Origin of the sequence: Micromonospora sp. II (assembly GCF_001709195.1) — a bacterium.
Lineage (GTDB): Bacteria > Actinomycetota > Actinomycetes > Mycobacteriales > Micromonosporaceae > Micromonospora > Micromonospora chalcea.
In genome coordinates this window covers 1-226,091 of record NZ_LYXF01000067.1, presented here as the reverse complement: position 1 = coordinate 226,091, position 226,091 = coordinate 1, and the positions used below count along the sequence as shown (strand labels likewise).

Genomic DNA, 226,091 nt, shown 5'->3' with positions numbered 1-226,091 from the left:
CCTGTCCGTCAAGAACGTTCTCCTCGGCAGCTTTCGCATGGAGAACAGCACTGCTGTCAGCGAATAGCGAGCAGACAAGGCTTGCTGCAACGGGAGCTCGGCCAACGACACACAGAAGACCCAAAAGCTGATAGTAGATTTCGGCACAGACTGCAGGCGAGAAGGCGTGTCGATCTTCCGATCTTGCCACTAACGCCGATTTGCGAATCCACGACATTTCTGAAGTGCGCGAAGGTATACTGTCAAATGTTTCGCTCACTAGATTATGCACTTCAGCCTGGTCGTTGGGCTTGAGGATCAACAACGCGTGGGCTGCGGCTTCCCGCCGAACGAAGGTTCGACCAAGGGCTGCTAGGGCTTGCAGTAAGCCACGGGTCATACCTCGGCGATCAAGGGCTTGCTCGTTCACGAAGGAGGCGCGCATAAGCCCTATCTTTAAATCAGATTCAATGGATCCAGAATCTTCGCGAGCAAGCCCGTGGCTCTGTAGAAGATCAAGAACCGGCTGATTGTCCGAGAAGTATGAAAGAATGTCGGGCGCTTCGCCGAATATCTGCATCGTCAAAGGATTTCTTGGTGTGGTCAAGTTTGATCACCCGATTTTCTGCCCCAGCCAAGATTGTCAAGAGGGCTGCGCCTTTGGTGAGAACTTGCACTCTTTCGACACTGCCTATACCTGTTGTTGATAATCTAGTGCGGCACTCGGTAACTTAACGTGGAGTGTTGCATCCGGCTGGTCGAGAGATTCATTTCCCGACGCCGGAGCGCGCTTCTGCGTCTGCTGGGCGCGCTCACGTCATCGCTGCAAGGGTCAAGCTTCGACCTTGGCTGTCCGGACGAAGGTGCTCCAAGCGGTGGGGGAGAAGGTGAGAGTCGGTCCGGCCGGGTCTTTGCTGTCGCGTACTGCGACGAGGCCGGGGAGGTTGTCGGCGACCTCGACGCAGTTGCCGCCGTTGTCGCCGCTGCGTGTGCTCTTGCGCCACTGGGCGCCGGTCAGCTCAGCCATGGTGGACCTCTCCGATGATCTTGTTGATCAGTTGCTTCGATTGTTGCTCATCGAGGGCCAGGGACGTGAGACTCGCCCACACCTCTTCATAGATGGCGAGTTCTTCCTTGCGGTCGAGGTAGAGTGCGCCGGTCAGCGACTCGTTGTAGATGACGGATGGGTCGGGCTCCACCCGGTTGCGCAGCGGGAAGTCCAACATGACGAAGGGACCGGCGACCGCGCCGAAGTGCAGACCGGCGCTGAGTGGGAGCACCCGGATCGAGACGTGCGGGAACGCGACTACGTCGAGCAGGTGTCGTAGCTGTTCGGCCATCGTGGCGGGGCTGCCGACAACCCGTAGGAGAACCGCTTCGGAGAGGACGACCTCGAACTGAGGCGCGGGCGGGAGGCGGCGTTCCAGCAGTGCCTGACGTTGGAGTCGCACCTCGACAAGCCGCTCCCGTTCCTCCTCGGAGATGCGTGAGCGGTGCTGGTAGACGCCGTGGGCGTAGCCTCTGGTCTGGAGCAGCCCGGGAATCAGGGTGTCGTCGTACTCGCGGAGGCGGGAGGCGGCGGATTCGAGGCCGACGTACAGCTCGAACCAGTCGGGGATGGCGTCGCCGTAGGAGTGCCACCAGCCCTTGGCTTTGGTCTCGTTGGCCAGGGCGACGAGGGCGGTGGTCAGCTCGGGGGTCGCGGCGTACAGCTCGCACATCGCCTTGACGTCGACGGCGCGGGTGGGGCCGAGGCCGGTCTCGATGCGCCACATCTTCTGCCGGCTGCACTGCATGGCCTCGGCCGCGCCATCGAGGGTCATGCGGGCTTCGGTGCGCAGCTCGCGTAACGCTCGCCCGAGTTGTCGCCTAGGAACTGTCGAGCCCATGTCGTCGGCCATCGGCCACCCCTTTTCGTGTTGCGTTTTGTTACATCCGGACGCCATCGGTGAAACGTGGAATGGTTACCTGAGAAGTGCTTGCCTTGCGCTTCCTGCTGACGAAGCGACTCACGCGTCTGACCATACAAGACACCCCCGACAACAGCCATCAACGCGCAATTCCCACGGGCGGCCGCCTCTTCCGTTGCGCAACACTGCGGGGCCCTCCCGTGGAACGGCTCGCGGCTCCGGAAAAGGAAATCGGCGCAGACCGGGGAAATCGTGGCCGCAAACGTTGCTTATTCACTGGGAACTGCCTCAGGATGGCCAGTGCGGCGGCGAGGTACCCCCGAATCGGCCGCCGCACTCCCCAGACCACCCGACACCGGCCAGCCCGGATGCCGTACCGCTGAGCGAAGCTGCGGTGTTCGGGCGGGGTGGGTCCGCCCGTGCGGGGAGGGCGGGTGGACCCACCCATCCACGACCAGGAAGGCAGGCACCGATGAGCGTCCGCAACCAGAGGCCGTTCCCCGAGGGTGCCGGGACGACGCACCGCTCCCGCGCGTACCCCAGTCTGCTGCCGTGGCAGGTGCGCGAGCGCCGCTTCCCGCCCGCCMGGCTCGGACGTCGCGGCCTGAACCCCGATGAGGTGTACGCCTTCCTCGACCGGGTCGCCGTCGACATGGCTGCCGTCTACGACGCGCTGGCGCAGAGCCGACGGGAGACGCTGCGGATCAAGGTGGCGCTGCGTCGGTGGCAGTCCGAGCAGGCCGAGGGTGGTCGGCGGTGAGCGGACGGTACGTGATCCACCTGCCCGTTGTCGCCGCCGACCTGCCGGCCGCGCAGCGCCTGGCCCGGGTCGTCGGCCGGTGGATCACCGTGCTGCCGATGATGGACCCGGGGGAGATGACCGTCTCGGAGGAGGACGCGCAGTTCCTGCGGCACCGGGTCTTCTGCGATCTGCGCATGCCGGGCGGGCGGCGCTGCGTGCTCCGCGACGGCCACGACGGCGAGTGCTCCCGCCGCCTGCGCCGCTGACCTGCAAAGGTAACGCGACTGTGGCGTGAAAAGTGAGCGGTCATGAAGGCACGAGAAGCCAAGCCGCCGCCGCAACGCCTATCCGCTGGCATGACTATTCTTCGGAACCGTGACCGCAAAACAATTACGACACCTGACTCTACAAGACCACGTCGCGCTATTCACGCTCGTGCATTCCCATGCCGGGGCCGTGAAGACGACGTGCTTCCGAAAACCGCGAATGCGTATCCGTATATCTTCTGACAGTCATTCCGGCCAGGCGTGGTGATGATTGTCAGATGCCGAAGTGCCGCGCGCGGTGCCAGGACAACACCCTCTGCAAGAACCGTGTACGGATCGCGGGGATTCGTTGCCACAAGCACCCCGGGATGCCGGAGGCGGGCCCACGGCATCCCAAAGAGAGGAAGACGCGGGGTAGTGCCCGCGCGTCACACCCGAGGCGGCGGGTCACCGGCATGAGCGCAGCGCCCCGAGGAGTCGGCGGCGGTGCCAGGCAACGTCGCGAGCAGGAGCGGGTCCAGAAGGCCGCCGACTTCTGCGCCTCCGTCCTCACCGACGGGTGGGTCGAGGTCGTGTCGGACCGCGCCACGGAGTGCGTGACCGAGGAGACCTGGAGGCGACTCTTCAGCCGCCGACGGCGGAGGCGGTGCAAGCTGCTGGCGCGCATGGCCGGGGCGATTTTGGCGTGCAAGAAGAAGCTGCACGACCTGGTCGGAGCGGTCGCCGCTTGGCTCGCCTCACTTCTGGGCGGCGACCGGGTCGTGCAGTCGCTCGCCCGCGAACTCGCGTCCCGCATCCCGCTGCCCCCGGACGCCAAGATGGTCGCCACGGCCCGCGGGCTCCAGGTGGCCGGGGTGCTGTTGTGCGTGGTGAACGGGGACGACCTGACGAGATGCCAGTGCTTCATCGATCTCGCGCTTGAGGAAGCCAAGACTCAGGTCAAGAAGATCCTCGTCGCCGCGCTGGAGGACTGGACCGACCTGGCGCAGTTTCCGGCCAAGCCCTCCGTTGCCGAGCGAGGCGCGTACGGGACGGCCGGTGGCTGACGGCAGCGCGTACCCCCGTTATGGCCACGACGGCGGGGGCGGGCCGAACGCGCGGCGGCTGGCCTTCACCGCGAGGGTGGCCATAGCGGCGTTGGCGCCGCCACCGATCAACGCGCCGATCCCGAACGGCGCCACCCGCCCGAGAACGATGATTCCCTGCTTGGTTCCGTACTTCGTGATGAAGTTCTTGCCCAGGATCTTGTTGATCTGCCGCAACGTCTCCAGCGGCACCTTCGCGACGACCTGGCGGCCCCAGTGTTGCCCGGTGCGCTCCGCAACCTTGGTGATGGTGGCGGAGCCGGATCCACCGAGCATGATGCCCATGACGATGGTGCGGCGGCGTTCGATTTCGTCGATGCCGACTCCATGGACTTCGGCGATCGAGAGCGCGAAGAGGGCGCTCAGTTCGAGGGAGGAGAGCACCTCGCCGGCCGACAGCGCCAGGGCGATGCCCGTTCCGACGCCGGGCGCGGCAGCAGCCCCGCCGACCGCGGCGCCCGTACCGGTCAAGGCGCTGACGTACATCCGCTCCAGGTTGCGGATCACCTCTTCAGGTGTCGCCTCCGGGTTTCGCTGGCGGGCCCGTGCGATGTTCTTGCGCACCAGCGGACTTTGAACGGCGATGGCCTTGTCCAAGAGGTCGAGGACCCGCTGCCCGGGTACGGCTGCTTCCGAAACCGATCCGTCGGGGGCATCCGAGGTCATGCCGGGAACTCCTTGGGGTCGAGGCGCGTGGGGGTGGGCGGTCTGAGCCACGTCGCGCTCGGCCGCAGTGGGTCAGGCTACGCGGGCGCACGTGGCCGCCGATAGATCAGAAGCGTCCGTCCACTCGGTACGAAGGGCCACTCGGCGTCAGGAACAACGGCACGACCCGAGTGGTGAAGGCACGACGCCACACGCAAAGCAGGCGTCGGGGCGCGGAGTCCGCACGGTCCGAAGCGGGGGCGGAACCTGGATCCTTCGGAACACTGGCGTGGGCGCGGGTGGGCTCGGGGGGAGGGATTTCCGGGCGGCCTTGACCTGCTTTTCGGTGGCCCCCTGCCAGCCGCGCGCTCTGACCTCCTGGGTCAACCTCTTGATGCCGAGCCCGGGGCGGCTCGCCTGGACTTCGCGGACCACGTCCGCCAAGGTGGGTCGCTCGCGGCTGGGTGTGCCGTTCTTTGCCGGCTTTGGGGTGGCGGGAGAGGGCGAGACCACCTTGATGGTTCCTCGGGCCTTCGACTTCGGCGGGGGAGGGTCGGTAGGCGGGTAGATCATCGTGATGGTCCCGCCGTCCTTCGTCCTCGTCTTCGTCGGCTTCGGGTTCGCGCTCGGCGGCGTGGTCGCCGTCGTGGTTCCTCGTGACTGCGAGCTTGGCCGGGCCGGGTACGCACGCAGCGCCTTGCGTACCTGCTCTTCGGAGACGTCGAGCCAGCCGCGCTGCCGGAGGTGCCGGACGAGCGTCTTGTCCTTGATGCTGGGCATCCGGCGCTGGAGCTCGCGGGCGGCATCCGCCAAACCGCGTTGGGTGGGCGTTGTGCCACGAAGGCCGCCCCGCGAGGTGGAGCTGGAACGGCGCGAAGGACGGGCCGCAGCCACCCGCTCCGATGGCTTCAACCGGTCGAGCCAGGTGTCTGGGGTGCGGTCGGGCCGGTCGTCGTTTTCCCAGTCGCGCCGGAAGTCGGCCGAATCGCGGCCCTCCGCGTTGGCATACCAGTCGCCGATGGTGCGCCGCATGACCAAGGTGGCCTCCGATGTCGTCGGGTGCGTGACCACGTATGTGAGGCTGTCGACACTATGGCGGACGTGCTGCGGCGGGAATTCACCGAACGTTCTGGCCGGATGACGAACGGCTCCTTCGTTCGTACGGCGATCTGACTGATCCGCGTCATTGGTCGATCACGATCAACGGGCGTCAACCTTTTGCGTACGGTTGTAGGTTGTTCCGCATCTCTGATGCTGGCTTTGCGCGCCGGTGAAGTGGTCTCAACGAGATGTGGGTAGAAGGTGTATGGCGTCGGGCGGCCGGGACGGACATCGCGAAATGACCTACGGGCGGTTCAGCACGAAACCGGTTCGTCGAGGGCGGCCGCCCTGATCAGTGCCTCTCTGCGCGCCGCACGGCGAGGACCGTGCCATCGCGGCCGACCGACAGCACCCCGCCGTTCAGCGGAGTTCGCGCCCACTGGCGAAAGGTTTGCGGTGCGGCGCGGAAATACGCGCCGAGCTGACCGTCCGCGAGCTGCCGGTAGAGGCTGCTCTCCACACCGCGGAAGACCTCCAGAATCTCGCCGTCCGGCAGGGGTGCTCGGTAGCGGGTGCCCTCCGCTCGCAGACCGCTGGGCAGCCGGAGCGTACGCGCGGTGCTCGACGCCCACGGCAGGTCGATCTCGAACAACGCCTGCTGGCCGAGATCGGGCTGTTCGTCCCGCTGGCGAGGTGTCGCGTAGGCACGCGCGGTGCCGTTGTCCCCGGCGAAGAGGAGTGCCGTCGCTGCCGCAGCGCGCGTCAGGATCTGGGTGAACCAGCCACGCCGCTCGGCGGGTATGTCGAACACGTCGGGGCGACCGGGCGGCAGGTCCTCGGCAGGGGAGACGTCCGTAGCCTCGGCCGGGAGATCGGCGTCGGCCGGCACCTCCCAGGTGCGGGCCTCGTCGGGCGGTGCGGGCTGCGGCCGCCAGTTCTGGTCGCCGGGTGCAGCACCCAGCAGCTCGTCCAGCTCGTCGTCCGCGCCCGACCACAGCTCTTCGTCCCCCGGCGGGTCCAGCACGTACGAGGTGATCCGCGTCTGGGACAAGTAGGAGGCCACCATGAGCGACGGCTGGCTGCGCCCGCCCACCCGCAGCGCGTCCACCTGGACGGCCGCGCGGGCGAGCTGTCCGTGCGCGAAGCCCGGGGACTGGTGGGTGCCCTTGCACTCCAGTACGACGATCTTCATGCCGTTGCGCCGGGCCAGAGCGGTGGTGGCCCAGCAGGATGTAGTCCGGTCGTTTCGTGGTCCTCGGCGTGGTGGCGACCTCGCCCACGCCGTCGAGGAAGCCGGCCTTCAACGCGACCTCCGCGTCAACTGCGTGGAAGTCCCAGCGCGGATGCTGCCGTCGCAGCACCTCCTTCGCCACTACCATGGCCAAGCCGATGCCCAACTGCTCCGACTGGGCCACCTTGTGGTGATATACCACGTTGCCAGCATGCTGGGACAACGCGAGATGACCATCGCGTACGTCCAGCGTCGCGCAGTAGCGGACATGAGCCCAGTGTCGGGCCACCTGCGCCAGCGGCGACGCGGTCAGGAACGTGGTGGCCACGCCCAGTTCGTGCAGCACCTGTGCCGGACTGGTGCGAATCGCGGCACCGATGCGGACCGGTATCGGCGGCTTGCCGTAGCGGTAGGCATCGTTGTCCCGGGCGCGTTCCTTGGCGTACGCGAGCACGTCGCTGACGAGTTGCTCGGAGGACTCGGCCGCGAGTGTCGACTCGGCACCGAGAGAGCGCACCTGTGATTCGATCTTCACGCTTACCCCCAGGGTGAGGCACAGCGTTCGTCTCGGACACCCAGGGTTGCCGATCAAGTGCTCACTGTCAATGTGGTCGGCCTGCCGCGCGGAGGGTTCCCGTTGGGTCCGGGCATCCCTGGGCGATGGCAGCCGACGTCAGGAGTAACGGCACGATCCCAGCTGGAAGGGTGCCAAAGCTGCAGGCGAGGCAGGCGTCGGGACGCTACGGAGGGGGAAGCGGCTACCCGTATCGGCGCTCGTTGCGATTTCGGCGACGAGGTCGAACAGCCGATATTCCTACAGTCTCATTGACACCATCCGGAATGGACCGGTAGCAGTACTGGGCACGGCTTCCGCGCCCGCGCGGCTGAGCTGCATCGTCCCCGGGGAGATTACTTGAAGGCGAACGAGACGACCGTCCGAAACCTGCTGCAAGGCGAGAAGCAGTATGTCGTACCGCTCTACCAGCGCCGCTACAGCTGGAAGCGCAAAGATCTCGCACAGGTTTGGGCTGACGTGATGCGGGTGACGGAGGTGAGTGACAACGCCACACACTTCCTCGGTTCGGTGGTCCTCGCGCCGAGTCCGGCTAACACGCCGACCGGCGTGCAGAGCTGGCTCGTCGTGGACGGGCAACAACGGTTGACGACACTGAGTATCCTGCTGTGTGCGATTCGGGATCACGTTCAAGAGTCCGATGCGCAGCTAGCGGCCAAGATCGACGACATGTACCTGTTCAACAAGTATGCGTCGGGGATGGAGCGATACACGCTTCTACCCACGAAGGCCGACCGTGCGGCGTGGTTGGCGCTCGTGGAAAGGGACCCTGGTGCTGGTGGTGAGGATCGGATCGGCGAGGCCTATCGCTTTTTTCGGGCCGCGCTCGTCCAAGCCGACGACCCGGACGACGACCATGATCTGATTCGGATCGAGCAGGCGGTAGCGGCGAGGTTGAGCCTCGTGGAAATCGCCGCGCACCCGGATGACAACGTCCACCGCATCTTCGAGTCACTCAACTACACCGGCCAGCCGCTCACCCAGGCAGACCTGCTGCGAAACTACCTCTTCATGCGCCTGCCCGCTAGGGGTGACCACGTCTACGAACGGCATTGGCTGCCCCTTCAGGAGTTGCTCACGGATAAGCAGCTTGAGGACCTGGTCTGGCTGGACCTGGTGCTCCGTGGGGACGACCGCGCCACCCAGGAGGCGATTTACCAGTCGCAGCAGCTGCGCCTCGGCCAATTGTCCGGTGAGGCTGCGATCGAGGAGTGGATCATCGATCTCCACCACAAAGCGCGCCTGTTCCGCAAGATTCTGAAGCCGGGCGAAGTCGCAGATCCGATCCTGCGGCGGGCGTTGGACCGGCTCGACCGCTGGGGTGCGGCAGTGGTCCACCCCATCGCTCTCTATGTCCTGCTGGCGCACGAGGCGCGCCGCCTCAGCTCGGCCGAAGCCGCTGATGCACTACGGGTCGTCGAGAGCTACCTGGTCCGTCGCATGATCGCGGGCATCGCCAGTGCCAACACCAATCGAATCTTGATGTCGCTGGTCAAGGACCTGGGAGAACAGGTCCCCTCGGCCAAAGCGATCACGCGGGCGCTTTCAGGGGTCCGGAAGAAGTTCCCCACCGACCAGTACATCCGCGAAGCCGTGCTGGTGAACAGCTTCTACTGGCTGGGGCGCGGTCCGCAGCGCAGCTACGTGCTGCGCTGCATTGAGGAGGACTTCGAGCACAAGGAGCCCATCAACTTCGACACCGCGAAGGTCACCATCGAGCACGTGTTGCCGCAGTCCCTGACGGACGAGTGGCGGGAGATGCTGGCTCCCGACCTGGAGGCCGACGAGACGGTCGAGGAACTACACAGCTCTCTGGTGCACACTCTCGGGAATCTAAGCCTGACCGCGTACAACCCCAAGCTGGCCAACGACGGATTCGAGGCCAAGAAGAAGATCCTCCGCGACAGCGGACTCGCGATGAATCGTGAAATCGCTGACTCGCCCCGGTGGGGTCGAACGGAGATCCTCGCGCGTGGCCGAGCCCTCGCTGACCGAGTCCTGCTCATTTGGCCGGGCCCCGACGAATCGGCCGCGGTGACTCCACCCAGCCCACGCTGGTCCCTGATGAACCAGGCGCTTGCCAGCATTCCTGCCGGCCGCTGGACCAGCTACTCGGACATCGCGGAGGTGATCGGCGTATTCCACCGCGCGGTTGCCGGACGCCTCGCCAGTGTCCAGGTTCCGAACGCCCATCGAGTCTTGAAGATCGACGGCGCCATCTCGGCAGACTTCCGCTGGCCCGACCCTCAACGCCGAGACGACCCACGGACCGTGTTGGAGGCCGAGGGTGTGCGCTTCGACCATGCGGGTCGGGCGGCAGCTGACCAGCGGATGACCGCCACCGAACTAGCACGCGAGGTTGGTCTCGACACCAGCGAAGACGGGGAAGGCGAGGAGCCGGCAGCCGCATAACGAGCCTGCCCGCCGGCGTCGAGGTGATCGATGCTGGCGGGCAGGAATGCGAAGATGCGCTCCCGACTACTGCCTGTCGCGAATCTGACTTATGCGTGGTTCAGCCCATCCGGCAGGTCAGAGCCCGGTAAGGGGTGAAGTAGCATGCGGCGGTGATCCGCTCATGAGACCGACGATCGCCGCCGACACCCTGCGCCAGACCCTCACCCAGTACCTGACCACCACCTTCGGTCTGACCGAGGACGGCGTACGCCAGGGCCTGGAAGGTTTTCTCTCCCACCAGCAGCAGGGCATCTTCCGCGGGCCGTACCTGCGGATCCGCACCCCCTTCCGCCCGGCGGTGGGTGACTGGCGCGCGTGCCTCGACTGGGCGCCGGCCGACTTCACTCCCTACCTGCACCAGGCGAAGGCGTTCGCCCGGCTCTCGACCCGGGGCAAGGCGGCCGAGCCGACCCTGATCACCACCGGCACCGGCTCCGGCAAGACGGAGTCGTTTCTGATCCCGGTGCTCGACCACTGTCGTCGGCAGCGCCAGCAGGGGCGGGCTGGTGTCAAGGCGATCCTGCTCTACCCGATGAACGCCCTGGCGACCGACCAGACGCAGCGCATCAACGACCTGCTGACCGATCCTGCGCTGGCCGGGATCACGGCCGGCCTCTACATCGGGGACGTCGCGGCCATCGAGTACCGCCACGTGATGACAAAACGATCGGAGATGCGGCGGACCCCGCCGGACATCCTGATTACCAACTACAAGATGCTGGACCTGCTGCTCCAGCGCGGTGACGACCTGCCGCTGTGGGAGGGCGCGGAACCGGCGTACGTGGTGCTGGACGAGTTCCACACCTACGACGGCGCCCAGGGTACGGACGTGGCGATGCTGTTGCGCCGGCTCGGTGTCGCGCTCGGGCTGGCCGAGGCGGACCGTCCGCTGGGTGGCATCTGCCCGGTTGCCACCTCCGCCACCCTGGGTGAGGGCGGTGGCCGGGACGGCCGTACGGCCATCCGGGAGGTCGCCGAGCAGGTGTTCGGCGTGGCCTTCGACGCCGATTCACTCGTCGGTGAGGACCGCTACGAGCCCGGCGAATTCATGGACCACCAGGACTTCGGGCTGCCCCTGCCCACCCCGGAACAGCTCGCCGCAGTCGACGACCGGAACCCGGGGCTCATGGCCGAGGTCGCCGAGCTGGTGGTCGGCCAGCGCTGCGCCGACGATCCGGCGCGCCTGGGGGAGCTGCTGCGCCGGCATCCGCTCACCAAGGCGGTGCTCGACTCGCTCCAGGCCCGGCCTTGCACGCTCGAAGAGATCATCGACGTGCTGCCCCGGAAGAACGCCACCGGCTGGGGCAGCGCCATGAAGACGCGGCCGGCGGTGACCGCCAAGGCAATCGCCCGGTTCGTGGGCCTGCTGTCGCTCGCCGAGAACCCGGAGGTACCGGGTCGTCCGCTGCTCAACATCGAGACGCACCTGTGGGTGCGGTCCGTCTCGCGGCTGCTGCGCGGCACGTCCCGTCAGCCTGCCTTCGGCTGGTACGGCGAGCCGCCCCGGGAAATCGACCCGTACGTGCCGGACGCCGACGTCGTCATCGCCGACAACCGCTACCCGCGCCTGCCGGCTGTCTACTGCCGGCACTGCGGACGGTCCGGCTGGATGGCGCTGTCGCCGGAGAAGGACCCGCAGGAACTGGAGACCGATCCGGACAAGATTTACCGAGCCAGTGTCGGACGGGACAAGCGCCGGGTCCGCGCGCTGATCGCCGCCACCGACGACGAGATCCAGCAGCGCACCGGAGGGCTGCTGGTGCTGGAGTACGGCCGGCGGGTCCGCCCGTTCGACGAGCAGCGCGACCGGGTGCGGTCCGACGACGCGCTGGTCGTGCTCGGCGACCTCGGTGCGATCGACGCAGCGGAGAAGGATCGTTGCCCGTCCTGCTCGATGGACCACGGCATCCGCTTCCTCGGCGCCGGGCTGGCCACGCTCGCCTCGGTGGCCATCACCCAGCTGTTCACCGGCGGGGAGCTCGACGAGCACGAGAAGAAGACGCTGCTGTTCAACGACTCGGTGCAGGACGCCGCGCACCGGGCCGGGTTCGTCGCCAACCGGTCGTACGCCTTCTCCCTGCGCTCGCTGCTCGCCAGCCGCCTGCGGCCCGGACAGTCGGTGGGGCTGGACGACCTCTTCGTCGAGATGATCGAGAAGGCCGCCGAACCGGAGATCCTTTCCACTGTCGTACCACCCGACCTGCACGATCGGCCGGACGTCGACAGCCTGCTCGCCGGTGAGCACAACGGCACCCGAGAGACCTGGTCGCTGATCAGCGAGCGGCTCGTCTTCGCCACCGTGATGGAGACCGGTCTGCGTTCCCGCCAGGGCCGCACCCTGGAGCTGACCCGCAGCGTCGCCGTCGAGGTGGCCCTCGACGATCCCGCGAAGGCCACCGGGATCTGTCGCGACGTGCAGAGGACCGCCCCGGGGCAGCTCGGCGGCACGCCTGCGGACGATGCCCGCTACCTCGCCTTCCTCCGCGGCCTGCTGGAGCGGCTGCGCACCCGTGGCGCGATCTACCACGAGTGGCTGGTGCCATACCTCAAGCGGGGCGGCACCCGGTGGCAGGTGTGGGGCGGCCGGCCCGCCGGCATGCCCGCCTTCCCGCGCGGCGTGTCCGCGCCCGCCTTCCTGCTCGCGACGCCGAAGTCGAAGTCCGAGTTCGACGCGATCACCGCTCGGGGCAACTGGTATCAGGACTGGACCTCGCGATGCCTCGGCATGGATTTCGCCGCGGCAGCCGCCTACTTGTCCAGCCTGATGCCGGCGTTGGCCGCCGCCAGCATCGTCGCGGTCGGCGACACCGAGGACGGCAACCAGGTGTACGGCCTGACGCCCGGCCACCTGCGCGTCACCCGGCTTGATGACGACGCCGCCAAACGGGCGGGGGTCGCCTGCGACACCTGCCACTGGCAGCAGACGGAACACCCGGACCGGGTGGCCGGATGGGTCGGCCAGCCCTGCCGGCAGTACCGCTGCCGCGGCCTGCTGCGGGCCGCCCACGACGACACCGCGCCGGACGACTACTACCGGCGGCTCTACCTGGAGAGCTCGGTCTTCCGGGTCGTCACCGGCGAGCACACCGGCATGCTCACCCGCGCCCAGCGGGAGAACGTGGAGAAGCAGTTCCGCGACGGCAGGCGGTACACCGACCCGAACGTCCTGTCCTGCACGCCCACCCTGGAAATGGGCATCGACATCGGGGCCCTGTCCGCGGTGGTGCTCGCGTCGCTCCCGCACGCACCGGCGAACTACGTACAGCGGGCCGGCCGGGCCGGCCGGAAGAGCGGCAACGCTCTCGTGCTCACGCTCGTCGGCCGCAGTGAGCGGGACCGCTACTACCTGACCGAGCCGAGAGACATGATCGCCGGGCAGATCGTGCCGCCCGGCTGCTTCCTGTCCGCCGTGGAGATCCTGCGCCGGCAGTACCTGGCGCACCTGATCGACCTGGCGGCGCGCGGCCGGCTGCCCGGAGTGCTGCCCATGCCACGCCGCGCGCACGTACTCTTCGGCCCGAGCGGTTGGCTCGCCAACCTCGCGGAAGCGGCCCGGCGCGACGGCGTCGACCTGGTTACGGGCTTCCTGGCGCTCTTCGGCAACAAGATCATGACCTCCGCCGTCGAGGAACTGCGGGAGTTCGCCGTCGACGGGATCGTCCACCGGGTCAAGGAGGCGGACGAGACCTGGGAACTCCGGTTGGCGGACCTGCGACGTCGACTCCGGGAGATCGCCAAGGCCCGTGCCACGCTCGTACCCAGCGACCCCGATCACGCTCGCGAGATCCGGATGCTGAAGGCTGAGGAAGCCGCTGTCCGCCGTCGGCTGCGCGAGGTGAGCGCCGCCGCCGCCCACGGCACGCTGGTCGAGTTCGGGCTGCTCCCGAACTACGCGCTCATCGACAGCCGTACCGATCTCGAAGCGACCCTGACCTGGGAGGAGCAGGTCGACGGCGACCGCCGGTTCCACAGCGAGCTACGCGAGTACGCACGCCCCGCCCGTCCGGCCCTCGTCGAGATCGCCCCCGGCAACAGCTACTACGTCCGGGGCTACAAGCATGAGATCTCCGGGCTCGACGTGGGGCCGCCCGACCGGCCGACGTACGAACAGTGGCGGATCTGCGCCCAGTGCGGGTATGCGCGTACCCACCTGGCCAAGGAGGACACCAGCGCATGCCCCCGCTGCGCAGACCGGGGCATCGCCGACCACGGACGGTTGTTCCAGGTGCTGCAGCCGAAACGGGTCTACAGCCGGGACAAGCGCGACGACGCGCGCATCCGGGACGACAGCGACGACCGGGACCGCCGCTTCTACGCCACCACCGTCGCGGTCGACATCGACCCGGCCAAGGTGGGGTCGTCCTGGCGGCACGCACACGACACGTTCGGCGTCGACTACAGCCGCCACGCGATGATCCGCCACTTCAACCTCGGAGCCCAGCGCTACGACCGGGCCGCCGAACTCTTCGCCGGCGAGGAGGTGCGGATCAACAGGTTCCACACCTGCACATCCTGTGGCGGCACCACTGTCGACGGAGCTCCGGTTACCAGCCAGCAGCTCGCCGCGCAGGCCTCGGGTGCCACGGTCATCCAAGGGGCTGAACACCACCGACCCTGGTGCCCGTACCGGCGGTCCGCCGCCGGGCCGGACACGCACGTCGACCTGGTCCTGGCGCACGAACTGGAGACCGAGGCGCTGCGCATCCTGATCCCGGCAGCGACCGCGATGGTGCAGGAGCGGTTGCTGTCCTTCGCGGCGGCGGTCCGGCTCGGCATAGCGGCCCAGTACGGCGGCGAGCCCGCCCACCTGCAGACCGTCTCTGCCACCATGCCGGACGGCCAGAGCGACGGCACCCGCAACTTCGTCGTCGTCTACGACACCCAGCCGCAGGGCACCGGCTACCTGCACCGCCTTGCCGAGCCCGAAGAGTTCCGGGCCGTCCTGCGTCTGGCCCGCCGGCAGATCGCCGACTGCGAGTGCCGCAACGAGGCGAAGCCGGTATGTCACAGGTGCCTGCTGCGCTACGCCCGCAACGAGCACTTCGCGCTGATGAGCCGCGACGAGGCGCTCGGTATGCTCGACAAGTTGCTCGACAGCTGGGGTGTCGAGGAGGGCACCCGCACCGACGAGATCTCGCTGATCCATCAGGTGGAGAGCGAGCTGGAGTTGCAGTTCCTCACCAAGCTGCTGGCCCTCGGCGAGGCACCGGGCTCGGGGTTGCGCATCGACCGGCGGCGGGATCACGACGGCGCCCGGATCGCCGACCTGCGATTCGTCAGTGACGGCGGGCAGAGCGTCACACACTGGCAGATGAAGCTGCAGAACACCGTCCGGGGTACTCGGCCGGACGTGCACTTCACGCGCCTGGACGCGCCGTCCCCAGAAGTGGCGGTCTACCTCGACGGGTTCAAGTACCACGCCTCGCCGCAGTACAACAGGCTGGCCGACGACGCTGACAAGCGCGCGCGCCTGCGCGCCCACGGCTACCTCGTCTTCGCCGCGACCTGGGACGACGTCAAGACCTGGGGAAGCGGTGACGGGTCGGGTCGATGGACGCCGTACGGCGGCGTCTCCAAGCAGACCGCCCGCGAGCGGTACCGGCAGTTCCTGCCCGGGGCCGACCCGGACGAGTTGGAACAGACCATCTGGACCAACCCGATCGAGCAGCTGATGCGGTTCCTCGCCGAGCCTGACCTCACCCGGTGGCAGCGGCGTGCGGAGGCCGTCCTGGCGGGCCTGCTGAAGCAGGCTCGGGACAACTCCACCACCGACTCCAGTGGTGTCGCGCAACGAGTGGTCGCTTCCCTCAGGGACGAGCCGCTGCCCGGTGCCGCTGCGGCACGGCACATCATGGTGGCCCGTGCGCAGGACAACACCGGCTGCCTGATGACCGTCGTCATGGATGCCCGCACCAAGCCGCTGCCCACGTGGTCGGCGCTCGCCCTGGTCAACGATCTGCCGGGCGCGATGGCCGACGGTGGACACAAGGCCCGCTGGGCGGCGTGGCTCACCTGGGGAAACGTCATCCAGTTCCTCACGCACGGCGGAGGTGACGCGGGGCAGCTCGCGGTTTCCGCCCTGGATTCGTTCGACCCGATGTCGCTGGCCGTCACCGAGGGCACCGGGCTCGTGTCGGCGCAGCGGGCTCTGCCACTGGACGAGGAGACCGCCACCTGGCTGGGTACCGCGCCGCAGTCGCCGAGCAGCGGGACGGAACCGGTCGAGGACGAGTCGCCGTGGCACGACGTCCTGCGCTACATGGACCGCGAGGAGAACACGCTGGAATTGCTTGTGCAGCAGTTGGCGCGGCAGAACCTGCCGGTCCCGGTCGTCGGCTACGAGCTGGGTGATCAGGCATGGCCGGCCGAGCTGGCCTGGCCGGAGCGACGGATCGCCATCGTGCTGACCGGCGCGCCCGACGACCCGGAGACGGAGGACCGCGACCGGGCGTACACGGAAGCGGGCTGGCATGCGCGTACCGCACGGGAATGGTCGGCCGAGGAACTGGCGGCGCAGCTCGCGGCGACGAGTGGGGGAGAGGCCTGATGACCACCGGAGCGATGCTGCGCATCCTGGACCGCGCGGACAAGGAGGTCATGAAGTTGACCCGCGCCGACATCGGCGCGGTGTACGAGTTCATGCACAAATTCCGCAACAACCCGGACAATCCCGGGCTCAAACTGAAGTCGCTCAACGGTGACTCGCGACTGATGTCCGCCCGGGTCAACCGCGACTACCGGGCGCTCCTGCTGCACATCGCCGACCGGGACTACCTGCTCGTCGCGGTCAAGCACCGGGGCGAGGTGTACGACGACCTGTCGCGCTACGCGTACCGGATCAACCGGGTTACCGGTGGCATCGAAGTCGTCGACCTGGCACCGGTGGGAGACAGCATCGTCGGCCGGGTCGTCCCGCCGGAAGCCGAACCGACGCCGACGCAGAAGCCGCTCTTCGACGCCTACAGCGACGCCCAGCTCCTGGAACTGGGCGTGTCCGAGCCGCTGCTGCCGCAGATCCGGGAACTCACCACCGAGGCCGAGTTGCTCGAACTGCTCGATCGTGCGCCGCAGCTCACGACAGATGTCCTCTTCGCGCTCTTCGACGGCAAGCCCTACGAGGAGGTGCTCCAGCAGGTCACCGAGCCGGTACGCGCGGACGAGCCGGTGGACCTGGAGGACTTCGCGGCGGCCGTGCAGCGCCCCGCGACGCAGGTGACGTCAGACGACGAGGCCCTGCAAGCGATCATCGGGGAGGCGTTCGAGCGCTGGCAGATCTTCCTGCACCCGACGCAGCGGAAGCTTGTCGAACGCGGGTACAACGGGCCGGCCCGCGTCGGTGGGGGCCCGGGCACCGGCAAGACTATTGTCGCGCTGCACCGGGTGGCCCATCTTGCCCGGCACTTGCCGCCGGGGACCGACAAACCGATCCTGCTGACCACCTTCAACCGCAACCTCGCCGCCGATCTCAGGACCCGTCTTCTGGCACTCGGCGGTCAGGAACTGGTGGCCCGGGTGGACATCATCAACATCGACCGGCTGGCCAGCCGCGTCGTTACCGAGGCCAAGGCGGGCGCGAACCGTAACGTCGTCAGCGACAATCAGGTGCCCGACCTCTGGGGTGAGTTCCTGCTTGAGACCGGCGCCTCCGGCTGGGACGCGGACTTTCTCGCCGCCGAGTGGACACAGGTGATCCTCGGGCAGGTGCTGAATTCGCGCGCGGAGTACTTCAAAGCGCGCCGGCCCAACCGGGGCCGCAGCCTCACCCGGATGGAACGGGATCAGATCTGGCAGCTGACTGAGCGGTTCACCTCCTGGTTGGAGGCCCGCGGTGTCTGGACCTGGCGCCAGGTGGCTCAGCGGGCAGCGCGCCTGGAGATGGACCGGGCGGCGGAGTCCGGCGAGTCGTCCGGTGGGTTCCGGCGCCCTCGCTACCGCCATGTCGTGGTGGACGAGGCTCAGGACCTCAGCGCGGCGCACTGGAAGATGCTGCGAGCCATGGTGCCCCCTGGCCCCGATGACCTCTTCCTCACGGGTGACACCCATCAGCGCATCTATGACAACCACGTCACGCTCGGCAGCCTCGGCATCAACATCCGCGGCCGGTCGTCCCGTCTCACGCTGAGCTATCGCACCACCAGGCAGATCCTCGCCGACGCGCTCCAGATCATGACCGGGGAGGTATACGACGACTTGGACGGAGGCGAGGAGGACCTGGCGGGCTACCGTTCCCTTCTGCGGGGTGCCCGGCCGGTGTTCCACGGTGCCGCGACCTGGACGCAGGAGCAGGACTTGATCGTCACGCACCTGCGATCCTGGGGCAACCCGGTCGACGGATCGCTGGCCATCTGCGTCCCCACCCGGGAACTGGCGGCCGACGTGCTGAGCCGGGTGGAAGCCGAAGGCCTGCCCGCTGTCGAGATCGGCCCGGATGGCCCGAAGCAGCCGGACGGCATCCACGTCGGCACCATGCACAGGTTCAAGGGACTCGAATACCAGCGCATGATCATCGCCGGGGTCAGTGACGGTCTGGTGCCCCGGCAGGTGATCAGCCGGTACCGGGACAGCGATCCGAAGCGGTACCAGCGGGAACGCCAGCGCGACCGGTCCCTTCTCTTCGTCGCCGCTACCCGACCCCGCGACGAGTTGGCGGTGTTCTGGCACGGCACTCCGAGCCCGTTCCTCACCTCTCGTCTCGTGCAACGAGAGGCGACGTGACAGTCTGCCGGTGGTGAGGCCGGGGCCGACGTACGACTAGAGAGAGGCGGCACGTGCAGGCGGGGGACCGTATCGCTGATCGCTACGAGCTGACGTATCCGATCGGTCGTGGGGGAATGGGCCAGGTCTGGGCCGGCTACGACGAGCGTCTCGACCGGCCGGTCGCGGTCAAGTTCCTTCGGACGAGCGAAGTGCCCGAGGACGAGCGCGAGGTCGCGGTCAAGCGGTTCAGGCGGGAGGCACGGGTGACCGCCCGTCTCGACCATCCAGGCGTGCCGGTCATCCATGACCTCGGCCGACACCACGACGACCTTTACATCGCCATGCAGCTCGTCCGTGGTTACCAGCTGGCGGATCTCGTGGCGGAGCGCGACCGGCTGCCGGTGGCAGAGGCCGCATCGATCGCCGCGCAGGTCACCTCTGTGCTGGAGACCGCTCATGCCGCGTCACTCGTACACCGCGACCTGAAGCCGCAGAATCTAATGATCACGCCCTCGGGGGTGGTCAAGGTCCTGGACTTCGGGGTCGCCGCGCTACTCGGGCCGGCCGAGCAGTCCCGGTTGACCGCCACCGGTCAAACCCTCGGCACTCCCGCCTACATCGCACCTGAGCAGGCCGCGGGTGCGCCGGTGGGCCCGGCAGCAGACCTCTACGCGCTCGGGTGCATCCTGTTCGAGATGCTCACCGGTGTGCCGCCGTTCGAGGCCGGCAGCTCGTTGGAGATGCTGCACAGGCACATGCGATCGCCGATCCCGATCGTCACCGAGTACCGGGCGGACGTCCCGGACGACCTGGCTCATCTCCTGTTCTGCCTCCTGGCCAAGGACCCGTCCGACCGGCCGGCCTCTGCCGGGGAAGTCGGGCAGCTTCTTGTTCCCTTCGCAGGCGAGGGCCGAGTCGCTTTGCTGGACGCCTGCGGCATCGAGCCGGTCGCCGCTGCTTCCGCGGGATCCGTGGTGGCGCAGCCATCCACGAGGACGCTCGCGGATGTGCGGTCGCAGATCGGGGAGCTGGCCGAGCAGGAGCGGTTCGTGCAGGCGGCAGAACTCATCGAGGGGGTTCTCGCCGCCGGAACGGCGGTTGAGGAGCAGGTTCCATTGCGGTACGACCTCGCCAACCTGCACCTGCTGGCCGGCGACTACCGGCAGGCGCGGCAGGCATTCGAGGATCTCGCAAAGGACCTGAACCGCGTGGGCGGGTACCCCGACCTACTTGAGGACTGCCGGAACAACGCGGCCGTATGCCGGGCTGAGCTGGGCGAGCCCAGCTCAGGTTGACCCGGATGCCTGGGACTTCCACCACAGAGTTCAGGTGACCAGGCCGGTGCGGTACGCGTACACCACCGCCTGCACCCGGTCCCGCAGATCCAGCTTCGTGAGAATCCGCGACACGTACGTCTTCACCGTCTCCTGACTTATCACCAACCGCGCCGCGATCTCGCTGTTCGACAGCCCGTCGGCGATCAGCCGCAGCACCTCCAGCTCACGCGGCGTCAGCCCCACGTCCGCAGGTGCTCCCTCGGCCGGGCGGATCCGCGCCGCGTACCGGCCGACGAGCTGCCGCGTGACCTCCGGGGCGAGCAGCGCTGCGCCGGAGGCGACGGTGCGGATGCCGTGCAGCAGCTGCGCCGGTGGGGCGTCCTTGAGCAGGAATCCGCTCGCGCCGGCGCGCAGCGCCTCGTAGACGTACTCGTCGAGGTTGAACGTCGTCACCACCAGCACCTTGACCGGCTGGGCGATGCCCGCGCCGGCCAGCAGGCGGGTGGCCTTGATGCCGTCGAGCACCGGCATGCGTACGTCCATCACCACCACGTCGGGCCGCAGGCGGCCGGCGAGGTCGACAGCGGCTCGGCCGTCGCCGCACTCGCCCACCGCCGTCATGTCCGGCTGCGCGTCGATGATGGTGGTGAATCCGGTACGGATCAGCGCCTGGTCGTCGCAGACCAGCACCCGGATCGGCGTGGTCACGACGCGCTCCCGGTGGGGATGCGCGCGCGGACGACGAAGCCGTCGCCCGCCCTGCCCCCGGCGTCGAACTCGCCGCCGAGCACCGAGACGCGCTCGCGCAGCCCGGCCAGGCCGCGTCCGCTTCCGCCCGGACCCGCGGCGCGCGGGCCCGGGCCGTCCGTGCTGATCTCCACCGTGATCTCCCGGTCTCCATGGTGTACGTGGACAGCGGTGGGGCGGCCGTGCGCGTGTTTGAGGGCGTTCGTCAGCGCCTCCTGCACCACCCGGTACGCGGCCATCTCCGCGCCGCCGGTCACCTCCGCCGGGGTGCCCTGCTGCGTGAACTCCACCGGTTGCCCGGCCTGCCGGGTCTGCTCCACCAGGGTGTCCAGCTCGCCGACCGATGGTGCGCGTGGCTCCGTACCGTGGTCGGGGTTGAGCACGTCGAGCAGCAGCCGCAGGTCGCCGATGGCACGGCGGCCGGTGTCGGTGATGGCGGTCAGTGTGGTGTCGAGGCGGTCGGGCGCGGCGGTCAGGTAGCGGGCCGCCTCGGCCTGCACCACCATCGCCGTCACGTGGTGGGTCACCACGTCGTGCAGTTCACCGGCGATGCGGGCGCGTTCGGCGGCGCGGGCGGTCTCGGCGACGTGCCGGCGGCGTTCGGCCTCGGCGAGGCGGTCCTGCCGCAGCCACGACCCGGTGCCCCAGGCGAGCGCCAGCAGCAGGTAGAACGTGGTGAACCCGACCACCCCCTCGGTCGACCCTTGCCGATCCAGCACGACCGCCAGACCGATGTACGCGAGGGAGCCGGCGAGCACCGTCGTACGGCGGCCTCGGTCCAGGTGGGCGCCCGCGCTCACCAGCGCGACGGCGAGCGCGGCGCCCGCGAAGGTGTGGTAGGCGCGCACCTGATCGAGCGCGAAGCCGAGTGACACCAGGGCGAGGGACAGCGCCGGGCGGCTGCGGCGCAGCGCCAGCGGAAGGCACTCCAGGGCGATCACCACCACTGTCAGCGCGTCGAACGGCCGGGCGGGCAGATCGCCGAGCTGCGTACCGATGCCGCGCAGCGGTGGGGTCACTGATGCGAGCGCGATCACCAGCGCGAGCGGGAGATCCCGGACCGTGACGGGCCAGCGCCGCCACGAGTCCTGGAGCATCCGTCGGGTGATCATCAGGAGACCGTAACGCTCTCCGCCGGGGCCTCGGCCGCGCGGCGGCGCCGCGTCACGATGTGACCACGGCGGTGCGCCAGCCAGAGGAAGACCACTGTCAGCGCCGCCCCGGCAGCCACCGTGTAGAGGCTGCCCTCCGGCCCGAAGTCACCGCCGCTGAGCAGCGTCGAACCCGACGTGCTGGCGTCCAGGAGCCCCGTCGACTCGCCGTTGCCGGACACGACCACGCCGAAGATGCCGCCGGCGGCGAAGTTCCAGCCGAAGTGCAGCCCGATCGGCACCCACAGGTTGCGGGTCGCGGCATAGCAGGCCGCGAGCATGAACCCGGCCTCGATCGCGATGGCGGTGGCACCCCACAGGCTGGCGTCCGGGTTCACCAGGTGCATCAGGCCGAACAGCACGCCGGTCAGCAGCAGCGAGAGCCACGTACCGAGCCGCTCCTCGACCAAGCGGAACAGCAGACCGCGGAACATCAGCTCCTCGGTCACCGCCGCGGCGGCCATGAACCCGACCATGCCCACCGCGCCGGACACCGAGCCGATGCCGTGTACGTGGTAGCCGCCCATGAGGGCGATGTTGCCGATGACCGCCGCGAACATGGCGAACCCGATCAGCACCCCGCGGTTGAGCCGGGCGGCCGCGCCGTTCCGGGCCAGCTCGGTGACCTCGCGACGCTCGGTACGGCGCACCACCCACCCGTACACGATGATCGCGGCCGCGGCGGTCGCGACGCCGAGGATCAGGCTGAGCCCGGCGTTGTCCTGTGCCGCGACGACCGCCAGGCTGCCGACGACACTGACCGCGACGACGGCCAGGAACTGCTTCACCACACGCATGACGTTTCCTTCGGAAGGTCCGCGGCCGGAGCGCCGCGGTTCACCTGGAACGCTATGGATTCGCAGGCCGGGAATCGTCACCGTGCGGTGGACACTTGCGGGTAGCTCGCACGGGGGACAGGCGCGGCGGTCGCGGCGTTTCGAGGGCGTGCCCTGAGCAGAACGGCTGGCCTCGGGACGGTCGCGGCGGGCAGGCTGCCGGCATGGCGACGGGCTTCGGCGGTGAGGTGGCGACCTACTACGCACGGCATCGGCGTGGCTATCCACCCGAGGCGGTCGACGCGCTGGCGGCAGCCTTCGGTCTCGGTCCTGACGACACCGTCGTCGACCTCGGCTGCGGCACCGGTCAGTTGAGCATCCCGCTCGCCGACCGGGTGGGCGCTGTCGTCGGCATGGACCCGGAACCGGACATGCTGGCCATCGCCCGGCGTGCCGCCCTGGACCGGGGGACCGCCAACACCACGTGGGCGCTCGGCAGCGACAGCGATGTGTCCGCGTTGTTCCGGCTGCTCGGCGAGGGGAGTGTCGGTGCGCTGACCGTCGCCGTCGCCATTCACTTCATGGACCGCGACGCCCTCTTCGAGGCGGCACGGCCGTTGTTGCGCTCCGGCGGTGGCATCGCGGTCGTCACCAACGGCGAACCCCTGTGGATGCAGGACACCGAGTGGTCGATCGGGCTGCGCGGATGCCTGGAGCGGATGGTCGGCCACCCGGTCACCGGAAGATGCCAGACCGACGAGGATGGGCGTCGGCGCAACCGGGAGGCGCTCGTGCGTGCCGGATATCGGTACGAGGAGACGTCGGTGCGGTACGACGCGCCGCTCACCGTCGACGACATGGTCGGCGGTGTCTTCTCCGCCATGTCCGCAGAACGGCTGCCTACTTTGCATCAACGTGCGGAGTTCGCCGCCGACGTACGCGACGCTCTCGACGGGGTGGACGTGGTGACCGAGCGGGTCATCGTCAGGTTGCAGTACGGGATCGCCGGCTCCTAGCCGATCGCCGGACGGAGTTCAGCTACGTCACAAAGCGGTAGTTGAGGATGCCTCAGGTGGGGATCTCGCTGAGCTTGTCCGCGGTGAGTGCGACGCTGCTGACCATGCGACCGTTCTCGTCGGCGAACTCCACCTCGTAGGCGCGGTCGTGTCGGCGGTACACATGGACGATGGTGCCGACCGCGCCGGCTGGGAGTTTCTCCTCGGGCAGGACCTCATTGATCTCGACCACGTCGTGCAGACGCAAAGCCACCGCTACTCCACCGGCAGCCGGTAGGTCGCGGCGACGAGTTCTCGAAGGTGCGCGACCACGTCGGGTTTCTGGTCCGTCTCCGGCAGGTCCCGCTCGCCCTCCGCCACCAGAGCGGTACGCCAGTGGGTTACGACTTCGCGCTGAGCCTCCAGCGGCAGGTCTTCCAGCCAGAACGACCCGAGGTTGTTGTCAATGATCTCCTGAATATGATCAGCGGCGCCTTTGTCCGATAGCCGGGACACGAGAAAATCCAATGTCCAGTCGAACAGGCCCCCGGTCGCTGTCCAGTCGATCCCGGGCCGGAGGACGATGAGACCGGCCATTACTTCCCCACGATGAAGACACGCGGGCCGAGCCCGCGATCGGCTATGAACTGTTCGACCATGGCTGCCTGCTGCGCCGAGAACCTGGAGACGTCGACCGGAACGAGGTCGGCCTTCTCCAGATGCCTTTCGATCTGGTACTGAAGTTGTGGCCACTGCCGGTCGAAATACTGGCCGGGGAAGTTGCCCACCGCATCATAGGTGCGTCCCGCCTCGTCTACCCAGTCCGCAGATGAGTCCGACGGCGCCCGCCTCAGCCGTACCCCGAGGTTCTCCTCGACCCGGACGGCCGTTTCGGCCTCGGCCGGCCGGAACCTGCCGGTTGCCGGGTCCATGCCCAGATCGCGAACCCGCTGTTCCTCATCTACCTTCGGAACCTGGGGAGAACTCGTGTCCCCGTCTGGCTTCGACGGGCCGGGCGTCGGCTCCGGTGAACGGTGTGTCAGGCGGCGTAGCGCCTCCTTCAACTTCTCGATCAGGTCGCCGAGCCGCCGCATCTCCGGCATCAGCCGCCGCAGACTCGCCAGCAACCCCCGCAGCAACCTCCCGATCCGCGCCGCCCACGACGCCACTGTCGTCGTCACCTGCTCCACCACGAGCGGCGTCGCCAGCCCCGCCGTGGCGACCAGTTCGGCCGCGTACACGATCAGGCGGGACACGCAGGCGGCGATGGCGTCGCGGACCAGCAGCCGCACGGCCGCGACCAGGCCGGCGGCGCCTTCGGTGATCGCGGCCATCGCCTCGGCGCCTTGCGCGAGCCCGGTGATGGCCTGCTGCTGTTCGCCCGCCCAGCGCCGGTAGCCGGTGGCGGCGGCGCCGGTCCAGCCGGCGACCTCGGTGCGTACGGCGTGGGCCAGATCGGCGGCGTCCTCGCGCAGGGACGCGGCGACGTTGCGCCAGGTCTGCGCGTGCGCGGTGATCTCGGCGGGGTCGCCGGCGAGCCAGTCGAGGGCTTCGCTGAGCGGCTTGACGTGTTCGATGAGCCAGGCGATGCCGTACTGGAGGAGTGCTCCGGCCGGGTCGGACACGAGCGCGAGCGCGTCGAGGCCGGCGCTGACCACGCCGAGGCTGCCGTCGATCCAGCTGCCGGTGCGGACGCCCTGGGCGATGAGTTCGATGTCCTCGCAGATCCACACGCCGGCCCAGGGACTCGGACCGGAGTCCGCCGCGGCGGCGACCAGTGGGTTCGTGGTCACCGCCGCTGCCGTACCCGGTCGAGCAGGTCGGCGGCGTGCGCGTCGGAGGCGCGGTAGCGCTCGGCGCTGGACCGCAGCTTCCCGGCGGTGTCGCGGACCGACGTGGCGGCGGTGCCGATGCCGTCGGTGAGCGTCCGCTGGAGACCGTCGAGCAGGACCGGCATGATCGCGCAGAGCTGCCCGTACGCGTCGGCGCCCAGCCTGACGTGCTGGCCGGCCTGCCGGGCGGTGTCGATGCTGTCGGCGCAGCGGCGGAGGTGTGCGGCGTGCGCGGTCAGGTCGTCGGGGTCGACCTGGAGGCCGTCACCGGGCGGCATCCGGCATGCCCGGGTCGGGGCCGAGCCGCCGCTGGTGGGACTCGACGATCGCCTGCCCGGCCGGGTCGTCCGCGCCGAGTGCCGCGGTGGTGGCCTCGGTGAGCCGTCGCAGCAGGTCGGCGCGGGCGTCCCGGGTGACGGCGAGAATCTGCCGGGCGGTGTGTGCGGCGGAGTGCTGCCGGACGCGTTCGTCCAGCCGCAGGTCGGCGAGCAGCCCGGACGAGTCGACGGTGACCTCGACCAGACCGTCGGCGCTGCGCGCGATGCCGGTCAGCGTCTGGGTGCGGGCGGACAGGTCGCGGGCCCGTGCCGCCCGATCGGCCAGGGACGACTCCCACTCGTCGAGCCGTCGTGCCGCCGCGTCCAGCGCGGCCTCGTCCGCCCACATGCCGACCCTCCCCAGAGGACAGTATGAGCCTCACGCTACCAACCGATCGCGCTGCGTGTGTGCCCCGCCGAGGCATGTGAAGCGGTTCGGCCAGGCAACTGCCGCCGCGGCCGGTAACCGTCCTCAGTGAACCATGTCGCCGCCGTCCCGGTGGGCCACCCGGATGATGGCCGCCACCGACCGGTCCACGTCCGCCTCCGTCGTGGTCGCGTTCGACACCGAGATCCGCATCAGCCGCCGTCCCCGCCACGTCGTCCCGCCGACCCAGCACGTCCCGTCGACCTGTGCCGCGGCCACCACCCGCTCGGTGCGCGCGTCGTCGCCGAAGCCGACCAGCACCTGGTTGAGCACCACGTCGTTCACCACCTCGAACCCGGCTTCGGCGAGCCCGTCGGCGAACCGGCGCGCCAGCGCGCAGCACCGCTCGACCAGCGCGGCCATGCCGTCGCGGCCCAGCTCCCGCAGGCCCGCCCAGACCGCGAAACCCCGGGCGCGGCGGGAGGACTCCGCGGTCAGGTCCGCGCCCGCCGGCACACCACCGGAACCCACGAGGTACGCGGCCGCGAGCGACATGGCCGCCGTATGCGCGTCGGGCCGGGCGCAGAACGCGAACGCGCTGTCGTACGGCAGGTTCAGCCACTTGTGGCCGTCGCAGGCCCACGAGTCGGCGTTCTCCAGTCCGTCGACCAGGTGCCGGGTCGACGGGCTGGCAGCCGCCCACAGCCCGAACGCGCCGTCCACGTGCGCCCAGCCGCCGTACCGGTGGACCAGGTCGCAGGCCCGGCGCAGGTCGTCGCACGCGCCGGTGTTCACGTTGCCCGCCTGCAGGCAGACGATGGTCGGGCCGGGACCGGCGTCGCGCAGCGCGGCTTCCAGGGCGTCCGGGTCGATCGCGCCCTGCGGGCCGGTCGGCACCGCGTGCAGCGCGTCGGTGCCGAGGCCGAGCAGGCGCAGCGACCTGTCGATGGTGGCGTGCCGCTCAGCCCCGGCGAACACGCGTACCGCCGGCGCGCCGGACAGGCCGCGCCGCTCCACGTCCCAGCCGGCGTCGGCGAGCACCTGGTGGCGGGCGGCGGCGAGCCCGGCGGTGTTCGCCGCCTGCGCGCCGGTGACGAAGCCGACCGACGCGGTCGCCGGGATGCCCAGCAGGTCCTTCAGCCAGCCGCCGGCGGCCGTCTCGGCGGCCACGGCGGCGGGGGAGGTGACCGCGTTGAACGCGATCTGGTCCCAGCCGACGGCCAGCATGTCGGCGGCGGTGGCGGCGGGCGAGGCGCCGCCGACGACGAAGCCGAAGTAACGGGGGCCGGCGGTGGCGACCAGGCCCGGCTCGGCGGCGGGCACCAGGTCGGCGAGGACCTGCCCGGGCGGGGTGGGCGCGTCCGGCAACGGACCGGCGAACGCCTCGGTCAGCGCGGCCTGGTCCACGGGTACGCCGACCGGCCGGTCCGGCAGCGACAGCCGGTAGTCAGCCGCATGGTCGGCGGCGCGCCGCAACAGGTGCCTCAGCTCGTCCATCGCCGCACCCTAGCCCCGGTCGCCGCTCCCTTCGAGGGCGGCGTCGAGGCGGTCCAGGTGTGCGGCCACCGGCCCGACGGTGAGCAGACCGCTGCCCGCCCCGGCCACCTCGCCCGCCGCCGGGACGAGCGCGTCGCGCGCCCGGAGCGTCGCGTCCCGGTCCCCGAGCGCCACAGCGGCGCGGCCGGTGAGGCACCACAGCGCCTCCTGCAGCAGTTCACGCGGCGGCGCCGGGGTGCGGCGCAACGCCCTGGCTGCCTCGTCGCGCCGGTCGGCGGCGAGCAGCAGCAGCGGGCGCGTCCAGGGCGCGTACGGGCCCCAGTCGGTGTCGGCCGGGAAGTCGGCGGGCCGGTCGTGCCACACCCGCAGGCACAGCAGCGCCAGCGGCAGCAGCCCGCGTTCCACGCCGGGCATCCCGCAGCCGGCCAGCCCGGTCGCCCACGACCGGTACGCCGCCTCCGCATCCGGGTACGCGGCGCCGGTGGCGGCGGTCCGCATGGCCCGGTAGCCACCGGTGAACACACCGACGAGGGGGCTCTCGTGCCGGGCGGCGAGCCGGTCCGCCGCGTCGGCGTGCGCGTCGGCGGTGGTGAAGTCGGCGAGCGCGCTGCGCGCCTGCACGCGGATCAGGTGCCCGAGGATCTCCACTGTGGCCAGGCCGTGCCGGGCGGCGAGCGCGACCAGTTCGACGCCGACCGCGTCCCGCTGCGGGGCGAGCCCGGCCCGCTGGAACGTCTGCATGTAGACGCCGTTGAGCGCCTGGGCCAGCAGCGCCGGGTCGGCCACCCGCCGGGCGATCGCCTCCGCTTCCCGCGCGGACTGCGCCGGGCCGGGTGACGCCGTACCTCGGGACTCGATCGCGACGGTGGCCAGCAGCCGGGCGCGGGTCGCCTCCGGCGCGTCCGGGCCCAGCCCGGCGAGCGCCCGCTGTGCCGCCGCGACGACCCGGGCCGCCTGCGCCGGGTCGTCCGAGCGGGTCCAGATCGCGGGTACGTCGTACCCGCCGATGACCCGCGCCGTGAACTCCGGGTCGCCCAGTTGCTCGGCGGCGCTGATAGCCGCTTCGCGGTGGTCCCGGGCGGCCTCCAGTCCGCCCGGCCCTGTCACCGCGAGGCTGCGCAGCAAGCCGACCGTGGACTCCAGCCGGGCCCGCGCGCCGGGCACCACACTGCGCTCGTACGCCGCGGCGGTCTCGGCCCAGACGCGCGCCGCGCCGGTCGGTTCGGGTTCGGCCTGGCGCAGCAGGTCGGTCTCCAGCCGCCGCAGCCGGGGTCCGGGGTCCAGCCCGAGCTGGTCGCGCAGCAGTTCCCGGGCGCGGCGCAGCACGGCGAGCGCGTCGGCCTGCCGTCCGGCCCGGTAGAGCGCCGACGCCAGCAGCGCCCACCCGTCCTCCCGCCACGGGTACGCGGCGACGTGCGCGTCGAGATCGGGTACGGCGTCGGCGGCCCGGTCCAGCGCCAGCAGCGCCTCGGCCCGCCGCTCCACGGCGGTGAGCCGGATCTGGTCGAGCCGGGACCGTTCGGCGTGAGCCCACGGCTGGTCGAAGTCGGCGTACGCGGGTCCGCGCCACCAGCCCAGCGCCTCGTCGAGCCGGTCGAGCGCGGCCCGGGGCAGCGCGTCGGCTGCCGCGTTGACGGTGTCCTCGAACCGCCAGGCGTCGACGGCGCCCGGGTCGGCGCGCAGCGCGTACCCCGGTCCCTCGGTGACCAGCAGCCGGGCCGGCTCGCGTGGCGGACGGCGCGGTTCCAGGCGGCGGCGCAGCGCCGCGACGAACGTGCGGACCGCGCCCACCGCGCCGGCCGGCGGGTCGTCCCACAGGTCGTCGACGATCTGCCCGACCGGCACCACCCGGCCCCGGGCGGCGACCAGCCGGGCCAGCACGGCCCGGTGCCGGGGCCCCTTCAGGTCGACCGGCTCACCCGCGTCGTCCCAGGCCGTGACCGGACCCAGCACACCGAAACCGACAGGCACCGACCCTCCTCGACAGCGGTCACCGTATCGCGCTCATCGGTTGCTCATCGGGCGCCGCCACGCTGGTCGGGTACGACGAGACGAAAGAGGGATCGAGATGAGCACCACCATCGCGGGATTCGACTACCAGCGCGTTCCGGTCGCCGAGGGCGTGACGCTGAACGTGGCGGTGGGCGGCTCCGGCAGCCCGGTCGTGCTGCTGCACGGCTTCCCGCAGACCCACCTGATGTGGCGGCACGTCGCCGCCGACCTGGCCGGCGAGCACACGGTGATCTGCCCGGACCTGCGCGGCTACGGCGAAAGCGACAAGCCGGCCGCGGACACCGAGGACACGTACAGCAAGCGGACCATGGCCGCCGACGTGGTGGCGCTGGCCCGCGCGCTCGGACATGAGCGGTTCGCGCTCGCCGGGCACGACCGGGGCGCCCTGGTGGCGGTCCGGGCCGGCCTCGACCACCCGGACACGGTCACCCACCTGGCGTCGCTCGACGTGCTGCCGACCCTCGACATGTGGGACGTGCTGCACGGCGTGCACGCGTCGGTGGCGTTCCACCTCTACCTGATGGCGCAGCCGCCCGGCCTGCCCGAGCAGATGATCGCGGCCAGCGCGGACGCGTTCTTCGGGCACTTCCTCGACGCCTGGGCGGGTGACCCGGCGGCGATGCCGGCGCAGGTGCGCGCCGAGTACCTGCGGGCCTCCCGGGAGGCGGTCGACTCGATCGTCGCCGACTACCGGGCGTCGGCCGGGATCGACGTGGCGCACGACCGGGCCGACCGGGACGCCGGGCGGCGGCTGGCCATGCCGGTCACCGTCATCCAGCAGGACTGGGGTGCCGCGCTGGGTTACGACGCGGCGGCGGTGTGGCGGGCCTGGGCGCCGGACCTGGAGCACCGCACCACCACCGCTGGGCACTTCATGGCCGAGGAGGCGCCGGGCGAGATCGCCGAGGCGCTGCGCGCGCTGCTGAAGCGCTAGGTACGGCGGTCCGGGCGCGCGCCACGCGCCCGGACCGGCCGCCCCCGTCCGCTCAGCCGGCCCGTCTCCGGACGTGCCACAGGCCGAGCGCCGCCAGCAGACCGGCCGCGCCGAGGTGCAGCGCCAGCTCGATCCACTGGAACGTCCAGAACCGGTGGTTCGGCTGGTAGGCCAGGTCCACGTGCAGGTCGAGCTTGCCGAGGCAGACCGCGGTGTCGCCGAACGTGCCGGTGGCGCCGGTACGCGGCGGGTCGCGGAAACAGGTGCCGAACACGGCGTCGGAGAGCTGCCGTCCGTCGGCGGTACGCAGCGGGCTGATGTCGGTGACCCAGGCGCCCGGCACGTCCAGTCCGCCGACGACCGGCGAGCCGGTGATGCTGCCGAGGTTGCGGGCCCGGTTGACAGTGTCGGCGGTCATCGGCACGGTGACCCGCTCCGGCGGCAAGTAGTGCGGGCGCAGCAGGTTCGGCACCGCGAGCTGCGCCAGCACCACGGCCAGGAACACCACTGCCATGGCTGGGAGGGTGCGGCGCAGCAGCAGCCCGGCGACGACGCCGAGGACGAGGCCGAACACGGCGTACCCGACCGGTGCGACGCCGCGCGCGCCGAACAGCACGGTGCTGAACCGGTCGCCCGCGACCCGGTCGACGGGCGAGGCCGCCCAGGTCAGCAGCGCGCCGAGCAGCCCGGCGACGAGCGCGGCGGCGGCCGACAGCACGGCGAGCTTGACCGCCAGCCAGCGGCGGCGCGGCACGCTCTGGTTCCACACCAGCCGGTGCGTGCCCTGCTCCAGTTCCCGTGCGACCAGCGGCGCGCCCCAGAACGCGCCGATCAGTGCGGGCAGCAGCGCGAACCCACCGGCGAGGAACAGCATGGTCTGCGCGTACCGGTCGGGCAGCCGGGCCGGGTCGGGCACGGCCCGGATGTCCGCGCCGAGGCGCAGCAGGTAGGCCCCGGCCAGCACCAGCAGGACCGCGCCGGCGAGCGCCGGGAGGCGGAACTGCCGCAGCGTCATCCGGATCATCCGGTCACCACCGGGTGGGCGGCGGCCCGGGACAGGTACGCCAGCACCAGCTCCTCCAGCGTGACCGGCGCGTCGTCGCGTACCGCCGGGCCCCGGACCACGACGCGGCCGGGCTCGGCCCAGACCACCTCGGCCCCGGCGGGCGCGGCGGCGGTCCGGTGGTGGGTGGCGAGCAGGTCCGTGACCGGCCCGGCCACCTGGACCCGGGCGGCGCAGAGCACGACCAGGTGGTCGCAGACCTGCGCCACGTCGCCGAGCAGGTGCGAGGAGAGCACCGCGCCGGCGCCGAGTTCCCGCACGAAGCCGGCCAGGCCGTGCATGAACTCGCGGCGCGCGAGGGGGTCCAGCGCGGCGGCCGGCTCGTCGAGGATGAGCAGGTCGGGGCGCTTCGCGGCGGCCAGCGCCAACGCCAGTTGCGCCCGCTGGCCGCCGGAGAGCCGGCCCGCCTTCTGCGCCGGATCGAGGCCGACCTCGTCGATCCGCCGCCGGGCCAGCGCCGCGTCCCAGGACGGGTTGAGCCAGGCGCCCATCCGCAGGTGCTCGGCGACGGTGAGGGAGGCGTAGACCGGTGTGTCCTGGGCGACGAATCCGACCCGGGCCAGGTGCGCGGCGTCGGCGGCCGGTGGTGCGCCGAGCACCGTCAACGTGCCGGAGGTGGGCGCGATCAGCCCGCAGGCGAGTTGCAGCAGCGTGGACTTGCCGGCGCCGTTGGGGCCGACCAGGCCGACCACGTGGCCGCGCGGCACGCTCAGGTCGCAGTCGGCAAGCGCGGTGCGGCGGCCGTACCGTTTGGTCAGCCGCTCGGCGTGCAGGGCGAGTGGTGGATGCATGCGGCTCATCCTGGGCACGGCGGGACCGGCGGGCATCGGTCCGGAGCACGGTCCGGCGCGCGGCCGACCCTACTTTCGGCCGGTTCGCGGCGGCCCGCGATCTCCTAGCGTGCTGGGCATGGCTGGTGAACGGTTCCCCCGGGTGGCGGCGACGGCGGGACTCGCCGTGGTGCTGCTCGCCGCGATCGGCGTCCAGGCGGTCGCGATCGCCGCGAGCTGGGGCCTGCGGTACTGGCTCGTGGGCGGCGCGGCCGCCGTCGTGGTCGGCGTGCTGGCTCTGGTACGCGACAGGCAGCGCGTCGTCACGGCCACTGCCGGGCTCGTCGTCGCCGGGTCGGCCGTCGCCGCCGCCCGGTTGTTCGACCTGCCGACCGAGCCGGGGCCCACGCTGGCGCTGGCGTCGGCGGTCCTGGTCGGATCGGCGGTACGCGCGTTGCCGCCGCTGCCCGCCGGCCTGATCGCCGCCGGTGGTCTCGTGGTGGCGGCTGGGGCGTGGGCGGTGGCCCGACCGGGCGCGGGCGGGTCCGGGGTGGTGGCGCTCAGCTGCCTGTGCTGGCTCGGCGGGGTCGCCACCGGGCTGAGCCTGCGGCTGCTCGACGAGCGGGCCCGGGCCACTGCCGAGCGGGTACGCCGCGACGAGCGACTGGAGCTGGCCCGGGAGCTGCACGACGTGGTGGCCCACCACGTCACCGGCATCGTGGTGCAGGCGCAGGCCGCCCACCTGGTCGGACGGCGGGATCCGGCGCGCGTCACGGAGTCGCTGGCCGGGATCGAGGAGGCCGGCGGCGAGGCGCTGCGGGCCATGCGCCGCGTGGTGGGGGTGCTGCGCGACACCGATGACGCGCCGCCGGCCTCGGCCGGTACCGAGCAGATCGAGGAGCTGGTCGAGCGGTTCCGCCGGCAGGGCCCGCCGGTGCGGCTGCGCCTACCGGGGGAGACGGCCTGGCCGCCGGAGGTCACCAGCACCGTGCACCGGATCGTCCGGGAGGCGCTGACCAACGTGGCCCGTCACGCCCCGCACGCCGGGCAGGTCACTGTGGACGTGGCGCGGGAGCCGGACGCGGTGGTGGTCGAGGTGACCGACGACGCGCCCGGCGGGCCCGCCGAACACCGGGGCGGATACGGCCTGGTCGGCCTGCGTGAGCGCGTCGAGGCCCTCGGCGGGACGCTGCGCGCCGGTCCCCGCCCCGACGGCGGATGGTCGGTGCGGGCCTCCGTGCCGTGCGGGAGGCCGTGATGGCGATCCGGGTGCTGCTCGCCGACGACCAGGCGATGGTCCGCGGCGGGTTGCGGCTCATCCTGGAGGACCAGCCCGACATCACAGTGGTCGCCGAGGCGTCTGACGGCGTCGACGCGGTCGCCCAGGCCCGCCGGCTGCGCCCGGACGTCTGCCTGGTGGACATCCGGATGCCGCGGCTCGACGGCCTCCAGGTGACCCGGGCGCTCGCCGGGCCCGAGGTGGCCGATCCGCTGCGGGTCGTCGTGGTCACCACGTTCGACCTGGACGAGTACGTCTACGGCGCGCTGCGCGGGGGAGCGGCCGGGTTCCTGCTCAAGGACGCCGGTCCGGCGCTGCTGGTGGAGGCGGTGCGGGCGGCGCACCAGGGCGACGCGCTCGTGTCCCCGTCGGTGACGGTCCGGCTGCTGCGGCACCTGGCCCCGCCCGCCCCGCCCCGCGACGAGCGCCGCCCGGCGCTGTCCGAGCGGGAGATCGAGGTGGTACGCGAGATCGCCCGGGGCCGTACGAACCTGGAGATCGGCGCGGAGCTGTTCATCTCGCTGAGCACCGTAAAGAGCCACGTCTCGGCCGTGCAGACCAAGCTCGGCCTGCGCAACCGTACCGAGATCGCGGTCTGGGCGTGGGAGCACCGCGTGGTCGACTGAACCGTTGGCGGACGCCATACCGTACGTTGTACGTTAGTGACTGTCGTCAACGGAGGGGGACAGACGTGGAACACGCGATCCTCGCGGAGGGCCTGCGCAAGCGGTACGGGGGCAACGTGGCGCTGGACGGATTCGACCTGCGCGTGCCACCGGGCACCGTGTGCGGGCTGCTCGGCCCGAACGGCGCCGGCAAGACCACAGCCGTACGCATCCTCGCCACGCTGCTGCGCTTCGACGCCGGGCGGGCCGAGGTCGCCGGCTACGACGTGGCCGGGCAGGCCGACCGGGTACGCCACCGCATCGGCCTGGTCGGCCAGCATCCGGCGGTGGACGAGGCGCTGAGCGGCCGGGAGAACCTGGTCATCTTCGGCCGCCTGTTCCACCTGGGCCGGGCCGGGGCGCGGCGGCGGGCGACCGAACTGCTCGACCGGTTCGGGCTCGCCGACGCCGCCGACCGGCCGGTACGCACGTACTCCGGTGGCATGCGCCGCCGCCTCGACCTGGCCGCCGGGATGATCCTCGCGCCGTCGGTGCTGTTCCTGGACGAGCCGACCACGGCGCTGGACCCGCGCGGGCGCAACGAGGTGTGGGAGGCGGTACGGGACCTGGTGCGCGGCGGCACCACGGTGCTGCTGACCACGCAGTACCTGGACGAGGCCGACCAGCTCGCCGACCGCGTCTGCGTGCTCGACGCCGGGCGGGTGATCGCCGAGGGCACCCCGGACGCGCTCAAGTCCCGCCTGGGCGGCGACCGGATCGAACTGGTCGTCCGCGACGCCGCCGACCTCGCCACCGCCGCGCGCCGGCTGCGCGCGGTGGCCCGCTCCGAACCGGCTGTCGACCCGGACCGGCGGGCGGTCAGCGCCCAGGTCGGCGAGCGGGCCGGTGCGCTGACCGAGGTGCTGCGCGCACTCGACGCCGACGGCGTGGGCGTGGCCGACGTGGCGCTGCGGCGGCCCACACTGGACGAGGTGTTCCTCCAGCTCACCGCCACGCCCTCCGCCGCCCGCACCGGCGTGGAGGTGACCGCGTGACCGCGACGGTGAACCCCGCGCGCCGTGCGTCGCTGGCCGGTGACGGCCTGACGTTGACCGGGCGCGCGCTGGCGCACTGGCGGCGCGAGCCCGGCCCGCTGATCGGCTCGCTGGGCTTCGACATCCTGATGGTGCTGATGTTCGCGTACCTGTTCGGCGGCGCGCTCCAGGTACCAGGCGGCGGCAGTTACCGCGAGTTCCTGATGCCCGGCATGTTCGCCATGACCATGGTCTTCGGCATCAGCATGACCACCATGGCGGTCTCGGCGGACCTGGACCGCGGCGTCACCGACCGGCTGCGGTCCATGCCGGTGTCGCGGCTGGCGCCGCTGCTCGGCCGCGCTGTCGCCGACCTGATGTTCGCGGTGGTGACGCTCGCCGTCATGCTGCTCGTCGGCCTGGCCGTCGGGTGGCGGGCACGCGGCGACCTCGGCGACACGCTCACCGCGTTCGGGCTGATCCTGCTGCTGCGGATCGCGCTGGTCTGGGTGGGCGTCTTCCTCGGCCTGACCGTGCAGGGACAGAGCGCGGTCACGGCCGTGCAGACACTGGAGTTCCCGCTCGGTTTCCTGTCCAGCGCGTTCGTGGCGCCGTCCACCATGCCCGCGTGGCTGGGCGCGGTCGCCGAGTGGAACCCGCTGTCCGCCACCGTCGGCGCCACCCGGGAGCTGTTCGGCAACCCCGGCTGGGGCGGCGACTCCTGGGTGGCCGCGCATCACCCGCTGCTGGCGGTGCTCTGGCCGCTGGCGCTGATCGCCGTGTTCCTGCCGCTGTCGCTGCGCCGCTACCGGGCGCTCAGCCGCTGAGCCGGACCCCGGGGGCGGCCGTGCGTCGCCCCCGGGGCACGGGTCACGGCCCGGTGAGCACGACCAGCTCGCCGGTGGCCCGGGTCATCGCGACGTACCGGTCCACCGCGCCGGAGATGCCGTCGCCGAAGGACTCCGGGTCGACCAGCACCACCAGGTCGAACTCCAGCCCCTTCGCCAGCTCCGGCGTCAGCGACCGGACCCGGTCCGTCGCCGGGAACCCGGGATCGCCGATGACGCACGCGACGCCCTCGGGATGGGCGGCGAGCCAGCCGTCCACCACCGCGCGCAGCTCGGCGCGGTCGCCGTACCGCACGGGGGCGCCGTCGCGGATGGACGTGGGCACGTTGGCGTCCGGGAGCACGGCCCGGATCACCGGCTCGGCCGCCGCCATCACCTGCGCCGGGGTGCGGTAGTTGACGGTCAGCGTCGCCACCTCGACCCGGTCGAACCCGGCCCGCGCCAGCCGCTGCGGCCACGACTCGGTGAACCCGTGCCGCGCCTGCGCCCGGTCGCCGACCACGGTGAAGCTGCGCGACGGGCAGCGCGCCAGCAGCATCTGCCACTGCGCGTCGGTCAGCTCCTGCGCCTCGTCCACCACGACGTGCGCGAACGGCCCGGCCAGCAGGTCCGGATCGGCCACGCTCAACGCGCTGGAGTCGACCAGGCTGGTGCGCATGTCCTCGCCGTACAGCATGGTCATCAGACCTTCGCCGTCGTCGTAGGCGTGCGACGCGATCAGCGCGTCGACCACCGTGTCCATCTCGGCGCGCTGCGCGGCCAGCACCGCCTCGTCGCGGCGCCGCCGCAGCGACGCCTCCGGGTCGCCGACCCGCCGCCGGGCCGCGTCCAGCCACGGCAGGTCCGCGACCGTCCAGGCCCGGGCGTCGGCCCGCCGCAGCGTACGGATCTCCTCGACGCTCAGCCAGGGCACGCACCGGCGCAGGTAGGCCGGCACCGACCACAGGTCGGCCACCACGTCGAGCGGGTCGAGCAGCGGCCACGCCCGGCCGAACGCGGTCACCAGTTCCCGGTCGCGTCCCAGTGCCCGGCGGACCGCCTCCTCCGGCTCGTCCCCGCGGTACTTCTCCACCAGGATCGTGACCAGTTCCTCCCACACGTCGTCGCGGGCCTCGTTGTGCCCGACGCCCGGGCCGGCCGCCTCGAACGCCGTCGCCCAGTCGTCGGCGGTCAGCCGCAACTCGGCGTCCCCGACCCCGACAGTCATCCCGGTCGCGGGCGGCTCCTCGTAGAACCGGACCGCGGCGTCGACAGCCCGCACGACGTCCGCCGACGCCTTCAGCCGGGCCACCTCCGGGTCGGTCTCCGGCGCCGCCGCCGCGCCCTCCGGCACCAGGTCGGCCAGGGTGCAGATCTGCACGTCCTCCTCGCCCAGGCTGGGCAGCACGTCGGAGACGTAGTTCAGGTACGGCTGGTGCGGCCCGACGACGAGGACCCCGCCCCGGCGCTCGCCGAGGCGCGGGTCGGCGTGCAGCAGGTACGCGGTGCGGTGCAGCGCCACCACCGTCTTGCCGGTGCCGGGACCGCCGTCCACCACCAGCGCGCCCCGGGAACCGGCCCGGATGATCGCGTCCTGGTCGGCCTGGATGGTGCCGAGCACGTCACGCATCCGCGCCGACCGGGTCGCGCCCAGGCTGGCGATGAACGCCGACTGGTCGTCCAGCGCGGCGTGCCCGGCCAGAGCGTCGGCGGTGAACACCTCGTCCCAGTAGTCGGTGATCCGCCCTCGGCTCCACCGGTACCGGCGTCGGCTGACCAGGCCCATCGGGTCGGCATGGGTGGCGCCGAAGAACGGCTCGGCGGCGGGGGAGCGCCAGTCCAGCAGCAGTCGGCCGCCCGCGCCGTCGGTCAGGCCGAGCCGGCCCACGTACACCGGGGCCGCGCCGTCCGCGCCGACCATCCGGCCCAGGCACAGGTCCAGGCCGTAACGGCGCAGCGTACGCAGGCGCGCGCTCAGCCGCCGGACCTCCTGGTCCCGGTCGACGGCCTGCCGGCCCCGGCCGCCGGCGGACCGGCGCGTCGCGTCGAGCCGGTCGGTCAAGTCGGCGATCGAGCGGCGCAGGCTGTCGGCGATGGCGGCGAAGTGCCGCTCGTCGTCGGCGATCAGGTTCGGGTCGGCCTTGGCCGACAGACGTTCGGGAAGATCGAAAACGCTCGTGGCAGGCAGATTCAACTCGTCTCCGATCACGGGCACGGCCGAGCCTCCGCTCTTCGCGGCTTTTCGAATGCCTCGGCAATGGGTTACGGCCGGCAATTCTGCGCCACCACCCGGGGCTTGCCGCAAGACCGGGGGTGCGCTATATGTTGGTAGTGGCGGGAGAACCCGCCATTCTTTTTGCCCGAACAATTCTCGTGGCTTTTCCCGGCGTCCCGCCGACGGGCCGCGACCGGCGTGGCCGGTAGGATGACGGCACCATGTCGAAGGAGCGCCGGCGCAAGGCCGATCCCGCCCGCAGCCTGGCCCTTCTCTGGCGCACCCGGGAGCCGGCCAGCCGCGGCGCCGGTCCGGGCCTCAGCGTCGACCGGATCGTGCGCACCGCGATCGAGATCGCCGACGCCGAGGGCATCGACGCGCTCACCATGCGCCGGGTCAGCGAGGCGCTCGGCGTGGGCACCATGTCCGTCTACACGTACGTGCCGGGAAAGGCGGAACTGCTCGACGTCATGGTGGACGCCGTTCTCGGTGACCTTCCGCGCCCGGCCGACGTGCCGGGTGGCTGGCGGGGCCGGCTGGAACGGATCGCGCGGGACAATCTGGCCCTCTACCGGTCCCACCCGTGGCTGGTGCGCGCCGAGACGACCCGGCCGGTGCTCGGCCCCAACGTGCTCGCCAAGTACGACTACGAGTTGCACGCCGTCGCGGACATCGGGCTCGACGACGTGGAGATGGACGCGGTGCTCACGCTCGTGCTGGGGCACGCCAAGAGCGCGGCGCGGGCCGCGCTGGACGTGGCCGAGCTGGAACGTGAGACCGGGATGACCGACGACCAGTGGTGGCAGACGCACGGGCCCTGGCTGCAGAAGTTCATGACCGCGGGCAGCTTCCCGCTCGCCGCCCGGGTCGGCACGGCGGCGGGCATGGCGCACGGCGCGGCGTACGGGCCGGATCACGCCTTCGAGTTCGGTCTGCAGCGGGTGCTCGACGGCATCTCGGTGGTGGTCGCCGAACGTGCCGCGGGTGAGCCGGAGCGCGGGAAGACCTTGTAATCCTACTGGTTAAGTAGGAAACTCTCCGTGGGGTCGATGAGCCCTCGGCTGCCCTCCCTCGCCCGCGCGTACCCGTAGGAGCCCTCCATGAGCAACGCGCCCACGCCACCCGAACCGCCCACCGCAGGCACGTCCCGGCTCGCCTTCAGCGAGGACTGGGCCGCCACTGTCCTCGGCCTCGCGCTGCTGCTCCTGGTGCTGGTCGGCGTCATCCCCGCCGGGCTGGTGCCGTGATGGCCGCCGCACCGGAGCCCGCCGTTCGCAGCACCGCCGCCGGGCCGTCCGCGGCCTCCACCGCGGACGCCCCAGCCGCCGCGACCTCAGTGGACCGACCGGACGGTACGCCCGCGGACGCGCCGCCCCCGGCCGACCTGCGCTCCGGCGCGTTCTGGGCCTGGACCGCCGTGGGTCTGCTGGTGGTGCTCGGGCTGGCCGCGCTCACCCGCTACCTGGAACAGAACGTGCCGGTCTGGGCCGAGGGCAGCGCGATCGAGGAGGTGGCCGCCGCGATCGAGTACCCGGTCTACGCGATCCTGCTCGGCCTGCTCGGCAACCTGGTGGTCACCGTGACCGGCCTGCGCGACCGGATCTCCGCCGCGTTCCGGACCGAGTTCTTCATCAAGACCGGCCTGGTGCTGCTCGGCGCCTCGATCAACCTCGCAGTCATCGCGAGCGCCGCCGGTCCCGCCATCGCCCAGGCGCTGCTGCTGATCAGCGGCGTGTTCCTGTTCACCTGGTGGCTGGCCGGGCGTTTCGGCCTGGACGACAAACTGCGGGCGCTGCTCGCCTCGGCCGTGTCGATCTGCGGGGTGAGCGCCGCGATCGCCGCCGCCGGCGCGGTCCGGGCACGCCGGGAACAGCTCGCGTACACGGCCAGCCTGGTCATCGCGTTCGCGTTGCCGTCGATCTTCCTGCTGCCGTGGCTGGCCGACGTGCTCGGCCTCTCCGATGCGGTCGCCGGCGCCTGGATCGGCGGCAACATCGACACCACCGCCGCCGTCACCGCGGCGGGCGCGCTCGCCGGTGAGGACGCGCTCCAGATCGCCAGCATCGTCAAGGTCACCCAGAACGCGCTGATGGGCGTGGTCGCGGTGGCGCTCACCGCGTACTTCGCGCTGCGCGTGGAGCGCCGTCCGGACACCCCGCGGCCGGGGCTCGGCGAGCTGTGGCGGCGGTTCCCGAAGTTCGTCCTCGGGTTCGTCGCCGCCTCGGTGATCGCCACCTGGTACCTCGACGTCGCCGGGGCGGACGGCAAGGCCACCATGGCGATCGTCACCGACCTGCGGGTCTGGTTCCTCATCCTGGCCTTCGTCAGCATCGGCCTGGAGGTCCGCGTGTCGTCGCTGCGCGAGGCCGGCTGGCGGCCGGTCACCGTGTTCGGCGCGGCCACCGTGTTCAACCTGGTGCTCGCGCTCGGACTGGCGTCGGTGCTGTTCCACGGCTTCACGGTCTGACCGGCTGGACCTGGGCTCGTCGAGCTGGCCGGTGGTGTCCCGGGCCCGGCACGTCGCGGTGCACCTGCTCGGGCACGGCCGGCACGAGGTGGCCCGGAGGTTCGCCGCCAGCGGGATCGACAGATTCGCCGAGCCGACCCGCTGGCGCCCGGCCCGGAAGGGGTGCCGGTCCCCGACGACACACTGGCCTGGCTGCTGTGCCGGGTGGTGGACCGGGTCGTCGTCGGGGACCACGCCGTCGTGCTGGCCGAACCGGAGCTGCTGCGGCACGCCGACGTCGGGTCGCCGCTGCTCTACCACCGGGGCCGGTACGCGGGCCTGGCCGACACGACCGACCCCGGCGACCGCCGCTGCGCCGCCTGACCGACCGTCGCTATCGTGGCCGCGTGATCACCTGCGTCGTGCACTACACGATCGACCCCGCACAGATCGAGGCGTTCGAGCGCTTCGCCCGCACCTGGATGCGGCTGGTGGCACGGCACGGCGGCGTGCACCACGGCTACTTCCTGCCCGCCGAGGGCGCCAGCGACCGGGCCGAGGCGCTGTTCAGCTTTGAGAGCCTGGCGGCGTACGAGCAGTACCGGGCCCGGTTCGGAGTGGACCCGGAGTTCGTCGCCGCCGACCGGATCCGCGACGAGTCGGGCTGCGTCCTGCGGTACGAGCGCACGTTCATGCGCCCGCTCCTGCCCACCGACTGACACCCCGGCCGGCCCGGCTACCGAGGCGGGTTCGGGCCCTCCGCTGCTGCGGCGTAGCGGCGGGCCAGGCGGGCGAACGCCTCCCGCAACTCGGGCGGCCCGACCACCTCGATGTCGGCGTCGTAGCGGCCGAGCAGGGCGGCCAGCCCGGCCCACGACCAGCCGCCCTGGGTCAGACGGCAGCGATCGGGCCCCAGCTCCTCGACGATGCCGTCGCGGGTCCACGCGGAGACCGTCCGGGCGGGCAGGTCGAGGATCACCTCGCCCCGGCAGGGCCAGTCACCCGGCCCGGTGGCGCCCTTGAACCGGCCGGCGATGTACGCCGCGACGTCCCCGCCGGGCAGCTCGCGGGGCGTGAACCGGGGGCCGGTGGGCGTACGCGGGCTGATCCGGTCGACCCGGAACGTGCGCCAGTCGTCGCGGTCCAGGTCCCAGGCCACGAGATACCAGCGCCCGCCCCAGGTGACCAGGTGGTGGGGCTGCGCGCGGCGCGGCGGCGCGTCGGGAGCGGACGCCGACACCGAGTCGTAGTCGAAGCGCAGCTCCTCCCGGGCGTGCACGGCGGCGCTGAGTGTCATCAGCAGTCCCGGCTCCACGCGGGCCGCGGCGGGCGTGCCGGCCCGTTCCACGGCGATCACCCGCAGCGCGTCGACCCGGTGGCGCAGCCGGGGCGGCATCACCTGCCGGACCGTGGTCAGCGCCCGCGCGGCGGCCTCCTCGATGCCGGTCACGCCGGTGGCGGCGGTCTGCAACGCCACGGTCAGCGCGACCGCCTGCTCGTCGTCGAAGAGCAGCGGCGGCAGCGCCGAGCCGGCGCCGAGACGGTAGCCGCCCTCCGGGCCCTTGGTGCTCTCGATCGGATAGCCCAGCTCCCGCAGCCGGTCGACGTCGCGGCGCACGGTACGCGCGCTGACCCGTAACCGTTCGGCGAGCAGCGCGCCCGGCCAGTCCCGGCGGGCCTGAAGCAGGGACAGCAGGGAGAGCAGTCGCGCGGAAGTCGTCGGCACGACACGCATTCTGCCCGCAGAAGAGGACACGTACTGACCGCTACGCCTGCGAGTGTGGGCCCGTACCCGATCAGGACCGGAAGGAACCGATGACGATGACCGGCACCACCACGACCCCCACCACCCTCGACGCCGAGCGGGCCGACCTGCTGGCCGAGCTCGCCGAGGCCCGGAACATGCTGACCAACACGGTGCGCGGCCTGACCGACGAGCAGGCCGGGCAGAAGCCGACGGTCAGCGCGCTCTGCCTGGGCGGCCTGATCAAGCATGTCGCGTCCACCGAGGAGGCGTGGCTGCGATTCGTGGTCGAGGGCCCGTCGGCGATGTCCTTCGCTCTGCCCGAAGGCGTCACTTGGGAGGACTTCATGGCCGGCAAGGCCCGCGAGCTGCCGCAGTGGGCGATCGAGCGGGGGCGGGACTTCCAGATGCTGCCCGGGGACACGCTGCCGGCCATCCTGGACCGCTACGCGCGCGTCGCCGCGCGTACCGAGGAGATCGTGGCCGGCGTCGAGGACCTGTCGGCGACCTGGCCGGTGCCGGACGCGCCGTGGAACGAGCCGGGCTCGGTGCGCAGCATCCGGCGGGTGCTGATCCACGTCATCGCCGAGACGACCCAACACGCCGGGCACGCGGACATCCTGCGCGAGAGCATCGACGGCCAGACCACCACCTGAGCCGGCCGGGGCACCGGCGCCGCGGGGCGCCGGTGCCGGCCCGGCCGTCAGCCGGTCGCCGCCCGGCCCATCCGGGTGACCGCCTCGGTGAGCACGGCGGGGGAGGTGGCGAAGTTGAGCCGGACGAACCCGGCGCCGCCGGAGCCGAAGACGTGCCCGGAGCTGAGCGCCACCCGGGCCCGGTCGAGGAACATCCGCGCCGGCCCGTCCAGATCGCTGGCCACCCCCGGGCCGTCGCCCGCCTCGGTGGGCACGCCGAGGCCACGGCAGTCCAGCCAGGCCAGGAACGTGCCCTCCGGCGGCTGCCACGACACCGCCGGCAGGTGCTCGGCCAGCAGCGACCCGAGCAGCGCCCGGTTGGCGTCCAGGCCGTCGAGCAGCCGGTCCAGCCACGGCCCGCCGGCCCGGAACGCGGCGGTGTGCGCGAGCACCCCGAAGTGGCTCGGGCCGTGGCTCACCTCCTCCGGCATCCGGGCCAGGTCGTCGGCGGCGTCCGGCCCGGCGACCGCGAGCGCCGCCTTGAGCCCGGCGAGGTTCCACGCCTTGGACGCCGACAGCAGCGCGAACGCGTTCTGGGCGCCGGGCACCGTCAGGTACGGGGTGAACCGCGCACCGGGTAGCGCCAGCGGCGAGTGGATCTCGTCGGAGACCACCCGGACGCCGTGCCGGGCGGCCAGCTCCGCGACGGTGGCCAGCTCGTCGGGCCGGTGCACCACGCCGGTCGGGTTGTGCGGGTTGCAGAGCAGGAACGCCGGCCGCTCGCCGATCGCACGAGCGCGCCGGAACGCCTCCTCCAGCGCGGCCGGGTCGAGCCGCAGGTCCGCGCCGAGCGGCGCCTCGAGCACCTGCCGGTCGGCGTGCGTGACGAACGCGTAGAACGGCGGGTAGACCGGGGGAGTGACCACCACCGCGTCGCCCGGCCCGGTGACCAGGCGCAGCACCTCGACCGTGCCCATCATGACGTCGGGCACCAGCGTGGTCCGGCCGACCGGGAAGTCGGCCCAGCCCCACCGCTGCGCGGCGAACCCGCCGACCGCCTCGGCGTACGCCGTGCCGTACGCGTAGCCGGTGTCGCCCAGGTCGACCGCGCGGCGCAGCGCCTCGGCCACCGGCGGCGCCAGCGGCACGTCCTGCTCGGCCACCCACAGCGGCAGCACGTCCGGCGGGTACAGCCGCCACTTCACGCTGGTGCGTGCCCGGAGCTGGTCGAGTGTGAGCTGGGTGAGTGGGTTGCCGTCGTCGGCGGAAACGACCATGCGGCTCACCCTAGGTTCCTCCTACCATCGCCCGATGGCCCACCCGGCGTACCCGCTGCGCACGTCCCGGCTGCTGCTGCGCCCGGTGACGCTCGACGACCTCGACGACGTGCACGCCTGGCAGCGCCGTCCGGACGTGGTCCGCTGGATGGCGGGCGCCGCCCCGCGTACCCGGGCGGGGTCCCTGGCGTCGGTGACCGCGATGGCCGGCGAGGACGCGCTGCGCGCGGAGGGCGACTGCCTGACGCTCGCCGTGGTGCGCGACGGGCGGGTGATCGGCGCGGTCGAGCTGGTGTGGCGCAGCGCGGCGGACCGCACCGCCGAGCTGGGGTACGTGTTCCACCCCGACCACGGCGGCCGGGGGCTGGCCACGGAGGCGGCCGGGGCGCTGCTGGACTGGGGTTTCGGCGAGTTCGGGCTGCACCGGGTGGTGGCCCGCTGCCACGCGGACAACGAGCCGTCGGCGCGTCTGATGGCCCGGCTCGGGATGCGGCGGGAGGCGCGGCACGTGCGCAGCTACCGGTTCCGGGGCGGGTGGGCCGACCAGCTCGTCCACGCGATCCTGGCCGACGAGTGGCGTGGCCGCTGAGCGGCCGGATCAGGAGACGGTGACGGGATCGCCGACGCGGATCTCGCCGGTGGTCTCCGGGACCAGCCGGATGCCGAACCAGGTCTTGCCGTCGTGGCGCCGGTGCCGGGCCAGCGTGCGGATGGGCTCCTTCCCGCTGGCGAGGGTCTGCGGGTCGATGAGCGTCACCGAGCAGCGGTCGCAGCGTTCGGAGACCCGGAAGTCGACGGCGCCGATGCGCACCCGTGTCCAGCCGTCCTCGGCGAACGGCTCGAACGGCCCGTCGAGCACCACAGTGGGCCGGAACCGGGCCATCGCCAGCGGCTCCGGGGCCGGTTCGCCGCGTTCCAGCGCGCCCTCGACGATCCAGTCCCGCAGCCGCCGCAGCGACGGCGCCGTGGCGACCAGCAGCGGCCCGGCGTCGGAGAGGTTGAGCGGGTCACCGGGCCGGCCGCCGTGCTCGGCCGACATCGGCCGGCGGCGCGGGTCGTCCAGCCAGGCCAGCCGCACCGGCCGGCCCAGCCGCGCGGAGAGCCAGTCGTGAGCCTCGTCGGCGGCGAGCCGGACCGTGTCCAGCCGGGACACGTCGGTCGGAACCGGCGGCCCGTCCACCGGCTCGGCGACCGTCAGCGACGACCCGTCGCGGGCGGTGAGCGTGAGCGACCCGGGCCCGGGCGCGGCGGTCAGGCCGAGCAGCGCCGGCAGGGCGGTCGAGCCCACTTTGCCGCCGTCGGGGCGCAGCACCACCCAGCGGCGGTCGTGACGCAACCCCCACGGCTGGACCTCGGCCCGGTCGACGTCGACGCCGCCGAGGGACTTGACCGGATACAGGTGGGTCGAGACCAGACGCGTCATCGCCGTTCAGCCGATCTTGGGGGTGGCGCGGTCGATGATCGCTGCGAGGTCCAGTCCGCCGGGTAGCGTCCCGTACGCTTGGCCGTGGTCGCCGCCGAGCCGGGACGCGCAGAACGCGTCGGCGACCGCGGGGTGGCCGTGGCGTACCAGCAGCGCGCCCTGCAGCACCAGCGCCAGCCGCTCCACCACGCGCCGGGCGCGCAGCTCCAGGTCGGTGTGGTCGGCCAGCTCGTCGCGCACCCGGCGCACCGCGGCGTCCAGTCGCGCGTCCGCGCCGGCCGCGGCGGCCACCTCCGCCTCGTACGCGGCGAGGACCTGCGGTTCCCGGGTGAGCGCGCGCAGCACGTCCAGCGCGGCGACGTTGCCGGAGCCCTCCCAGATCGAGTTCAGCGGCGACTCGCGGAACAGCCGCGGCATGCCGGACTCCTCGACGTAGCCGTTGCCGCCCAGGCATTCCAGCGCCTCGGCGGCGTGCCCCGGCCAGCGTTTGCACACCCAGTACTTGCCGACTGCGAGGGCGAGGCGCTTGAACGCGGTCTCGCCGTCGTCGCCGCGCGCCGACCGGTCGGTCGCGCCGGCCAGCCGGACCATCAGCACGGTGGCGGCCTCGGACTCCACCGCGAGGTCGGCCAGCACGTTGCGCATCAGCGGCTGGTCGAGAAGGTAGCTGCCGAACGCCCGCCGGTGGGTGGCGTGGTGCACCGCGGTGGTCACGCCGTGACGCATCCCGGCCGCCGCGCCGATCACGCAGTCGAGCCGGGTCAGGTTGACCATGTCGATGATGGTGCGCACGCCCCGGCCCTCGTCGCCGACGCGCCACGCCACCGCGTGCTCGTACTCGACCTCGGCGGAGGCGTTGGAGCGGTTGCCGAGCTTGTCCTTGAGCCGCATCAGCCGCATCGGGTTGCGGGCGCCGTCGGGCAGCACGCGGGGGACCAGGAAGCAGGTGAGGCCGCCGGGCGCCTGGGCGAGCGTGAGGAACAGGTCGCACATGGGCGCGGAGGTGAACCACTTGTGCCCGACGAGCCGGTAGCTGCCGTCCGGCTCAGGGCGGGCGGTGGTGGTGTTGGCGCGCACGTCCGAGCCGCCCTGCTTCTCGGTCATCGACATGCCGGCGAGCAGGCCGCGCTTGGTCTGCGGCGGGCGCAGCCCGAAGTCGTACTCGCGGGTGGTGAGCAGCGGCTCGTAGCGGTCGGCCAGCTCCGGGCTGTGCCGCAGCGCGGGCACCGCCGCGTAGGTCATCGAGACGGGGCAGCCGTGCCCGGCGTCGGGCCGCCACAGGTAGAAGCCGGCCGCCCGGGCCACGTGCGCGCCGGGTCGGTCGTCGGCCCACGGCGCGGCGTGCAGGCCGTGCCCGACGGCGGTACGCATCAGCTCGTGCCAGGACGGGTGGAACTCCACCTCGTCGATCCGGTTGCCGTACCGGTCGTGGGTGCGCAGCACCGGCGGGTGCTCGTTGGCGAGCCGCCCGTGTTCGGCCGCCTCCTCACCACCGGCGAGCAGGCCCAGCTCGTGCAGCCCGGGCAGCGCCCATTCGGCGCCCTCCCGGGTCACGCCGTCGCGCAGTGCCGGGTCGTCGGCGGTGTCGTGGCCGACCATCGGGGGGACCTGGTTGACGACCTCGTGTGTGGTCACGGCGGCAACTCCCAGCGCGGTGGCGGATCGGGTCGGGGCCCGGATTGAACCACCGTTCACTCCGCACCGGCAACACCGATCGACCAGTCATTTTGGCTGGATTCGTTTGACATCATCCGGCTCGGAGACAAGACTCGCCGAAACTTTCTTTTGTCCGGGAAGTGGCAAGGGGGGCCTGTGTCCAGGAACAAGCTCGGCGCGTTCGGCGCCGCACTCATCCTCACCGTCGGCGTCCTGTCCGGATGCACCGGCGGCGAGGCGGTCGACGTCGGCGGCGGGGGGAACGCCGGCGGCGAAGGCGGAATCCTCAACGCCGCGATCGGCGGCGAACCCGACCAGCTCGACCCGCACAAGACCTCGGCCTACTACAGCTTCCAGGTGCTGGAGAACGTCTACGACACGCTCGTCGAGCCGGACGCCGACCTGAAGATGGTGCCGTCGCTGGCGACCAAGTGGACCACCAGCGACGACCAGCTGACCTGGACGTTCACGCTGCGTGAGGGCGTGAAGTTCTCCGACGGGTCGCCGCTGACCTCCGAGGACGTCGTCTACTCCTTCGAGCGGATCATCAAGGAGAAGCTGAACAACGCGTACAAGTTCGCCACCGTCAAGTCGGTCACCGGGCCCGACCCCGCGACGGTGGTGGTGACGCTCAGCGCGCCCACGCCGAACCTGCTCGCCAACCTCGGTGGGTTCAAGGGCGTCGCGATCGTGGAGAAGTCCAACGTGGAGTCCGGCAAGGTGAAGACCGCGCCGGTGGGCAGCGGCCCGTTCACGGTGGCCGGCTACACCTCCGGCGACAGCATCAAGCTGGTGCGCAACGACGCCTACTGGGGTGAGAAGCCGAAGCTCGACGGCGTCACGTTCACCTTCGTCAAGGACCCCACCGTGGCGCTGCAGAACCTGCGCAGCGGCCAGGTGCAGTGGACCGACAACCTGCCGCCGCAGCAGGTCAAGTCGCTGCAGGACGGCGACGACCCGGTGGTGAAGTCGGCGGCCTCCACCGACTACTGGTACGTGGCGCTCAACGAGGCCCGCAAGCCGTTCGACAACCCCGAGGTGCGGCGCGCCATCGGGTACGCCCTGGACCGGGAGGCGATCACCAAGGCGGCGAAGTTCGGCCTGGCCACCGTCAACCAGACCGCCATCCCGAAGGACAGCGCGTTCTACTACGACTACGCGCCCTACAGCCACGACCCGGGCAAGGCCAAGCAGATGCTCGGCCAGGCGGGCGTGAGCAACCTGACCATGGACCTGATGGTCACCAGCGAGTACCCGGAGACGGTCAGCGCCGCCCAGGTCATCGCCGCCCAGCTCAAGGACGTCGGCATCACCGTGAAGATCCGTACGCTGGACTTCGCCCAGTGGCTCGACGAGCAGGCCAAGGGCAACTTCGACGGGTTCATGCTGGGCTGGCTCGGCAACATCGACCCGGACGAGTTCTACTACGCCCAGCACCACAGCGGCGGCACGTTCAACTTCCACAAGTACAAGAACCCGGCGGTGGACAAGCTGCTGGACGACGCGCGCACCCAGACCGACCAGGGCGCCCGCAAGCAGGCGTACGAGCAGGCGGCGAAGCAGATCGTCGACGACGCCAGCTACCTCTACCTCTACAACCCGGACGTGGTGCAGGGCTGGTCGAAGAAGGTCTCCGGCTACGAGGTGCGCACCGACCGGGCGATCCGGTTCCGGTCGGTCGCCCTGGCCAAGTGATGGCCCGCTTCGTCCTGCGGCGGGCACTCCAGTCGGCGGTCGTGCTGATCGGCGTGACCCTTGTGGTGTTCCTGCTGCTGCAACTCGTGCCGGGCGACCCGGTCCGGGTGGCGCTCGGCACCCGGTTCGACCAGGAGACGTACGACGCGTTGCGGGAACGGGCCGGCCTCGACCAGCCGCTGCCGGTGCAGTACGCCAGCTACCTCGGGCACGCGCTCACCGGTGACCTGGGGGTCAGCTTCCGCACCGGCCAGCCGGTGAGCCAGATCGTGCTGGAACGGCTGCCCGCCACGCTGTCCCTGGCCGTCACCGCGGTGCTGTTCGCGCTGCTGGTGGCGTTCCCGCTGGGCATCGTCGCGGCGGTACGCAGCGGCTCCGCCGTGGACCACGCCGCCCGCGTGTTCAGCCAGTTCGGCGTCTCGGTGCCGGACTTCTGGATGGGCATCATGGGCATCCTGCTGTTCGCCGGGGTGCTCGGCTGGCTGCCACCGTCGGGTTACGTGGCGCTGACCGAGGACCCCGGCCGGTGGGCCACCCACGTGGCGCTGCCGGCGGTCACCGTCGGCCTGGTCACCGCCTCCATCCTCACCCGGTTCATCCGCTCCTCGGTGCTGGAGGTGCTCTCCGCCGACTACGTGCGGACCGCCGAGGCGAAAGGGCTGCGCAACCGGGTGGTGATCGTGCGGCACGTGCTGCGCAACGCGCTGATCCCGGTGGTGACTGTGGTCGCCGTGCAACTGGCGAGCCTGCTCGGCGGCGTCATCGTCATCGAAGTGCTGTTCGCCTGGCCGGGCATCGGCCGGCTCACCTTCGACGCCGTGCAGGCCCGCGACTATCCCGTCCTGCAGGGCGCGGTGCTGCTGGTGGCCGCCCTGTTCCTGCTGGTCAACCTGCTGGTGGACATCCTCTACGCCCGCCTCGACCCGAGGATCACGGTCAAGTGAGCGCCACGACCGAGAGCACCGGACGCCGCGTCCTGGACGCGCTGCGCCGCGACCCGCTCGCCGTCGGCGGCACCATCGTGCTCGTCCTGCTGGTCGTGGTCGGCGTGGCCGGCCCGTGGCTGGCCCCGGCCGGCGTCAACGACGTCGACGTGGACCAGATGCTGCGCCCGCCCAGCGGCGCGCACCCGTTCGGCACCGACGAGCTGGGCCGCGACGTGCTCAGCCGGGTGCTCGTCGCCGCCCGCGTGTCACTGCAGGTCGGCGCGGTCAGCGTCGGCATCGCGCTGGTAGCGGGCGTGACGCTCGGGCTGCTCGCCGGCTACTACCGGGGCTGGCTGGACAGCATCCTCATGCGCTGCATGGACGTGCTGTTCGCGTTCCCGGTGCTGCTGCTCGCGGTTGCCATCGTGGCGGTGCTCGGCCCCGGCCTGCTCACCGCCATGGTCGCCATCGGCGTGGTCTACACACCCATCTTCGCCCGGATCACCCGCGCCGGCGTGCTGTCCGTACGCGAGCAGGTGTTCGTCCGGGCCGCCGTGTCCATCGGCGCGTCCGACCTGCGCATCATGCGCCGCCACGTGCTGCCGAACATCGCCGCGCCGCTGATCGTGCAGACGTCGCTGTCGCTGGCGTTCGCGATCCTCTCCGAGGCCGCGTTGTCCTTCCTCGGCCTCGGCATCCAGCCGCCCGCACCGGCCTGGGGCCGGATGCTGTTCGACGGGCGCGGCTTCGTCACCGACGCCTGGTGGCTGGGCGTGTTCCCGGGCGCGGCGATCTTCCTCACCGTGCTGGCGTTCAACCTGGTCGGCGACGCGCTGCGGGACGTGCTCGACCCGCGCCAGCTCACCCTCGCCGAGGCCCGCCGGAGCACCCCATGAGCGAGCGCACCGAACGCATGCCGAGCCAGCGCCAGCGCCCCAGGACCGACTCGACGGTGCTGTCCGTGGACGACCTCACCGTCACCATCGGCACCCGCCGCGGCCCGGCCCGCGCCGTGGCCGGCGTGTCCTGGCAGGTACGGCAGGGGGAGACGTTCGCCCTGGTCGGCGAGTCCGGCAGCGGCAAGAGCATGACCCTGCTCGCGGCCACCGGCCTGGCCCCGCGCGCCGCCACGGTCACCGGCCGGGTGCGGCTGCTCGACCACGAGCTGACCGCGCTGCCCGACGACCGCCGCCGCAGGCTGCGCGGCCGGCACGTCGGGTTCGTCTTCCAGGACCCGATGACCTCGCTCAACCCGGTGCTGCCGGTGGGCCGGCAGGTCACCGAGGCGGCCGAGGAACACCTCGGGCTGACCCGCCGCGCCGCCCGCGACCGGGCGGTGGAACTGCTGGAGCTGGTCGGCATCCCGTCGGCCGCGCGGCGCGTCGACGCGTACCCGCACCAGTTCTCCGGCGGCATGCGCCAGCGCGTCGCCATCGCCATGGCGCTGGCGTGCGAGCCGGACCTGCTGATCGCCGACGAGCCGACCACCGCGCTGGACGTCACCACCCAGGCGCAGATCATCGAGCTGGTCGCCGACCTGCAGGCGCGGCTGGGCACCGCAGTCGTCTGGGTCACCCACGACCTGGGCGTGGTCGCCGGCATCGCCGACACCGTCGCGGTCATGTACGGGGGACGCATCGTCGAGCAGGGCCCTGTCGACGCGGTGTTCGACACGCCCACCCACCCGTACACCCGGGCGCTGCTGGCGGCCCGGCCCGACCCGTCCCGGCGCGGCGAGGACCTGGTCGCCATCCCCGGCGCGCCGCCGAGCCCGCTGGACCTGCCGGCCGGCTGCGCGTTCTGGCCGCGCTGCCCGGTTCGCGCGGACCCGCGCTGCGAGCACGAGCTGCCACCGCTGACGCCGGTCGGCGACGGGCACACGGTCCGCACCTTCTATCGTGGAGAGGCCGGATGAGCGACGACACCCCCGACGTGATCGCCGAGCTGGACGACCTCGCCGTGCACTTCCCGACCCCGGCCGGAACGGTCCGCGCCGTGGACGGCGTCACGCTTGCCGTACACCGGGGCGAGACGCTCGGGCTGGTCGGCGAGTCGGGCAGCGGCAAGTCCACCGCCGGGCTGGCGCTGCTGCGGCTGGTCGACCCGAGCGCCGGGCGGGTCCGGGTGGCGGGCGCGGACGTGACCCGCTGGTCCCGGCGCCGCCTGCGCGCGACGCGCCGCCACGTGGCGATGGTGTTCCAGGACCCGCAGGCGTCGCTGGACCCGCGCCGCACCGTCGGCGACAGCATCGCCGAACCCCTTGTCGTGCACCGGCTCGCCACGTCCCGCACCGCCCGGCGGGAGCGGGTGGCCGAACTGCTGGACCTGGTCGGCCTGCGCGCCGACACGGCCGGCCGGCATCCGCACGAGCTGTCCGGCGGCCAGCGCCAGCGCGTCGGCGTGGCCCGGGCGCTGGCCGGCGAGCCGGATCTGATCGTCCTGGACGAGCCGATCGCCTCGCTCGACCTGAGCGTCCAGGCGCAGATCATGAACCTGCTGCGGCGCCTGCAACGCGACCTCGGGCTGACCTACCTGTTCATCGCGCACGACCTGGCCGCCGTGGAGCATATGAGCGACCGGATCGCGGTCATGTACCTGGGCCGCATCGTGGAGACCGGCCCACCGGAGCGGATCTACCGACGCCCGGCGCACCCCTACACGGCGGCGTTGCTGTCGGCGGTGCCGGTGGCCGATCCCCGGGTCGAGCGGCAGCGCCGCCGCATCGTGCTCACCGGCGACATCCCCAGCCCGGTGGACCCGCCGAGCGGCTGCCACTTCCGTACCCGATGCCCCCAGGCCCGCCCCGCGTGCGCCGAGACCGATCCGGCGCTGGCCGACGTGGGTCCGGGCCACGAGGCCGCGTGCCTGTTCCCGCTCGACGGCGAGCGCGACGGCAGCCCGGGGGAGGAGGGCGGCGCGACGGACCGCGCCGACATCGCCGGCACGGCGTAGGCTCACCGCCGATGACGTTCACCACCCGGCCGACGCTGCGCGGCACGTTCGGCATGGTCTCGTCCACGCACTGGCTGGCCAGCCAGTCCGCGATGGGCGTGCTGGAGCGCGGCGGCAACGCGTTCGACGCCGCCGTGACCGCCGGGTTCGTGCTGCACGTCGTGGAGCCGCACCTCAACGGCCCGGCCGGCGAGGTGCCGGCGATCCTCGCCACCGCTGCCGACCCCACTCCGCGGGTGCTGTGTGGCCAGGGCCCCGCGCCGGCGGGCGCCACCGTCGCGCACTTCCGGTCGCTGGGCCTGGACCTCGTCCCCGGCGCCGGCCCGCTCGCCGCCGTGGTGCCCGGCGCTGTCGACGCGTGGCTGCTGTTGCTGCGCGACCACGGCACCCGCACGCTCGCCGAGGTGCTGGAACCGGCGATCGGCTACGCCGCCGCCGGCCACCCGCTGGCCGGCGCCGCCGGGCAGACAGTCGCGCGGGTCCGGTCGCTGTTCACCGACCACTGGCCGACGTCCGCGCGGCTCTGGCTGCGCGACGGCCGCCCACCCGCGCCGGGGGAGATGATCACCAACCCGGCGTACGCGGACACGCTGCGCCGCCTCGTCCACGCGGGACGGGCCGCCGGTGCGGACCGGGAGGCGCAGATCGAGGCGGCCCGGCGCGCCTGGCGGGAGGGTTTCGTCGCCGAGGCGATCGACCGTTTCAGCCGGCTGCCGTTCCGCGACTCCAGCGGGCGCGCCCACGCCGGGCTGGTCACCGGCGACGACCTGGCCGGGTTCTCGGCCACCTGGGAGGCGCCGGTCACGCTGGACTGGCGCGGGCACACGATCGCCAAGACCGGCTTCTGGGGGCAGGGCCCGGTGCTGCTGCAGACCCTGGCCGTCCTGGACGCGCTCGACGACCCGGCGGTCTACGATCCGTCCAGCTTGGACGGCATCCACGCGCAGGCCGAGGCGCTGAAGCTCGCGTTCGCCGACCGGGAGGCGTGGTACGGCGACACCGACGTGCCGGGTTCCGCGCTGCTGTCGGCCGGCTACGCCCGTTCGCGGGCCGCGCTGGTCGGCGACAGCGCGGACACGACGCTGCGTCCCGGCAGCCCGGCGGGCAGCCCGCCCCGGCTGCCGTCGCACCTGCACACCCACGCCGCCGGCCGGGCCGTCCCGCAGGACCCGAGCACCGGCGAACCGACGGTACGGGCCGACGGCGTGACCCGCGGCGACACCTGCCACGTCGACGTGGTGGACCGGTGGGGCAACATCATTTCCGCCACGCCCAGCGGCGGCTGGCTGCAGAGTTCACCCACCATCCCGGAGCTGGGTTTCCCGCTGGGCAGCCGGTTGCAGATGTGCTGGCTGGAGGAGGGGCTCGCCTCGACGCTGCGGTCGGGGCGGCGTCCGCGTACCACGCTCAGCCCGACGCTCGTGCTGCGCGACGGCGAGCCGGTGATGGCCTGCGGGACGCCCGGTGGCGACCAGCAGGACCAGTGGCAGCTGCTGTTCCTGCTGCGGCACCTGGCCGGCGGGCAGGACCTGCAGGAGGCGATCGACGCCCCCACGTGGCACACCACGAGCTTCCCGGCGTCGTTCTACCCGCGCGGCGTCGAGCCCGGCGTGCTGGTGCTGGAGGACCGGATCGACGCGGATGTGCTGGCCGGCCTGCGCGCGAGGGGTCACACCGTCCGCCTGTCCGACCCGTGGAGCCTGGGCCGCATGTGCGCGGTCACCCGCGCCCCCCGCACCGGAGTCCTGTCCGCGGCGGCGAACCCCCGAGGCGCCCAGGGCTACGCCACCGGCCGCTGACCCCCTTTCCCGCTGATCTTGCACTTGCGGCCCCGGCGCACCGGTCATAACGGGCACCCGCGGGGCAGCAAGTGCAAGATCAACGGGGTGGAGGGCGGGGCAGCAGGGGTCAGTCGTTGATCCGGGTTATGTTGCGGATCTTGTTGGCGGCGTCCAGGGCGGCCACCTTGTACGCCTCGGCCAGGGTCGGGTAGTTGAACACCGCGTCGAGCAGGTAGTCGACGGTGCCGCCGCAGCCCATCACGGCCTGACCGATGTGGACGATCTCGGTGGCGCCGGTGCCGAACACGTGCACGCCGAGCAGCCGCCCGTCCTCGGGTGAGACGAGCAGTTTCAGCATCCCGTACGAGTCGCCGACGATCTGCCCCCGGGCCAGTTCCCGGTAGCGGGCGATGCCCACCTCGAACGGGGTGGACGCCTCGGTCAGCTCCTCCTCGGTCTTCCCGACGAAGCTGATCTCCGGGATGGTGTAGATGCCGATCGGTTGCAGGTCGGACATGCCGCGTGCCGGTTCGCCGCAGGCGTGCTGGGCGGCCAGCCGGCCCTGCTCCATCGAGGTGGACGCCAGCGCGGGGAAGCCGATCACGTCGCCGACCGCGTAGATGTTGTCGACGGCGGTGCGGTAGTTCGCGTCGACCGCGATCCGGCCGCGGTGATCCGCGGTGAGCCCGGCCGCGTCCAGCGCGAGGTCGTCGGTCTGTCCCTGCCGCCCGGCCGAGTACATCACCGTGTCCGCGACGATCTTCTTGCCGCTGCGCAGCACGCAGAGCGCGGCGGTGCGGTGCTTCTCCACGGCGGCCACCTCCTCGCCGAAGCGGAAGGTCACCGACAGGTCCCGCAGGTGGTACTTCAGCGACTCGACGATCTCCTCGTCGCAGAAGTCGAGCATCCGGGGGCGGCGCTCGACCACTGTCACCTTGGTGCCGAGCGCGGCGAACAGCGAGGCGTACTCCATGCCGATCACCCCGGCGCCGACCACGACCATGCTGCGCGGGACGGCCTGCAGGTTGATCACGCCGTCGGAGTCGACGATGGTCCGGTCGTCGAAGTCGACGCTGTCCGGTCGGGCCGGGCGGGTGCCGGCGGCGACGACCGCCTTGTCGAAGCTGATCCGGGTCTCCCGACCGGAGCCGGCGTCCACCCAGACGGAGTGGGCGTCGGCGAACCGGCCGGTGCCGGTGATCAGCGCGACCTTGTTGCGGGCCAGCTGGTCGCGGATCACGTCGGTCTGCCGGGTGATCACGTGCTGGGTGCGGGCGGCCAGGTCGGCGACGGTGATGTCCTCCTTGACCCGGTAGCTGCTGCCGTAGAGGTCGCGCTGGCTCAGCCCGGTCAGGTAGAGGACCGCCTCGCGCAGCGTCTTCGAGGGCACGGTGCCGGTGTTGATGCACACTCCGCCGAGCATGTCGCGGCGATCGACGATGGCGACGCGGCGGCCCAGTTTGGCCGCGGCGATCGCCGCCTTCTGTCCACTCGGTCCGGAGCCCAGCACCAGCAGGTCGTAGTCATACACGAGCGCCAGCCTCGCAGGGTCTCGCAACCCGCGCCAGCGGCAGGGCTCCGCGCCGGGGGTGGAACGCGGAGCCCTGCCGGGTCAGCGGCCCTGCAGGGAGCGGACGTTGTCGCCGAACGTCCAGCCCTTCGACCCGTCCCAGTTCACCGACCAGGTCATCAGGCCCTTCAGCCGGCCCTGGTAGGTGTTCCACGCCTGCGCCACCAGCGCCGGGCTCATGTACCCGCCGCCGGCGCCGACCTGCGCGGGCAGGCCGGGGACCTGCCGGTCCAGCGGTACGCGGATGGTGGTGCCCTGGATGACCAGGCCGGCGTCGAGGCAGTTGGTCTGCGCGACGAAACCGGCGACGGTGCCGGCCGGGTACGAGTCACCGGCGCAGCCGTACATCGAGCCGTTGTAGTACTGCATGTTGAGCCACCAGAGTCGCCCGTTGTCGGCGTACTTCTTGACGATCGGCAGGTACGCGCCCCAGATCGAGCCGTAGGTGACGCTGCCGCCGGTGACGTACGCGGTCTCCGGCGCCATGGTGAGCCCGAACCCGGCGGGCATCTGGGCCAGCACCCCGTCGATGATCCGGATCAGGTTGGCCTGCGAGGGGGAGAGCTGGTTGATGTTCCCGCTGCCGGTGAGGCCGGTCTCGATGTCGATGTCGATGCCGTCGAAGTTGTGCCGCTTGAGGATCGGCACGACGGTGGCGACGAACCGGTCGGCGACGGCGCTGGAGCTGAGGTCGATGCCCGCGGTGGCGCCGCCGATGGACAGCAGCACGGTGAGTCCGGCGGCCTTGGCCTGGCACACCTGGGCGGGGGTGGGCACCTTGACGCCGGCGTCCATGCCGTCCTCCCAGAGCACGGTGCCGTCGGCGCGGATGACCGGGAACGCGGCGGTCACCACGTTGTAGCCGTGTCCGGTGATCCGGGAGTCGGTGATCGGGATCCAGCCGAGGCCGGGGTGTACGCCGTTGGCGGCGCCGTCCCAGTTCTCCCAGTAGCCCTGCAGCACCTTGCCGGTCGGCCGGGACCGCAGCGCGCACGTGTCGCCGCCCGGTGTGGTCGGGCTGGACGACACCGTGGGCGTGGGGGTAGGCGTCCGGGTCGGGGAAGGGGAGGTGGAGGCGGACGGGGAAGGCGACGGCGGGCGGGTGGTGGGGCTCGGCGACGGCGTGCCGCCGGTGCAGGCGCCGAGGTCGGTCCAGAGCGCCGGTACGGCGGCCGGGTTCCAGCCCGCGCCGGCCGGCGGGGTGTGCGTGACGAGCGCCTGGTAGAGCCGGCCGGCGTAGGTGGCCCGGCTGCCGGCGGTCCAGGTGACGCCCTCGGCCCAGGCCGGCGCGTCACACGCGACGAGCGCGCCGACGGCGCCGGTCGTGGTGGCGGCGGTGGCGGGCAGGGCGGCGGTGGCGGCGAGCAGCGCGACGCCACCGAGCAGTGCGGTCATCCCGCGTCCGAGTCGCATTGACATACCTCCTCATCGATGCGCCGGAGGTTATCAGTTAACTTTATTAAGTGTAAATGCGCAGTACGCTGTCACCGCTTGGTTCACGGCGTGAACGCAGACGAACGCAGGTCGCCGTGGGCGGCCGGGAAGGGACGGCGGCGACGTGGACGCCAGACGCACCACGGTGCGCGACATGCGCCGGGCCAACCGGTCGGTGCTGCTGACCCGGATCTGGCTGGACGGCCCGCTCAGCCGGCACGAGCTGGGCCAGTCCACAGCGCTCAGCCTGGCCAGCGTCAGCAACCTGGTCGGCGAGATGATCAACGAGGGCCTGGTCGAGGAGGCCGGCTCGGTCGAGTCCGACGGCGGCCGTCCCCGCGTGCTGCTGCGCGTCGCCCCCGGCTACGGCTACCTGGTCGGCGCCGACGTCGGCGAAACCCGCGTCCAGGTCGAGCTGTTCGACCTGAGCATGACCGCGCTGGCCAAGGCCGAGTACCCGATCGCCGCGACCGGGCCCGACCCCGAGCGGGTCGCCGCCCACCTGCGGCACGGCCTCGCCGCGGTGACCGAGCAGGCGGGCGTCGACCCGGCCGCGGTGCTCGGCTTCGGCGTCGCCGTCGCCGGCACGGTCGAGCGCACCGCCGACGCCGTGGTGCACGCCCAGACACTCGGCTGGGACGGCGTCCCGCTCGGCGCGATGCTGCGCGCCGACGTGCCGGTGCACGTGGACAACGGCGCGAAGACGCTCGGCCAGGCCGAGATGTGGTTCGGCGCCGGCCGCGGCGTCCGGCACGCGGTGGTCGCGCTGGTCGGCTCCGGCGTCGGCGCGAGCGTGGTCGCCGACGGCGTCGGCTACCGCGGCGCGCACAGCAGCGCCGGGGAGTGGGGCCACACCACCATCGTGTACGGGGGCCGCCGCTGCCGCTGCGGCAACCTCGGCTGCCTGGAGGCGTACGTCGGCGCGGAGGCGGTGCTGGACCGGTTCCGCCAGGCCAACCGGGGCCGCCCGGCGCCGGGCGCGGACGAGGAGACCGCCTTCGGTGAGCTGCTGCGCTCCACCAGCGGCACCGCCGCGAAGGTGATCGACGAGACGGTCGGCTACCTGGGCGCCGGGGTGGCGAACCTGGTGAACCTGTTCAACCCGGAGCGGGTGGTGCTCGGCGGCTGGGCCGGGCTGGCCCTGGGCGAGCGGCACCTGCCCGCGATCCGTGCGGCCACCGCGCGGCACGCGCTGCGCCAGCCGTACGCGCAGACCTCGATCGAGCTGTGCCGGCTCGGACCGGACGCGGTCGCGATGGGCGCGGCCACCCTGCCGATGACCCGGCTGCTGCGCGACGGCGGCGTGCCCCGCGACCCGGCCGCCCGCCCGTCCCCGGCGTGGGGGCCGGCCCGCCGTCACTGACCGGCCCGGCCCCCACGCCGGCGTCAGCGCCGGCCGCGTACCCGCCGCACGGTGTCCCGGTACCACAGCGCGCTGCGCTTGGGGATGCGGCGCTGCGTGTCGTAGTCGACCCGGACGATGCCGAACCGCTTGTCGTATCCGTACGCCCACTCGAAGTTGTCCAGCAGCGACCAGGCGAAGTAGCCGCGCACGTCGGCCCCGGCCGCCCGGGCCCGGGCCACCGCCCGCAGGTGCTCGGCGAGGTAGCCGACCCGGTCGTCGTCGGCGACGAACCCGTCTGCGTCCGGCTCGTCGTCGAACGCCGCGCCGTTCTCGGTGATCACCATGGGCGTGCCCGGGTAGTCGCGGTGCAGCCGCACCAGCAGGTCGGTGAAGGACTCCGGCACGATCTCCCAGTCCATCGCGGTACGCGGCAGGTCACGCCGGACCACCCGGCGTACCGGCTTGCCGTCGTCGTCGCGGTCGCGGCCCTGCTCGTCCACGCCGGAGTGCAGCTGCCCGAAGTAGAAGTTGACCCCGAGCACGTCGATCGGGGTGGCGATGACGTCCAGGTCGCCGTCCTCCACCGGAATCCGCACGCCCTCGGCGGCCAGGTCCGCGATCACGTCCTGCGGGTACTCCCCGCGCAGCACCGGGTCCAGGTAGAGCCGGTTGCCCAGCCCGTCGGCGGCCCGCGCCGCGTCCCGGTCGGCGGCGCTGTCGGTCGCCGGGTCGGCGGTGGACAGGTTCAGCGTCAGGCCCAGCTCGATCGGCGCCGAGGCCGCCTCGCGCAGCCGCCGCGTCGCCAGCCCGTGCCCGAGCAGCAGGTGGTGGGCCGCGGCGATGCCGTCGCCCAGGTTCCGCCGACCCGGGGCGTGGTCGCCGTAGGCGTACCCGAGCATCGCCGAGCACCACGGCTCGTTGAGCGTGGTCCAGGTGCGGACCCGGTCGCCGAGCGCGGCGAAGACCAGCTCGGCGTAGTCGGCGAACCGGTACGCGGTGTCCCGGTTCGGCCAGCCGCCCGCGTCCTCCAGCTCCTGCGGCAGGTCCCAGTGGTACAGCGTCACCCACGGCTCGACGTCGCGGCCGAGCAGCTCGTCCACCAGCCGGTCGTAGAAGGCCAGCCCGGCCACGTTCGCCGGGCCGCGTCCGCCCGGCTGCACCCGCGGCCACGCCACCGAGAACCGGTACGTGTCCAGCCCCAGGTCGGCGATGAGCGCGACGTCCTGCGGCATCCGGTGGTAGTGGTCGCAGGCCACGTCGCCGTGGTCGCCGTTCGCCACAGCGCCCGGCACCCGGCAGAACGTGTCCCAGATGGACGGCGTGCGGCCGTCCTCGGCCACCGCGCCCTCGATCTGGTACGACGACGTCGCCACCCCCCACCGGAAGGTCGGCGGCAGCGTGTCGATCGGGTCCGGACCGGCGACTGACGACGGGCGGGTGAGGTCGGTGTCCATGCTTCTCCTCGCGGTTGGCGGTGGTGGTGTCGGGCGGGTCAGCGGGACAGGGGCGCGACGGCCGGGTGCAGCCGGCACGCGACGGCCCGCGCCGGGTCGTCGACGTACGGCGCGCCGAGCACCGGCACCTGCTCGTCGCACCCGTCGAACGCCTTCGGGCAGCGGGGGTGGAACGCGCAGCCGGACGGCATGGCGCGCAGGTCCGGCGGGGAGCCGGGGATGCCGGTCAGCTCCCGGCGCGGACCGTGCAGCGCCGGGAACGAGTGCAGCAACCCCTCGGTGTACGGGTGCAGCGGCTCGGCGTACAGCCGGGCGGCGGGCGCCTCCTCGACGATCCGGCCGCCGTACATGATCGCGATCCGGTCGGAGAACTCGACCAGCAGCGACAGGTCGTGGGTGATGAACAGGACCGCGAAGCCGAGGCGTTCGCGCAGCTCGGCGAGCTGGCCGAGGATCTGCCGTTGCATCACCACGTCCAGCGCCGTGGTCGGCTCGTCCATGATGACCACCTGCGGTTCCAGCGCCAGCGCCATGGCGATCATGACGCGTTGCCGCATGCCGCCGGAGAGCTGGTGCGGGTAGCTGTCCAGCCGGTCGGCGGAGATGCCGACCAGGCGCAGCAGCTCCTTCGCCCGGGCCAGCCGGCTCGCCGCGGTGCTCTTCGGCTCGTGTGCCCGGATCACGTCGAGCAGCTGGGTGGAGACCTTGTGCACCGGGTTCAGCGAGTTCATCGCGCCCTGGAACACGATCGACGTCTCCGCCCAGCGGAACTCGCGCAGCTTCGCCGGGCTGAGCGTGAGCACGTCGACCGGCGGGCCGTCGGCCGGGTGGTAGATGACCTGGCCGCCGCTGACCACGCCGGGCGGGGGCAGCAGCCGGGTCAGCCCGTAGGCGAGCGTGGACTTGCCGCTGCCGCTCTCCCCGGCCAGCCCGAGCACCTCGCCGCGGTGCAGTGTCAGGTCGACGTCGCGGACCGCGCGGACCGCGTCCGCGCCGACGCCGTAGTCGACGCACAGCCCGCGGATCTGGAGCACCTGGTCGCTCATGAGGTCGCGTCCTCTCGGGTGGGGTCCGCCGGCCGCCGCATCGGGACCGGCGCCGGGTTCGGCGCGAGCACCGGGGTGAACCCGACGCGCATCGCGACGGTCCGGCCGTCGGCGGTCCGGATCCGGGTCCGGCCGCCGGTGCGCAGCCGGGGGCTGACGAACTCGTCGATGCCGAAGTTGATCAGCGCGAGCGCGGTGCCGAGCAGCGCGATGGCCAGCCCGGCCGGCACGAACCACCACCAGGCGCCCTGCGCGAGGGCCTGCTGTCCCTGCGCCCAGAACAGGATCGTGCCCCAGTTCCACGACGAGACCGACGAGACGCCGATGAACGCCAGGGTGATCTCCGACATGACCGCGAAGATGACGGTGCCGACGAAGCCGGAGGCGATGATCGCGGTCAGGTTGGGCAGGATCTCGAAGCCGATGATCCGCCAGGTCCGCTCGCCGGTGGCCCGGGCGGCCTCGACGTAGTCGCGGCGGCGTAACGACAGCGTCTGGGCGCGCAGCACCCGGGCGCCCCAGGCCCACGACGTGAGGCCGATGATGAGCGCCACGAGCGTGTCGCTGGCCTGGTCGACGAGGGACGTGACGATGATGATCAGCGGCAGCGCCGGGATCACCAGGAACACGTTCGACACCGCCGACAGACCCTCGTCTGCAGCGCCGCCCAGGTAGCCGGCGGTCACGCCGATCAGGATGGACAGGATCGTGGCGAGCACGCCGGCGGTCAGGCCCACCACCATCACGCTGCGCGCGCCGACCAGGATCTGGCTGAGGATGTCCTGCCCGAGGTGGGTGGTGCCGAACCAGTGCCGGGCCGAGGGCGCCTGGAGAACGTCGGCGCTGCGCGCGTCCGGGTCGTACGGCGCGATCCACGGTCCGATCACCGCCAGGAGCACGTACACCCCGAGGACGGCCAGGCCGGTCGCGGCCTTGCCGTTGGCGACGAAGCGGAACCGGCGGCGGCGGGCCCGGGCCGATGGCTGCGCCACCGCCCCCTGGCCGGGGATGACCTGCTCGATGCTGGACGGGGAGAGTGTCATCGTTCAGCTCTTTCGGGTCCGCGGGTCGAGGAGCAGGTACGCCACGTCGGCGAGCAGGTTCGCCACCAGCACCGAGATCGTGATGATCAGGAAGATGCCCTGCATCAGCGGGTAGTCCTTCGAGCCGACGGCCTGGAAGAGCTGGAACCCCAGACCCGGGTACGAGAAGACGATCTCCACGAGGAGCGTGCCGCCGACGATGAAGCCGAGCGACAGCGCGAACCCGGAGACGTTCGGCAGCAGCGCGTTGCGCGCGGCGTAGCTGAGCGCCACCCGGCGCTCGGAGAGCCCCTTGGCGTGCGCCACTGTGATGTAGTCCTCGCTGGCGACCGTGACCATCATGTTGCGCATGCTGAGGATCCAGCCGCTCATCGACGACACCAGGATCGTCGCCGCCGGCAGGATGCTGTGCTGGATCGCGCTCGGGATGAAGTACGCGTCGAACGCCGGCACCAGGCCCGGCTCGTAGCCGCCGGAGGACGGGAAGAAGCTGCCCGGCCCGGCGAACAACGCGATCGCGACCAGGCCCAGCCAGAAGTACGGGATCGAGGACAGGAACGTGGTGGCCGGCAGCAGTCCGTCGATCCAGGAGCCGCGCCGCCAGCCCGCGCCGACGCCGAGCGCGGTGCCGAGCAGGAAACTCACGATCGTGGTGACGCCGACCAGGCCCACCGTCCACGGCAGGCTGCTGCCGATCACCTCCGACACCGGCGCGGGGAAGAACGTGAACGACAGTCCCAGGTCGCCGCGCAGCAGCTGTCCCCAGTAGGCGACGTACTGCTCCCACAGCGAGCGGTCGGAGTCCAGCCCGAACAGCACCCGCAGCGACGCGATCGCGTCGGCGCTGATCCGGCCCTGGTTGCGGGAGATCAGTGACTGCACCGGGTCGCCCGGCACCATCCGCGGGATGAAGAAGTTGAGCGTGATCGCCGCCCAGGCGGTGAACAGGTAGAAGGCCACCCGTTGCAGCAGGAACCTCACTGGGCCGTCTCCGTTCCGGCCTGCTCCGCGTTCTCCGCCTTCTGCGTCGTGACGGTCTCGGCGTCGAACAGCCAGCACGCGGCCCAGTGCCCGGGCGCGTCGTCGACCGGTATCGGCGGCGGCAGGTCGGTGGCGCAGCGCGGCATGGCAGCCGGGCAGCGCGGGTGGAACCGGCAGCCGGCCGGCGGGCGGATCAGGCTCGGCGGCTCGCCGTGGCCCCGCTCGCCCGCCGCCGCGCCGTCGCCGCCCGCGCCGGTGATCCGTTCCGGGTCCGGCGCCGATTCGATCAGCAACCGGGTGTACGGGTGCGCCGGGCGCTGGGTGACGGTCTCGCTGTCGCCGCCCTCGACCATCCGTCCGGCGTACATGACGATCGTCTCGTCGGCGAAGTAGCGGGCCGAGGCGATGTCGTGGGTGATGTAGAGGATCGCCAGGTCGAGCCGGTCCTTGAGGTCCTGCAGCAGGTTGAGCACGCCGAGGCGGATCGACACGTCGAGCATCGACACCGGCTCGTCGGCGAGCAGCACCTCCGGGTCGGCGCCGAGCGCCCGCGCGATCGCGACGCGCTGGCGCTGCCCGCCGGACAGCTCGTGCGGGAACGCGTCGAGGTAGCGCTCCGGCGGGGTCAGGCTGACCCGGGTCAGCAGGTCGGCCAGCGCCTTGTCCAGCCCGTCCGGCCCGGTCCCGGCGTTGCCGTGGATGCGCAGCGACCGGGTCAGGTGGTAGCGGACCGTGTGCACCGGGTTCAGCGAGGCGAACGGGTCCTGCAGGATCAACTGCACCCGCCGCACGTACGCCCGGAACCGGCGTCCGCCGCGTACCCGGGTCGAGCGGCCGTGCAGCCGGATGTCGCCGCCGGTGCGCGGGTAGAGCTGGGCCAGCAGCCGGGCGACTGTGGACTTGCCGGAGCCGGACTCGCCGACCAGCGCGGTCACCCGGCCACGGCGCAACTCGATCGATACGTCGTCGACGGCGTGCACCACCGCCGGGGTCCGGGAGAGAAGGTCACGCAGCCGCCGGCGGACGGGGAAGTGCTTGGTCAGGCCGACGGCCTCCAGCACCACCTCGTCGGCCGGCGCCGGTGCGCTCTCGGTCAACGTCATGCCGAATTCCTGTCTGGGGTTGCCGGTAGCGAGGGGCGGGCGCCGCCGGCCCGGCCGGGCGATCGTGGCCGGGCCGGCGGCGCCGGGTCAGCCGTTGGCCGGCTTGAGGTGCAGCACCACGTCCACCGCGTTGGGCTGGGTGGGCTGGAGCGCGCCGTACGGGTTCGAGTCGTCCGGCCAGCCGACCCAGTTCTTCGTGCTGTACGCGCCGCCGATGTTGTCCGCGCCGACCGGGATCATCGGCATCTGCTCGACGAAGATCTTCTGCAGCGTGGCCAGCGCGGTGGCGCGGGTGGCGTCGTCGGTGGCGTTGGCGTACGACACCAGCGCGTCGGTGGCCTCCTTGCTGTCGAACCGGCCGAAGTTGCCCGCCGGGGAGGCGGTGCCGATCGGCTTGAGCACACGGCCGTCCATGATGGTCCGGTAGATGTCGTACGGCGTGGCGCCGCTCTCGGTCCACCGGAACGTGGCCTCGAAGTTGCCCTGCTCGACGTTGCGGAACCAGGCGTCCTGGTTGGCCTTGTCGATGGTCGCCGCGATGCCGATCTTCGCCAGGTTGCCCTTCACGATCTCCAGGCTGGTCTGGTAGTCCGACCAGCCGGCCGGGTCGGTCAGCCGGATCGTGACCGCCTTGCCGCTGCGGTCCTTCAGCGTGTTGCCGTCCAGCTTGTAGCCGGCGCCGGTGAGCAGCGCCTTGGCGCCCTCGACGTCGACCTTGTGCTCCTGGCCCTTGTACTCGGGCGCGATGAACGAGTCACCGGCCGGGCTGGGCAGGCCGGTCACGCTCTTGACCTCGGGGTGGAAGTAGCCGGCCTCGGCGGTGGTGAAGATGTCCGCCCGGTCGATCACCATGTTCATGGCCTTGCGCAGCGTCGGGTCGTCGAACGGCTTCTTCGTGGTGTTCAGGTAGAGACCGTGGATGCCGAGCACCGGGGGCGCCCACATCTTGTGGTTCTTCTGGTCCTTCGCCACGAACACGGTCTGGTAGTTCGGGATGAAGACGAAGCTCCACTCCGCCTCGCCGTTGGCCAGCGCGGTGGTCTGCGCGCTGTTGTCGGTGTACGAGGTGTACCGCAGCTCCTTCACCTTCGGCAGGTTCTGCCAGTAGCCGCTCTCGCGTACCGCCAGCGTCATGCTCGCCGGGGTGAACGACTTGAGCGTGTACGGGCCGCTGCCGACCGGCTGCTTCACCGGGTCGCTGGCCGGGTCGGCGATCTTCTCCCACAGGTGCTTGGGCACGATCGGCACCCGCCACAGCACCTTCTGCTGGTTGACGAACTGCGGGCTGGCCATCGAGATGGTGACCTCGTTGCCGCTGGCGACGGCGTCGGTGTACGGCACGCCCTGGTCGTTGATGGCCGGGAACTTCTTCACCAGGTTGTAGGTGAACGCGACGTCCTCGGCGGTGACCTTCTGCCCGTCCGACCAGGTCGCGTTCTCGCGGATGGTCACCTTCACCGACTTGTAGTCCGACGACCACTCGGCCTTGGTGGCCAGCCACGGCTTGAACGGCTCGGCCGGCTTCACCGGGTTCCACATCATCAGCGGCTCGTAGATCTGCCACCGGTAGCCAAGCGAGGCGGCGGCCGAGGTGGTGAGGAACGGGTTGTTGTTCTCGGCCTGCGGGCCGTTGGGCATGCCGACGCTCAGCACCGTCGCGGCCTGGCCGCTCTTCTTGTTCGCGTTCGGGCTGTCGCCGCACGCGGCGGCGGTGGTGACCATCGCGCCGGCCAGCGCGAGGGCGAGGAGTTGCCGTCTTCTCATGGAGGTCTCCCTCGGTGGTCCCGCATTCCTCGGGCGGGATGTGGTGGATGGAGGGTGTGCGGTGGAGCCACCGGCGGGCGGGCCCGCCGGCGTGGTCGCCGGGTACGGCGGGGTGGGTCAGGTGACGCCGGTCGAGTCGCGGGTGGTGAAGCCGGTGGGGATGACGGTCGGGCCCTCCGGCAGCGGGGTGCCGGCGAGGTGGGCGATGAGCAGCCGGGCGGCGGCCGTACCCATCTCCCGCAGCGGTTGGCGCACGGAGCTCAGCGGCGGGTGGGTGTGCCCGGCCAGCGGCAGGTCGTCGAAGCCGACCACCGCGACGTCCTGCGGGACGCGCCGCCCGGCGTCGCGCAGCGCCTGCAGCGCGCCGGCGGCCGACAGGTCGTTGTGGGCGAAGACGGCGTCGAAGGGTACGCCGTCGGCGAGCAGCCGCCGCACCGCCGCGCGCCCGCACTCGAACGTGAAGTCGCCCTCCACCACCCGGTCCGGGTCGATCGCCAGGCCGGCTTCGGCGTAGGCGCCGGCGAACCCGGCGAGCCGTTCCCGGGTGCAGCCGAACCGGCGCAGGCCGGTGACGACGAGCGGCCGCCGCCGTCCGAGCGCCAGCAGGTGCGTCGCGGCGGCCCGCGCCCCGGCTTCGTTCGTGGTGCGCACGGACGGGAAGCCGGGCTGGTGTCCCCGGTCGTCGATGAGGATGACCGGCAGGCCGCGCCGGTGCAGCTCGGTGATGTAGTCGAGCGTCCCCTCGGGTTCGACCACGAGCAGTCCGTCGAACGACTTGGCCGACACCTGGGAGGCGAAGCGGCGCATCGACTCGTCGCCGTGGGTGCAGGTGAACAGCAGCATGCCGTAGCCGGCGGCTTCGACCACGTCGGCCGCGCCCTGGAGCACCTCGCCCATCCAGGGCCAGGTCAGCGCCGGCACCAGCATGCCGACCACCCGGGTACGCCCGCGGGCCAGCCCGACCGCGCGGGCGCTCGGCACGTAGCCGAGGTCGTTGATCACGGCGCGGACCCGGTCGGCGGTGCGCAGGTGCACCTCGCCCTTGCCGTTCAGCACCCGGGACACCGTCGTCTTGCTCACCCCGGCGCGGGCGGCGACGTCGGCGATCGTGATCGGCACGTGGCGCTCCCGGGTCGAAGGGATGAGCGGGATGTTTCGGAACCGGTTGCGGAAGCGGTTCCGTGGCAGTCAACCCAAGTGGCGCGGGTCACGTCAATCACAGATGAGTAACGATGTACGGCTAAGTTCGAGCCCTGAAAAAAGTGCCCGGACTGCGTCTGCGCCGATCTGCGCGATGAGCAGGGTCGATGCCTTCCGGCCCGGCCGTCGCCGGTCCGAAGTGGAGGTTCAGGGGCGGGCGTACACGTCGCCGGAGTTGGCCTCGTCCGGCAGCGTCCCCAGGTACGCGGCCACCTCGGCGGCCGGACGCCAGCCCGGCAGCGCGAACGTCGTCTCGTCACCGATCGCCACGGTGAACCGGGTGAAGCCCAGCGCGGTGAGCCGGTCCAGGCAGCGTGCCGCCGCCACCCGGGCGATGGTGGTGAACTCGAACGACAACGCCGGGACCGGCCGGCTCAGCCCGGCCAGCACGGCGTCCTCGAAACCCTCCACGTCGACCTTCACGAACGCCGGCACGCCGTACGCGGCCATCAGCGCGTCGAGCGTGGTGCCGGGCACCTCGATCTGTGCGTCCCAGGTCTCGCCCGCCCAGCCGGGCGCGCCGTCGGCGGCGCGGACGAACCCGGGGGAGGCGGTGGAGACCGTCGGGTTGGCCGAGTTCACGTGCAGTCGCACCGGCCCGGCGGTACGCCCGCACGCCGCCTCGACCACAGTCACCGCGCCGTCGTCCGCGTACAGCTCGCGCAGCGCCCGCGCGCACAACGGCTGCGGCTCGACGGCCACCACCGTCGCGCCGAGACGGCGGAAGCTGCCGAGCCGGTCGCCCACGTGCGCGCCGACGTCGAAGACCAGGTCACCGGCGTGCACGAGCGGGGCGTAGAACCGGTCGAGCGCGGCGTCGCGTGCCGGGTCGCCGTGGTAGAAGTCCAGCGACCGGCGCAGTCCCGACATCGCCGGGTCCGCCTTCAGTGTCTCGATCACCCCGTCCCGCACCCTCCCGACGCTAGCCAGCGAGGCGTTGGTGCGAGCCGCATTCGCATCCTTCGGCGGCCAGCGCCCGCCAACACCCCATCCTCCTAGGATGCTGTAGGGATGGTGAGCCCGGCCGCTCACCGCGAACGGGGAACTGGCCGCTGCGGCGCGCCTTCGGTGCTCGCGTTCGTTACCTGCGAGATCTTGGTACGAGACGGCCCTCGGAGGGGCGACTCCGTACCAAGATCTCCAAGCCGTCCCGTGGCGCGGGACGCCGATCTCGGTTGCCGAGATCGTGGGGGTCGTCCTCGGGTGCGAACGTCAACTCGCCGCGTAACCGTCGCAGAGTGGAACGCCATGGGTGTCAAACAGGGCCGGAGACACCCATGGCGTTCCAGTGGCGGGTGGACCCGCGTGGCGAGGAGGGGTTACGGGTTCTCGACGACCTCCTGGCCGAGCGGCCACAGCGCCGCCGGGACCAGCTTGAAGTTCGCCACGCCGAACGGGATACCGATGATCGTCACGCAGAGCGCGACGCCGGCGAGGATGTGCGACAGGGCCAGCCACCAGCCGGCCAGCACCACCCAGAGCACGTTGGCCAGGCCGGAGGGAAGCCCGGCGCCCGGCTTGCGCACGATCGTGCGCCCGAACGGCCACAGCGAATACGAGGCGAGGCGCAGTGAGGCGACACCGAAGGGGATGGTGACGACCAGGACGAAGCAGACCAGGGCGGCGACGCCGTAGCCGAGGGCCAGGACGAAGCCGCCGCCGAAGACGAGCCACAGCAGGTTCAGCAGAAAGCGGATCACCACTCCATGGTCGCTCGTGCCCGCAAGCGCGCGCATATCGGTGCGAGCGGCGGGTAGAGGAGGGCGTGATCGAGCCCGAGCCGTCGTGCCTGTGACCCCTGTCGCTCCGGCGGCGCGCCGGGAGTTCCGGGAGTCGTACGAGCGGCTGCGCCGGTACTTCATCGTGGCGCTGCTGCACCGCGACTTCCTGGCCGGTCGCCTGCCGGACATCGCGCGGGCCCGGGCGCGGGAGGCCGCCGAGCAGGCCGGCCGGGCCCGCGCGGCGGGCCTCGGCTTCGAGCATCAACCGGACTCCCGCGCTGGCCCAAACGACCGTTAAGCTTCGGTTGTGGGAACCGACGATCTGTACCCGGCCGGGCGACTCGCCGAGGCCCAGCGCGCCGCCGCAACGGCGGGCCTGGACGCGCTGCTGCTCACCCCGGGCTCGGACCTGCGCTACCTGACCGGCTACGACGCCCGCGAGGGGGAGCGGCTGACCTGCCTGGTGCTGCCCGCCGAGGGTGAGCCGACGCTGATCGTGCCGGTGCTGGAGCGGCCGGACGCCGAGGCCGCGCCGGGCACCGGGTACCGGATCGTCGACCACGCCGACGGCGCCGACCCGTGGCCGCTGGTGCGCGCGGCGCTGCCCGGCCCGGTCCGCGCGGTGGGGCTGGCCGACCGGATGTGGGCGCAGCAGGTCCTCGCGCTGCGCGACGTGCTGCCCGGCGCGGCGCAGCGGCTCGCCTCCGACGTGCTGCGCGAGATGCGGATCCGCAAGTCGCCGGCCGAGGTGGCGGCGCTGGCCGAGGCGGGCGCCGCGATCGACGCGGTGCACCGGCGGATGGCCGAGTGGCTGCGTCCCGGCCGCACCGAGCGGGAGGTCGCCGCCGACCTGGCCGCCGCGATCCGGGCCGCCGGGCACGCCACTGTCGACTTCGTCATCGTCGCCGCCGGCCCGAACGGCGCGAGCCCGCACCACGGTGTCTCGGACCGTCCGATCGGCGTCGGTGAGCCGGTGGTGGTCGACATCGGCGGCACCATGCCGTCGGGCTACCGCTCCGACTGCACCCGCACGTACGTGGCCGGTGGCCCGGCCACGGCCGAGTTCGTGGACTACTACGCGGTGTTGTGGGAGGCGCAGCGCGCCGCCGTGGCCGCCGTCGCGCCGGGCGTGACCGCCGAGGCCCTCGACGCGGTCGCCCGCGACGTCATCACCGCCGCCGGTTTCGGCGACGCCTTCCTGCACCGCACCGGTCACGGCATCGGCCTCGACGGCCACGAGGAGCCGTACGTGGTGACCGGCAACCCCCGGCCCCTCGAGGCCGGCATGGCTTTCTCGGTCGAACCCGGGATCTATCTCGCCGGGCGGCACGGCGCCCGGATCGAGGACATCGTCGTCTGCACGACGGACGGCGGGCAACGGCTCAACACCACCCCCACGGAGCTCATCGCGCTATGAACGTCGACCGGATCCTGCCCACCGACGAGGCCCACGACCTGCTGGACCTCGCCACCGAACTCGCCGACCGGGAGCTGGCCCCGGCCGCCGCCGGTTTCGAGACCCGCGCCGAGTTCCCCCGGGAGGTGCTGCGCACACTGGGCCGCGCCGGGCTGCTCGGCCTGCCGTACGCCGAGGAGCACGGCGGCGCCGCCCAGCCGTACGAGGTGTACCTGCAGGTGCTGGAGATCCTCGCCAGCCGGTGGCTGGCAGTGGCCGAGGCGGTCAGCGTGCACACGCTGTCCTGCTATCCGGTGGCCCAGTTCGGCACCGACGAGCAGCGCAAACTGCTGCCGGACATGATCGGTGGCGAACTGCTCGGGGCGTACTGTCTCTCCGAGCCGCAGGGTGGTTCGGACGCGGCGGCCCTGACCACGCGGGCGGTGCGCGACGGCGACGAGTACGTGGTCACCGGCACCAAGGCGTGGATCACGCACGCCCGGGTCGCCGACTTCTACAACATCTTCTGCCGCACCGGCGGTCCCGGCCCGAAGGGCATCTCCTGCCTGCTGGCCGACCGGGCCACGCCGGGCATCCACCCGCAGGCCGCCGAGCGCACCATGGGTCTGCACGCCTCGCCGATCGCGCAGATCGCGTTCGACGACGCCCGGGTGCTGGCGGAGCGGCTGATCGGCGGCGAGGGCGCCGGGTTCACCATCGCCATGTCGGCGCTGGACTCGGGCCGGCTGGGCATCGCCGCGTGCGCGGTGGGCCTGGCCCAGGGCGCGCTGGACTACGCGGTCGGCTACGCCCGGGAGCGGCGCCAGTTCGGCCGCGCGATCATCGACTTCCAGGGGCTCGGGTTCAACCTGGCCGACGCGGCCACCCAGATCTCCGCCGCGCGGGCGCTCACGCTTGCGGCCGCGCGGCTGCGCGACGCGGGCCGCCCGTACTCGATCGAGGCGGCGAAGGCGAAGCTGTTCGCCACCGACGTGGCGATGCGGGTGACCACCGACGCGGTGCAGGTGCTCGGCGGCGCCGGGTACGTCGCCGACCACCCGGTCGAGCGGTACATGCGTGAGGCGAAGGTGCTGCAGATCGTGGAGGGCACCAACCAGATCCAGCGGCTGGTGATCTCGCGCGCGCTGGCCAAGGGCTAGCCTGTCGCGGTGACCTTCCCCCGGATCACCGCCGACCCCGACGTCATGGGGGGTGCGCCCTGCGTGCGGCAGTCGCGCATCCCCGTGGCCACCCTGCTGGCCATGATGGCCGAGGGCATGTCCGTCACGGACATCCTCACCGACCTGCCGTTCCTGGACGAGGAGGACATGGCGGAGGTCCTGAACTACGCCGCGGACGCGGTACGCGACCGGACGGCGCGCTGAGCGTCACCACGGCGGGCCGGGTGCGGCGGGAGAGCGTTTTACCGGCTACTGTGCAGCGCGTGGAGGAGATCGACCGCGCCATCGTCGCCGCGCTGACCGGGGACGGTCGGCTGTCGTACACGGACCTGGCCGAGCGGGTGGGCCTGTCGGTGTCGGCCGTGCACCAGCGGGTCCGCCGGCTGGAGCAGCGCGGGGTGATCAAGGGGTACGCCGCGCGGGTGTCGTTCGAGGCGCTGGACCTGCCGCTGACGGCGTTCGTGGCGATCCGGCCGTTCGACCCGTCCCAGCCGGACGACGCGCCGGAGCGGCTGGCGCACCTGCCCGAGATCGACTCGTGCTACTCGGTGGCGGGGGAGGACTTCTATCTCCTGCTGGTGCGGGTGGCCGGTCCGGCCGACCTGGAGCGGGTGCTGCAGGAGATCCGCACCTCGGCGAACGTCACCACGCGCACCACTGTGGTGCTGTCGACGCCGTACGAGAACAGGCCGCCGAAGATCAGTGGCGAGCTGACCGGCCGGGGTCGTCCGCGCCCGTCGGCGGAGCCGGCAGGTTCCACCGCCTGATCACCCGCCGGCCGTGCTCGTGCCCGAGCACGCTGAGCGTGGCGGTGTCCAGCCGCAGCAGTCCGCCGGCCGACGGCGGGAGCCCGATCCAGCGTGCCCCGAGCACCCGCAGGCTGTGGCCGTGCCCGACCAGCGCCACGTCGCCCTGCTCCAGCAGCGGCGCGACCCGGTCCAGCACGCGGTCCAGGCGGGCGCCCACCTGTTCCGGTGACTCCCCGCCGGGGCCGCCGTCGGTCCAGATCGACCAGCCGGGCCGCTCGGTCTGGATGTCCGCGCTGGTGCGTCCCTCGTACTCGCCGTAGTGCCATTCGGCGAGGTCGGGCTCGATCGCGTCGACGGCGAGCCCGGCCAGAGCGGCGGTGCGGGTGGCGCGCTGCCGGGGGCTGGACAGCACGCGGGCGAAGCGCCGGCCGGCGAGCAGGGGAGCCAGCGCGCGGGCCTGCCGCTCGCCGTCGGGGGTCAGCTCCAGGTCGGTGTACGAGGTGTGCCGGTGGGCGGCGCTCCAGGTGGTCTCGCCGTGCCGGATCAGCAGGATCTCGTTCACCGGCCCAGTCAACCACGGTGGGTCGGCGTCGGCCGGGCGTCCAGCCTTCAACCTATTGTCCTAGGACGCATTACGCGATGTGCGCAGCACAACAGCGTTTCACCCGACAGTCACCGGGGACGCGACAAGGGCAACGCTCAGCCGGAACGAGGAGGGCGACATGAGCTTCACCGACAAGGCGAAGAACAAGGCCCAGGAGATGAGCGGAATGGCCAAGGAGCGGATCGGCGACGTGACCGACAACGAGCGGTTGCGGGCCGAGGGCGCCTCCGAGCAGAGCGCGGCGCGGGCCCGGCAGGCCGGGGAGCACGCCAAGCAGGCGGGCCGCGACGTCAAGGACGCCTTCAACAAGTGAGTACGCGGAACGGCGGGCCACCTCATCGCAGAGGTGGCCCGCCGTTCGGGTGTCCGGGGTCAGTCGTCGCGGTGGGCGAGCCACCAGGCCTGGCCGGCCTCGGGCAGCGTGTCGATCGGGTCGTAGTAGGCGTAGCGCTTGTTCAGCGCCTCCAGGTCGGCCGACTCGATCGAGGTGCGGTAGTTCTTCGTCCAGTACGAGATGCCGCGCTCGCGGTCGTAGTCGGTGAGCATGTGCACCCACCGCTTGCCGACGAACGGCACGTCGCAGACGATCCGCGGGGTGGCGTAGCCGGGCAGGTAGCCCATGATGTCGTGCTGGAGCTGCTGGGCGTGCCACACCGGGACCCGCCAGTGCTCGGCGTTGGGGATCATGTCGCACATGTAGAAGTAGTACGGCAGGATGCCCGCCTCGCCCTGCAGCGCGAAGCACAGGTCGAGCAGGTCGGCGCTGGTGGCGTTGACGCCGCGCATGAGCACGCCCTGGTTGCGCACGTCGCGTACGCCGACGTCGAGCGCGGTCTGGGCGGCCTTGGCGACCAGCGGGGTCAGCGACTGGGCGTGGTTGACGTGGGTGTGGATGGCCAGGTTGACGCCGCGGCGGGCGGCGGTGCGGGCGACCCGTTCCAGGCCCTCGACCACGTCGGGCTGGAGCCAGTGCTGGGGCAGGCCCATGAGCGCCTTGGTGGCGAGCCGGATGTCGCGGATCGTCTCGATCTCCAGCAGGCGCATCAGGTACGACTCGAGGTTGCGCCACGGCACGTTGGCGACGTCGCCGCCGGAGACGACCACGTCGCGTACCCCGGGGTGGGCCTTGAGGTAGGTGATGTGGGCGTCGTAGCGGTCGACGGGCTTGAGGGTGAGCTTGAGCTTGTCGACGGCGGGGGTGGAGTTGCCGACGAGGTCCATGCGGGTGCAGTGGCCGCAGTACTGCGGGCAGGTGGAGAGCAGTTCGGCGAGGACCTTGGTGGGGTAGCGGTGGGTGAGGCCCTCGGCGACCCACATGTCGTGTTCGTGGAGGCTGTCGCGGCTGGCGTACGGGTGCGACGGCCAGTCGGTGCGGCGGTCGGAGGCGACCGGGATCATGTAGCGGCGGATCGGGTCGGCGAGCAGCGCCTCGGTGCTCATCGGCTCAAACGGCACCATGGTGTTGAGCATCTGCGGCGGCACCAGCATGGACATGGTGGCCAGCGCCTTCTGGTCGGCCTCCAGGTCGGCGTAGAAGGTCTCGTCGACGGTGTCGCCGAGGACGGCGCGCAGCTGCTTGATGTTCTTGACGCAGTTGACCCGCTGCCACTGGGCGCTCTCCCACTGGTCGCGGGTGACGTGGCGCCAGCCGGGGAACCGGGTCCAGTCGGGTTCGACGAGGGGCGCGCGGCGGTATTCGTAGGGCTGTCCGGCGGCCGGGACGGCGACCGGCGCGTGGCGGGGCGTCGGGATGGTCTCCACCGGTTGGGTCTGGGTCACGGCCCCTCCTCGTCAGTGTGCGGGTTGATCAACGGATGCGTAGGCTACTGGAAAATCTGCGGTGAAGAAATTAGTCTGCCGTAAGTTTTCCCGCGATGCGAGTCCTGACCAGGGGTTCGGGCGGCTGGACATAGGGGGTCGGCGTGACGTCACCGGTGGGACTGCACCGAGTCGTGGAACCGGCGGGGGTGCTCCCGCAGGCGGCCTGGCGGCTGGACCCGGACCCGCGGATCGCGGCGAACGAGGTGCGGATCCGGGTCGAGCGGCTGAACCTGGACGCGGCGAGCTTCCGGCAGCTGGCGGAGAAGCACGGCGGCGACGGGGAGAAGGTCCGCGCCGAGGTGCTGGAGATCGTGTCGACCCGGGGGAAGATGCAGAACCCGGTGACCGGTTCCGGCGGGATGCTGATCGGCACCGTCGAGGAGGCGGGCCGCCGGTCGCCGCTGGGGCTGAAGCCGGGCGACCGGGTGGCGACGCTCGTGTCGCTGACGCTGACGCCGCTGACGATCACCGACGGGCTGGCCCGCTGGGACGGGCGCAGCGAGCAGGTGCCGTGCGACGGGTACGCGATCCTGTTCGCGCGGTCGATCGCGGCGGTGCTGCCGGCGGACCTGCACCCCGAGTTGTCCCTCGCCGTGCTGGACGTGTGCGGGGCGCCGGCGCTCACCGCGCGGGTGGTGGCCGAGCAGGTGGCGCGGCGCTCACGTGAGGGTGATCCGCGTCCGGTGTCGGTGGCGGTGATCGGCGGGGCCGGCAAGAGCGGGTCGCTGTCGCTGGCGGCGGCGCGGCGGGCGGGCGCTGCCCGTACCGTCGGGGTGGTTCCGGTGGCCGCGGAGCGGGACGCGCTGGCGGCGGCCGGGCTGGCCGACGTGGTGGCGCTGGCCGACGCGCGGGATCCGGTGGGGCTGTCGACGGCGGTGACGACGGCGCTGGGGGTGCCGGCGGACGTGACTGTGGTGTGCGTGGACGTGCCGGGGTGTGAGCACGGCGCGGTGTTGGCCACGGCGGACGGCGGTACGGTGATCTTCTTCTCGATGGCGACGAGCTTCGCGGCGGCGGCGCTTGGTGCGGAGGGCCTGGCGGCGGACGTGACGATGCTGGTGGGCAACGGGTACGTGCCGGGGCACGCCACGCTGGCGTTGGATCTGTTGCGGACCGAGCCGGGGGTGCGCGGTCTGTTCGAGGCTCGTCTGGCGGCAGACTGAGACCATGACGAACCCCTCGACGCTGTATCGCGGTGGAGTGCTGCACTGTCCGGCCGACCCGAGCGCGACGGCGCTGCTGGTGCGGGACGGGCGGATCGCCTGGTTGGGCACGGACGCGGATGCGCCGTCGGCGGACCGGGTGGTGGAGCTGGGCGGTGCGCTGGTGACGCCGGCGTTCGTGGACGCGCACGTGCACGCGACTGATACCGGGTTGGCGTTGTCGGGGCTGGATCTGTCGGCGGTGCGGTCGGCGGGTGGGCTGCTGGAGGCGGTGTCGGCGTTCGCGGCGGGTCTGCCGGGTGACGCGGTGGTGCTGGGGCACGGCTGGGACGAGTCGGGCTGGGCGGATCCGGTGTTGCCGGATGCGGCGGCGCTGGATCGTGCTGCGGGTGGGCGGCGGGTGTATCTGTCGCAGGCGTCGATCCATTCGGCGCTGCTGTCGGCGGCGTTGCTGGCGGCGTGCCCGGAGGTGGTGTCGGCGTCCGGGCACGAGGCGTCGGGGTGGTTGCGGCGCGACGCGCACCATGTGGTGCGGGCGGCGGCGTTCGCGTCGGTTTCGCGGGCGCAGCGGGTGGCGGCGCAGCGGCGGGCGCTGGCGCACGCGGCGTCGCTGGGTGTCGCGGCGGTGCACGAGTGCGGGGGTCCGGACATCTCCGACGAGGAGGACTTCACCGGGCTGCTGGCGATCTCGGGGGCCGGGGTGCCGGAGGTGTACGGGTACTGGGGTGAGCTGCTGGGTGCGGCGAAGGCCCGGGAGCTGGGCGCGGTGGGTGCGGGTGGTGACCTGTTCGCCGACGGGGCGCTGGGTTCGCGGACGGCGCACGTGTCGGCGGCGTACCTGGACGGTGAGGTGGGGGCGTGCGGGCACGGGTACGTGTCGGCGGAGCAGGTTCGTGATCATCTGCTGGATTGTGCGGCGCACGGGTTGCAGGGCGGGTTCCACGCGATCGGGGACGCGGCGATCGGCACGGTGCTGGAGGGTTTCGGGCTGGCGGCGCGGTCGGTGGGTGTGGACCGGTTGCGGGCGGCGCGGCACCGGGTGGAGCACGCGGAGATCATGAGCAAGGCGTTGATCGCCGGGTTCGTGGAGTACGGGATCGTGGCGTCGATGCAGCCGGCGTTCGACAGGTTGTGGGGCGGCGCGGGCCGGATGTACGAGTCGCGGCTGGGGTTGGCGCGGTCGCTGGAGTCGAATCCGATGGGCGCTATGCACGGTGTCGGTGTGGCGTTGGCGTTCGGGTCGGACTCGCCGGTGACGCCGGTCGATCCGTGGGGTTCGGTGCGGGCGGCGGCGGCGCACCACAACCCGGCGCAGCGGATGAGTGTGCGGGCGGCGTTCGCGGCGCACACGCGCGGCGGGTGGCGGGCGGTGCACCTGGACAACGAGGGTGTGCTGGCGTTGGGGGCGCCGGCGACGTTCGCGGTGTGGGACACCCCGGCGGGCGTGGAGCGGGGGCTTCCGGTGGTGCTGGCCGAGGATCCGGAGTTGCGGGGGCCGGAGGATCCGACGCCGCTGCCGGTGTGCCGGACCACCGTGTTGCGCGGTGACGTGATCTATCAGGAAGGGTCTTCGTGACAGGCAAGCTTGGGCTGGATCCGGCGTTGGTGGCGCGGGCGCGGGAGTTGGCGCGCCGGGCCGGGCAGCCGGTGGTGGATCTGGCGCGTAGCCACACCACGGTGTCGGTGGAGCGGGCGGTGCTGCGGCTGGCCGGGGTGACCGGCGCGGACCCGGACGGTATTCCGTGGGTGAACCGCCTCGTCGACGCGGTGGTCGCGGACGTCGGGTTGGGGCACGGGGTGGCGGCGCCGGTGTTCGACGCGCTGGCGCGTGAGGGCATCGCCGATGTGACGTTGCTGGCGCAGAAGGCGGCGGCCGGGTCGGTGCGGTTCGCGCAGCCGTCGGGGAAGGCGGCGACGGCGGCGCGGCGGGCGTCGCGTAAGGCGGTCGCGGCGGGGATCCGCAGCATCGACCGGCGGCGCGCGGAGCGGGACCGCTTGGTGAAGCGGTTCGGGGATCCGGCGCGTCGGCCGTGGATCTACCTGATCGTGGCCACGGGTGACATCTACGAGGACATTCCGCAGGCGCAGGCGGCGGCGCGGGCCGGCGCCGATGTGATCGCGGTGATCCGGTCGACGGGGCAGTCGCTGCTGGACTACGTGCCGGAGGGGGCGACCCGGGAGGGGTTCGCGGGCACGTACGCGACGCAGGAGAACTTCCGGCTGATGCGGGCGGCGCTGGACGAGACGTCCAAGGAGCTGGGCCGGTACGTGCGGTTGACGAACTACGCGTCGGGTCTGTGCATGCCGGAGATGGCGACGCTGGCCGGCCTGGAGCGGCTGGACATGATGCTCAACGACTCGATGTACGGGATTCTGTTCCGCGACATCAACCCGATCCGCACGTTCGTGGACCAGCGGTTCTCGCGGCAGGTGCACGCGCGGGCGGGGATCATCATCAACACCGGTGAGGACAACTACCTGACCACCGCTGACGCGGTGGACGAGGCGCACACGGTGACGGTGTCGCAGTTGCTGAACGAGTTCTTCGCGCACGAGGCGGGGCTGGCGGACTGGCAGCTGGGGCTGGGGCACGCGTTCGAGATCAACCCGGATGTGCCGGAGTCGTTCCGGTTGGAGTTGGCGCACGCGCTGCTGGCGCGGGAGTTGTTCCCGGACGCGCCGTTGAAGTGGATGCCGCCGACGAAGCACATGACCGGTGACGTGTTCCGGGGCAACCTGCTGGACGGGTTCTTCAACCTGGTGGGCACGATGACCGGGCAGGGGATTCTGCTGGTGGGGATGATGACCGAGGCGGTGGTGACGCCGTGGCTGTCGGACCGGGACATCGCGCTGCAGAACGTGCGGTACGTGCTGGGCGCGGYGGGCGGGTTGCACGAGGACTTCGTGCCGGCGCCGGGCGGGTTCATCCAGGCGCGGGCGCACCGGGTGCTCGGTGAGGCGGTGGACCTGCTGGAGCGCATCGGGGACCAGTCGTTGCTGACGGCGATCGCCGAGGGCACGTTCGGGATCATGAAGCGGCCGGCGGACCGCGGGAAGGGCCTGGACGGCGTGGCCCGGCACGAGGCGGACTACTACAACCCGGCCACGGAGATCCTGGAGCAGCCCCATGAGTGAGAAGACGGTTGTGCGGCCGTACGGGGACACCACCGGTGACGGCATGGTGCAGGTGTCGTTCACGTTGCCGGTGCCGCACGACAAGCGGGCCGAGGGCGCGGCGGTGCAGCTGGCGAACAAGATGGGCATGGACCCGGCGATGCTGGTGCACGCCAAACCGATCGGTGACGGGTTCACGTTCTTCGTGGTGTACGGGCGGGTGAACCACCTGGTGGACCTGGCGAAGGTGCAGGTGGTGGAGCGTGACTATCCGCTGCTGTCGGCCAAGGAGGTCAACGCGGTGGTGAAGCGGCGGCTGCGCCGCAAGCTGTCGGTGGTGGGCGCCTGCATCGGCACGGACGCGCACACCGTGGGCATCGACGCGATCCTCAACGTCAAGGGCATCGCCGGGGAGAAGGGCCTGGAGTACTACCGGGAGCTGAAGGTCACGAACCTGGGCGCGCAGGTGAGCGTGCCGGAACTGGTCGAGGCGGCCCGGCGGGAGCGCGCCGACGCGGTGCTGGTGTCGCAGGTGGTGACGCAGCGCGACGCGCATCTGCACAACACGCGGGAGATGTCGGCGGCGTTCCGGGAGGCGATGCCGGCCGGGCGGCGGCCGCTGCTGATCGTCGGTGGGCCGCGGTTCGACGAGACGATGACCGGCGAGCTGGGCGTGGACCGGATCTTCGGGCGTGGCACCACCCCGGGCGAGGTGGCCAGTTACCTCGTCCACGCTTTGATCACCTCCAGGAAGGCGAACGTCGCATGAGCGATCCGCGTGTCGGTCTGACAGTCACCCACCGCCGGTACGTGCCGTACTCCCACGCCCACTACGCGGGGAACCTGGTCGACGGGGCGTACGCGCTGGGGTTGTTCGGGGACGTGGCGACCGAGGTGTGCATCCGCACCGACGGTGACGAGGGGTTGTTCGCCTCGTACGCGGATGTGCAGTTCCGGGCGCCGATGAAGGCCGGTGACGTGCTGGAGGTGACGGCGACGGTGACCCGGGTGGGCACCCGCAGCCGCACCATCGACTTCGCCGCGACCGTGGTGTGCCGGGGCCGCCCGGACAAGGGCGAGTCGGCCGCCGAGGTGCTCGACGAGCCGATCGTGGCGGTCACCGCGACCGGCACGGTGGTCGTACCCCAACGGCCGTGAGCGCCGTCGTCTGCGCCGACGTGGGGTCGACGTACACGAAGGCCGCGGTGGTGGACCTCGACGGCGGCCGGCTGGTCGCGGCGGCGTCGGCGCCCACCACTGTGGGCACCGACGTGCTGCACGGCCTGGACGCCGCGGTCGGCGCGGCCACCGCGTCGGCCGGGGTCGCTGAGGCGCCCTGGTACGTGTGTTCGTCGGCCGGGGGTGGGCTGCGCCTGGCGGTGGTGGGTTACGAGCCCCTCGTCACCGCTCAGGCGGGCCGGCGGGTCGGTCTGTCGGCGGGCGCGAACGTGGTGCACGTGGCGGCGGGACGGTTGTCCGGGGCGGACGTGGCGGCGTTGCGGGCGGCCCGCCCGGACGTGGTGCTGCTCGTCGGCGGCACCGACGGCGGCGATGCCGAGACGGTGACGCACAACGCGACGCGGCTGGCGAAGGCCCGCTTGCGGGTGCCGGTGGTCCTGGCGGGCAACGCCGACGTGCGTGACGAGCTGCACGCGGTGCTGGCCGGCGCGGGGGTGCCGGTGACGGTGGCGGACAACGTGCTGCCCCGGATCGGGGTGCTGGAGCCGTCGTCGGCGCGGGCGGCGATCCGGGAGGTGTTCCTGCGGCACGTCATCGGCGGCAAGAAGCTGTCCCGGGGTACGCGGTTCGCGCGGCTGGTCCGCGCCGCCACCCCCGACGCGGTGCTGACCGGCGTGGAGGTCCTCGCCGGGACGCTCGGCGGTGACCTCGCGGTAGTGGACGTGGGTGGCGCGACCACCGACGTGTACTCGGTGCTCACCCCCGACGAGCGGGACAGCGGCCCGAGCCAGGAGGTGGCGGGGACGCTGTGGCGGGCCCGCACCGTCGAAGGTGACCTGGGCATGCGGTGGAGCGCGCCGGGTGTGGTGCGTGCCGCGGTCGAGGAGCGGCTGCTCGGCGCGGCCGAGGAGGCGGATCTGGCGGCCGCGGCGGCGGTGCGGGCCGCCGACCCGGGGTTCCTGCCCGCCGGTGACGCCGACCGGGCCGTGGACCGGCGCATCGCGGCCCTCGCGGCGACGGTGGCGCTGCGGCGGCACGCCCGTGGGGCGGCGACGGGGGAGCGGGCCGGGCGGGACCTGCGGGAAGTGAAGCTGCTCGTCGGCTCCGGCGGGGTGCTGCGGCACGCCGACCCGGGTGACGCGGCGGCGGTGCTCGACGCGGTGCTCACCGACCACGCCGGCGGGTGGGCGTTGCCGCGGGCGGCCCGCCCGGTCGTCGACGTGGACTACGTGCTGGCCGCCGCCGGGCTGCTCGCCGACGATCATCCGGGTGCGGCGGCGGCGATGCTGCGGCACCACCTCGGCGCCTGAACCGCGCTCAGGAATCGAGACGCGCCGACGCGACACGCCGTGTCGCAACACACGACAGGCCCGGGTGGGTTGACAGCGGCGGGGGTCTACGCCGTACCGTCTTTGAGTCCTACCACGGGAAGCGGCTGTTGTTCGCTTCGTCCCTTCGTCCGCTGGCCGAGCGACCGGAAGGTTGCGGCGGCCAGGTCCAGCGGGCGGGGGTCGGCGGGGCGGCGCGAACCGGCCGCGGTTACCGGTGTACGGGCAAGGTGAGAGGCACGGCCAGTAGACAACGGCCAGGCGGGGGCAGCCAGTCCACGTCGGGTCGGTCCGAAGGTCGGCGCTGATCGTCTTCGCCCCACCGGCCGGGAAGGGCCTGGGAGCATCGGGGCGCGGCTTCGGCCGCGCCCCGATTTCATCCCCCCGATACCCCGGCCCTTGTCAGCGGCCGAGCCGCCGGTAGCGGCGCACCGCCGCCGGCGCGGCCACCGCGATCAGCGCCAGCGGCCAGGCGACCGCCAGTTCCAGCGCGTGCCGGGCCGGCCACGAGTCCCCGCTCAGGCCCGGGTTGCCGAACAGGTCCCGGGCCGCCGCCACCGTCGCCGACAGCGGATTCCACGCGGCGATCGCGCCCAGCCAGTCCGGCATCAGCTCCGGCGCCACGAACACGTTGGACAGGGCGGTCAGCGGGAACGCCAGCGGGAACACCACCACCGCGACCGTGTCCGGGTTCGGCACGAGCAGCCCGAACAGGATGCCCACCCAGGTCATCGCGACGCGCAGCAGCAGGATCAGCGCCACCGCCGTCAGCGCCGGGCCGACTCCGTCGCGCCACTGCCAGCCCACCAGCAGCCCGCACACCACCAGCGTGGTCATCTCCAGGCACGCCCGTACCAGGTCGGCGCCGGCGCGGCCGGACAGCAGCGCCGAACGGGCCATCGGCAGTGACCGGAACCGGTCCACCACGCCCCGGCCGGCGTCCACCGCGATCGCCGACGCGGTCGCGCCGAGCCCGTAGAGCATCGTCATCACGAACACGCCGGGCAGCAGGAACTCCCGGTAGTTGCCGCCGCCCGGCACGGACATGCCGCTGCCGAACACGTAGCCGAACACCAGCACGAATATGATCGGCAGGCTGAAGTAGATGATGATCTCCTCCGGGGCGCGGACCACGTGCCGCATGTTCCGCCCGGCCATCAGCCACCCGTCGGTCAGCGCCCTCACGACGTCACCTCCATCCGCTGCGCGTCGAACCGGCCGCCGGTCAGGCGCAGGAACGCCTCGTCCAGCGTCGGCCGGCGCACCAGCACGTCCTCCACCGCCACCCCGGCGTCCTCCAGGGTCCGCAGCACTGTCATGAGCACGGCGATCCGGTCGGCCACCGGCGCGTCCACGCGCCGCAGCTCCGCGTCCACCGTCACCGCCGCGCCGGTGGCGCGTTCCACCACCGCCGCCGCCGTGGGCAGGTCCGCCGCGTCGCGGACCATCAGCTCCAGCCGGTCCGCGCCGATGCGGGCCTTCAACCGCTCCGGGGTGCCCTCGGCCACGACCCGGCCGGAGTCGATGACGCACACCCGGTCGGCGAGGTGGTCGGCCTCCTGCAGGTACTGGGTGGTCAACAGCACGGTCGTGCCGTCGGCGACCAGTTCCCGCACCGCCGACCACAGACCGTTGCGGCTGCGCGGGTCCAGGCCGGTGGTCGGCTCGTCGAGGAACAGCACCCGCGGCGGCACCACCAGGCTGGCCGCCAGATCCAGGCGGCGGCGCATCCCACCGGAGTAGCCGCCCGCCGACCGGTCCGCCGCCTCGGTCAACCCGAACCGGTCCAGCAGCTCCTCGGCGCGGTCGCGGGCCCGCCGCGCGGACAGTCGCCGCAGCCGCCCGAACAGCACCAGGTTCTGCCGGCCGCTGAGCACCTCGTCGACCGCCGCGTACTGCCCGGTCAGGCTGATCGCCTCACGGACCCGGTCCGGTTCGGAGGCCACGTCGTACCCGGCCACCCGGGCCCGGCCGGCGTCGAACCGCAGCAGCGTGGTGAGGATCCGCACCGCGGTGGTCTTGCCCGCCCCGTTCGGGCCGAGCACCCCGTACACCGTGCCGGCCGGCACGGCCAGGTCGAAGCCGTCCAGCGCGGTGGTGCGTCCGTACGTTTTTCGTATCCCGTCGGCCAGCACGGCCGTCGTGTCGTCGCTCATGCCGGCAAGCGTCACCGCCGGCGCTGACCGGGCGCGCACCGCGCGCGCACCGGGCCGGTCAGCGGCCGTCGACCAGCGCCAGCGCCCGCTGCCGGGGCAGGTCCGCGCCCCGGGCGTACGCGGTGGCGAACGCCGCCTCACCCAGGTGTTCCCGCAGCTCGACGGCGGTGGGTGTGCCGGCCGGGGCGTCGGCCGCGCCGGTGCCCGCCAGCAGCGCCGCCGCCGCGCCCAGCAGGCGGGCCGCCGACTCGGGGTCGCCGTCGCGCAGCAGCGGCCCGGCCAGCCCGTCCGCGGCGGCGGCCACCACCGGCACGTCCCACACACCGACGCCGGCGGTGAGGACCTGCCGGTAGTGGGCGCGGGCCGTAGCCGGGTCGCCGGTGGCGTCGGCGAGCTGCCCGAGCGTCACCAGCGCCGCGAGCCGCACCACATCGGCGCCGAACCAGCCCGACGGGCACTGCGCGACCGCCCGTTCGCACAGCGTCCGCGCCCGCCGCGGGTCGCCGTCGCGGCGGGCGATCTCCCCGAGCCCCAGGTACGCGGCGGCGACCAGCTCCGGCGCGCCGGCCGGACCGGCGATGCGCCGCACCCGCCGGAAGTCCTCGGCCGCGCCGGTCAGGTCACCGGCGGCGAGCCGCCCGTCGGCGCGGGTCCGCAGCAGCTCCGCCAGGTCCAGGGTGGAGCCGAGCTGCTCGGCCAGCTCCAGCGCCTCGGCCATCGGCGCGGCCGCCGACGCGACGTCACCGGTGCGGTAGGCCGCCTCGGCGCGGGTGGACAGCGTCACGATCATGCCCCAGCGGTCGTCGAGCGCCCGGAAACCGGCGAGCGCGCCGTCCAGGTCGGCGTGGGCCTGGGCGTGACGGCCGTGCAGCAGACCGACCATCGCGGTGCCCAGGCGGCCCAGCGCCCGGCTCCACGGGTCGGCGCCGAGCAGCCGGTCCCGGACGGCCCGCTCGTGCAGCGCCGCCGCGTCCTGCGGCGACGGGGGCCCGCTGGCCATGCCGGACAGGTAGAGCAGGAACGGATGCCGGGGCGGCCGGGCCATGGTCCACAGGATCCGCGACGCGGCGTCGACCTCGCTGCGGTCGCCGCCACCGGCGAGCGTGGCGATCAGCAAGGCCAGCGCGTATTCCTCGGCCAGGCCGTCGGGTGGGCCGTCGAGCCGGTCGACAAGCCGCCGGGCCGGCGCCGCGCCCTCCCCGCGCAGACCCCGCAGCCACCAGTAGAAGGCCAGCGCCGCGACCAGCCGCAACCCGGTCGCGGTGTCCGCGCGCCGCAGCGCCGCGTGCAGGTCGTCGCGGGCGGCGTCGAGGCGGCGCAGCCACCGCTCCTGGCCGCCGCCGCGCAGGCCCGCGTCGCCGGCCTGCGCCAGACCCAGGAAGTACGCGGCGTGCGCGTCGCGGATCCGCCCGGTCTCGCCGTGCTCGGCCAGCCGGGCGGCGGTGAACTCGCGGATCGTCTCCAGCATCCGGTAGCGCCCGCCGGCCGCCTCCACCAGCGACTTGTCGACCAGGCCGGTGAGGGTGTCCAGGACGTCGCCGGCGTCCGGGCCGCACACCGCCTGCACCGCGGCCAGGTCGGCGGCGCCGGCGAACACGCTCATCCGGGCGGCCAGCCGCCGCTCCGGCTCGTCGAGCAGGTCCCAGCTCCACCCGACGACCGCCTCCAGCGTGCGGTGGCGGGGCGCGGCGGTGCGGTCGCCGCGGCGCAGCAGCCGGAACCGGTCGTCCAGGCGGGCCGCGACCTGCGCCACCGGCAGGGCCCGCAGCCGCGCCGCCGCCAGCTCCAGGGCCAGCGGCAGCCCGTCGAGGGTACGGCAGATCCGCAGCACCGCCGGGGTGGTGTCGGCGTCGAGGGTGAACCCGGGCGCCACGTCGGCGGCCCGGTCGGTGAACAGCCGCACCGCCGGGTACGCGGCCGCCGTCGCCGGTGCGCTCGGCGCGTCCGGGGCGGCCAGGCCACCGACCGGGCACAGTGCCTCACCGGTGAGGCCCAGCGGCTCCCGGCTGGTGGCCAGCACCCGCAGCCCGGGAGCGGCGGCGAGCAGCCGGGCGGCCAGCCGGGCCGCGTCGTCGATCACGTGCTCGCAGTTGTCCAGCACCAGCAGCAGACGCCGGCCGGCCAGCGCCGCCACCAGCCGGTCGGTGAGGTCCCGGGGCCCGCCCGGGGCCCGCAGCCCGGCGTCGCGCAGGTCCAGCGAGGTCAGCACCGCCGGCGCCACAGGCGAGCCGGGCGCGACAGCGGCCAGCTCCACCAGGCACACCGGCCCGTCGTGCCGGGACGCCGCGGTGGTGGCCAGCCGGGTCTTCCCAGCGCCGCCGGGGCCGTGCAACGTCACCAGCCGCGCCGAGGCCAGCAGCTCCTCGACGCGCCGCAACTCCCGTTCCCGGCCGACGAAGCTGGTCAGCGGGGCGGGCAGCCGCGCCGGCGGCGCGGGGTCGTCGCGCAGCAGCGTGGCGTGCAACGCGACCAGCTCCGCCGACGGGTCGGCGCCCAGCTCCTCGGCCAGCACGCGGCGCGCGTCGGCGTACGCGGCGAGGGCCTCGGCGCGGCTGCCCGCGCCGTGCAGGGCGCGCATCAGCAGCCCGTGCAGCCGCTCCCGCAGCGGATGCGCCGCCACCAGGGCCCGCAGCTCGGCGATCAGCGGCGCCCCGGGCGGCGCGAGCGCCAGGTCCGCCTCGACCCGGTCCTCGATCGCCGCCAGGCGCAGCTCGCGCAGCCGGGCCGCCTCGACGTCGGCGAACGGCGCCCCGGCGACATCCGCGAGGGGTTCGCCGCGCCACAGGTCCAGCGCGTCGCGCAGCAGCGCCGCCGCGCCGCGCGGATCACCGTCGGCCAGCGCCGCCCGTCCCGCCCCGGCCAGCCGGGTGAACCGGTGCACATCCACCCGCTGCGGGTCGACGGCCAGCCGGTAACCGGCCGGACCGAACTCGATGCGCGCCCCGGGCAGCAGCCGCCGCAGCCGCGACACCTGCGACTGCAGCGCGTTCGCGGCCTGCTCCGGCGGCCGGTCGCCGTAGACGCCGTCGATGAGCCGCCGCGGCGGCACCGTGCGGTCGGCGTCGAGCAGCAGCAGCACCAGCAGGGCGCGCAGCCGCTCACCGGCGACCGGGAGCGCGCTGCCGTCGGCCGCGTACGCCTGGGTCGCGCCGAGCACACCGAACCGCATGGGCCCGATTGTCGCCTGTCGCCGGCACCGCCCACACTCCCCACCCGCCGGTCACAGGTGACGCCGGCGCCATTCGGACTGCTCCCGCTCGGCGGCGACCTGCTCGTCCAACGCGGTCCGGCGCACCTGACGACGCCACGGGTCACCCGCGCGCAGACCGAACAGCACCAGGAAGACGCTGACCGCCGCCAGGATCGCCAGAGCGGCCACCACCGGCAGCCGGCCCGCCCACGGCAGCCCCACCGCCAGCACGAGCACCACACAGGTGGCGACCGCCGGAATCCGTTGGGTCGCCCGCACCGCCAGCGCCAGCAGTCCCAACATGTAGATGACCACCCCGGCGAACAGCACCCGGCTGTCCAGCTCGGCGGCGTGTTCCCACCAGGGATCGCCGTGCGGGTGGGAGATGACGGTGAGGTAGCGCTTGAGCCCGAGGGCGAACAGGATGATCCCGGTGATCAGCGGCAGGTGCAGGTAGGCGTAGGCGTCGCGGGCGAGCGCCGCTCGTGCCCGGACGTCGCGGGTGCGATGCAGCCGCTGCTCCAGCGCGGGTGCCAGAGTGTCGAAGTACAGCCACCACAGGGACGCGATGATGGTGACGCCGAGCACCGACGCCACGATCACCGGCCACGTGGCCGGCAAGCCTGCGCTCAGCTTCGGTCCCAGCCCGAGCGAAATGATCGACTCGCCGAGCGCGATGAGCAGGATCAGCGCGTATCGCTCGGCCCAGTGGGCGGCGGACACGACTGTCAGCCCGGCGCTGGGGGCGAGGCCCCCGGAGGTGTACTCGACGCAGACCGCGGCCAGCCACAGCGCCAGCGGCAGCCACCTCGCCCATGGCTGCTGGGGTGACTCGGGCAGTGCCTTGGTGGCGAGGATCAACGCCACGCTGGTCAGCGGTGGGAGACCGAGGCGCAGGGCGGTCCGTCCGCGGCGGCTGCTGCGGGCCAGGAACACCAGCACCTGGGCCGCCCGGATGATGAGGTAGCAGCAGGCGAACAAGACCAGACCGGGCGGACCGGACTGCTGCTGCGCCTGCTCCTCGGCGAACGCCGACGGTGTGCTCAGCGTCAGCACGAACAGCGCGGCCACCGTCACCGAGCCGACAAGCGGCATCACCCCCTGGTCGGTGCGGACGACGTTGCCCAGGGCGGCGAAGGACACCCAGCACCACCACAGCAGCAACAGCAACAGCAGTCCCGCCAGCAACGACCTGCCGCTCAGGGTTTCGGAGAGGACGTTCGTGACGTTCAGGAACGCGAACACGAACACCAGGTCGTAGAACAACTCCACCCGGGTGACGCGCGAGCCGGGCGCGGTCGGCAGGACACGACCCCGTCCCCGCTCAGCGTTCATGCTGCCGAGCATGGCAGCGGGCCCCGCCCACCGAGGCGCAGTTGCCCGATCGGTGGCGCAGGGGCGCGGGCCGACGGCCGGTACGGGCGGGTAGCCTTCGGCCCGTGATCGTGGTGAGAAGCCGGTGACGACGCTGGAGCAGGAGCAGTCGCGCACCGTCGCCGACGGGGCGCGTCCCCTGCCGCTGACGCTGGCCGTGCCGGCCGCCGTACTGGCCGGGGTGGCGCTGCTGCTGGCGTTCCCGCCGTACGGGATGTGGCCCCTCGCCCCGGTCGGGGTGGCGTTGCTGGCGGCCGCCGCGCACCGGCGGCGGTTGCGGGCCGGCGCCGGGCTGGGCTTCCTGGCCGGGGTGGCGCTGTTCGCGCCGCTGCTGGAGTGGACGAACCTGCACACCGGCTACCTGCCGTGGGCGCTGCTGTCGCTGCTGCAGGCCGCCTACCTGGCGCTGCTGGGCGCCGCCACCGCCTGGGTGTCGCCGCTGGCCGACCGGCACCGGGCGGCATGGCCGCTGCTCACCGGCGTGTTGTGGGTGGGGCAGGAGGCGCTGCGCGACCGGACCCCGTTCGGCGGGTTCCCGTGGGGGCGGCTGGCGTTCAGCCAGGACACGTCGCCGATGCTGCGGCTGGCCGCGCTCGGCGGCGCGCCGCTGGTCACGTTCGCGGTAGCGGTCGCCGGTGGGATCCTCGTCGCGGTGGCGTGGCGGGACTGGCGTCGCGCGCCCGGGCAGTGGCGGCCGGTGGCCGGGCTCACCGCCGGGCTGGTCGCGCTGCTCGCCGCCGGACCGGCCGTGCCCGCCGAGGTACGCGGCGCGGACGGCACCGTCACCGTCGCGATCGTGCAGGGCAACGTGCCGCGCCTCGGGCTGGACTTCAACGCGCAGCGGCAGGCGGTGCTCAACAACCACGTCGACGCCACGCTGGAACTGGCCGAACGGGTCACCGAGGGCGGGCAGCCCCGCCCCGACCTGGTGGTGTGGCCGGAGAACTCCAGCGACATCGACCCGCTGCGCAACCCGGCCGCGGGGGAACGGATCGGGCAGGCCGCCGACGCGATCGGCGCGCCGATCCTGGTCGGCGCGGTGCTCGCCGGCCCGGAGGCGGGGCAGGTGCGCAACGTGGGGCTGCTGTGGCGGCCCGGCACGGGCGTCGACCTGGACCAGACGTACGTCAAGCGGCATCCGGTGCCGTTCGCCGAGTACGTGCCGCTGCGATCCCTCGCCCGCATGGTCAGCTCGCAGGTCGACCGGGTCAGCTCCGACTTCGTCCCCGGTGACCGGCCCGGCGTGGTCGACGCGGGCGCGGCGGTCCTCGGCGACGTGATCTGCTTCGAGGTCGCCTACGACGGGATCGTCCGGGACACCGTGACCGGCGGCGCGCAGCTGCTGGTGGTGCAGACGAACAACGCCACGTTCGACGTGGCCGAGGCCCGCCAGCAGCTGGCCATGGTGCGGTTGCGGGCGGTGGAGCACGGCCGGGCCGCGTTGATGGCCTCCACGGTCGGAGTGTCCGGGTTCGTTACCCCCGACGGGCGGGTAGACGGTGCGACCGGGTTCAACACCGCCGCGGTGGTGGTGCGGCAGATGGAACTCGGCAACGGGCGTACCCCGGCGACCACGGCCGGGGTGTGGCCGGAGGTGGCGCTCACGGCGCTGGCGGTCGCGGCCCTGGCCGGCGCGGCCGTGCTGCGCCGGCGCCGGGAGGTCGCTCCCGGCTGAGCCGACGAGCGGGAGGCGGTGCGACGGTGGCGGTGACAGCCGACAGGCGGACGGCCGGCCACCCCGGGGTGGGGCGGGTCCTGGTGGTCATCCCCACCTACAACGAGGCCGACAACGTCGAGCGGATCGTCGCCCGGGTACGCGCGGCGGCGCCCGCGGTGGACGTGCTCGTCGCCGACGACAACAGCCCAGACGGCACCGGCGCGATCGCGAACCGGCTCTCCGGGGACGACCCGCGGGTGCACGTGCTGCACCGCGAAGGCAAGGAAGGGCTCGGCGCGGCCTACCTGGCCGGTTTCGCCTGGGCCCGCGCACGCGGCTACGACGCCGTGGTGGAGATGGACGCCGACGGCTCGCACGCGCCGGAGGACCTGCCGGCGCTGCTGGACGCCGCCCGCGACGCCGACGTGGTGATCGGCTCCCGGTGGACGCGCGGCGCGCGGGTGCTGAACTGGCCGTGGCAGCGGCTGCTGCTGTCGCGGGTCGGCAACCTGTACGCGCGGCTCGCGCTGGGCATGCCGGTCAGCGACGCCACCGGCGGCTACCGGGTGTACCGGCGCAGCGCGCTGGACGCCATCGACCTGGACTCGGTGCGCTCCCAGGGGTACGCCTTCCAGGTCGAGCTGTCCCGGCTGGCGCACCGAGCCGGGGTACGCATCGTGGAGGTGCCGATCACGTTCGCCGAGCGGGAACACGGCGACAGCAAGATGAGCCCGCTGATCGTGGCCGAGGCGCTGTGGCGGGTCACCCGGTGGGGGGTGCGGGACCGCCTGGCGACCGCGTCCGCCCGCCCGGACGCGCTCGCCCGCTGGCCTTGAGCCGAGGCGTGTCATGCTTGAGGGGCGTGATGACCCCGGGCGGATGAGGTGAGATGCGCCGAGGACTGAAGTACGTACCCCCGGCCCTGCTGCTGTTGGCGCTGCTGGAGCTGACCGTTTTCGTGCTGGTCGGCCGGGCTGTCGGGTTCGGCGCGGCGGTGCTGCTGGTGTTCGGCGCGTCCCTGCTGGGGCTGGTGCTGCTGCGCCGCGAGGGCATGCGGGCGTGGCGCGGATTCCGCGCGGCGGCGCAGGCCGGCCGTCCACCGGGCCCCGAGGTGACCGACGGGCTGGTCGGGCTGCTGGGTGCGCTGCTGCTGGCGATGCCGGGCCTGGTCAGCGGCGTGGTGGGCCTGCTGTTGCTGCTGCCGCCGATGCGCCGGCTGGCCGGTGGCGGGGTGCGCCGGGCCACCGAGCGGCGGGTGTCGTCGATGGTCGCCGGTGACCTGTTCGGGCCACGGCGGGTACGGGTGTACCGGGGCGCGCCGCAGCCGACCCCGCAGCCCGCGCCGTCACCGTCGCCTGGTCCGGCGCCTTCGCCGACGCCCCAGCCGGTCACCGACCCCGGCAAGGCCATCGAGGGCGAAATCGTCGACCGCTGACGCACGCCCGCCGCGCTGCGTTGCGCCGGGCCATCGGCTTGATCGACTCCACTTCGCCGAGGTGGTGGCATCAGACCGCGCCCGACCCCGCCACCACCCCGAACTGGCGACCGCGCCCCGCCCGGGCAACGGAAACGCCCCCGGGTGACCCGGGGGCGTTTTCGGTCATGCGGGAGATGCTCAGGCGCGACCGCGACGGGTCCGGACCTCCTGGAGCCGCTCGGCGAGGATGTCCTCCAGCTCGGCGATCGAGCGCCGCTCCAGCAGCATGTCCCAGTGGGTACGCGGCGGCTTGGCCTTCTTCTGCTCCGGCTCGGTGCCGTCGACCAGGCGGGCGACGCTGCCGTCGAACTTGCACTCCCAGGTCGTCGGGACCTCGGCGTCGACGGCGAACGGCACCTCGAACTGGTGGCCCTTGGCGCAGAGGTACTCGCGGGTCTGGCGCGGCGCGAGCTCCGTGTTGCGGTCGGATTCGTAGCTGACCGCGCCCAGCCGGCTACCGCGCAGCATGCGCTCGCCCATGATCGACTTCCCCTCGTCCGTGGTGCTGGTCTTCAGGTGTAACGGCCGGTCACCGTTCGCCCATTCCCCACCCACGTCGGCAGGGCCGTACGCGGGTCGGAAGAACCAAGGGTAACCGGCCATGACAGCTGCCCGGCGGGGTCGTCCCCGGCCGGGCCGAATCGGTGGAGTGTTTCGCCTGTCAATGGGGATGTTACCCACCTGTTTGCGTGCCGGAGGTGACGATGAGCAGTGACGCGCCGGTCGGGGCCCGGCCACCCGCGGGCAAGACCTTCTTCGGTCATCCCCGTGCGCTGTCCACGCTCTTCCTCACCGAGATGTGGGAGCGGTTCAGCTTCTACGGCATGCGGGCGATCCTGGTGCTGTACCTGACCGCCGCGGTCGCCGACGGCGGACTCGACATCGGTGAGTCCAGCGCCAACGCCGTGTACGGCACCTACAACGCCATGGTCTACCTGATGGCCCTGCCCGGTGGCTGGGTGGCGGACCGGCTGATCGGCGCGCGACGCAGTGTGCTGTGGGGCGGCGTGGTGATCGCCGCCGGCCACTACGTGATGGCGATCCCGACCGGGTGGAGCGTGTTCGCCGGCATGGCGCTGATCGTGCTCGGCACCGGCCTGCTCAAACCGAACATCTCCACCATGGTCGGTGACCTGTACGAGCGGGACTCGCCGCGCCGCGACGCCGGGTTCTCGATCTTCTACATGGGCATCAACCTGGGCGCGTTCATCGCTCCGCTGATCACCGGCTTCCTCGGCGAGAAGATCAACTGGCATCTGGGGTTCGGCGCCGCGGCGGTCGGCATGACCTTCGGCGTACTCCAGTACGTGCTGGGCCGGCGCAACCTCGGCGACGCCGGCGCCCGCCCGGCGGACCCACTGCTCGGCGCGGACCGGCGACGCGCGCTGACCCGCATCGGCGTGGCCACAGGGATTCTGCTCGCGGTGCTGCTGGTGCTGCTGCTGGCCGGCTGGTTCACCGTCGACACCGTGGTCAACCTGCTCACCGTGGTGACGGTGCTGGTGACAGTCGGCTACTTCGCGCGCATCCTCACCGACCGGGAGATCAGCGGCACCGAACGCAGCCGCATGAAGGCGTACGTGTGGCTGTTCGTGTTCGCCGCCTCCTTCTGGCTCATCTACGACCAGGCCGGATCGGTGCTGAACATCTTCGCCGCCGACCAGACCGACCGCTCGGTGGGCGGGTTCACCTTCCCGGCGTCCTGGCTGCAGTCGGTGAACCCGATCCTGATCATCATCGGCGCGCCACTGGCCGCCGCGCTGTGGCTCAAGCTCGGGCACCGGGTGTCCACGCCCACGAAGTTCGCGGTCGGCCTGGTGCTCAACGGTCTGTCGTTCGTGCTGATGGCCGCCGCCGCGCGGGCCGCCGTCGGCGGCGACCTGGTCTCACCGCTGTGGCTGGTCGCGGTGTACGCGATCCAGGTGGCCGGCGAGCTGTCGCTGAGCCCGGTCGGCCTGTCCGCCACCACCAAACTGGCCCCGGTCAAGTACGCCAGTCAGATGCTGGGCCTGTGGTTCCTCGCCACCGCCGTCGGCGACGCGATCGGCGGCCAGGTGGCCCGGCTGGCCGGCGCCTGGTCGCAGCCGGTGTACTTCCTGACCTTCGGGCTGGCCTCGGTGGTGCTGGGCCTGGCCGCGGTGATGTTCACCCGCCAGATCCGGACCCTGATGGCCGGCATCCACTGACCTGGCTCACACCGACGGAGTGGGCGGCAGTGGCAGCGGCAGGCCGGGCAGCCCGTCGATGCTGGTGGCGACGTGGTCCTTGCCGGCGAAGTACGCGCTCAGCGACGTGTCGTCCTCCCGGGCGAACCGGCGTTCGTGCAGGTCGCGGTCGGCGTCGTAGGTCATGAACGGCACCGCGTAGCCGCAGGTGTCGCGGATCAGCTCGGCGTGCGCCACGATGATCGCCCGCAGGCCGTGCGGGCCGGGGTCGATGTCGGGGAAGTGCCGCAGCAGGCCGGGCCAGCGCGGGTCGTCGCGGAACACCGGCTCGCCGCGCCCGTGCACCCGCACGATGTTCGGCGGGCCGGCGAACGCGCACCACATCAGCGTGATCCGGCCGTTCTCCCGCAGGTGGGCGATGGTCTCGGCGTTGCTGCCGGCGAAGTCCAGATACGCCACCGTGTGCTCGTCGAGCACCGCGAAGCAGCCGCGCAGCCCTTTCGGGGACAGGTTGACGGTGCCGTCACCGGACAGCGGGGCGGTGGCGACGAAGAACATCGGCTGCGCCTCGATGAAGTCCCGCAGCCGGCCGTCGATGCGCTCGTATGTCTTTCCCATGCCCCGATCCTCCCCGCCGGCACGGGTCCGGCGCTGCCCCCTTCCCAGCCCGTGGCGGTCAGCCGGTGCGGGTGCCGAGCCGCGCCAGCGCCGTCGCCAGGTCACTGACCTGGTCGGCGAGCTGCCCGGCGCGCCGCTGCGCGGCGTCCCGGTCCGCCTCGATCACGGCCGTGCGCGCGGCCAGGTCGGCCGCCCGCGCCTCGGCGGCGCTCGCGGCACGCCGCACGTCGGCCAGCTCCGCGGCGAGCGCGTCCCGCTCGGCGGTACGGGCCGCGGCCTGCTCCACCGCGGCGGCCACGTCGGCACGGAACCGCTCGACGGCAGCGGCAGCCTCGGCGCGGACCGCCTCGATCGCCGCGCTCGCCTCGGCGCGGGCCCGCTCCAGCGCCGCCTCGGCGTCGGCACGTACCGCGTCGGCCCGGTCCCGCTCGGCGCGCGCCGCCCGCGCTGCGGTGGCCTCGGCGTCGGCGCGTTCGGCGGCGGTCCGCGCCGCGCGCTCGGCCTCGGTGGCCCGCCCTTGCGCGGCCTGCGCGTCGGCGCGCGCCCGGTCGGCGTCGGCGCGGGACTGTTCGGCCCGGTCCAGGGCCTCGGCGGCGGACCGGGTGGCCCGCTCGGCGTCGGCGCGGGCGGTGTCCCGTTCGGTGGTCAGCTCAGCGACGCGGCGGCGTTCGGCGTCGCGTTCGGCGCGTACCGTGCGCAGGTCGTGCCGGGCGGCGTCGCGGTCGCGTTCGGCCTGCACCCGCAGCGCCTGCGCCGCGCCCGCCTCGGCGCGGGCCGCGTCGCGGGCGTCCTCGGCGGCGGCGACCCGCTCGGCGGCCGTCGCGGCCGCCGCCTCTGCCCGCTCGGCCCGGTCGGCGGCGGCGTCGCGTTCGGCGTACGCGGCGCGGGCCTGCTGCCGTTCGCGGGCCGCCGCCGCGGTCGCGTCCTCGGCCTCGCGGCGCGCCTCGTCGCGCTCGGCGTGCGCGGCCGCCACCTGCGCGGACGTCTCCGCGCGCAGCTCGGCGAGCTGCCGTTCCACACCCGCCGGGGACAGCTCGGCGTGCAGCGCCTCGGTGAGGGTCTCGACGATCTGGTCGAGCCGGTCCACCGCCTCCCAGGTGCGCGCCACCTGCCCGGGCAGGCCGGGGGAGTTGCGGTGACGCATCCGCGAGTTGCGCGCGGCCCGCTGGCAGGCGCCGTCGTTGTCCCGGCAGTAGCGGAACGGGCGGCCCGCGCCGACGCGCTGCGGCACGTCGCGTCCGCAGTGGGCGCAGGGTCGGGTGTCGGTGGCGGGCTCGGCGTCCATCGGGGGCGAAGTCTATCCGGCGGCGTCGGCGCGGGCCGCGCCGTCGAGGGTGTAGCGGCGCTGCAACAGCACCGCTACCACCATCACGGCGGCGGGCAGCAGCCCGAAGCCGTAGCGCAGCGCGTCCAGCGCGGCCGGGGACTGGGTCACGGTCTGCCCGGCGGTCGAGGCCACGAACCCGCCGGCGGCCAGGCACAGCGCGTACGCGTACGGGCCGAGCGCCGCGCCGGTGGCCTCGGTGGCGGTCCACACCCCGGTGTACGTGCCGGCCCGCTCGGCGCCGCCGCCCGCGCGGATCACGTCGGGCAGCATGGAGAACGGCAGCAACTGCATGCCGGCGAACGCCACGCCGAGCACCGCCACGGCGGCCACCAGCACCGGCAGTCCGGCGGGACGGCCGATCGCCAGCACCAGCGACCCGGCGGCGAACGCGGCCTGCGCGGCGAGCAGGGCGCGTTGCTTGCCGATCCGCCGCGCCACCGTCAGCCAGACCGGGGTCACCAGCAGCGCGGGCGCGACGAACGCGGCCACGAGCACTGTGGTGAGTCCGGGGCGGCCCAGCTCGTACTCGGCGTAGTAGGGCACGCCGGCCAGCACGAGGTGGGTGGTGGTGGACATGGCCAGGTACGCGCCGACCAGCCAGCGGAACTGCCGGTCCCGCAGGCTCGCGGCCAGCGCCCGCCACCCGCCCGGACCGTGCGGCGGGGCCGTGTCGGCGGCGGTACGGCGCAGCCGGCCGATCCCGGCGACGCCGACCAGCATCGCGGCGAGCATCCCGGCCGCCAGCACCACGCCCATCAGCAGGTAACCGTCGCGGGTGGCGTCGTCGCCGCCGGCCAGCAGCGGCGCGAGCAGCCCGGAGACCAGGATGCCGAGCGTCAGCACCACCATCCGGAACGCCATCAGCCGGGTCCGCTCGTGGTAGCCGATCCGCAGATCGGCAGGGGTCGCCAGGTAGGGCACCTGGTACGCGGCGAACAGCAGGTTGCCGGCGACGAAGAACACCGCCACCCAGCCGGCCGCGGCGGCGCCGGTGAGGCCGCCGGGCACGGCGAACAGCGCGGCGAACGCCAGCGGCAGCGCGCACCCGGCCAGCAGCAGCCGTCGGCGGTGACCCCGGCGGGCCTGCTCGACGTCGCAGAGGTGCCCGATCCACGGGTGCAGCAGCACGTCGGCGATCTTCGGCAGCAGCAGGGTGAGCCCGGCCAGCCACGGGGCGACCGCCAGCACGTCGGTCAGGAAGTAGAGCAGCAGCAGCCCGGGCACTGTCACCCAGACGCCCATGCCGAGTGAGCCGGTGGCGAACCCGGCGAGCGGGCCGCGTGGCAGGGTGAGCGCGTCGGAGCGCTGATCCAGCCCGGTCATCGCGGCCTCCTGTCCTCGGGGCACGCCGCCCCCAATCCAACGGTTGCTGGATTGTAGGGGGAACAATGGCCGGATGACCATGCCTCGCCGCCGGCCCGGTCGGCCCCGCCGCGACGACCAGCGCCCGACCCGTGACCTGGTGCTCGCCGCCGCCACCGCATTGTTCGCCGAGCGGGGCTTCGACGCGGTCAGCGTCCGCGACGTCGCCGCCGCGGCCGGGGTGGACGCCGCCACCGTGGTGCACCACACCGGCACCAAGGCGCAGCTCTACGACGCCTGCTTCGCCCGGGTGTTCAGCGCCGAGCGGGAGGTCATCGAGGCAGCCGGGGAGCGCGCCCGGGCGGCCCTGTCCGCCGGGCCGCACGACGCGCTGCGCGCGCTGCACGACCTGCTGGACGTGTTCGTCGACTTCCTGGAGGACCGTCCGGAGACCACCGCGTTGTGGCTGCGCCGCTGGCTGGAGCCGCAGCGGCACGGCGAGCTGGACCGCCGCTACGCCGCGCCGCTGTACGGGCTGGTCGAGGAGCTGCTCGTCGCGGCGGCCGAGGCGGGCGCGCTGACCGAGCCGACGCCGCACGTGACGGTGCGTTCCCTGGTCTGGACGGTGCACGGGCACGTGGTGGCCCTGGCGGCTGGGACCGGCTCGGGCGCGCGCGAGCGGCGGGAGTTCCGGGCGTTCGTGCACCGCTTCCTCGACGCGCTGTACGGCGGCGCCCGGCCTTGACGCCGGCCCGCGCTCCGGGGATTATCCATCAGTCGTTGGATTAAGGAGGCGGGTATGGCCACACCGAGGGTCGCCGTCGTCGGCGCCGGAGCCGCCGGACTGGCCACGCTCAAGGCGCTCGCCGACGCCGGCATCCCGGCCGTCGCGTTCGAGGCGGCCGACACGCTCGGCGGCCTCTGGGTGTACGGCGCACCCGGCTCGCCCGCGTACCGGACGCTGCACCTGAACACCAGCAAGGGGCGCACCGAGTTCGCCGACCACCCGATGCCCGCCGACTGGCCCGACTACCCCGACCACACCCGCGTCGCCGGCTACCTCGCCGACTACGCCGACCGGTTCGGCCTGCGCGAGGCAGTACGGCTGCGCCACACCGTCGAGCGGGTCACCCGCACCGGCGACGGCTGGCGGGTACGCGCCACCGGCCCGGACGGCCCGGTCGCTGTCGACGTCGAGGCGGTGGTGGTCGCCAACGGGCACAACCGGGTGCCGAAGCGGCCCGAGCCGTACCCCGGCGAGTGCGCCGCCGAGCAGATGCACAGCCACGACTACCGAGGGCCGGAACAGCTCGCCGGGCGGCGGGTCCTCGTCGTCGGTGGCGGCAACTCCGCCATGGACATCGCCGTCGACGCCTCGTACGCCGCCGCACGCACGCTGCTGTCGCTGCGCCGCGGCGTCTGGGTGGTGCCGAAGTACCTGCTCGGCCGCCCGTCGGACACGCTCAACGGCGCGCTGGCCCGCCGGCTGCCGTGGCGGCTGCGGCAGCGGATCAGCCAAACCATGATCACCACCGCGGTCGGCCCGCCCACCCGGTACGGGCTGCCCGCACCGGCGCACGGCTTCCTCCAGGACCACCCGACGCTGTCCGACGCGCTGCTGTCCCGCCTCACCCACGGCGACATCCAGGCCCGGCCCGGCATCGCCCGCTTCGACGGCGACCGGGTCGAGTTCACCGACGGCCGCCACGACGAGATCGACCTGGTCGTCTGGTGCACCGGCTACCGCGTCGAGATGCCGTTCCTCGACCCGGCGCTGCTCGGCGACGGCCCCGACCGGCTTCCGCTGTACCGGCACGTGTTCCACCTCGACGCCCCCGGGCTGGCATTCGTCGGGCTCATGCAGTCCACCGGCGCCGCGTTCCCCCTGGTCGAGGCGCAGGCCCGGCTGGTCGCCGCGCGGCTGGCCGGCACCTGGACGCCACCGGACGCGGCCCGGCAGGCCGCCGCCTGCCGCGACGAGCTGCGCGCCGCCACCGCCCGGTGGGGGCAACGCCGACCGCACATGCGCGTCGACTTCGACGTCTACCTGGCCGAACTGGGCCGCGAACTGGCCGCCGGCCGGCGCCGCGCCGGAGCGGCACGATGAACGCCCCGGGACGGCCCCCGGCCGAGGACGCGCAGCGGACCGGATCCGGCGCGGCAGGCCGAGGCTCGGCCGCCGGATCCGGCACGCCGGGCCGCAGCGCCCTGGCCGGACGACGCGTGCTGGTCACCGGCGCGCGCGGCACGTTCGGGCAGCACCTGGGTGCCGCGCTCACCGCCGCAGGCGCGCACGTGGTCGGGCTGGACCTGCACGCCGACCCCGATGCCACCCCTGCGGTGCTCGGCGTCGACCTGACCGACCCGGCCGCGACGCCACCGGCCGTGGCCGCCGCGATCGACCGGCTCGGCGGACTCGACCTGCTCATCAACAACGCCGGTGTGGGCGGGCCCGCGCCCGCCGAGCTGCCGCCGGACGAGGTGGTACGCCGCCAGATCGAGGTGAACCTGCTCGCCGCCTGGCGGACCACCGCCGCCGCGATGCCCGCCCTGGAGGCCGCACGCGGCCGGGTGATCTTCGTGGCCAGCCGGATGGCCGTGCTGCCGCTGCCCCTCGCAGCCGCGTACGGGGTCAGCAAGCGGGCGCTCGTCGCGTACGCCGACGCGCTGCGCCACGAAGTAGGCACCCACGTCGGCGTCAGCGTGGTCTACCCGAGCATGGTCGCCTCCCCGATCCACGACAGCACTGTGGCGGCCGGGCTGTCGCTGAGCGGAGTGTCGCGGCCGGAACCCGTGGAGGGAGTGGTGGCGGCGATCCTGCGCGCCGCGACCGCCCGCCGCGCGCCACGGGACGTGGCCACCACCCGGCGCGGCCGGATCGAACTGGCGCTGGCCCGGCACGCCCCGGCCCTCGCGGACCGGATCGTGCGCCGTACCGTCGCCGGAAGGCTGGCCGCCGGTGACCTGGACGGTGCGGCGCTGGCCGAGGGCATGGTCCGGCGGCACCGGCAGGCCGGCGGGTAGCGTGCGCGCATGGCCGTCTCGCCCTACATCGCCCGGCTGCGCCGCCACGTCGGCCACGACCTGCTCATGCTGTACGGCGTCAGCGGCGTGGTCACCGACGACGCGGGACGGGTGCTGCTGGCCCGCCGGGGCGACAACGGCCGCTGGTCGGTCCCGGCCGGCACCGTCGACCCGGGCGAGCAACCAGCCGACGCGCTGGTGCGCGAGGTCCACGAGGAAACCGGCGTCAAGGTGGCTATCGACCGGCTCGCCGGTGTCGCCACCCACCCGGTGGTCTACCCCAACGGGGACGCCTGCGAATACCTGAACGTCTGGTTCCGCTGCCGGGCGATCGGCGGCGCGCCGACGGCCGACGGCGACGAGTCGCTGGCGGTGGCCTGGTTCGCCCCGGACGCGCTGCCCGAACTGGACGACTGGGCGCGGCTGCGGATCGGCACCGCCCTGACCGACGACGCCCCGCCCTGGTACGCCGCGCCGGGCGAGAGCCACCCGGCGCTGCGCCAGCCCGACAACCTCTAGCCGAACACCACCTCGCACGGCCGGTCCGGAACCAGATCCACCGCACGGCGGTCCCCGGGTGCGTGCACCACCACGCGCTGCGCCACCGGCGACACCAGCCGGGCCCGGACTCGGCCCGGCGCCCAGGTCAGCTCCTCGACGGTGACCCGGCCCCGGCAGGTGACGCCGCGCAGCGTCCCGGCGGGCAGATCGGGTAGCGGCGCGGGCAGCAGCCGCAGCACCCCGGGGCGGGACTGCACGAGCGACTCGATCAGCACCGCCGGCAGCGTGTGCGCGGCGTCGGCGTTGTACGTGGTCCGGCCCGGGTTGTGCGCGCTCATCAGCGACCGGAAGAACATGTCCGCGCCGAGGATCTTGCCCAGGTTCGCCGCGACCAGGTCGCCGTCGTGCAGCCGCGCCGCCGCCAGCGCCCGGTGCAGGCTGCCGTGCGCGGACTGGTTCTCGTCGCCGCGCAGCGTCAGCGCCCGGTGCGCGGCGGCGGCCAGTTCCGGGGTGTCGTCCGGGTTGATCTCGTCGAGCGGCCACACCGGATACAGGTGGCTGACGTGCCTGTGGTTCTCGTCGCCGGTGCTGCCGGGCCACGCCCACTCGGCGAGCGCGCCGCGCCCGTCCACCAGGTAGCCGGGAGGCCGCACCCCGGCCCACCGGTCCTCGCCGGTCACCTCGGCGGCCAGCCGTAGCGCGTGCCGGGCCGCGGCGACGTCCATGGTGGCGTTGATCGCGACCGGCGCGGTCCGGCCGGTGTCGTCGTACGGGCCGGTCTCCGGCGAGTACGACGGCACCAGCGCCGGCTGCCCGTCCACATCGGTGAGCACGTCGGCGAAGAAGTCCGCCACCTCGGCCAGCCAGCCGGCCACCGGACCCAGCGGCTCGCCGGTGACCAGGTGATGTTCGTGCAGCGGGTGCAGCAGCCAGTCCGCGCCGGCCAGCCACGCGGTGAACGGCCAGTCGGGGTGGACGTGGAACAGGTGCCCGTGCTCACCGTCGGTGCGGCTGGGCGCGAGCAGCCCGCGCGCGCCGTACACGGCCCGGGCGTTGGCGCGCCAGTCGGCCACCTGCGCGGCGACCAGCCGGGCGTGCGCCGCTGTCACCTCCGGCAGCGCGCCCACGTTCGCCCCGGCGAGTTGCAGGTTCAGGTTCGCGTCGGTGGTGAAGTCACCGGCCCACGCCGCGTCCCAGGAGCCCAGCCACAGCCCGGTCAGCCGGGGCGGCAGCACCCCGCTGGCGCTGAACAGCAGGTACCGGCCGGAGTGGAACAGCCGCTCCAGCAGCGCCGGGTCCAGCCGGTGCGGCGCGGCGGCCTGCCGGGCCAGCAGCTCACCCACCGGGAGCGCCCGGTCGGCGGCGGGCACGCCGAGGTCCAGGCCGACCCGGGTGTACGGGCCGCGATGGCGCGGCGCGTGCCGGGCCAGCAGCGCGTCGTAGTCCCCGGCCAGCGCGGCGAGCCGCCGTTCCGAGTCCCGGGTACGCCACGGCGGCGCGTCGGGCCGGTCGACGAGCGTGGTGAGCAGGGCCGGTCCGCGTACCCGCGCCCGGTCGCCGTCGACGCTCACGTCGCCGCGCAGCAGCGTCAACCCCTCGAACCCGTACGCCCCGCCGGCGTGCGGGTAGCGGGCGCGTACCCGCAGGAACACCAGCCCGTCGCGGCGGTAAGCGGCCTGCTCGTACACCACGTCGGCGGGCCGGCCGGGCAGCTCACCGGTCACATCGACCACGCAGTCGCCCTGGTCGAGGTGGAGCACCGCCACGCCGTCGGCGCGGGAGGCGAAGCAACGCCGCCGCCCGCCCGACCACTGCACCTCCACCTCCCCGGTGGTGAAGTCGGTGTCGCGCCGGTAGCCGCGTACCGGTCCCGGCGGTGCGTCGACGGTGAGCGCGTACCCGGGGTGGAACGACTGGGTCCACTCCAGCTCCCGGCCGCCGGTGAGCAGCCGGGCGGCCTCGGCACGGCGCCCGGCGAGCACCAGCGCGCGGATGTGCGGCATCCGGCCGGCCAGCTCGGGCGCGCGGGCGTCCCGGGTGCCGTTGGGCAGGACGAGCCGGTGGTGGTTCACCACGATCCGCTCCGCGTACGGCTGCCCGTGGACCATGAGTCCCAGCTCGCCGTTGCCGGTGAGGAACGCGTCGGTCCAGTCGGCGGCCGGCGCGGTGTCGTGGACGCGGTGCACGGTCACCGGCGGGCGCTGGTGTCCCGCACGGTGAGGTGCGGTTCCAGCAACGTCACCTCCGGCACTCCCTCGCCGCTCAGCCGCCGCATCAGCAACGCCACCGCCTGCCGGCCGACCTCCTCGGCGGGCACCGGTACGCAGGTGAGCGCGGACTGCTCGGCCAGCTCGTCCGGGCAGATCGCGACCACCGACACGTCGCGCGGCACCCGGCGGCCGAGCAGCGGCAGCGTGGCCAGCACCGGCCCGACCGCCGACTCGTTCTGCACCACCAGGCCGGTGACGTCCGGGTGGTCGGCGAGCAGCGCCTCCAGGTCGCGGCGTACCGCAGCCGGTCCCTCCTCGCAGGGCCGGGTCACCGCGTCGACGCCGAGCCGCCCGGCGGCGGCGCGTACCCCGGCGCGGGTGCGGTGGGCGAACCCGGTGCCCCGGTCGTAGACCGCGGCGGGCGCGCCGAGCAGCGCGATCCGCCGGTGCCCGGCGGCGGCCAGGTGTTCCACGCACAGCTCACCGGCGCGCCGGAAGTCCAGGTCCACGCAGGCCAGCCCGGTGCTGTCGGCGGGGTGCCCGATCAGGACACCCGGCAGCGCCAGTTCCCGCAGCAGCGGCACCCGGGAGTCCTCCAGCTCGACGTCCATCAGCAGCACGCCGTCGACGAGCGCGCTGCCGGCGATGCGGTGCAGCCCGGCCGGGCCCTCGTCGGCGGTGACCAGCAGCACGTCGTGGTCGTAGCGGCGGGCGGTGGTGACCACTGCGGTGGCGAAGCGCATCACCACCGGCACCTGCATGCCGGTACGCAGCGGCAGCACCAGCGCGATCACGTTGGCGCGGCGACTGGCCAGGGCGCGCGCCCCGGCGTGCGGGTGGTAGCCCAGCGCGCGGACGCTGTCGAGGACCCGTCCCCGGGTGGTGGCCGAGATGGTGCGTTTGCCGCTGAGCACGTACGAGACGGTGCTGGCGGCCACTCCGGCGTGCCGGGCCACGTCGGCGATGGTGACCTGCTCGCCGGGGACGCGCCCGCTCACCGGGCGGCTCCACAGCTGCGGTCGGCCGGGGCGACCGTCGTGGCGTCTCCGGTCACGGCGAGCGCGCCGACGAGCCGGATGTCGCGAGCGGACCGGCCCACCAGCACCGAGTGGACGGTGTCCTCCACCACCATCGCCGCGCGGGTCTCGTCCCACCAGGCCAGATCGGCGGTACGCAGGCGCATCGTCACCCGGGCGGCGCAGCCCGGATCGAGCGTGACGCGGGCGAAGTCGCGCAGCTGCCGCAGCGGCTGCTTGACCCGGGAACGCCGCTGCCGGGTGTAGAGCTGCACCACTTCGGTGCCCGGGCGGCGGCCCGTGTTGGTGACCTCGACGCTCACCTCCACCTCCTCGCCGGCACGTGCCGTGGCGGTGCTCAACCGTAGGTCAGCGTAGTCGAACTCGGCGTAGCTGAGCCCGTGCCCGAACGGGTACAGCGGCTCACCCCGGTGGTAGAGGTAGGTGCTGTCCGCGCCGATGATGTCGTAGTCGAGCAGGTCGGGCAGTTCGGCCGTGTCGGCGTACCAGGTCTGGGTGAGCCGCCCGCCCGGGTCGGCGGCGCCGAGCAGCACGTCGGCGAGCCCGTTGCCGTGCTCCTGTCCACCGTGGGCGCTCCACAGCACCGCCGGCAGATGCTCCTGCGCCCAGCCCACCGCGTACGGGTAGCTGCTGGTCAGCGCCAGCACGGTACGCGGGTTCGCGGCGTGCACCGCGCGCAGCAGCTCCTCCTGGCCGGTGGGCAGCGTCAGGTCGGCCCGGTCCTCGGTCTCCCGGCCGTTGACCATCGGGTGGTTGCCGAGCACCACCACCGCCACGTCGGCGGCGGCGGCGAGCGCGGCGGCGTCGGCGGCCCCGTCGGCGCGCAGCGTCACGGTGAACGCGGCCGGGTCGCCGGTGGCCACGCTCAGCCGCCCGTCAGGTGCGACGCCGACGTGCCGTCCGGTGGCGAGGTGACGCAGCAGCGCCGTGCCGTCGGGCCGGTGGTCGAGGCGGAACGTCTCGCGTACCACCCAGCCGCCTGGTCCCTCGCGGTCGGCCACCAGGGCCCCGGCGTCGTCGGCGCCGACGTACCGGCCGGTGTCCACGGCGCGTAGCGCCACCACGTCCTGTCCCCAGTCGACCACCTCGAACTCGGCCGCGGTGTCGCCGAGCGCCAGCGGGCCGTCGCCGTCGAGGCGTACCGCCCGGTCGCCGACGTGCAGCGTGACCCGGTCCGTGCCGGGGTGGGTGGTCACCTCCGGCAGCCGTCCGAGCAGCCCCGCGTAGGCGCTGATCGTGTACGGCGGGGTGCCGCTGTACCAGTCGGTGAGCACGGTGTCGGCGAGCGGTCCGAGCACCGCGACGCGGGTGCCGGGGCGCAGCGGCAGCAGGCCGTCGTTGCGCAGCAGCACGACCGACTGGCGGGCGGCCTCGCGGGCGAGTTCCCGGTGGGCGAGGCTGTCGAGCGTGTGGGGCGGCACGTTGTCGTGGGGGTCCGGGTCCAGGTCGCCAAGGCGCGACCGGACGGACAGGATCCGCCGTACCGCCCGGTCCACGTGGGAGGGCTCGATGAGACCGCGGGCCAGCGCCTCGGTGAGGCGTTCCACCGTGGGGGCGCTGTCCTCGTCGTCCTCGGTGAAGCTGTCGATCCCGGCGCGCAGCGCGGCGGCGAACCCGGCCACGTGGTCGGGCAGGTACTCCTGCACGCCGGCGATGTTGCCGACCGCCCCGGCGTCGCCGACCACCATGATGTCGTCGTCGGCGTAGCCGCGCAGCTCGCCCTCGATGAGCGGGCTCAGGTGCGCCGGTACGCCGTCGACCAGGTTGTACGACGCCATCACCGCGACCGCCGCGCCGGCGGCGAGCGGGGCGCGGAACGCCGGCAGCTCGTATTCGTGCAGCACCCGGGGTGGCAGGTCGCTGGAGGTGGTGGCCCGGTCGGTCTCGTTGTTGTAGCCGAGGAAGTGCTTGAGCGTCGGCGCGGTGCGCAGCCGGATCGGGTGGTCGCCGCGCAGCCCCAGCGCGTACGCGGTGGCCAGCTTGCCGGTCAGCCACGGGTCCTCGGACCAGCCCTCCTCGTTGCGTCCCCAGCGGGGGTCGCGCAGCGGGTTGACCACCGGCGCCCACACGTTGAGGCCGACCCGGACCGGGTCGGCGCGGTGCTTGACCCGTACCTCGTCGCCGACGGCGGCCCCGACCGCCCGGATCAGGTCCGGGTTCCAGCTCGCGGCCAGGCCGATCGCCTGCGGGAAGACGGTGGCGGTGCCGAGCCACGCGACGCCGTGCAGCGCCTCGGTGCCGGTGCGGAACGCGCGCAGGCCGAGCCGGGGCACCGGCGCCTGCCACTGGTGCAGCAGGCCGAGCTTCTCCGGCAGCGTGAGCCGGGCCAGCAGGTCGTCGAGACGGTGGGGGACGGGGTCGGTCATGGTGGGCGCCTCCGGTCGGCGTACGGGCCGTCGCCCGGCCGTCGAAGCGCTTCGACGACCGTGCCGGTGACGGGGCGGCGCGTACGCGAAAAGGGGTGGTGGTCGGTGTCGGCAGGGGTCGGCCCGGAGCGGTGGTGAAGCGCTTCGACAACCGCCGAAAAACACGCCGCTTTCGCAGGTTGCCCGGTCCCGGAACGCGACGCTACCGAGGTTGACACCTTCCGGCCGGTGCGGTCAAGGGGTCACCCGGCGGGCAGGCGTCCCGCCTCCACTGTGGCCAGCGCCGCGGTGGCCCCGCCCAGCGCGCCGGCCGCGGACCCGAGCGTGCTGGCCTCCAGCCGCACGCCGGGCGGGACCGGTGTACGGGCGGCGAGTTCGGCGTGGGCGGCCGGCAGCAGCCACGGCGCGAGCGCCGCCAGGTGCCCGCCGACCACCACCACGTCCGGGTCGAGCAGCCCGGCCAGCACCGACGCCGCCTGGCCGAGCAGCCGGCCGATCTCGGTGAGGCCGGTGCGTACCGGCTCGTCCCCGGCGCGGGCGAGCGCCTGGATCCGTTCGATCTCCGGCAGGTGATCGGTGACCGGGCCGGCGTCCGGCAGCAGCCGGCCGATCACCGCGTCCACGCCGAGCAGCGCGGTCAGGCAGCCGCGCCGCCCGCACGCGCAGGGCGGGCCGTCGGCGGCCAGTGGCAGGTGCCCGATGTCGCCGGCGAAGCCCCTGCTGCCGCGCAGCAGCCGCCCGCCGCTGATCAGGCCCGCGCCGATCACCGGCCCGCCGGTGAGGTGCACCAGGTCGGCCGTGCCGGCGTACGGGCCGTGCCGCTGCTCGGCCAGGACGGCGAGGTTGGCCTCGCTGTCGACGGTGAGGGGGAAACCCGGATCACGCAGGGCGCGGCGCAACGCGGCGGCGAGCGGTACGCCACGCCAGCCGAGCGCCGGGGCGGCCGGCACGTCGCCGTCGGCGTCGACCAGCCCGGGCACGGCCACGGTGAGGCCGAGCACGGTGCGCTCGGCGCCGGTGACGCGGGTGACGGCGCGGCGGGTCAGCGCCGCGAGCGCCTTCACCGTCTCCTCGGGGCCGGCGGTGGCGGCGGGGAACGCGCGCCGCCACGTGAGCACCGGGTCGCCGCCCAGCCCGGCGGCCACCGCGACCAGCTCGTCCGCGCCGACGCGCAGCCCGAGCCCGACGTAGCGGGCGCCGTCGAGGACGAGCATGGTGGCGGGGCGGCCCACCCGGTTCTCGGTCAGCCCGGTCTCGCGCAGCAGCCCGTGTTCGATCAGCTCGCCGACCAGGCTGGAGACGGTGGCCTTGTTCAGTCCGGTGCGTGCGGCGACGTCGGCCCGGGAGCAGGGGGCGTGCCGGCGGACGTGCCGGAGCACCGCGGCCCGGTTCGTCACCCGCACGTCGCCGAGGTCGGCCGTCGGCCGGTCGATGCTGATCACGTACTGCCCGCCTCCTGCGCCCGGCCATGGGTTCGGCTAAAGCTTAAACTAAATAGGCGCGATCCCGGCCGGGTGGGCCCGGCCGGGGAACCACGGCACGAACGGCGTCACCGGGACCGGCTCGCCGTCGAGCACCACCCGGCGCGGCGGGTCCGTGCCGACCACGCTCACGCGCCGCACGTCCAGCGGCCCGTCGACGCGTACCCGCAGCGTGTCGCCGTCGCGCACGGCGGTGACCGTGGTGTCGCCGTCGGGGTCGCGCACCACGCTCACGCCGTCCACGCCGCCCCAGGCCACCACCGTGACGTCCCGGAACGGGCCGGTTCCGACCGTCGTCGCGGGCGCCACAGTGGGGATCAGCGCGCCGTGCCGCACGTACAGCGGCAGCCGGTCCAGCGGCACGCTCACCCGCAGGTGCCGTCCGCCGGTGTGCCGCTGCCCGGTGTACGCGTCCAGCCAGTCGTCGCCGGTCGGCAGGTAGACGGTGCGCTCGCCGGACCTGTCGAGCACCGGCGCCACCAGCAGGTCCGGGCCGAGGCGGTACTGGAGGTCGGCGGTCCAGGCGGCCGGGTCCTCCGGGGTGTCGACGAGCAACGCGCGCATCATCGGGCTGCCGGTGCGGGCGCTGTCCACTGCCGCCGACCAGAGGTACGGCAGCAGCCGGTAGCGCAGCCGCAGCGCGTCCACCGCGTGCCGTTGCGCCTCGGGCGGGAACTCCCACGGCAGCCGGCTGGTGGTGCCGTGCAGCCGTACCAGTGGTGAGAGCGCGCCGAACTGGGTCCAGCGCACGTACAGGTCCGGTTCGGGGGTGCCGTGGAAGCCGCCGGTGTCGTGGCTCCAGAACGGCACCCCGGACAGCCCGTGGGACAGACCGCCGCGCAGCGTGCTGGCCATGCCGGGCCAGGTGGCGTTGACGTCGCCGCTCCACTGGGCGCTGTGCCGCTGCCCGCCCAGGTACGACGAGCGCGCCCACACGGTGCGGTGCCCGGCCACCTCCTCGGTGACGTCGGCGACCGCGTCGTTGAACAGCAGCGCGTACACGTTGTGCAGCTCGACGCCGGTCATGCCGTTGTGGGCGACGGCGTCGGCGGGCACGCCCTCGGCGAAGTCGGTCTTGAACACGGCGACGCCCTGGGCGAGCAGCGGGCGCAGCAGGTCCTGGAACCAGCTCACCGCGGCCGGGTTGGTGAGGTCCACGATCGCGCAGACCGGGTAGCTGCCGTGCCACGTGTCGGCGACGTACGTGCTTCCGTCCGGGCGGCGCAGGAAGTAGCCGGCGGCCTCGGCCTCGGCGTAGAGCGGGCTGCCGGTCATCAGGTACGGGTTCATCCACAGGCACACCCGGAAGCCCTGCTCGGTGAGGTCCTTGAGCATGCCGTCCGGGTCGGGGAAGGCGTCGGTGTCCCAGCGCAGGTCCGACCAGTGTCCGGCGACCTGCCAGTAGCAGTCCAGGTGCAGCACGTCGCAGGGGATGTCGTCCGCGCGGATGCGCCGGGCCCGTTCCAGCACGCGCTGCTGGCTGTCCGGGAAGAAGCCGGAGGAGATCCACGCGCCGAACGCCCACCGCGGCGGCAGGTACGGCCGGCCGGTCAGCGTGTCGAGCCGGTCGAGCACCTGCGCCGGGGTGGGTCCGGCGAGCACGTAGTAGTCGAGCAGGTCGTCCGGGACGAGGATCTGCACGCTGCTGTGCGTGCTGGCGCACATGTCGAACTGCACCGGCAGCCCGCTGTCGACGAGTATGCCGTAGCCGCGGTCGGACAGGTAGAACGGCACGTTCTTGTGCGACCGGTCGGACTCGCCGCCGAAGGCGTCGAAGTTCCACATCAGCGGCCGCTGGCCGCGCTTGTCCAGTGGGGTGAACTTCTCGCCGAAGCCGACGAACCGCTCGTCGCCCGGCGCGACGAAGCTCTCGTGCCAGGCCACCGGCTCCCCGTCGACTGTGGAACGGCCCAGCGGCAGCGTGCGGCGGCGGCCGCTGATGTCGCGGGTGCCGGCGTCGGAGGCCAGCAGCAGTCGTCCGTCCGGAGTGTGGAACCGCAGCCCCCACGGGTCCAGGCTCAGCTCGGCGACCATGCCACCGGCCGCCACCCGGACCTGCCCGTCGGCGACGGTCACGGTGGCCGGGCGGGGTTGCGGGTGGACCAGTGTCAGCGCCGGTGCGGACCGGCTGCGTACCGAGGGGTCGTCGGCGAGGCGTACCCGGATGATCCCGTCCCCGGCGGCCTCGACGCGCGTGACCAGCGTGCGGCCGGACGCGCAGGTCGCGGTGAGCGTGACCCCGTGCGCATCGGTCGCGGCGACCTCGGCCCGCAGCACGTCGTCGGCGCCCTCCTCGCCGGGGGCGCGGACCGGCAGGTCGGGCGGGTCGGCCACGAACGTCTCGTACGGGACCAGCGGCGGGCGGTACGGCATGGGCGTCTCCTCGCGGCGTCCACGGGCGGTCCCGCCAGTTTCTTTGGAAGCCCAACTAACTGTCAATGATCGACGCCATTGACTTTCCGTCTCACCTGTTCCTATTTTGGCCGGGATGACAACTAAAGTGCCGTGGAGCGACGGGCGGCTCTGCTACGGCGGCGACTGGAACCCGGAGCAGTGGCCGCCGGAGGTGTGGCGCGAGGACGTCGCCCTGATGCGCGCCGCCGGGGTCGACCTGGTCACCGTCGGCGTGTTCGCCTGGTCCCGGCTGGAACCCGAACCCGGCCGCCACACGTTCGACTGGCTCGACCGCGTGCTGGACCTGCTGCACGCGAACGGCATCCGGGCCGCGCTGGCCACCCCGACCGCGTCGCCGCCGCCGTGGTTCTCGCTGCGGCACCCGGACGCGCTGCCGGTCACCGCCGACGGCGTCCGCCTGACCCACGGCAGCCGCGACACCTACTGCGCCGCCGCGCCCGCGTACCGCGCCGCCGCCCGCAGCATCGCCGAGGTGCTGGCCGCCCGGTACGCGCACCACCCGGCGCTCGCGCTGTGGCACGTGCACAACGAGTACGGCACCACCTGCCACTGCCCGCACACCGAGGCGGCGTTCCGCCGCTGGCTCACCGGCCGGTACGGCGACCTCGACGCGCTCAACGACGCCTGGGTGACCAGCTTCTGGAGCCAGCACTACTCCGACTGGGCGCAGGTCGGCACGCCCCACGCCACGCAATATCTCGCGAACCCCGGCCAGCTGCTCGACTTCCGCCGCTTCTGGTCCGACACGCTGCTGTCCGCGTACACCGAGCAGCGTGACCTGCTGCGGGCGGCGAACCCTTCGGTGCCGGTCACCACCAACTACGTGCTCGGCGACTGGGTGCCGGTGGACCACGCCCGCTGGGCGCGCGAGGTGGACGTGGTCGCGATCGACCACTACCCGTCCGCGGTCGGCGCGGGCGCGCAGGAGCAAACCGCGTTCGCCGCCGACGTGGCCCGCGGCTGGGCCCGCCACGGCACCGGGCGGCCGGCGCCGTGGCTGCTGGCCGAGAGCGCCCCCAACCAGATCCACACCGCCGGGCGGATGCACACCAAGGAACCCGGCCGGATGACCCGGCACAGCCTCGCCCACGTGGCACGCGGCTCGGCCGGGGTGATGTTCTTCCAGTGGCGCGCCCCGGCCGGCGGCGCGGAACGGTTCCACTCCGCCGTGGTGTCGCACGCCGGGGCGGACACCCGCGTGTTCCGCGAGGCCGCCGACCTGGGCGCCGCGCTGGGCCGGCTCGCCGGGACCGCGCCGGGCCGCGTCGAGGCGGGCGTGGCCATCGCGTACGACGCGGCGAGCGGCTGGGCGCTGCGGCACCCGGGGATGCCCCGCGCCGGACTCGACCACCCTGGCGAGGCGGCTGCCGCGCACCGGGCGCTGTGGCACGCGGGCGTCACCGCCGACGTGGTGCCGCCCGGCGCCCCGCTCGACGGTTGCCGGCTGCTCGTTCTCCCGGCCCTCTACCTGGCCTCGGACGCCACAGTCGACTGGGTACGCCGGCACGTCCACGCCGGCGGGCACCTGCTGGTGACCTGGCTCAGCGGTGTCGCCGACGAGCACGCCCGGATACGCCTCGGCGGCTACCCGGGCGCGTACCGGGACCTGCTCGGCGTACGGGTGGAGGAGTTCCACCCGCTCGCCGACGACGAACACGTGCCGCTGACCGGCGGCGGGACCGGCCGGATCTGGTCCGAGACGGTGCACTCAGGCGGCGCGGAGACGATCAGCGCGTACGCCGGGGGAGTGCTTGACGGCCGTCCCGCGATCACCCGGCACCGGATCGGTGACGCGTACGCCTGGTACGTCTCCACCCGCCCCGACGACGACACCTATCGGCGGTTGCTCACCGAGGCAGCAGGGCTCGCCGGTGTGACCCCGACCTGTCCCGGAGCGCCCGAGGGTGTCGAGGCGGTACGCCGCCACGACGGCCTGCTCTACCTGCTCAACCACACCGACCGGCCGCAGCGGGTGCCGGTCACCGGGCTCGACCTGCTGACCGGCGCGACGGCCGACGGCTCGTTGACGGTGCCGCCGGGTGGTGTTGCGGTCGTGCGCGAGGAGCCGTCGTGACGTCGCCCCGGCGGTATGCGTTCGTGACGGACGGCTTGGGTGCGCGTACCCCGGTCAGGGGGTGGCGACGGCGGCGCGGGAGCGGTCCGCGGCGATCCGCACCGCGAGCGCGGCAAGCACCGTGCCCATCACCCACCGCTGCAGGCGCGCCCAGCCCGGCCGCCGGGTGAGGAACGCCGACACCGAACCGGCGCTCAGCACGATCAGCGCGTTCACGGTGAGCGCCACGACGATCTGGGTCAGGCCCAGCAGCAGGCTCTGCACCGCCACGTGCCCGCGCGCCGGGTCGACGAACTGCGGCAGCAGCGACACGTACAGGATGGCGATCTTCGGGTTGAGCAGGTTGGTGACCAGGCCCATCGTGAACAGGCGCCGGGGCCGGTCCGGCGGCAACGGCGTCGGGGTGAACGCCGACGTGCCGCCCGGGCGCAGCGTGCGCCAGGCCAGCCACAGCAGGTACGCCGCGCCGGCCAGCTTCACCGCCGTGTACAGCGGCGGGACCAGCACGAACACGGTGGCGATGCCGGCCACCGCGGCGGCCAGGTAGACCAGGAACCCGGCGGCCACCCCGAGCAGCGACACCAGCCCGGCCCGCCGCCCCTGGGTCACCGACCGGGACACCAGGTAGACCATGTTCGGCCCGGGCGTGAGCACCAGACCGAGCGCCACCAGGGCGATCCCCATCACCGCGCCGACTGTAACCATGTCGCCTCCCCGTTGCCGACCGTGAACCGGACCCTACGCCCACCCGCCGACACCCACCGCCCCGCCGCGCCCTCACCCCTGCTCCCACTCCGGCGATCATGAGGTTGACGGCGACAAATCGGTCACCGACGGCCGCTAACTTCATGATCGCCGGAGTCGGGGGGTCAGCGCGGGACGGGGGCGGTGGGGATACTTGTCGCATGTCGATCGTGCTGTCCGCGCCGGCGACCGCGACCGCGCCCGGTCTGCTGCTGCGACCGTGGCGCGACGGTGACGCCGACGCGCTGATCGAGGCGTACCGGGATCCGGTGCTGCGTGCCTGGACCAGACATCCGGTGACCGGCCCGGCGCAGGCGCGGGTGTTCCTGCGCCGCAGCCACCAGGGCTGGGCCGCCGGGCACCGGTTCATGTTCGCGGTGCTGGAAAAGGAGCAGGTGGCGGCCTGCGTGGTGCTCAAGGACGTCCGCCCGGGCCGCCCGGCCGCCGAGGTCGGCTACTGGACGGCCGCGCCGGCACGGGGCCGGGGCGTCGCGCCACGCGCGGTGGAGGCGGTCACCGGATGGGCGTTCGCCCGGTTCGCCGCCACCGGGCTGACCCACCTGGAGCTGCTGCACCAGGTCGACAACCCGGCGTCCTGCCGCGTGGCGGAAAAGAGCGGGTACGCGTTCGCCGAGGTCCTGCCGGCCCGCGCGCCGTTTCCCCGCGACGGCCACCGCCACGTCCGCCACCTGCCCTGACGCCGGGTCCGGCCCGCCGCTGCTCTCATCATGAGCCGAGCAGGCGCAGCAGCACCGCCCAGCTGCCGACCAGGCAGGCCGTCGCCACAACGAGGCCGATGAGCCAGTCGCGCACGCCGGCACCCCCTCACCCCGGGGGCACGCTACGCGGCGACCCGCGCGGGAACAGCCCGGCCCCGCGCGACGCTGACTCTTGTCGGACGGCGGCGGCTACCGTGGGTACGGGAGGTGACGGCGGTGACGACAGCCTGGGAGGCCGCGGTCGAGGCGCAGATCCGCTCGGCCCAGGAACGCGGCGAGTTCGACAACCTGCCGGGCGCCGGCAAGCCCATCCCGGGGCGCGACACGCCCTACGACGAGGGCTGGTGGATCCGCAGCTTCATGGAGCGCGAGCAGATCCCGTCCGACCTGCTGCTGCCCACGCCGCTGCAGTTGCGCCGCCGCATCGAACAGCTTCCGGTCGAGCTGCGTGACCTGCCCACCGAGGAGGCCGTCCGCTCGTACGTGGCGGCGCTCAACACCGAGGTGGTCGCCTGGCTGCGTACCCCGACCGGGCCACGTGTGGTGGTACGCCCGGTGAACGTCGAGGAGGCGGTGCGCGGCTGGCGCGCCGACCGGGAACGCGCCGCGCCGGTCGTCACGACGCCGGAGCCACCCCGTGCCGCGTCGGCCCGCCCGCGCCGCCGTTGGCGCTGGTGGCGCCGCTGAGCGTTCAGGGGCGCGCCGCCTGCCAGGTCCACGAGGTACGCCGTGGCCGGTCGCCGAGCGGCGCGCGGCCGGTCAGCCACAGCAGCACCGGCGCCGGCCTGCCGTCGGGCGCATCCGGGAACAACCGGCTCACCACCCGGGCGCACAGCTCGGCGGGTGGCGACCAGTCCAGGCCGAGCCCTCGGGTCAGGTCGCCTGTGTGCAGCAGCATCTCGGCCACGCCCATCGCGGCGAAGCCGCCCGGATCGCAGGGGCCGAAGTGCCACGCCCGGTCGTCCGGGCTCGCGGCGTCGACAGTGGCGGCCAGGATCCCGGCCGCGGCCGCCACGACGGTGAGCACCTCGGCGGGCGCGGCGTCCGCGTGTACCCGCAGGTCGTACGGGAGGTAGCCGCCGTCGGGCCGGCCGGACACCTGACCGGCGTACGCGATCAGGTCGTGCGCGATGTGCGCGGCGGTGGTCCCGCAGGACCAGTCCAGGTCTCCCGCGCGTACCGTCCAGTCCCGGCCGGCGGCGGGCCGCAGCACGGCGGTCGTCGCCGCGGCGGCGGCGCGGAGGTCCGCGCCGTTCACAATCGCCGCACGCGCAGCACACAGGTGAGCATCGGCAGCGTGAACTCGCCGTCGGCGGTCTCCGGCCGGCTCGCCAGGTACGCGCGGATACGGTCGAGCGTCTCCGCGCGCTCCCGCTCCGGCATGACCAGCATCCCGGCCCTGGTGGCGAGCGTCGCCACGAGCGAGTCGGCGGTCCGGCGCTGCCCGTGCGGGAACTCCGCCTGCTCGGGCGAGCCGAACCGGGCCCCGCTGGTCTTCGGCAGGTGCATGGTCGCCGTGGCGTCGCGCCAGCTCGCGGGCGTGTCCCGGGGGCCGATGGCGGCGCTGCCGCTGACCGTCGCGAGCCCGGCGACCCAGTCGACCCGGTCGTCCACGACGTTCCACAGTCCGGCCAGGACACCGCCGGGGGAGAGGACGCGGGCGATCTCCGGCCCGGCCACTGCCATGTCGAACCAGTGCATGGCGTTGCCGGCGACCACGGCGTCGACGGAGGCGTCCGGCAGCGGGATCGCCTCGGCGCTGCCGGACAGCGCCCGTATCCCCGGCAGGGTGCGGCGGAGCTCGGCGAGCATCGCCGGGTCCGGCTCCACGGCCGTGACGTCGTCGCTCACCTCGGCCAGCGTGGCGGTGAGCTTGCCGGTGCCCGCACCGAGGTCGAGCACCCGCGCGCCGGGTGCGGGTTCGAGCGCCCACCGCAGCGCGGCCCGCGCGTAGTCGGGCCGGTGTTCGGCGTACGCGATGGCCGCCGCGCCGAACGACGAGGAGTGCCGGCGTCGTGCGTCTTCGTCCATCGGGTCACCCTATCGACGGGCCGGGCTCCTTGACGTGCGAAGCATACTTCGTGAATAATGGATCGTAGTTCGAGGGGGAGTACCCGAGGATCCACGCATCGCCGTCAGTACGGGCCCGGCCCATCCGGATCCCGGCGGTGCAGCCACCGCTGTCAGTGGCCCGGGGAGACCTTCGTCCAGCAGCGCCGGCACCCCGCCGGCCCGGGGCGAGAGGTCTCCCTTCGGTATGTCCGTGTCCCTGTGGATCTGGGCCGTACTCATGCTGGCGATCGCGGCGATGCTCGCCGTCGACCTGTTCCTGCACCGCGACAACCACGTCATCGGATTTCGTGAGGCAGCGGTCTGGTCCGGCATCTGGATCGCCGCCGGTCTGCTCTTCGGCGTCGTCCTGTGGGTCTGGCAGGGCGGTGACGTGGCAGGCACCTACTACGCCGGCTACCTGATCGAGAAGGCGCTGTCGATCGACAACGTCTTCGTCTTCGCGCTGATCTTCAGCTACTTCGCCGTGCCCGCCGCGTTCCAGCACAAGGTGCTGTTCTGGGGTGTCATCGGCGCCCTGGTGTTCCGGCTGGTCTTCATCTTCGTCGGCGCCGAGCTGCTGGAGACGTTCTTCTGGACCGCGTACGTGTTCGGCGCGTTCCTCGTCTACACCGGCTACAAGATGGCGTTCCGCCACGACGAGCAGACCCCGCCGGACCGCAACCCCGTCGTCCGGCTGGTCCGCCGGGTCGTTCCGACCGACCCCGCATTCCACGGTGACAGGTTCTTCGCCCGGATCGACGGCAAGCGGGTCGCGACGCTGCTGTTCGTGGTCCTGATCGCGGTGGAGACCACCGATCTGATCTTCGCGATCGACAGCGTCGCCGCGATCCTGGCCATCACCACCAGCACGTTCATCGTCTGGACCGCCAACGCCTTCGCCATCCTCGGCCTGCGCAGCCTCTACTTCTGCCTCGCCGGGCTGCTGCGCCGCTTCGTGCACCTGCACTACGGCCTGGCCGTCCTGCTCGCCTTCGCCGGCGTGAAGTTGATCCTGTCGGAGACGCCGGTCGGCAAGCTGCCCATCCCGGTCACCCTCGGCGTGATCGTGGTGACGATCGCGGTGTCGATCCTGTGGAGCCTGCGCAGCACCCGCGGCGCCGTTCCGGACGGCCATTAGGGTGTGTCGAAGTCGGTCACAGCCATTCGTTGTCGGCGCCGAGGTTGAACCATCCATCGGAGACCTCGCCACATTTCGATCTCCGACACGCCGAGCGGTCACTCCAGCTCAGGCACCATCGCCGTCTGAGCTGTCATGCAGTGGCGCAGAAGTCCGACGGGCGGCGGCCCCGACGTGACAGCCGCTGCCGACGCCTACCGGACCGGTGACCAGTAAGTGAGGGATGCGCTTGATCGACTCCGTCCGTCGAATCGCTGCGGCTCTGGCACGGCTTGCACCGCCGTACGGGCCGCTGGAGCTGCCACCGCCGGTCCCTCTGGACGAGCCGCTCGGCGACATCGCCCCCGGTTACGCCGAGTTCCTCCGCCTCGCCGACGGGGCCGACTGTGGAAGCACCGGCGACATGCGGCTGTGGTCGGCAGCATCAGTGCGCCATACACCGTGGATGGCCGACGACCTGCCGGGCGGTGCTACGCGCTGGTGCGTGGTCGCGGACGTCCTGCAGAATCCCGTCTTCGTTGAGCGTGCAACCGGCGAGGTGTGGTGGTTCTCCGACCTGAACATCGTCTGGTACACCGACAGCGACCTTGCCAGTTTCGCCAAGCTGGCCGACGACGTTGCCGGGTTCATCGACCACCTCATCCTCGGTCCTGGGTACGTCCAGCACCTTTCCACCGGGCGAGACGACCCGTGGCTGGAGGCGCTGTCGACCAGCGAGTGAGGTGCGCCCAGCACTACTGACTTTGACACCGCCCCAGCGCACTACCATTTGCGCATGGGCTCGGGCGGCGGGACGTCTGTCGAAGCCGTGTTCTTCGGCACCACGACCGTCTGGCTGTCCGACGGGGCGTCCGGCATCCTGATCGACGGCTTCCTGAGCAGGCCCTCGCTGCTCCGTGTCGCGTTCGGTCGCGTCGCACCCGACCTCGGGCGGATCACCGGCGCTCTCGCCCGGGCCGGGGTGACCCGTCTCGACGCGCTCTTCGTCGCCCACTCCCACTACGACCACGTCATGGACGCCCCCGAGATAGTCAAGCATCTCGGGGGCAGGCTCTTCGGTTCCGAGTCGACCCTGAACGTGGGGCGCGGCGCGGGCCTCGCCGAGGAGTCGATGACGCGCATCGCGGACGGCGGCGAGCACACGGTCGGCGCGTTCACCGTGCGTGTGCTCGCCGCCGTCCACAGCCCCGGCAACAGGTTCCGGGGCACGATCGACGAACCGCTCGTCCCACCGGTCAGGGCGAGCAGCTACCGCGACGGCGGGTGCTTCTCCTTCTTCATCACCCATCCCGGCGGCTCGCTGCTGATCCATCCGAGCGCCAACTTCGTACCCGGCAAGTTCGACGGGCTCGACGTCGACGTCCTCTACCTCGCCACAGGCGCTCTGGGTGTTCAGCCGCGGCGGTTCCAGGACGACTACTGGCGGCACGTGGTGGAAGCGACGCGGCCCGGCCTCATCGTGCCGATCCACTGGGACAACTTCTTCGTGTCGCTGGACCGCAGGCTCCGCCCGCTGCCGCCCGTCTTCGACAGGTTCGCCGCGACGAAGGCGTTCCTCGACCGCAGGAGCGAGGAGGCCCGGATCCCCGTACGGTTCCCCGAGCCCTTCGAGGTGACCAGGCCGTTCGCGAGGTAGGGCGTCAGCGGAACCGGTCGACGGTGACGGGAAGCATCCCCTGCTCGCGCATCCGGGTCGTCAGGCCGTGCAGCAGCACACCGACGGCCTCATCGCGGTCGCCGAGAAGGTCGCAGGTCACGTCCAGTCCCCAGGCGGCACCCGCGGCGACGCGGCGCAGATCCCAGCGGAAGGCGTCGCCGCGGACCTGTCGGCGCGCCGATCCCAGGACACGCGTGCCGGGATCCGCCGGGTCGCCGGTGATCGGCATCTGCCACGCCTCGCCGAGTGCCGTGAGATCGTCCGGGCTCAGCTCGCCGGCGAACAGGATCCGGTAGACGCGCGTCTCACGGAACCCCGGCCGGGGTCCGGAGTCGCCCAGCCGCAAAGGGGAGGGCGGCTGAGCCGGAGGGGCGCCGAAGCACTCCCGCAGCGTGTCCTCGTCCGGCAGGTCCGCGCCGCAGAGATCTCGATAGAGCGCCGCCGCCGCGTCGCGGTCGACGGGCGTCACCCGCTCGCGTAACCCGGCGTCCGCACGTAGCCGCCGGCTGGTGGCCGACGCCTCGTGCCAACGCCCCTCGGACCGGATCCAACCACCGCTCACCAGCCCGGCGGAGGAGTAGTCCGGCGCGAGCAGGAACTCCTCGGCCAACAGTCCTTCCGGCGCGCCGGCGGCGTCGTACAGCACGTAGTAGTGCAGTGCGGGAGGTGAGCCGGCCATCTGGCGCGCGGGGGATGTCGTCGTCACCCGTCGATTGTCGAGCAGGCCGGGAGCCGACGGTGTTCGGCTCGCCGAACACCGTCGGTGCCGCGACGATTATCGGATTACCGGTAACAGTAATCGACCTACCTGGCCGGTCAAATGGGACGAATCGGCACTACACCATAATGACAGTTATGTGCGCGCGGTGGGTGTGGCGCGAGATGCGCGGCGGGGGACCACCTCTCGGTCCTCGAACGACTACGGTGAGGCGATCGCGTCCGGGAGGAGGTCGATGGCAATGCGGATCGCGGTTGCCGGAGCGACGGGCCGCATCGGGGCCCTCACCGTCGCCGCGCTGCAGCGGCAGGGCCACCACGTCGTACGCATCAGCCGCTCGCTGGGCGTGGACGTGATGACGGGCGACGGGCTGGACGAGGCGCTCGCCGGCGTCGAGTCGGTGGTCGACACGACCAACGTGGCGGCAGGGGAGCGTTCCGAGACGATGGCGTACCTCGGTGGCCTCACCCGCAACCTGCTGGCAGCCGAACAGCGCGCCGGCGTGCGGCACCACGTGTTGCTGTCGATCGTCGGCATCCACCGGGTCGACGACAACGCCCACTACGCGGGCAAGCGGGAGCAGGAACGGCTGGTCGAATGCGGGCCGGTGCCGTGGACGATCGTCCCGGCCACCCAGTTCCACGACTTCGCCGCCATGGTCACGAGCTGGACCGAACGCGACGGCGTCGCCACCGTCGCGCCGCTGCTGGTGCAACCGATCGCACCCCGGGACGTCGCCGACATCCTCGCCGAGGTAGCCGTCGGCGAACCGCGGGGGCGCCACGTGGACATCGCCGGGCCCGCGACGGAGGACCTCGTGGACATGGCTCGGCGTACCAACGAGGCGCGGGGTCGCCGGGTCCGGCTCGTCCCGACGTGGTCCGGCGTGTTCGGCACGTCGATGTCCGGCGACGTGCTGTTGCCGGGCGACGGCGCGCGTATCGCGCCGACCAGCTTCGACGACTGGCTAGCCGCGGGTGCCCGGTGACGGGGTGACCGCGGTGACGACCAGGTCGACGATCCCGTCGGCGTAGTCGTCGGTCAGCGGGCCGTTGCGCAGCAGCCAGCGGTGGTACAGCGGACCGAACAGCAGCTCCACCACCAGGTCCAGGGCAGCGTCGGGGCGTACCTGGCCGGCCTCGCGGGCGGCCTCCAGCCGGGCGCGGACCGCGTTCAACTGAGGACGGAGCAGCCGGTCGCGCGCCTGGGCGGCCAGGTCCTCGTCGGCGAGCGTCTCGATGGTGATGGCACGGGTGGTGGCGGACAGCCGGGGATCGGCGAACTCGGCGACTGTGGCCCGGAGAACCGCACGCAGATCAGCCCGCAGGTCACCGGTGTCGGGCAGCGCGATCACCTCCGGCATGTCGTCGGCGAGCGCGTCCAGGATGACCGCGCCCTTGCCGCGCCACCAGCGGTAGATGGTCTGCTTGCCGACCCCGGCGCGGGCGGCGATCGCCTCGACGGTCAGGGCCGAATAGCCGGTCTCGGTCAGCAGCTCCAGGGCGGCGGCGAGGATCGCGCGGCGGGACTGCTCGTTGCGGCGGGTGGGCTGCGGAGTCACAGCGGCAGCCTACCGCGAGACGAGACGTATCGTCTTGACGGGGATGGTCGTGCCGTGCTCTGCTGGGCAAGCGAGACGGGACGTCTCGTCTCAGCAGAGATCAGGAGATCACTTGCCGCACATCGCCATGGTCAGCATCCCGTTCCACGGGCACGTCAACCCGAGCTTGGAGATCATCCGTACCCTGGTGCGGCGCGGCCACCGGGTCACGTATGCCAACGACCCCGCCTTCGCCGAGGTCATCCGGGCCACCGGCGCGGAGCTGAAGCCGTACGCCTCGACGCTGCCCGCTGACGGCGGCGCCGGCATCGACGACCCGATCGCACAGCTCACGCTCTTCCTCGACGACGCGATCGCCATGCTGCCGCAGCTGCGGGCCGCCTACGCCGACGACCGGCCGGACCTGTTCCTCTACGACATCGCCAGCGCGCCGGCCCGGCTGCTCGGCGAACAGTGGGGGATTCCGGCCGTTCAACTGTCCTCGACGTTCGTGGCCTGGGACGGCTACGAGCAGGAGATGGCATCCGCTGTGGAGGCGATGCGGGCCGATCCGCGCGGCGCCGACTACTACCGGCGGTTCACCGCATGGCTGACCGCCGAGGGTTCCTCGGTCACCGACAGCATGGCGTTCCAGGGGCGGCCGCCCCGCAGCCTCGTCCTGCCGCCGGAGGCGCTCCAGCCGAACGCCGACCGCGTCGACCGGTCGGTCTACAGCTTCGTCGGCCCGGTGCTGGGCGACCGCGCCGAGCAGGGTTCCTGGGTACGACCGGAGCACGCCGGGAAGGTGCTGCTCGTCTCGCTCGGCTCCGCCTTCACCCGGCAGCCCGAGTTCTACCGTCGCTGCGTCGCCGCGTTCGGCGACCTGCCCGGCTGGCACACCGTCCTGCAGATCGGCGAGCACGTCGACCCGGCCGAACTCGGTCCCGTCCCGGACAGCGTCGAGGTCCACCGGTGGGTGCCGCAGCTGGCCGTACTGGAGCAGGCGGATGCCTTCGTCACCCACGCCGGCATGGGCGGCAGCAGCGAAGGTCTCTACTGCGGGACGCCGATGATCGCCGTACCGCAGGCGGCCGACCAGTTCGCGAACGCCGAGCAGCTGGCCGCGCTCGGCGTCGCCCGGGTCGTCGACTCGGCCGGCGTCACCGCCGCGGAGCTGCGCGAGACGTTGCTCGCCCTCACGTCGGACTCGGCCGTGGTGGCCCGCAGCGCCGAGCTGAAGCGGCAGGCCCGCGCCGCCGGGGGCGCCGACCGGGCCGCCGACCTGATCGAGGCCGAACTCGCCGCGGTAGGGGGCGGCGCCGCGAACAGCGGGTGAGGCGTGGTCGCGGCGGGATGCCGCCGCGACCACGCCCCGGTCAGTCCTCCGCCAGCACCGTGAAGGTGAATGCGATGCTCGTCGGACGGTTCAGCGGGATGTCGCACTTGACCCGGCGCAGCACCTCGGACCGGGTGAGGCCGAACCGGTGGGCGATGAGCCGGTCCGGGCGCACCGGCACCGGGTCGTCGAACGTGACGTTCACCTGCACCGGCCACCCGTCGAGCGGCACGACCGGCGCGTCCAGGCGCCACGCTCCGGTCCAGTCGAGGGTGAAGTGGCAGCGCCGGGCGAACGCCGGGTCCAGCAGTGTGGCCGCCACCAGGTCGGGATCGTTGAGTTGGTGGCCGTGCAGATCGGTGGGATCGAACGAACTGACCGCCGCCCGCTCACGGACGGTGAGCTTGCTGGTCCGGCCGCAGGACACGCAGTGCACCAGCAGCCAGACGTCCAGCAGCTTGCCATTGGCGTTGACGCGGAACCGGCCCCGGGCGGCGGTGGCCGTCTCCGCCCGGCAGATGACGCAGCGCAGCGACAGCAGCGGAAGGCGGGTCCGGCGTACGACCCAGGGCAGCACGATATGAGGTTGGGATGACATGGAGACCTGATCTCTGAAGACCTGACGCGAGGCCGATTACGCGCGGCCTCGGACGCTGTGGCCGGGCGCGCGAGGGCAGCCCGGGGAGCCGTCGCGCAGGCGACGGCTACAGGCGTGGGGAACGTGTCAGGGTCAGAGAGCAGGAGGGGTCACGCGGAATCGTCCTTCTTCGCTGCGACAGGAGTGCGGGAAACGTACGGGACGTCCGGAACCGCTCTCAACCCGTTTTCCGGCACCGCTGCGTCACGCATCACTTCACTTACTAAAAGTTTGCAGTCCCTGCAAGATCGCTCGTAGGGTCGTGGCGTGACCACGGATCAGAGCCGCCCCGGCCTGCGCGACCGCAAGAAGCGGCAGACCCGCGCCGCCCTCAGCGCCGCCGCGCTGCGCCTGGTCGCCGAGCGCGGCCTGGACCAGGTGACGGTGGAGGAGATCAGCGAGGCCGCCGACGTGTCGGCCCGCACCTTCTTCAACTACTTCCCCAGCAAGGACGAGGCGCTGCTCGGCGACCAGCCGACCGACCGCGAGGTGCTGGCCGCCCACATCGTCGCCGCGCCGCCGGAGGTGTCCGCGTTCGACGCGCTGCGGCTGGCCTTCGGCGACGTCGTCGAAGCCGTCGAGGCCGACCGCGAGGTGTGGCTGCTGCGGCTGCGGGTCATCGCGGCAAACCCGTCGCTTCTTCCGCGTCTGATCAGCGGCAACGCCGAGACCGAGCAGGTGATCGTCGCGGCGGTGGCCGCCCGGCTGGGCCTCGACCCGTGCCACGGCCACCCGACGCTCGTCACCACTGTCGCCGGCGCGATTCTGCGCACCGCCCTGATGCAGTGGGTCGAGCGACCCGACACGACGACGCTGCGCGAGCTGACCGCCGAGGCGTTCGCCGCCGTCGCCGCCGGCCTGCCCGATCCTTCCTGACCCCTCCCATCCGTACCGGCCGCGGCCGCCCGCCCGCCCACACGACAAGGAGTTCGATGACCACCGCCACTGTTCCGCCCGCCGAGACGGGTACGCGGATGTCACGCCGGGAGGTTCTCCAGGCGTTGTCCGGCCTGATGGTCGGCATGTTCGTGGCGATCCTCGCCTCGACGGTGGTGGCGAACGCGCTGCCCCGGATCATCGCCGACCTCAACGGCAGCCAGACCGTCTACACCTGGATCGTCACCAGCGAGCTGCTGGCGATGACCGCGACGGTGCCGCTGTGGGGCAAGATGGCCGACCTCTACAGCAAGAAGCTGCTGATCCAGTCGTCCCTCGGCCTGTTCGTGGTCGGCTCGCTGGTCGCCGGATTCACCCCGAACGTCGAGGTGCTGCTGCTCAGCCGGGTCATCCAGGGCATCGGCGCGGGCGGCATGACCGCGCTCGCCACGATCGTCATGGCGGCCATGATCCCGCCGCGTGAGCTGGGCCGGTACGCCGGCATCTTCGGCGCGGTCTTCGGTGTCGGCACCATCGCCGGCCCGCTGATCGGCGGCGTCCTGGTCGACACGTCCTGGCTCGGCTGGCGCTGGTGCTTCCTGATCGGTGTGCCGTTCAGCCTGCTGTCCATCGCGCTGCTGCAGAAGACGCTGCACCTGCCGGTGGTCCGCCGCAGGGTCCGCATCGACTGGCTCGGCGCGCTGCTGATCACCTCGGGCGTGTCCACGCTGCTGATCTGGTCGTCGCTGGCCGGGAACAAGTTCGACTGGGCGTCCGGCTGGACCGCGCTGCTGGTCGGCGGCGGGCTGGCGCTGCTCGCGCTCGCCGTGTTCGTCGAGTCCCGCACCGAGGAACCGATCATCCCGCTCGGCATCTTCCGCAACCGCACCGTCAGCCTCACCACAGTGGCCAGCATCCTGGTGGGCGTGGCGATGTTCGGCGGCACGGTGTTCCTGTCGCAGTACTTCCAGACCTCGCTCGGCAAGTCGCCGACGGTGGCCGGCCTGATGAGCCTGCCGATGGTCCTCGGCCTGCTGGTCTCCTCGACCGTGGCGGGTCAGCTGATCACCAAGTACGGCCGGTGGAAGATGTTCCTGGTCGCCGGCGCCGCGGTGATGACCGTCGGCATGCTGCTGCTGAGCACCATCGACGCGAACACGAGCGTGCCGATGCTCTCGGTGTACATGGCGGTGCTGGGTGTCGGTGTGGGCATGCTGCTGCAGAACCTGGTGCTGGCCGCGCAGAACGACGTGCCCGCCGCCGAGCTGGGCGCGGCGACCTCGGTGCTGACGTTCTTCCGCAGCATGGGCGGCGCGGTCGGGGTCAGCGCGCTCGGCGCCGTCCTGGCCAACCGGGTGACGTCGCTGACCACGGAGAAGCTCGGCCCGCTGGCCACCGGCGGCGGCTCGGCCGAGGTGCCGGACCTGTCGGCCCTGCCGGAGCCGGTGCTGCGGATCGTGCAGGAGGTCTACGGCACCGCGACGTCGGAGATGTTCCTCATCGGCGCGCCGTTCGCGCTGCTCGCCCTGGTCGTCGTGCTGTTCATCAAGGAGAAGCCGCTGAACACGCTCAGCGGTGACGAGCGCCGGGCCCGTGAGGAGGCGGCGGCCGCCGGGATGCACTGATCCCGCACGGTCGAGCGTGGGGCCGCCCCCGGGAGTCACCGGGGGGCGGCCCCTTGTGCGATACCGGTCAGCGTTCCGTACGGTCGTTGATCTCGGTGCCGGACTCGCCGGGCATGGCGCCGATCGACTCCTCGGCGGCCCGGCCGCCGGTGCTCTCGTCGCCCTGCTTCAGCGAACTGCGGGGCAGCCCGGCCAGGTGTGCCGGGTCCTCGATCGGCTGGGGCGGCCACTGGTCCTGCGTACCGTCGGTCACCCCGGCGCGGCGCAGCGCCTCGACCAGTTGGTCCGGCGACAGGCGGTCGACCTCCTGTATCCCGGCCCCGCGCGCAATCGCCTGCAGTGTCTTCAGGTCTTCGCTCACGAATGTCTCGGCCATGCCCGAGCCTTCCCGCCCCTCAAGACAAGGAAACCGGCGGGCCTGCCACCGCCAGGTCGATCATGAAGTTGTACCGGACAAACCGGGCGCCGGACACCGTCAACCTCATGATCGACGCGAAATGGGAGGTTCGGTCAGCGGCGGGCGGGTTTGCGGTCGGGGCGCGGGCGGTCCCGGTCCGGGTCGATCCCCACCTGGACGGCGAACGCCGGGTCCACGGCCAGCAGGGGGCGGGGGCCGAACAGCGCCATTCCGGTGAGCAGCGTGTCGGTGTCGCGGCCCTGCCAGACCGGGCGGCGCTCGGGGTCGAGGTCGGCGTGCTCACGGCGCAGCCGCCGCAGCAGGCGCCGGGCGGCGGACCCGGTCTCCGGCACCTCGGTCAGCCACCAGCCGCCGAGCGCGGTGGCCAGGCAGCAGAGCAGCAGCCCGGCGACCGAGGCGGGACCACCGGCGGAGCGCCCCTCGACGGCGCTGTCCACGAGCCGGGTCAGCCCGACCGCGGCGACCGCGAACAGCGGCACCGTGCCCAGCGCGATCCGCCGCCGCTGCGCGCGGGTGAGCAGCCAGCCGTCGCGGACCAGCCGCCCGACCGTACGGCGCAGCGCCCGGCCCACCTCCGGGTCGGCGAGCACCGCCGCCCAGGTCTGCGGGCGGCGCAACGCGCTGTGCAGGGCGCGTACCAGCGCGGGCGAACCGGCCGGGGGACGCCCCTGCGCGTGCAGGGTGGCCAGCTCGCCGATCTCGACGCCACCGGCGCGGCGCAGCGCGGCCACCCCGAGCTGGCAGGCCAGCAGCGCCCGATCGGTCAGGTACGCCAGCTCGACCCGGTCGGGCGTCGCGCCCCGGGTACGGCGGCCGGTCAGTTCGCGTACCGCGATCGCGATCGCGACGGCCACGGCGACCGCGCCGAGGTAGTCGAGGAGGAAGATCGACCCGCTGACTCCCCAGAGCATGGCGGCAAGTATGTCAGGAGCCGTGCCGTACCTCGGAGTCCCAGATCTGCGACCACTGACGGCGCAGCCCTCGGGCGACGAAGATCGGCTCGCCGTTCTCGTCGTTGTCGACGTCGACCCGCTGGTCGACCCGGCCGGCCTCGGTGACCTCGGTGAACCAGGCGCGCAACCGGTCCGGGCGGGACCAGCCGACGACGATCACCACGTCGGCGTCGTCGGGCGGCCGGCCGAACGTGGCCATGCTGTTGTGCCCCGAGTACGCGCGGGGCAGTCCCCGCTGCGGCCCGTACCGGGCCAGCGCGCCGGCCTCGCCGTAGTTGCCGGTCAGCACCACCGCCCGGTCCCGCTCGGGCGGGGGCAGGGCGCGGTGCACGGCGGCGACCGAGTCGGCGAACTCGGGCCAGCCGATGGTCTCGCCCGCGTCGTAGTTCGCCGCGACCACGAACCCGGGCAGCCGGTCGGCGGGCAGCGTGGGCAGCAGCAGCACCGCGCTGCTCGCGGCCATCAGCACGGCGGCGGTGACCAGCAGCGCCTGCCGGATCCGGGGCGCGCCCCGCCGCGCCCATTCGACGGCCGGCACCACCCCGGCGGCGGTGAGCACCAGCAGCAGCGGCGCGTCGTAGTAGCCCTTGCCGCCGGCCACCAGCACGATCGTGACCACCACCAGCCAGGCCCAGGCAAGCGACCGGTACGCCGCCCAGGACGGCCGGCGCAGCAGCGCGGCCAGCCCGGCCACCCACACCGGAACCGCGAACGGGCTGATGATCAGGAACTGGAGCACCACCGCGTCGATCCGGCCGCTGTAGGAGCTGTCGCCGCCGGCGATCGACGCGGCGACGTCGAGCTGCGGGAAGCCGTGCGCGGCCTGCCACGCCACGTACGGCACGGCGAGCAGCACGGCGACGCCCGTGCCGGCGAGCACCCACCGGTCGCGCAGCAGCCGGCGCGGCCCGGCGATCAGCAGACCGGCGACCAGGCCGACGCCGAGCAGGGCGGGCAGCGGCTTGTTGAGCAGGCCGGCGCCGAGCGCGAGCCCGGCGCCGAGCGCCCACCGGCTGTCGCCGGTGCGCAGCATCCGCACCACGCACAGCGCCGCTACCAGCCACACCAGCAGGTCGACGCTGGTGGTGCTGAGCAGGTGGCCGCCGGCCAGCACGATGCCCGAGGCGGCGGCGAGCACCGCCGCGGCGCTCTGGGTGACGCGGTCGGCGCCGAACTGCCGGGCGATCGCGGCGACCAGCACGACCGCCGCGCCGCCGATGAACGCCGACGGGGTACGCAGCACCACCAGGTTGCCCGGCGCGATCGTGTCCGCCAGCCGCGCCAGCGCCGGCACGAGCGGCCCCTGGTCGACGTAGCCCCAGTCGAGGTGCCGGCCGCACAGCAGGAAGTACAGCTCGTCGCGGTGGTAGCCGTAGCGGCCGGCGAGCGACAGCAGGACAGCGGTGAGGATCGCGCCCACCACCAGGGGCGCTGCGGTACGCGGACCGGCGGGCCAGCGGGCGCGGCGGCCTGGCTCCGATCGACGTCGGCGACTGATTCGGCCACCTGCCCATGATGGACCGCACCGGTGGGCCGTCGATGCCCCGTGACCCTCGGCCGGGTGGACGGAAACCGGTGGCCGGACGGCCGGGGCGACGGTTAGCGTGCCCGGCGATGAGGATTCGTGACTACGCCGACGCCGACTGGGACCAGGTCTGGCCGATCTTCGCCGACGTCGTGACCGCCGCCGACACGTTCGCGTACGACCCGTACTGGTCGCCGGGGACGGCGCGTGAGGTGTGGGTGGAGCGGCCGCCGGGGCGTACCTCGGTCGCGGTGGACCACGACGGCGCGGTGCGCGGCACCGCGAAGATGGGCCCGAACCGGCCCGGGCCGGGGTCGCACGTGGCGACCGCGAGCTTCATGGTGGCGGCGCACGCGCGCGGCGGGGGCGTGGGCCGTGCGCTGTGCGAGGACGCGTTGGACTGGGCCCGGCGGCAGGGCTTCGCCGCGATGCAGTTCAACGCCGTGGTGGAGACCAACACGGCGGCGGTGGAGCTGTACCGGCGGCTGGGCTTCACGGTGATCGGCACCGTGCCGGAGTCGTTCGCCCACCCGACGCTGGGCCGGGTCGGGCTGCACGTCATGCACCGGCGGCTGTGACATCGGCGGCCGGAAAACGCCTGGCCGGACCGGGTGGGTTGCTGACAGGCTGCCCGCCATGACCGCTCATGCCCTCGCCGGGGCGCTCGCCGACGAGCGCCGCCGGACCGTGTTCGCCGCGATCGTGCTCGGCGCCCGGGACCTGTCTGCCGTGGTGGCCCGCACCGGGCTGCCGGCCCGCGACGCCGCGGTGGCCGTACGCCGTCTCACCGACACCGGTGTGCTCGCCGACGACGGGGATGGGCTGCGGGTCGACGCCGAGCGGCTGCGCGAGTTCGCCCGGGCCGGGGCGGCGTCGCCGGTAGCCCCGGCGGCGAACCCGCGCGAGACGATTCTGCGCACGTTCCTGCGCGACGGCACGCTGACCCGGCTGCCCGCGCAGCGCGGACGCCGCCGCGTGCTGCTGGAACACATCACCGAACGCACCTTCGAGCCGGGACGTCGTTATCCGGAGCGGGAGGTGGACGACGCGCTGCGCCGGTGGTGCGAGGGCGGCGAGGCCGACCACGTGACGCTGCGCCGCTACCTGATCGACGACATGCTGCTCACCCGTGAGCAGGGCGTCTATTGGCGGACCGGGCCGTGAGCGGCTGGAGCACGCACGTCGCGCGTCCGGACGAGCCGGACGCGGCGCTGGTGCTGCGCGAGTACATGGCGGAGATGGTGCGCCGCTGGTACGGGCGTCCGGAGCAGCCGGGTGAGGTGGACGCCGCGCTGGCCGAGGACCCGAGCGACGACCTGGTCGCGCCGAGCGGGCTGCTGGTGCTGGCCCGCCGCGACGGTCGCCTCGCCGGGTGCGCCGGGCTGCGGTGGCAGCCGGACTGGGCCGAGCTGACCCGGGTGTACGTGCGCACGGAGCACCGTGGCGCCGGTGGTGGAGCGGCGCTGCTCGCCGCGGTCGAGGCGTACGCCGTCGGTGGCGGGGCGACGCGGATCCGGCTGGACACCCGCTCCGACCTGGTCGAGGCGCGGGCCCTGTACGCCCGGCACGGCTACCGGGAGATCCCCGCCTTCACCAGCGGCCCGTACGCGCAGCACTGGTTCGAGAAGTCACTGCCGGCGCGAGTTGACGACGCGGCGCGGGCGCGTTAAAACAGAACCAGGAACTTGAGTCACCAAGACTCAACTTGAGACCTTGGGCCAGGAGAACCGAGGAGGCAAGAGCCATGTTGATGCGTACCGACCCGTTCCGCGAGATCGACCGGATCGCCGAGCAGTTCTTCGGCACCGCCGCCCGGCCCGCCGTGATGCACCTGGACGCCTACCGCGACGGTGACCACTTCTACGCGGCGTTCGACCTGCCCGGCGTCGACCCGGACAGCATCGACTGCACCGTCGAGCGCAACGTGCTGACCGTCCGCGCCGAGCGCCGTCGCCCCAGCGGCGAGAACGTCGAGCTGGTCGCCGCCGAGCGTCCGATGGGCACGTTCACCCGGCAGCTGTTCCTGGGCGACACGCTCGACACCGACCGGCTGGAGGCCGGCTACGAGAACGGCGTGCTGACGCTGCGCATCCCGATCGCCGAGCGCGCCAAGCCGCGCCGGATCACCGTGGCCACGCCCGCCGAGGGCAACGGCCGCCGCCAGCTCACCACCGCCTGACCGTCCACACCGACGCGGGGGAGGCCGGAGCGCCGGCCGACCCCGCGTTGTCGTACCAGCGCGCCTGATCGCCAAACCATCCGCGGGCTGAGAGCCTTTCTCACATGCTTCGCCCCGAGGTGCTGCCGCGCGCCCGCACCGCCGCCCTGCCCGCCGGCCCGGCCGACGTCACCGAGGCGTGGCTGCGCAACCGGCGGCTGTCCGAGCACACCCGTGACGCGTACCGCCGTGACGTCACCGGCTGGCTGACCTGGTGCGCCGAGCGGGGGCTCGACCCGCTGCGGGCCACCTTCCTCGACGTCAACGCCTACGGCCGGGAGCTGGAGTCCACGCCGCGCGGGCGCGACGGCCGGACGCTCACGCCGGCCACCGTCGCGCGCCGGCTGTCCGCGCTGTCGAGCTGGTACGACTTCCTCGCCAAGCTGGGCGCGGTGACCGCCAACCCGGTGTCGGCGGCGGACCGGCCGCGGGTGGACCGGGACCACTCCGCCACCGTCGGCCTGACGCCGGAGGAGGTCGACGCGCTGATCGCCGCCGCCGAGACGGACACCGGCCCGACCGCCGCCCGCAACCGGGCCGCCGTCGCGCTCCTGGCCGACCTGGGGCTGCGGGTGGGGGAACTGGTCGCGCTGGACGTGTCCGACCTGGGCACGGAGCGCGGTCACCGCAGCGTCCGCTTCGTCGGCAAGGGCGGCAAGGTACGCCGGCGCGCGCTCACCCCGGGCACCGCGTACGCCCTCGACGCCTACCTGACCGCGCGGGCCGAGGCGCAGGGCGTGACGGTGCCGGAGCTGACCGGTCCGCTGCTGGTCACCGCGACCGGCGGCCGGCTGGACCGGCATGCCGTGTTCCGGCTGGTGCGCCGCCTCGCCCAGCGGGCCGGGATCGCCGCCTGGGCGAAACTGTCGCCGCACTCGCTGCGCCACGCGTTCGCCACCACGGCCCGCTCCGAGGGGGTGCCGCTGGAGGACGTGCAGGACGCGATGGGGCACGCCGATCCGCGTACCACCCGCCGCTACGACCGGGACCGGCACAACCTGGACCGCGATCCGGCGTACGCGATCTGGGCGGCCCGCGCCCGCCGTCGCGGCTGAGCCGTCGCGCGGACCGGTCAGCCCTGCGGGCGGGGGCAGAGGCAGAACGGCTGCCCGATCGGGCGTACCGGCAGTCTGCCGCCGCCCCCTGACATCTTCGGCCCGTCACGGGCGCGCGGCGCAACCGCCTGCGCGGCGCGTTCCGGTTGCCTACCGTCGACGGTGATGGGCAGGCAGCAGGAGTGGCACCACACGGCCCGGCGGCGCCGGCCGCTACGCGCGGGCGTGCTGATCGCCGGTCTCGGCGTGGGCACCTGCCTGATCGGGGTGGCCGGGCTGGCGGTGTGGAACGCGCAGGTGGTGCTCCAGTCCGACGGGCCGGTCCGGGAGACCGCCGACGGGTTCTTCCGCGACGTCGCCGCCGGGGACACCGACGCGGCGTACGAGCGGCTGTGCGCCGAGGCCCGGGGCAGGTGGAGCAAGGCCGGCTTCGGCAGTTGGGTGCGTACGCCGCCGCAGGTCAGCGGCTACGAGATCGTCGACGTGTCGGTGGCGACCCGCTCCGGCAAGCCGACCGGGACGGTGATCGTGCGGATCAACCGTGACGGCGGCGGCAGCGAGGAACGTGAGTTGCCGATCGTGTCGGAGGGCGGGTCGTGGCGGGTGTGCGGGGACCCGTTCTGAGGCTCAGGCGCGGGGGCCGAGGTCCCCGGAGCGGTAGTGCCGCCGGCACAACACCTGGTAGCGCACGTCGGCGGTGTCCACGGTGTCGCCGATGACGACCTGGGCGCCCTCGCGGACCACCGCGCCCTGCACGACCCGGGCGTTGAGCAGCCCTTCCCGCCCACACCAGCACAGCACCTCGACCTGGATCCGGGCCACCTCGTCGGCAAGTTCGAACAGCCGCTGCGCGGCCGGGAACAGGCAGGAGCGGAAGTCGGTGGCCAGCCCGAAGGCGTAGACGTCGACGTCGAACCGGTCGACCAGTTCGGCCATCTGCTCGACGTGTTCGAGGTTGTAGAACGACGCCTCGTCGCAGATCAGGTAGTCCACCCGTACTCCTTCGGCCCAGGCGTCGCGGACCAGGTCGCGCAGGTCCAGGTCGTCGGTGACCTCGACGGCCTCGTGGGCCAGGCCGATGCGGGTGGTGACCTGCGGGCCCAGCGAGCGGTCGATGCGGGTGGTGACCAGGCCGCGGCGGCCCTGGCGGGCGTGGTTGTGGTTCATCTGCAACGCCATGGTGGACTTGCCGCAGTCCATCGGCCCCCAGAAGAACTTCAGGGCGGCGGCGTGCAGCGGCCTGCCGTCGACGCCGCGGGCGGCGGCGCAGCCGGCGGCTCGGTCGTCGCCCGGCCCCGGCAGGGGACGGGCCAGGCAGGTCGGGGCGGCGTCGTCGGTCACGTCGGGGCAGCCTAGTCCATCGACGCCGCCGGATCCGGTCCGCGATGATCGACCCGTCAGAGCACCCGGGGCGGGGTGTTGCCGGCGGCGATGATGGCCCGGCGCATCGGCACGGCGGCGAGCAGCGCGAAGCCGACCACGAAGAAGATCAACAGCGACACCAGGCCCACCCGGTACGACGAGGTCAGCTGGAACACCAGGCCGAACGCCAGCGGGCCGAGCCAGCTGGTGCCCTTGTCGCTGATCTCGTAGAAGCCGTAGTACTCGCCTTCCTTGCCGGCCGGGATGAGCTGGCTGAACAGCGACCGGCTCAGCGCCTGGCTGCCGCCGAGGACCAGGCCGATGCAGCCGCCGAGGATCATGAACGGCACGGGCGCCTCGGCCGGCAGCCGGAACGCGGCGATGATCACACCGGTCCAGAGCACCAGCGACAGCAGCACGGTCTTCCAGGCGCCGATGCGCTTGGCGAGCGCGCCGAGGGCGAGCGCGCCGCCGAACGCGAGGAACTGCACCAGCAGGATGGTGACGATCAGCGTGCTCTGGTCCAGTCGCAGCTCCTCGGTGCCGTACTGGCTGGCCAGGGTGATGACGGTCTGGATGCCGTCGTTGAAGACCAGGAACGCGAGCAAGAAGAACAGCGTCAGCGGGTACGTCTTGAGTTCGCGCAGGGTGCGCCCGAGCTGCCGGAACCCGTCGGTGAGCACATTGCCGCCCGCCTGCAGGGCGGCGGCGGTGGGGTGCTCGCGCAGCCAGCGCAGCGGGACCAGGGTGAACGCCGCCCACCACACGCCGGCGGACACGATCGACCAGCGGGCCAGGTCCAGCGTGCGCTGGGCGTTGCCCTCCTCGCTGAGCATGGTGACGGCGACGAGGTTCAGCGCGAGCAGCAGACCGCCGCCGAGGTAGCCGATGGCCCAGCCGCGGCTGGAGATGCCGTCGCGCTCGTCCGGGCCGCCGAGTTGCGGCAGGAACGAGTTGTAGACGACCACGGCGGCGCCGAAGGAGATGTTCGCGACCAGGAACAGCGCGCCGCCGAGCAGGTAGCGCTCACCGGTGACGAACGCGAACGCGATGGTCGCGCCGGCGCCGGTGAACGCCGCCGCGGCGAGCAGCCGCTTCTTGTGCGCCGACCGGTCGGCGATCGCGCCGATCACCGGCAGCACGAACACGGTGAGGAAGACCGACAGCGAGATCAGGTACGGGTAGAACGAGCCGGCGGCGACCTTGACGCCCAGCGGGTACACCGCGCCGTCGCAGCTGTCCGCGCCCAGTTCGCAGCCGGCGGCCAGCTCGGTGACGGTGGTCAGGAACGGCCCGAGGAAGACCGTGATGACCGTGGTCTGGAACGCGGAGTTCGCCCAGTCGTAGAAGTACCAGCCGGTGCGCTCGCGGCGGGTGCTGCCCGGTCCGGCGGGGTCGGCGACGGCGGGGGTGACCGTATCGGCCATCGGGGGTCGTCCTCGGGGGGTCAGGCGGCCCAGTGGCCGCGGCTGCGGTAGACGTCGCGGAGCACGCTGACGTGATCGGTCATGATGCCATCCACACCAAGATCAAGTAAGTGGTGCATCTGGGCGGGTTCGTCGATCGTCCAGACGTGCACGTGCAACCCCATCCGGCGGCAGTACGCGAGGAACCGCCGGTCCACCACCGGCACCCGCCCGAAGGAGACCGGGACCTGCGCGGCGACCACGGACGGGGGCAGCCGCACCGGTCGCCCGTGCAGCGAGGCCAGCCGCAGCCGGGCCACGCCGCGCATGCCGAGGCTGGTGGCGACCGTCGGGCCGGCCAGCGCGCGCAGCCGCGACAGCCGGGCGTCGCTGAACGAGGCGAGCAGCACCCGGTCACCCGCGCCGGCCCGGGTGACGGTGGCGACCGTGGGCGCCACGCCGCCGTCGGACTTGACGTCGATGTTGAACCGCACCTGCGGCCAGGCGTTCAGCACGTCGTCCAGCCGGGGCACCAGGGCGGCCCCGCCGACGCGCACCGAGGTCAGGTCGGCCCAGCGCAGGTCCGCGATGCGACCGGGCTCGCCGGTGACCCGGCGCAGCGTCGGGTCGTGGAAGACCACGGGTACGCCGTCGGCGGTGGCGTGCACGTCGGTCTCCACGTACCGGTAGCCCAGGGCGACGGCACGGGCGAACGCGGCGGCGGTGTTCTCGTCGCCGTCGGCCGCGCCGCCGCGGTGGGCGAACGCCAGCGGCGCGGGCGCGTCGAGGTAGCCGTGACGGGGCTGCACGCGGGCAGTATGCCCGGCCCGGGTGGCGCGCACATGGCCGGGCGATGAAATTACCTATCGTTCCCTATCGTGACTAAGATAGGGTGCGATGAGTAGCGACATGTATTCGGTTGAGCAGGTCGCTGACCTGCTCGGGCTGCACGTGCGCACCGTGCGCGGCTACATCCGGTCCGGTCGGCTGCGGGCCACCCGGATCGGCAAGCAGTACCGGATCGCGCGCGCGGACCTGGACGCGCTGACCGGCCGGCCGGCCGTCGCGGCCACCGGACCGGCGGCGGAGGTGTCGAGCGTCCTGCGGCTCGACGGCGTCGACCGGACCGCCGCCGACCGGCTCGCGACGCTGGTGCTGGCCGGCGTGAACACCCACCACGACCCGGACCGTCCGCTGCGGGTGCAGACGGTCCACGACGAGGAGCGGCAACGCATGACCATCATGATCCTGGGCGACCTCACCGCCACCGCCGACCTGCTGCGCCTGGTCGACGGTGTGCTGGGCGGCGGCAACGACCTGCTCGGCGGCGGCCGTGACTGACCTGATGCAGGAGCGCGCCGGCGTGGCGGTGCTGGTCTGCGATCCGGACGGCCCGCCGATCGCCACCGAGCGCGACGCGCTGGACCTGATCGGCGCGGCGTTCCTCGGCGCGACTGTGGTGGCGGTGCCGGCCGAGCGGCTCGACCCCGGCTTCTTCACGCTCGGCACCCGCTTCGCGGGCGAGGTGATGCAGAAGTTCGTCAACTACCGGCTGCGCCTGGCGATTGTCGGCGACATCTCCGACCACATGGAGCGCAGTGGCGCGCTGCGCGCGCTGGTGGCCGAGTCCAACCGCCACGACCAGGTGTGGTTCGTACCGGACCTCGACGCCCTGGACGCCCGCCTGCGCGCCACCCCCTGACCCCCGTCGATCTTGCGATTGCGGCCCTCGTTCGGGGCGGTTTGCCGGGTTCAGCCGGGCCGCAAATGCAAGATCAACGGGGGCGGGCGGGGGCGGTGGCTGCGTCGCGGGTTCCCGGCGGCGGGTAGGGCTGCTCCGCGAGCAGCCGGGCCAGGTGGGCGCTGTTGAGCGCCAGCGCGGCGGTGGTGCGGCCGGTCGTGTCGGGTTTGGGGCGGGCGTCGACGTAGTCGGTCTTGTGCAGCGCCTCGCCGACCCAGTAGGTGGCCCCGGCGGCCGGGCAGGTGAACCCCACCTCGTTGAGGGCCTGCTGCACCTCGGCGATGGTGTGGTGCGCGCCGTCCTCGTTGCCGACCACTGCCACCCCGCCGACTTTGCCGTAGGTACGCAGGCGGCCCTGGTCGTCGGTCTCGGACAGTTCGGCGTCCAACCGTTCCAGGACCATCTTGGTGACCGACGAGGGCTGACCGAGCCAGATCGGCGTGGCGATGATCAGGATCTGGGCGGCGAGCAGCTTGGCGCGGATGGCGGGCCAGCCGTCGCCGGCGCCCTCGTCGACGGAGACCCCGAAGCGCACGTCGTGGTCGACCACGCGGACGATCTCGCCGTCGACACCCTGATCGGCCAGCGCGTCGAGCACCTCCTGACCGAGCACCTGGGAACTGGACGTCGCCGGTGAGCGCTTCAGGGTGCAGTTGAGGACGAGTGCTCGAACAGCGGTCATGGCCGGATCCTCTCCGCCTCGGGATTGCGGGACTTGATACCCGCCTCCGGGGCCGGGATGCGTCAGCCGGCGCGGTGGCGGCGGTGGGCGCGGGCGGTGTCGACCGGCCGGCCCGGGTCGACGTGGCGCGGCAGGTCCGGCTCGTCGGGGCGCAGCGGGACCAGGTCGTCGGTGATCGCGTCGATGATCCGGTCGGTGGCGTGCCGGGCCGCGCCGGGAGAGCCCGACCGCAGGTCGTCGATCGGCACCGGGGCGCCGAAGTGCACCCGGATGGCGGGCCGGCGGACGAGCGCGCGGGCCACCCCACGCAGCATCCCCTTGGGCGCGCGGTACGGCAGTACCTCGTGCGAACCCCACTGCGCCACCGGTACGACGGCGGCGCCGCTGGCGAACGCGAGCCGGGCCGTACCGGTCTTGCCCCGCTCGGGCCACATGCCCGGGTCGAGCCCGATGCGTCCCTCCGGGTAGACGAGCACCACCGAGCCGCCGGCCACGGCCTGGGCGGCGACCTCCAGCGAGCGGTGCACGGCGGCGGTGCCGCGGTCGACGCGGATGTGCCCGGCGCGGCGCATCAGCGCCCCGATCACCGGGGTGCGGAACAGGCCGCCGGTGGCCATGATCCGTGGCGCGACGTCGCGGACCCGGCAGGCGGCGGCGAGCACGACCGGGTCGAACGGGCTGATGTGGTTGGCGGCCAGGATCAGCGGGCCGCGGCGCAGCGCGTCGGGCACGTCGCCGGTGACCTCCAGCCGGCCGACCAGCCCGACGGCGGCGCGGGCGAGCGTCTGCGCGCCCCGCCACAGCAGCGGCGCGCGCCAGAGGGTGCTGTTCATCAGTGCTGGATGGTCGCACGTGCAGGGGTGGCGGCGGGAGCCGGTGGGGGTCCTCCGGCAAGGGTGATCAGGGTCATTGGTCCCGGACCGGGTGGGGCCCTGCGGCCCTGCTGCTTTCGCTACGACGCCGAGTAGTATCTACTACGTCTCGTAGTATGCACAGCTGGGGGTTTTCTGGTGGACGCGTTGGACGTCGCCCGCTGGCAGTTCGGTGTCACCACCGTCTACCACTTCTTGTTCGTGCCGTTGACCATCGGCCTGTCCGTGCTGGTGGCGATCCTCCAGACCATGTGGCACCGCACCGGCAACGAGCGGTACCTCAAACTCACCAAGTTCTACGGCAAGCTCTTCCTGATCAACTTCGCGATGGGTGTGGTCACCGGCATCGTGCAGGAGTTCCAGTTCGGCATGAACTGGAGTGACTACTCCCGCTTCGTCGGTGACATCTTCGGCGCGCCGCTGGCCATCGAGGCCCTTGTCGCGTTCTTCCTGGAGTCCACGTTCATCGGCCTGTGGATCTTCGGCTGGGACCGGCTGCCCAAACGCCTGCACCTGGCCGCGATCTGGGCCGCCGCGATCGGCACGAACCTGTCGGCGTACTTCATCCTCGCCGCCAACTCGTTCATGCAGAACCCGGTCGGCTTCCGGATCAACCCGGAGAGCGGCCGCGCCGAGCTGACCGACTTCGTCGCCGTGCTCACCAACAAGGTCGCCCTGGTCACCTTCCCGCACACGCTGGCCGGCTCGTTCCTGGTCGCCGGGTCGCTGATGGTCACCGTCGGCCTGTGGCACGTGATGCGCAACCGCGACAGCGCCGACACCGGCGCGTACCGCTTCGCCACCAAGCTCGGCTCCTGGGTCGTCCTGATCTCCTCGGCGCTGGTGATCCTCACCGGCGACATCCAGGGCAAGATCATGACTGAGGTGCAGCCGATGAAGATGGCCGCCGCGGAGGGCCTCTACACCACCGAGAGCCCCGCCTCGTTCTCCGTGCTCACCGTCGGCAGCCTCGACGGCAGCCGCGAGATCTTCGCTCTCAAGATCCCGTACCTGCTGTCGTTCCTCGGCACCGGCGACCCCAACGGCACCGTGCAGGGCATCAACGACCTCCAGGCCCAGTACGCCAGCCAGTACGGCCCCGGCAACTACGCCCCGATCATCCCGGTCACCTACTGGAGCTTCCGCTTCATGATCGGCTTCGGGCTGGCCGCCGCCGCGATCGCGCTGCTGGTGCTCTGGAGCCAGCGCAAGGGCCGCACCCCCACCAGCAAGTGGCTGCTGCGCGCCGGCCTGGTCATGCCCGTGCTGCCGCTGCTGGCCAACTCCTTCGGCTGGATCTTCACCGAGATGGGCCGCCAGCCGTGGATCGTCTTCGGCGAGATGCTCACCCGTGACGGCGTGTCCCGCAGCGTCTCCCTGACCGAGGTCCTCACCTCCTTCACCGCGTTCACGCTCATCTACGCCGTCCTCGCGGTGGTCGAGTTCAAGCTGCTGGTCCGCTATGCCCGCGCCGGCGTCCCGGACGTCACCCCGCAGACCGACGACGACGACACCGACGACGCCGAGCGCCCGCTGGCGTTCGCCTACTGACACCCCGGAGCCCAACCGTGGAACTGACGACCGTCTGGTTTCTCCTCGTAGCAGTGCTCTTCACCGGCTACTTCATCCTCGAAGGCTTCGACTTCGGCGTCGGGATGCTGCTGCCGGTGCTCGGCCGCGACGACCGGCAGCGCCGTGTCCTGATCAACACCATCGGCCCGGTCTGGGACGGCAACGAGGTGTGGCTGATCACCGCCGGCGGCGCCATGTTCGCCGCCTTCCCCGAGTGGTACGCCACCCTGTTCTCCGGCTTCTACCTGCCGCTGCTGCTCATCCTGCTGGCCCTGATCGCCCGCGGCGTCGCCTTCGAGTACCGCCACAAGCGGCCCGAGGCGTCCTGGAAGCGCCGCTGGGACCAGGCCATCTTCTGGGGCTCGGCGATCCCGGCCGTGCTGTGGGGCGTGGCGTTCGCCAACATCTTCCGCGGCGTGCCGCTGGACGCCGACCACGAGTACGTCGGCGGGCTGCTCGACCTGCTCAACCCGTACGCGCTGCTCGGCGGCCTGACCACGCTGGGGCTGTTCCTCACCCACGGCGCGGTGTTCCTGGCGCTCAAGACCACCGGCGACATCCGCGAGCGCGCCGGCGCCCTCGCCGTCAAGCTCGGCGTCGGCACGGCCGTGGCCGCCGTGGCGTTCCTGAGCTGGTCGCTGACCATCCGCTCCAGCGCCGCCGCCGTCGTGCTCGCCGTCGGCGCCGCCCTCGCCCTGCTCGGCGGTCTGGCCGCGGCCAAGGTACGCCGGGAGGGCTGGGCGTTCACCGGCACCGCCGTGGCGATCGCGCTGGCCGTGGCGACGCTGTTCGCGGCGCTGTTCCCGAACGTGATGCCGTCCACGCTCGACGCGGCCGGCACGCTCACCGCCACAAACGCCGCGTCCACCCCGTACACCCTGAAGATCATGACCTGGGTGGCGGTGATCTTCACGCCGATCGTCCTGGCGTACCAGGGTTGGACGTACTGGGTGTTCCGCCGCCGGATCGGGGTACAGAACATTCCGCAACACTGATCGACCTGTGGGCGCAGGGGCGCGGGGCCGGTGCGAGGGGGTCGCACCGGCCCCGCGGGGCGTTCAGCGCGCCTCGCGCAGCTCCGCCAGCCGCGCCTCGATCTCGGCCAGCTCGGCGCGCAGCTTCTCCGCCTGCTGCTCCGCCTCGGCCCGCTCGGCGGCGAGGATCTGCTCCACCGCCTCCTGCACCCCCGGCACGTCCACCAGCGCCACCATCCGCAGCGCCTCGGCCGGCTTCACCACGTACGGCCGGGCCAGCGCCTTCGTGCCCTGCTGCGCGGCCACCGTCCACTCGCCCTCGGCGTACGCCAGCGTCACCGTCAACCCCGGCGGGGTCTTCGGCTTCGCGGCCTTCACCGCCCGCTTCGCCGGCTTCGGCTCCGCCTGCGGCGCCTCGGTCTTCGGCTCCTCCCGTCGTGGCGCCGGCACCCGCGGGGTGTCCAGCACGAACTCCGGCTCCGGCGCGGCCGGCGGCTGCTCCGGTTCCGGCTTCGCCTCGGCGGCCGGACGCCGCCCGGCGCCCTTCGGCGCGATCGCCACGTCGGCGGGGGAGAACGGCAGCTCGTCGCGGCCGAAGCGCACCACCACGAACTCCTCCGACGCCTCCGGGTCGGTCAGCTCCACCACCTGCCCGATCTGCCCGGCGATCTGCCCGGCCGCCTCGGTGAACACCACCCGGGGCTTGCGGCCCGCCGCCAGCGCCTCCCGGATCCCCTGAACCTCGTCAGTGGACAAACCCTGACCCGCCATCACGCCCTCTTCCGTACACCTGTTTGACGCAGCCTTGATACCAGCCGGCTGCGACACCTCGATGATCAGCCCCCGAGGGCCCGCAACGCCGCGTCGGCGTGCTCGTTCATGCTCAGCTCGCTGCGCACCACGGCCAGCACCCGCCGGTCCGTGCCGATCACGAACGTCATCCGCCGCGTGCTCAGCGGCCCCAGCGGCAGCCGCCGCCGCACCCCGAACGCGTCGGCCACCGTGCCGTCGACGTCGGAGAGCAGCGGATAGTCGAACCCGTGCCGGCGGGAGAACTCCGCCTGCCGCTCCACCGGATCACGGCTGATCCCGACCCGCTGGGCGCCCACCGCGGCGAACTCCGCCGCCAGATCCCGGAAGTGACAGCTCTCCGCCGTGCAGCCCCGCGTCATCGCCGCCGGATAGAAGAACAACACCACCGGCCCGGCGGCCAGGAACTCCGACAGGCGCCGTGGCGTACCCGTCTCGTCCGGCAGCGTGAAATCCTCGACCAGGTCACCGACACCCATCGTGTTACTCATGACGCGAGGATATGTAGACATCGGCGATCCGGCTCCGTCGTACCCGGCGAGCGGCGGGGAGGCACCGCCGCACGACGCGAAGGACCGACAGTGAAGTACGTAATCATGATCCACTCCAACCCGGAGCCGTGGGGGCACCCCACCTCCGAGTATCTGGCCGCGTACCAGGAGTTGCCCGCCGAGGTACGGGACCGGCTCAACGCCGACTTCGAGCAGGTGCTGACCGAGCTGCACGCCAACGGTGAGCTCGTCGTCGGTGAGGCGCTCGCCGACCCCGCCACCGCACGGCTGTACCGGTGGAGCGACGGCGCGCCGCTGGTGACCGACGGCCCGTACTCCGAAGCCAAGGAACACCTCGCCGGGTTCTTCCTGATCGACGTGGAGGACCAGGCCCGCGCCGAGGCCGTCGCGGCGAAGTTCGCCGGCCCGGGGGAGACCGTCGAGCTGCGGCCCCTGATGTGGCCGGGCGGCTCCGATCAGTAACGCCACAGCGCTGGCGGACGTGTGGCGCCGGGAGGCGCCGCACGTCCGCGCCGCGCTGCTGCGCCGCTACGGGCACCCCGACGCCTGCGAGGACGCCCTGCAGGACGCGGCGGAGGCGGCCGCCGCCAACTGGCCGCGCACCGGCGTCCCCGACGACCCCCGCGCCTGGCTGATCCGGGTCGCCGCGCGGCGGCTGATCGACCGGATCCGCGCCGACGCGGCCCGTACCCGCCGCGAGCGGCTCGACGCGGCCCGGCAACCCGACGCCGGCCGCGTACCGCCCGTCGACGACACGCCGGTGACCGGCGCCGACGACACGATGCGGCTGCTGTTCCTGTGCTGCCACCCGGCGCTGAGCCGCCCCTCACAGGTCGCGCTGACCCTGCGCGCGGTGGCCGGCCTGCGCGTCGAGCAGATCGCCGCCGCCTACCTGGTGCCGGCCCGGACCATGACGCAGCGGCTGAGCCGGGCCCGCGCGACGCTGCGCGAGGCGGGCGCCCGGTTCACCATGCCGCCGCCGCACGCGCTGCCCGCCCGGGTGGCCGCCGTGCTCGACGTGTGCCACCTGGTGTTCAGCGAGGGCTACACCCGCACCTCCGGCGACCAGCTCCTGGACGTCGCACTCGCCGAGGAGGCGATCCGGCTCACCCGCCAGGTCCACACCGCACTGCCCGAGCACCACGAGGTGACCGGCGCGCTGGCGCTGATGCTGCTCACCCACGCCCGGTCGCCCGCCCGCACCGACGCCGCCGGTGACCTCGTGCCGCTGGCCGACCAGGACCGCTCCCGCTGGCGCGCCGACCTGATCGACGAGGGCGTCGCGCTGCTCGGCCGGGCCCTGCCCCACGGCCCGGTGGGCCGCTACCAGCTCCAGGCGGCCATCGCCGCCGTCCACGCCGAGGCCCCGACGTTCGACGACACCGACTGGCTGCAGATCAGCGTCCTCTACGACATGCTGAGCCGGGTCGCCCCCAGCCCGTTCGTCACACTCAACCAGGCCGTCGCCGTGGCCATGGCGCACGGCCCCGACGTCGGGCTGGCGCTGCTCGGCCCGCTGCTGACCGACCCGGCCATGCACGGCCACCACCGGCTGCACGCCGTCCGCGCCCACCTGCTGGAGCTGCACGGCGACCCGCAGGCCGCCGCCGAGCACTACCGGCTGGCCGCCCGGCTCACCGGCAGCCTGCCCGAACAGCGCTACCTCAACCGGCGGCTGGCGCGCCTGACCAGCGACTCCTGATCGCGGTCACCGCCACACCCCGGCCACCTCGGCGGCCACCGTGTCGGCCTGGGCGAACCCGGCCCGCGCCGACGCGGCCCGCCGCGCCGGATCCAGCACGTTACGGCCGATCGCCGTGCGCGCCGCCCGGTCCGGCGACACCACCGCCACCCGCGCGCCGGCCGCCCGCAGCGCCGTCACCTGCGCCGACAGCCGCGGCATCGGTCCGACCGCCGCACGGGTCGGCGCCAGCACCACCACCCGCTCGCACCCGGCCGCCAGGTCCGCGTTCACCGGCGACCGGACGCCGCCGTCGACGAAACGCCGGTCACCGATCGTCACCGGCGGCCAGACCCCCGGCACCGCGCAACTGGCCCCGACCGCGTCCACCAGCGACGCCCCGCTGTCCGCGTCGAACACCACGAACTCGCCGGAGGCCGCGTCCACGGCGGTGACCAGCAGCCGCGCCGCCGGCCAGTCCGACGACGGCAGCCGCGCCGCGATCACCGCCCGCCGCGACTGCTCCGACGGGGTACGCGCCGACAACGCCATCGCGCCGATACGCGCCCGGGCCCGCGCCGCGTCCCGGCCCCGCCCACCGGCCCACGCCCAGCGCAACAGCACCCCCGTCCCGAGGCGCGCCGGCACCTCCTCGCGGGGCGGCCGCAGCTGCGCCTCGTACAACTGCGTCACCGGCGTACCCGAACGCACCTGCGCCCCGACCACCGACCCGGCCGACGTGCCCACCACCAGCTCCGCCTCGTCCAACCGCAGGCCGTGCCCGGCCAGCCCGGCCAGCAGACCCAGCTCCCAGGCCACCCCGGTGACCCCGCCGCCACCCAGCACCAACGCGCGCCCCATGTGACAGTCCTCTCCACCCCGGATGGTCCCGCCCACGGTAACGTCGCCCCCACCGCAAGGCAGGGGAGAATTGCATTGACCTCCGTCACCATCGTCACCGGGGGAGGACGCGGCATCGGCGCGGCCACCGCCCGGCGGCTCGCCGCCGAGGGCCACGACCTGGTCATCGGCTACCGCGCCGACCACACCGCCGCCGAATCCGTGGCCGCCGACGTCCGCGCGGCCGGCCGCCGCGCGGTCACCGTCGCCGCCGACACCACCGACCCGGACCAGGTACGCCGCATCTTCGACGCCGCCGACCGGCTCGGCCCGCTCACCGGCCTGGTCAACAACGCCGGCGTCACCAGCCCGATCGGCCCGTTCACCGACCTGCGCGTCGACGACCTGCGCGAGGTCGTCGACGTCAACCTCATCGGGTACGTGCTCTGCGCCCAGCAGGCGGCCCGGCGGCTCACCCGCGGCGGCGCCATCGTCAACGTCTCCTCCGTCGCCGCCACGCTCGGCTCACCCGGCGAGTACGTCCACTACGCCGCCGTCAAGGCCGCCACCGACACCCTCACCGTCGGGCTCGCCAAGGAACTCGCGCCGCACGGCATCCGCGTCAACGCCGTCGCCCCCGGCATCATCCGCACCACCATCCACGCCCGCTCCGGCGTGCCCGACCGCCCCGACTCCGCCGCCGGGCGGATCCCGATGGGCCGCGCCGGGGAACCCGAGGAGGTCGCCGGCGCGATCGCCCACCTGCTCGGCCCGGACGCCTCGTACACCACGGGCGCGGTCCTGCGCGTCGGCGGCGGGCTCTGACACGACGGCGGCCCGGGGTGTCCGCCCCGGGCCGCCGCCTCGCCTTCTGCGCTACTGGGTGAACAGCTTCGCCGCCGTGATCACCGTCTGCACCACCCCGTAGCCCAGCAGCACCGACACCACCAGCCACGACACCACCAGGCGGGTCCGCTGCCCGCCACCGCTGTGCTCGTTCACGATCCGCTCCTCTCCGTCGGCCCCTGCGCTGTCCCGTCCCGTCCCGACGCCGGCTCGTGGTAGCGCTCCGGCACCGGCCGCACCAGCAGGTTCGCCACCAGGCCGACGGCCAGCACGCCGACCATCGTGAACAGCGCCGGCCGGTACGCCGCCGCGGTCAACGTGCCCGGCTCGCCCTGCGCGTCGAGGAACCCGTTGACGATCAGCGGCCCGGCCACCCCGGCCGCCGACCACGCGGTCAGCAGCCGGCCGTGGATCGCGCCCACCTCGAACGTGCCGAACAGGTCCCGCAGGTACGCCGGAATGGTCGCGAACCCGCCGCCGTAGAACGACAGGATCACGGATGCCAGCAGCACGAACAACGCCGTCGAGGTCTGCCCCACCAGCGCCAGCAGCAGGTACAGCACCATGCCCACACCCAGGTACACCACGTAGATCGGCTTACGGCCGATCACATCCGACGTGGACGACCACACGAACCGGCCCGCCATGTTGAACAGCGACAGCACTCCCACGAACCCGCCGGCCGCCGCCACCGACACCGCCGAGGTCCCGTTGTCGCGGAAGAAGTCCTGGATCATCGGGCTGGCCTGCTCCAGGATGCCGATACCCGCCGTCACGTTGCAGAACAGCACCACCCACAGCAGCCAGAACGACCGCGTCTTCAGCGCGTTGGCCGCCGACACGTTCGCCGTGGTCACCAGCGGCTTCTCCGCCACCGTCGACGGGTCGAAACCGGCCGGCCGCCAGTGCGGCGCCGGCACCCGCACGTTGAACACCCCGAACATCATGATCACGAAGTAGCCGATGCCGAGCGTCACGAACAGCCACACCAGCGCCGAGCCCGACGCGGTGGAACCGCTGTCCGACGGGTCGTACCCGGCGTCGTAGAACGACAGCAGCTGCCGGGACAGGGGAGAGGCCACCATCGCCCCGCCACCGAACCCCATGATCGCCAGCCCGGTCGCCAGCCCCGGCCGGTCCGGGAACCACTTGATCAACGTGGAGACGGGGGAGATGTACCCGATCCCCAGACCGATCCCGCCCAGCACCCCGTACCCCAGGTACAGCAGCCACAGCTGCCCGGTCGCGATGCCCAGCGCCCCGACCAGGAAACCCGCCGCCCAGAAACACGCCGACACGAACATGGCCTTACGCGGCCCGTTCGCCTCCACCCACGTACCGGCGACCGCGGCCGACAACCCCAGCATCACGATCGCGATGCTGAAGATCACCCCGATCGCCGTCTGACTTGTGTCGAAATGCGCGATCAGGGAGTTCTTGTACACGCTCGTCGCGTACACCTGCCCGATGCACAGATGGATCGCCAGCGCCGCCGGGGGGATCAGCCAGCGGCTGTACCCCGGCGGCGCGACGGTGTGCCGACGATCGAGTGCGGAAAGCATCGTTGCTTCCTCCGTCCAGAAGGCGAGAACAGCCCGTTCATGCCCCCACCGCACGCTGCGCCCAAACCCGCCCCGCGCCCGGCGGTCGAAACCCTGAGCCGAACGGTCACCGCGGTCCCGGCCCGTCATCACCCCACCACGGGCCGTCAGCCCTCGCCGGGGATGCGACCATGAGCAGGTGAAGATCCTGTCCATCCAGTCGTCGGTCGCCTACGGCCACGTCGGCAACTCCGCCGCCGTGTTCCCGCTGCAACGCCTCCGACACGAGGTCTGGCCGGTCCTGACCGTGCACTTCTCCAACCACACCGGCTACGGCGCCTGGCGCGGCCCCCTGCTCGCCCCCACCGACGTCGCCGACGTCATCGCCGGCATCGCCGACCGCGGGGTGCTCGGCACCGCCGACGCCGTGCTCTCCGGCTACCAGGGCGACCCCGCCGTCGGCGCGGTCATCCTCGACGCCGTCGCCCAGGTCAAAGCCGCGAACCCGGCCGCCCTCTACTGCTGCGACCCGGTCATGGGCGACGTCGGCCGCGGCATGTTCGTCCGCCCCGGCATCCCCGAGTACCTCCGCGACACCGTCGTCCCGCGCGCCGACATCGTCACCCCCAACCAGTTCGAGCTGGAGTTCCTCGCCGGCCGCACCACCGACACCCTCGACGACCTGCTCGCCGCCGTCGACACCGTCCGCGCCACCGGCCCCCGGCACGTCCTGGTCACCAGCGTCCTGCACGGCGACCTGCCCGCCGGGCACCTGGAAGTCGTCGCCGTGTCCGACGAGGGCGCCTGGGCCGTCACCACCCCGCTGCTGCCGATCGCCCCCAACGGCGGCGGCGACGTCACCGCCGCCCTCTACCTGGCGCACCTCGCCACCACCGGCTCACCGCAGACCGCGCTGGAACGCACCACAAACTCGATCTACGCGGTACTCGAGGCGACCCTCGACGCCGGCACCCGGGAACTGCAACTCGTCGCCGCCCAGGACGCCATCGCCGAGCCGCCCACCCGGTTCACCGCCCGCCGGCTGCGCTGACCGCCGCCCGGGTGCACCAGCCGCCCAGGTGCACCCGGGCGGCGACTCGCCGCTCGAACAGGTGGACGACACCACCGCCCAGCAGGCAGGATGCGGACGTGTCACCGCACCAGGGCACCGACGACCCCGCGTTCGCCCAACGACTGCGCGACCTGACCCGGCTGCGCCGCGTCCGCGACCGCATCGACCGCGAGTACGCCAGCCCCCTCGACGTCGAAGCCCTCGCCCGCGGCGAGCACATGTCCGCCGGCCACCTCAGCCGCCAGTTCCGCCAGACCTACGGCGAGTCCCCGTACTCGTACCTCATGACCCGCCGCATCGAACGCGCGATGGCCCTGCTGCGCCGTGGTGACCTCAGCGTCACCGATGTCTGCTTCGCCGTCGGCTGTCAGTCCCTGGGCACCTTCAGCACCCGGTTCACCGAACTCGTCGGCGAACCGCCCAGCGCCTACCGCGCCCGTCACGCCCCCGACACCGCCGAGCCGCCCCCGTGCCTGACCAAACAGGCGACCCGACCGATCAGGAATCGAGAAGCCCGCACCGGCCGGCCACCGTTAGCGTGACCACCATGACGATCACCATTCACTACACGTTCCTGCCGCACACCGACGCCGACGCCGCCATCGCCTTCTACCGCGACACCCTCGGCTTCGAACTGCGCAACGACGTCGGCCAGGGCGACACCATGCGCTGGCTCACCGTCGGCCCACCGAACCAGCCCGAGACCGGCATCGTCCTGCACCCGCCGGCCGTCGACCCCGGCATCAGCGACGACGAGCGCCGCACCATCCTCGAACTCATCGCCAAGGGCAGCTACGGCGCGCTCACCCTCGCCACCGACGACCTCGACGGCCTGTTCGACCGGCTGGCGGCCAGCGGCGCCGACGTGGTCCAGGAACCCACCGAACAGCCCTACGGCGTACGCGACTGCGCGTTCCGCGACCCCACCGGCAACCTCATCCGCATCAACGAGCGGCGCTGACGGCGCCCGCGGCGGACGCTGGCTCGACCGGAACACCCGACCCGGACGGAGAGACCATGAGCGAGGCCACCACCGGCCTGCACCGCGCCGACAGCCACGACGTCATCCGCGTCCTCGGCGCCCGCGAGAACAACCTGCGCGACGTCCACGTCGAACTGCCCAAACGCCGCCTCACGGTGTTCACCGGCGTGTCCGGCTCCGGCAAGAGCTCACTGGTCTTCGGCACCATCGCCGCCGAGTCCCAGCGCCTGATCAACGAGACCTACAGCGCCTTCGTCCAGGGTTTCATGCCCACCCTGTCCCGGCCCGAGGTCGACGTCCTGGAGGGCCTCACCACCGCCATCATCGTCGACCAGGAACGCATGGGCGCGGACCCACGCTCCACCGTCGGCACCGCCACCGACGTCAACGCGATGCTGCGCATCCTGTTCAGCCGCCTCGGCGACCCCCACATCGGCCCGCCCAACGCCTACTCGTTCAACGTCCCTTCCGTACGCGCCGCCGGCGCGATCACCGTCGAGCGGGGCCCCGGCAAGACCCAGACCAGGAAGGGCACCTTCAACCGCCTCGGCGGCATGTGCCCCCGCTGCGAGGGCCGCGGCGCGGTCACCGACTTCGACCTGACCGTCCTCTACGACGAGAAGCTGTCCCTCAACGAGGGCGCCATCACCATCCCCGGCTACAGCATGGACGGCTGGTACGGCCGCATCTTCCGCTCCAGCGGCCTGTTCGACCCGGACAAGCCGATCCGCGACTACACCAAGCGGGAACTGAGCGACCTGCTCCACAAGGAACCCACCAAGATCAAGGTCGACGGCATCAACGTCACCTACACCGGCCTCATCCCCGCCATCAGCAAGTCGATGCTCGCCAAGGACGTCGACGCCATGCAGCCGCACATCCGCGCCTTCGTCGAACGCGCCATCACGTTCACCACCTGCCCCGACTGCGACGGCACCCGCCTGGCCCCCGAAGCCCGCTCCTCGAAGATCAACGGCGTCAGCATCGCCGACGTCTGCGCCATGCAGATCAGCGACCTCGCCACCTGGGTACGCGACCTGCGCGAACCCTCCGTCGCCCCGCTGCTCAAGGCGCTGGGGGACACCCTCGACTCGTTCGTCGAGATCGGCCTGGGCTACCTCAGCCTCGACCGGCCCGCCGGCACCCTCTCCGGCGGCGAGGCCCAGCGCACCAAGATGATCCGCCACCTCGGCTCGTCCCTCACCGACGTCACCTACGTCTTCGACGAACCCACCATCGGGCTGCACCCGCACGACATCGCCCGCATGAACAACCTCCTGCTGCAACTGCGCGACAAGGGCAACACCGTCCTCGTCGTCGAACACAAACCCGAAACCATCGCCATCGCCGACCACGTCGTCGACCTCGGCCCCGGCGCCGGCACCGCCGGCGGCACCATCTGCTACGAGGGCACCGTCGCCGGCCTGCGCGCCAGCGGCACCACCACCGGCCGCCACCTCGACGACCGCGCAACCCTCAAGGACAAGCCGCGTACGCCCACCGGCGCGCTGCCGATCCGCGGCGCCCGCACCCACAACCTGCGCGACGTCGACGTGGACATCCCCCTCGGTGTCCTGGTCGTGGTCACCGGCGTCGCCGGCTCCGGCAAGAGCAGCCTCATCCACGGCTCACTGGCCAGACGCGACGACGTCGTCAGCGTCGACCAGACCGCCATCCGTGGCTCCCGCCGCAGCAACCCGGCCACCTACACCGGTCTGCTCGACCCGATCCGCAAGGCGTTCGCCAAGGCCAACGGCGTCAAACCCGCCCTGTTCAGCGCCAACTCCGAAGGCGCCTGCCCGACCTGCAACGGCGCCGGCGTCATCTACACCGACCTCGGCATGATGGCCGGCGTCGCCAGCACCTGCGAGGACTGCGAAGGCAAACGGTTCCAGCCCGCCGTGCTCGACTACCACCTCGGCGGCCGCGACATCAGCCAGGTCCTCGCCATGTCCGTCGACGAGGCCGAGACGTTCTTCAGCGACGGTGAGGCCCGCACCCCGGCCGCCCACACCATCCTCGACCGGCTCGCCGACGTCGGCCTCGGCTACCTCACGCTCGGCCAGCCGCTGACCACGCTGTCCGGCGGGGAACGCCAGCGCCTCAAGCTCGCCACCCGGATGGGGGACAAGGGCGGCGTGTACGTCCTGGACGAACCCACCACCGGCCTGCACCTGGCCGACGTCGCCCAGCTGCTCGGCCTGCTCGACCGGCTCGTCGACGCCGGCAAGTCCGTCATCGTGATCGAACACCACCAGGCGGTCATGGCGCACGCCGACTGGATCATCGACCTCGGCCCGGGCGCCGGTCACGACGGCGGCCGGATCGTGTTCGAGGGCACCCCGGCGGATCTGGTGGCCGCCCGGTCCACGCTCACCGGCGAACACCTCGCCGACTACGTCGGCGCCTGACCGGCGCGCCCGCTGAGACCCCCGGCCGCGCCGCGGACCTCAGCGGGACAGGCCGGCCATCCGGGCCGGCGGCGCCGTGCCGGGCTCCACCAGGCCGCACTGGTACGCGGCCACCACCGCGTGCGTCCGATCCCGCAGCCCCAGCTTCGTCAGCACCCGGCTGACGTGCGTCTTGACAGTCGCGTCGCCCAGCACCAGATGCTCGGCGATCTCCCGGTTCGACATCCCGTACGCCATCAGCACCAGCACCTCCCGTTCCCGCGGGGTGAGCCGGCGCATCTGCACCGGGGTGGGCAGTCCCGGGTCGGGCCGGGCGGCCAGGTCGTCGAGCAGCCGCCGGGCCACCGCCGGATCCAGCCACGCCTCGCCGTCGGCCACCGCCCGGATCGCCGACACCAGCTCGGCGGGCGCGGCGTCCTTGAGCACGAAACCGGACGCGCCCGCCCGCAACGCGGCGTGCACCGCCTCGTCCACGTGGTACGTGGTCAGCATGATGATCCGTACCGGCTGCTGCGGGTCGTCGATGAGCTGCTCGTCGGCCATCAGCCTGGTCGCGGCCAACCCGTCGGTGCCGGGCATCCGCACGTCCATCAGCACCACGTCCGGGCGCAGCCGCCGACTGACCTCCACGGCCTGCGCCCCGTCGTCGGCCTCGGCGACGACCTCGATGTCAGGTTCGTTGGTGAGCAGCATCGCGAGTCCCGCCCGCACGAGCGGCTGGTCGTCGGCGAGCAGCACCCGGATCATGAAGGCTCCCGTCGTCGGCGGCCGGGACAGTGGCCCCACCACATGATCATCGACGCCGGCGGCGGCGGCCACCCTGATGTCGCACAGCGGACACGCCGTTCACCCGACAGCCGGCGCCCCGCCGTCACCGGAGGCCGCCACGAGGTCGCCGTGCTGCGCGACCGGCAGCGTCGCGCTCACCCGGAACCCGCCCTCGGCACGCGGCCCGGCGACCAGACGACCGCCGACACGCTCCAGCCGCTCGGCGAGGCTGGCCAGCCCGTTACCGGTCGACAGCCCCGCCGCCGCGCCCGCCTCGCGGCCCGAGCCGTCGTCGTCGACCCGCAGCAACAGCACCCGCTCCTGCCACCCGAAATGAACAGTCGCGCAGGCCCGCCGGCCGACGTGCTTGAGCGTGTTCGTCAGGCTCTCCTGCACCGTCCGGTACGCCGCCAGCTCGATACTCGGATCCAGCGGCCGAGGGCTGCCGGACACCGACATCGTCACCGTCAGCCCCGCGCACCGCATCGACGTCAGCAGCACCTCGATGTCGTCCAGCCGCGGCTGCGGACCCGGCTCACCGTCGCCCACCGGCCCCGACTCAGCCCGCATGACCGCCAGCAGCCGCCGCAACTCCGCCATCGCCTGCTGCCCGGCCTGCTGAATGTGCAGCAGCGCCTCCCGGGTCCGCTCCGGATCGGACGCGCTGATCCGCGCCGCGCCGGCGGCCTGCAACACCATCACCGTCACCGAGTGGGACACCACGTCGTGCAGCTCCGCGGCGATCCGGCGACGCTCCAACGCCACCGCCTCCGCCCGCGCCACCCGCCGCTCCCGCTCCAACTGGGCCACCCGCCGCCGGTGCCGCCGCACCACCGACCCGGCCGCCCACGCAGCCGCGTAGATGAGCGCGAACATCAACGCGGTCACCACGAACTCCCCGGCCCGCGCGCCCGCACTCGGCTCCACCCGGAACGAGTCGAACGCGCTGAGCAGGCTCCGCGCGCACGCCGCCGCGTACGCCGCCGCCGACACCACCAGCGGCCGCAACGCCGCCACCGTGTACAACGCCACGATCAGGCCCACCCACGGCCGGTAGTCGTGCAGCAGGAACCACATCGCCACGCCGTGCACGCACTCGAACGCGAACACCGCCACCGGCGCGCGGGCCCGCCACCACAGGGCGCCGACCGACAACACCGCGGCGAGCACCTGCAGCCACTGCCGGGCCGGGCCGACCGGCTCGCTCTGGATCACCACGGACGACGCCGTGAACAGGTCGAGCAGGCCCAGCACCGGCAACAGCAGAAGATCGTGACGCCACCACCTCGCCGCCCGCGCCGGGGCGGACGGCGCCACCGCACCGGTCACCGACGTCATCGGCGGATCAGGAGTTTTCCGCGGGGCAGCCGATGCCGAACAACCGGCACGTCCAGGACAGCGGCGAGCCATCGTCGTCACCGCCGCCGTCACCGTCCGGCGACGGCGTGGCCGCGCCCACCCGGTGCGTGGTCACCGGCACCGCCGTCCGGCCCGGCGCACCCGCCCGGCCCGCCCCCACCAGCACGACCGGCGCCACGACGTCGGCCGCCGCGTCCGCGGCCACCCGCCACCGCCCGTCCGCGTCGTCGGCGAGCATCGCCAACACCCGCCGCACCGCCAAGGCATCAGTGCCGTGCCCACCGGGAACCGTCGCACCGGCCAGCGACACCATCACCAGGTCCGCCTCGTCACGGTGCAACACCGACACCTCGGCGACAGCGAGCGACCGCGCGTCCCCGCCCGCCACCCCCACCAGCCGCACCGCGTCGCCGGAACGCGCCCGGCCCGCACCCACCGTCCGCAGCAGACACCGCCGTCCGTCCAACGGCACCCCACGCGCGACGGTCACCCACCCCGCCGGCCGCTGCGCCTGCAGGAACACCACCACCGGCGGCGACTGGACCTCGGTCCTCATCACAGACCTCCACAGAAGGAAATGCGGGCGAACAGCCCGCGTACGCGAGAAATTCTGGTCCACACCGGCCCGCCGGACGTCCCCGTACCGGGTGACATCCGGTGTCACCTTCCAGACGGACCCCCGACGTCCACCACCGGGCCGGGACGGACCCCGAACCTCGCCCCACGGCCGGACGCCAGGACCGGCCGGCTACCACCACGATGGAACCAGTCCGGACGACGACGGCAACACCGAACCCGTCCCGGACACCCAACCCATCGTCACGGCCGCGAGGTTTGCCATGCCCACGCCCGGAGCGTTCCTGATCGCCGACCCGGTCCACGTCGACTCACCGGCGTACGTCGCCGACACGGCGAGCCGGTTCCCGCTGGCCGACCAGACCCCGCCCGACGGCTGGCGCGTCGCCGAACACGGCGGCTGGATCATGTGGCACCCGCCGCAGGCGCAGCTGCCCCAGCAGGGCTGGAAAGTCCACGTGTCGGTGAACCTCGACGACGCCGCCGACGTCCTCGACCTGGTACGCGACCACTGCGTGACCCACCGGGTCGCGTTCAAGTTCCAACGCAGCCGCCGCCTCGCCCTGGTCAACAACGAGAAGTACGCCCACCGCGCCGGCAGCGGCAAACTCGCCGCCCTCTACCCGGCCGACGACACCGCCCTGCGCCGCGTCCTCGACGACCTCGGCGCCCGGCTCGCCGGATACCGCGGCCCCTACGTCCTCAGCGACCTGCGCTGGCACGACGGACCCCTCTACCTGCGCTACGGGGGATTCGCCGAACTCTGGTGCGTCGACGGCGACCAGCCCGTCCCCGCCGTCGCACGCCCCGACGGAACCCTCGTCCCCGACCGCCGCGAACCCGTCTTCACCGTGCCCGACTGGGCCCCCGTGCCCGACTTCGTCGCCGAACACATCGCCGCCGTCGCCGCTGTCGACGCGCACACCGACGACGAACCGCCCTACCGCATCGAGGAAGCCCTGCACCACTCCAACGCCGGCGGCGTCTACCGCGCCACCGACCTACGCGACGGCCGCACCGTCGTCCTGCGCGAAGCCCGCCCGCACGCCGGACTCGACGGCGCCGGAACCGACGCGCTCACCCGCCTGCGCCGCGAAGAGACCATGCTGCGGCGCCTCGCCGGCCTCGACTGCGTACCCCAGCTGCTCGACCGCCTCACCTGGTGGGAACACCAGTTCCTGGTCGAAGAGCACGTCGACGGCGACACCCTCCAACACCACCTCGCCATGCGGCACCCACTCATCCACCCCGACCCCACCGAGCAGGACCTCACCGACTACACCACCTGGGCACTCGACGTCATCGACCAGGTCCAGGCAGCCCTGGCCCGGATACACGCCAGGGGAGTGGTCTTCGGCGACCTGCACACCGCCAACATCATGATCCGCCCCGACGGCCGGATCGTGCTCGTCGACTTCGAACAGGCGTACCTGACCGACGAGGACTTCACCCCCTCACTGGGCGACCCCGGCTTCGCCACCCCCCGCATCCGCCGAGGCACCGCCGTCGACACCTACGCCCTCGCCTGCCTGCGCCTCGCCGTCTTCGTACCACTGACACCACTCGCCGCCCTGAGCGACGACAAGTTCGACGACCTCCTCACGATCGCCCGACGCTTCCCGCTACCACCCGGATACCTCGACCGCATCCGCGACGACCTGCACACCGCACTGCACCCACCCGCGCCCGGCCGCCGCCGCGTCACCCGCTACCCCTGGCCCGCCGACCAACGCCGGCTGATCGAATCCCTGGCCGCCGGCATCCGCGCCACCGCCACACCACACCGCACCGACCGGCTCTTCCCCGGCGACCCCGGCCAGTTCCCGCACGGCGGCGCCACCCTCGCGCACGGCGCCGCCGGCATCATCTGGGCACTCGTCAACACCGGCGTCGACTACCCCGAACGCGACGAACACCTCGACTGGCTCACCCGCGCCGCCCACCGCCTACCCGCCGCCCACCTCGGCCTCTACGACGGCATCGCCGGCATCGCCGCCCTCCTCGACCGCACCGGACGCCACGACGACGCCGACGAACTGCTCGACCGATGTCGCACCGGCCTGCACCACCGCTACGGCCCCGGCCTGCACAGCGGCCTCGCCGGCATCGGACTCGCCCTGCTGCGCCCCGGCCGACCCGCCCCCGACGACGCCCTGCACATCGGCGACCGACTCGCCCGCACCCTCACCGGCGACACCACGCAACCCGTACCCGAACCCACCCGCCCCGGCCTGCTCCACGGCTGGTCCGGCCCCGCTACCTTCCTCACCCGCCTGCACGAAACCACCGGCGACCCCGCCTGGCTCCGCGCCGCCCGCACCGCCCTGCGCCGCGACCTGCAACACACCGTCCGCGACGACAACGGCAACCTCCACGTACGCGACGGCGCACGACGACTGTTCTACCTCGACGAAGGCAGCGCCGGCATCGCCGTCGCCGCCCACACACTGCTCCGCCACGGCGAACGCCAGTGGCTGCGCGACATCGTCACCACCGTCCGCCGCACCATCGACGTCGAATTCGTCCTGCTGCCCGGCCTCTTCCACGGCCGCGCCGGACTCCTCGCCACCGCCGCCCTGCTCACCGACGACCCACCGCGCCGCGCCACCCCGCACAGCCCCGTCGGACTCGTCCGCGACGACGCGCCCCACCACGTCCCCGCGCACCTGACCCGCCTCGCCTGGCACGCCTACGCCCTCGACGGCCACCTCGCGTTCCCCGGCGACACCCTGCTGCGCATCTCCACCGACCTCGCCGCCGGCGGCGCCGGAATCCTGTCCGCCATGCACGCCGCGCTGCACCGCACCGCCGTGACGCTGCCCTTCCTCGACGCGCCCACCCACGTCGCACCCACCGGCCACCTCCTCGCCGCGAGCTGAACCCCGCCCGGCGCCCACAGACCCCGTCGGAACCACCGACGGTCAACCCACCACACCCGAGAAGGAGGTGAACCCCCATGACGAAGCTCCTCAACCTGCAGGCCATGGCCACGCAGAACGGCACCCGCCACGCGGTCCCGCCGCAGTCCAGCAGCATCAGCATCGCCTGCTGCAACGGCTGAGACGGCAGTGGCGAACGGGCCACCAGCCCCAGCCACACCTGATCCGCCTGGCGACCCGGGCGGGCGGCCACCGCCCGCCCGGGTCCGTCGTCAACCCGGCCCGGTGAAGCCGGCATCCCGCCCGCCATCACGCACACGGAGCCCCCATGCCGCCCACCGGCCTACGACACAACCGCGACTTCCTCCTCATCACCGTCGCCCGCACCGCGTCGAAACTCGGCACCCAGGTCACCGCCGTCGCCACGCCGCTGCTCGTCCTGCTGACCACCGGCTCCGCCACCGACGCCGGCCTCGTCGCCTTCGCCGAAGGCATCGCCCTGGTCCTCGTACTCCTGCCCGCCGGCCTGCTCGCCGACCGCCGCGACCGGCGCATCCTCATGCTCTGCTGCGACGCCGGCGCGCTGCTCGCCGTCACCGGCGTCACCGTGCTCGCCCTCGTCGGACACGCGCCAGTCCTGCTCATCGCCGTCCTCGCCGCCGCCACCGCCGGCCTCGGCGCCGCGCTGCAACCCGCCGCCGCGGCCGCCACCCGCGCCGTCGTCCCCGCCCGCGACCTGCGCACGGCCACCGTGTTCAACGAGACCCGCAACGGCGTCGTCCACCTCGCCGGCCCACCGCTCGGCGGCTTCCTGTTCGGCCTCGCCCCGGCACTGCCGTTCCTCGTCGACGCGATCTCCTACGCCGTCTCCCTGGCCGCCGTGGCCCTGCTGCGCGGCCCACTCGGCCGGTCGGCGACCACGCCGGGGGAGTCCCTGCCCCGGCAGGCCGTCGCCGGGGTCCGGTTCCTGTGGCGGCAACCGTCGCTGCGGTTCACGCTGCTCTGCGGCGCCGTCCTGAACTTCGCGTTCGCGGGCGTCCTCCTGGCGATCATCGTCGTGCCGGTCCGCAACGGCGCCTCCGGCCTGTCCGCCGGAACCGTCATGGCATGCGTCGGCCTCGGCGCCGTCGCCGGATCACTCGTCGCGTCCTGGCTGACCGCCCGGGTACCCACCCGCTGGCTGATCCTCGCCGTCGTCTGGGCCTGCGCCGTGCTCACCGCCGCGATGGCCACCACCGACAACGGACTGGTCCTGGGCGCGCTCGCCGGCGCCTGCGTCCTGGTCGTACCGGCCGCCAACATCAGCATGCTGACCCTCCAGACCCTGCTCACCCCCGGCGACCTGCAGGGGAGAGCGAACGCCGCGACCAGCTTCATCGCGCTGATCGTCGCGCCGTTCGGCCCGGCCCTGTCCGGCCTGCTGATCGACCGCGTACCGGCGCCGGTGGTGTTCGGCAGCTTCGCGGCCGTCATGCTGGCGCTCGCCGTCGGCGCGGCCGTCGCGCCCGCCGTACGCGCCATGCCCGACCTGCGGGCCGTCGAGGAAGCCCCGGAGCCCGGCGAGGCCGAGCGCCGCGACCCGCAGCCGGTCTGAGCTGATCTTCGTACCGGCAGGCAGGGGAGAGGTGCTGGTCTTTCCGGGGACGTTCGGATGATCACGAGAGCGCCTCGCCCGTGCCACCATGTAGGGCCCCTCCCAGGACAGGCCACAAGGGACGAGGTGCCGGCATGGAGCTGCGTAGGAGCCGAGAGAAGCTGTGGAGGGGCCTCACGGTCTTCGGAGTCGGCGCGCTCCCGCTGCTGTACCACACTTCCGCGTCGACCGGACGATGGATCCTTCTCGGCCTCTGGCTGGTGTCGGCCGGCCTGTTCGTCGCCTACCAGCTCAGGCCGTTCCGGTTCCGCATCGGAGCCGACGGACTGGACCTGCGGGTCGCCGGGCTCAACCGGCTCGTGGCATGGGCCGAGATCGACGCTGTCGTGCTCGACCAGCCGCTACCGTCCCGTGGCCGGAAGCAGAGAGCCGCAAAGGTGCTGCTGGTGCCGGCCACCGCCGCGACGATCGACCGTCCGCTCACCAGCCGGAGCCCGGTCGACGGGCGGCCGGCCCTGAAGCTGCTCGACCTCGATCAGGTGCGGCAGCCGGCGGACGACGTGGCGGACGCCCTGGCCCGGTTCGGGGCAGGGCGATTCGCAGACGTCCGGCAGCAGGCCCCGGAACTGTCCGACGACGCGGATACGCCGGACACGGAGGCCCTGACGTTGTTGGCCGACCTGACACCGCGAGTCCAGAAGGCGCTCGACTCGGGGCAGGTGTCGCAGCGGCAGGCGGTCAAGGCAGAGGTGGACGCGGCACTCGCGAGACTGCAGGCCGGAGGTCACCAGCCACGGCTGGCCGCGCTTCTGAAGGTCATGTCGGACACCCTCGGCGAAGACGTAAAGCCCTCCTGAGCCATGATTCGATAATGCACATTATGTCAAGTAAAGCTCTGGCGGGCCTCCCCGGACGTCCTCGCGAGGCGGCTGACCTTCCGGGACTTGGAGGTCCGGCCGGCTGCCCCGTCGCACCGCACACCTAGGCGCGGCCCGCCGACGCCGCACTCTCAACCCATCCACCGCTCCGGCGATCATGAGGTTGGCGGTGACAAATGGGACAGCATCCGCGGTCAACTTCATGATCGCCGGAGCAGAGAGGGCACCGGCCCCTTTCGCCGCCCTCTCTGCTCCGGCCGAGTGCCGACAGGTGTGGCTGCCGCCGCCAGTACGCGGATGTGGCTGCATCGGAGCGCCCGGGTTGCCGCCACCTCGGCGTAGTGGAGTTGATCATCGACTGAGCGGGCCGCGCTCCCCCTCGAAAGGACCCCCTGACGGGAACGCGAGAATCATGCATAATATCCCTTATGCATGACAAACCGGACGAAACGGTAGGCGCTCTGATTGAGGAGTTCCTGACCGCCCGGGCCACCCGCAAGCCCTCCCCCCACACCTTGGCCGCGTACCGGAGGGATCTGACCGCAGTGGCCGAGCTGATCGCCGCCGACGGCGACGCCACTCCCCTCCCCCTGGACCGGGTCGCGGTCAGCTCCCTCTCCCCCAGGGTCATGCGCGCGGCGTTCGCGCGGTTCGCCGCTCCCCGCGCCGCCGCGTCGGTCCATCGTGCCTGGTCGACGTGGAACAGCTTCTTCACGTTCCTGGTGGCCGAGGGCGTCGTACCGGGCAATCCGATGCCGGCGGTGGGGCGGCCCCGTACGCCGCTCCCCCGACCCAAGCCACTGCGGGGCGAGGACACCCCGGAGGAGCTGCTGGCGGCGGTGGCCCGGGCGGAGGGCCGGCAGCGTGACCCGTGGCCGGAGCGCGACCTGGCGGTGCTGGCGCTGGCGTTGTGCGCCGGGTTGCGCCTGTCGGAACTGCTGGCGCTGCGGGTGTCGTCGGTGGCGGGGCGCGACGGCGAGCGGCGGGTGGACGTGGCGGGCAAGGGCGGGCGGCCGCGTACGGTGCCGATCGAGGATGCCGTGGACCGGGTGCTCACGGGTTATCTGGACAGCCGGCGGCTCCGGTTCGGGGCGCGCAGTGTGCGGCCGGACGCTGCGTTCCTGGTGGACCGCCAGGGTGAGGCGTTGCGGCGGGGTGGGCTGCAGTACCTGGTGGAGTCGTGTTACCGGCGGGCGGGCATCGGTGACCGGGTGCCCCGGGGCGCGCGCTTGCACGCGCTGCGGCACACGTTCGCGACGCGGTTGGCGGAGGACGGGGCGAGCGCGGCGGAGATCATGCGGTTGCTGGGGCATGCGTCGTTGGCGTCGTCGCAGACGTACATCGAGGTGACGGCGGGTCAGCAGCGGGCGGCGGTTGCGGCGAACCGCACCAATCGGGCGTTGTCGGGGTTGGCGCCGCGGCGGTGAGGGCCGCGCGGCGGTCTGCCGGGCTGGCAGGATCGGGCGGATGCGGGTGGGTGCGGCGCGGGCGGTGGCGGCCGGGTGGGTACGGGAGCGGATGCGCGTTGACCCGTCGGTCGAGGGGGCGTTGTTCAGCGGGTCGACTGTGGGGTTGCCGGACGATGCGCAGTTGCCGCCGTGGTCGGACGTGGATGTGTTGCTGGTGCGCCGGGAGCCCGGTGCGAAGGTGGGCAAGTTCGTGCATCGGGGGGTGCTGCTGGAGGTCAGCACGATCACGTGGGCGGAGTTGGGCGGCCCGGAGGATGTGCTGGGGTCGTGGGTGTTCGCGCCGATGTTGCGTACCGATGGGGTGATCGCGGATCCGTCGGGCCGGTTGGGCGCGGTGCGGGAGCGGGTGGCGGCGGGGTTCGCGGATCCGGTGTGGGTGCGGGCGCGGTGTGCGGGTGTGCGGCGGCGGATCGAGGCCGGGTTGCGGGCGGTCGACGCCGAGCGGCCAACCGCGGAGCAGGTGTTGGCGTGGGTGTTCCCGACGTCGTTGCTGGCGGTGTGGCCGGCGGTGGCGGGGCTGGTGGATCCGACAGTGCGGCGGCGGTACGTGCGGGCGGAGCGCGTGTTGTCGCGGTTCGGGTTCGCCGATCGGTATCCGGGGTTGCTGGACACGCTCGACGGCGGCGGGGCGGGTGTGGACGTGGCGCGGGTGCGGGCGCATCTGGCCGGGTTGGCGGTGGTGTTCGACGAGGTGGCGCGGTTGCCGCGGGAGGGGTTCGCGTTCGGGGCGGATCTGGGTGCGGCGGGGCGTCCGGTGGTGTTCGACGGTGCGGTTGAGCTGATCGGGGCGGGCCGGCATCGGGAGGCGATGTTCTGGATGCTGGTGACGTACGCGCGGTGTCATGTGGTGTTGGGCACGGTGGCACCGGAGCGGGAGCGGGCGTTGCGGCCGGCGTTCCAGGCGGTGCTGGCGGATCTGGGTGTGGCGTCGGCGGCGGATCGGCGGCGGCGGGCGGACGGTCTGCTGGCGGCGTTGCCGGGGTGGCAGGCGGTGGTGGATGCGGTGGCGGCGGAGGCTGTGGCAGGCTGAGGGGGAACGCGACTGGCGGCACGGGGATGGGTGAACCATCGGGGAGCTCGTCGTGGGGGTCGACCGCCTGGGCCCCTGCGGGCGAGGTGTCGTATGTCTTCTGCGCGGTTGTTGCCGGGTGCTCCGGTGGCGGAGCGGGTGTTGTCGGAGGTCGCCGCGTCGGTGGCCGAGTTGCGTGCGGCGGGGGTGACGCCGGCGCTGGCGACGGTGCTGGTGGGTGACGACGACGCGAGCGCGGGTTATATCCGGATCAAGCAACGCCAGGCGGCGGAGTTGGGTTTCGTGTCGCCGCACGTGCATCTGCCGGCGTCGGCGTCGCAGGCGGATCTGCATGCGGTGCTGGCGGATTTCAACGCGGACGCCACGGTCCACGGGGTGCTGGTGCAGTATCCGATCCCGGGTCATCTGGACTACGACCGGGCGTTGGCGGTGCTGGATCCGGACAAGGACGTGGACGGGATGCATCCGGTGAACATGGGCCGGCTGGCGTTGGGGTTGCCGGGTCCGTTGCCGTGTACGCCGGCGGGGATCGAGGCGTTGCTGGCGTTTCACGGTGTGCCGGTGGCGGGGCGGGAGGTGGTGATCCTGGGCCGGGGTGCGACGTTGGGTCGGCCGCTTGCGATGTTGCTGGCGCAGAAGCGGCCGACGGCGAACGCTGCGGTGACTGTGGTGCACACGGGGGTGGCGGACTGGCCGCGGTACACGCGGCGGGCGGAGATCCTGATCGCGGCGGCGGGGGTGCCGGGGATCGTGCGGCCGGAGCATGTGCGTCCGGGTGCGGTGGTGGTCGGTGGTGGGGTGCGGTACGAGGGGCGGCGGTTGTTGCCGGACGTGGACGAGTCGTGTGCCGAGGTGGCGGGTGCGATCACGCCGCGTGTGGGCGGGGTGGGTCCGACGACTGTGGCGATGTTGTTCCGTAATGCGGTGGAGGCGGCGCGGCGGCAGGCCGGGCTGGGTTGAGCGTCAGCCGAGGTCGACGACGAGGGGCCGGTGGTCGGAGATGGTGGCCAGCGGTGTGTGGACGGCGGTGACGGGTGGGAGCCGGTCGAGGGCGTGCCGGTCGGCGAGGATGTGGTCGAGTTGGACGCGGGGTTGCCCGGCCGGGTAGGTGGGGCGGCGGGCGAGGGGTCGCCAGCGGGTGAGCGCGGCGGCGGGTCCGGCGGGCAGGTTGAGGTCGCCGAGCAGGATCCGGGGTGCGGGCAGGGTGCGCAGGGCGCGGATGACGCGGCGTAGTTGCCAGATGTTCCAGCCGGGGACGAAGGACAGGTGGGTGGCGGCGACGGTGAGGGGGCCGTGGGGGGTGTCGAGGACGGCGGCGAGCACGACGCGGGGTTCGTCGCGGAGCAGGATGAGGCCGCCGCCGGGTCCGGGTGCGTAGATGGGTGAGCGGACGGGGGCGGCGCGTAGGCGGGTGACCTGCCAGGAGCGGACGGGGTGGCGGCTGATCAGGCCGATGCCGTAGAGGGGTTCGCCGTGGCCGTCGTCGTCGTGGGTGAGGGGGCGGAACTGTTCTCCGGGGGTGCCGACGACGGCGGCGGCGAAGCGGTGGTGGTCGGCGTGCAGGGCGCGGGCGGCCAGGGCGGTGAGGTCGAGTTTGCCGCTGCGGGTCTGGTCGCGGTCGACTTCCTGGAGGGCGAGGACGTCGGCGTCGAGGGCGGTGACGGCGGCGGTGAGCCGGTCGGGGTCGACGAGTCCGTCGGTGAGGGATCGGCCGTGCAGCAGGTTGAAGGTGGCCAGGCGCACCTGGACACCCTACGTCGTCGTGGCAGTCTTGCCGGGTGCTGAGACTGTTGTGCTGTTCGATGCTGGTGTTCGTGGCGGTGGGGTCGGTGGGGGTGTGGTTGCGGCGTCGTCGGGGCCGGTGAGGCTTGCCACAGGTGGCGTTGTCGCTGGTGGCGGGGTGGGCAGAATGCGGCGGTGGATGCCCTGTCGTTGACGACGTTGCTGACCGCTGCCCTTGTCGCGGGGTGGGTGGACGCGGTGGTGGGTGGCGGTGGTCTGTTGTTGTTGCCGGCGTTGCTGGTGGCGGCGCCGGGTGTGCCGGTGGCGACGGCGTTGGGCACGAACAAGCTGGCGGCGATTTTCGGTACGTCGACGGCGGCGGTGACGTATGCGCGGCGGACGAAGCTGGACTGGGGTGTGGCGGGTCCGGCGGCGGGGTTGGCGGTGCTGACGGCGGGGTTGGGTGCGGCGCTTGCGGGTGCGGTGCCGGGTGGCGCGTACCGGCCGGTGGTGCTTGTGGTGCTGGTGGCGGTGGCGGTGTTCGTGATGGCGCGGCCGTCGCTGGGTGTGGTGTCGTCGCCGCGGCGCACGCCGGGGCGGGTGGTGGTGGCGGTGGCGGTGGCCGGGTTGGGCATCGCCCTGTACGACGGGTTGATCGGGCCGGGTACGGGCACGTTTCTGGTGTTGGCGTTCACGGCGATTCTGGGTTCGGATTTCGTGCACGCGTCGGCGATGGCGAAGGTGGTGAACGCGGGTACGAATCTGGGTGCGCTTGTGGTGTTCGGGTTGACGGGGCACGTGTGGTGGGCGTTGGGTGCGGCGATGGCGGTGTGCAACGTGGTGGGGGCGGCGGTGGGCGCGCGGATGGCGTTGCGGCGGGGTGCGGGGTTCGTGCGGGTGGTGCTGCTGGTGGTGGTGCTGGCGTTGGTGGCCCGGTTGGGTTACGACCAGTGGTTGGCGGGCTGATCGCGGTGGCGGTGCGGGCGGAGCACGATCGGGCGGTGCTGGCGGGTCTGCTGGGCCGGGATCCGGTGTTGCACGCGTACCAGTTGGGTGATCTGGACGATTTCTTCTGGCCGTACACGTCGTGGTTCCGGCGTGGCGACCAGGTGGTGTTGCTGTATCACGGGGTGGAGTTGCCGACGTTGCTGGCGTTCGCGGCGCCGGATCGGGTGCCGGACCTGGCGGGGTTGCTGGCGGAGGCGGCGCCGGTGTTGCCGGCGCGGATGTGGGCGCACCTGTCCCCCGGGCTGGAGGCGGTGGTGGGCCGCTGGTTCGTGGTGTCTGAGGCGGCGGCGCATCACCGGATGGCGTTGACGGATCCGGGTCGGTTGGCGGCGGTGCCGGCGGTGGGTGAGCCGTTGGGGCCGGCGGACGCGGCGGAGCTTTCCGGGTTGTACGCGGTGGCGTATCCGGGGAACTGGTTCGATCCGCGGATGCTGGACACGGGCCAGTACGTGGGTGTGCGGGAGCGGGGCCGGTTGGTGGCGGTGGCGGGGGTGCACGTGTTCTCGCCGCGGTGGCGGGTGGCGGCGTTGGGGAACGTGACGACGCATCCGGACGTGCGGGGTCGGGGTCTGGGCGCGGGGGTGGTGGCGGCGTTGTGCGCGCGGCTGCTGACGTTGGTGGATCATGTGACGTTGAACGTGCGGGCGGACAACGCGGCGGCGGTGCGGTTGTACGAGCGGTTGGGGTTCTCCCGGGTGGCCGGGTTCACCGAGTGCGCGTTGACGTCAGCGGCCGCGGCTGGGTGAGTCGAACCGGCCGGCGCGGATCTCGCGCAGGGCCCGGCGGCGGGTGTCGCCGCGCAGGGTGTCGACGTAGAGGCGTCCGCGCAGGTGGTCGGTCTCGTGTTGCAGGGCGCGGGCGAGGAAGCCGCTGCCGGTGATGGTGAGGGGTTCGCCGTGCTGGTCGTAGCCGTGGGCGGTGGCGTGCAGGGCGCGGGGGGTCGGGAAGTACAGGCCGGGGATGGACAGGCAGCCCTCGTCGTCGTCCTGGAGTTCGTCGGACAGTTCCAACGTGGGGTTGATCATGTGGCCGCGCCGGCCGTCGGCGTCGTAGACGAACACCTGGGCGTTGACGCCGATCTGGGGCGCGGCGACGCCGGCGCGTCCGGGTGCGCCGAGCAGGGTGTCCATCAGGTCGGTGACGAGGGCGCGCAGTTCGGCGTCGAAGCTGGTGACGGGTTCGCTGGGGGTGCGCAGCACGGGGTCGCCGATGATCCGGATCGGGCGCATAGTCATGTCCGGAAGGCTATCCGTTGCTTACCGCGCGGTGGGGGGCACCCGCCGGGGCGGCGACGCTCGTAGGGTGTGCGGACACCGACGCTGGGAGGCCGCCGCATGTATCCGCCGATCGAGCCGTACGCCCAGGGGATGCTGGACGTCGGGGACGGGCAGCGCGTGTACTGGGAGACGTGCGGTAATCCGGACGGCCGGCCGGCGCTTGTGGTGCACGGCGGTCCGGGTTCGGGCGCGGGCGCGGGGTGGCGGCGGCTGTTCGACCCGGCCGCGTACCGGGTCGTGTTGTTCGACCAGCGTGGCTGTGGGCGCAGCACTCCCCTGGCGTCGGATCCGGCCACGGACCTGTCGGTGAACACCACCGGGCATCTGCTGGCCGACATGGAGGTGCTGCGCGCGCACCTGGGGATCGGCAGGTGGCTGCTGTGCGGCGCGTCGTGGGGGTCGTCGCTGGCGCTGGCGTACGCGCAGCGGCACCCGCAGCGGGTCACCGCGCTGGTGCTGTTCAGCGTGGTCGCCAACACCAGCCGGGAGATCGAGTGGTTGACCCGGGACATGGGCCGGGTGTTCCCGCAGGAGTGGGCGCGGTTCCGTGACGGGGTGCCGGAGGCCGACCGGGACGGTGACCTGTCGGCGGCGTACGCGCGGCTGCTCGACGACCCGGACCCGGCGGTGCGGGAGCGGGCGGCGCGGGACTGGTGCGACTGGGAGGACGTGCACGTGTCCCTCGCGGGCGGGTACGCGCCGGATCCGCGGTTCGCCGATCCGGTGTTCCGGTACGGGTTCGCCCGGCTGGTGACGCACTACTTCGCGAACCGGGGTTTCCAGCCGGACGGGCAGGTGCTGCGCGACGCGGGCCGCCTGGCGGGGATTCCGGGGGTGCTGGTGCAGGGCCGGCTGGATGTCAGCGGCCCGCCGGACATCGCGTGGCTGCTGACCCGGGACTGGCCTGATGCGCGGCTGGAGATCGTGGAGTCCGGCGGGCACGGCGGCGGGCACGGCATCGGCGAGCGGGTGGTCGCCGCCCTGGACGCGTTCGCCGCCGGCCGGTAGCCGCCGCGCACGGCCGCTACCGGCCGGCGGAGCCGCCGGCCGCCGCGAGAAGGGCCGACGGCGCCGGCCTGTCAGCCGGCGAGCAGGGCGCGGATCGGGGCGGCTTTGGCGGCGGCCTCGGCGACCTCGGCGGCCGGGTCGCTGTCCCAGGTGATGCCGCCGCCGGCCCACAGGTGCAGCAGGTCGCCGTCGGCGGCGGCGGTGCGGATGGTCAGGCCCAGGTCGAGGCGGTCGGGTCCGACCCAGCCGAGTGCGCCCATGCTTGCGCCGCGTCCGACCGGCTCCAGCGCGGCGATCTGCGCCAGCGCGGCGCGTTTGGGCGCGCCGGTGACCGAGCCGCCGGGGCAGACCGCGCGCAGCAGGTCGGCCAGGCCGAGGCCGTCGGCGGGCGCCGCGGACACCGTCGACTCCGCCTGCCACAGGTCACACCAGCGGCGTACGGCGAACAGCTCGTCGACGCGCACCGAGCCGGTGCGGGCGACGCGGGCCAGGTCGTTGCGTTCCAGGTCGACGATCATGACGTGTTCGGCGCGTTCCTTGGCGGAGGCGAGCAGCTCGCGGCGGCCGGCGGGGGTGGCCGGGCGGGTGCCCTTGATGGGGCGGGTGACCAGGCGGCCGTGTTCGACGGCGATGAGGGTTTCCGGGGAGGCGCAGCCGAGCGCCCAGCCGGGGCCGTGCAGGGTGCCGCCGTAGCGGGCGCCGGGTAGCGCGGCGAGGCGGGCCAGCGCCGGCCGGGGGTCGCCGGTGTACGGGGCGGCGGCGTGGCCGACGAGGTTGGTCTGGTAGACGTCGCCGCGGGCGATCGCGGCGCGGACCGCGTCGACGGCGGCGGCGTGCGCGGCCGGGGTCCAGCTGTCGCGCCACGGTCCGAGCCGCCACCCGCCGGCGTGGGCCGGTGGCGGGGTCGGCGGGGGCCGATCGGTGTGGTGGTAGACGACCACGACCAGGTCGGGCAGCGTCGGCGCGGGGCTCGGCGCGCCGGGCGACACGCCGAGGGTGTACGCGCCGGCGGCGGCGGACAGGTAGAGCGCCGCGCCGCAGACCGCGTCGTCGGGGTCGTGGCGGCCGGGGCGGGTCAGGTCGTCGCGGGTGACGCCGTGCGCGGCGAGGAAGCGTTGTGCCAGGTCAGCGGGGTCGCCGCCGTCGGTGGCGGACCAGTGCAGGCGGGCCGTCTCGACCAGTCGGCGACGGCATCCGGGCGGGGCGCCGGGGGTATCGACCTCCACCTGTGGGAGCGCTTCCACAACGTCTGGCCCGTTACGGGTCATCCGTTCAGCCCATTCTCGGTGAACAAGACGCATCCTTGCTCGTTGCCGCTCAGTTTTCCTTGGTACTGTGCGTCACTGGTCATGTGAACCATGACACAGTGCCCCCACAGTCCGGAGAACCCGATGTGTCAGCACCAGCCCACCTGCCCCTCCGCCGACGCGACCGACCGCGAGGCCGCCCGCGTCCTCGCCTGCTTCCCTGAGCAGGGCTGGAGCCTGCTCTGCAACGGTGTCATCGTCTTCGAGGACACCGGTGAGCTGCTCCCCGACGGACGCACCATCGCCCCGCACCGGGGTCCGGCCCGTCACGCTCTCGTGGCCTGAGCCATCACGCAGCGTCAGTGAGCGTACGCGCCGGTCATGACCGGCCGGCGCGCCGGCCGGGGCGGCGAGAGCCCACCGCCCCGGCGTTCGCCGCTCAGTCCTCGAACGCCTCCGGCGCGGGACACGAGCAGACCAGGTTCCGGTCGCCGTACGCGCCGTCGACGCGCCGCACCGGAGGCCAGTAGCGGCCCGCCCGGTCCACACCCGCCGGGTAGGCGCCCACCGACCGCGGGTACGGGTGCGGCCATTCGTCGGCCGACACCATCGCCGCGGTGTGCGGCGCGTTGGACAGCGGGTTGTCCCCCGCCGGCCACTCCCCCGAGCCGACCTTGTCGATCTCCGCCCGGATCGCGATCATCGCGTCGCAGAACCGGTCCAGCTCGGCCAGGTCCTCACTCTCGGTCGGCTCCACCATCAGCGTCCCGGCCACCGGGAACGACATCGTCGGCGCGTGGAAGCCGTAGTCGATCAGCCGCTTCGCCACGTCGTCGACGCTCACCCCGGTGGCCTTGGTCAGCGGCCGCAGGTCCAGGATGCACTCGTGCGCGACCAGGCCCTTGTTGCCGGCGTACAGCACCGGGAAGTGGTTACGCAGCCGCGCCGCCACGTAGTTCGCGGCCAGGACGGCCACGCCGGTGGCGCGGGCCAGCCCGTCGGCGCCCATCATCCGCAGGTACGCCCACGGGATCGGCAGGATCCCCGCCGACCCGTGGTTGGCCGCCGAGATCGCCGGCCGCCCGTCGGCGCGGGCACCGAGGGGGTCGCCGGGCAGGAACGGCGCCAGGTGCGAACGCACCGCCACCGGCCCGACGCCGGGGCCGCCGCCGCCGTGCGGAATGCAGAACGTCTTGTGCAGGTTCAGGTGCGACACGTCCGCGCCGAACCGGCCCGGCTTGGCGAACCCGACCAGCGCGTTGAGGTTCGCGCCGTCGACGTACACCTGACCGCCGGCGTCGTGGACCTTCGCGCACAACTGGGCGATGCCGGTCTCGTACACGCCGTGCGTCGACGGGTACGTCACCATGATCGCGGCGAGCGCGTCCCGGTGCTTGTCGATCTTCGCGTCGAGGTCGACCAGGTCGACGTTGCCGTCGGCGTCGCAGCCGACCACCACGACCCGCATGCCGGCCATCACGGCGGACGCGGCGTTGGTGCCGTGCGCCGACGACGGGATCAGGCACACGTCGCGGTGGGCCTCGCCGCGCTCGCGGTGGTAGCCGCGGATCGCCAGCAGCCCGGCCAGCTCACCCTGCGACCCGGCGTTGGGCTGCACGCTGACCGCGTCGTAGCCGGTGACCTCGGCCAGCCAGCCCTCCAGCTGCGCGATCAGCTCCCGGTACCCGGCGGTCTGCGCGTTCGGCGCGAACGGGTGCAGGTGCGCGAACTCCGGCCAGGTGATCGGTTCCATCTCGGTGGTGGCGTTGAGCTTCATCGTGCACGACCCCAGCGGGATCATGCCGCGGTCCAGCGCGTAGTCGAAGTCGGCCAGGCGGCGCAGGTAGCGCAGCATCGCCGTCTCCGAGTGGTGGCTGTGGAACACCGGGTGGGTGAGGAACTCCGACGTGCGGGCCAGCCCGCCGGGCAGGGCCGCGTCCACCTCGCCGTCGAACCCGTCGACGCCGAACGCCGCCCACACCGCCTCCAGGTGCGCGGGCGTGGTGGTCTCGTCGCAGGAGATGCCGACCCGGTCGGCGTCGACCAGCCGCAGGTTCACGTTGCGCGCCGCGGCGGCGGCCACCACGTCGGCGGCCCGGCCCGGCACGGTCGCGGTGACGGTGTCGAAGAACGCGACGTCCGCGACCTGAACGCCGCCGGCGCGCAGCCCGGCCGCGAGCCGCGCCGCCGCCTCGTGGGTACGCCGGGCGATGGCGCGCAGCCCGTCCGGGCCGTGGTAGACGGCGTACATGCCGGCCATCACGGCGAGGAGCACCTGCGCGGTGCAGATGTTGCTGGTCGCCTTCTCCCGCCGGATGTGCTGCTCGCGGGTCTGCAACGCCAGCCGGTACGCCGGGTTGCCGTCGGCGTCGCGGGACACCCCGACCAAGCGGCCCGGCAGCATCCGCTCCAGGCCGGAGCGCACCGCCAGGTAACCGGCGTGCGGACCGCCGAAGCCCATCGGCACACCGAACCGCTGGGTGGTGCCGGCGGCGATGTCGGCGCCGATCTCGCCCGGCGGGCGCAGCAGCGTCAACGCCAGCAGATCCGCGGCGACCGTCACCAGCGCGCCCACGCCGTGCGCCGCGTCGACCAGCGCCCGGTCGTCGCGGACCGCGCCGGACGCGCCCGGGTACTGCAGGTGCAGGCCGAAGAACTCCGCCGGCAGCTCGTCGCGCTCCACGTCGATCACCCGCACGTCGATGCCGAGGGGCTCGGCGCGGCTGGTGATCACCGCGACGGTCTGCGGCAGCGCGTCGGCGTCGACCACGTACACCGGGCTCTTGCTCTTGGACGCGCGGCGCGCGAGGGTCATCGCCTCGGCCGCGGCGGTGCCCTCGTCGAGCATCGAGGCGTTCGCGGTGGCCAGACCGGTCAGGTCGGTGACCATGGTCTGGAAGTTCAGCAGCGCCTCCAGCCGGCCCTGGCTGATCTCCGGCTGGTACGGCGTGTACGCGGTGTACCAGGCGGGGTTCTCCAGCACGTTGCGGCGGATCACCGCCGGGGTGTGCGTGCCGTGGTAACCCAGACCGATCATGGACACGGCGACGGTGTTGCGGGACGCGAGGGCGCGCAGCTCGGCGATCGCCTCCCGCTCACTGGCCGGGGCGGGCAGGTCCAGGGTGCCGTGCCAGCGGATCACCTCGGGGATCGCGGCGTCCATCAGCTCGTCGACGGAGCCGTAACCGACGGCCTCCAGCATCCGGCGCTCGTCGGCCGGGCCGGGGCCGATGTGCCGGTCGGCGAACTGCTCTGCGGTCATGCGCTGCGCTCCTTGGGGGGCGAGGTCGACGGGTCGGCCTCCCCCTGAGTCGCGCTGACGCGCTCCACAGCGCCTGCCCACGTGGTCCTTTTGCCTGAGAGGTTCCGGGGAGAATCTGCCCCTTCGGCGCCGCCGGGATCGGCGGTCTCTCCCACGTGGGTGGTACCGGCACCCCCAACGCTACCAGCGGGCGTGTTTCCGGCTCATGTCCCGGGGTTGTCGATCACACCGGCGCCGGGGCCGCCGCGCACCGGTCCGCCAGCGCGCGCAGGGTGGCGCCCAGCGGCGCGTCCAGGCGCAGCGCCGCGTAGGTGTCGCCGCGGGTGACGCCCTGGTTGACGATCGCCACCGGGATGCCGTGGCGGGCCGCGCGCAGCACGAACCGCCGCCCCGACATCACCGTCAACGACGACCCCAGCACCAGCAGCGCCCGGGCCCCCTCCACCAGCGCGAAACAGTCGGCCACCCGCAGCGCGGGCACCGTCTCGCCGAAGAACACCACGTCCGGTTTCAGCATTCCGGTGCCGCACAGCGCGCAGTCGACGGTGCGGAAACCGGTCACCGCCTCGTCCGGCAGGTCCACGTCGCCGTCGGGGTTGACGTGCGCCACCCGCGCGTCGAAACCCGGGTTCGCCTCCGACAGGCGCCGGTGCAGCTCCTCGCGGCCGGTGGCGTTGCCGCAGTCCAGGCACGTCACCTCGTCGAGGCGGCCGTGCAACTCGATCACGCCGGTGGCGCCGGCGGCGGTGTGCAGCCCGTCGACGTTCTGGGTGATGATGCCGCCGAGCAGCCCGGCCGCCTGCAGCCGCGCCACCGCCCGGTGCCCCTCGTTCGGGGCGGCCCGCGCGATCATCTGCCAGCCCAGGTGGCTGCGCGCCCAGTACCGCCGCCGCGCCAGCGGATCCCGGGTGAACTCCTGGTACGTCATCGGGGTGTGCCGGCGGGACGCGCCGCTGGGCCCCCGGTAGTCCGGAATGCCCGACTCGGTGGACAGGCCCGCGCCGCTGAGCACCACCACGTCCCCGGCGGCCACCAGCCGCGCCAACGCCTCGAACGCCTCACTCACCCGTCCATGGTCCCTCGCCGGACCCGCACCTCCCACCCGGACGCCCGGCGGGGCGCGCCCGGCCGGGCTACGTTGATCGCATGCGCGTCGTCATCGCCGGAGGGCACGGAAAAATCGCCAAACTGCTGGAGCGGGAACTGGCCGGACGCGCAGACACCGCGCTCGGGCTCATCCGCAACCCCGACCACGCCGCCGCGCTGCGCGCCGCCGGCGCCGAACCGGTCCTCTGCGACCTGGAACACACCGACGTCGACACCCTCGCCGCCCACCTGGCCGGCGCCGACGCCGTCGTGTTCGCCGCCGGCGCCGGACCGGGCAGCGGCGCCGCCCGCAAGGACACCGTCGACCGCGGCGCCGCAGTGCTGCTCGCCGACGCCGCCGCACAAGCCGGCGTACGCCGCTACCTGCTGGTCTCCTCCATGGGCGTGGACGACGCACCCGCCGACGGCACCGACGACGTGTGGGCGGCGTACCTGCGGGCCAAGAAAGCCGCCGAGGACGACATCACCGGCCGGGACCTCGACGTGACGGTGCTGCGGCCCGGCCGGCTCACCGACGACGAACCCGAAGGCCGCATCACGCTGGCCCGGCACGTCACCGGCGGCGCGATCAGCCGCGCCGACGTCGCCCGGGTCCTGCTGGCCCTGCTCTACGCCCCCGGCACCGCCGGGCACACCCTCGAACTGGTCGGCGGCGACACCCCCATCGCCGAAGCGATCACCGCCGTCACCACCTGAGCCGTACCGCCCGGCCCGCCGCACCGCAGGCCGGGCGGTACGGTCACCGCTGATGCCGGGGCAACGCCGGCTGCGGCGCGCCACCACCAGCCGCCGGCAACTCCCGGGAGATCCGCTCCATCGTGCGCGCCAACTGCTCACTACCGTCGTCGAGATGCCGCGCCGCCGCCTGCATGTGGGAGATCATCATCTCGCCGAAGATCCGCAACGCCTCCCGCGTCGCCACCGAGTCGTCGAAGCTGCCCCCGGCGGCGCTGCGGTACTCCGCCACCGCCCGCTCGGCCTCCTGCTTCGCCTCCTCCGCCGCCGCCCGCATGTAACTCTCGTACTGGGTACGGGCGTACTCGGCCACCCGGCGCGCGTAGTCGTGCGCCTGCGCGATGATCTGCTCGGCCTCCCGCTGCGCCGCCGACAGCAGATTGACCTCCTTCGCCGCCGGCGCCGCCGGCGCCTTCTCCGCGCTCGGGATCACCCCGTGCCGGTGCAGCTCCAGATGGTCGTTGAGCCGCTCGATCTCCGCCCGCAGGTCCCCCACCTGCGCCGCCAGCAGATCCAGCTCGTCGGCCACCTGCAACCGGAACCGGTCCACGTCCGCCGGGTCGTACCCGCGCCGGGTGAACGCCGCCGACCCGAACTCCCACCGACGCACCCGGTCCGCGGTCAGCCGCACCTGCACCGGACCCGACACGTGCTGCGAGTCATAGCTGCTGATCGGGCTCGCGCTCACCGGATCACCTCTGTTCGCGACTGCGGGGCTCGCAACCCCGGCTCACTCCTCGCGCTCACCGGATCACCTCTGTTCCCTCGGCCACCGTCCGCCAGGACGGGCCGTACCAGTGCTTGCCGAAACCCTCGTGGTGCAGCTGGCCCGGCTGGTAACCCGCCGCGGTCAGCGCCGCCACCGAATCACCGACCATCTCGTCGGACCCGCACACATACACGTGCCTCGACCGCCAGTCCCCGTCGGCCAGCACCCGGTCGGCCAGCCGCACCATCTCCCCCGGCCGCTGCGGATCCGATCCGGCCACGTACGACACCCGCAACCACGGATGCGTCGCCGCCAACTTGTCGATCGCCTCACTGTCGTAGAACTCCGTACGCGAACGGGCCCCCACATACAGGTCGACCCGCCGCCCGGAACCCTCCGCCGCCACCTGCTCCACCAGCGCCTTCACCGGCGCCCAGCCGGTCCCGGCGGCCAACAGCAGCAGATCCGACGACCCGGCCTGCCACAACGTCAACCGCTCACCCACCGGCGACGCCAGATGGATCTGATCACCCGCCGCGCACCCGTACACCAGACGCGACGACACCACACCACCCGGCGCGGCCCGCACGTGCAGCTCCACCGTGCCGTCCGAACGCGGCGCGTTCGCCGGCGAGTAGTACCGCCACGACCGCACCGCCGGATGCGACACCCCGATCGACTGCCCCGGCCTGAACGGCAGCAGATACTGCGGGCGCACCGTCAGCACCGCCACGTCGAACGTGCGCTGCTCGTGCGACAGCACCTCCGCCACCCACCACGGCGGCGACTGCGACTCCGCCGCCTGCGCGCCGTCGGTCATCACCTGCGCCACCAGGCCGTACGCCGCGGTCCAGTCGGCCGCCAGCTCGTCGGTCCACGCCTCACCGCAGAAATGCCGCAGCGTCGCCAGCAGCGCCTCACCGACCGCCGGATAGTGCTCCGCGCGCACCGCGAACTTCCGGTGATCCGCGCCCAGGTCCCGCAGGAACCCGACCAGCTGATCCACCTGGTCCACGTGGGACACCACATGCCCCAGGGCCGCCACCAGACGATCCCGCTGCCCGGCCATGTTCGTCGGGAACATCTGCCGGGTCTCCGGATGCGCCAGGAACAGCGTCGAATAGAAGTAGAGCGGCACCTGGTCGCCGTGCGCGGCGACCAGGGACCAGCTCTGCTTCAGCCGTGCCGCGTCCACGCTCAGGCATCCCCCGCCGACACGACCTGATCGCGGACCTGCCCGAGCACGACCTGCACGTCGGCGATCACGTCGGCCGGCACGCCCAGCTCCACCAGCGTCGCCGTCAGGTGCTCACCGACCTTCGCGTAGTGCTCACCCGGAATGTTCAACGGCTGGTGCGCCTCGGCCAGCCCACGGCCGGCGTACTCGTTCGGCCCACCGAGCACCACCGCCAGCATGAGCGCCAGGTGCCGCCGCTGCTCCACCATGTCCACCCCGGTGAAGTAGCCCGCGAGATCCGCATCGGCCAGCACCTTGTCGTAGAACAACTCCACAGCGGCCTTCACCGCCGCCGCGCCGCCGATGCGCTCGTAATGGGAGATCGGGGTGGTCTCGCTCGTCACCGTCATGCTCGGTCCTTCCACCAGGGGTCCGCGGGCAGCGCCGCGTCAGGGGCTCACCGTCCGGCGCGCGAAGTCACACAGCGTTCCACCGTGACGTCGACACGCCGACGATCGGAACGGACGATAGCGCGCCCCCCACCACGCTTCACGCCGCCCCTGTCCCGATCCCGAGAACCGTCAACTACGGACAGTCAACAACAGCCGCGAATACGATGAACACACCGCAGTCAGCCGAGCACCCCCGGTCAACCCACAGCGCGTACCGTCCCTTTCGGACATTGCGCACCGACCAGCCGCGACCTGCGGATACACCGACCGGGCCGCGCCCGACCACCGGACCGGGCCCGCCCGGCCCCCGCACAGCACACCCCGTCACCAAAACACGAATCGCGCCGCACCCTTTTCGGGCGCGGCGCGATCCCGTCAACGAGACGCGACGCAGGTCACCCGGCCCGGCGCCGCGCCCGACGCGCCGCCAGCTCGTCACCCACCGCGTCCGCCTCCGGCTCCGCCGCCGGAGCGGCCGGCTCCTGCCCACCCACCGGCTCCGCCGGCAGATGCGACAACGAACCCTGGATCTCCTTGAACGCCCCACCGATCGCGATGCCGAACACGCCCTGGCCGCCCTGCAACAGGTCGACCACCTCCTCCGGCGACCGGCACTCATACACAGTCGTCCCGTCGGAAATCAACGTGATGCCCGCCAGATCATCCACCCCACGCGACCGCAACGCCTCGATCGCCTTCCGAATGTTCTGCAACGACACCCCGGCGTCCAGCAGCCGCTTCACGACCTTCAACACCACCAGGTCGCGGAACGAGTACAACCTCGACGTCCCCGAACCCGAAGCATCGCGCACACTCGGCACCACAAGCGCCGTACGCGCCCAGTAGTCCAACTGCCGGTAACTGATGCCCACCGCCGAACACGCGGTCACACCCCGGTAGCCGACCTCACCGTCACCGACCGACTCAGGCCCCACACCCGCCTGCTGCTCCGCACCCGGACCAGGATCCCGCGGCTCGTGCATCCGGACCAACCTCCCCGCGTCCGTGGCGGTGCCGCGCCGACTCCCCGTCACGCGCACCCCTCGACACGGCAACCCTATCGCCGCCGCCCGCACTTCACCCGCAGGAGACACCGCGACACGCCGCGCGACCGCCCGGCACCAACGACACACGGCGGCCAGCCATCACCCACAGTGACAACCACCGCCGCGCCGACCCCGGCCACCCGGCCGGGCACACCTCAACCCGCGAAGTCCTCCGGACGCACCTGATCCAGGAACTCCCGGAACTTCTCCACCTCGTCCTCCTGCTCGTCCGGAATCACGATCCCCGCCTCGCCGAGGACCTGCTCCGCACAACGAATCGGAGCGCCGACCCGCAACGCCAACGCGATCGAGTCACTCGGCCGCGCCGACACCCGCACCCCGTCACCCAGCAGCAGATCCGCGTAAAACACGTTGTCCTTCAACTCGGTGATCTCCACCGCCCGCAACGGCGCCTGCAACGCCGCCAGCACATCCCGCAGAAGATCATGCGTCAACGGCCGGGCCGGCTTGACCCCCTGCTGCTCGTAAGCGATCGCCGTCGCCTCGACCGCGCCGATCCAGATCGGCAGATAGCGGTCCCCCTCGACCTCCCGCAGCAGGACGATCGGCTGGTTGCTCGGCAACTCCACCCGAACTCCGACCACGCTCAGCTCGCGCACCGCCGCCTCCGTGTCGTCGTCACCTTGCACCGCGCCCCTCCCTGCACGGTACACGGACCAGGACACAGGAGTCCCACACGCTACGTGCACCACGCCTCGCCGGAGGGGCTTACCCCGGCAAGCCTACGACACGCTCCCCCGACCAGATCTTTCCGCGCCACCCCACGACGAAGGGCCGGGCGTGCACCACACCCGGCCCTCCACCGACAACCTCACCGGCCCAACGTCGACCGCAGCCCCACCCGCACCAACGCCGCGTGCAACCGCTGCGACAACGCCACCAGCTCCCGCGCCGTCTCCGCCGCACGAGCCCGCGCCGCCGGATCACTCTGCCGCGCCAACGGCGCCACAAGCTGCGCGAACAAACCAACCTCACGATCCGCCGCCGACCGGTACGCCCGCAGATGCCGAGGCTCCAACCCGTACGCCGCCAGACCCGCCACCGCACTCGCGATGATCAAAGCATCCGCGTCGTACCACCCCGGCGGATCCGACACCAGCACACCGAGCCGCTCCAACTCCGCAAGCGTCGACTCGTCCACGCCGCTACGCGAGATCAGCCCCGCCCGGTCCAGCCGCACCTCCGACGACTCGACCGAATCCACCGGCTCCCGGCCCGGCACCTCACCACCCGGACCCACAGCCACCAGATTCGGCCGCCCCCGCCCCGGCGACGGACCAGAACCGTCCCACTCGGCCAACTGCTCCCGGATCACCCGCAACGGCAGATACTGATCCCGCTGCGCGGTCAACACGAACCGCAGCCGCGCCACATCGTCCCAGCCGTACTTGCGATAACCCGCCGGCGTCCGCTGCGGCTCCACCAGGCCCTCGGCCTCCAGGAACCGCAACTTCGAGATCGTGACGTCCGGAAACTCCGGCCGCAACTGAGCCAGCACCTCGCCGATACTCATCAGCGCAGGCGCCCGCCCAGCCCCGGACGGCGTCGAAGCCGCAGGCTCGTTCACCCCCGGCCGGCCTCACCCTCCGGGCGCGGACCGGCGATGAACACCACCCGGAACTTACCGATCTGCACCTCGTCACCGTTGCTCAACGTCGCCGCCTCGACCCGCTCACGATTCACGTACGTGCCGTTCAGGCTGCCCACATCCCGCACCGTGAACGTCCCACCGTCCCGGTGGAACTCCGCGTGCCGACGCGACACCGTCACATCGTCCAGGAAGATGTCACTGTCCGGGTGCCGCCCACTCGTCGTCACGTCGTGGTCCAACAGGAACCGGGCGCCCGCGTTCGGACCCCGGCGAACCACCAGCAACGCCATACCCGGCGGCAAAGAACCGGACATCCGGCTCGGCACCACATCGGTGTCCGGCCCCTCCAGCACTTCGTCGAGCGAACCGAGATTGAGCGTCGAAGTGACGTCGAGCGGGGGGAACTCGTCGTCTGGGCGCGTCATGGGACCACCTCACGGATCTGTTCGGTCGGCGTCAGGAAATGGCGGGTCTGGCCGCCGGGCAACACCACACCCGGCGGCTGGCTCCCCGTGCCCGGGAAGGCGCATTCCGCAACGCTCAAACTATTGGTTCTCGGTCGACTGGGCGAGCCTAGCCAGCGCCGAAATGCAGGGCAACCGGACGCGCGGAACCACGCCGCCGCCCGGAACAGCACGAACTCAGCTCTCGGTGAGCTCGCGGTACGCATCAGCGGTCAACAACCCCTCGACCGCCGCCGGATCATCCGGAGTGATCTCCACCAACCACCCCGCACCGTACGGATCCGTGTTGATCACCTCAGGGGTGTCGGCAAGCGCCTCGTTGCGCGCCGCCACCGTGCCGCTCAACGGCGCGTAGATCTCCGACACGCTCTTCGTCGACTCGATCTCGCCCAGCGACTCGCCCGCCGCCACCACCGAACCGGAATCCGGCAGCTGCACGAACACGATGTCACCCAGAGCGTCCTGCGCGAAGTGCGTGATACCGACGCGGACGACACCACCGTCACCACCGACCACCCACTCGTGCTCGGCGGTGTACCGCAGATCCTCAGGAATCACCAACTGCGTCCTTCGTCATCGGTGCACCGGAAAAACCGGCGCGGCCGCGCCCGGTCAGGAAACCGGCCGCGCGTGGTCCAGCTTGATCGGCGCGTGCAGCTGCGAAACCTCCACAACCTCACGATCCTCGGAGGTCACGTTACCGCCGCCGTCCCGCACCGATGCGACCACCCCGCCAGGAATGTTCAACGCCGTACGCATCGTCGCCGGATCCCCGATCACCATGATCGTAAACGGACCCGTCAACCGCCGCCCGTCCACCACCAGAACACCATCGGCCCCGTCCACGAAATACGTCGACGCGATGATCCGCACCGCCGAACCATCAGCGCCCTGGATCTGCATCGCCTCCGCGCCCGCACCCCGCAGCTCCTGCACCGCGTCCAGGATCCGCGTCGACGACACCGCCTTCGCCGGCCCCGAGAACCGCACCTCCAGCCCCGGACCCACCGCCGGCAACGTACCCGCCAGGATGCCCAGCTCGTCCGCCCGCCGCGTCGCCTCCTCCAGCGCCGCCTGCCGGCCCTGCTCACCCGAGCGCAACTGCCGCTGACTCTCCTCCAGGGCGTCGATGTCCTGACGCAGCCGCCGCTCCCGCGAATCCAGATCCGACGAGATCCGCACCAGATCCTCCTCCCGCGTCGCCGCGAGCGTCGGATCCGTCGACGTCGTCTTCAACTGCACCACGAGCGTGAAACCCAGCAACGCCAGCAGCACCGCGATCATCAGACCCGCCGAGGAGAACCGCCGCGACCGCGACGGCCGCGCCACCGCACCCGGCTCCGGCTCGGACTCCGGCACCGCCTCCCGCTCCGCCGGCTCCGACGACTCATCCGGCGCCGGCTCCACCGGCGCCAACGGGCTCAACTCGTCCGGATCGGGCGCGTCCGGGCGCGGATCCGGCTCACCCGCCGGACCCGACGGCCGCTCCGGCTCCACCGGACGCGGCCACCCCGTCCCCGTCTCCCTGTGTTCCTCACTCATCGCCACAAACCTACGCCCGGAACAGGTGCCGACGGATCGCCGCCACATTTCCGAAGATGCGCACCCCGAGCACGACCACCACACCCGTGGACAACTGACCACCCACGCCCAACTGGTCACCCAGGTACACGATCAGCCCCGCCACCAGCACGTTCGAGATGAACGACACCACGAACTGCTTGTCGTCGAAGATCCGGTCCAGCTTCGCCCGCACCCCACCGAACACCGCGTCCAACGCGGCCACCACCGCGATCGGCAGATACGGCTGCAACGCCGCCGGCACCGTGGGGTCCAGATACACCCCGAGCACCACACCGGCGAGCAACGCCAGCACCGCGATCATCGGCCACCTCCCGAGGGGCTGGAAGAACCACCCGGGCCGGACGACCCGGGACTCGACGAACCGGCGGCCCCCGAACCCGACGGACGCGGACTCGGACTGACCGAAGGCTCGGCGTAGCGTAGCCGCGGCTGCGGCGCCGCCGGCAAGGTGAGGTCGTCGACCCGCTTCACCCCGAACGACAGCCCCGTCGTCCGCGCCACCTCACGCATGAGCGCCGCCGCCCGGCTCTCGTTGAACCGGTCCCGCATCGACCGCGGCCCGATCGCCTGCACCTCGTACGGGCCCGTCACCGGCCGGTAGTCCACCAGGATCGCCTCCCCCGCCGACCGGATCGTCGACGTCGCGGTCAACCGCTGGCCGTTCACCGCCACCGCCTCGGCGCCCGCCGCCCACAACGCGTTGGCCACCTTCTGCAGATCCGAGTACAGCACCCGGGACGGGCCCGCGTCCCCGCTGGTCACGCCGTCCTGGTCCGCCGTCGCGTCGGCCAGCCGCACCACCACGCCGTCACCGCGCACCCGAGCCAGACCGGTGCCCGCCTCCAGCGTGCGCAACCGGGACGCCTGCGAACCGCTCAGCGCCGCGTCCCGCTGCCGGCCGACCTCCTCGCGCAACTGCTCGGCCCGCTCGGTCAACCGGTCGGTCGCCGCCTCACGCCCCTTGATCTCGGCGATCAGCCCCGCCCGCGCCGTCGCCCGGCTCGGCTCCTCCGCCATCGTCTCCCGGTACGCCACCGCGAACAGGAACCCGATCACCGCCAGGACGAGCAGGCTCACCGGACGGCCCAGCACCTGCCGCACCCGCGACATGCCACCCGCCGCCCGGCGCGCCGCCGCGTCCCCGTACCCCGGGTCCAGCGGATTGCGGAACAGCTCGGTCAGGAAGTCCGGCGCGTACACCCGGCTCGACGGGTCGCGCTCCTTCTCCGCGTCGCCGGACGCCGGCCCGGTCACGCCGCCACCTCCGCGCGCCGCGCCCGCATCTGCCGTACGAGACGGCTCGCCTGCACCACGTACATCGCGCCGGCCACCCAGTAGAGGACCAGACCCCACCAGCCCAGGCCCCAGCCGATCGCGCCGGCCGCGGTGCCGATGTCCGGCACGGCGTCGGCCAGCAGCAGGATCGGGAACGCCGCCAGCAGCAGGAAGGTGGCGGTCTTGCCCACGTAGTGCACCGGCGGCGGGCCGTAGCCGTAGCGGCGCAGCACCCCGAGAGAGACCAGCAGCAGCAACTCGCGGGCCAGCAGCGCCCCGGTGAACTGCCAGGGCACCACCTCCCGCGCGGTGAAGGCCAGCAGCGTGGCCAGGATGTAGAGCCGGTCGGCCAGCGGGTCGAGCAGTTCGCCGAGTCGGCTCACCTGCCCCAGCCGGCGGGCGATCCAGCCGTCCACCCAGTCGCTGGTGCCGCCCACGGCGAGCACCACGATGGCCGCGACGTCGGCGCGGACCACGAGGAACAGGTAGAGGAAGATCGGCACGCCGACGAGCCGGACGAAGCTGATCAGGTTGGGCAGCGTGAGGACGCGGTCTCCCACGACCGTGGCGTCCCCGGAATCCGGGTGCTCCGCTGGAGCCGGCCGACGCGACACCGAACCCTCCCTTCGCAGCACGGTCCGGCAGCCGGACGAGCGGCCGCTGGAGGGACGTGCGCGTTGCCGGCCGGTCAGACGCCGGCGCCCTCTGTGATCCCGGGCTGGGACCTCCCCCGACGCGGCCGGTGATCACCGGCCGCTCAGTTGCGCTGCCACTATATCGGGCTCCCCCGCTCCGGCCGGTGGCCGCGCTGCGCCGTTGCTCAGTGTTGTGAGGGTGGGGACCGTCACAACCGCTATGGCATCCTAGGACACTAGCTGACCATCACGGCCGTTGGTCAGGATCAGCGCCGGGGTGGGACTCAGGCGGTGCGGGCGGTGGAGTCGGAGCCCGCCTGCGGCGCGACCGCCGCGGCGGCCTGACTGAACGCCACGAGCGCCAGCAGCAGCTCGTGCTGCGCACGGTTGGGCATCCGGTCGAGCACCGCCTGGACCGCACGGTGCCGGCGCTGCTGCAGGTCGCGCAGCAACGTGTCCGCCGCCGCGGTCGGGATCAGCCGCACCTCTCGCCTGTCACGCGGGTCGGCCACCCGGCGCAGCAGGCCGACGGCCTCCAGGCGGTCACAGAGCCGGCTCGCCGACGACGGGACCACGTCCAGCAGCTCGGCCAGCCGGTTCACGTTGGTGTCCGGATGGGACACGATCAGCGACAGCACCCGCAGCTGCGTCGGCGAGACGCTGACGGTGTGCCGTGAGGTCGCGGAGTCGAGCACACCGATGAGCGCCTCGGCAGCCGACTCGATGGCCGCGGCAAGATTCGGAGGTCGCTCCACCCGCTGTCCCCTGCGATCGTCCCGCTCGTGTTCGCTCCGCCGCCCCGATCACTGCCCCGTGACGTCGTCGGACCGGCCGGAACCGCGCCAGTCCAGGCAGACGACGACCGCGTCGTCACGGAGATCCGCGTCGGCGTGGTACGCATGCAGTTCGCGCATCACCGTACCAACTGCCTCGGTCGCCGGCTGCAGCCGAGTAGCCCGCATCGCGCGCGCCATGGCCCGGACGCCGTACGGCTCCTGCCCGTCGGGCTCCGCCGCGTACACCCCGTCGCTGACCACGAAGAGACGATCGCCCGGCTCCAGAGTGAACTCCTGCACGTCGTACCGGGTCTCGGCGAACATGCCCAACGGCAGTTGCTGCTCCAACGCGATCGGGGTGACCCGCCTCCCCCGCAGCCGCAGCAGTTGCGGGGAACCGGCGTCCACCGCCCGCACCACGCCCCGGCGGCTGTCCAGCTCCAGCAGCAGCGTGGCCACGTGCCGGCCGCCCCGGTGCTGGTAGTAGATGGTGTCCGAGGCCAGCTCCGCCTGCTCGACCAGGCTGCCGCCGGAACGCCGGGCGTTGCGCATGGCGTTCACCGTCATCGCCGTGAGCAGCGACGCGGCCAGCCCGCTGCCGGTGCCGTTGAGCACGGTGAGGGTGAGCCGCTCACAGTCCACCGACCAGTCGAAGTGGTCACCGCCCACCGTGTACGCCGGTTCGAGCTGCCCGGCCAGCAACGCGTCGCCGTGGCGCACGCTGCGCCCCGGCAACAGGTCCCACTGCATCTCCGCAGCCATGCTCAGCCGTTCCCGCCGCCGGGCGCGGCGGTACCTGTCGGTCTCCCGGTCGGCCGCGCGGATGGCCACGGCCAGCTCGCCGGCGGCGTCCCGCGCCGCCTCCACTGTGGCCGCGTCCGGGTCACCGGGCAGCTCGACCATCAGGACGCCGAGCCGCTCCCCCCACACCGACAGCGGCAGGTAGGCCCGGCAGCGGCCGTCGTCGATGATGTCCAGGACCGGCTCCTGGCTGCTGAAGCAGCGTTGCGCCACGGTGTGTGCCGGCAACGGGCCACCGTCGGGCACGTCCGGGTCGAGCACCGGCCAGAGGCCGCTGGCGCGGTAGTCGGCGACGAACACCTCCGCCCGCGCGGCCCCGAGCGTCTGGCGCAGCACCGCGTCCGCGGTCTCCACCAGCTGGTCGGGTGGCGCCGTGCGCAGGGCACGTGACACCGATCCGGACGCCTCCGGCATGCTCATCCTCCGATGACGACTATTGCTACAGAGCAAACATCATACGAAGGACCCCCGACCGCCGAACGGCCCGCCTCGACCGGCGCGGCTCAGTCCGCCGGCCGCAGCGCCAACGCGCCGTAGAACGCGTCCGGCACCGGCTCCGGCTCACCCTCGGGCCGCCACCGGGCCACCGGCACGACGCCCTCGTCGGTGGGACGCCAGCGGCCCAGCAGCGGCGCGAACCGCTCGGGCGCGCGCATCCGGAACGCCGGGCCCATCATGGCCAGCGCCTGCGGATGCCCGGCCAGCTCCTCGCTGTCGAAGTCGATCGCCAGCCGGCTGCCCGGCGCGACCGCCCGGTACAACTCGTCCAGCGTACGGGCGAGCGTGTCGTCGTCCAGGAACGCGGCCAGCCCGAGGAACACCACTCCGACCGGCCGTCTCCCCCACCCCGGCACGAAACGGTGCAGCTGCGCCCGGTCGACGGTGCCGATGTCGGTGGCGTCGCCGTAGCCGTAACCGGCGCGGTCACTGCCGGCGAGCAGGCGCTGGCCGAGCCGGACCGTCTCCGGGTCGACGTCGGTGTAGAGGACCGTCGCCTCCGGTGCGACCTCGTGCACGTTTCCGCAGGTGGGCACGCCCGCACCGAAGACCAGGAAGCTGTCCACGCCGTCGCCGGCCATGGCGCGAACGGTCCGGCCCAGGAAACCGCGCAGCGAGCGGAAGATCGCCGCGCAGGGCCCGTACGCCGCCTCGAACGCGGCGGCCGCGGCGACGTCGACCGGACGGTGGTGCCGGCCGCCGAGCCAGTAGTCGATCATGCGGGCGGTGCTCGGTCCGTCCGGCTGATCCATCGACGGGCCTCCCTCCCTGGGCGCTGTCCGCCAGCGTACCGACCGGGCGACCGGCGCGGTATCGCCCCGGGCCGGTCCCGCCGGCCGCGATACTGGCCGCGGGAGCGCCGGCCACGAGGAGGTACCTGGTGAACTCCGCTGACGGTGCGGCCGTGGTGGTCGGGGTGGACGGCTCCGAGCCGGCGACCCGGGCCGTGCTCCTGGCCGCCCGGGAGGCCGCCCGCCGCAACCGGCCGCTGCGGGTGGTCCACGGATTCATCTGGCCGCTGCTGGGCGTACCGGTGGCCGCTCCGGCCGGGGCGCCGCCGCACGCCGGCCTGCGTCACCAGGCCGAGCAACTGGTCGCCGACGCGGTCAACGCGGCCCAGGCGCAGGAGCGCGGGCTGCGCATCACCGGCGAGATCATCGACGGGGAGGCGGCCGCCGTGCTGATCGGCGAGTCCCCCACCGCCGCGCTGATGGTGCTCGGCGACCGAGGTCTCGGCGGGTTCGCCTCGCTGGTGATCGGCTCGGTCGCGCTGCAGGTCACCGCGTACGCCGACTGCCCGGTGCTGGTGGCCCGGGGCGCCGCCCGCGACACCGGCCCGGTGGTGGCCGGGGTGGACGGCTCCGCGCTGTCCCGCGCCGCCGTCGAGTTCGCCGCCGAAACGGCGTCCCACCGCGGCGCCCCGCTGCGTGTGCTGCACGCCCATCCGGGCGGCCGGTCGGCGCAGGCCGACGAGCAGGAGCGGGTCCTGGCCGAGTCGGTCGCCGGCGTCGCCGAGCGCTGGCCGGACGTGCCGATCAACCGGGAGGCGGTGCGGGCCCGCCCGGTCACGGCGCTGACCGAGGCGTCCCGGGACGCCCAACTGGTCGTGGTGGGCCGGCAAGGCCGCGGCGAGCTCAGCGGCTTGCTGCTCGGCTCGGTGAGCCAGGGGATCCTGCACCGCGCCGCGTGCCCGGTCGCTGTCGTCCGCGCCCCGGCCTGAGCGCACGGTTGGCCCCGGCCCGGGCGGGTAGACGGGTTCGTCAGCCGACGGCGACCCGAGGAGGCAGTGATGGCAGGACCCCGTCCGGGCAGCAACGCGTACGACAAGCAACGGGCACGGCTGCGCGACCTCGTCGAGCAGTCCGGGCGCGCCACCGACAAGGAGGCCAACCAGGTCGCCAACCGGATCCTGCAGGACGACCGTGGGCAACGCGGCGTGGTCCGGGGCGAACGGACCTACGGCCCCAAGGGCAACCGGGAACCGGGTGACCCGAAGTGAGAGCGGCATCCGCCGTCGACGGCGCCATCGCGGGCGCCGTCGGCAGCGCCGTGCTCAACGCGGTCTCCTACCTCGACATGGCGCTGCGGGCGCGGCCGGCGAGCAGCACCCCGGAGTCGGTGGCCGGACGGCTGGCCGACGTCACGCACGTCGACCTGGGCCCCGGCGACGAGGCGGCGAACCGCCGTTCCGGTCTGGGGCCACTGCTCGGGTACGCCACAGGCATCGCCGCGGGGGCCGCGTTCGGTCTGCTCGCCGGACAACGGCGGATCCCGTTGCCGCTGGCCACGGTGCTGCTCGGCGGTGGGGTGATGGCCACCTCGGACGGCTCGATGACGGTGCTGGGCGTGACCGACCCGCGTACCTGGCGGCGCGCCGACTGGGTCTCCGACCTGATCCCGCACCTGGCGTACGGGCTGTCGGCCGCAGCCACCTGGCGGCGGCTGCGGCCGGCGTCGGCTCGCGGTTAGCTCTCGTCGTCGGCAACCGGCTCACCGGCCGGACCGTACGGCGACACCTGACCCTTCGGAACGGGCCGTCCCGCGTCGGCGTTCGACGTGCCCCGGCTCCGCGAACGGCCGCCCGCCTGGGTGGCCGTCTTGCGGCTGTCCTGGCTGGTGGCGCCGAGATCGTTCCGGCGCAGTTCCTCCTGCTGCGGCTTGACCACGGCTCTCTCCTTCCCGGTGGGGCGCACGGCCGTCGGCCGCGCACCAGACAGGCGTACCCGTCGCCGCCCGGCGCATTCCGGATCGGCGCGGGGGTCTGGCCGGGGCCGGGACGGGTAAGCCGGATGGATGCCAGACGATCGCAACGTCGCGCGCGCCCTGCTGGACCGGCAGTCCCGCACGTACGCGGAGGAGGCGGGGATCACCCTCGCCGACCGGCCCGGCCCGCTCTACCAGCTGCTGGTGCTCACCACGCTGCTGAGCACCCGGATCCGGGCGTCGGTGGCGGTGGCCGCCGCCCGGGAGCTGTTCGCCGCCGGTTACCGCACCCCGCAGACGATGGAGGCGGCGAGCTGGCAGGACCGGGTCGACGCGCTGGGCCGGGGCCACTACCGGCGCTACGACGAGCGGACCGCGACCATGCTCGGCACCGGCGCCCGGCTCTGCCTGGACCGCTGGCACGGCGACCTGCGCCGGCTGCACCAGGAAGCCGGCGCCGACCGGGCCGCGCTGCGCCGGTTTCTCACCGAGTTCCCCGGCATCGGCCCCACCGGGGCGGACATCTTCCTGCGCGAGGCGCAGTCGGTGTGGCCGGACGTGCGCCCGTACGCCGACCGGCGCACGCTGGCCGGGGCGAAGCGGCTGGGCCTGCCGGCGAGCCCCGGCGACCTGGTCGGGCTGGTCGGCGAGGCCGACTTCGGACGGCTGGCGTCGGCGCTGGTGCGGGTGGCGCTGGGCGAGGAGTCGGCCGGCGAGGTGAGCCGCAGCGCCGCCACGGCGCGCTGAGAGCGCTACTTGGCCGGTCCGGGCTTGGTCAGGTTCCAGGCCAGCAGCGAGGCGAGCAGCGCGAGCAGCACCACACCGCCGGAGACGCCGCCCTCGCCGCCGCTGTCGCGGCTTCCCGAGAAGCCGAAGTAGATCACGGCCAGTCCGGCCAGCACGGTGATGAACGTACGCAGTCCCCTGTCCTTCACGCCCGCACCGTACGACCGGCGGCGCCGCCCGGGGCGGGGATCGGGCGGCCGTCCCCCGTCCGGGTGTCAGTCCGTCTCCAGGTCGTCCAGGGAGATCGCGTGGGTCATCAGCCAGCGGGCCAGCGCGGCCATCCCGAACAGCCACAGCGGCGCCGACTCGGTGGGGCCGTTCGTGGCGTAGATGGCGAACCTCAGGTCCGGTGCGCGGTACGCCTCGATCCGCCACTTGTGGTTCTTGTCCCGCCAGACCGCGGAAGGGTCCATGGCGTCACGGTAGGTGACCGGAGCGGGCGGGCGACGCCTGTTGCGTCAGCCCGGCGGGCGGAGCACCTCGCGGGCGTCGTCGGGCAGCCGCCGGGTGGCGCCGCGCCGGTCCAGCAGCTCCAGCAGCGGCACCGCCACCCGGCGGGTGGTGCCGAGCGCCTGCCGGGCGGCGCTGAGCGTGAACGGCTGCGGCAGCCCGGCCAGCACGCGCACCGCGTCGTCCGGGGCGCCGGGGAGCAGCACCACGTTCTCGGCGAGCTTCAGCAGCGCGCCGGCCCGGACGGCGGCGCCGATCTCGCGGGGGCCGAGCCCGAGGTCGGCCAGGTGGTGCGCCTCGGGCGCCTGGAACGGTCGGTCGCCGTACTTGGCCCGGACCCGGTCCACCGCCCGCGCCACCGGATCGGGCAGCGTGTGCTGCCCGGCGGCGGTGACCAGGCCGTCGCGCAGCCGCAGCGGCGGGCGCAGCAGCGCCGTCACCAGGGCGCGCTCGGGCAGGTCGAGCCGGTGCCGCAGCACGTCGACCGGTACGCCCGCGGCGAGCGGATGCTCGGCGGTGTACCGGGTCACCTCCTCGGTGAGGCGGCGGCCCAGGTCCCGCCAGTACTCCGGGTCGGCCAGCCACTGCCCGGCCACCGGCGTCGCGGTCGGCGGCACGCCCATCCGGGTCAGGTCCCCGGCCCGGATCAGCAGCCGCCGGCGCAGCTCCCCGGCCAGGTCCGGGCGCCCGTCCAGCCCGGCGAGCACGGCCGCGCGGGCCGCTGCCGCGCCCCGGCGGCGCAGCGGCGGCGGGTCCACGTCCAGCACCGTGACGCCACCGCAGACGTGGTGCCGGCCGGGGTCACGCAGCAGCGCCCGGTCCCCGATGAGCAGCGGCAGCGGCCGGGCCAGGCGCAGCCGGACCGTGTCCGGGCCCAGCGGCCGGACCCGGGCAGGCACCGCCGCCGAGCCGGCGTGCAGCATGAGCGTGGCCGGCAGGTCGGCGGCCGGGTCGCCGGACAGGCGCACGTCGAGCAGGTCGGTACGCCCGAACCGGCCGGGTGTGAGCAGCGCGTCGCCGCGCCCGACGCGGTCCCGGGGCAGGCCGCGCAGGTTCACCGCGACCCGGGCCACCGCCTCGACGGCGGTGTGCGCGGCACCGAGGGAGTGCAGTCCGCGTACCCGCACCGCCTCGCTTGTGCCGGCCAGCTCCAGTTCGTCGCCGACGCGCAGCCGGCCGCCGCCGAGCGTGCCGGTGACCACGGTGCCGCTGCCGCGTACCGTGAACGCGCGGTCCACCCAGAGCCGCACCGGCGCGTCAGCGGCCGGGTCGGGCAGCCGGGCGGTCAGGCGGTCCAGGGCGGCGCGCAGCTCGGGCAGTCCGGCGCCGGTGACCGCGGAGACCGGCACCGCCTCCACCTCGCCCAGCGACGTCGCGGCGATCTCCGTGCGGGCCCGCGCCGTCGCCGGCCCTGGGTCGGCGAGGTCCGCGCGGGTCACCGCGAGCAGCCCGTACGACACACCCAGCGCGTCCAGCGCGGCCAGGTGCTCGGCGGACTGCGGCATCCAGCCCTCGTCGGCGGCCACCACGATCAGCGCGGCCGGGACCGGGCCGACACCGGCGAGCATGTTCGGCACGAACCGCTCGTGCCCCGGTACGTCGACGAAGGCGACGGTGCCGCCGGAGGGCAGCGTGGTCCAGGCGAAGCCGAGGTCGATGGTCATGCCCCGGCGGCGTTCCTCCGCCCACCGGTCCGGTTCCATCCCGGTCAGCGCCCGCACCAGCGTCGACTTGCCGTGGTCGACGTGCCCGGCGGTGGCCACCACCCACATGCCGGTCAGTCCTCCACGCTCAGCACGGCCACGCGGACCCGGTCGTCGGCGCCCTCCGGCACGGCGCGCAGGTCCAGCAGGAGCCGGCCCTGCAGCACCCGTCCGAGGACCGCCGGGTCGCCGGCGCGCAGCGGCTCGGCGTACCGCTCGGGCAGGCTCAGCGCCCACGAGTCCAGCTCCACGCCGGGCGCCCCGCCGCCGCCGACGACTGCCGCGCTGGGCACCACCTCGGCCTTGCAGCCGTCCGCACCGAGCCGGTCACGCAGCCGCTCCACCCGCTCCCGCAGCCGGACCGGGTCGGCGTGCAGCGCGTCGCGGGTGGGCGTGGTCGGGGCGTACAGGGTGGCGGCGAGCGCGGCGAGGGTGAGCTTGTCGACGCGCAGCGCCCGCGCGAGCGGGTGCCGGCGCAGCCGGTGCACCAGGTCGGCGTCGCCGAGCAGCAGACCGGCCTGCGGGCCGCCGAGCAGCTTGTCGCCGCTGGCGGTGACCAGGTGCGCGCCCGCGCGCAGCGTGGTGGCGGCGTCCGGCTCGTCGGGCAGCAGCGGGTCGGGCACGAGCAGGCCCGACCCGATGTCGACCACCACCGGTACGCCGAGCGTGGCCAGCTCGGCGACCGGCACCGCCGAGGTGAAGCCGGTGACCACGAAGTTCGACGGGTGCACCTTCAGCACGAACCCGGTGTGCTCGCCGATCGCGGCTTCGTAGTCGGCGCGCGTGGTGCGGTTGGTGGTGCCCACCTCGCGCAGCCGCGCGCCGGTGCTGGCCAGCAGGTCGGGCAGGCGGAACCCGTCGCCGATCTCGACCAGCTCACCGCGGCTGACCACGATCTCCCGGCCGGCGGCGAGCGCGGTCGCGGCCAGCGCCAGCGCGGCGGCGCCGTTGTTCACCACGTGCACCGCCCCGGCGTCGGGCACCGCGGCGGCGAGCGCGTCCAGCGCCTCCCGGCCGCGCCGCGCCCGCCGTCCGGTACGCAGGTCCAGCTCCACGTCGGTGTGCCCGGCGGCGGCCACGAGCGCGTCCACGGCGGACGGGGCGAGCGGGGCACGGCCCAGGTTGGTGTGCAGCACGACGCCGGTGGCGTTGAGCACGGCGCGTGGCGTACGGCCGGGCAGGTCGGCGAGCGCCGCGTCGCGTACCTGATCGGGGGTCAGCTCGCCGCGGCGGGCGCGGTCCTGCGCGCTGACGATCGCGGCCTTGACCCGGTCGCGGCCCAGCGTCACGGCGGCGGCGGCCAGCGCGGGATCGGCGAGCAGCGCGTCGGTGCGCGGCACCCGCCGTCGCGGGTCGACCTCACGCATCGCGCACTCCCGGGAACGGTTTGGCGGAGACGGACGGGAATCGAACCCGCCTGGCCCGGGTCCCGGACCACACCGGTTTTGAAGACCGGGAGGGGCACCAGCCGCCTGAACGCCTCCACGCAGCAGTCAACCACAGCGGACGGGAGGCCGCCCGGGGAGGTGTCAGACCTGGTCGGCGGCCCGCCGGTCGGCGCGTTCGCGCTGCGGCACCACCGTGTACCGCGGATCGCGTGCCGAGGCGACGCCGCCGTGGAAGATCCCGAACCGGGTGCACACCGACGCGGCGATCAGCGCGCCGCCGGACAGCGCGGACAGCACCCGGCTGCGGCGACCGACCAGCGCGCCGACCACACCGGCGGCGGTCAGCGCGCGGCCCGCGCGCAGCAGCTTGCCGGGTGTGCCCTGCGTGTAGGGCTCGCTGAGCAGCCCGAGCCGGTTCTCCACCCGGTGCGAACCCCACAGCTCCATCGCCGCGCCCGCGACCGCGAGGCGCCGCGCCGGACCGGCCTGGGCGCAGGGCGCGGCCACCAGCCCGACACCGGCGCCGCTGGCCAGCGCGCTGCCCGCGAAGATGGCCGGCAGTTCCGGGTACGCCTCGTGCCACGACGGCACCGCCGTGTCCGCCAGCAGCACCCCGGTGTACGTGGCCAGCGCGGGCGCGGTGACGGCGGCGACCACACCGGCGGTGTGCCCGGCCGGGGGCAGCAGCCGGCGGCCGAGCCCCAGCACGCCGCGCTCGGGCAGCAGCGGCGCCGCCTCGGCGATCGCGGCGAGCCCGGCGGCCGGGCCGAACACGCTGAGGATCCAGGTGCCCACCGACATCGGCGAGGTCACCTTCGCCACCCGCAGCATGTGGTGGAACCGGGACGGCCGGCCCAGGTCGTTGACCAGGAAGTACGTGCTCGCGCCCACCGCCGCCAGGGCGGTGACCCGGCCGGCGCGGCGCAGCGCCGGGCGGCCGGTGAGCTGCCCGCCCGCGGCCAGCAGCGACGAGCCGGCGGCGAGACCGCCGGTGAACAGGTACGCGGCGATGTCCCACCGCCACACCGGCGGCTTGAGGACGGGCCGGCCGTAGTAGGAGGTGAACTCGGCCGGCGGGACGTTGAGCTGCTCACCACCACCCTTGCCGCGCCGGCGCGGGGCCGCGTCGCGGGGCGGGTGCGGGGCCAGCCGCGCGTCGCGGGAACCCGCGTCGGTGCGTCCCACGCCGGGACCGGCCGCGGTGGCCCGGCTGCCGTTCTCCCGCTCGGTGGCGCCGCGGTCCTCCGGTCCCGTGGACAGGCGCTCGCGGAAGCGGCGGAACAGGTCACCGACCGGGCGGTCCGGGCTCACGACGATCCTCCGACGAACGCGGCGACGGCAGCCGCCGCCATGGCCAACGCGGCGAACCCGGCCCGCTTCCACATCTTCGGCAGGTCCCGGGTGGTGACCACCGGGTCCGGCGGCAGCCCGTACACCTCCGGCTCGTCGAGCAGCAGGAAGAACGCGCCGTCGCCGCCCACGCCGTCGGTCGGGTCGTGGCCGTACAGGCGCGCCTCCGGCACGCCCCGCTCGTGCAGCGCGGCGACCCGCGTGGCGGCCCGTTCCCGCAGCTCGTCGAGCGGGCCGTACTGGATCGACTCGGTCGGGCACGCCTGCGCGCAGGCGGGCGTCATGCCCGCGCCGATCCGGTCGTAGCACAGCGTGCACTTCCACGCCCGGCCGTCGCCCTTGCGCTGGTCGATCACGCCGTACGGGCAGGCGGAGATGCAGTAGCCGCAGCCGTTGCAGATGTCCTCCTGCACCACCACCGTGCCGAACTCGGTGCGGAACAGCGACCCGGTCGGGCACACGTCCAGGCAGGCCGCGTGCGTGCAGTGCTTGCACACGTCGGACATCATCAGCCAGCGGAAGTCGGTGCGGGTCTCCGCGCCGCTGTCCCGCCCGGGCGGCTGCGCGCCGGGCATGCCGAGGAACTCCGGACCGGCCGCCATCCGTGCCGCCGCCTCCGGCCGCCCCGGCGGCAGACCGGGATTCGTGCCGGTGTCGGGGGCCGTGCCCGCGCCGACCGCCGCGGACGCGGGGCTGGTCGCCGGGCCGGTCGGGTCACCGGCGAACGCCGGCGTACGGTGCCCGGCCGGGCGGGGCTGCTCGATGAACGCCACGTGCCGCCACGAGTTCGCGGTCAGCGCGCCGGTGTTGTCGTACGACATGCCGAGCAGGTCGAACCCGGAGTCCGGGACGCCGTTCCACTCCTTGCAGGCCACCTCGCACGCCTTGCAGCCGATGCAGACGCTGGTGTCGGTGAAGAAGCCCATCCGGGGCGGCGCTTCGACCCAGCCCGCGTCGGGGGCCGGGTCCAGCGGACCGTACAGGCTGTTGGCGTCAGGCATGCGGCTCCCCGTCCTGGTGCGCGGCGGGCGACTGCTCGTCGGTGCTGCCGGCGGCGTCGTCCCCGCCGGCCGCGTCGGTGGTCACCAGCGGGATCTTCCGGTCCGGCGTCATCCCGGCCCGCCGCTGGTAGTCGCCGACCAGGTCCAGCAGCGGCGGACCGGTGGGACGACGGCCGGGCCGGATGTCGCAGGTGCCGACCTTGCTCTCCTGGATGAGCACGTTCGGGTCCAGCGTGATGCCGAACAGGTCGTTCGCCGAGTCGCCGGTGACCAGACCCTCGGTGCCGAAGTGGTACGGCAGCCACACCTGGTGGATGATCCGCCCGTCCACCCGCAGCGGAGTGAGCCGATCGGTGACCAGCACCCGCGCCTCGATCACCGCGCGGCCGCTGATCAGGTGCGCCCAGCCCAGGTGCGCCAGCCCGACCTCGTCGGCCAGTTCCGGGGACACCTCGACGAACATCTCCGGCTGCAGCTCGGCCAGGCGCGGCACGGTACGGCTCATCCCACCGGCGGTGTGGTGCTCGGTGAGGCGGCTGACCGTGAACACGTACGGGAAGACCTGGCTGTGCGGCTCCGGCGGACTCGGGTTCATCCGGTTGATCGGGTGCTCGTAGATCTTGCGGGTCGGGTTGGCCTGCTGACCGTAGAGCGGGTTGCGCATCGGCGACTCGGCCGGCTCGTAGTGCGTCGGCAGCGGGCCGTCCAGGACGCCGCTCGGCGCGTACAGCCACGCCTTGCCGTCGCCCTGCATGACGAACGGGTCGTCACCGGCGAGCGCGGCCGGCCCGGAGGCGCCCTCCGGCGGCCGGTACGACGGCGGCTTCGTCTTCTCGAAGTCCGGCACGTCGTAGCCGGTCCACTCGCCGGCATTCGGGTCCCACCAGACGTACTTCTTGCGCTCGCTCCACGGCCGGCCCTCGGGGTCGGCGGAGGCGCGGTTGTAGAGCGTGCGGCGGTTCGCCGGCCACGCCCAGCCCCACTCGGCGGCCACCCAGTCCTGCTCGTGGCGGGACCGGCGGCGGGCCGCCTGGTTCACCCCGTCGGCGTAGACGCCGGAGTAGATCCAGCAGCCGATCGCCGTCGAGCCGTCGTCCCGGGCCTCGCCGAACGCGTTCAGCGGGCGGCCGGTCGCCACCTCGTACCCGTTGATCTCCTTGAGCACCGCCTCGGCGCTCGGCTCCGCGTGCGGACCGTGCGTGGGGTAGTCCCAGGCCAGGTCCAGCAGCGCCCGGTCGCGGCGCTCGGTGGAGCCGGCCAGCTTCTCCCGCAGCACGCGGCCGAGGTGGTAGAAGAACCACAGCTCGGAGCGGGCGTCGCCCGGCGGGTCGACGGCCTTCTCCCGCCACTGCAGCAGCCGCTGCGTCTGGGTGAACGTGCCCTCCTTCTCCACGTGCGAGGCCGCCGGCAGGAAGAACACCTCGGTACGGCACTCCTCCGGGACGATCTCACCGGTGGCGACCTCCGGGCCGTTCTTCCAGAACGTGGCGCTCTCGATCATGAACAGGTCGCGGACCACGAGCCAGTCGAGGTTGGCCATGCCGAGGCGCTGGGCGCGGCCGTGCGCCGAGCCGACCGCCGGGTTCTGGCCGAGCAGGAAATAGCCCTTCACCTTGCCGTCGATCATGTTCAGGACCTGCTGGTACGTGCCGTGGTCGCCGGTCATCCGGGGCATGTAGCCGTAGCAGAAGTCGTTCTCCGGCGTCGCCGCGTCACCCCAGTACGCCTTGAGCAGGCTCGCCGCGAACGCCCGCGAGTTGCCCCAGAAGCCCTTCTGGCCCGGGTGCCGGATGCTGTCCACCCACCTGTCGAACGTCGGGTGGTCGGCGTGGTGCGGCATCGGCAGGTAGCCGGGCAGCAGGTTGAACAGCGTCGGGATGTCGGTGGAGCCCTGGATGCTGGCGTGACCGCGCAGCGCCAGGATGCCACCGCCCGGACGGCCCATGTTGCCCAGCAGCGTCTGGATGATCGAGCCGGTGCGGATGTACTGCACGCCCACGCTGTGCTGCGTCCAGCCGACCGAGTAGACGAGCGCGCCGGTGCGCTCCCGCCCCGAGTTCTCCGTCCAGGCACGCGCCAGCTCGAGGAACTTCTCCTCCGGGATGCCGCACACGCGGGCCACCATCTCCGGCGTGTAGCGGGAGAAGTGCCGCTTCAGGATCTGGTAGACGCAGCGCGGATGCTGCAACGTCTCGTCCCGCGGGGCCTGCGCCGGCACCGGCTCGCCGTGCGACTCGTGCTCCAGCCCGGAAGCCGAGTCACGCTCCTTGCCGGTACCCCGGATCTTGGCGTTGTCCTCCTGGCCCTCGTACTGCCAGCTGGCGTGGTCGTAGGAGCCGGTGTCCGGGTTGTAGCCGGAGAACAGGCCGTCCAGGTCCTCGGTGTCGGCGAACCGCTCGCTGACGATGTTGGCCGCGTTGGTGTACGCCAGCACGTACTCCCGGAAGTCCAGCTCGTTCTCCAGGATGTAGCGCACCACGCCGCCGAGCAGCGCGATGTCCGTGCCCGCCCGGATCGGCAGGTACGTGTCGGCGAGCGCGCTGGTGCGCGTGAACCGCGGGTCGACGTGGAAGACCTTCGCGCCGCGCTTCTTCGCCTCCATCACCCACTGGAAACCCACCGGGTGGGCCTCGGCCATGTTCGAGCCCTGGATGATGATGACGTCAGCGTTGGCGAGATCCTGCTGGAAGTCCGTGGCGCCGCCGCGACCGAAGCTGGTCCCCAGACCGGGGACGGTGGCGGAGTGTCAAATACGGGCCTGGTTCTCGATCTGGAGTGCCCCCATCGCGGTGAACAGCTTCTTGATGAGGTAGTTCTCCTCGTTGTCCAGCGTCGCGCCGCCGAGGCTGGAGATGCCGAGCGTCCGGTTCAGCGGACGGCCTTCGTCGTCGACGTCCTCCCAGGTCTCCGCGCGGGCGGCGAGGATCCGGTCGGCGATCATGTCGAGCGCGACGTCGAGGTCCAGGTCTTCCCACTCGGTCGCGTACGGCCGGCGGTAGCGGACCTTCGTCTGGCGCAGCGGGCTGGTCACCAGGCTCTTGCTGGCCGAGCCCTTCGGGCAGAGCCGGCCGCGCGAGATCGGGCTGTCCGGGTCGCCCTCGATCTGGGTGACCTTGCCGTCGGAGTGGAAGACGCGCTGCCCGCAGCCGACCGCGCAGTACGGGCAGACCGAGCGGGCCATGCCGTCGGCGGTCTCGGTGCGGGCGGTCAGCGCGGCGGAGCGCGCCGACTGGGCGGCGGCGCCGCGACCGAGCGGATCGGTGCCGGTGAGTTGCCGGTAGACCGGCCACCCCTGGATGAAGGTCTTCAGACCCACCCGGGCACCCCCTCCGCGTCGAGAACGGCTCTCACCTCTTCCTTCTCACCCTAGGCCAGCCGCCGGAGGCGTGCGAGTCGAGCCCACAGACAGAGCCGCCCCGGCCATTCGGCCGGGGCGGCTCTGGGCGTCGGTGTGCATGTCGCCTCTCGGCGAGTGGCGCGACGCGGCTCCAGCCGAACGGTATTCCGCGAAGGCAATTTAGGTGAGGCCCGGGGACACTGGACACACCGACGCTCTGCACAACGGTACCGGGGTCACGGTTCTTCCGCTCGTTCCTCGTGACCCCGGTCACCGCCGGGTCAGCTGTTCCAGTGCTCGGCGACCAGGTCGGCGGCCTGCTGCTCCCACTGGGCGTAGTGGTCGGGGTACGCACTCACCTGGACGGTCTGGGCGGCGACGGTCAGCGGCATGTCGCGCCAGCCGTCGACCTGCTTCAGGCCCTTCAGGAACGCGGTGGTGGAGTATTCGGGGTCGGTGATCTGCTCGACCGTGCCCCAACCGCTGGAGGGGCGCTGCTGGAACAGGCCCTGCGAGTCGTGGTCGTTGCGGTCACCGAGGTGGCCGAGGTTCTCCAGCTTCGACTCCTGCAGGGCGGTGGCGATCGACACGACCGCGGCGCGTTCGTCCATGCCGGCCTTCTTCGTGGCGGCGATGATGGCCTTGACGTTGGCGGTCTGCTCGTCATTGAGGTCGATGCGGGACTGGGTGCCCTGCACGCCGTGCGGGATCAGCGCGGCGCTGTCCAGCTTCGCGGCCTGGGTGGTGGTGACCGCGGCGTTGCGGGTGGTGGGGGTGCTGGTGTCGTGGTTGAGGGGGCCGGCGGCGAGGCCACCGGCGACGGTCAGACCGGCGATACCGAGGATGCTCTTGCGCAGGATCGTGTTCATGAGGGGGCTCCATTCGGGGGTCGACGCAATCCGGGGGACGGGATGCGTGGGCACCGTCAGGCGCTCAAGAAGTCTTCGGGGGGATCCGGCTCGCTGCCCGTGGCTGCGGGGGCCGGAGACATGTCCAACGACCGCCGCCCCGGGATCATTCCGGGGTGCCGGGGGATGCTGCTGCGGTCGTTCACCAGGTATAACGCCCCCGCCCCGCCACCGATTCCGCCACCCGGGTGTCCCCGACCACCCCGAAACCCGACACCCACCCCACCCGACACCCCGGCTCACCCTCCCGTGACCCGGAAGCGTCGATCATGAGGTTGACGGCACCTCGTGTCCGTTTTGTCACCGCCAACCTCATGATCGATCAGGCCTCGAGTGAACGGCCTGCGGCGGAGAGATCTTGGTACGAAACCGCCCTTCCGGGGGCGCCCTCGTACCAAGATCTCGGATGCCGGCGGCAGGCCGCCGAACCGCTGTCGCCGAAGTCATTGATCAAGGAGTTTGGGTCACCCGTGAGGCCTGAGGCAGACACAAACTCCTTGATCAACGGGCTGGGGTGGGCCCGCCCGACGCGACAAGGGCGGGAAGGGAGGGGGTGATGGGCCGGGTTGGGGTTACCCTGATGCCATGTCGGCCACCGCGCACGCGTACCTCGCCCGGCCCGGGCGACCCGCCGTGGTGGCGCGCACCCTGGACGAGCTGACCGGCCCCACCACCGGCATCGTCGAACTGCCGGTACGCCTCATGTGGAGCAGCGAGCGCGCGTTCGACCTGGCCGACCCGGACGAACTGCTCTGGATGTACGAGAACGTGCTGCGCGAGACGACCCGGGTGGAGGATCTGCGCGAGCTGATCCACGGGGGCACGTTGCGCCGGTTGTGGCCGCTGTTGAACCTGCCCCGGGGCGTACGCCTGGCCTGGGAGGGCCGGCACCGGAGCCTGCGCCCGGCGTGACCCATCCGCACGACTTCTACCGGGAGGTGGCCCGGGTGGCGCTGGCCGCCGCCGGCCCGCACCGGTTCGTGCTCGGCGGCGGTGTCGCCTGGGCCGCGCACGGCCTGGTCACCCGCCCCACCGAGGACGTCGACCTGTTCGCCGACGTGGAGGGCGCCGCCGCGGCCGCGGCCGACGGGGTACGCGCGGCGCTGGAACGGGCCGGCTACCAGGTGGCCGAGGCGGATCCGGGCGGCCTGGGCGAGGTGTTCGACGGCTTCGACCGGGACCTGCGGGACTTCGTGGTGAGCCGGGACGGCCGGCAGATCCGCCTCAGCCTGGCCCGCCTGGACCGGCACCGCAGCCCGGTGGTGATGGACTTCGGCCCGGTGATGGACGTGCGGGACCTGATCGCCAACAAGACCGCCGCGCTGGTCAACCGGCGGGAGGTACGCGACTACATCGACGTGTCCGCCGCGCTGGACCGGTACACGGTCGCGGAGCTGCTGGAGCTGGCCCGGCAGGTGGACCCGGCGCTGGACGACGAGGACGTGCGCGCCGCCGGCCGCTACCTGGACGGGCTGGCCGACCGCCGGTTCACCCGCTACGGCCTGGACGCGCCGCGCATCGCCGAGGTGCGCCGCCGGATGGCCGTCTGGCCCCGCTGAGTAACGGAACCAGACGACCCCCGCCGCGCCGCGCCGGACGGACAGACGCCGAGTCGCGCCGGACCAGACGACCGAGCCGGGACAAGCCGGACCGGCCGGATGGGCGAGCCGGGACCAGAGACGCAGCCGGACCGGACGCTCACTTCGTCGGGCGGCCGCCCGTGACGCCGAGGATCTCGCCGGTGACGTAGCTGGACTCCTGGGAGGCGAAGTAGACGTACGCGGGCGCCAGCTCGGCCGGCTGACCGGGACGGCCCAGCGGCGTGTCGGTGCCGAACTGCTTCACCTTCTCCTCCGGCATGGTGGCCGGGATCAGCGGCGTCCAGATCGGACCGGGCGCGACCGCGTTGACCCGGATGCCCCGCTCGGCGAGGTTCTGCGCGAGCGCCTTGGTGAAGTTCGCGATGGCGGCCTTGGTGGTGGCGTAGTCGAGCAGCTGCGGCGACGGGTCGAACGCCTGGATCGACGACGTGTTGATGATCGTCGAGCCTTCCTTCATGTGCGGCACGGCGAACTTGCAGAGCCAGAACATGGCGTACACGTTGGTCTTGAACACCCGGTCGAACTGCTCGGTGGTGATGTCGAGCAGGCCGTTGTCCTGCGACATCTGGTACGCCGCGTTGTTGACCAGGATGTCGACGCCGCCGAGGTCGCGCAGCGCCTGGTCGACGAGGTCACGGCAGTTGGCCTCCTCGCGCAGGTCGCACCGGACCGCGACGCCGGTGCGCCCGGCCTGCTCGATCAGGGCGACCGTCTCCCGGGCGTCCTTCTCCTCCTCGTCGGCGAGGTAGGTGACGAGCACGTCGGCGCCCTCGCGGGCGAAGGCGATCGCCACGGCCCGCCCGATGCCGGAGTCGCCGCCGGTGATGATCGCGCGCTTGCCGGTGAGCCGGTCGCTGCCCCGGTACGACTGCTCGCCGTGGTCGGGCTTCGGCCCCATCTGCTGTTCGCTGCCGGGCGGCGTCTGCTGTTGCGACGGCTGTCCCTCACGCTGTCCGTACTGCTCGGCCGGGTGCTGCTGGGTGAACTGGTCCTCGCTCATGTCTGCGCCCCTACCCCGGTGACCGGAGGGGAAACAGCAGCACCGTGACCGTAGGGGAAACAAAACGGGCCGGTGTGGCGCACGCGACATGTGGTGGTTATGGTGCGCAACGGCGCCCACGAGGCGCGTACCCCCCATTGGAAAGGCACCTCATGACTTCCTCCTCCGGCGCCTCCCGGCGCCAGGTGCTGGCCGTCGCGGCCGCCGCCGCGACCGCTCCCCTGCTGGCCGGCGCGCCCGCCGAGGCGAAGCCGAAGCAGCCGAAGACCTGGGACCTGACGATCCTCGGTACGTCCGACACCCACGGCAACGTCTACAACTGGGATTACTACAAGGACGCGGAGTTCGACGACAGCAAGCAGAACGACGTCGGCGTCGCGAAGCTCGCCACCCTGGTCAACCAGATCCGCGCCGAGCGCAAGGGCAGGGCCACGCTGGTCCTCGACGCCGGCGACACCATCCAGGGCACGCCGCTTGCGACGTACTACGCCAAGCAGGAGCCGATCACCAGCACCGGTGAGACGCACCCGATGGCCCGCGCCATGAACATCCTCAAGTACGACGCGGTGACGCTCGGCAACCACGAGTTCAACTACGGCCTGCCGCTGCTGGCCACCTGGATCGAGCAGCTCGGCTTCCCGGCCCTGGCCGCGAACGCGCTCAACGCGAAGACCGGCAAGCCGGCGTTCCTCCCGTACGTGATCAAGGAGGTCAAGCTCGGCGGGCACGGCGCGCCGAAGCTGCGCGTGGGCGTCCTCGGCCTGACCAACCCCGGCGTGGCCATCTGGGACAAGGGCAACGTCGAGGGCCGCCTGGTCTTCGCCGACATGGTCGCCACCGCCGCGAAGTGGGTGCCGGAGATGCGCCGCCGCGGCGCCGACCTGGTCGTCATCTCGGCGCACGGCGGCGACAGCGGCACCTCCAGCTACGGCCCGGAGCTGCCGAACGAGAACCCGACCGCGCTGATCGCCGAGCAGGTCCCCGGCATCGACGCGATCCTGTTCGGCCACGCGCACAACGAGGTGCCGGAGAAGTTCGTCACCAACCTCACCACCGGCGAGCGGGTCCTCACCTCGGAGCCGTCGAAGTGGGGCCAGCGGCTGACCCGGATGGACTTCACGCTGACCCGGGAGAAGGGCCGCTGGACGGTCACCGCCAAGTCGGCCACCACGCTCAACACCAACACGGTGGTCGAGGACCCGGCGGTGCTCGCGGCCGTGCGCGGCCAGCACACCAAGACCGTCGAGTACGTCAACCGCGTCGTCGCGCAGTCCAGCGTGGAGCTGTCGGCCGCCGAGTCGCGGTACAAGGACACCCCGATCCTGGACTTCATCAACCACGTCCAGACCGAAGTCGTCACCGAGGCGCTCGCGGGCGGCGAGTACGCGGGCCTGCCGGTGCTGTCCATCGCCGCGCCGTTCAGCCGTACCGCGGTGTTCCCGCAGGGCGACGTGCGCATCCGCGACGTGGCGGGCCTCTACGTGTACGACAACACGCTGGAGGCGGTCGTGCTGACCGGCGCCGAGGTGAAGGCGTACCTGGAGTACTCGGCGAAGTACTTCGTCACGCTGCCGGCGGGCGCGCCGGTGAACCCGGAGACGATCAGCGACCCGGCGGTGCCGGACTACAACTACGACGTGTTCTCCGGCGTCGACTACGACATCGACATCGCCAAGCCGGTCGGCCAGCGGATCACCCGGCTGGTGCTGGCCGGCACCGACACCCCGGTCGCGGCGGACGCCCGGTTCGTGGTGGCGGTGAACAACTACCGGCGCAGCGGCGGCGGCAACTTCCCGGGCATCGTGAAGACCCAGGTCTACAACGCCCAGCAGGAGATCCGCCAGCTGCTCATCGACTGGGCGCAGGCCAAGGGCGTCATCGACCCGGCCGACTTCTTCGTACCCAACTGGAAGCTGGTGCGCGACGGCGTGCCGGTCTTCTGACCGTGCGGCGACGGGGTCCGGGCCGGTGCCCGGGCCCCGTCAGCCGCCCGCGCGCAGGTGCCACTCCGACTCCCCGCCGACCGGGTCCGGCCGGTCCGGCGGGGTCTCGGTCTCCACGGACCCCGTGAGGTCCTCCGGGCGTACCCGGGCCGGCAGTTCGCCGAAGCGGACGTGCCGCAGGAACGCGTACTCCTCGTCGGTGAACGACTCGGCCGGCTCACTCATGACCGCATTGTGCGCCCGCCCGTCCCGCCGGCGCATCAACCACCACGGCAGGGGTATGCCGCCGCGACGACCGTCGGCGACGAGGTGGAGGAGACATGCGCGCAGTACGGATGACAGCGCCCGGGGTGCTGGAGCACACGGAGGTGCCCACGCCCGAGGCCGGCCCCGGTGAGGTGCTGCTGCGCGTCGGCGCGGTCGGCGCCTGCCACTCCGACCTGCACATCCTCGACGCTCCGGCCGGCGTGTTCCCGATCCCGATGACGCTGGGGCACGAGATCGCCGGCACCGTCGACACGGTCGGCGCCGGGGTGGTCGGCTGGTCGCCCGGAGAACGGGCCGCGGTCTACGGGATCATCGGCTGCGGCCGGTGCCGGGCCTGCCTGCGGGGCGAGGAGAACCGCTGCCGGGTAACCCCGGTCGGCGGCGTCGGGCTCAGCCGCGACGGCGGGCTCGCCGAGTACGTCGTGGTTCCCGCGTCCCGGCTGCTGCCGGTCGGCGACATGGACCTGACCCAGGCCGCGCCGCTCACCGACGCCGGGCTGACGCCGTACCACGCGGTGGAGCTGGCCCGGCCCCGGCTGCGGCCCGGCACCACCTGCGTGGTGATCGGCATCGGCGGGCTGGGGCACATGGGGTTGCAGATCCTGCTCGCCACCACAGCGGTACGGATCGTCGCGGTGGACACCAGCACCGCGGCGCTGGACCTGGCCGGCCGGCTCGGCGCGCACCACGTGGTGCAGGCCGGCCCGGACGCGGTGGAGAAGATCCGTGAGCTGGTCGGGCCGCCGCCGGACGGCGCGGACGTGGTGCTCGACTTCGTCGGCGCCCAGGCGACCCTGGACACCGCCCGGCAGGTCGTCGCCACCGGCGGTCAGCTGCTGCTGGTCGGCCTGGCCGGCGGCACGCTGCCGGTCCGGCCGGTCGCCGACGAACCGCCGCCCGTGCCGTTCGAGGCCGCTGTGGCGGTGCCGTTCTGGGGCACCCGGGCCGAACTGCACGAGGTGATCGCGCTGGCCCACGACGGCCGGCTGCACGCCGACGTGCAGACGTTCCCGCTCGCGGAGGCGCCGCAGGCGTACGAGGCGCTGCGCCGGGGCGACGTGCACGGGCGGGCGGTCATCGTCCCCTGACCGGGGGCGTTCAGCCGTGCTGGAAGACCGGGGCGAGCACCTCGGCCAGGCGTGCCTTGACCGCGTCGCGGTGCGGCTGCGGCAGCGCCGGGGCGTCCCGGCTCGGCCCGATGCCGGTGTCCAGCAGCACGTACAGCGCCCGCAACGTCCGCATGCTGTTCGAGGCGTGGGCCGGCGTGGTGCCCCGGGGCAGCGCGGCGTAGCTCGCCGAGACCGGTTCCAGCCAGCCGAGCGCGTCGGCGCCGGACAGGCCGGGCCGGGCCAGCACCAGCGCGATCGCGCGGGCCAGCCGGTCGTCCTCCTGTTCGGCGAAGAGGTGCCCGGTCGGCGCGACGAGGCGGGCCGCGGCCAGGTCGAGCATGCTCGCCGGGTCGACCGACGGGTGGCGGCCGAACGTGGCCAGCAGGTCGGCGCCGTGGGCCACCGCGTGCAGCCAGCCGAGCGTCGCGTCGTACCCGCGCAGGTCGGTCTCGGCCGGGTACCAGGCACTGAACGCGGCGAGCCAGGCCGGGTCGAAGTCGCCCCAGCTGACGATCATGTCCAGCACCAGCGGCGCGAACGTGCGGGCCTGGATCTCCGGGTCGGTGAACCGCTCGGCCATGATCGCGCCCAGCTTCGCCCGGCGGCCGGCGTCGATCACGTCCCGGGCGATCCAGGTGCGCAGCACCACGTAGGGCGCGCCGTCCCGGACCGCCGGGTCGGGGTCGCGCAGCGCGGCGGCGAGTTCGGCGACGAGGTCGTCCAGGTCGCGGCCGTCCGGCACCGCGAAGTCGCGTCCGCAGACGAGATCCCAGTCGGTCACCGCGCCAGGTTAACCGGCCACGGCCCGCGCCCTCGCGGGCAGACGGTCGAGCACCGCGAGCCCGGCGCGTACCGGCCGCCGGTCGAGCATCTCGGCGAAGCTCGCCCGGCCCTGGCAGAACCGGACGAACATCCGCCAGCCGGGCGGGCTGGCGAGCATCGCGTGGAACACGTCGGGCCGCCGCTCGAACGTCTCCAGCAGCCGGTGCCCGGCGCGCATCTCCGGCGTCAGCCGCCGGCCGACCTCCCGGGCGTACGCGCCGAGGTCGCCGCCGGCCACCGCCTCCCCGGCCAGCCGGCCGGAGCGCAGCGCGTAGCTGATCCCCTCCCGGCTCCACGGCTCCAGCAGCCCGGCCGCGTCGCCTGCGACCACCACCCGCCCGTGGCGCAGCGGCGAGTCGTCGGCGCGGCAGCGGGTGAGGTGACCGGAGTCGTGCTCCGGCGTCACCCCGGACAGTCCGAGCCGGTCGGTGAAGTCGCGCAGGTAGGCGCGGGTACGGTCGCCGTCGCCCCGGGCCGAGATGACGCCCACGGTGAGCCGGTCGCCCTTGGGGAACACCCACGCGTAGGAGCCGGGCAGCGGCCCCCAGTCGAGCAGCACCCGGCCGCGCCAGCGTTCCCGTTCGGCACCGTCCACCGGCAGTTCCAGTTCCAGGCCGAGGTCGACCTGGCGGAAACGGACACCGACGTGGCGTGCCGTGACGCCGGAGGAGCCGTCCGCGCCGATGACGGCACGGGCGCGCACCACCTCGCCGTCGGCCAGACGCAGGCGTACCTCGTCGGGGTCCTGCTCGACCGCGCGGACCGCGACGCCCTCGCGGACCTGAGCCCCGGCGGCGACGGCGGCGGCGCGCAGCCGGTCGTCGAACTCCTCCCGGCGGATCATCGTGACCAGCGGCGACGGGTGCCGGCGGGTGAACGCGCGCCGCCCGTCGCGGGTGAACGTGATCCGGTCGACCCGGTCGTGGGCGGGCACCTCGAGGCGGTCGGCGACCTCGGCCAGCGAGGTGCCGATCAGGCCGCCGCCGCAGGTCTTGTACCGGGGGTGGGTGGCCCGCTCGACCACGAGCGTGCGGACGCCGGAGCGGGCCGCGGCATGCGCGGCGGAGAGTCCGGCGGGCCCACCGCCGACCACGACGAGATCCCAGATGATCACTGGTGCAGCCTAGGGCACCCCCGCCCCGCCCGGCACGACAGCCGAACGGGTGAGCATCATCGTGGCCCGTCCGGGTAACCGCCGGTCGCCGGCCGTCCGCGGGTCGGACGGTCCACGCCGAGGAGGGAAGCGATGCCTCAGGTCCAGCTGTCTGCGGTCGAGGAACGGGTGTACCAGGCGGTGTCCGCGCTGGAGGTGCAGGGACACGTCCCCTACCCGGACCTGATCGCCCAGGAGACCGGGATGACCGAGGAGGAACTGCGCGAGCCGCTGCACTCGCTCACCGAGCGAGGGCTGCTGCACCGCGAGGACTCCCCGATGTCCGGCCTGGACTTCGGGCCGCGGTGGTGCGCGCGCCAGGTGGCGTGATCGGATCGTGCCGGACACCGGGTACGACGATCGGCGTCGCTGGCGCGCGCTGAGCGTCGGCCTGATCGCGGCGTTCATGACGCTGCTGGACGTCAGCATCGTCAACGTCGCGGTGCCGTCGATCGACCGGGCGCTGCACGCCACACCGAGCGATTTGCAGTGGGTGCTGTCCGGGTACGCGCTGACGTTCGGCCTGGTGCTGGTGCCGGCCGGGCGGTTCGGCGACGCGCGCGGGCGGCGTACCGCGTTCGTGGTCGGGGTGGGCCTGTTCACGCTGACCAGCGCGCTGGCCGGGCTGGCCCGCTCGCCGGAGTGGCTGGTGGTGGCCCGGCTCGTCCAGGGCGCCGCCGCCGGTGTGGTGAACCCTCAGGTCAGCGGCATGATCCAGGAGCTGTTCCGGGGCGCCGACCGGGGTCGCGCGTTCGGCCTGCTGGGCGCGACGATCGGTATCTCCACCGCCGTGGGGCCGCTGCTCGGCGGCCTGCTCATCCAGCTGGGCGGCGCGGAGCACGGCTGGCGGTGGGTGTTCTTCGTGAACATCCCGGTCGGGATCGTGGCGATGCTGCTCGGCTGGCGGCTGATGCCGACCCGGGCGACGAACCCCGCCGGGCGGGGCCGCCTCGATCCACTCGGCGTGCTGCTGCTCGGCGCCGGGGTGACGGTGATCCTGCTGCCGCTGGTGCAGCGGGAGCAGTGGCGGGGCCCGGGCAAGTGGTTGCTGATCCCGGTCGGCCTGCTGCTGCTCGCCGGGTTCGCGCTCTGGGAGCACCGGTACGCCCGGCGCGCCCAGCCGCTGTTCGACCTGCGGCTGTTCACGGTGCGCTCGTACACGCTGGGCGCGCTGATCGGCCTGATCTACTTCGCCGGGTTCACCGCGATCTTCTTCATCTTCACGCTCTACCTGCAGATGGGGCTCGGCTACAGCGCGCTCGTGGCCGGTCTGGCGATCACGCCGTTCGCGCTCGGTTCGGCGCTCGCCTCCGCGCTCGGCGGCCGGGTGGTCACCCGGTACGGCCGTCCGCTCGTCGCGATCGGGCTGCTGGCGGTGGTGGCCGGGCTGATCGCGACCGACCTGGTGCTGGCGGGCGGGCCGCACGACAACGTGCCGCTGCGGACCGCGCTGCCGCTGCTCGTCGCGGGGCTGGGCAGCGGCCTGGTGATCGCGCCGAACCAGACGCTCACGCTGTCCGAGGTGCCGGTGCCGATGGCCGGCAGCGGCGCGGGCATGCTGCAGACCGGGCAGCGCATCGGCTCGGCCGCCGGCATCGCCGCGGTGGGCGCGCTGTTCTTCTCCACGATCGCCGACGACCACGGCGACTGGGGTACGGCGTTCCGCCACTCACTGCTGCTCGCCGCCGGGATCATCGTGCTGGCGCTGGGTGCCGCTGTGGCGGACATCGTGGCCGGTCACCGGCGCTCGGCGGGCCGCTCCTGATCGGCGCCGGGCAGCAGCACGGTGGTGAGCAGCCGCCGGGTGCGGCCGGGCCCGGGGCCGAGCGCGGCGTACTCGGCGAACAGCTCGCGGAACCGGGTGACGAACTCGGCGGTCTCGGCGTCGGTGGCGTGGAACGCGTTCTGCCGGTAGCCGGCCACGTCGCGGGCCAGGTCGGGGTCGCCGCGGTCGAGGTAGCCGTCGAAGTCGGCGAGCAGGCCCGCGACGAAGGTGAGGAACGCCTGGCGGTGCCGTTGCGGGCTCATGGCCCGGGCCTCGTCCGGGTCCACCGACGCGGCGGCCTCGTGGAGCCGGTAGCTGCGCTCGACCGCGCCGCGGGCCCGCCGCTCCCCGACCGTGTGCAGCACGCCGTTCTCGGCGAGCGTGGCGACCTGCCGGTAGAGCGTGGCCGGCGGCACGTCGCTCAGCTCGCTGCGCAGGTCGGCGGTGGTCAGCGTGCGGCCGCCCAGGAACGCCTGGACGATGCGCAGCCGGACCGGGTGCATCAGCAGCTCCACGGTGTCGAGTGCCACAGTCGCTCCCCTTTTTGTTATCGCCTCCGGTAATGTTCTCACCGACGATAACAGAACCGAGGAGCGCGCCGATGGCCACCATCGACATCACCCCCGACCGCATCGACGTCCGGCTCACCACCGCCGAGAAGATCTGGGCCCTGCGCGGCGACCTGTCGTTCCCCCGCTCCGCCGTCGCGGGCGCCGTCGTCGTGCCCGACGGGGCGCGCGCCACCCGCGGCATCCGGGCGCCCGGCCTCGGCGTGCCCCGCACGCGCAACGTCGGCACCTGGCGCGGCAGGGCCGGCAAGGAGTTCGTCAGCGTCCGCGGCGGCCAGCCGGCCGTCCGCATCACCCTCACCGGCCAGGCGTACGACTCCCTGCTCATCGGCGCCGACGACGCCTCCGCCCTGGCCGCGGCGGTGCTGCCGTGACGATCGACCGTCCGCTCGTCGTCGACTCGGGCGAGCAGCGGCTGTCCGGCACGCTCACGCTGCCCGACGGCGCCGGAGGGCACCCGGTGGCGCTGCTGCTGCCCGGCTCCGGGCCGATCAACCGCGACGGCGACCACCGCCGCCTGCCCCTGGGCATCCAGCGGCACCTGGCCGCAGCGCTCGCCGGGGCCGGGATCGCGGTCGCCCGGTACGACCGGCGGGGCGTCGGCGAGAGCACCGGCGAGTTCCTGCGTACCGGCTTCTTCGACAACGTCGACGACGCGGCCGCCGTGTTCGCGGCGCTGCGCGACGACCCGGCCGTGGACGCCGGACGGATGTTCCTGGTCGGGCACAGCGAGGGCGCGCTCACCGCTGTCGCGCTCGCCGCGCGCGGCGTACCGGTGGCCGGCCTGGTCCTGCTGTCCGCGCCCGGGCGCAGCGGCGCCGAGGTGCTGCGCTGGCAGGCCGGACGGCTGCTGCCCACGCTGCCCGCGCCGGTACGCCTGGTGCTCCGGCTCACCCGAACCGACCTGGTGGCGAAGGTGGCCCGCAACCACGAGAAGATCCTCGCCACCGACAAGGACGTGGCGTGGGTCGGCGGGCAGCGGCTCAACGCCCGCTGGTTCCGGGAGTTCCTGCGCTACGACCCCCGGCCGGACCTGGCCCGCGTCGACGCCCCGATCCTCGCGCTCACCGGCGACAAGGACCTCCAGACCGACCCGGCGGACCTGCCGGTCATCGCCGCCCACGCGGGTGGGCCCGTGCAGACCACGGTGCTGCCGGACGTCACCCACGTGCTGCGGCGCCAGCCCGGTCCGCCGTCGCTGCGGGCGTACCGGGACGAGGCGAAGCAGCCGCTGGACCCGTCGGTGGTCGAGCCGGTGCTGTCGTGGCTGGCCACGCACTGCGGCTGAGAGCACGCGAAAGGCCGGCACCCGATCCGGGTACCGGCCTTTCGGTGGTTCTTACTTGTGCCAGTGCTCGGCGACGATCTCGGCGGCCTGCTTCTCCCACTGCGCGTACGCGTCGGGGTAGGCGCTGACCTGCACGGTCTGCGCGGCCTCGGTCAGCGGCATGTCCTGCCAGCCGTCGACCTGCTTGAGGCCCTTGAGGAACGCCAGCGTCGAGTACTCGGGGTCGGTGATCTGCTCCGGCGTACCCCAGCCGCTGGACGGCCGCTGCTGGAACAGGCCCAGCGAGTCGTGGTCGTTGCGGTCACCCAGGTGACCCAGGTTCTCCAGCTTCGACTCCTGCAGCGCGGTGGCGATCGCGACGACAGCGGCCCGCTCGGGCAGGCCCGCCTTCTTGGTGGCCGCGATGATGGCCTTGGCGTTGGCGATCTGCTCGTCGTTCAGGTCCACGTGCGACTGCTCGCCCTGCGGGCTCACGCCCTGAACCGCGACGGCGGCCGGCTTGGTGGTCTCCGCCGCGTGGGCGGCGACCGGACCGGCGAACACGCCACCGGTGAAGGCGAGACCGGCGATACCGAGGATGCTCTTGCGCAGGATCGTGTTCATGGTGGGCTCCGTTCGGGGGTCGACGCATCCGGGGGATGCGTGGGCACCGTCAGGCGCTCGAAGTTCTCGGGGGGATCCGGCAGCGCGGGGCGTGCCGGGTGCATCTGCAACGACCGACGACCCGGGCTTGTTCCCCGGGGGCGCTCGCCGGCGCCACTCCGGTCGCGCACCGGCTTACAACGCCCCCCACCCGCCCCCGCCCCGCCCCGCCGATCTTGGAGTTGTGGCGCCCAGGATGTCCGGTATCTGAGGTATGCGAGGCACCACAATTCCAAGATCGGCGAGAACGGCCGACCCCGGAGGGCCGGCCGTTCGCTACGGGTGGCTCACCAGACCTGCTGGACGATGTCCGCCGCCTGCTCCTCCCACTGCGCGTACGCGTACGGGTAGGCGGACACCTGGACCGTCTGCGCGGCGGTGGTCAGCGGCAGCTCGTGCCAGCCGCCGACGTTCTTCAGCGCGTTGAAGAACGCCTTGCTGGAGTACTCCGGGTCGGTGATCTGCTCGGACGTGCCCCAACCGGACGACGGGCGCTGCTGGAACAGGCCCTCGGAGTCGTGGTCGTTGTACGCGCCGAGGTGACCCAGGTTGTACAGCTTCGACTCCTGCAGCGAGGTGGCGACGCCGATCACGGCGCCCCGCTCCCCCACGCCGGTCTCCTTGGCCGCCTCGACGATGGCCTTGGCGTTGGCGAGCTGCGCGTCGTCGAGCGGGATGCGCGACTGCGCGCCCTCGACGCCGTGCGGCACGAGCTTCTCCTTGGCCGGCCGGTCCGCCCTGGTCGGCAGCTTGTCCAGGCCGGTGGTCTGGCCGGGCTTGACCGCCTCGGTCGAGGTCTGCTTGCCGGTGGCCAGGTCGATGGCGGCCTTGGCGCCGGCGTGCGGGCCACTGGTCACGGGCGCGGCCACGGCGGTGGGGCCGACGGCCAACCCGCCCAGGACGGCCACGCCCGCCACGCTCAGCACGGCGCGGCGGTTCTTGGCGACGGCGACGGTCTTCGCGACGGCGGTCTTCGCCACGGCGGTCTTCGCGATGGCGGGGAGCCATCGAGTGAAGTGCTGCTTCACGATGGTTGCCCTTTCGATCGTTACGACGCGCTCCGGGATGAGCGCCCCTCGGGGGACTACCGCCGGGTAGGTGTTTGGGTTCCGACGGTATGGGGGACACAACGAGCCCGCAGTGTCGGTCATTCCGGAAATGCCGGGCAGCGCCGAGGCTGCGGTCCAGGTCACCCGCGATTCCGGGCACCCGGTCCGCATCCTGGGTGAAGGGCGAGGAACGGGACGATCAGGGCGAGACGCCGCACCGGACCAGCACGGACGCGAGTGTCATCGGGGCGGAACGTCGCCCGGCCACACGGCTTTCCGGACCCGTCCGAAGCGGACGGACACCCGGCGCCACCCGGGCGCGGACGGGCCGGAAGACGCCGCACGCGGGCCCGGACCGGACTGCTCCGGCCGGACCCGCGCGGGTGTGTGGTCCTCAGTGGCCCCGGGCGATCCACTCGTCCAGGTGCGGCGCCTCGGCCCCGATCGTGGTGTCGTCGCCGTGCCCGGTGTGCACCACCGTCTCCGGCGGCAGCGTGAGCAGACGGGTACGGATCGACTCGACGATGGTGCCGAAGTCGCTGTACGACCGGCCGGTGGCGCCCGGTCCCCCGGCGAACAGGGTGTCGCCGGTGAAGACCGCGCCCAGGTCGGGCGCGTACAGGCTGCACGCGCCGGGGCTGTGGCCGGGGGTGTGCAGCACCCGCAGCGTGGTCCCGCCGACGGTGATGCTCTGCCCGTCGGTCAGCTCGCCGTCCGGGGCGGTGCCCGGGTGCACCATGTCCCACAGCACCCGGTCGGCCGGGTGCAGCAGCACCGGCGCGCCGGTGGCCCGGGCCAGCTCGGGCGCGACCCGGACGTGGTCGTCATGGGCGTGCGTGGCCACGATCGCCACCACCCGCCGGTCGCCGATCACCTGGCGGATGGCCGCGACGTCGTGCGGCGCGTCGAGGACGACGCACTCGGCGTCGTCACCGATCACCCAGACGTTGTTGTCGACGTCGAACGTCTGGCCGTCCAGGGAGAACGTGCCGGACGTGACGGCGTGGTCGACGCGGGCGGTCACGGGAAGACCACCACCGAGCGCAGCACGTCGCCGTGGTGCATCCGGCTGAACGCCTCCTCGACCTGGTCGAGGGCGATCTCCTCGGTGACGAACGCGTCCAGGTCCAGCCGGCCCTGCCGGTACAGCTCGGTCAGCATCGGGAAGTCGCGGCTGGGCAGGCAGTCGCCGTACCAGCTGGACTTGAGCGCGCCGCCGCGACCGAACACGTCCAGCAGCGGCAGGTCGACAGTCATCTCCGGCGTCGGCACGCCGACCAGCACGACCGTGCCGGCCAGGTCACGGGCGTAGAACGCCTGCTTCCAGGTCTCCGGGCGGCCGACCGCGTCGATCACCACGTCGGCGCCGAAGCCGCCGGTGGCGGCGCGGATGGCTTCCACCGCGTCGTCCTCGGAGGCGTTGACGGTGTGGGTGGCGCCGAACTTGCGCGCCCAGTCGAGCTTGCGGGAGTCGGTGTCCACCGCGATGATCGTGGTCGCCCCGGCCAGGGCCGCGCCGGCCACCGCCGCGTCGCCGACGCCGCCGCAGCCGATCACCGCGACCGAGTCGCCCCGGGTCACGTTGCCGGTGTTCATGGCCGCGCCGAGGCCGGCCATCACGCCGCAGCCGAGCAGGCCGACGGCCGCCGGCCGCGCCGACGGGTCGACCTTGGTGCACTGCCCGGCGTGCACGAGCGTCTTCTCGGCGAACGCGCCGATGCCGAGCGCGGGCGTCAGCTCGGTGCCGTCGGTGAGCGTCATTTTCTGCGTCGCGTTGTGGGTGGCGAAGCAGTACCACGGGCGGCCGCGGCGGCAGGCCCGGCACTGCCCGCAGACCGCGCGCCAGTTCAGCACCACGAAGTCGCCGGGCGCCACGTCGGTGACGCCGTCGCCGACCTGCTCGACGATGCCGGCGGCCTCGTGGCCCAGCAGGAACGGGTAGTCGTCGTTGATGCCGCCCTCGCGGTAGTGCAGGTCGGTGTGGCAGACGCCGCACGACTGGATGCGGACCACCGCCTCGCCCGGCCCCGGGTCGGGCACCACGATGGTGGTGACCTCCACGGGCGCGCCCTTGCGCCGCGACACGACTCCCCGGACTTCCTGGCTCACAGTGCCTCCCTTGTTGCGTGCTTCTGCACCCCGAACCTACCGCTGATCATGACCCACGAACCAATGAAGCCCGCCGGATTGTCCTGGTCATGACCGGGTACCCGGTGTGCCGGTTCTACCAGGTGGGACGGGAGTGATCATGAGGCTGTCGCATGCGCCGCTGCGGGTCGCCATCGGCGCGTACATCTTGAACTCCGGGCTGGGCAAGCGGGGCCTGGAGGGTGAGGCCGCCGCGGGCATGCACGGCATGGCGGCCGGCGCGATGCCGCAGCTGCGGCAGATCCCGCCGGACCGGTTCGCCGTGCTGCTGTCCCGGGGCGAGACGGTGCTCGGCGCGGCGCTGCTCGCCCCGTTCGTGCCGTCGTTGCTGGCCGGGGCCGCGCTCACCGCGTTCGGCGCTGGGCTGGTGCAGCTCTACCTGAAGACGCCCGGCATGCGGGAGGGCAGCAGCCTGCGGCCGAGCCAGGAGGGTATCGGGCTGGCCAAGGACGTGTGGCTGGTCGGCGCCGGGCTGACGCTGATGCTCGACTCGCTGGTGCGGCACCGGCGCTGAGCCGCCCGCGCCGAAGCCGCTCCGGGCCGGCCGCGTACTCAGACGGGGGCCGCGGCCGTCGCGGCGGCCCGGTCGGCGGCGATCCGGCGGGCGGCGTTGCGGTAGCGCAGCACCTGCGCCGCGCCGAGCGCCCAGAGCAGGAACTGCACGGCGAACGCCCAGCGGAACGCGGACAGCGGCGGCGCGTCGTGCCCGGCCGGGGTGGCCAGGTCGAGCACCAGGCCGACGGCCAGGATCAGCACGATCGAGGCGGCGAAACCGCCGACGTTGACGATGCCGGTGGCGCTGCCGATGCGGTGCACCGGGTTGAACGAGCGGGCGTAGTCGAACCCGATCATCGAGCCGGGACCGTTGACCGCGAGCACCACCACGAGCGCCACCAGCAGCGGGTGCGGCGCCCGGCCCGGCCACGCCAGCACCACCGCCCACATGCCGGCGGTGCCGGCGGTGATGGCGAAGACCAACACCGAGCGGTGGAACGGGAAGCGGGCGCACAGATGCGCGAGCACCGGCCCGCACACGAGCGTCACCATCGTCATCAGGGTGAGCAGCCCGGCCGCCGCCGTGGGCGAGAAGCCCTGGCCCTGCACCAGGAACGGGTACCCCCACAGCAGCGCGAACACCGAGCCGGAGAACTGCGTGACGAAGTGCGTCCACAGGCCCAGCCGGGTGCCCGGCTCGGCCCACGCCTCGGCGAGCTGGCGGCGCACGGTCGCCAGGTCGGGCGCGAGCGCGGTGGCGTGCTCGGCGTGCGGGGTGTCGCGTACCGCGACGAGGATCATCAGCACCACCGTCGCGCCGAGCGCCGCGGCGGTCAGGAACGCCGGGGTCCAGCCCGCGCGGTGCAGCAGCAGCACCAGGGGTACGGCGCCGAGCACCGCGCCGAGCTGGCCGACGGTGCCGGTGAGCTGCACCAGCAGCGGGTTGCGGCGGCCGGGGAACCAGAACGCGACGATGCGCAGCACGCTGATGAAGGTCATGGCGTCACCGAGGCCGACGAGCACCCGCGCGGCGACGGCGGCCGGCACGTCGGTGGCGACCGCGAAGACGATCTGCCCGGCCACCATCAGCGCGCCGCCGGCCAGCAGCAGCCGGCGCGAGCCGTAGCGGTCGAGCAGCACCCCGACCGGGACCTGCATGGCGGCGTAGACGGCGAGCTGGGCGACGGAGAACGTGGCGAGCGCGGAGGCGTTGATGTGGAACCGATCCGCCGCGTCGACCCCGGTGACGCCGAGTGAGCTGCGGTGGAACACGGCGGTCAGGTACGCGGTCAGCGCCACCGCGTACACCAGGGCCGCGGGCCGGCGGGACACGCTCACCGCAGCGTCCCGAGCATCCGCGCGGCGGTGTCGATGTGCCCGGCGACCGCGTCGCGCCACGCCTGCGGGTCGTCGCCGTCGAGCGCGGCGAGCTGGCCGGCGTGCTCGGCCAGGGCGACCTCGGCCCAGCCGGGCGAGAGCCGGAAGCTCGCCTCGCCCATGCGCAGCTGCCGGTCGCGCAGGCGGTGGTACAGCTCGGCCAGGATCTCGTTGCCGGCGGCCTCGACCACGGCGGCGTGGAACGAGCGGTCGGCGCCCATCAGCGCGCTGATGTCACCGGCGGCGTGCGCGCGTCGCATCTCCTCCAGCCGGCGGGCCAGGTCGGCGCGCAACTCGGCGCGGCGCGGCCACACCCGCTCGGCGGCGTGCAGCTCGACCAGCCGGCGGGCCTCGATGACGTCGGCGATCTCCCGGGCCGACACCGGCCGGATCAGCGCGCCGCGCTTCGGGTAGAGCTTGACCAGGCCCTCGGTCTCCAGCCGCAGCAGCGCCTCCCGGACCGGGGTGCGGGACACGCCGGTCGCGTCGGCGATCTCGCCCTCGCTCACGAGCTGGCCGCCCGGGTAGACCTGTTCCAGGATGGCCTGCTTGAGGTGCCGGTACGCCCGCTCGGCGGCGGACGGCGCGGTCCGGCTGGGATGCGTCATGTATCTAAGCTTGCTCCGCGGCTCGTCCCGCCGCTCGATCGCGGGTCCGGGCAGTGGCGCAGGCCACCGCGGGTCAGGCCCACAACTCCCGCAGCAGCGCCTCCACCTCGGCGGTCCGCTCGATCTGCGGCATGTGCCCGGTGTCGCGGAACAGATGGCGGCGCGCGTGCGGCAGCCGGCTGCGGGCGTACGCCAGGTGCGTGGCGGGCAGGATCAGGTCACGGTCGCCCCAGACGAGCAGCGTGGGCAGGTCGAGCGCGGCCACCGCGTCGAGCAGTTCGGCGCGCCACCGCAGCTTCACCCCGCGCCAGGTGCCCAGGTCGCGGACCAGCTCCAGCATCACCCGGGCGGCGTGCGGCTGCCCGGCGACGGCGAGCGCGGTGGCGATCCGCTCCTCGGTGACGTACGCCGGGTCGAAGAAGATGGCCCGCTCGCTGCGGCGGGCGATCCCCGGATGCGGGCGCAGCAGCAGCGGCGCCAGCGGGCGGATCGCGAGCAGCCGCAGCGCCACCGTCACCTCCCGGCCGAAGCCGGCGCTGTTGAGCAGCGCCAGGCTGGCCGCCCGCTGCGGCGCGTCGACCGCGAGGCGCATCGCCACCGCCCCGCCGAGGGAGTTGCCGACCAGGTGCGCCGGGCCGGTCACCCCGGCCACGTCGAGGAACCGGGCGACCGCGCCTGCCAGGGCGGGCAGCGTGTGCGGCCCGTCCAGCGGCGCGGAGCCGCCGTGCCCGGGCAGGTCCACCACGAGCACCAGGTGGTCGCGGGCCAGCGCGGCGTGCAGGGCGGTGAAGTCGTCGAGGGTACGGCCGATGCCGTGCAGCAGCACCACGGGCGGCCCGTCGCCGCTGATCCGGCAGCGCACGCGCCGGCCGTCGACGGTGCGCTCGTCGGCCGGCGGGAGGGCCACCGTCACGCCGTGCGTCCGGGTTCCCGCGCGGCCTCCTCGCCGGGCGTCTCGGCCCGCGGCGCCGGCGCCCCGGCGACGGCCGCCGCCGGGCGGGACGGGCGCATGCCCAGGGCGAGCACCCGGCCGTACCCGGCGGGGGCCACCCGGGCCAGCAGGTCGGGCAGCTTCGCCGACCAGCCGATCAGCACCCGGCCGCGACGCCGCTTCGCGCCGCGCAGGATCACCTCGGCGGCCTTCGCCGGGTCGATGGTGAGCAGCTTCTCGAACTGCCTGAGCCCGGTCTCGTACTCGGCCACGTCCACGCCGCTGCCGACCCGGGCGCTGGCGGCGATCCGGGTGCGGATGCCGCCCGGGTGCACCGACGTGACGCCGACGCCGTCGTCGACGAGTTCGTGCCGCAGCGCCTCGGTGAAGCCACGGACGGCGAACTTGCTCGCCGCGTACGCGGCCTGCCCGGCGGGCGCGATGATGCCGAACAGGCTGGAGACGTTGACCAGGTGCGCGCCGGGTTCGGCCTTGAGCGCGGGCAGCAGCGCGTGGGTCAGGCGCACCACCGCCCGGAAGTTGATCTCGACGACCCAGAGGAACTCCTCCACTGTGACCTGGTCGAAACGCCCGCCCAGCGCCACCCCGGCGTTGTTGATCAGCAGCCGGATGCGGGGATGCGCGCGGTGGATCTCGGCGGCGACCCGTTCGGTGGCCTCGGCGTCGGCGAGGTCGACCACGTGCGTCTCGACCCGCAGGTCCGGGTGCGCCGCCGAGATCGCGGCGGCGACCGAGGTCAGGCCGTCGGCGTCGCGGTCGAGCAGGACCAGGTCGGCGCCGCGCCGGGCCAGGCCGTGGGCCAGCGCCGCGCCGATGCCGCTCGCCGCGCCGGTGAGCACCGCGGTGCCGCCGGGAAAGACGAGGTCACGCATCGGTTCCTCCCGAGGTGGCGGCGGCGGGCACACCGGCGCGGGCGAAGCGTACGCCGTCGGTGAGCGGGCCGTGCCGCATCAGGCGTACGTCGCGGGGGTAGTTCTGGTGCAGCCGCCACGGCGCGCGCGGCCCCTGCTTGGGCAGCTGGTCGACGGCGCGCAGCACGTAGCCGGACTGCAGGTCGATGATCGGCGCCAGGTCGTCGGTGTCCGGGGCGAGCGGTGTGACGATCTGCTGGCCGGTCTCGTCGAGGTGGCGCAGCAGCCGGCAGACGTAGGTGGCGACGAGGTCGGCCTTGAGCGTCCACGAGGCGTTCGTGTAGCCGATCGTCATGGCGAAGTTCGGCACGCCGGACAGCATCATGCCCTTGTAGGCCACCGTCGAGGCGAGGTCGACGTCGGCGCCGTCGACCGCCAGGGTCATGCCGCCGAGCGCGAGCAGGTTCAGGCCGGTGGCGGTGACCACGATGTCGGCGGGCAGCTCCTCGCCGGAGGCGAGCCGGAGCCCGTGCTCGGTGAACGTGTCGATGGTGTCGGTGACCACCGACGCGCGTCCCTCGCGCAGCACGGTGAACAGGTCGCCGTCCGGCACCACGCACAGGCGCTGGTCCCACGGGTCGTACCGGGGCGAGAAGTGCCGCTCGACGTCGTACCCGGCGGGCAGCCGGCCCTTCGCGGCCCGGCGCAGGAACCGCTTCACCACGCCGGGGGCACGCCGGCTGAGCTGGAAGTTGGCCACCCCGAGCGCGACGTTCTTCCACCGCGCCACCGTGTACGCGGCCTTCGGGGGCAGCCAGCGCCGCGCGGCGTCGGCGAACGGGTCGCGCGAGGGCAGCGCGATCACGTACGTGGGTGAGCGCTGGAGCATGGTGACGTGGGCGGCCCGCTCGGCCATCGCCGGCACGAGGGTGACGGCTGTGGCGCCGCTGCCGATCACCACGACCCGCTTGCCGGTGTAGTCCAGGTCGTCGGGCCAGTGCTGCGGGTGCACGAGCGTGCCGGCGTACCGCTCGACGCCGGGGAAACGCGGCGTGTAGCCGGAGTCGTAGCGGTAGTAGCCGGAGTTGGTGAACAGGAACCCGCAGGTGATGGTGACGTCCTCGCCGGTGTCGTCGCGGCGGGCGTGGACCGTCCAGCGGGCGGTGGCGCTGTCCCATTCCGCGCGCACGGCCCGGTGGTGGAAGCGGATGTGCCGCTCGACGTCGTACTCGCGGGCGGTCTGGCGCACGTACGCCCGGATGGAGTCGCCGTCGGCGATGGCCTTCGGGTCGGTCCACGGCTTGAACGAGTAGCCGAGGGTGTACATGTCGGAGTCGGAGCGGATGCCCGGGTAGCGGAACAGGTCCCAGGTGCCGCCGATGGCGCCCCGGGCCTCCAGCACCGCGTAGGTCTTGCCGGGGCAGTCGCGTCCGAGGTGGACGGCGGCGCCGATGCCGGACAGGCCGGCCCCGACGATGAGGACGTCGACGTGGTCTGCGGCCATCGGTTTCTCCCGTTCGCACCGGCGGTGGACCGGACACTATCCATCGCCGTCGAGCGCAGTCAACACCATGTCGAGCTTAATCGACAGGGTGTTGAGCGGGTGTAGCATCAGCCGACATGACCACCGCCCGTACGCCGGCCGGCGCCGCGCCCAGCCGCGGGCGGCGGGCCGGCCGCTCCGCCGGCGACGAGCGGGAGACCGCGATCCTGGCCACCGCCGAGCGGTTGCTGCGGCAGCGCGCGTTCGGGGACATCTCCATCGACGACCTGGCGCGCGGCGCGGGCATCTCCCGTCCCACGTTCTACTTCTACTTCCCGTCCAAGGACGCGGTGCTGCTCACGCTGCTGGACCGGGTCACCGAGGAGGCCGACGCGGCGGCCGGCGGCGTGTTCGACCGGCTCGCCGAGGACCCGCGCGCCCACTGGCGGGAGCTGATCGCCCGGTTCCACGCCACGTTCGGCGGGCACCGGGACGTGGTGCTGGCCTGCGCCCAGGTACGCGGCACCAACGCCGAGGTGCGGCGGCTCTGGGCCGAGGTGCTGGAACGCTGGGTCCGCGCGGTGCAGGCCGCGATCGAGGCGGAACGCGCACGTGGAGCGGCCCCGGACGGGCTGCCCGCCCGGGACCTCGCCATCGCGCTGAACTCGATGAACGAACGGGTCTGGTACGCCACGTTCGCCGGGGACGGCCCGGCGGTGGCCGAGCGGGACGTGGTCGACGTGCTGCTCGACGTCTGGCTGACCGCGATCTACCGGACCACCACCCCGCCGGTCATGCCGTCCGCCGGAACTCCATGATCCAGTTGGTCTCCCAGGTGCGCTCCCCGTCGGTGGAGAACGCCTGCTCCCAGCGGCAGGTGACCGGGGTGATCGCCGACCAGAGGAACCGGCAGCGCACCGGGCGGCCCTCGTCGGTGTCGTCGGCGTGGAACTCACCGACGCCGTCGGTGAACCGGCCCACCACCGGCGGCTGCTCCAGCACGCCCCGCGCGCTGTGCATCCAGTAGATCGACCACAGCCCGGTCGACGGGTTCAGGACGCGCACGCTGGAGCCGGAGAAGCCCCGGCTGGGGCAGCGCATCTCGTCGAAGCTGCCCGCGCCGTCGAAGAACGAGCGGGCCTCGCTGACGCCGGTGAACTCGTCCCAGTCGTCGCTGCCGACGTGCCGCTGCCGCAGGCGCCGGTTTGTCACGTCCCAGGTGCCGACGAGGAAGTCGAAGTCGCCCATCAGAACCCCACCGGCCCCGCGGGCCGGGTGTCGGCCAGGTAGCCGGCCAGGTCCGGCTCGTCCGGCGCGAGCACGTGCCGGATCCAGGCGGCGCGCTCGTGCTCCAGCACACCCAGCTCCCAGACGCAGCCCACGCCGGGGCGCTCCAGGTCGACGAAGCGCGCCGGGTCGTCGTCCGGGCAGTCGAGGGCGGGCTGTCCGGCGATCGCGATGCGGCACTCGACCACGTTGTCGAAGAACCAGGTGTACGCCAGCAGGTACGCGCCGCTGTCCGCGCCCCGGTGCAGCACCACCCAGCTCGCCGGCGGGGTGCCGCCGTCCGGGCCGGGCAGCAGCTTGGGAAGGTACGCGTACGCGGCGTCGACCACACGCGGTTCGAGGCGGCGGTCCGGCTGGTCGATGTGGTAGCGCTTGACGTGCCGGCCGGCGACTTCGATCGTCCCCGGCACCGTCAGCTCCTTGTGGTGGAAAGCCATGATCGGGACGGTAGGGGCGGTCCCCTGACAGCTAGTGTCAGCGGAATGCGGGCCAGTCGACTCCTGTCCATCCTGCTGCTCCTGCAGGCGCACGGCCGGCTCACCGCCGCCGACCTGGCCACCCGACTCGAGGTGTCGGTACGCACCATCTACCGGGACGTCGAGGCGCTGCACACCGCCGGTATCCCGCTGTACGGCGAGGCCGGGCACGACGGCGGCTACCGGCTCGTGGAGGGCTGGCGGACCCGGCTGACCGGGCTGACCGCCGAGGAGGCAGACCGGATGCTCTTCGCCGGGCTGCCCGGACCGGCCGCCGAACTGGGCTACCAGTCGGTCGTCACCGCCGTGCAGCTCAAGCTGCGGGCCGCGCTGCCCGCGCCGCTGGCCGACCGGGCCGCCCGGCTGGAACAGCGGTTCCACCTGGACACGCCGGGCTGGTACTCCGACGGCGACCCGTCGCCGTACCTGGCCGAGGCGGCCGAGGCGGTGTGGCGGGAGCACCGGATCCGGGTGCGCTACCGGGGCTGGCGCGGCGAGACGATCCGGGTGCTCGAACCGTACGGGCTGGTGCTCAAGGGCGGGCGCTGGTATCTCGTGGCCGCCCGCCCGGACCGCGCCGGACCGGCCACCTACCGGGTCAACCAGATCCTCGACCTGGCCCCGCTGGACGAGACGTTCGAGCGGCCCGAGTTCGACCTGCCGGCCTGGTGGCGCGCCCACGTGGTGGAGTTCCGGGCCGGGCTGCACCGCGACGAGGCGCACATCCGGCTGTCGCCGCGCGGGTTCGCCCGGCTGCGCGAGATCGGCAGCGACGTGGTGGTCGCCGCCGCCGAGGCGAGCGCCGGCCCGCCCGACGACGGCGGCTGGGTGCGCGCGGTCATCCCGATCGAGTCGCTCACCCACGCCCACGGCGACCTGCTGCGGCTCGGCGCCGACGTGGAGGTCCTGTCCCCGGAAGAGCTGCGCGCCCGCCTGGCCGCCACCGCCACCGCCCTGGCCGCCCTCTACCCCCCACCTCTCCCCCGGTGAGCGGGTTCAGGGGAGGGTGTGGAGGGCCTCGGCGACTGTGGACAGGGCTCGGTCGATCTCCGACGGCGGGGTCGCCGCGTACCCGAGGACCAGGCCCGGCGGCTGCGGACGCTGCCCGTGCCAGGACAGCGGGTGGACCTTGACGCCCCGGCGCAGCGCCGCCGCCGCGAGCGCCCGGTCGTCGACGTCGCCGGGCAGCGTGACCGTCAGGTGCAGTCCGGCGGCGGCGCCGTGCACCACCGCCCCCGGCAGGTACGCGCGGACCGCCCGGATCATCGCGTCCCGGCGGCGTACGTGCCGGTGGCGCAGCAGCCGCAGGTGCCGCTCCAGCGCTCCCGACTCCATCAGCTCGGCCAGCACGAGCTGCGGCAGCGCCGCGTTGCCCAGATCCGCCGTCCGCTTCGCGTCCACCACGTCGGCGCGCAGCGACGGCGGCACCAGCGTCCACCCGATCCGCAGGGCCGGGGCGAGCAGCTTGGAGATGCTGCCGGTGTAGCAGACCCGGTCGGGGGCCATGCCGCGCAGCGCCGGCACGGGCGGGCGGTCGTAGCGGTGCTCGGCGTCGTAGTCGTCCTCCAGCACCAGGCCGCCGTCGCGCGCCCACCGCAGCAGCCGGCGACGCCGCTCACCGTCGAGCACCACCCCGATCGGGAACTGGTGCGCCGGGGTGAGCAGCACGGCCGGCGCGCCGGACCGCTCCAGCTCGTCGACGCGCAGGCCCCGGTCGTCCACCGGCACCGGCGGCGTCGCCATCCCGGCGTATGTCAGGTGCTGCCGCACGCCGAGCGAGCCGGGGTCCTCCACCGCGACGGTGCGCGTACCCCGCTCGTGCAGCACCCGCGCGAGCAGGCCGAGCGCCTGGGACACCCCGGCCACTACCACCACCTCGGCCGGGTCGGCGCGGATGCCCCGGTTGCGGGCCAGCCAGTTCGCGACGGCCCGCCGCAGCGCGGGCGTGCCGGTCGGGTCGCCGTAGCCGAGCGCGGCGGGCGTGGCCCGGTGCAGCACGGCCCGCTCGGCCCGCAGCCAGGCCGCGCGGGGAAATGCCGCCAGATCGGGTACGCCGGGCGTCAGGTCCACCCGCGCGGGGGCGGCGCGCAGCGCCTCGAAGACGTCGAGGCCGGGCCGGCCGGTGAACACCTCCGGCGCTCTCCTCGGCTCGGGCGGCCGGGCGTGCAGGGAGGCTGGTGTGGCCACCACGACGGTGCCGGCCCGGCCGCGTCCTGCCACCTGCCCGTCCTCGCCCAGCCGCTGGTACGCCTCGGTCACCACGCCGCGTGAGACGCCCAGCTCGGCGGCGAGCACCCGGCTGGGTGGCAGGCGGGTGCCTACTGGCGCGCGGCCGTCGGCGATCGCCGAGCGCAGCCGGGCGGCCAGCCAGTCCGCGCGGCCGCCGGGCGGGGCCTCGCCCACATCGAGCTGGAGGAAGTCCGCGCCGACCGATTTGGACCTCTCGGAAACGACGGCTTTGGCCCTGTCCACCGGACCATTATGGCCAGAGGCTGGACGGGTGACCATCGCCTTCCTGCTGACGGCACTCGTCGTCGCCGTCACTCCGGGCACCGGGGTGACGCACACGCTCGCCACCGCCGTGACCGCCGGACGCCGCGCCGGGCTGGCCGCCGCGGCCGGTGCCACGCTCAGCCTCGTTCCGCACGTGATCGCCGCCGTGACCGGCCTGGCCGCGCTGCTTCGCGCCGGCACCCCGGCGTTCCGGGTGGTGACCTGGCTGGGCGTGGCGTACCTGCTCTGGATGGCCTGGTCGGCGTGGCGCGACCGGGGCGCGTTCACCGTCGACGCGGACCGGCCGCCGCGCCCGGCGTCGGCGGTGTTCCGCGACGGGGTGTTGCTGAATCTGCTGAACCCGAAGGTGACGGTGTTCTTCGTGGCGTTCCTGCCGCAGTTCGTACCCCCGGGCACGCCCGCCGCTCCCGTCCGCATGCTCGCCTGCGGCCTGGTGTTCATGCTGGTCACGCTGCTGGTGTTCGCCGGGTACGCGGTGCTCGCCGGCGCGTTGCGCCGCCGCGTGCTGGCCCGGCCCCGGCTGAGGGCGCTGCTGCGGCACGCCGTGGCCGGCAGCTTCCTCGCCCTGGGCCTCGGCCTCGCGTTCACCGCCTAGAAGGAGTTCATCAGTGCGTTTCCGGCACTCCCCCGAGATCTGGTCGTCCTTCCCCGAGCTGACCTGCGGCGTCCTGCACGCCACCGGGATCACGCCCGACGCCGACGTCACGCCGCGCCTCGCCGGTCACCTCGGCGTCGCCCGGGACCGGCTCGCCGCCGCACCGGAGGGCGGCTTCCCGGAGATCCAGGCGTGGCGGCGCGCGTTCACCCGGATGGGCTGCCCGCCGACGCGCTACCGCTGCGCGGCCGAGTCACTGCTGCGCCGGTTGCGCCGCGACGGCGACCTGCCCCGGCTGCACCCGCTGGTGGACCTCGGCAACGCGCTCTCCGTCGGGTACGCGGTCCCGGTCGCCGTGCTCGACCTGGCCGGGATCGACGGCGACCTGACCGTGCGCCCGGCCGACGGCACCGAGTCGTATCTCGGCCTCGGTGGGGAGTCCGAGCAGCCCGCGCCCGGCGAGGTGATCTTCGCCGACGAGGGCGGGCAGGCGCACGCCCGGCGCTGGTGCCACCGGCAGAGCGGCGCCTCGGCGGTACGTGCCGACACCGTCGAGGTCCTCGTGGTCATCGAGGCGATGCACGCCGGGGCGGCGCCGACCGTACGCCGGATGCTGGACGAGCTGGCGGCGGCGCTGGCCGAGCAGTGGCGCGTGCCGTCACGGACGGCGTTGCTCACCTCGCAGGCCCCGGAGTTCGCCGTGCCCGTCCGGACCGCCTGACGCCGGCTCGGACGGCTCGCCGTGCAGCTCGCGCAGGGCGTCGGCGAGCCGGTCGTCGGCGGTGCCCCACCACTGCCGGGCCAGCTCGACAGTGCGGCCGAGCGAGTCGTCGCCCGCCCGCTCGGCGTGCAGCTCGGCGCTCATCATGCGCAGGAAGCGAACGGTCACGGCATCGGACTCATCGGCTATCACGCCCGTACCCTAGCCACCGCCTCCGACGAAACCGGCGGCCGAGTCGGGGTCGTCCGCCCGGTTGAGGTCGCGGCGCGCGGGTAGTGCGCGGTCATGCCCCAGCGACACGGGGCACTACGACCGGGTCGCGATCGTCACCGGCGCGGACGCCGGCATCGGCGGCCGGGAACGACCGTGCCCGGCTCAGGGCAGTCAGGCTTGATCCCTGCGCCGGGCAGGGTCGTCCCCGGCTCCGTCGTGGGTCAGGTGCGTTCGTTGCTGCCGGGTTCGCCGGTCGGCACGCCGACCGGTCCGCTCTCCGGGTAGTGGCAGGCGGTGAGCTGCCCGCCGTCGTCCCGGGTGGTCAGCGCCGGTTCTTCGGTGGCGCAGTGGTCGGTGGCTTTCCAGCAGCGGGTACGGAAGCGGCAGCCCGATGGCGGGTTCAACGGGGTCGGGACATCGCCGGTGAGGCGGATCCGGCCGGCGGGCCCGAGCGTGGAGACGTCCGGAATCGCGGACAGCAGGGCCCTGGTGTAGGGGTGCTGCGGCCGGGTGTAGATGTCGTCGCGATCGCCGATCTCGACGATCTTGCCGAGATACATGACGGCGACGCGGTGGCAGAAGTGGCGGATGACGGCGAGGTCGTGGGCGATGAACACGAACGCCAGGTCCAGGTCGCGTTGCAGGTCGCGCAGCAGGTTGATGACCTGCGCCTGGATCGACACGTCCAGCGCCGAGACGGGTTCGTCGGCGACGATCAGCTTCGGTTTCAACGCCAGGGCGCGGGCGATGCCGATGCGCTGGCGCTGCCCGCCGGAGAACTCGTGCGGGTACCTGTTGTAGTGCTCCGGATTCAACCCCACGAGTTCCAGCAACTCCTGGACCCGTCTCTTCACGCCGCCGGGCGGGGTGATCCGGTTGACCTGCAACGGCATCGCCACGATCCGCCCGACCGTGTGGCGGGGGTTCAGCGAGGCGTACGGGTCCTGGAAGATGATCTGCAGGTCCTGCCGCAACGCGCGCAGCTCACGCCGCCCGCCGTGGGTGATGTCCCGCCCGGCGAACTCGATCGTCCCGGCGGTGGGTTCCAGCAGCCGCACGAGCATCCGCCCGGTCGTGGTCTTCCCACACCCCGACTCCCCCACCAGGCCGAGCGTCTCACCCGGCCGCACATCGAAGTCCAGCCCGTCCACCGCCCGCACCGCACCCGTGACGCGCAGGCCCTGCCGGACGGGGAAGTGCTTGGTCAGTCCCCGCACCGACAGCAGCGGCTCGGTCTCGGCGCTCATCGGGCCACCCCCACCCGCGCGACCTCGTCCCGGTAGATCCGCTCCCGGTCACCCGSCGGCAKATGGCAGGCGACCAGGTGACCCGGCACGCCGGCCTCCCGCAGYTCGGGCACCTCGGTGCGGGACCGGTCACCGTTCACGCCGGCCCACCGGCACCGCGGATGGAACGCACACCCAGACGGCAGATTGATCAAGCTGGGCGGGTTACCCGGGATCGGCACCAGGTCCGCGTCCGCGTCACCGTGCAACGACGGCACACTCGACAACAACCCCCACGTGTACGGATGCTGCGGCGCCCGCAACACCCGCTCCACACTCCCGTGCTCCACCGCCCGACCCGCGTACATCACCAACACGTCATCAGCCACCTGAGACACCACACCCAGGTCATGCGTGATC

222 protein-coding genes, 1 tRNA gene and 1 riboswitch (1 of these 224 running past the window's edge) are annotated in these 226,091 nt (G+C 73.0%); of the genes, 102 read left to right on the top strand and 121 right to left on the bottom strand.

The window, feature by feature from the left end; genetic code table 11:
- From A8711_RS32225 to A8711_RS26915, 3 genes are all read right to left on the bottom strand, one after another.
- On the bottom strand, positions 1-559 hold the 5' portion of the coding sequence (locus tag A8711_RS32225) for a hypothetical protein (RefSeq protein WP_124778934.1). 1,310 nt of this gene lie to the left of the window's left edge; 559 of the gene's 1,869 nt are visible here — the first part of the coding sequence; its start codon is at positions 557-559; its stop codon lies off the left edge, out of view.
- A 252-nt stretch (positions 560-811) separates the two neighbouring features.
- A complete protein-coding gene (locus tag A8711_RS26920) occupies positions 812-1,006 on the bottom strand; it encodes a DUF397 domain-containing protein (protein WP_069089734.1) in 195 nt (64 codons plus the stop codon).
- Complete coding sequence (locus tag A8711_RS26915) at positions 999-1,880, bottom strand: helix-turn-helix transcriptional regulator (RefSeq protein WP_069089733.1); 882 nt, start codon at positions 1,878-1,880, stop codon at positions 999-1,001. Before A8711_RS26915 ends, A8711_RS26920 begins: the two co-directional genes overlap by 8 nt.
- A gap of 481 nt (positions 1,881-2,361) precedes the next feature.
- Here A8711_RS26915 and A8711_RS26910 point away from each other — a divergent pair, with 481 nt between their 5' ends.
- The 3 genes from A8711_RS26910 to A8711_RS26900 all read left to right on the top strand — a co-directional run bounded on the left by A8711_RS26910 (position 2,362) and on the right by A8711_RS26900 (position 3,943).
- Positions 2,362-2,649, top strand: a complete 288-nt coding sequence (locus A8711_RS26910; protein ID WP_069089732.1) for a DivIVA domain-containing protein — start codon at positions 2,362-2,364, stop codon at positions 2,647-2,649.
- Positions 2,646-2,897, top strand: coding sequence for a hypothetical protein (locus tag A8711_RS26905; protein ID WP_069089731.1), 252 nt, complete (start codon positions 2,646-2,648; stop codon positions 2,895-2,897). Before A8711_RS26910 ends, A8711_RS26905 begins: the two co-directional genes overlap by 4 nt.
- Positions 2,898-3,352: 455 nt before the next feature.
- Positions 3,353-3,943 (top strand): hypothetical protein, encoded by a 591-nt coding sequence (locus A8711_RS26900; RefSeq protein ID WP_069089730.1) that lies wholly within the window; start codon positions 3,353-3,355, stop codon positions 3,941-3,943.
- 18 nt (positions 3,944-3,961) lie between these two features.
- Here A8711_RS26900 and A8711_RS26895 read toward each other — a convergent pair whose 3' ends face one another.
- From A8711_RS26895 to A8711_RS26885, 3 genes are all read right to left on the bottom strand, one after another.
- A complete protein-coding gene (locus tag A8711_RS26895) occupies positions 3,962-4,648 on the bottom strand; it encodes a hypothetical protein (protein WP_069089729.1) in 687 nt (228 codons plus the stop codon).
- 147 nt (positions 4,649-4,795) lie between these two features.
- Positions 4,796-5,698, bottom strand: a complete 903-nt coding sequence (locus A8711_RS32220; RefSeq protein WP_124778935.1) for a hypothetical protein — start codon at positions 5,696-5,698, stop codon at positions 4,796-4,798.
- A 322-nt stretch (positions 5,699-6,020) separates the two neighbouring features.
- Entirely contained in the window at positions 6,021-6,860 is an 840-nt protein-coding gene (locus A8711_RS26885; RefSeq protein ID WP_124778936.1) for a hypothetical protein, read from the bottom strand.
- 952 nt (positions 6,861-7,812) lie between these two features.
- Between A8711_RS26885 and A8711_RS26875 the strand changes: the two genes are divergently transcribed.
- The 4 genes from A8711_RS26875 (at position 7,813) to A8711_RS26860 (ending at position 19,919) form a co-directional block, all read left to right on the top strand.
- Positions 7,813-9,885 carry a DUF262 domain-containing protein gene (locus A8711_RS26875; RefSeq protein WP_069089725.1) on the top strand — a complete coding sequence of 691 codons (2,073 nt, stop codon included), beginning with the start codon at positions 7,813-7,815 and terminating at the stop codon, positions 9,883-9,885.
- Between the two features lie 163 nt (positions 9,886-10,048).
- Positions 10,049-16,474, top strand: coding sequence for a DEAD/DEAH box helicase (locus tag A8711_RS26870; RefSeq protein ID WP_069089724.1), 6,426 nt, complete (start codon positions 10,049-10,051; stop codon positions 16,472-16,474).
- On the top strand, positions 16,474-18,642 hold the full coding sequence (locus tag A8711_RS26865) for a UvrD-helicase domain-containing protein (protein ID WP_069089723.1): 2,169 nt from the start codon (positions 16,474-16,476) through the stop codon (positions 18,640-18,642). Before A8711_RS26870 ends, A8711_RS26865 begins: the two co-directional genes overlap by 1 nt.
- Positions 18,643-18,695: 53 nt before the next feature.
- A complete protein-coding gene (locus A8711_RS26860) occupies positions 18,696-19,919 on the top strand; it encodes a serine/threonine-protein kinase (protein WP_069089722.1) in 1,224 nt (407 codons plus the stop codon).
- A gap of 30 nt (positions 19,920-19,949) precedes the next feature.
- Here A8711_RS26860 and A8711_RS26855 read toward each other — a convergent pair whose 3' ends face one another.
- From A8711_RS26855 to A8711_RS26845, 3 genes are read right to left on the bottom strand one after another with little or no spacing between them, the layout of a single operon-like run.
- The gene (locus A8711_RS26855) at positions 19,950-20,609 is read right to left on the bottom strand and encodes a response regulator transcription factor (protein ID WP_043324208.1); all 660 of its coding nucleotides are present in this window, start codon (positions 20,607-20,609) and stop codon (positions 19,950-19,952) included.
- Positions 20,606-21,760 carry a sensor histidine kinase gene (locus A8711_RS26850; RefSeq protein ID WP_069089721.1) on the bottom strand — a complete coding sequence of 385 codons (1,155 nt, stop codon included), beginning with the start codon at positions 21,758-21,760 and terminating at the stop codon, positions 20,606-20,608. Before A8711_RS26850 ends, A8711_RS26855 begins: the two co-directional genes overlap by 4 nt.
- Positions 21,760-22,596 carry a CPBP family intramembrane glutamic endopeptidase gene (locus A8711_RS26845; RefSeq protein ID WP_069089720.1) on the bottom strand — a complete coding sequence of 279 codons (837 nt, stop codon included), beginning with the start codon at positions 22,594-22,596 and terminating at the stop codon, positions 21,760-21,762. The genes A8711_RS26850 and A8711_RS26845 overlap by 1 nt, the downstream gene beginning before the upstream one ends.
- Positions 22,597-22,799: 203 nt before the next feature.
- Here A8711_RS26845 and A8711_RS26840 point away from each other — a divergent pair, with 203 nt between their 5' ends.
- Positions 22,800-23,591 carry a class I SAM-dependent methyltransferase gene (locus tag A8711_RS26840; protein WP_069089719.1) on the top strand — a complete coding sequence of 264 codons (792 nt, stop codon included), beginning with the start codon at positions 22,800-22,802 and terminating at the stop codon, positions 23,589-23,591.
- A 52-nt stretch (positions 23,592-23,643) separates the two neighbouring features.
- Here A8711_RS26840 and A8711_RS26835 read toward each other — a convergent pair whose 3' ends face one another.
- The 7 genes from A8711_RS26835 to A8711_RS26805 all read right to left on the bottom strand — a co-directional run bounded on the left by A8711_RS26835 (position 23,644) and on the right by A8711_RS26805 (position 29,554).
- Positions 23,644-23,844 carry a DUF4926 domain-containing protein gene (locus tag A8711_RS26835; protein WP_069089718.1) on the bottom strand — a complete coding sequence of 67 codons (201 nt, stop codon included), beginning with the start codon at positions 23,842-23,844 and terminating at the stop codon, positions 23,644-23,646.
- A gap of 2 nt (positions 23,845-23,846) precedes the next feature.
- Positions 23,847-24,167 carry a hypothetical protein gene (locus tag A8711_RS26830; RefSeq protein ID WP_069089717.1) on the bottom strand — a complete coding sequence of 107 codons (321 nt, stop codon included), beginning with the start codon at positions 24,165-24,167 and terminating at the stop codon, positions 23,847-23,849.
- Positions 24,167-25,363 (bottom strand): WXG100 family type VII secretion target, encoded by a 1,197-nt coding sequence (locus A8711_RS26825; protein WP_069089716.1) that lies wholly within the window; start codon positions 25,361-25,363, stop codon positions 24,167-24,169. Before A8711_RS26825 ends, A8711_RS26830 begins: the two co-directional genes overlap by 1 nt.
- A complete protein-coding gene (locus A8711_RS26820) occupies positions 25,360-25,680 on the bottom strand; it encodes a type VII secretion target (RefSeq protein WP_043324197.1) in 321 nt (106 codons plus the stop codon). The genes A8711_RS26825 and A8711_RS26820 overlap by 4 nt, the downstream gene beginning before the upstream one ends.
- Complete coding sequence (locus A8711_RS26815; RefSeq protein WP_064446030.1) at positions 25,667-26,068, bottom strand: YbaB/EbfC family nucleoid-associated protein; 402 nt, start codon at positions 26,066-26,068, stop codon at positions 25,667-25,669. Before A8711_RS26815 ends, A8711_RS26820 begins: the two co-directional genes overlap by 14 nt.
- Before the next feature lie 123 nt (positions 26,069-26,191).
- Positions 26,192-27,583 carry a pyridoxal-dependent decarboxylase gene (locus tag A8711_RS26810; RefSeq protein WP_069089715.1) on the bottom strand — a complete coding sequence of 464 codons (1,392 nt, stop codon included), beginning with the start codon at positions 27,581-27,583 and terminating at the stop codon, positions 26,192-26,194.
- A gap of 9 nt (positions 27,584-27,592) precedes the next feature.
- On the bottom strand, positions 27,593-29,554 hold the full coding sequence (locus A8711_RS26805; RefSeq protein WP_069089714.1) for a BTAD domain-containing putative transcriptional regulator: 1,962 nt from the start codon (positions 29,552-29,554) through the stop codon (positions 27,593-27,595).
- A gap of 97 nt (positions 29,555-29,651) precedes the next feature.
- Between A8711_RS26805 and A8711_RS26800 the strand changes: the two genes are divergently transcribed.
- Positions 29,652-30,530, top strand: a complete 879-nt coding sequence (locus A8711_RS26800) for an alpha/beta fold hydrolase (protein ID WP_064446027.1) — start codon at positions 29,652-29,654, stop codon at positions 30,528-30,530.
- A gap of 52 nt (positions 30,531-30,582) precedes the next feature.
- Here the strand turns inward: A8711_RS26800 and A8711_RS26795 are convergent, their stop codons facing one another.
- Together A8711_RS26795 and A8711_RS26790 are read right to left on the bottom strand one after the other, a co-directional pair.
- Positions 30,583-31,554: an ABC transporter permease subunit gene (locus tag A8711_RS26795; protein WP_064446026.1), complete on the bottom strand. Its 972-nt coding sequence runs from the start codon at positions 31,552-31,554 to the stop codon at positions 30,583-30,585.
- Positions 31,551-32,384: an ABC transporter ATP-binding protein gene (locus A8711_RS26790; protein WP_064446025.1), complete on the bottom strand. Its 834-nt coding sequence runs from the start codon at positions 32,382-32,384 to the stop codon at positions 31,551-31,553. Before A8711_RS26790 ends, A8711_RS26795 begins: the two co-directional genes overlap by 4 nt.
- A gap of 118 nt (positions 32,385-32,502) precedes the next feature.
- Here A8711_RS26790 and A8711_RS26785 point away from each other — a divergent pair, with 118 nt between their 5' ends.
- The 4 genes from A8711_RS26785 to A8711_RS26770 all read left to right on the top strand — a co-directional run bounded on the left by A8711_RS26785 (position 32,503) and on the right by A8711_RS26770 (position 36,108).
- On the top strand, positions 32,503-33,621 hold the full coding sequence (locus A8711_RS26785) for a sensor histidine kinase (RefSeq protein ID WP_064446502.1): 1,119 nt from the start codon (positions 32,503-32,505) through the stop codon (positions 33,619-33,621).
- A complete protein-coding gene (locus A8711_RS26780) occupies positions 33,621-34,268 on the top strand; it encodes a response regulator transcription factor (RefSeq protein ID WP_064446501.1) in 648 nt (215 codons plus the stop codon). The genes A8711_RS26785 and A8711_RS26780 overlap by 1 nt, the downstream gene beginning before the upstream one ends.
- Before the next feature lie 65 nt (positions 34,269-34,333).
- Positions 34,334-35,302 carry an ATP-binding cassette domain-containing protein gene (locus A8711_RS26775; protein WP_069089713.1) on the top strand — a complete coding sequence of 323 codons (969 nt, stop codon included), beginning with the start codon at positions 34,334-34,336 and terminating at the stop codon, positions 35,300-35,302.
- The gene (locus A8711_RS26770) at positions 35,299-36,108 is read left to right on the top strand and encodes an ABC transporter permease (protein ID WP_069089712.1); all 810 of its coding nucleotides are present in this window, start codon (positions 35,299-35,301) and stop codon (positions 36,106-36,108) included. The genes A8711_RS26775 and A8711_RS26770 overlap by 4 nt, the downstream gene beginning before the upstream one ends.
- 43 nt (positions 36,109-36,151) lie before the next feature.
- On the opposite strand, the gene helR is transcribed toward A8711_RS26770, so the two are convergent.
- On the bottom strand, positions 36,152-38,323 hold the full coding sequence (gene helR, locus A8711_RS26765; protein WP_083297111.1) for an RNA polymerase recycling motor ATPase HelR: 2,172 nt from the start codon (positions 38,321-38,323) through the stop codon (positions 36,152-36,154).
- Positions 38,324-38,544: 221 nt separating this feature from the next.
- Here helR and A8711_RS26760 point away from each other — a divergent pair, with 221 nt between their 5' ends.
- The 5 genes from A8711_RS26760 (at position 38,545) to A8711_RS26745 (ending at position 41,488) form a co-directional block, all read left to right on the top strand.
- On the top strand, positions 38,545-39,336 hold the full coding sequence (locus A8711_RS26760; protein WP_069089711.1) for a TetR/AcrR family transcriptional regulator: 792 nt from the start codon (positions 38,545-38,547) through the stop codon (positions 39,334-39,336).
- Positions 39,337-39,423: 87 nt separating this feature from the next.
- Positions 39,424-39,570: a hypothetical protein gene (locus tag A8711_RS32530; protein ID WP_176722891.1), complete on the top strand. Its 147-nt coding sequence runs from the start codon at positions 39,424-39,426 to the stop codon at positions 39,568-39,570.
- Positions 39,570-40,790: a YeiH family protein gene (locus tag A8711_RS26755; protein ID WP_083297110.1), complete on the top strand. Its 1,221-nt coding sequence runs from the start codon at positions 39,570-39,572 to the stop codon at positions 40,788-40,790. Before A8711_RS32530 ends, A8711_RS26755 begins: the two co-directional genes overlap by 1 nt.
- 162 nt (positions 40,791-40,952) lie before the next feature.
- Positions 40,953-41,153 (top strand): flavin reductase family protein, encoded by a 201-nt coding sequence (locus tag A8711_RS32990; RefSeq protein WP_233607791.1) that lies wholly within the window; start codon positions 40,953-40,955, stop codon positions 41,151-41,153.
- Between the two features lie 23 nt (positions 41,154-41,176).
- Positions 41,177-41,488 carry an NIPSNAP family protein gene (locus A8711_RS26745; protein ID WP_043324181.1) on the top strand — a complete coding sequence of 104 codons (312 nt, stop codon included), beginning with the start codon at positions 41,177-41,179 and terminating at the stop codon, positions 41,486-41,488.
- A gap of 17 nt (positions 41,489-41,505) precedes the next feature.
- Here the strand turns inward: A8711_RS26745 and A8711_RS26740 are convergent, their stop codons facing one another.
- Positions 41,506-42,504, bottom strand: a complete 999-nt coding sequence (locus A8711_RS26740; protein ID WP_069089710.1) for a YafY family protein — start codon at positions 42,502-42,504, stop codon at positions 41,506-41,508.
- An 86-nt stretch (positions 42,505-42,590) separates the two neighbouring features.
- Between A8711_RS26740 and A8711_RS26735 the strand changes: the two genes are divergently transcribed.
- Positions 42,591-43,169, top strand: a complete 579-nt coding sequence (locus tag A8711_RS26735) for a DinB family protein (RefSeq protein ID WP_069089858.1) — start codon at positions 42,591-42,593, stop codon at positions 43,167-43,169.
- A gap of 47 nt (positions 43,170-43,216) precedes the next feature.
- Here A8711_RS26735 and A8711_RS26730 read toward each other — a convergent pair whose 3' ends face one another.
- Positions 43,217-44,425: a MalY/PatB family protein gene (locus A8711_RS26730; RefSeq protein WP_069089709.1), complete on the bottom strand. Its 1,209-nt coding sequence runs from the start codon at positions 44,423-44,425 to the stop codon at positions 43,217-43,219.
- Between the two features lie 34 nt (positions 44,426-44,459).
- Between A8711_RS26730 and A8711_RS26725 the strand changes: the two genes are divergently transcribed.
- Positions 44,460-45,014: a GNAT family N-acetyltransferase gene (locus A8711_RS26725; protein ID WP_043324175.1), complete on the top strand. Its 555-nt coding sequence runs from the start codon at positions 44,460-44,462 to the stop codon at positions 45,012-45,014.
- Between the two features lie 9 nt (positions 45,015-45,023).
- On the opposite strand, the gene A8711_RS26720 is transcribed toward A8711_RS26725, so the two are convergent.
- Together A8711_RS26720 and A8711_RS26715 are read right to left on the bottom strand one after the other, a co-directional pair.
- On the bottom strand, positions 45,024-45,848 hold the full coding sequence (locus A8711_RS26720; protein ID WP_043324173.1) for an MOSC domain-containing protein: 825 nt from the start codon (positions 45,846-45,848) through the stop codon (positions 45,024-45,026).
- A gap of 6 nt (positions 45,849-45,854) precedes the next feature.
- Positions 45,855-47,483: an acyl-CoA dehydrogenase family protein gene (locus A8711_RS26715; RefSeq protein ID WP_069089708.1), complete on the bottom strand. Its 1,629-nt coding sequence runs from the start codon at positions 47,481-47,483 to the stop codon at positions 45,855-45,857.
- Positions 47,484-47,660: 177 nt separating this feature from the next.
- On the opposite strand from A8711_RS26715, the gene A8711_RS26710 reads away from it, so the two are divergent.
- The 6 genes from A8711_RS26710 to A8711_RS26685 are packed head-to-tail and all read left to right on the top strand — an operon-like array spanning position 47,661 to position 54,876.
- Positions 47,661-49,199, top strand: a complete 1,539-nt coding sequence (locus tag A8711_RS26710; RefSeq protein WP_043324168.1) for an ABC transporter substrate-binding protein — start codon at positions 47,661-47,663, stop codon at positions 49,197-49,199.
- The gene (locus A8711_RS26705) at positions 49,199-50,143 is read left to right on the top strand and encodes an ABC transporter permease (RefSeq protein WP_030502381.1); all 945 of its coding nucleotides are present in this window, start codon (positions 49,199-49,201) and stop codon (positions 50,141-50,143) included. The genes A8711_RS26710 and A8711_RS26705 overlap by 1 nt, the downstream gene beginning before the upstream one ends.
- Entirely contained in the window at positions 50,140-51,021 is an 882-nt protein-coding gene (locus A8711_RS26700) for an ABC transporter permease (protein ID WP_043324166.1), read from the top strand. Before A8711_RS26705 ends, A8711_RS26700 begins: the two co-directional genes overlap by 4 nt.
- Positions 51,018-52,040 carry an ABC transporter ATP-binding protein gene (locus tag A8711_RS26695; protein WP_069089707.1) on the top strand — a complete coding sequence of 341 codons (1,023 nt, stop codon included), beginning with the start codon at positions 51,018-51,020 and terminating at the stop codon, positions 52,038-52,040. Before A8711_RS26700 ends, A8711_RS26695 begins: the two co-directional genes overlap by 4 nt.
- The gene (locus A8711_RS26690) at positions 52,037-53,077 is read left to right on the top strand and encodes an ABC transporter ATP-binding protein (RefSeq protein ID WP_069089706.1); all 1,041 of its coding nucleotides are present in this window, start codon (positions 52,037-52,039) and stop codon (positions 53,075-53,077) included. Before A8711_RS26695 ends, A8711_RS26690 begins: the two co-directional genes overlap by 4 nt.
- Positions 53,078-53,088: 11 nt before the next feature.
- On the top strand, positions 53,089-54,876 hold the full coding sequence (locus tag A8711_RS26685; RefSeq protein ID WP_069089705.1) for a gamma-glutamyltransferase family protein: 1,788 nt from the start codon (positions 53,089-53,091) through the stop codon (positions 54,874-54,876).
- Between the two features lie 109 nt (positions 54,877-54,985).
- On the opposite strand, the gene sthA is transcribed toward A8711_RS26685, so the two are convergent.
- Both sthA and A8711_RS26675 read right to left on the bottom strand, forming a co-directional pair.
- Positions 54,986-56,389 carry a Si-specific NAD(P)(+) transhydrogenase gene (gene sthA, locus A8711_RS26680; RefSeq protein ID WP_043324162.1) on the bottom strand — a complete coding sequence of 468 codons (1,404 nt, stop codon included), beginning with the start codon at positions 56,387-56,389 and terminating at the stop codon, positions 54,986-54,988.
- Positions 56,390-56,470: 81 nt separating this feature from the next.
- Positions 56,471-57,841, bottom strand: coding sequence for a glycosyl hydrolase family 18 protein (locus A8711_RS26675; RefSeq protein WP_069089704.1), 1,371 nt, complete (start codon positions 57,839-57,841; stop codon positions 56,471-56,473).
- Between the two features lie 145 nt (positions 57,842-57,986).
- On the opposite strand from A8711_RS26675, the gene A8711_RS26670 reads away from it, so the two are divergent.
- A complete protein-coding gene (locus tag A8711_RS26670; protein WP_069089703.1) occupies positions 57,987-59,225 on the top strand; it encodes an ROK family transcriptional regulator in 1,239 nt (412 codons plus the stop codon).
- Positions 59,226-59,248: 23 nt separating this feature from the next.
- Here A8711_RS26670 and A8711_RS26665 read toward each other — a convergent pair whose 3' ends face one another.
- The 9 genes from A8711_RS26665 to A8711_RS26625 form a co-directional block, all read right to left on the bottom strand.
- A complete protein-coding gene (locus A8711_RS26665; protein WP_069089702.1) occupies positions 59,249-60,661 on the bottom strand; it encodes a GH1 family beta-glucosidase in 1,413 nt (470 codons plus the stop codon).
- A gap of 38 nt (positions 60,662-60,699) precedes the next feature.
- Entirely contained in the window at positions 60,700-61,707 is a 1,008-nt protein-coding gene (locus tag A8711_RS26660; protein ID WP_043324152.1) for an ABC transporter ATP-binding protein, read from the bottom strand.
- Complete coding sequence (locus A8711_RS26655; protein ID WP_069089701.1) at positions 61,704-62,750, bottom strand: ABC transporter permease; 1,047 nt, start codon at positions 62,748-62,750, stop codon at positions 61,704-61,706. Before A8711_RS26655 ends, A8711_RS26660 begins: the two co-directional genes overlap by 4 nt.
- Positions 62,751-62,753: 3 nt before the next feature.
- On the bottom strand, positions 62,754-63,731 hold the full coding sequence (locus A8711_RS26650) for an ABC transporter permease (protein ID WP_043324151.1): 978 nt from the start codon (positions 63,729-63,731) through the stop codon (positions 62,754-62,756).
- A complete protein-coding gene (locus A8711_RS26645) occupies positions 63,728-64,834 on the bottom strand; it encodes an ABC transporter ATP-binding protein (protein ID WP_069089700.1) in 1,107 nt (368 codons plus the stop codon). The genes A8711_RS26650 and A8711_RS26645 overlap by 4 nt, the downstream gene beginning before the upstream one ends.
- 87 nt (positions 64,835-64,921) lie before the next feature.
- Positions 64,922-66,598 (bottom strand): ABC transporter substrate-binding protein, encoded by a 1,677-nt coding sequence (locus A8711_RS26640; RefSeq protein ID WP_069089699.1) that lies wholly within the window; start codon positions 66,596-66,598, stop codon positions 64,922-64,924.
- A 117-nt stretch (positions 66,599-66,715) separates the two neighbouring features.
- The gene (locus A8711_RS26635) at positions 66,716-67,717 is read right to left on the bottom strand and encodes a LacI family DNA-binding transcriptional regulator (RefSeq protein WP_069089698.1); all 1,002 of its coding nucleotides are present in this window, start codon (positions 67,715-67,717) and stop codon (positions 66,716-66,718) included.
- A 228-nt stretch (positions 67,718-67,945) separates the two neighbouring features.
- A complete protein-coding gene (locus A8711_RS26630; protein ID WP_069089857.1) occupies positions 67,946-68,668 on the bottom strand; it encodes an FkbM family methyltransferase in 723 nt (240 codons plus the stop codon).
- A 449-nt stretch (positions 68,669-69,117) separates the two neighbouring features.
- On the bottom strand, positions 69,118-69,498 hold the full coding sequence (locus tag A8711_RS26625) for a YccF domain-containing protein (protein ID WP_051611482.1): 381 nt from the start codon (positions 69,496-69,498) through the stop codon (positions 69,118-69,120).
- 91 nt (positions 69,499-69,589) lie between these two features.
- On the opposite strand from A8711_RS26625, the gene A8711_RS26620 reads away from it, so the two are divergent.
- The 5 genes from A8711_RS26620 to A8711_RS26600 are packed head-to-tail and all read left to right on the top strand — an operon-like array spanning position 69,590 to position 72,863.
- Positions 69,590-69,817 carry a hypothetical protein gene (locus A8711_RS26620; protein ID WP_043324142.1) on the top strand — a complete coding sequence of 76 codons (228 nt, stop codon included), beginning with the start codon at positions 69,590-69,592 and terminating at the stop codon, positions 69,815-69,817.
- A gap of 9 nt (positions 69,818-69,826) precedes the next feature.
- Positions 69,827-70,936, top strand: coding sequence for a Xaa-Pro peptidase family protein (locus A8711_RS26615; protein ID WP_069089697.1), 1,110 nt, complete (start codon positions 69,827-69,829; stop codon positions 70,934-70,936).
- Complete coding sequence (locus tag A8711_RS26610; RefSeq protein WP_069089696.1) at positions 70,933-72,075, top strand: acyl-CoA dehydrogenase family protein; 1,143 nt, start codon at positions 70,933-70,935, stop codon at positions 72,073-72,075. The genes A8711_RS26615 and A8711_RS26610 overlap by 4 nt, the downstream gene beginning before the upstream one ends.
- Before the next feature lie 9 nt (positions 72,076-72,084).
- Positions 72,085-72,300, top strand: a complete 216-nt coding sequence (locus tag A8711_RS26605; protein ID WP_030502405.1) for a DUF433 domain-containing protein — start codon at positions 72,085-72,087, stop codon at positions 72,298-72,300.
- A 59-nt stretch (positions 72,301-72,359) separates the two neighbouring features.
- A complete protein-coding gene (locus A8711_RS26600) occupies positions 72,360-72,863 on the top strand; it encodes an Lrp/AsnC family transcriptional regulator (RefSeq protein WP_043330145.1) in 504 nt (167 codons plus the stop codon).
- Here A8711_RS26600 and A8711_RS26595 read toward each other — a convergent pair.
- Positions 72,796-73,407, bottom strand: a complete 612-nt coding sequence (locus tag A8711_RS26595) for a histidine phosphatase family protein (protein ID WP_069089695.1) — start codon at positions 73,405-73,407, stop codon at positions 72,796-72,798. The genes A8711_RS26600 and A8711_RS26595 overlap by 68 nt on opposite strands.
- 160 nt (positions 73,408-73,567) lie before the next feature.
- Between A8711_RS26595 and A8711_RS26590 the strand changes: the two genes are divergently transcribed.
- Positions 73,568-73,762 carry a CsbD family protein gene (locus A8711_RS26590; RefSeq protein WP_043324133.1) on the top strand — a complete coding sequence of 65 codons (195 nt, stop codon included), beginning with the start codon at positions 73,568-73,570 and terminating at the stop codon, positions 73,760-73,762.
- 59 nt (positions 73,763-73,821) lie between these two features.
- On the opposite strand, the gene A8711_RS26585 is transcribed toward A8711_RS26590, so the two are convergent.
- Positions 73,822-75,228, bottom strand: a complete 1,407-nt coding sequence (locus A8711_RS26585) for a KamA family radical SAM protein (RefSeq protein ID WP_043324131.1) — start codon at positions 75,226-75,228, stop codon at positions 73,822-73,824.
- 143 nt (positions 75,229-75,371) lie between these two features.
- Here A8711_RS26585 and A8711_RS26580 point away from each other — a divergent pair, with 143 nt between their 5' ends.
- Genes A8711_RS26580 through A8711_RS26555 form a run of 6 tightly spaced genes read left to right on the top strand, consistent with a single transcriptional unit; the run spans position 75,372 to position 82,036 of the window.
- Positions 75,372-76,433 carry a zinc-binding alcohol dehydrogenase gene (locus tag A8711_RS26580; protein ID WP_069089694.1) on the top strand — a complete coding sequence of 354 codons (1,062 nt, stop codon included), beginning with the start codon at positions 75,372-75,374 and terminating at the stop codon, positions 76,431-76,433.
- Positions 76,434-76,437: 4 nt separating this feature from the next.
- Complete coding sequence (locus A8711_RS26575; RefSeq protein WP_069089693.1) at positions 76,438-78,009, top strand: amidohydrolase; 1,572 nt, start codon at positions 76,438-76,440, stop codon at positions 78,007-78,009.
- Positions 78,006-79,568, top strand: coding sequence for a lysine 5,6-aminomutase subunit alpha (locus A8711_RS26570; RefSeq protein ID WP_069089692.1), 1,563 nt, complete (start codon positions 78,006-78,008; stop codon positions 79,566-79,568). Before A8711_RS26575 ends, A8711_RS26570 begins: the two co-directional genes overlap by 4 nt.
- Complete coding sequence (locus A8711_RS26565) at positions 79,561-80,316, top strand: OAM dimerization domain-containing protein (RefSeq protein ID WP_043324123.1); 756 nt, start codon at positions 79,561-79,563, stop codon at positions 80,314-80,316. Before A8711_RS26570 ends, A8711_RS26565 begins: the two co-directional genes overlap by 8 nt.
- Positions 80,313-80,705, top strand: coding sequence for a hotdog domain-containing protein (locus tag A8711_RS26560; RefSeq protein WP_030502415.1), 393 nt, complete (start codon positions 80,313-80,315; stop codon positions 80,703-80,705). Before A8711_RS26565 ends, A8711_RS26560 begins: the two co-directional genes overlap by 4 nt.
- Positions 80,702-82,036 (top strand): glutamate mutase L, encoded by a 1,335-nt coding sequence (locus A8711_RS26555; protein ID WP_069089691.1) that lies wholly within the window; start codon positions 80,702-80,704, stop codon positions 82,034-82,036. Before A8711_RS26560 ends, A8711_RS26555 begins: the two co-directional genes overlap by 4 nt.
- Positions 82,037-82,456: 420 nt before the next feature.
- Here the strand turns inward: A8711_RS26555 and A8711_RS26550 are convergent, their stop codons facing one another.
- Genes A8711_RS26550 through A8711_RS26535 form a run of 4 tightly spaced genes read right to left on the bottom strand, consistent with a single transcriptional unit; the run spans position 82,457 to position 88,747 of the window.
- On the bottom strand, positions 82,457-83,239 hold the full coding sequence (locus A8711_RS26550) for an ABC transporter permease (RefSeq protein ID WP_069089690.1): 783 nt from the start codon (positions 83,237-83,239) through the stop codon (positions 82,457-82,459).
- Positions 83,236-84,210, bottom strand: coding sequence for an ATP-binding cassette domain-containing protein (locus A8711_RS26545; protein ID WP_069089689.1), 975 nt, complete (start codon positions 84,208-84,210; stop codon positions 83,236-83,238). The genes A8711_RS26550 and A8711_RS26545 overlap by 4 nt, the downstream gene beginning before the upstream one ends.
- Before the next feature lie 58 nt (positions 84,211-84,268).
- Positions 84,269-87,379: a BTAD domain-containing putative transcriptional regulator gene (locus tag A8711_RS26540; RefSeq protein WP_069089688.1), complete on the bottom strand. Its 3,111-nt coding sequence runs from the start codon at positions 87,377-87,379 to the stop codon at positions 84,269-84,271.
- A 51-nt stretch (positions 87,380-87,430) separates the two neighbouring features.
- Positions 87,431-88,747: a low temperature requirement protein A gene (locus tag A8711_RS26535; RefSeq protein WP_069089687.1), complete on the bottom strand. Its 1,317-nt coding sequence runs from the start codon at positions 88,745-88,747 to the stop codon at positions 87,431-87,433.
- 112 nt (positions 88,748-88,859) lie between these two features.
- Here A8711_RS26535 and lnt point away from each other — a divergent pair, with 112 nt between their 5' ends.
- Genes lnt through A8711_RS26520 form a run of 3 tightly spaced genes read left to right on the top strand, consistent with a single transcriptional unit; the run spans position 88,860 to position 91,866 of the window.
- Positions 88,860-90,449, top strand: coding sequence for an apolipoprotein N-acyltransferase (gene lnt / locus A8711_RS26530; protein WP_069089686.1), 1,590 nt, complete (start codon positions 88,860-88,862; stop codon positions 90,447-90,449).
- A 26-nt stretch (positions 90,450-90,475) separates the two neighbouring features.
- Positions 90,476-91,267: a polyprenol monophosphomannose synthase gene (locus tag A8711_RS26525; protein ID WP_069089685.1), complete on the top strand. Its 792-nt coding sequence runs from the start codon at positions 90,476-90,478 to the stop codon at positions 91,265-91,267.
- Positions 91,268-91,320: 53 nt separating this feature from the next.
- The gene (locus tag A8711_RS26520; protein ID WP_069089684.1) at positions 91,321-91,866 is read left to right on the top strand and encodes an FxsA family protein; all 546 of its coding nucleotides are present in this window, start codon (positions 91,321-91,323) and stop codon (positions 91,864-91,866) included.
- 180 nt (positions 91,867-92,046) lie between these two features.
- On the opposite strand, the gene A8711_RS26515 is transcribed toward A8711_RS26520, so the two are convergent.
- On the bottom strand, positions 92,047-92,388 hold the full coding sequence (locus A8711_RS26515) for an RNA polymerase-binding protein RbpA (RefSeq protein WP_007070998.1): 342 nt from the start codon (positions 92,386-92,388) through the stop codon (positions 92,047-92,049).
- Between the two features lie 224 nt (positions 92,389-92,612).
- Here A8711_RS26515 and A8711_RS26510 point away from each other — a divergent pair, with 224 nt between their 5' ends.
- Complete coding sequence (locus tag A8711_RS26510) at positions 92,613-94,094, top strand: peptide MFS transporter (RefSeq protein ID WP_043330143.1); 1,482 nt, start codon at positions 92,613-92,615, stop codon at positions 94,092-94,094.
- 6 nt (positions 94,095-94,100) lie between these two features.
- Here the strand turns inward: A8711_RS26510 and A8711_RS26505 are convergent, their stop codons facing one another.
- The 3 genes from A8711_RS26505 to A8711_RS26495 are packed head-to-tail and all read right to left on the bottom strand — an operon-like array spanning position 94,101 to position 97,341.
- On the bottom strand, positions 94,101-94,691 hold the full coding sequence (locus A8711_RS26505) for a pyridoxamine 5'-phosphate oxidase family protein (RefSeq protein ID WP_043324102.1): 591 nt from the start codon (positions 94,689-94,691) through the stop codon (positions 94,101-94,103).
- A 58-nt stretch (positions 94,692-94,749) separates the two neighbouring features.
- The gene (locus tag A8711_RS26500) at positions 94,750-95,976 is read right to left on the bottom strand and encodes a hypothetical protein (RefSeq protein ID WP_069089683.1); all 1,227 of its coding nucleotides are present in this window, start codon (positions 95,974-95,976) and stop codon (positions 94,750-94,752) included.
- A gap of 12 nt (positions 95,977-95,988) precedes the next feature.
- The gene (locus A8711_RS26495) at positions 95,989-97,341 is read right to left on the bottom strand and encodes an MFS transporter (protein WP_069089682.1); all 1,353 of its coding nucleotides are present in this window, start codon (positions 97,339-97,341) and stop codon (positions 95,989-95,991) included.
- Between the two features lie 73 nt (positions 97,342-97,414).
- Here A8711_RS26495 and A8711_RS26490 point away from each other — a divergent pair, with 73 nt between their 5' ends.
- From A8711_RS26490 to A8711_RS26475, 4 genes are read left to right on the top strand one after another with little or no spacing between them, the layout of a single operon-like run.
- The gene (locus A8711_RS26490) at positions 97,415-98,065 is read left to right on the top strand and encodes a TetR/AcrR family transcriptional regulator (protein WP_227457361.1); all 651 of its coding nucleotides are present in this window, start codon (positions 97,415-97,417) and stop codon (positions 98,063-98,065) included.
- A 54-nt stretch (positions 98,066-98,119) separates the two neighbouring features.
- Positions 98,120-99,427, top strand: a complete 1,308-nt coding sequence (locus A8711_RS26485) for an NAD(P)/FAD-dependent oxidoreductase (protein WP_069089681.1) — start codon at positions 98,120-98,122, stop codon at positions 99,425-99,427.
- Entirely contained in the window at positions 99,424-100,344 is a 921-nt protein-coding gene (locus A8711_RS26480; RefSeq protein WP_064445989.1) for an SDR family oxidoreductase, read from the top strand. The genes A8711_RS26485 and A8711_RS26480 overlap by 4 nt, the downstream gene beginning before the upstream one ends.
- Positions 100,345-100,353: 9 nt before the next feature.
- A complete protein-coding gene (locus A8711_RS26475; RefSeq protein WP_069089680.1) occupies positions 100,354-100,863 on the top strand; it encodes an NUDIX domain-containing protein in 510 nt (169 codons plus the stop codon).
- Here A8711_RS26475 and A8711_RS26470 read toward each other — a convergent pair.
- The 5 genes from A8711_RS26470 to A8711_RS26450 form a co-directional block, all read right to left on the bottom strand.
- Positions 100,860-103,037, bottom strand: a complete 2,178-nt coding sequence (locus A8711_RS26470; protein WP_069089679.1) for a glycoside hydrolase N-terminal domain-containing protein — start codon at positions 103,035-103,037, stop codon at positions 100,860-100,862. The two genes, A8711_RS26475 and A8711_RS26470, sit on opposite strands and share 4 nt — an antisense overlap.
- Positions 103,034-104,053 carry a LacI family DNA-binding transcriptional regulator gene (locus tag A8711_RS26465; RefSeq protein WP_069089678.1) on the bottom strand — a complete coding sequence of 340 codons (1,020 nt, stop codon included), beginning with the start codon at positions 104,051-104,053 and terminating at the stop codon, positions 103,034-103,036. The genes A8711_RS26470 and A8711_RS26465 overlap by 4 nt, the downstream gene beginning before the upstream one ends.
- Positions 104,050-106,458, bottom strand: a complete 2,409-nt coding sequence (locus tag A8711_RS26460) for a beta-glucosidase (protein ID WP_069089677.1) — start codon at positions 106,456-106,458, stop codon at positions 104,050-104,052. The genes A8711_RS26465 and A8711_RS26460 overlap by 4 nt, the downstream gene beginning before the upstream one ends.
- Positions 106,459-106,700: 242 nt before the next feature.
- The gene (locus A8711_RS26455; RefSeq protein ID WP_069089676.1) at positions 106,701-107,900 is read right to left on the bottom strand and encodes an ROK family transcriptional regulator; all 1,200 of its coding nucleotides are present in this window, start codon (positions 107,898-107,900) and stop codon (positions 106,701-106,703) included.
- 48 nt (positions 107,901-107,948) lie between these two features.
- Complete coding sequence (locus tag A8711_RS26450) at positions 107,949-110,312, bottom strand: TIM-barrel domain-containing protein (RefSeq protein WP_069089675.1); 2,364 nt, start codon at positions 110,310-110,312, stop codon at positions 107,949-107,951.
- A 115-nt stretch (positions 110,313-110,427) separates the two neighbouring features.
- Between A8711_RS26450 and A8711_RS26445 the strand changes: the two genes are divergently transcribed.
- Complete coding sequence (locus A8711_RS26445) at positions 110,428-112,428, top strand: beta-galactosidase (protein WP_069089674.1); 2,001 nt, start codon at positions 110,428-110,430, stop codon at positions 112,426-112,428.
- A 54-nt stretch (positions 112,429-112,482) separates the two neighbouring features.
- Here the strand turns inward: A8711_RS26445 and A8711_RS26440 are convergent, their stop codons facing one another.
- Positions 112,483-113,133 (bottom strand): LysE family translocator, encoded by a 651-nt coding sequence (locus A8711_RS26440; protein WP_043324080.1) that lies wholly within the window; start codon positions 113,131-113,133, stop codon positions 112,483-112,485.
- A 200-nt stretch (positions 113,134-113,333) separates the two neighbouring features.
- Between A8711_RS26440 and A8711_RS26435 the strand changes: the two genes are divergently transcribed.
- Together A8711_RS26435 and A8711_RS26430 are read left to right on the top strand one after the other, a co-directional pair.
- The gene (locus A8711_RS26435; protein WP_069089673.1) at positions 113,334-113,870 is read left to right on the top strand and encodes a GNAT family N-acetyltransferase; all 537 of its coding nucleotides are present in this window, start codon (positions 113,334-113,336) and stop codon (positions 113,868-113,870) included.
- A gap of 237 nt (positions 113,871-114,107) precedes the next feature.
- A complete protein-coding gene (locus tag A8711_RS26430) occupies positions 114,108-114,578 on the top strand; it encodes a DUF1992 domain-containing protein (RefSeq protein ID WP_069089856.1) in 471 nt (156 codons plus the stop codon).
- A gap of 4 nt (positions 114,579-114,582) precedes the next feature.
- On the opposite strand, the gene A8711_RS26425 is transcribed toward A8711_RS26430, so the two are convergent.
- Positions 114,583-115,149: a maleylpyruvate isomerase N-terminal domain-containing protein gene (locus tag A8711_RS26425; RefSeq protein WP_069089672.1), complete on the bottom strand. Its 567-nt coding sequence runs from the start codon at positions 115,147-115,149 to the stop codon at positions 114,583-114,585.
- Entirely contained in the window at positions 115,146-115,922 is a 777-nt protein-coding gene (locus A8711_RS26420; protein WP_069089671.1) for a class I SAM-dependent methyltransferase, read from the bottom strand. The genes A8711_RS26425 and A8711_RS26420 overlap by 4 nt, the downstream gene beginning before the upstream one ends.
- 226 nt (positions 115,923-116,148) lie before the next feature.
- Here A8711_RS26420 and A8711_RS26415 point away from each other — a divergent pair, with 226 nt between their 5' ends.
- The 3 genes from A8711_RS26415 to A8711_RS26405 all read left to right on the top strand — a co-directional run bounded on the left by A8711_RS26415 (position 116,149) and on the right by A8711_RS26405 (position 118,717).
- The gene (locus tag A8711_RS26415; RefSeq protein ID WP_069089670.1) at positions 116,149-117,081 is read left to right on the top strand and encodes a TerC family protein; all 933 of its coding nucleotides are present in this window, start codon (positions 116,149-116,151) and stop codon (positions 117,079-117,081) included.
- Positions 117,082-117,310: 229 nt separating this feature from the next.
- A complete protein-coding gene (locus A8711_RS26410) occupies positions 117,311-117,802 on the top strand; it encodes a hypothetical protein (RefSeq protein WP_124778865.1) in 492 nt (163 codons plus the stop codon).
- A gap of 54 nt (positions 117,803-117,856) precedes the next feature.
- Positions 117,857-118,717 carry an MBL fold metallo-hydrolase gene (locus A8711_RS26405; protein WP_069089668.1) on the top strand — a complete coding sequence of 287 codons (861 nt, stop codon included), beginning with the start codon at positions 117,857-117,859 and terminating at the stop codon, positions 118,715-118,717.
- A gap of 4 nt (positions 118,718-118,721) precedes the next feature.
- Here the strand turns inward: A8711_RS26405 and A8711_RS26400 are convergent, their stop codons facing one another.
- Positions 118,722-119,444, bottom strand: coding sequence for a hypothetical protein (locus A8711_RS26400; protein ID WP_233607741.1), 723 nt, complete (start codon positions 119,442-119,444; stop codon positions 118,722-118,724).
- Between the two features lie 253 nt (positions 119,445-119,697).
- On the opposite strand from A8711_RS26400, the gene A8711_RS26395 reads away from it, so the two are divergent.
- On the top strand, positions 119,698-120,444 hold the full coding sequence (locus A8711_RS26395; RefSeq protein WP_069089666.1) for an SDR family oxidoreductase: 747 nt from the start codon (positions 119,698-119,700) through the stop codon (positions 120,442-120,444).
- Here A8711_RS26395 and A8711_RS26390 read toward each other — a convergent pair.
- Complete coding sequence (locus A8711_RS26390) at positions 120,424-121,017, bottom strand: TetR/AcrR family transcriptional regulator (RefSeq protein WP_069089665.1); 594 nt, start codon at positions 121,015-121,017, stop codon at positions 120,424-120,426. The genes A8711_RS26395 and A8711_RS26390 overlap by 21 nt on opposite strands.
- A gap of 127 nt (positions 121,018-121,144) precedes the next feature.
- Between A8711_RS26390 and A8711_RS26385 the strand changes: the two genes are divergently transcribed.
- Positions 121,145-122,332, top strand: a complete 1,188-nt coding sequence (locus A8711_RS26385; RefSeq protein ID WP_069089664.1) for a macrolide family glycosyltransferase — start codon at positions 121,145-121,147, stop codon at positions 122,330-122,332.
- 40 nt (positions 122,333-122,372) lie between these two features.
- Here the strand turns inward: A8711_RS26385 and A8711_RS26380 are convergent, their stop codons facing one another.
- Positions 122,373-122,909 carry a DUF1062 domain-containing protein gene (locus A8711_RS26380; RefSeq protein ID WP_233607742.1) on the bottom strand — a complete coding sequence of 179 codons (537 nt, stop codon included), beginning with the start codon at positions 122,907-122,909 and terminating at the stop codon, positions 122,373-122,375.
- A 327-nt stretch (positions 122,910-123,236) separates the two neighbouring features.
- Between A8711_RS26380 and A8711_RS26375 the strand changes: the two genes are divergently transcribed.
- Together A8711_RS26375 and A8711_RS26370 are read left to right on the top strand one after the other, a co-directional pair.
- Positions 123,237-123,845 carry a TetR family transcriptional regulator gene (locus A8711_RS26375; protein ID WP_069089662.1) on the top strand — a complete coding sequence of 203 codons (609 nt, stop codon included), beginning with the start codon at positions 123,237-123,239 and terminating at the stop codon, positions 123,843-123,845.
- A 56-nt stretch (positions 123,846-123,901) separates the two neighbouring features.
- Complete coding sequence (locus A8711_RS26370; protein ID WP_069089661.1) at positions 123,902-125,470, top strand: MDR family MFS transporter; 1,569 nt, start codon at positions 123,902-123,904, stop codon at positions 125,468-125,470.
- 67 nt (positions 125,471-125,537) lie between these two features.
- Here the strand turns inward: A8711_RS26370 and A8711_RS26365 are convergent, their stop codons facing one another.
- The 3 genes from A8711_RS26365 to A8711_RS26355 all read right to left on the bottom strand — a co-directional run bounded on the left by A8711_RS26365 (position 125,538) and on the right by A8711_RS26355 (position 128,264).
- The gene (locus A8711_RS26365; protein ID WP_013286318.1) at positions 125,538-125,846 is read right to left on the bottom strand and encodes a hypothetical protein; all 309 of its coding nucleotides are present in this window, start codon (positions 125,844-125,846) and stop codon (positions 125,538-125,540) included.
- Positions 125,847-125,980: 134 nt separating this feature from the next.
- Complete coding sequence (locus A8711_RS26360) at positions 125,981-126,799, bottom strand: TIGR04222 domain-containing membrane protein (protein ID WP_069089660.1); 819 nt, start codon at positions 126,797-126,799, stop codon at positions 125,981-125,983.
- A 13-nt stretch (positions 126,800-126,812) separates the two neighbouring features.
- Positions 126,813-128,264, bottom strand: coding sequence for a glycosyltransferase family 39 protein (locus A8711_RS26355; protein WP_233607743.1), 1,452 nt, complete (start codon positions 128,262-128,264; stop codon positions 126,813-126,815).
- A 191-nt stretch (positions 128,265-128,455) separates the two neighbouring features.
- Here A8711_RS26355 and A8711_RS26350 point away from each other — a divergent pair, with 191 nt between their 5' ends.
- From A8711_RS26350 to A8711_RS26325, 6 genes are all read left to right on the top strand, one after another.
- Entirely contained in the window at positions 128,456-128,944 is a 489-nt protein-coding gene (locus A8711_RS26350; protein WP_069089659.1) for a GNAT family N-acetyltransferase, read from the top strand.
- Between the two features lie 58 nt (positions 128,945-129,002).
- Complete coding sequence (locus tag A8711_RS26345; RefSeq protein WP_069089658.1) at positions 129,003-129,530, top strand: DUF2087 domain-containing protein; 528 nt, start codon at positions 129,003-129,005, stop codon at positions 129,528-129,530.
- Positions 129,527-130,036 (top strand): GNAT family N-acetyltransferase, encoded by a 510-nt coding sequence (locus A8711_RS26340; RefSeq protein ID WP_233607744.1) that lies wholly within the window; start codon positions 129,527-129,529, stop codon positions 130,034-130,036. Before A8711_RS26345 ends, A8711_RS26340 begins: the two co-directional genes overlap by 4 nt.
- Before the next feature lie 74 nt (positions 130,037-130,110).
- A complete protein-coding gene (locus A8711_RS26335; protein ID WP_030504676.1) occupies positions 130,111-130,545 on the top strand; it encodes an Hsp20/alpha crystallin family protein in 435 nt (144 codons plus the stop codon).
- Positions 130,546-130,649: 104 nt separating this feature from the next.
- Positions 130,650-131,639 (top strand): tyrosine-type recombinase/integrase, encoded by a 990-nt coding sequence (locus A8711_RS26330; protein ID WP_069089657.1) that lies wholly within the window; start codon positions 130,650-130,652, stop codon positions 131,637-131,639.
- Positions 131,640-131,804: 165 nt separating this feature from the next.
- Positions 131,805-132,263, top strand: coding sequence for a hypothetical protein (locus A8711_RS26325; RefSeq protein WP_064445967.1), 459 nt, complete (start codon positions 131,805-131,807; stop codon positions 132,261-132,263).
- A gap of 3 nt (positions 132,264-132,266) precedes the next feature.
- On the opposite strand, the gene A8711_RS26320 is transcribed toward A8711_RS26325, so the two are convergent.
- The 3 genes from A8711_RS26320 to A8711_RS26310 all read right to left on the bottom strand — a co-directional run bounded on the left by A8711_RS26320 (position 132,267) and on the right by A8711_RS26310 (position 135,216).
- Positions 132,267-132,953 carry a thymidine kinase gene (locus A8711_RS26320; RefSeq protein ID WP_369799353.1) on the bottom strand — a complete coding sequence of 229 codons (687 nt, stop codon included), beginning with the start codon at positions 132,951-132,953 and terminating at the stop codon, positions 132,267-132,269.
- A gap of 83 nt (positions 132,954-133,036) precedes the next feature.
- A complete protein-coding gene (locus A8711_RS26315; protein WP_043324045.1) occupies positions 133,037-134,428 on the bottom strand; it encodes an MFS transporter in 1,392 nt (463 codons plus the stop codon).
- A 20-nt stretch (positions 134,429-134,448) separates the two neighbouring features.
- Entirely contained in the window at positions 134,449-135,216 is a 768-nt protein-coding gene (locus A8711_RS26310; protein ID WP_069089656.1) for a glycerophosphodiester phosphodiesterase, read from the bottom strand.
- 88 nt (positions 135,217-135,304) lie between these two features.
- On the opposite strand from A8711_RS26310, the gene A8711_RS26305 reads away from it, so the two are divergent.
- Both A8711_RS26305 and A8711_RS26300 read left to right on the top strand, forming a co-directional pair.
- Entirely contained in the window at positions 135,305-135,748 is a 444-nt protein-coding gene (locus A8711_RS26305) for a helix-turn-helix domain-containing protein (protein WP_233607745.1), read from the top strand.
- Complete coding sequence (locus A8711_RS26300; RefSeq protein ID WP_043324041.1) at positions 135,741-136,109, top strand: DUF4180 domain-containing protein; 369 nt, start codon at positions 135,741-135,743, stop codon at positions 136,107-136,109. Before A8711_RS26305 ends, A8711_RS26300 begins: the two co-directional genes overlap by 8 nt.
- Before the next feature lie 73 nt (positions 136,110-136,182).
- Here the strand turns inward: A8711_RS26300 and A8711_RS26295 are convergent, their stop codons facing one another.
- Both A8711_RS26295 and A8711_RS26290 read right to left on the bottom strand, forming a co-directional pair.
- Positions 136,183-136,830, bottom strand: a complete 648-nt coding sequence (locus tag A8711_RS26295) for a flavodoxin family protein (RefSeq protein WP_064445966.1) — start codon at positions 136,828-136,830, stop codon at positions 136,183-136,185.
- 62 nt (positions 136,831-136,892) lie between these two features.
- Positions 136,893-137,663 (bottom strand): 1-acyl-sn-glycerol-3-phosphate acyltransferase, encoded by a 771-nt coding sequence (locus tag A8711_RS26290; protein WP_069089655.1) that lies wholly within the window; start codon positions 137,661-137,663, stop codon positions 136,893-136,895.
- A 177-nt stretch (positions 137,664-137,840) separates the two neighbouring features.
- Between A8711_RS26290 and A8711_RS26285 the strand changes: the two genes are divergently transcribed.
- Together A8711_RS26285 and cydB are read left to right on the top strand one after the other, a co-directional pair.
- Positions 137,841-139,253, top strand: a complete 1,413-nt coding sequence (locus A8711_RS26285; RefSeq protein WP_043324038.1) for a cytochrome ubiquinol oxidase subunit I — start codon at positions 137,841-137,843, stop codon at positions 139,251-139,253.
- Between the two features lie 17 nt (positions 139,254-139,270).
- The gene (gene cydB, locus A8711_RS26280) at positions 139,271-140,269 is read left to right on the top strand and encodes a cytochrome d ubiquinol oxidase subunit II (protein ID WP_069089654.1); all 999 of its coding nucleotides are present in this window, start codon (positions 139,271-139,273) and stop codon (positions 140,267-140,269) included.
- A 63-nt stretch (positions 140,270-140,332) separates the two neighbouring features.
- On the opposite strand, the gene A8711_RS26275 is transcribed toward cydB, so the two are convergent.
- Together A8711_RS26275 and A8711_RS26270 are read right to left on the bottom strand one after the other, a co-directional pair.
- Positions 140,333-141,019, bottom strand: coding sequence for a hypothetical protein (locus A8711_RS26275; protein WP_069089653.1), 687 nt, complete (start codon positions 141,017-141,019; stop codon positions 140,333-140,335).
- Positions 141,020-141,084: 65 nt separating this feature from the next.
- On the bottom strand, positions 141,085-141,549 hold the full coding sequence (locus tag A8711_RS26270) for a peroxiredoxin (RefSeq protein WP_276528381.1): 465 nt from the start codon (positions 141,547-141,549) through the stop codon (positions 141,085-141,087).
- 90 nt (positions 141,550-141,639) lie between these two features.
- On the opposite strand from A8711_RS26270, the gene A8711_RS26265 reads away from it, so the two are divergent.
- The gene (locus A8711_RS26265; protein ID WP_069089651.1) at positions 141,640-142,032 is read left to right on the top strand and encodes a YciI family protein; all 393 of its coding nucleotides are present in this window, start codon (positions 141,640-141,642) and stop codon (positions 142,030-142,032) included.
- A gap of 19 nt (positions 142,033-142,051) precedes the next feature.
- A complete protein-coding gene (locus A8711_RS26260) occupies positions 142,052-143,272 on the top strand; it encodes an RNA polymerase sigma factor (protein ID WP_083297108.1) in 1,221 nt (406 codons plus the stop codon).
- Positions 143,273-143,278: 6 nt separating this feature from the next.
- Here A8711_RS26260 and A8711_RS26255 read toward each other — a convergent pair whose 3' ends face one another.
- Positions 143,279-144,112, bottom strand: coding sequence for a patatin-like phospholipase family protein (locus A8711_RS26255; RefSeq protein ID WP_069089649.1), 834 nt, complete (start codon positions 144,110-144,112; stop codon positions 143,279-143,281).
- A gap of 75 nt (positions 144,113-144,187) precedes the next feature.
- Between A8711_RS26255 and A8711_RS26250 the strand changes: the two genes are divergently transcribed.
- On the top strand, positions 144,188-144,916 hold the full coding sequence (locus A8711_RS26250) for an SDR family NAD(P)-dependent oxidoreductase (RefSeq protein ID WP_069089648.1): 729 nt from the start codon (positions 144,188-144,190) through the stop codon (positions 144,914-144,916).
- Positions 144,917-144,967: 51 nt separating this feature from the next.
- On the opposite strand, the gene A8711_RS32985 is transcribed toward A8711_RS26250, so the two are convergent.
- Entirely contained in the window at positions 144,968-145,093 is a 126-nt protein-coding gene (locus tag A8711_RS32985) for a hypothetical protein (protein ID WP_255361250.1), read from the bottom strand.
- Positions 145,090-146,499, bottom strand: a complete 1,410-nt coding sequence (locus A8711_RS26245) for an OFA family MFS transporter (RefSeq protein WP_064445960.1) — start codon at positions 146,497-146,499, stop codon at positions 145,090-145,092. The genes A8711_RS32985 and A8711_RS26245 overlap by 4 nt, the downstream gene beginning before the upstream one ends.
- 178 nt (positions 146,500-146,677) lie before the next feature.
- On the opposite strand from A8711_RS26245, the gene pdxY reads away from it, so the two are divergent.
- The 4 genes from pdxY (at position 146,678) to A8711_RS26225 (ending at position 150,943) form a co-directional block, all read left to right on the top strand.
- Complete coding sequence (pdxY, locus tag A8711_RS26240) at positions 146,678-147,529, top strand: pyridoxal kinase PdxY (protein ID WP_043324020.1); 852 nt, start codon at positions 146,678-146,680, stop codon at positions 147,527-147,529.
- 98 nt (positions 147,530-147,627) lie between these two features.
- The gene (locus tag A8711_RS26235) at positions 147,628-148,092 is read left to right on the top strand and encodes a helix-turn-helix transcriptional regulator (protein ID WP_043324018.1); all 465 of its coding nucleotides are present in this window, start codon (positions 147,628-147,630) and stop codon (positions 148,090-148,092) included.
- A gap of 5 nt (positions 148,093-148,097) precedes the next feature.
- Positions 148,098-148,511, top strand: coding sequence for a VOC family protein (locus tag A8711_RS26230; protein ID WP_043330132.1), 414 nt, complete (start codon positions 148,098-148,100; stop codon positions 148,509-148,511).
- Positions 148,512-148,567: 56 nt separating this feature from the next.
- Positions 148,568-150,943 carry an excinuclease ABC subunit UvrA gene (locus A8711_RS26225; RefSeq protein WP_069089647.1) on the top strand — a complete coding sequence of 792 codons (2,376 nt, stop codon included), beginning with the start codon at positions 148,568-148,570 and terminating at the stop codon, positions 150,941-150,943.
- A gap of 39 nt (positions 150,944-150,982) precedes the next feature.
- Here the strand turns inward: A8711_RS26225 and A8711_RS26220 are convergent, their stop codons facing one another.
- From A8711_RS26220 to A8711_RS26210, 3 genes are all read right to left on the bottom strand, one after another.
- Positions 150,983-151,690 (bottom strand): response regulator transcription factor, encoded by a 708-nt coding sequence (locus A8711_RS26220; protein ID WP_043324014.1) that lies wholly within the window; start codon positions 151,688-151,690, stop codon positions 150,983-150,985.
- A 99-nt stretch (positions 151,691-151,789) separates the two neighbouring features.
- The gene (locus A8711_RS26215; protein WP_069089646.1) at positions 151,790-153,049 is read right to left on the bottom strand and encodes a sensor histidine kinase; all 1,260 of its coding nucleotides are present in this window, start codon (positions 153,047-153,049) and stop codon (positions 151,790-151,792) included.
- A 7-nt stretch (positions 153,050-153,056) separates the two neighbouring features.
- Positions 153,057-153,626, bottom strand: a complete 570-nt coding sequence (locus tag A8711_RS26210) for a hypothetical protein (protein WP_069089645.1) — start codon at positions 153,624-153,626, stop codon at positions 153,057-153,059.
- A 283-nt stretch (positions 153,627-153,909) separates the two neighbouring features.
- Between A8711_RS26210 and lanKC the strand changes: the two genes are divergently transcribed.
- The 6 genes from lanKC to A8711_RS26180 all read left to right on the top strand — a co-directional run bounded on the left by lanKC (position 153,910) and on the right by A8711_RS26180 (position 162,456).
- Entirely contained in the window at positions 153,910-156,525 is a 2,616-nt protein-coding gene (gene lanKC / locus A8711_RS26205; protein ID WP_069089644.1) for a class III lanthionine synthetase LanKC, read from the top strand.
- A 328-nt stretch (positions 156,526-156,853) separates the two neighbouring features.
- Complete coding sequence (locus A8711_RS26200) at positions 156,854-158,119, top strand: MFS transporter (protein ID WP_069089643.1); 1,266 nt, start codon at positions 156,854-156,856, stop codon at positions 158,117-158,119.
- A gap of 134 nt (positions 158,120-158,253) precedes the next feature.
- A complete protein-coding gene (locus tag A8711_RS26195; RefSeq protein WP_069089642.1) occupies positions 158,254-158,976 on the top strand; it encodes a hypothetical protein in 723 nt (240 codons plus the stop codon).
- Between the two features lie 449 nt (positions 158,977-159,425).
- Entirely contained in the window at positions 159,426-160,424 is a 999-nt protein-coding gene (locus tag A8711_RS26190) for a tyrosine-type recombinase/integrase (protein ID WP_069089641.1), read from the top strand.
- 139 nt (positions 160,425-160,563) lie between these two features.
- Positions 160,564-161,496, top strand: a complete 933-nt coding sequence (locus A8711_RS26185; protein ID WP_255365699.1) for a hypothetical protein — start codon at positions 160,564-160,566, stop codon at positions 161,494-161,496.
- A 93-nt stretch (positions 161,497-161,589) separates the two neighbouring features.
- Positions 161,590-162,456 (top strand): bifunctional 5,10-methylenetetrahydrofolate dehydrogenase/5,10-methenyltetrahydrofolate cyclohydrolase, encoded by an 867-nt coding sequence (locus A8711_RS26180; RefSeq protein ID WP_043324007.1) that lies wholly within the window; start codon positions 161,590-161,592, stop codon positions 162,454-162,456.
- 3 nt (positions 162,457-162,459) lie between these two features.
- Here A8711_RS26180 and A8711_RS26175 read toward each other — a convergent pair whose 3' ends face one another.
- Positions 162,460-163,239 (bottom strand): endonuclease/exonuclease/phosphatase family protein, encoded by a 780-nt coding sequence (locus A8711_RS26175; RefSeq protein WP_064445950.1) that lies wholly within the window; start codon positions 163,237-163,239, stop codon positions 162,460-162,462.
- 174 nt (positions 163,240-163,413) lie between these two features.
- Here A8711_RS26175 and A8711_RS26170 point away from each other — a divergent pair, with 174 nt between their 5' ends.
- Positions 163,414-164,184 (top strand): TSUP family transporter, encoded by a 771-nt coding sequence (locus A8711_RS26170; protein WP_176722890.1) that lies wholly within the window; start codon positions 163,414-163,416, stop codon positions 164,182-164,184.
- Complete coding sequence (locus A8711_RS26165) at positions 164,169-164,972, top strand: GNAT family N-acetyltransferase (RefSeq protein WP_069089639.1); 804 nt, start codon at positions 164,169-164,171, stop codon at positions 164,970-164,972. The genes A8711_RS26170 and A8711_RS26165 overlap by 16 nt, the downstream gene beginning before the upstream one ends.
- Here the strand turns inward: A8711_RS26165 and def are convergent.
- Complete coding sequence (def, locus tag A8711_RS26160) at positions 164,952-165,461, bottom strand: peptide deformylase (RefSeq protein WP_064445948.1); 510 nt, start codon at positions 165,459-165,461, stop codon at positions 164,952-164,954. The genes A8711_RS26165 and def overlap by 21 nt on opposite strands.
- 99 nt (positions 165,462-165,560) lie before the next feature.
- Here def and pip point away from each other — a divergent pair, with 99 nt between their 5' ends.
- Entirely contained in the window at positions 165,561-166,511 is a 951-nt protein-coding gene (pip, locus tag A8711_RS26155; protein WP_069089638.1) for a prolyl aminopeptidase, read from the top strand.
- Between the two features lie 71 nt (positions 166,512-166,582).
- On the opposite strand, the gene A8711_RS26150 is transcribed toward pip, so the two are convergent.
- Complete coding sequence (locus A8711_RS26150) at positions 166,583-167,779, bottom strand: chorismate-binding protein (protein ID WP_069089637.1); 1,197 nt, start codon at positions 167,777-167,779, stop codon at positions 166,583-166,585.
- Between the two features lie 123 nt (positions 167,780-167,902).
- Here A8711_RS26150 and A8711_RS26145 point away from each other — a divergent pair, with 123 nt between their 5' ends.
- Positions 167,903-168,103, top strand: coding sequence for a DUF5999 family protein (locus tag A8711_RS26145; protein WP_013286363.1), 201 nt, complete (start codon positions 167,903-167,905; stop codon positions 168,101-168,103).
- A 94-nt stretch (positions 168,104-168,197) separates the two neighbouring features.
- On the opposite strand, the gene gcvP is transcribed toward A8711_RS26145, so the two are convergent.
- Together gcvP and A8711_RS26135 are read right to left on the bottom strand one after the other, a co-directional pair.
- Positions 168,198-171,020 carry an aminomethyl-transferring glycine dehydrogenase gene (gene gcvP, locus A8711_RS26140; protein WP_069089636.1) on the bottom strand — a complete coding sequence of 941 codons (2,823 nt, stop codon included), beginning with the start codon at positions 171,018-171,020 and terminating at the stop codon, positions 168,198-168,200.
- 72 nt (positions 171,021-171,092) lie between these two features.
- Positions 171,093-171,184: riboswitch (glycine riboswitch) on the bottom strand.
- 59 nt (positions 171,185-171,243) lie between these two features.
- Positions 171,244-172,086, bottom strand: a complete 843-nt coding sequence (locus A8711_RS26135; RefSeq protein WP_069089635.1) for an NAD-dependent protein deacetylase — start codon at positions 172,084-172,086, stop codon at positions 171,244-171,246.
- Positions 172,087-172,166: 80 nt separating this feature from the next.
- On the opposite strand from A8711_RS26135, the gene A8711_RS26130 reads away from it, so the two are divergent.
- Positions 172,167-172,823: an NAD(P)H-binding protein gene (locus A8711_RS26130; protein ID WP_069089634.1), complete on the top strand. Its 657-nt coding sequence runs from the start codon at positions 172,167-172,169 to the stop codon at positions 172,821-172,823.
- 43 nt (positions 172,824-172,866) lie between these two features.
- Here A8711_RS26130 and A8711_RS26125 read toward each other — a convergent pair whose 3' ends face one another.
- From A8711_RS26125 to A8711_RS26055, 15 genes are all read right to left on the bottom strand, one after another.
- Complete coding sequence (locus tag A8711_RS26125; protein WP_069089633.1) at positions 172,867-173,550, bottom strand: DivIVA domain-containing protein; 684 nt, start codon at positions 173,548-173,550, stop codon at positions 172,867-172,869.
- A gap of 55 nt (positions 173,551-173,605) precedes the next feature.
- Positions 173,606-174,766, bottom strand: coding sequence for a globin domain-containing protein (locus tag A8711_RS26120; protein ID WP_064445942.1), 1,161 nt, complete (start codon positions 174,764-174,766; stop codon positions 173,606-173,608).
- Positions 174,767-174,768: 2 nt separating this feature from the next.
- Positions 174,769-175,158, bottom strand: a complete 390-nt coding sequence (locus A8711_RS26115; RefSeq protein WP_069089632.1) for a group 1 truncated hemoglobin — start codon at positions 175,156-175,158, stop codon at positions 174,769-174,771.
- Between the two features lie 437 nt (positions 175,159-175,595).
- Entirely contained in the window at positions 175,596-176,183 is a 588-nt protein-coding gene (locus A8711_RS26110) for a MerR family transcriptional regulator (protein ID WP_069089854.1), read from the bottom strand.
- A gap of 218 nt (positions 176,184-176,401) precedes the next feature.
- On the bottom strand, positions 176,402-176,866 hold the full coding sequence (locus A8711_RS26105) for a bifunctional nuclease family protein (protein ID WP_043330120.1): 465 nt from the start codon (positions 176,864-176,866) through the stop codon (positions 176,402-176,404).
- Between the two features lie 212 nt (positions 176,867-177,078).
- On the bottom strand, positions 177,079-177,780 hold the full coding sequence (locus A8711_RS26100; RefSeq protein WP_176722889.1) for a MerR family transcriptional regulator: 702 nt from the start codon (positions 177,778-177,780) through the stop codon (positions 177,079-177,081).
- Positions 177,781-177,830: 50 nt separating this feature from the next.
- On the bottom strand, positions 177,831-178,283 hold the full coding sequence (locus tag A8711_RS26095) for an FHA domain-containing protein (RefSeq protein WP_030503922.1): 453 nt from the start codon (positions 178,281-178,283) through the stop codon (positions 177,831-177,833).
- 216 nt (positions 178,284-178,499) lie between these two features.
- Positions 178,500-178,880 (bottom strand): glycine cleavage system protein GcvH, encoded by a 381-nt coding sequence (gene gcvH, locus A8711_RS26090; RefSeq protein ID WP_043330119.1) that lies wholly within the window; start codon positions 178,878-178,880, stop codon positions 178,500-178,502.
- Between the two features lie 54 nt (positions 178,881-178,934).
- Complete coding sequence (locus A8711_RS26085; RefSeq protein WP_043323991.1) at positions 178,935-179,864, bottom strand: DUF881 domain-containing protein; 930 nt, start codon at positions 179,862-179,864, stop codon at positions 178,935-178,937.
- A 10-nt stretch (positions 179,865-179,874) separates the two neighbouring features.
- The gene (locus A8711_RS26080) at positions 179,875-180,207 is read right to left on the bottom strand and encodes a small basic family protein (RefSeq protein WP_007071104.1); all 333 of its coding nucleotides are present in this window, start codon (positions 180,205-180,207) and stop codon (positions 179,875-179,877) included.
- On the bottom strand, positions 180,204-181,160 hold the full coding sequence (locus A8711_RS26075; protein ID WP_043323986.1) for a DUF881 domain-containing protein: 957 nt from the start codon (positions 181,158-181,160) through the stop codon (positions 180,204-180,206). The genes A8711_RS26080 and A8711_RS26075 overlap by 4 nt, the downstream gene beginning before the upstream one ends.
- Positions 181,157-181,795, bottom strand: coding sequence for a CDP-alcohol phosphatidyltransferase family protein (locus A8711_RS26070; protein ID WP_043323984.1), 639 nt, complete (start codon positions 181,793-181,795; stop codon positions 181,157-181,159). Before A8711_RS26070 ends, A8711_RS26075 begins: the two co-directional genes overlap by 4 nt.
- Positions 181,796-182,100: 305 nt before the next feature.
- Positions 182,101-182,571, bottom strand: a complete 471-nt coding sequence (locus tag A8711_RS26065) for a MarR family transcriptional regulator (RefSeq protein ID WP_043323983.1) — start codon at positions 182,569-182,571, stop codon at positions 182,101-182,103.
- Between the two features lie 48 nt (positions 182,572-182,619).
- Positions 182,620-183,807, bottom strand: a complete 1,188-nt coding sequence (locus tag A8711_RS26060) for a PP2C family protein-serine/threonine phosphatase (RefSeq protein WP_043323981.1) — start codon at positions 183,805-183,807, stop codon at positions 182,620-182,622.
- An 89-nt stretch (positions 183,808-183,896) separates the two neighbouring features.
- Entirely contained in the window at positions 183,897-184,643 is a 747-nt protein-coding gene (locus tag A8711_RS26055) for an SAM-dependent methyltransferase (RefSeq protein ID WP_069089631.1), read from the bottom strand.
- A 128-nt stretch (positions 184,644-184,771) separates the two neighbouring features.
- On the opposite strand from A8711_RS26055, the gene A8711_RS26050 reads away from it, so the two are divergent.
- From A8711_RS26050 to A8711_RS26040, 3 genes are all read left to right on the top strand, one after another.
- A complete protein-coding gene (locus A8711_RS26050; RefSeq protein WP_069089630.1) occupies positions 184,772-185,611 on the top strand; it encodes a universal stress protein in 840 nt (279 codons plus the stop codon).
- Positions 185,612-185,680: 69 nt separating this feature from the next.
- Positions 185,681-185,890, top strand: coding sequence for a hypothetical protein (locus A8711_RS26045; protein ID WP_030503913.1), 210 nt, complete (start codon positions 185,681-185,683; stop codon positions 185,888-185,890).
- A complete protein-coding gene (locus A8711_RS26040) occupies positions 185,887-186,360 on the top strand; it encodes a hypothetical protein (RefSeq protein WP_043323975.1) in 474 nt (157 codons plus the stop codon). Before A8711_RS26045 ends, A8711_RS26040 begins: the two co-directional genes overlap by 4 nt.
- On the opposite strand, the gene A8711_RS26035 is transcribed toward A8711_RS26040, so the two are convergent.
- Positions 186,357-186,557, bottom strand: a complete 201-nt coding sequence (locus A8711_RS26035; protein ID WP_043323973.1) for a hypothetical protein — start codon at positions 186,555-186,557, stop codon at positions 186,357-186,359. The genes A8711_RS26040 and A8711_RS26035 overlap by 4 nt on opposite strands.
- Positions 186,558-186,684: 127 nt before the next feature.
- Here A8711_RS26035 and A8711_RS26030 point away from each other — a divergent pair, with 127 nt between their 5' ends.
- On the top strand, positions 186,685-187,341 hold the full coding sequence (locus A8711_RS26030) for a hypothetical protein (RefSeq protein ID WP_043323971.1): 657 nt from the start codon (positions 186,685-186,687) through the stop codon (positions 187,339-187,341).
- 5 nt (positions 187,342-187,346) lie between these two features.
- On the opposite strand, the gene A8711_RS26025 is transcribed toward A8711_RS26030, so the two are convergent.
- From A8711_RS26025 to A8711_RS25985, 9 genes are all read right to left on the bottom strand, one after another.
- Positions 187,347-187,529 (bottom strand): hypothetical protein, encoded by a 183-nt coding sequence (locus A8711_RS26025; protein WP_064445937.1) that lies wholly within the window; start codon positions 187,527-187,529, stop codon positions 187,347-187,349.
- Between the two features lie 66 nt (positions 187,530-187,595).
- On the bottom strand, positions 187,596-187,793 hold the full coding sequence (locus A8711_RS26020) for a hypothetical protein (RefSeq protein WP_030503909.1): 198 nt from the start codon (positions 187,791-187,793) through the stop codon (positions 187,596-187,598).
- 45 nt (positions 187,794-187,838) lie between these two features.
- Positions 187,839-189,602: a selenocysteine-specific translation elongation factor gene (gene selB, locus A8711_RS26015; RefSeq protein WP_069089629.1), complete on the bottom strand. Its 1,764-nt coding sequence runs from the start codon at positions 189,600-189,602 to the stop codon at positions 187,839-187,841.
- 5 nt (positions 189,603-189,607) lie between these two features.
- On the bottom strand, positions 189,608-190,900 hold the full coding sequence (gene selA / locus A8711_RS26010; RefSeq protein WP_064445935.1) for an L-seryl-tRNA(Sec) selenium transferase: 1,293 nt from the start codon (positions 190,898-190,900) through the stop codon (positions 189,608-189,610).
- Positions 190,901-190,921: 21 nt separating this feature from the next.
- Positions 190,922-191,017, bottom strand: a tRNA-Sec gene (locus A8711_RS32525).
- Between the two features lie 45 nt (positions 191,018-191,062).
- Positions 191,063-192,232, bottom strand: coding sequence for an NrfD/PsrC family molybdoenzyme membrane anchor subunit (gene nrfD, locus A8711_RS26005; protein WP_069089628.1), 1,170 nt, complete (start codon positions 192,230-192,232; stop codon positions 191,063-191,065).
- Entirely contained in the window at positions 192,229-193,272 is a 1,044-nt protein-coding gene (locus tag A8711_RS26000) for a 4Fe-4S dicluster domain-containing protein (RefSeq protein WP_069089627.1), read from the bottom strand. The genes nrfD and A8711_RS26000 overlap by 4 nt, the downstream gene beginning before the upstream one ends.
- Positions 193,265-196,588, bottom strand: a complete 3,324-nt coding sequence (fdh, locus tag A8711_RS25995) for a formate dehydrogenase (RefSeq protein ID WP_148097547.1) — start codon at positions 196,586-196,588, stop codon at positions 193,265-193,267. The genes A8711_RS26000 and fdh overlap by 8 nt, the downstream gene beginning before the upstream one ends.
- A gap of 302 nt (positions 196,589-196,890) precedes the next feature.
- A complete protein-coding gene (locus tag A8711_RS25985; protein WP_069089625.1) occupies positions 196,891-197,478 on the bottom strand; it encodes a hypothetical protein in 588 nt (195 codons plus the stop codon).
- A gap of 624 nt (positions 197,479-198,102) precedes the next feature.
- Between A8711_RS25985 and A8711_RS25980 the strand changes: the two genes are divergently transcribed.
- Together A8711_RS25980 and A8711_RS25975 are read left to right on the top strand one after the other, a co-directional pair.
- Positions 198,103-198,429, top strand: a complete 327-nt coding sequence (locus A8711_RS25980) for a hypothetical protein (RefSeq protein ID WP_043323958.1) — start codon at positions 198,103-198,105, stop codon at positions 198,427-198,429.
- Entirely contained in the window at positions 198,426-199,076 is a 651-nt protein-coding gene (locus A8711_RS25975; RefSeq protein ID WP_069089624.1) for a nucleotidyl transferase AbiEii/AbiGii toxin family protein, read from the top strand. Before A8711_RS25980 ends, A8711_RS25975 begins: the two co-directional genes overlap by 4 nt.
- 139 nt (positions 199,077-199,215) lie before the next feature.
- Here A8711_RS25975 and A8711_RS25970 read toward each other — a convergent pair whose 3' ends face one another.
- A complete protein-coding gene (locus A8711_RS25970; protein WP_069089623.1) occupies positions 199,216-200,118 on the bottom strand; it encodes an SDR family oxidoreductase in 903 nt (300 codons plus the stop codon).
- A 152-nt stretch (positions 200,119-200,270) separates the two neighbouring features.
- Here A8711_RS25970 and A8711_RS25965 point away from each other — a divergent pair, with 152 nt between their 5' ends.
- Entirely contained in the window at positions 200,271-202,061 is a 1,791-nt protein-coding gene (locus tag A8711_RS25965; protein ID WP_069089622.1) for a bifunctional UDP-sugar hydrolase/5'-nucleotidase, read from the top strand.
- 39 nt (positions 202,062-202,100) lie between these two features.
- Here the strand turns inward: A8711_RS25965 and A8711_RS25960 are convergent, their stop codons facing one another.
- Positions 202,101-202,286: a hypothetical protein gene (locus A8711_RS25960; RefSeq protein ID WP_223201055.1), complete on the bottom strand. Its 186-nt coding sequence runs from the start codon at positions 202,284-202,286 to the stop codon at positions 202,101-202,103.
- Between the two features lie 95 nt (positions 202,287-202,381).
- Here A8711_RS25960 and A8711_RS25955 point away from each other — a divergent pair, with 95 nt between their 5' ends.
- A complete protein-coding gene (locus tag A8711_RS25955) occupies positions 202,382-203,416 on the top strand; it encodes an NAD(P)-dependent alcohol dehydrogenase (RefSeq protein ID WP_069089621.1) in 1,035 nt (344 codons plus the stop codon).
- A gap of 10 nt (positions 203,417-203,426) precedes the next feature.
- On the opposite strand, the gene A8711_RS25950 is transcribed toward A8711_RS25955, so the two are convergent.
- Together A8711_RS25950 and A8711_RS25945 are read right to left on the bottom strand one after the other, a co-directional pair.
- A complete protein-coding gene (locus A8711_RS25950; protein ID WP_069089620.1) occupies positions 203,427-204,218 on the bottom strand; it encodes a DUF2785 domain-containing protein in 792 nt (263 codons plus the stop codon).
- 9 nt (positions 204,219-204,227) lie between these two features.
- Entirely contained in the window at positions 204,228-205,373 is a 1,146-nt protein-coding gene (locus A8711_RS25945; RefSeq protein ID WP_069089619.1) for a geranylgeranyl reductase family protein, read from the bottom strand.
- Positions 205,374-205,505: 132 nt separating this feature from the next.
- Here A8711_RS25945 and A8711_RS25940 point away from each other — a divergent pair, with 132 nt between their 5' ends.
- Both A8711_RS25940 and A8711_RS25935 read left to right on the top strand, forming a co-directional pair.
- Positions 205,506-205,742, top strand: coding sequence for a hypothetical protein (locus A8711_RS25940; RefSeq protein ID WP_043323944.1), 237 nt, complete (start codon positions 205,506-205,508; stop codon positions 205,740-205,742).
- A 7-nt stretch (positions 205,743-205,749) separates the two neighbouring features.
- Positions 205,750-207,177 carry an MFS transporter gene (locus tag A8711_RS25935; protein WP_233607689.1) on the top strand — a complete coding sequence of 476 codons (1,428 nt, stop codon included), beginning with the start codon at positions 205,750-205,752 and terminating at the stop codon, positions 207,175-207,177.
- Here A8711_RS25935 and A8711_RS25930 read toward each other — a convergent pair.
- Positions 207,150-207,707: a helix-turn-helix domain-containing protein gene (locus A8711_RS25930; protein ID WP_069089617.1), complete on the bottom strand. Its 558-nt coding sequence runs from the start codon at positions 207,705-207,707 to the stop codon at positions 207,150-207,152. The two genes, A8711_RS25935 and A8711_RS25930, sit on opposite strands and share 28 nt — an antisense overlap.
- A 71-nt stretch (positions 207,708-207,778) precedes the next feature.
- Here A8711_RS25930 and A8711_RS25925 point away from each other — a divergent pair, with 71 nt between their 5' ends.
- Positions 207,779-208,120, top strand: coding sequence for a hypothetical protein (locus tag A8711_RS25925; protein ID WP_043323938.1), 342 nt, complete (start codon positions 207,779-207,781; stop codon positions 208,118-208,120).
- A complete protein-coding gene (locus A8711_RS25920) occupies positions 208,117-209,034 on the top strand; it encodes an alpha/beta fold hydrolase (protein WP_069089616.1) in 918 nt (305 codons plus the stop codon). Before A8711_RS25925 ends, A8711_RS25920 begins: the two co-directional genes overlap by 4 nt.
- Before the next feature lie 51 nt (positions 209,035-209,085).
- Here the strand turns inward: A8711_RS25920 and A8711_RS25915 are convergent, their stop codons facing one another.
- From A8711_RS25915 to A8711_RS25900, 4 genes are all read right to left on the bottom strand, one after another.
- Entirely contained in the window at positions 209,086-209,637 is a 552-nt protein-coding gene (locus tag A8711_RS25915; RefSeq protein WP_069089615.1) for a hypothetical protein, read from the bottom strand.
- Positions 209,638-209,963: 326 nt separating this feature from the next.
- Complete coding sequence (locus A8711_RS25910) at positions 209,964-210,704, bottom strand: hypothetical protein (RefSeq protein ID WP_176722887.1); 741 nt, start codon at positions 210,702-210,704, stop codon at positions 209,964-209,966.
- 415 nt (positions 210,705-211,119) lie between these two features.
- Positions 211,120-211,749, bottom strand: a complete 630-nt coding sequence (locus A8711_RS25905) for an MBL fold metallo-hydrolase (RefSeq protein WP_069089614.1) — start codon at positions 211,747-211,749, stop codon at positions 211,120-211,122.
- Positions 211,746-212,834 (bottom strand): S-(hydroxymethyl)mycothiol dehydrogenase, encoded by a 1,089-nt coding sequence (locus tag A8711_RS25900; RefSeq protein ID WP_043323928.1) that lies wholly within the window; start codon positions 212,832-212,834, stop codon positions 211,746-211,748. The genes A8711_RS25905 and A8711_RS25900 overlap by 4 nt, the downstream gene beginning before the upstream one ends.
- A gap of 139 nt (positions 212,835-212,973) precedes the next feature.
- On the opposite strand from A8711_RS25900, the gene A8711_RS25895 reads away from it, so the two are divergent.
- Positions 212,974-213,387 (top strand): hypothetical protein, encoded by a 414-nt coding sequence (locus A8711_RS25895; protein WP_043330117.1) that lies wholly within the window; start codon positions 212,974-212,976, stop codon positions 213,385-213,387.
- 38 nt (positions 213,388-213,425) lie between these two features.
- On the opposite strand, the gene A8711_RS25890 is transcribed toward A8711_RS25895, so the two are convergent.
- From A8711_RS25890 to A8711_RS25870, 5 genes are all read right to left on the bottom strand, one after another.
- Positions 213,426-214,706, bottom strand: coding sequence for a nitrate/nitrite transporter (locus A8711_RS25890; protein WP_043323926.1), 1,281 nt, complete (start codon positions 214,704-214,706; stop codon positions 213,426-213,428).
- Positions 214,703-215,353 (bottom strand): GntR family transcriptional regulator, encoded by a 651-nt coding sequence (locus A8711_RS25885; protein ID WP_069089613.1) that lies wholly within the window; start codon positions 215,351-215,353, stop codon positions 214,703-214,705. Before A8711_RS25885 ends, A8711_RS25890 begins: the two co-directional genes overlap by 4 nt.
- A gap of 73 nt (positions 215,354-215,426) precedes the next feature.
- Positions 215,427-216,266: an alpha/beta fold hydrolase gene (locus A8711_RS25880; RefSeq protein ID WP_069089612.1), complete on the bottom strand. Its 840-nt coding sequence runs from the start codon at positions 216,264-216,266 to the stop codon at positions 215,427-215,429.
- Positions 216,263-217,177 carry an SDR family oxidoreductase gene (locus tag A8711_RS25875; protein ID WP_069089611.1) on the bottom strand — a complete coding sequence of 305 codons (915 nt, stop codon included), beginning with the start codon at positions 217,175-217,177 and terminating at the stop codon, positions 216,263-216,265. Before A8711_RS25875 ends, A8711_RS25880 begins: the two co-directional genes overlap by 4 nt.
- A complete protein-coding gene (locus tag A8711_RS25870; protein WP_069089610.1) occupies positions 217,170-218,660 on the bottom strand; it encodes an NAD(P)/FAD-dependent oxidoreductase in 1,491 nt (496 codons plus the stop codon). The genes A8711_RS25875 and A8711_RS25870 overlap by 8 nt, the downstream gene beginning before the upstream one ends.
- A 116-nt stretch (positions 218,661-218,776) precedes the next feature.
- Here A8711_RS25870 and A8711_RS25865 point away from each other — a divergent pair, with 116 nt between their 5' ends.
- Positions 218,777-219,457 (top strand): TetR/AcrR family transcriptional regulator, encoded by a 681-nt coding sequence (locus tag A8711_RS25865; protein WP_069089609.1) that lies wholly within the window; start codon positions 218,777-218,779, stop codon positions 219,455-219,457.
- Here the strand turns inward: A8711_RS25865 and A8711_RS25860 are convergent.
- Together A8711_RS25860 and A8711_RS25855 are read right to left on the bottom strand one after the other, a co-directional pair.
- Positions 219,432-219,887 (bottom strand): hypothetical protein, encoded by a 456-nt coding sequence (locus A8711_RS25860; RefSeq protein WP_069089608.1) that lies wholly within the window; start codon positions 219,885-219,887, stop codon positions 219,432-219,434. The two genes, A8711_RS25865 and A8711_RS25860, sit on opposite strands and share 26 nt — an antisense overlap.
- Positions 219,887-220,363: a hypothetical protein gene (locus tag A8711_RS25855; protein WP_069089607.1), complete on the bottom strand. Its 477-nt coding sequence runs from the start codon at positions 220,361-220,363 to the stop codon at positions 219,887-219,889. The genes A8711_RS25860 and A8711_RS25855 overlap by 1 nt, the downstream gene beginning before the upstream one ends.
- 45 nt (positions 220,364-220,408) lie before the next feature.
- Between A8711_RS25855 and A8711_RS25850 the strand changes: the two genes are divergently transcribed.
- Positions 220,409-221,392 carry a YafY family protein gene (locus A8711_RS25850; protein ID WP_069089606.1) on the top strand — a complete coding sequence of 328 codons (984 nt, stop codon included), beginning with the start codon at positions 220,409-220,411 and terminating at the stop codon, positions 221,390-221,392.
- 6 nt (positions 221,393-221,398) lie between these two features.
- On the opposite strand, the gene A8711_RS25845 is transcribed toward A8711_RS25850, so the two are convergent.
- Positions 221,399-222,874, bottom strand: coding sequence for a PLP-dependent aminotransferase family protein (locus A8711_RS25845; RefSeq protein WP_069089605.1), 1,476 nt, complete (start codon positions 222,872-222,874; stop codon positions 221,399-221,401).
- 28 nt (positions 222,875-222,902) lie between these two features.
- On the opposite strand from A8711_RS25845, the gene A8711_RS25840 reads away from it, so the two are divergent.
- Together A8711_RS25840 and A8711_RS25835 are read left to right on the top strand one after the other, a co-directional pair.
- Positions 222,903-223,511 (top strand): LysE family translocator, encoded by a 609-nt coding sequence (locus tag A8711_RS25840; protein ID WP_069089604.1) that lies wholly within the window; start codon positions 222,903-222,905, stop codon positions 223,509-223,511.
- Positions 223,512-223,524: 13 nt separating this feature from the next.
- The gene (locus tag A8711_RS25835) at positions 223,525-224,232 is read left to right on the top strand and encodes a B3/4 domain-containing protein (protein WP_069089603.1); all 708 of its coding nucleotides are present in this window, start codon (positions 223,525-223,527) and stop codon (positions 224,230-224,232) included.
- Here the strand turns inward: A8711_RS25835 and A8711_RS31800 are convergent.
- The 3 genes from A8711_RS31800 to A8711_RS25820 form a co-directional block, all read right to left on the bottom strand.
- On the bottom strand, positions 224,170-224,400 hold the full coding sequence (locus tag A8711_RS31800; RefSeq protein WP_043323909.1) for a hypothetical protein: 231 nt from the start codon (positions 224,398-224,400) through the stop codon (positions 224,170-224,172). The two genes, A8711_RS25835 and A8711_RS31800, sit on opposite strands and share 63 nt — an antisense overlap.
- Positions 224,401-224,666: 266 nt before the next feature.
- Positions 224,667-225,692: an ABC transporter ATP-binding protein gene (locus tag A8711_RS25825; protein ID WP_069089601.1), complete on the bottom strand. Its 1,026-nt coding sequence runs from the start codon at positions 225,690-225,692 to the stop codon at positions 224,667-224,669.
- The coding region (locus A8711_RS25820; protein ID WP_141707642.1) for an oligopeptide/dipeptide ABC transporter ATP-binding protein at positions 225,689-226,091 on the bottom strand (403 nt) is incomplete at its 5' end. The genes A8711_RS25820 and A8711_RS25825, both read right to left, overlap by 4 nt.

Excerpts from the sequence above, each read along its gene's own strand:
- A8711_RS26685 (WP_069089705.1), top strand. The coding sequence starts at position 53,089 with ATGACGTTCACCACCCGGCCGACGCTGCGCGGCACGTTCGGCATGGTC.
- A8711_RS25915 (WP_069089615.1), bottom strand. The coding sequence starts at position 209,637 with ATGAACACGATCCTGCGCAAGAGCATCCTCGGTATCGCCGGTCTCGCC.
- A8711_RS26045 (WP_030503913.1), top strand. The coding sequence starts at position 185,681 with ATGGCAGGACCCCGTCCGGGCAGCAACGCGTACGACAAGCAACGGGCA.
- A8711_RS26275 (WP_069089653.1), bottom strand. The coding sequence starts at position 141,019 with ATGGCGGGTCAGGGTTTGTCCACTGACGAGGTTCAGGGGATCCGGGAG.
- A8711_RS32530 (WP_176722891.1), top strand. The coding sequence starts at position 39,424 with ATGAGCAACGCGCCCACGCCACCCGAACCGCCCACCGCAGGCACGTCC.
- A8711_RS26610 (WP_069089696.1), top strand. The coding sequence starts at position 70,933 with ATGAACGTCGACCGGATCCTGCCCACCGACGAGGCCCACGACCTGCTG.
- A8711_RS26030 (WP_043323971.1), top strand. The coding sequence starts at position 186,685 with ATGCCAGACGATCGCAACGTCGCGCGCGCCCTGCTGGACCGGCAGTCC.
- A8711_RS26385 (WP_069089664.1), top strand. The coding sequence starts at position 121,145 with ATGGTCAGCATCCCGTTCCACGGGCACGTCAACCCGAGCTTGGAGATC.
- selA (WP_064445935.1), bottom strand. The coding sequence starts at position 190,900 with ATGCGTGAGGTCGACCCGCGACGGCGGGTGCCGCGCACCGACGCGCTG.
- A8711_RS26785 (WP_064446502.1), top strand. The coding sequence starts at position 32,503 with ATGGCTGGTGAACGGTTCCCCCGGGTGGCGGCGACGGCGGGACTCGCC.
- A8711_RS26475 (WP_069089680.1), top strand. The coding sequence starts at position 100,354 with ATGGCCGTCTCGCCCTACATCGCCCGGCTGCGCCGCCACGTCGGCCAC.
- A8711_RS26735 (WP_069089858.1), top strand. The coding sequence starts at position 42,591 with ATGACCGGCACCACCACGACCCCCACCACCCTCGACGCCGAGCGGGCC.
- A8711_RS26675 (WP_069089704.1), bottom strand. The coding sequence starts at position 57,841 with ATGCGACTCGGACGCGGGATGACCGCACTGCTCGGTGGCGTCGCGCTG.
- A8711_RS26705 (WP_030502381.1), top strand. The coding sequence starts at position 49,199 with ATGGCCCGCTTCGTCCTGCGGCGGGCACTCCAGTCGGCGGTCGTGCTG.
- A8711_RS25860 (WP_069089608.1), bottom strand. The coding sequence starts at position 219,887 with ATGGGCGACTTCGACTTCCTCGTCGGCACCTGGGACGTGACAAACCGG.
- A8711_RS26870 (WP_069089724.1), top strand. The coding sequence starts at position 10,049 with ATGAGACCGACGATCGCCGCCGACACCCTGCGCCAGACCCTCACCCAG.
- A8711_RS26215 (WP_069089646.1), bottom strand. The coding sequence starts at position 153,049 with ATGACGTCGGTGACCGGTGCGGTGGCGCCGTCCGCCCCGGCGCGGGCG.
- A8711_RS26420 (WP_069089671.1), bottom strand. The coding sequence starts at position 115,922 with ATGGACGAAGACGCACGACGCCGGCACTCCTCGTCGTTCGGCGCGGCG.
- A8711_RS26800 (WP_064446027.1), top strand. The coding sequence starts at position 29,652 with ATGAGCACCACCATCGCGGGATTCGACTACCAGCGCGTTCCGGTCGCC.
- A8711_RS26350 (WP_069089659.1), top strand. The coding sequence starts at position 128,456 with ATGAGGATTCGTGACTACGCCGACGCCGACTGGGACCAGGTCTGGCCG.
- A8711_RS26450 (WP_069089675.1), bottom strand. The coding sequence starts at position 110,312 with ATGCCGTACCGCCCGCCGCTGGTCCCGTACGAGACGTTCGTGGCCGAC.
- A8711_RS26865 (WP_069089723.1), top strand. The coding sequence starts at position 16,474 with ATGACCACCGGAGCGATGCTGCGCATCCTGGACCGCGCGGACAAGGAG.
- A8711_RS25825 (WP_069089601.1), bottom strand. The coding sequence starts at position 225,692 with ATGAGCGCCGAGACCGAGCCGCTGCTGTCGGTGCGGGGACTGACCAAG.
- A8711_RS26115 (WP_069089632.1), bottom strand. The coding sequence starts at position 175,158 with ATGACGGTGACGAGCGAGACCACCCCGATCTCCCATTACGAGCGCATC.
- A8711_RS26145 (WP_013286363.1), top strand. The coding sequence starts at position 167,903 with ATGTGTCAGCACCAGCCCACCTGCCCCTCCGCCGACGCGACCGACCGC.
- A8711_RS26405 (WP_069089668.1), top strand. The coding sequence starts at position 117,857 with ATGGGCTCGGGCGGCGGGACGTCTGTCGAAGCCGTGTTCTTCGGCACC.
- A8711_RS26230 (WP_043330132.1), top strand. The coding sequence starts at position 148,098 with ATGACGATCACCATTCACTACACGTTCCTGCCGCACACCGACGCCGAC.
- A8711_RS26560 (WP_030502415.1), top strand. The coding sequence starts at position 80,313 with ATGAGCGATCCGCGTGTCGGTCTGACAGTCACCCACCGCCGGTACGTG.
- A8711_RS26150 (WP_069089637.1), bottom strand. The coding sequence starts at position 167,779 with ATGACCCGTAACGGGCCAGACGTTGTGGAAGCGCTCCCACAGGTGGAG.
- A8711_RS26730 (WP_069089709.1), bottom strand. The coding sequence starts at position 44,425 with ATGGTCGTTTCCGCCGACGACGGCAACCCACTCACCCAGCTCACACTC.
- A8711_RS26740 (WP_069089710.1), bottom strand. The coding sequence starts at position 42,504 with ATGCGTGTCGTGCCGACGACTTCCGCGCGACTGCTCTCCCTGCTGTCC.
- A8711_RS26795 (WP_064446026.1), bottom strand. The coding sequence starts at position 31,554 with ATGATCCGGATGACGCTGCGGCAGTTCCGCCTCCCGGCGCTCGCCGGC.
- A8711_RS26760 (WP_069089711.1), top strand. The coding sequence starts at position 38,545 with ATGTCGAAGGAGCGCCGGCGCAAGGCCGATCCCGCCCGCAGCCTGGCC.
- A8711_RS26000 (WP_069089627.1), bottom strand. The coding sequence starts at position 193,272 with ATGCCTGACGCCAACAGCCTGTACGGTCCGCTGGACCCGGCCCCCGAC.
- A8711_RS26315 (WP_043324045.1), bottom strand. The coding sequence starts at position 134,428 with ATGGCCGATACGGTCACCCCCGCCGTCGCCGACCCCGCCGGACCGGGC.
- A8711_RS26900 (WP_069089730.1), top strand. The coding sequence starts at position 3,353 with ATGAGCGCAGCGCCCCGAGGAGTCGGCGGCGGTGCCAGGCAACGTCGC.
- A8711_RS26645 (WP_069089700.1), bottom strand. The coding sequence starts at position 64,834 with ATGACGTTGACCGAGAGCGCACCGGCGCCGGCCGACGAGGTGGTGCTG.
- A8711_RS26575 (WP_069089693.1), top strand. The coding sequence starts at position 76,438 with ATGACGAACCCCTCGACGCTGTATCGCGGTGGAGTGCTGCACTGTCCG.
- A8711_RS26080 (WP_007071104.1), bottom strand. The coding sequence starts at position 180,207 with ATGATCGCGGTGCTGGCGTTGCTCGCCGGTGTGGTGCTCGGGGTGTAT.
- A8711_RS26510 (WP_043330143.1), top strand. The coding sequence starts at position 92,613 with ATGAGCAGTGACGCGCCGGTCGGGGCCCGGCCACCCGCGGGCAAGACC.
- pip (WP_069089638.1), top strand. The coding sequence starts at position 165,561 with ATGTATCCGCCGATCGAGCCGTACGCCCAGGGGATGCTGGACGTCGGG.
- A8711_RS26540 (WP_069089688.1), bottom strand. The coding sequence starts at position 87,379 with ATGCGGTTCGGTGTGCTCGGCGCGACCCAGGCGTACGCGGCCGACGGC.
- A8711_RS25955 (WP_069089621.1), top strand. The coding sequence starts at position 202,382 with ATGCGCGCAGTACGGATGACAGCGCCCGGGGTGCTGGAGCACACGGAG.
- A8711_RS26920 (WP_069089734.1), bottom strand. The coding sequence starts at position 1,006 with ATGGCTGAGCTGACCGGCGCCCAGTGGCGCAAGAGCACACGCAGCGGC.
- A8711_RS25965 (WP_069089622.1), top strand. The coding sequence starts at position 200,271 with ATGACTTCCTCCTCCGGCGCCTCCCGGCGCCAGGTGCTGGCCGTCGCG.
- lanKC (WP_069089644.1), top strand. The coding sequence starts at position 153,910 with ATGCCCACGCCCGGAGCGTTCCTGATCGCCGACCCGGTCCACGTCGAC.
- A8711_RS26720 (WP_043324173.1), bottom strand. The coding sequence starts at position 45,848 with ATGACGCGTCTGGTCTCGACCCACCTGTATCCGGTCAAGTCCCTCGGC.
- A8711_RS25925 (WP_043323938.1), top strand. The coding sequence starts at position 207,779 with ATGGCCACCATCGACATCACCCCCGACCGCATCGACGTCCGGCTCACC.
- A8711_RS25985 (WP_069089625.1), bottom strand. The coding sequence starts at position 197,478 with ATGAACACGATCCTGCGCAAGAGCATCCTCGGTATCGCCGGTCTGACC.
- A8711_RS26545 (WP_069089689.1), bottom strand. The coding sequence starts at position 84,210 with ATGAGCGACGACACGACGGCCGTGCTGGCCGACGGGATACGAAAAACG.
- A8711_RS26630 (WP_069089857.1), bottom strand. The coding sequence starts at position 68,668 with ATGTCGGGACTGCGCCGGTCGCTGGACTTCTACCACGGCGACCCGGCA.
- A8711_RS26195 (WP_069089642.1), top strand. The coding sequence starts at position 158,254 with ATGGAGCTGCGTAGGAGCCGAGAGAAGCTGTGGAGGGGCCTCACGGTC.
- A8711_RS26505 (WP_043324102.1), bottom strand. The coding sequence starts at position 94,691 with ATGGGAAAGACATACGAGCGCATCGACGGCCGGCTGCGGGACTTCATC.
- A8711_RS26755 (WP_083297110.1), top strand. The coding sequence starts at position 39,570 with ATGGCCGCCGCACCGGAGCCCGCCGTTCGCAGCACCGCCGCCGGGCCG.
- A8711_RS25870 (WP_069089610.1), bottom strand. The coding sequence starts at position 218,660 with ATGGCCGCAGACCACGTCGACGTCCTCATCGTCGGGGCCGGCCTGTCC.
- A8711_RS26290 (WP_069089655.1), bottom strand. The coding sequence starts at position 137,663 with ATGAACAGCACCCTCTGGCGCGCGCCGCTGCTGTGGCGGGGCGCGCAG.
- A8711_RS26435 (WP_069089673.1), top strand. The coding sequence starts at position 113,334 with ATGTCGATCGTGCTGTCCGCGCCGGCGACCGCGACCGCGCCCGGTCTG.
- A8711_RS26305 (WP_233607745.1), top strand. The coding sequence starts at position 135,305 with ATGAGTAGCGACATGTATTCGGTTGAGCAGGTCGCTGACCTGCTCGGG.
- A8711_RS26360 (WP_069089660.1), bottom strand. The coding sequence starts at position 126,799 with ATGCTCTGGGGAGTCAGCGGGTCGATCTTCCTCCTCGACTACCTCGGC.
- A8711_RS26130 (WP_069089634.1), top strand. The coding sequence starts at position 172,167 with ATGCGCGTCGTCATCGCCGGAGGGCACGGAAAAATCGCCAAACTGCTG.
- A8711_RS26820 (WP_043324197.1), bottom strand. The coding sequence starts at position 25,680 with ATGCCGCCCGGTGACGGCCTCCAGGTCGACCCCGACGACCTGACCGCG.
- A8711_RS26500 (WP_069089683.1), bottom strand. The coding sequence starts at position 95,976 with ATGGACGCCGAGCCCGCCACCGACACCCGACCCTGCGCCCACTGCGGA.
- A8711_RS26780 (WP_064446501.1), top strand. The coding sequence starts at position 33,621 with ATGGCGATCCGGGTGCTGCTCGCCGACGACCAGGCGATGGTCCGCGGC.
- A8711_RS26445 (WP_069089674.1), top strand. The coding sequence starts at position 110,428 with ATGACAACTAAAGTGCCGTGGAGCGACGGGCGGCTCTGCTACGGCGGC.
- A8711_RS26840 (WP_069089719.1), top strand. The coding sequence starts at position 22,800 with ATGGCGACGGGCTTCGGCGGTGAGGTGGCGACCTACTACGCACGGCAT.
- A8711_RS26255 (WP_069089649.1), bottom strand. The coding sequence starts at position 144,112 with ATGGGGCGCGCGTTGGTGCTGGGTGGCGGCGGGGTCACCGGGGTGGCC.
- A8711_RS25970 (WP_069089623.1), bottom strand. The coding sequence starts at position 200,118 with ATGAGCGAGGACCAGTTCACCCAGCAGCACCCGGCCGAGCAGTACGGA.
- A8711_RS26345 (WP_069089658.1), top strand. The coding sequence starts at position 129,003 with ATGACCGCTCATGCCCTCGCCGGGGCGCTCGCCGACGAGCGCCGCCGG.
- A8711_RS26915 (WP_069089733.1), bottom strand. The coding sequence starts at position 1,880 with ATGGCCGACGACATGGGCTCGACAGTTCCTAGGCGACAACTCGGGCGA.
- A8711_RS26190 (WP_069089641.1), top strand. The coding sequence starts at position 159,426 with ATGCATGACAAACCGGACGAAACGGTAGGCGCTCTGATTGAGGAGTTC.
- A8711_RS26520 (WP_069089684.1), top strand. The coding sequence starts at position 91,321 with ATGCGCCGAGGACTGAAGTACGTACCCCCGGCCCTGCTGCTGTTGGCG.
- A8711_RS26660 (WP_043324152.1), bottom strand. The coding sequence starts at position 61,707 with ATGAGCGACCAGGTGCTCCAGATCCGCGGGCTGTGCGTCGACTACGGC.
- A8711_RS25850 (WP_069089606.1), top strand. The coding sequence starts at position 220,409 with ATGCGGGCCAGTCGACTCCTGTCCATCCTGCTGCTCCTGCAGGCGCAC.
- A8711_RS25885 (WP_069089613.1), bottom strand. The coding sequence starts at position 215,353 with ATGACGCATCCCAGCCGGACCGCGCCGTCCGCCGCCGAGCGGGCGTAC.
- A8711_RS26490 (WP_227457361.1), top strand. The coding sequence starts at position 97,415 with ATGACCATGCCTCGCCGCCGGCCCGGTCGGCCCCGCCGCGACGACCAG.
- A8711_RS26060 (WP_043323981.1), bottom strand. The coding sequence starts at position 183,807 with ATGCCGGAGGCGTCCGGATCGGTGTCACGTGCCCTGCGCACGGCGCCA.
- A8711_RS26640 (WP_069089699.1), bottom strand. The coding sequence starts at position 66,598 with ATGAGAAGACGGCAACTCCTCGCCCTCGCGCTGGCCGGCGCGATGGTC.
- A8711_RS26485 (WP_069089681.1), top strand. The coding sequence starts at position 98,120 with ATGGCCACACCGAGGGTCGCCGTCGTCGGCGCCGGAGCCGCCGGACTG.
- A8711_RS26895 (WP_069089729.1), bottom strand. The coding sequence starts at position 4,648 with ATGACCTCGGATGCCCCCGACGGATCGGTTTCGGAAGCAGCCGTACCC.
- A8711_RS26180 (WP_043324007.1), top strand. The coding sequence starts at position 161,590 with ATGTCTTCTGCGCGGTTGTTGCCGGGTGCTCCGGTGGCGGAGCGGGTG.
- A8711_RS26815 (WP_064446030.1), bottom strand. The coding sequence starts at position 26,068 with ATGTGGGCGGACGAGGCCGCGCTGGACGCGGCGGCACGACGGCTCGAC.
- A8711_RS26515 (WP_007070998.1), bottom strand. The coding sequence starts at position 92,388 with ATGGGCGAGCGCATGCTGCGCGGTAGCCGGCTGGGCGCGGTCAGCTAC.
- selB (WP_069089629.1), bottom strand. The coding sequence starts at position 189,602 with ATGTGGGTGGTGGCCACCGCCGGGCACGTCGACCACGGCAAGTCGACG.
- A8711_RS26460 (WP_069089677.1), bottom strand. The coding sequence starts at position 106,458 with ATGACCGACCCCGTCCCCCACCGTCTCGACGACCTGCTGGCCCGGCTC.
- A8711_RS26415 (WP_069089670.1), top strand. The coding sequence starts at position 116,149 with ATGTCCGTGTCCCTGTGGATCTGGGCCGTACTCATGCTGGCGATCGCG.
- A8711_RS25980 (WP_043323958.1), top strand. The coding sequence starts at position 198,103 with ATGTCGGCCACCGCGCACGCGTACCTCGCCCGGCCCGGGCGACCCGCC.
- A8711_RS26370 (WP_069089661.1), top strand. The coding sequence starts at position 123,902 with ATGACCACCGCCACTGTTCCGCCCGCCGAGACGGGTACGCGGATGTCA.
- A8711_RS25940 (WP_043323944.1), top strand. The coding sequence starts at position 205,506 with ATGCCTCAGGTCCAGCTGTCTGCGGTCGAGGAACGGGTGTACCAGGCG.
- A8711_RS26480 (WP_064445989.1), top strand. The coding sequence starts at position 99,424 with ATGAACGCCCCGGGACGGCCCCCGGCCGAGGACGCGCAGCGGACCGGA.
- A8711_RS25960 (WP_223201055.1), bottom strand. The coding sequence starts at position 202,286 with ATGAGTGAGCCGGCCGAGTCGTTCACCGACGAGGAGTACGCGTTCCTG.
- def (WP_064445948.1), bottom strand. The coding sequence starts at position 165,461 with ATGACTATGCGCCCGATCCGGATCATCGGCGACCCCGTGCTGCGCACC.
- A8711_RS25855 (WP_069089607.1), bottom strand. The coding sequence starts at position 220,363 with ATGGCTTTCCACCACAAGGAGCTGACGGTGCCGGGGACGATCGAAGTC.
- A8711_RS26245 (WP_064445960.1), bottom strand. The coding sequence starts at position 146,499 with ATGCTTTCCGCACTCGATCGTCGGCACACCGTCGCGCCGCCGGGGTAC.
- A8711_RS26270 (WP_276528381.1), bottom strand. The coding sequence starts at position 141,549 with ATGAGTAACACGATGGGTGTCGGTGACCTGGTCGAGGATTTCACGCTG.
- A8711_RS26565 (WP_043324123.1), top strand. The coding sequence starts at position 79,561 with ATGAGTGAGAAGACGGTTGTGCGGCCGTACGGGGACACCACCGGTGAC.
- A8711_RS26365 (WP_013286318.1), bottom strand. The coding sequence starts at position 125,846 with ATGGCCGAGACATTCGTGAGCGAAGACCTGAAGACACTGCAGGCGATT.
- A8711_RS25895 (WP_043330117.1), top strand. The coding sequence starts at position 212,974 with ATGAGGCTGTCGCATGCGCCGCTGCGGGTCGCCATCGGCGCGTACATC.
- A8711_RS26200 (WP_069089643.1), top strand. The coding sequence starts at position 156,854 with ATGCCGCCCACCGGCCTACGACACAACCGCGACTTCCTCCTCATCACC.
- A8711_RS26100 (WP_176722889.1), bottom strand. The coding sequence starts at position 177,780 with ATGAGTATCGGCGAGGTGCTGGCTCAGTTGCGGCCGGAGTTTCCGGAC.
- A8711_RS26590 (WP_043324133.1), top strand. The coding sequence starts at position 73,568 with ATGAGCTTCACCGACAAGGCGAAGAACAAGGCCCAGGAGATGAGCGGA.
- A8711_RS26095 (WP_030503922.1), bottom strand. The coding sequence starts at position 178,283 with ATGACGCGCCCAGACGACGAGTTCCCCCCGCTCGACGTCACTTCGACG.
- gcvP (WP_069089636.1), bottom strand. The coding sequence starts at position 171,020 with ATGACCGCAGAGCAGTTCGCCGACCGGCACATCGGCCCCGGCCCGGCC.
- A8711_RS26325 (WP_064445967.1), top strand. The coding sequence starts at position 131,805 with ATGGGCAGGCAGCAGGAGTGGCACCACACGGCCCGGCGGCGCCGGCCG.
- A8711_RS26790 (WP_064446025.1), bottom strand. The coding sequence starts at position 32,384 with ATGCATCCACCACTCGCCCTGCACGCCGAGCGGCTGACCAAACGGTAC.
- A8711_RS26655 (WP_069089701.1), bottom strand. The coding sequence starts at position 62,750 with ATGACACTCTCCCCGTCCAGCATCGAGCAGGTCATCCCCGGCCAGGGG.
- A8711_RS26220 (WP_043324014.1), bottom strand. The coding sequence starts at position 151,690 with ATGATCCGGGTGCTGCTCGCCGACGACCAGCCGCTCGTGCGGGCGGGA.
- A8711_RS26210 (WP_069089645.1), bottom strand. The coding sequence starts at position 153,626 with ATGAGGACCGAGGTCCAGTCGCCGCCGGTGGTGGTGTTCCTGCAGGCG.
- A8711_RS26810 (WP_069089715.1), bottom strand. The coding sequence starts at position 27,583 with ATGGACGAGCTGAGGCACCTGTTGCGGCGCGCCGCCGACCATGCGGCT.
- A8711_RS26885 (WP_124778936.1), bottom strand. The coding sequence starts at position 6,860 with ATGAAGATCGTCGTACTGGAGTGCAAGGGCACCCACCAGTCCCCGGGC.
- A8711_RS26020 (WP_030503909.1), bottom strand. The coding sequence starts at position 187,793 with ATGGACCCTTCCGCGGTCTGGCGGGACAAGAACCACAAGTGGCGGATC.
- A8711_RS26690 (WP_069089706.1), top strand. The coding sequence starts at position 52,037 with ATGAGCGACGACACCCCCGACGTGATCGCCGAGCTGGACGACCTCGCC.
- A8711_RS26695 (WP_069089707.1), top strand. The coding sequence starts at position 51,018 with ATGAGCGAGCGCACCGAACGCATGCCGAGCCAGCGCCAGCGCCCCAGG.
- A8711_RS26850 (WP_069089721.1), bottom strand. The coding sequence starts at position 21,760 with ATGATCACCCGACGGATGCTCCAGGACTCGTGGCGGCGCTGGCCCGTC.
- A8711_RS26395 (WP_069089666.1), top strand. The coding sequence starts at position 119,698 with ATGCGGATCGCGGTTGCCGGAGCGACGGGCCGCATCGGGGCCCTCACC.
- A8711_RS26225 (WP_069089647.1), top strand. The coding sequence starts at position 148,568 with ATGAGCGAGGCCACCACCGGCCTGCACCGCGCCGACAGCCACGACGTC.
- A8711_RS26665 (WP_069089702.1), bottom strand. The coding sequence starts at position 60,661 with ATGGACACCGACCTCACCCGCCCGTCGTCAGTCGCCGGTCCGGACCCG.
- A8711_RS25865 (WP_069089609.1), top strand. The coding sequence starts at position 218,777 with ATGACCACCGCCCGTACGCCGGCCGGCGCCGCGCCCAGCCGCGGGCGG.
- A8711_RS26725 (WP_043324175.1), top strand. The coding sequence starts at position 44,460 with ATGGCCCACCCGGCGTACCCGCTGCGCACGTCCCGGCTGCTGCTGCGC.
- A8711_RS26330 (WP_069089657.1), top strand. The coding sequence starts at position 130,650 with ATGCTTCGCCCCGAGGTGCTGCCGCGCGCCCGCACCGCCGCCCTGCCC.
- A8711_RS26830 (WP_069089717.1), bottom strand. The coding sequence starts at position 24,167 with ATGGCCGGTCTCATCGTCCTCCGGCCCGGGATCGACTGGACAGCGACC.
- A8711_RS26295 (WP_064445966.1), bottom strand. The coding sequence starts at position 136,830 with ATGACCGCTGTTCGAGCACTCGTCCTCAACTGCACCCTGAAGCGCTCA.
- A8711_RS26335 (WP_030504676.1), top strand. The coding sequence starts at position 130,111 with ATGTTGATGCGTACCGACCCGTTCCGCGAGATCGACCGGATCGCCGAG.
- A8711_RS26110 (WP_069089854.1), bottom strand. The coding sequence starts at position 176,183 with ATGCACGAGCCGCGGGATCCTGGTCCGGGTGCGGAGCAGCAGGCGGGT.
- A8711_RS26495 (WP_069089682.1), bottom strand. The coding sequence starts at position 97,341 with ATGACCGGGCTGGATCAGCGCTCCGACGCGCTCACCCTGCCACGCGGC.
- A8711_RS26440 (WP_043324080.1), bottom strand. The coding sequence starts at position 113,133 with ATGGTTACAGTCGGCGCGGTGATGGGGATCGCCCTGGTGGCGCTCGGT.
- A8711_RS26535 (WP_069089687.1), bottom strand. The coding sequence starts at position 88,747 with ATGCTCGGCAGCATGAACGCTGAGCGGGGACGGGGTCGTGTCCTGCCG.
- A8711_RS26055 (WP_069089631.1), bottom strand. The coding sequence starts at position 184,643 with ATGGATCAGCCGGACGGACCGAGCACCGCCCGCATGATCGACTACTGG.
- A8711_RS26085 (WP_043323991.1), bottom strand. The coding sequence starts at position 179,864 with ATGAGTGAGGAACACAGGGAGACGGGGACGGGGTGGCCGCGTCCGGTG.
- A8711_RS26845 (WP_069089720.1), bottom strand. The coding sequence starts at position 22,596 with ATGCGTGTGGTGAAGCAGTTCCTGGCCGTCGTCGCGGTCAGTGTCGTC.
- A8711_RS25875 (WP_069089611.1), bottom strand. The coding sequence starts at position 217,177 with ATGCGTGACCTCGTCTTTCCCGGCGGCACCGCGGTGCTCACCGGCGCG.